We start from the raw sequence: 223,489 nt of genomic DNA on the forward strand, positions 1-223,489 counted from the left end.
ACGCGGACACCGACGCGGCCCCGGTGCCGGTCGCGGACACCGACGCGGCCCCGGTGCCGGTCGCGGACACCGACGCGGCCCCGGTGCCGGTCGCGGACGTCGCGCAGCCCGTGAAGAAGGACCGGCGGCTGTTGCGGGCGACGCTCCGCTGGGTCGCCGCCGTCGCCGTCTTCGGCGTCGTCGGGACCGGCACGGCGTACGGCATCACGCGGCTCGACCGCACCGACGTACCCGGTCTCGCCACGCACTCCGACGGCCGCTGGACGTACCCCGTCCTCGTGAAGCCCCCGCTGCCCTCCGGCAGCCCCGGTCCGAACGACGACACCCGCAACCCGGCCGGAACCCACTACGCCGACCTGCGGAAACTGGTCCTTCCGGCGCCGGAGGGCGCCACCGCCGACGCCGCGCTCAAGGGCACGGACGGCTGGCTGCCGACGAAGGGCTTCCTCGCCGAGTTCGCCACCGCGGACGACCGCGACGAGCTGCGCCAGACGCTCGTCGACAACGGCCTGCGGCACATCGCGGCCCGCGGCTGGACCACCCCCGACGGCACGCACACCCGGATCTACCTGCTGCAGTTCGACACGGCCGCCGTCGCGGAGGCGATCCTCAACGGGAAGCTCATGAGCCAGGCCGCGCCGACCTACGCGCTGCGCGACGGCGACCAGTACGAACTCGACGGGAAGTTCCCGGACCCGGCCAGGATCGAGCACGTCCTGCTGGCGCCCTACACGGAGCTCAAGCCCTACGGCGCCCGGCAGGCCCGGCAGGCCTACCTGGCCTCCGGCGACACCGTCGGCGTGATCATCCAGTCCCGGAAGGGCAGCGCGCCCGCCGTCCCCTTCGAGCAGACGGTGACCCTGCAGAGCGAGCTGCTGGACTGACCCCGCAGGGGTACACCTCGCCAAGAGCGCCGGGCCCGGGCCGCGTAAGCTGGGGCCCGGCTCTTGTACGTACGCCCGCCCTCGCTCAAGGAGCACCCGTGGAAGCCTTCTTCGAAACCCTGCTGGTCCTGGTCTGCGTCGGCGTCCTCGCCTTCGCCTGGCTGGCCGTGAAGAAGCTGTACCAGGGCCAGCGCTGAACCGAGTCCGAGCCCGAGTCTAGGAACCACCACCCATGATCGAGATTCCGTCCGACCTGCACAGGGACCTGGTCCCGCTCGCCTTTCTGCTCGGCAGCTGGGCCGGCGCCGGTGTCCACGACTTCCCGGGCTCCGAGAAGTGCAACTTCGGCCAGGAGGTCACCTTCAGCCACGACGGACGGGACTTCCTGGAGTACCACTCCCACACCTGGGTGCTGGACCACGACGGGAACAAGGTCCGCCCGCTGGAGTCGGAGTCCGGCTTCTGGCGCATCGACGCCCACCGCAAGGTCGAGGTCACGATGGTCCGCGACGACGGCGTGATCGAGATCTGGTACGGCGAGATGGCCGACCAGAAGCCCCAGATCGACCTGGTCACCGACGCCGTCGCCCGGACCGCCGCCTCCGCCCCGTACAGCGGTGGCAAGCGCCTCTACGGCTACGTCAAGAGCGACCTGATGTGGGTCGGCGAGAAGCAGACCCCCGAGGTCGAGCTGCGCCCCTACATGTCGGCGCACCTGAAGAAGGTCGTCACCCCGGAGGACGTCGAGCGCTGGGCCAAGGCCCTCCCCGACGACATGCCGGACGACGGCATCGCGTTCTTCAAGTAGTACTGGATTTCGGAAGTAGTTCTAGACTTTCGGTGTGGTGAGCACCGACTGGAAGAGCGACCTCAGGCAGCGCGGCTACCGGCTGACGCCGCAGCGGCAACTCGTGCTCGAAGCAGTGGACACCCTTGAGCACGCGACCCCCGACGACATCCTCGGTGAAGTGAGGAAGACCGCGTCGGGGGTCAACATCTCGACGGTCTACCGGACCCTGGAGCTCCTGGAGGAGCTGGGGCTGGTCAGCCACGCCCATCTCGGGCACGGTGCGCCGACGTACCACCTCGCCGACCGGCACCACCACATCCACCTGGTCTGCCGCGACTGCGAGAACGTGATCGAGGCGGACGTGGCGGTGGCCGCGGAGTTCACCGCCAAGCTGCGGCGCGACTTCGGCTTCGAGACGGACATGAAACACTTCGCGATCTTCGGGCGTTGCAAGGACTGCACGCTGAAGAGAGCCAAGGCGGCATCCGCCGCGTCCGCGTCCGTCCAGAGTTCAATTACCGAGTCGTAGGCTTATGCATATGAAGAGCCCCCTGCTGTCCCTGCCCGGCGCGGTATCCGCCGAGGGCGTGGACGAAGGCGTCGCCGCGCACTACGGCGACCTGTTCCGCGAGCAGCGCGCCCTCGCCGACGGCGCCGGTTTCGTCGACCTCTCCCACCGGGGGGTCGTGGCCGTCACCGGCGAGGACCGGCTGAGCTGGCTGCACCTGCTCCTCACCCAGCACGTCAGCGAGCTGCCGGCCGGCGAGGCCACCGAGGCGCTGATCCTCTCCGCGCACGGCCACATCGAGCACGCGCTGTACCTGGTCGACGACGGCACGACCGTCTGGGCCCACGTCGAGCCGGGCACCCAGGAGGCGCTGGTCGCCTACCTGGAGTCGATGAAGTTCTTCTACCGGGTGGAGGTCGCCGACCGGACCGCCGACTTCGCGGTCGTCCACCTGCCCGCCGGCTCCATCGCCGAGGCCCCGGAGGGTGTCGTCGTGCGCGAGACGGCGTACGGCCGTGACCTCTTCCTGCCCCGCGCCGACCTGGAGGCGTACGCCGGGAAGGCGGGCCCGGCCGCCGGGCTGCTCGCCTACGAGGCGCTGCGCGTCGAGCACCACCGGCCCCGGCTCGGTTTCGAGACCGACCACCGGACCATCCCGCACGAGCTGGGCTGGATCCGCACCGCGGTCCACCTCCAGAAGGGCTGCTACCGCGGCCAGGAGACCGTGGCCCGGGTGCAGAACCTCGGCAAGCCGCCGCGCCGCCTGGTCTTCCTCCACCTGGACGGCAGCGAGGTGCACCTGCCGCCGCACGGGACCGAGATCCGGGTGGCCGACGAGGGCGAGGACGGTCGGAAGATCGGCTTCGTGACGACGTCGGTACGCCACTTCGAACTGGGCCCGGTGGCCCTGGCGTTGGTCAAGCGCAACGTCCCGGCGGACGCCCGGCTGGTCGCGGGGGAGACGGCCGCGGCGCAGGAAGTGATCGTCGAGCCGTAGGGCCGCCGCGGGTTCCTTCTCCGCTGCTCACATCTCCAGCAGGACGGTGAACGGGCCGTCGTTCGTCAGCGACACCCGCATCTGAGCCCCGAACCGCCCGGTCGCCACGGTCGCCCCCAGCGACCGCAGCTGCGCGACCACTTCGTCCACCAGCGGCTCCGCCACCTCGCCGGGCGCCGCCGCGTTCCAGGTCGGCCGCCGCCCCTTGCGGGCGTCGCCGTACAGCGTGAACTGACTGATCACGAGCAGCGGCGCGTCGACGTCACTGCACGACCTCTCGTCCGCCAGCATGCGGATCGACCAGAGTTTCCTGGCGAGTTGGGCCGCCTTCTCCTTGGTGTCCTCGTGGGTCACCCCGACGAGCACGCACAGGCCCTCGCCCTCGATCGCGCCCACCGTCTCGCCGTCCACGACGACGCTCGCGCCGTCCACCCGCTGTACCACCGCTCGCATGCGCACCATCATGCCCGGTGCCCACATGCGCCTCGCAAGGGCCTATTTTGGATCCTTAACGTCCCAACTAGGGCCGTTCGGGGGCACTCGGTCACATTGCGGCCACTTGGGGTGGCACCATGCTTCCACAAGCCGGTCGAGGGGACGGTTGAGACGTATGAGCACACCGAGCACCGGGCGACTGAAGACGCAGGGCACGCAGAGCGTGCAGAGCCTGCCCCGGCCGCCCGCACAGCGCGGCGAGGACATCCCGCTGCCGGCGGAGCCGCCGGAGCACGACCTGGCCCGCCTGAGCCTGCCCGAACTGCGCGTCCTGCGCCGGGACGCGCAGCGCGACGAGGCCGACCTGAGCTACGTACGGCGGCTGCTCCAGGGCCGTATCGACATCCTGCGCGCGGAACTGGCCCGCCGCTCCCCGGCGGGCGCGGCCGCCGTGGTGGACCGGCTCCCGGAGATCCTCACGGACGCCCCGGCCCGCCACCGCTCCTCCGCCCGCCACGTCACCCTCGGCACCCCGCACAACGAGGAGTACGGCAGGCTGGCGGCCGACATGCTGGCCGAGGTCGAACTCTCCGACCTCCAGGCCCGCACGGACACGGAGCTGACGGCGGCGATGGGCCGCCTGGTCGGCTACGAGCAGGAGGTGTCGCGGCGAAGGCAGCGCCTGCAGCGGACGGCGGACGATTCGAGCGGGGAGATCACGAGGCGCTACCGGGAAGGCGAAGCCCAGGTCGACGATCTGCTGACCTGAGGCTGACCGTTCGGGGGCGCTGGGGGTAGCCCCGGCCGAAGGCTGGGGGAGGAACTGCGCGACCAGCCCCCACCGGCCCGCACCCGAAATTCAATCGGCACCACCCTCACCCAACACCTACCGTGCTGTCATGACTGACGCCGTCGAAGTCCGCCCCATAACCGAACCCGAACTCGCCGACTGGCACCGTGCCCTGTCCACCGGCTTCCTCCAGCGCCCCACCCTCTCGGCAGAGCAACTCGACGCCCGCCGGAGGCAGTTCGTGCCGGGCAGACTTCTCGGCGCCTTCGACGGCCCCCGCTGCGTCGCGACGTTCCGCTCCTTCGACCAGGAGCTGACCGCGGTCGGCGGCGCGACCGTCCCCGCCGACGCCATCTCCAACGTCACGGTCACCGCCACCCACCGCCGCCGCGGCCTGCTCACCCGCATGATGAGCCAGGACCTGGCCGCGGCGAAGGAGCGCGGAGACGTGGTCGCGACCCTGATCGCCGCCGAGTACCGGATCTACGGCCGCTACGGCTTCGGCCCGGCGACCACGCTGACGGAGTGGACGGTCGAGGTCCCGCGGACCGGCCTGGACCCGCGCTGGGCGCGCCCCGAGGACGGCGGCCGGATCGACCTGGTCGACGGCGAGGACATCCGCAAGCTCGGCCCCGACCTGCACGAACGCATCCGCCGCAGCACCCCGGGCGCGGTCAGCCGCAGCGAGCTGTGGTGGCAGTTGCGCACCGGCGTGGTCCGTTTCGACGAGGAGTGGAAGGAGCCCTACTTCGCGGTGTACCGCTCGGCGGCCGGCGAGGTGGAGGGCATCGCGTCCTACGAGTCGGACGACAACTGGCAGGGCAAGCAGCCGTACGACACCGCCGACGTGCAGTGGCTGCTCGGCGCCACCCCGGCGGCCGAGCGCGCGCTGTGGCACTACCTGTGCTCGATCGACTGGATCACCAGGGTGAAGAGCGGCTGGCGGTCGCCGGACGACCTGCTGCCGCACTACCTTCCCGACCCGCGCGCCGCGCGGATCGCCAACCAGGCGGACTGGCTGTGGGTGCGGATCCTGGACGTCGTACGGGCCCTGGAGGCGCGGACGTACGACAGGGCCGGGTCGCTGGTCCTGGAGGTGGCGGACCGGCAGGGGCTGGCCGGCGGCCGGTTCCGGCTGGACGCCTCCCCCGATGGGGCGTCCTGCACCCCGACCACCGACGCCCCCGACCTCGCCCTCGACATCGCCGAGCTGGCGAGCGTCTGGCTCGGTGACCAGTCCGTGGCGCGGTTGCACGCCCTCGGACGGGTCCAGGAAGAGCGAGTGGGCGCCGCCCGGGAGGCCGACGCCCTGTTGCGCGCGTCCGGGCGGCCTTGGTGCCCGGACATCTTCTGAGGCGCTCCTTCCTCCCGGGGACGGTGCCTGAATCACCTGTGTTCACTTGTGACTGAGCTGTTGTGGCTGTGCTGTTGTGACTGTGCTGAGCCGTGCTGCTCATCCGTAGCGAGCTGTGAAGTTGTGGCTGTGCGGGTCTGCCTGTGTTCGGTTGTCGGTGTTCAGTTGTGACTGTGCTGGCCGCGCGCCCCGACGGCCGGCCCAGGTGGACCGGGCTCCCGGCTCCCCTCCGGAAGGGAACCCGGATGGCCAACCGTCGAGGAAGTATGACCATGTCGCTGGAGTTGGTGACCAACTCCACAGTACTTATCTCCACTTGGATGCGACTCATAACCACCTTCCCGTGAACTGCCGAAAGATGGCGGGAAGTTGTACTGTTTGTCCGTGGACCCGGAACACGCCTCCGTCAATGGACGGAAGAGGTCACAGCGGCCTCAGGCGTCACACCACGAGGTGGCCGACGAGCTGCGCACCCGGATCAGGTCCGGGGAGCTGCGGCCGGGCCAGCGCATGCCCACGCAGGCCAAGCTGGCCGACGAGTTCGGCGTCGAGCGCGGGGCGGTGCGGCAGGCGCTGCGCATCCTGCAGTCCGAGCACCTGCTCACCAACGTGTCGAAGGGTGCTCCGGCGACGGTGGCCGCGGGTCCGGGCCGGGTACGGCTCGCCGTGGGCCCGGAGGCGCCGCCGCAGCCGACCATGGTGGCCCTCACCCCGCGCATAGAGGCGGCCTTCGCGGCCTCGCACGTGAGGATCGACGCGCTCTGCCTGACCTCGGTCTCGCTCAACCTCGCGCTCGGCGGGCCGCTGCGGCTCATCCACGCGGGGCGGCTGGAACCGGCCAAGATCGACGTCCGGGTGCTGCTGCCGAGCCGGAACATCGACCTCGCGTTCCCGACGGCGGTGGTGGCCGACGCCTCGGCCGGGGACGCGGTGCACGACCGCTGGCTGGCCCAGCGCAACGCACAGGGCCAGGTGCTGCGGCACAACCTGCTGGCGCTGCGCGCCACGCACGGCATCGACGTGCACGTCACCTTCCGGGCGCTGCCCTTCACCCCGCCGGTCAAGCTGTACCTGCTCAACGGGGCGGAGGCGCTGTTCGCGTACTACACGCTGGGGCGCCACGAGCGGGAGATCGACCACGAGCACCTGGAGACGTACGACGCCGAGGGCACGCGGTCGATGCTCTTCGCCTTCGAACAGGGCGCGGGGCTGCGGGACACCACGTTCGTGGACCAGTCCACACGGTGGTTCGACGCCCTGTGGGAGACGATCAGTTCGGAGCTGCACCTGACGGCGTAGGACCGCCCCCGTACCTACAGGGCGGGGCCGGCGAGCATCAGGGCGAGCAGGACGGCACCGGCGGAGCTGAACGCCGGGCTCTTGGCCTTGATGCCCACGGTGAGCAACAGCAGGCCGATAATGCCAGTGGCACCGTACTTCGACTGGACCATCTGCTCGAAGCCGATGACGAAGACGGCGGAGAGGAGAGCGAGGGCGGCGGGCATGGTGGTTCCCCCCATCAGTCGGGAAGCAAGGCTTCCGCCAACTCAACCAAGTTGGTGACCAACTCTGATTAAGTTGTCCCCAGTTGGCCACTACTTATAAACAACCTTCAAACAACTCCCGCCAGATGGATCAAAGTTGTAGCGTTTGGTCGTGACTCAGGAGAACGTGGCAGTGAACGCCGGCAGCACACCTCAGGAGATCGCCGACACCCTGCGGCAGCGCATCCGCTCGGGCGACCTCAAGGCCGGCGACCGCCTGCCCACCCAGGCCGAACTGGCCGAGACGTTCGGCGTGGAGCGGGGAACCGTGCGCCAGGCCGTGCGCGTACTGCAGGACGACGGCTACCTCGTCGACGTCGGCAAGGGCAGCCCGCCGCGCATCGCCGAGCCCCGGACCGCGGCGCTGGACGAACCCCAGCCGACGATGGTCGGCCTCGGCCCCCGCATGACGGAGGCGTTCGCCGCCGCGCACGTCCGCATCGACGCCGCCTGCCTGACCGCCCAGAGCCTGCTGCCGGCGCTGGCCGAGCCCCTGCGCATGATCCACGAAGGCCGGATCCGCCCCGAGCGCATCGACGTCCGCGTCCTGCTCCCCAGCCGGGACATCGCCCTCGCCTTCCCGACGGCGGTCGACGGCGACGACGACACGGTCCACAACCGCTGGCTCGGCATGCGCAACGCCCAGGGCCACGTCCTCCAGTACAACCTCCAGGGCCTGCGCTCCACCCACAAGATCGACGTGAACGTCACCTTCCGGGCCCTGCCGTTCACCCCGCCGATCAAGCTGTACCTGCTCAACGACGCCGAGGCGCTGTTCGCGTACTACACGGTCACCCGCCGCGAGGAGCAGACGGAGGACGGCCTGCTCGACATGTACGACGCCGTCGGCTCGGAGTCCCTCCTCTTCTCCTTCGAGAGGCGGACCGGCCAACGGGACGCCGCGTTCGTGGAGCAATCGCAGAAGTGGTTCAACGCCCTCTGGGAAACCATCACGACGGACCTGACACTCTCTTAGTGACTTCTGATACGACGCAGACTGAACTGGTGGCAGCCAAGAGCAAGAACACGACCGAAGAGATCGCGGAACTGGTCAGAAGCGCCCGTGTCGTCCTCTGGGACTTCGACGGGCCGATCTGCCGGCTGTTCGCGGGACACTCGGCGGCGGGCGTGGCCGGCGAACTGGTCGACTGGCTGGCGGTCCGCGGCCTGCACGGCCTGGTCACCGAGACGGAGCGGGACTCCCTCGACCCGCACCTCGTCCTGCGCGCCGTGGACCGCAGGCACCCCGGCAGCGACCTGGTCGTGGAGCTGGAGGAACGTCTCACCAAGGAGGAACTGCGGGCCACGTCGACGGCGATGCCCACGGCGTTCGCGGACATCCTCATCCAGACGTGGCGGGCGCGCGGCGCGCGCATGGCGGTCACCACCAACAACTCCCCCCGGGTGGTCCGCGCCTACCTCGACGACCGCACCCTGACCCCCTGCTTCGCCCCGCACATCTACGGCCGCACCCAGGACCTGCACCGCCTCAAGCCGGACCCGCACTGCCTCAACCGAGCCCTCAGCGCGATGGGCGCCGCCCCCGGCGCGGCCCTGATGATCGGCGACTCCCCCACCGACTTCCAGGCGGCCCGGACGGCCGGTGTCCCGTTTCTGGGCTACGCGCGTAACGCACGGAAAGCCAAGCTTTTGACCGAGGCCGGCGCGGAGCATGTGGTGGGGTCCTTGTGGCCGTTGCTGGAGATACTGCGGCACTAGGGGGTGCCGGGCGGGGCCGACGGGTCCGGCGGCTGCTGGGCGGCCGGGAGGCGGTGCGCCTGCGGCGCCAGGCCGCGAGGACGCCGACCACACTCGATACGGAGACGGCCAGTTGCACAAGGTCGTCGATCTGCACCGTGACCCCGAGTACCCGTAACTCCATGGCGCCCGCCCCCTGCAAGCTCTGGTCGACCGTGCAGCATCCGGGCCCACCTGCCTGGTTGCCGGTCAATATCAGGCATGCCCAGGCAGGTTGATCCGTTAACCGGCGGGTTCGCCTGACTTCGTGCCTGACGGATCGTGTTTGCCAGGGGACCTGGAGAGGAACGCTTGCCGTATGGCGGCCAGGCAGGCACGTGACGGTGGTGGCAAGGCGTTCCGGCAGGTCTCAGAGGCGCTGCGGACCCGGATGGTGGACGGGACGTACCAGCTGGGTACCGAACTGCCGGCCCAGGGCAAGCTCGCCAAGGAGTTCGGGGTGTCCCGTGACACCGTCCAACGGGTGGTACGCGAACTCGGCAACGAGGGGTGGATCGAGTCCCGCCAGGGCAGCCCGGCGCGGGTCGTCAAGATACAGCGGGTGCAGTCCACCACGGCCAGGGCCAGCAGGTCACGGCAGGTGATGATGCTGGGGCCGCTGATAAGCGAGGCGTTCGAGCAGCCCGAAGTCTCCCTGGACGTCTTCACGTTGACCTCGGAGTCCCTCGACGCCCACATCCGGCTCCAGGCGGAGCGGATCCGGGCCGGCGCCATCGCCCCCGGGAGTATCGTCGTGCGCTTGCTCCTGCCTGATCCTCATCTCGACCTGCCGTATCCCGTGATCAGGCAGGACAAAGACGATCCACGGCTGCGAGAGCGGCTGCGCGCCATCACCGACCGGCACACGGAATCGCTGCGTACCGCGTTGCGGGACCTGCAGGCCGAGCGGTTCGTGCCGTCCGTCGACGTCCAGATCAGGCATGTGCGGCTGGTTCCGGCCTTCAAGCTCTACGTCATCAACAAGGCAGAGGCGCTGCACGGCTTCTATGAGGTCATCGAACGGCCCATCATCCTGGACAGCGGTGAGGAGATCGACGCGCTCGACGTGCTGGGACTGGGAGCCATGCTGACGCACCACGTCGAGGACGCCGTCCCGGACTCGCCGGGTTCGGTCTTCGTGCTGAAGATGCGGTCCTGGTTCGAGTCGGTTTGGAACCTGCTCGCCGAGTAGCGCTTCTGTCAACTCTTGGGCGGACCAAGGTGGGGGCAACCGCGGTGCGCTAACATGCCCGCATTATCTGAGCAACAGCTCCGGTTCCTACGTATGAGAAGGTCAAGCACACCGATCTCAGAACGACCTGACGCAGCGGGGCACCAAACCCACCCGTTGTGGCTACTCGATTGCGCCTCTGGTCGTGCGGACAGTCCGCCGCGTTTACCGTTTGCCGTACTTTCCAGCCAGCGCTAGCAATCCCGGAGCGGCCAGTGGGCGCACCTTCTGTTCCCTCCATGTCCTTTGGGGAACGCGCCAAACCCGGCGCAGGTCATGCGCTTTACCAGCAGGTTGTGGGCCATGCCATGGAACACGGCAAGGCGCACAGCGGGCACCACAACAAGAACTACGTCCTGCCGCTGACCGGCCCTCTGGCGCTGCTCCTGCGTCGTGAGCCCGGCATGTCGGCGACAGTGCGCATCCGGCGTGACGACGCGCTGCCGGTGGTGATCAGGACCTGGCAGAACGAGGCGGAGATCCTCAGGGCCGTCAGGGCCGCGCTGCCGCATGTTCCGGAATGCCTTTTCGAGGGAAACGGCTTCGCCATCCACAGCTATGTGGACGGAGTGCCGCTGTCCAGCGTCTGCGGCAACGGCAAACCGGTCGACATCCTGACCATCGAGGAAATCGCGCAACTCCTCGCCCAGATGACCCAGGTGCGCCGGGCCACGCTACCGGGCCTGCCGGCCTCGTGGCCCAGCAACGGTCAGGACAGCCAGGGCTTTCTCCAGACGCTGGCGCACTGTGCGGACCAGCAGATCCGACGGGCCAACCTCCAGGCCTTCGGCGGGCTGTTCGCGGCGCTGGGCATCCCGGAGGACGCGCTCACCCGGTTCGCCGAGCGGGTACCGCTGATGGCCCGGCGGCCGTACAGCCTGCTCCACGCGGACCTGCACCGGGACAACCTGATCGTCACCTACGGCGGCCATCCGTCACTCATCTGCGTCGACTGGGAACTCGCCACCTACGGCGACCCCCTCCACGACCTCGCGACCCACCTGGTGCGCATGCAGTACCCCGCCGACCAGTGGTCCGAGGTGATCGAGGCCTGGGCGCGAGCCATGGAATGGACTCGGCCCGCAGCCGTCATCGGCGTGGGTAAGGACCTGCGCCATTACGTCGCCTTCGAGCAGGCGCAGTCCGTCTACCCGGACGTGATGCGGGCCGCGATGTCCCTCGACGAATCCTTCGACCAGAAGGGCCTCGACGAGGCCACGTCGGCGGTGCGCCGCGCCCTTGAGGCGGCCCAGGCGCCCCTGCGGCTGCGCCAGCTGCCCAGCGAAGCCGAGATCGAGAGCGTTCTGTTCCGGTGGCGGATTTCCCGGGGAAAGGCCCGCAAGGGGCTCTTCTCCAGCTTCGGTACCGCGCACTGGAAACCGGACAGGCGTGTTCCAGAGCGCCCGGATTTTCCCTATCGGGCGGTGCGAGGAGCACTGCTTGCCGAGGGTGCGGCCCCAGCCGGCCGAGTTTTCAAGGGAACCGGTCACCTGAATTCGGTGGTTCGTGTTCCCGGGATCGAATTCCCCGTCGTCGTGCGGCGCAAGGTGAAAAAGGTGTTCCGTCGCGAACGCAGTTTTCTCAGCGAGCATGCCGTGCTCAGAGCCATCGAAAACTCGGGTGTTTCGGTGGCGGCACCCAGAGTGCTTGCCCTCGGCGAGAGCTACCCGGGAAAGTACCGGAAAGACAACTTTGCCATTCACACCTACGAAGGGCCGTTCGACATCGACCGGCCCCCGAACCACCCGGTGCACGGACTGCTGCCGCACGAGGCGGACCGGCTCGTCGACCAGCTCAGCGCGCTGAAGGACGTCGACTACACCCGACTCGATCCGGCCGCCGGTGAAGCGGGCTACAGCTTCTACAGCTATCTGAGCGAACAGCTCGTCCTGCTGGTGGAGAACCTGCCCAAGGAGTCGCAACAACACGCCAGGCAACTCGGCCTGCCGGATGCCGGACGGCTGCGGCAGATACTGGCCAGGCACCAGGTGACCGATCGCAGGCCGATCCTCCTGCACGGTGACCTGAACCCCTGGAACCTGGTGCGCCGGGACGACGCCATGGCGCTGACCATCATCGACTGGGAGATGGCGGTCGTCGGCGACCCCCTGTACGACCTGGTGCGGCACATGCACCTCACTCCCACCCGGCCGGAGATCCGGGACCGGATGTTCCGCCGCTGGGAACGCCTGCTGCCGGACGCCTACACCCATGCCTGGCAGCAGGACTGGCGGGTCTACCGGTGGATCGAGATCGTCCGTTCCGCCTACGTGGACCTGGACCGGCTGGTCACGGGAGCGAGCCTGGACGCCCCCAACGTCCGCCGGGCCGTGGACTCGTACGCCATGACACTGGCGGCGGCGATCGCCTCCCTGGGCCTGCCGGCCCGTGCCACCGCCAATCCCCATCTTGCTCGTGCTCTGGCCTAGAGAGAACATGAGTGCTCCGAATACCCGTTTGCCCACGGGTCCGCGGGGCCGGGCAGCGCTGCGCGGAGGGGGCGTGCATGTCGGGGCGGAACGGTGGTTCGGCGGGTGAGGACGGGATATCGCGGCTGAAGCGCTTTCAGGAGCGAGTGGAGCCGGTGGTGACCCGCATCCTGCTGCTCGGCATCTTCGTCACCGGCCTCACGGCCCAGTTCGTGAAGCCGGTCGGGGACGCCCTGGAGGGCAAGGCCTTTCTCGGCGGCGCCCTGCTGAGCCTGGTCGGCTACGTCCTGTACGACCAGGTGAAGGAGCTGACGTCGTCGGTCCGCGCCCCGACCCGGGCGCTGGTGAACTCCAGTCAGCTGGGCAGCTTCGTGAGTGAGGCCTTCGAGGCGCGGAGGGTCGAGATCAGTTTTCTCGGCTACACGGGCGAGACGCTTCACAGCACCCTGTACCACCACCTCGAAGACCTCTTCGACCATCCCGGCCCCACCCGCAGGGTGCTGGTCCGCATGCTCGTCCCGGACTTCGGCCAGCCGATGACGGTTCCCTCCAAGGTGGGGGAGCAGGACGTGCCCGTGGACGATCCCGACTTCCGCAAGCGCATGGAGCAGCGGTGCCGTGAATACGACGGCATCCTCTCCGAGCTCGCGGAGCGGCTCACGGCCGCCGGCCGGGTGCGTGTCGAGTGCGAGTACCGGCTGTATCCCGGAATCCCGCGCGACAAGATCTGCATCTTCAACCGGCAGCAGGTGCTGCACGGTCTGTACGACCTGTCCGTGCGGATGCGGCTGCACCACCTGGGCGACGAGTACTACGACCCCAAGGGCTACCGGACCGACCTGAACGTGTGGTCCCGGGAGGGCGTCGCCGGGGCGGCGGTGGCGACCTGGACCAAGCACTTCGACGATCTGTGGAACCTCGCGAAGCTCCCGCAGTGGCGACAGGTCCCGTCGGCCTGACCCGCGCTGCGTAGGCTCGGGCGCATGGGTGACATGGGCCTGCGTGAGCGCAAGAAGCGGCGGATGTACGAGGACGTGTCGGACATCGCCGTGCGGCTGTTCCTGGCGAAGGGGTTCGACGCGGTGTCGGTCGCCGAGGTGGCCGCCGCGGCCGGGATCTCCAAGCCGACGCTGTTCCGGTACTTCCCGGCCAAGGAGGACCTGGTCCTGCACCGGATCGCCGACCACGAGACGCAGGCGGCGCGGCTGGTCGCGGGGGCCGGGTCGCCGGTCGCCGTACTGAGGGCGCATTTCCTTGACGGGCTGGGGCGCAACGACCCGATCACCGGCCTCAACGACCACCCCCAGGTGCTCGCCTTCCACACCCTGCTCAACAGCACCCCCACCCTGGTCGCCCGGCAGTACGCCTACCTGGAGCGGTCGGAGGCCGCGCTCGCCGAGGCCCTCGGCGGCACCCTGGAGGCCAGGCTGGCGGCCGGCCAGATCATCGCCGTACAGCGGATCCTCGCGCAGGACAACTGGCGGCGGATCGTGGCGGGGGAGCGGGTCGAGGACGTGCGGGAGGACGCGGTCCGGGCGGCGGAGCGGGCGTTCGGGCGGTTGGAGCGGGCCATGACCGACACTGACTGAGGTCGGGTAAAAAATTTAACTAGGTTACATTTTCTCGTTTACGCTGTCCCCATGCAGCAGGAACTCGACGTCGAACGCGCCTACCACGACACCTGCCGAGCCGCCCTCGCCCGCATGGTCGAAGGCGCCGTCGAGCACGTCGTCACCGGCGAGGACGTCTCCGCGTCCGGTGCCGACGCCGAAGTGCTCGGGTACCGGCTGCGCAGCCGGGCCAAGGAGATGCGCGAGCTGCCGGAGGGCCCGCTGTTCTTCGGCAAGCTGGACTTCGCGGCAGGAGAGCACGCCGGGCAGAGCTACCGCATCGGCCGCCTGCGGATCAGCGAGGAGCCGACCGCCCCGCCCCTCGTCGTCGACTGGCGGGCCCCCGTCTCCCGCGCCTTCTACCAGGCCGGCCCCGACGACCCGCAGGGCGTGGCGGTACGGCGGCGGTTCGGCTGGGCGCCCGGCAGCCGCGGTGACTCCGCCGATCTCACGGGGATGGAGGACGAACGGCTCGGCAGGGGGGAGTCCGGCACCGGGAGCACCATCCTCACCCGGGAGATCGAACGGCCCCGCGTCGGCCCCATGCGCGACATCGCCGCCACCATCCAGCCCGACCAGGACGACCTGGTCCGCGCCGGCCTCGCCGACTCCGTGTGCGTCCAGGGCGCCCCGGGCACCGGCAAGACCGCGGTCGGCCTGCACCGCGCCGCCTACCTCCTCTACACCCACCCCCAGCGCATCCGCCGCGCCGGCCTCCTGATCCTCGGCCCCAACCGCACCTTCCTCTCCTACATCTCCGAGGTCCTCCCGGCCCTGGGCGAGACGGGCGTACGGCAGCGGACCCTGCCGGAGGAGATCGGCCGCCACCCGGTCACCGGCACCGACCCCCACCGCACCGCCGCCCTCAAGCACGACCCGCGGATGGCCGAGGTCCTGCGCCGCGCCCTGTACGCGCACGTCCGCACCGACGCCGTCAGCCCGCTCTCGCTCTCCGACGGCACGTACACCTGGCGGGTCTCCGTCGCCGCGCTGACGCGGATCGTCGAGGGGGTACGGGAGGAGGAGCCGCCGTACGCCGTCGGGCGGGAACGGGTGCGGGGGCGGGCGATGCGGGCCGTACAGCTCCAGGCCGAACGGCGGGCGGGCCCGCAGCCCGCCGCCTGGACCCGGCGCCTCGAACGCTCCCGTGCGATGAGCGCCTGCCTCGACACCGTCTGGCCGAAGGTGCGCCCGGAGGAGGTGGTGGCCGGACTCCTCACGGACGGCGGGGTGCTGGCGGCCGCCGCCGACGGGCTGCTGACCCCCGGCGAACAGCGGGACCTGCTCTGGGCCCGGCCGCCGCGCTCGTACAAGTCGGTCCGCTGGTCGGCCGCCGACCTGGTCCTCCTCGACGAGGTCGCGGGGCTCGTCGAACACCCCGAGGGCTATGGCCACATCGTCGTCGACGAGGCCCAGGACCTGTCTCCCATGGAGTGCAGGGCGATCGCCCGCCGGGCGGTCTTCGGCTCCCTCACCGTCCTCGGCGACCTGGCCCAGGCCACGACACCCTGGTCGGCGCGGAGCTGGGCCGCCGTACTGGGCCACCTGGGCAAGCCGGAGGCGGCCGTCGTCCCGCTCACCACCGGTTTCCGGGTCCCGGCGGCGGTCGTGGCCCTGACCAACCGGCTGCTGCAGCGCCTCGGCACGGACGTACCGCCGGCCAAGTCCTACCGCGGCGACGGCGAGGTGACGATCCGTCCGACCCGGGACGTGCCCGCGACGACGGTCACCGCGGTGCGGGAGGCCCTGGCCCACGAGGGGTCGGTAGGAGTCGTGGCGGCGGACGCGCAGGTGACCGCCGTACGCGAGGCGCTGACCGCCGCCGGCATCGAACCGGCGGGCCCGGACGAACTGGGCGCACGGGTGGCCGTGGTCCCGGCGAGCGTCGTCAAGGGCCTGGAGTACGACCACGTGGTGGCCGTGGAACCGGCGGCGGTGGTGGAGGGTGAGGAGCGGGGGCTGCACAGGCTGTACGTGGTGCTGACAAGGGCGGTGTCCCGTCTGGACGTGGTGCACACGAGGCCGTTGCCGTTCTGAGGGACGGCGGCACTCTCTGCGATCCTGTCCCCGATGCTCCTCTTCCTGGATGTCGACGGCACCCTCATCCCCTTCGGCGCCCCCGCCGACCGCCCCTACCCGGTCTACAGGACCGGCCACACCCCACCCAACCCCCTGCTCGCCCGCATCGACCCCGCCCTCGGCCCCCGCCTGGGAGCCCTCCGCTGCGACCTCGTGTGGGCCACCACGTGGATGGACGACGCCAACGCCTGCGTCGCCCCCTGGCTGGGCCTGCCCCCGCTGCCGGTCGTGGAGTGGCCGGACGAGGAGGAGCCGTCGGCCCTGCTGCACTGGAAGACCCGGCCGCTGGTGGCGTGGGCGGGGGAGCGGCCGTTCGTCTGGCTCGACGACGAGCTCACCGAGGCCGACCGCGCCTGGGTCGCCGCCCACCATCACCGGCCCGCCCTCCTCCACCGCGTCGACCACGAGTCCGGCCTGACGGACGCGGACTTCGCGGTGCTGGCGGACTGGCTGGCGGTCCATGGAAGCGGGGCCCCGGGGTCCTCGCCCCGCTCACCCGCCTCCGGCTCCTGCTGAGCCGGTCGGCCCGCTCGGCCATCCAGGTGGCTTCCGGGTATGGCGCGGCACACTTTTGCAAGCAGGTGCTTGCAATTGTTAGCGAGGGTGGGGCAGGGTAGAGGTATGGCATCGCTGAACGTCGGCAATCTCGGTGAGTATCTGCGTGAACAGCGGCGCAACGCGCAGCTGTCGCTCAGGCAGCTCGCCGATGCCGCCGGGGTGTCCAATCCGTACCTGAGCCAGATCGAGCGCGGGCTGCGCAAGCCGAGCGCGGAGGTGCTCCAGCAGGTCGCCAAGGCCCTGCGGATCTCCGCCGAGACGCTGTACGTCCGCGCCGGAATCCTCGACGCCGAGCGGGATCTGAACGAGGTGGAGACCCGTGCGGTCATCCTCGCCGACCCCACCCTCGACGAGCGGCAGAAGCAGGTGCTGCTGCAGATCTACGAGTCGTTCAGGAAAGAGAACGGCTTCGGGTCGGGCGAGGAGCGCGCGAACGACACGGACCCCCGGGCGGTCGCCGAGGACGACGACGCCGACAGCGACGTCGGCAGCGACACCGACGACAGCGAGACCGATCCGCGGCGGACGGCCGGATGAGCCGGCCAAGCGCGCCGACCGCCGCGCCGCGGACCACAAAACCCTCAGCCGAACTTTAATACGGGAGGACCATCACCATGGCCATCACCGACGACCTGCGCAAGACCCTCAGCGACCCGACCCCGCTCTACTTCGCCGCCGGCACCGCCGACCTGGCCCTCCAGCAGGCCAAGAAGGTCCCCGGCCTGGTCGAGCAGCTGCGTGCCGAGGCCCCGGCCCGGATCGAGGCGGTCCGCAAGGCCGACCCGAAGGCCGTCCAGGAGAAGGCCGCCGCCCGGGCCAAGGAGGCCGGCGTCAAGGCCAAGGAGGCGCAGGCCAGCCTCCAGTCCAAGGTCAACGACTTCATCGTCTCCCTCGACGGCGACCTCAAGAAGCTCGGCGAGTCCGCCCAGGACTTCGCGCTGCGCCAGGTCGGCGTGGCCGCCGAGTACGCGGTCAAGGCCCGCGAGACCTACGAGAAGGTCGCCGAGCACGGCGAGCAGGCCGTGAAGACCTGGCGCGGCGAGGCCGCCGACGAGATCGAGGACCTGGCCATCGCCGTCGAGGGCAAGCCCGAGACGGCCCCGGCCAAGGAGGGCGAGAAGAAGGCGGACGAGCCGAAGGCCGCCGAGGCCAAGCCGGCCGCGACGAAGAAGGCCCCGGCCGCCAAGAAGACCCCGGCCCCCCGCAAGGCCACCCCGGTCAGGAAGACCACCCCGCCGGCCAAGTAACCGGCGCACGCGTCAGCGGAACATACGGACCGGGCACCTTGAGGGTGCCCGGTCCGTTCTACGGGTACGGTGGCCGCGTAGGGATCGGGAGAGAGCGGGTGGTGACGGCATGCTGATGCTGGGATTCGCAGGGTTCCTGGGACTGCTGAAGATCGTCCTGATGGCCCTGGCGGCGTTCGGACTGGTCGACGCCGTGTTCCGGCGCGAGGACGCCTTCCGCGCGGCCGACAAGCAGAACAAGATGTTCTGGCTGATCATCCTGGCCATCGCCCTGGTCGTCAGCTACCTCTTCTCGATCCTCTCCATCCTCCCCATCGCGGGCCTGGTGGCGAGCATCGTCTACCTCGTCGACGTCCGCCCCGCGGTCAAGCAGGTGTCGGGCGGTGGCGGCGGCTGGCGAGGCCGCCGCGGGGGCAGCAGCAGCGACGGCCCGTACGGCCCCTACAACGGCGGCCGCTGAGGCGCCCTGTAAGGGGCGCTGGGGGTACCCCCGGCCTAAGGCTGGGGGAGGAACTGCGCGATCAGCCACGAACCACCCGCACCCGGCTGACGGCAGAAGACCCTACGGCGAGCAGCCGCTCTCAAACGCCCCTATCCAAAAGAACGACGGCCACGTCATCCGTCAGCTCGCCCCCATTGAGCTGCCGCACCTCATTGACGGCCGCCCGCAGCAACGCCTCCCCGGTCAGGCCGGAGGCCAGCTGCCGCCGGACCATCTCGACCATCCCGTCCTGCCCCAGCCGCTCCCCGCCCGAGCCCACCCGGCCCTCGATCAGGCCGTCGGTGTAGAGCATCAGGCTCCACTCGGCGCCCAGCTCCACCTGCATCCGCGGCCACCGCGCACCCTTCAGGAGCCCCAGCGCCGGGCCGTTGTTCTCGTACGGCAGCAGCTCGGCCGGCCGCCCGGGCCGGGCGACCAGCGGCGCCGGATGCCCGGCCAGGCACAACCCGGCCCGGCGCCCGTCCGGCGTTATGTCGACGGTGCAGAGCGTGGCGAAGATCTCCTCGTCGGAGCGCTCGTGCTCCAGCACCTCCTGGAGCGTGGACAGCAACTCGTCGCCGCACAGCCCCGCCAGGGTCAGCGCCCGCCAGGCGATCCGCAGCTCCACACCGAGCGCGGCCTCGTCCGGGCCGTGCCCGCACACGTCGCCGATCATCGCGTGCACGGTCCCGTCGGGCGTGCGCACGGTGTCGTAGAAGTCGCCGCCGAGCAGCGCACGGGAGCGGCCGGGGCGGTAGCGGGCGGCGAAGCGCAGCGAGGAGCCGTCGAGGAGGGGCGTGGGCAGCAGGCCCCGCTCCAGGCGGCGGTTCTCCTGGGCGCGCAGCCGCCCCTCCGCGAGCTTGCGCTCGGTCGTGAGGGAACGCTTGCGCTCGACGGCGTAGCGGATGGCGCGGCTCAGCAGCCGTCCGTCCAGTTCGTCCCGGAAGAGGTAGTCCTGCGCGCCGACGCGCACGGCCTCGGTGCCGCGCTCGGCGTCACCGGAGGCGGTGAGGGCCAGCACGGCGTGCCGGGGCGCGAGCTCCAGCACGTGCTTGAGCACGGCAAGCTCGCCCTCCGTCTCCTTGCCGCCCGGCGCCGGCAGCGCCAGGTCCAGCAGGATGCAGTGGACGTCGTCGGTCAGCAGCCGCTCGGCCTCGGTGAGGTTGCGGGCGGTGCGGACGCGGATCGAGGTGCCGGACGCGTCCCGCAACTCGGGCAGGACCGGCGAACCGGCCGGATCGTCCTCGATCAGCAGCAGGGTGAGAGTGGTGCCGCCGGTGTTCGGGGTGACGGCTTCCGTGCGGTTGGCCTCTTCCTTGAGGGGGCCGCCGCCCTGTGCGGGCGCGGCGGCCGGCGCCTGACCACTCTCCACGGCCGGGATCGCTCTCTGCCGCGGTACGGGTACGGGCATCGTGTTGGGTTCCTTCCCTCCCCCCGAGGGCATGGCGGGGCGAGGGACCTCGACCCACCCGACGGGGACCATAGCGGTACTGGGCGCCGCAGCGGAATGGTGTGAGCCGCGTCGCTCTGTCTCAGGCCAGCGTCATATGCCGTTTGCCGTACCGCAGTTGGACAAGAGGGCCGTCCGACAGGGATGACGAAGGTCACGTGCCGCCGGAGTTTGAGCGGGCGTTGCGGTGCACTGGGTCACATGGCCCAGCTCACGAAAGGGATATCACACCTAAACCACTTGGCGCTCAGGCATCCGGTCGTACCACCCCGAGGATCGGCATCGACCCCGCGCCGCCGAGCGACACCGTCCGCCCCGGGCGCGGGGCCTGGATGATCGCACCGTCCCCGATGTACATCGCGACATGGCTGGCGTCGTCGTAGTAGATGATCAGGTCGCCGGGGCGCATGTCCTTCACGTCGATGTGCCTGAGCTGCTTCCACTGCTCCTCGGAGGTGCGCGGGATCGGCTTACCGGCGCTCGCCCAGGCCTGCGAGGTCAGCCCGGAGCAGTCGTACGAGTCCGGGCCCTCGGCGCCCCACACGTACGGCTTGCCGAGCTGGGCGGTGGCGAACGCGACCGCCTTCTTGCCCGCCGCGGACGCCTTGGTGTGGATCTCGTCGAGTATCCCGGTGTCCAGCCAGGCGGTCTGCGCCTTGTAGGCGGACTCCTTCTCCAGCTCGGCGAGACGCTCCCTCTGTTTCTTCTCCAGCGTCGACTCGAGCTTCTCGGCGGCGGCGATCCGCTGCGTGATCTTCTTCTTCGCGGCGGCCTTCGCCTTGCGGCCCGCCTCCAGCCTGTTCCACTGGTCGGCCGCGTCCGCCGCGTACTGCTTCAAGTCCTGCTGGGTCTGGGACAGTTCCCTGATCAGGGCCTTGGTCGCCCGCTCGCCCTGGAGTACCCGCCCGGCCCCGTCCAGGAACTCGGAGGGGTTGTCGCTCAGCACCAGTTGGGCGGTGTCCGGCAGACCGCCGGTGCGGTACTGGGCGGCGGCCGCCCGGCCCGCCCGCTCCTTCAGCGCGTCGAGCTTCTGCTGCCCCTTGACGATCTTCTTCGCCAGGCCGACGATCTCGGCGGACTGCTTCCTGGCCGCCTCCTCGGCTGCGTTGTACGCGTCGGTGGCGACGGCCGCGTCGTGGTAGAGCTTGTCCAGCTTCGCCTGTACGGCCTCGAGGTCCTTGTCCGGCGGGACGGTCACGGAGGCGGCGGCGGAGGTGCTGGGTGAGGGGCTGGTCGAGGGGGTCGGACCGGGCGCCGCGAACGCCGCGCCGGGTGCCGCCAGCGCCGTCACCGCGCAGACCACCGTCACCGCCGTCGCCAGGATCCCGCGCCGACCCGGCCGGACGGTGTGCTTGTCCGGTCCCATGACCCGCCCCCCCAAAAAACTGATTAACCGTCAGTAACTTGTGGCACGTGGAGGATCGTGCCACGGCGTGGCGCAAAGCGACAGAGGTAACGGCAGGTGGGTTCCTCCCCGGTTTCCCCCCGAGCATGACGATCTCCCCGCCTTTGTGACGAACGACTCATCGAGATCGTTCCCACCCCGCCCCATCAGGCGTTCGGCGCCAACGCTCCCCACGCCACCGTCACTTCGCCCTGCCGCCAGCGCGCCGCGGAGTCGGTCACCGGCCAGTCGGCCGCCAGGTCCCGCACCGCCCGGATCCACCGCTGCCGGGCGCCGTACGACGCGTAGGGCGCGGCCGCCGCCCAGGCGCGGTCGAAGTCCCGCAGGAACGCGTGCACCGGCTCGCCCGGCACGTTGCGGTGGATCAGCGCCTTGGGCAGCCGTTCGGCGAGGCCGGACGGGCGTTCCAGGGACCCGAGCCGGGTCGCGAAGGTCACCGTCCGCGGTCCCTCCGCCCCGAGCGCGACCCACACGTGCCGCCGCCCGATCTCGTCACAGGTCCCCTCCACCAGCAGCCCGCCGGGTGCCAGTCGCCCGCACAGCCGCCGCCACACCTCGGCGACCTCGCCCTCGTCGTACTGCCGCAGCACGTTGGCCGCCCGGATGAGCAACGGCCGTGCGGCGAGCGGGATCTCGAACCCGCCGTGCCGGAAGGCGAGCCCCTCGCGCTCGTACGGCCGGGCCGCGGCGACCCGCGCGGGCTCGATCTCGACCCCGACGACACGCGCGCGTGGCGCGACGCTACGCAGCCGGCCGAGGAGTTCGACGGCGGTCCAGGGCGCGGCGCCGTAACCGAGGTCGACGGCAACGGGGTCGAGGGCACGGCGCAGCGCGCCACCGTGCGTGGCGGCGATCCAGCGGTCCATCCGGCGCAGCCGATTGGGGTTCGTGGTCCCGCGCGTCACCGTTCCCACGATGGGGGTCCCCCCGCTCGAGCGAAGCCGAGAGTGGGGGAGGGACGCGGCGCGGGCATTCATGCCTACGAGAGTAAAGCGCCCCGTCAGGGGCACGGGGAACTGCGCGCTCAACCCCCACCCACCCGCACCCGACCCCCCACCCGCACCACCCCACGCATCCCACCCTCGAACGGTTGAGCGACCAAAGGTAATGTGTCGGCAAAATCGTCCACCCTCGGAATGGGAATCCTCCCCTCCGCGTTGCACCCCGTTGGACGGCACTCGATGCCCTCCCACCGGCATGCCCGCACCGAGAGAGGACCGCCACGTGAGCCAGTACGTCAGCAGGCTCGGGCGCCGCTCCCCGTCGGCTGCCTCCCGGCTCCGCCGGGCCCGCCGGCCCCGCCGCGTCGCCATGCTCTCCGTACACACCTCACCGCTCCACCAGCCCGGCACCGGCGACGCCGGCGGCATGAACGTCTACATCGTCGAGCTCGCGCAGCGCCTCGCCGCGATCGACATCGACGTCGAGATCTTCACCCGGGCCACCTCCGGCGGCCTCCCGCCCACCGTCGAACTCGCCCCCGGCGTCCTCGTCCGGCACATCGACGCCGGTCCCTACGAGGGCCTCGCCAAGGAGGACCTCCCGGCCCAGCTGTGCGCCTTCACGCACGGCGTGATGCAGGCCTGGGCCGGCCACCGCCCCGGCCACTACGACCTCGTCCACTCGCACTACTGGCTCTCCGGCCACGTCGGCTGGCTCGCCGCCCAGCGCTGGGGCGTCCCCCTGGTGCACGCCATGCACACCATGGCCAAGGTCAAGAACGCCAACCTGGCCGACGGCGACACCCCCGAGCCCGCCGCCCGGGTCATCGGCGAGACCCAGATCGTGGCCGCGGCCGACCGCCTCATCGCGAACACCGCCGAGGAGGCCGACGAACTCGTCCGGCACTACAGCGCCGAGCCCGCCAAGGTCGCCGTCGTCCACCCCGGCGTGAACCTCGACCGCTTCCGCCCGGCGGACGGACGCAGGGCGGCCCGCGCCCGCCTCGACCTCCCGCAGGACGCCCTGATCCCGCTCTTCGCCGGCCGCATCCAGCCCCTCAAGGCCCCCGACGTGCTGCTGCGCGCGGTGGCCGTGCTCCTCGACGAGCGCCCCGAACTCCGCTCCCGGATCGTCGTACCGATCGTCGGCGGCCCCAGCGGCAGCGGTCTCGCCAAGCCGGAGGGCCTGCAGAAGCTGGCCGCGCGGCTCGGCATCGCGGACGTCGTCCGGTTCCGGCCGCCGGTCGGCCAGGAGCAGCTAGCGGACTGGTTCCGGGCGGCCTCCGTCCTGGTCATGCCCTCCTACAGCGAGTCCTTCGGCCTGGTGGCGATAGAGGCCCAGGCGGCCGGCACCCCCGTCCTCGCCGCCTCGGTCGGCGGCCTGCCGGTGGCCGTACGGGACGGTGAGACCGGCTTCCTGGTGCGCGGTCACGATCCCGCCGACTACGCGCGCGTGCTGCGCCGGTTCGCCGACGACGCCACTCTGGCGGACCGTTTCGGCACCGCCGCCGCCCGGCACGCCCAGTACTTCGGCTGGGACACGGCCGCCGCCGCCACCGCCGACGTCTACCTGGCCGCGACCCAGTCCCACCGCCGTCGCGTACGCTCGGCCCATGGGTGATGGTGCACAGGAACGGCAGGCCGCGCAGGTCATCGAGGGTGTCCTGAAGGACGCCGAACTGGAGTGGGAGAGCCCCGAGTCCGGCACCTACGTCGTGCAGCTCCCCGGCACCCGCAAGCTGAAGACGACCGTCTCCCTCATCGTCGGCCGCCACTCCCTCTCCCTGAACGCCTTCGTCATCCGGCACCCGGACGAGAACGAGCCGGCCGTCCACCGCTGGCTCCTGGAGCGCAACCTCAAGCTGTACGGCGTGAGTTACGCCGTCGACCGCCTCGGCGACGTCTACGTCACCGCCCGCCTCCCGCTCTCCTCCGTCACCGCCCCCGACCTCGACCGGCTCCTCGGTCAGGTCCTGGAGGCCGCGGACGGCGCCTTCAACACCCTTCTGGAGCTGGGCTTCGCCTCCGCGATCCGCAAGGAGTACGCGTGGCGGGTGTCCCGGGGCGAGTCGACGCGGAACCTGGATGCGTTCACGCACCTGATCGAACGCTCCACCGACTGACTTCAGGTCCATACCTGATTAGGGCCTGCACGACTCTTTCAAGGTGCCGCGCCACCATGGCATGCTCACGGCCGACGCACATATGAACGTCGTTCACAACCATGAAAGCCGCCATGGGAAGGACGTACGGAATGAGCACCGCCCACCACGGCACGACCGGCTCCCTGACCGGCCCCATCACCAGACGGACCCTGCTCGCCGGCGCCACGGCCGTGGCCGCGACCGCCGTGACGGGCGGCACGGCCCACGCCTCCGACGGACAAGTGCCCTTCCTCTGGCGGGAGTTTCGGCGCACCCCCTTCACCCACCCGCAGATCCCCTACGTCGGCCGGGCCGGGGCGGCCCGCATCCGCCGCCTCCCCGTCGTCGCCGATGTCCGGACGTACGGCGCCGTCGCCGACGGCGTCACCGACTGCGCCCCCGCGATCAACCGTGCCATCGCCGCTGCCGCCAGGGCCGGCGGTGGCACGGTCACCATCCCGCCCGGCACCTTCCGCATCGACGGCCTCATCCGCATCGGCCACGACAACGTGGTGCTGCGCGGCGCCGGCAGCGGTCGTACGACCCTGTACGCGACGAAGAACCTCACCGAGCTGATCGGCCCGTACGGCTCACGCTACGGCGGCACGAAGTCGGCGTGGTCCTGGGCGGGCGGGCTCATCTGGCTGGCGCCCGAGCCCCGTTGGGACTCCCTGGTCGCCGCGATCAAGGCGCAGGCCTGGCCCTTCGAGGGCTGGACGGGCAACAAGCGGGACGAGTGGGAGCAGCTGACGCCCGTCGAACCCGCCCGGCAGGGCGACTGGACGGTCACCGTCGCCGACCCCTCCCGGCTGTGCCCCGGCCGCCTGGTCCTGCTCCGGATCGCCGACGACCCGGCCCACACCCTCCTCCAGCACATGTCCGGCGGCGGCCCGGGACCGGCGTCGTACTACTGGGAGGACAAGACCAAGCTGCTGTCGTACGTCCCCTACGAGTGGCCCGTCCGGGTCACGGCGGTGCGCGGCCGCAGGGTGACGCTGGAACGTCCGCTGCCGCTGGACCTCCGCCCCGAGTGGAACCCCCGGTTCACCACCCACGTCCGCGAGCTGACCGGCTCCGGTGTCGAGGGCCTCACCCTCGACGTCATGGAGACCCCGCAGTCCCCGCACCTCCTCGACAAGGGCTACAACGGGGTCGTCCTGCAGTGCGCGTACGACTGCTGGGTGGACGACGTCACCGTCCGCAACGTCGACAACGGCTTCGGCCTGGTCGCCGCCTCCGCCTGCACCCTGCGCCGCACCCGGGTCGGCGGCCGGGGCGAGCACCACCCCTACTTCTGCCGCGAGGGCTCGCACGACAACCTGATCGAGGACTTCACCGTCGAGCAGCGCACGGTCCCCGCCCCCGCCGACACCCAGCTGCACGGCATCAACGTCGAGGGGCTCTCCTCCCACAACGTGTGGTCGCGCGGCGAGATGCAGATGGGCACCTTTGACTCCCACCGCGGTCTGCCCTTCGCCAACGTCCGCACCGACATCACCGTGAACAACAACGGCCGGCACGGCGGCGACGCCAACGCCGGACCGCTCTTCGGCGCCCGCTTCACGCACTGGAACGTCCGGGTGACCAACGGCCGCGCGGGCCTGATGCGCCTCGACGGCCTCGCCCCGTACTCCGCGACGGTCGGCCTCAACACGGTCACCGACTTCGACCAGACCGACGTACCGGACTTCACCGGCGACCTCAACTCCCGCCTGGAGCTGTACGGCACCTGGGACGCGGTAAGGCCGCGGAACCTGTACGAGGCTCAGCGCGCGCTGCCCCGGTAGCGGCCCGGCGTCACCCCGACCAGCCGCTTGAAGTGCCGGGTGAGGTGGGCCTGGTCGTAGAAGCCGGTGGCGGCGGCCGTCTCGCCGGGCGGTACGCCGTCGAGCAGCAGCCGGCGGGCCCGGCCGACCCGGCGGGACGTCAGGTACTGGTGCGGTGCGATGCCGTACGCGCCGCTGAACGCCCGTACCAGGTGGGCGGGGTGGGCGTGCAGCAGCCGGGCCGCCTCCGCCAGGGCGAGCCCGTCGGCGACCCGCTCGTCGAGGAGTTCGCGCAGGGCGCGGGCGAGGGCCGGGTCGGGGACCGGGGCGGCGGGTTCCCGGGCCGTGAGCCGGGGGCGGAGCAGCCCCCGCAGCCGCTCGCCGATGAGGGTGAGCCGGCTCTCGGCCTCCAGCTCGTCGCCGGGGCGGACGAGGGCGGCGTGCAGCAGTCCGACCCGCTGCCGCAGCAGGGGGTCGCGCAGGTCGGGCCCGTCGACGGCAGGCCCGATCAGGCCCGCTCCGAGGACGCTCTCGTCCAGGTAGACCACGCGCTTGCGGAAGCCGTCCGCGGTGGCGGGGGAGCCGTTGTGCGGGACGTGCGGCGGCAGCAGGGTCACGGTGTCGGCCGGGGTGCCGTGCTCGTGGCGTTCGAGGTCGTACCGTACGGCGCCGTCGTCCACGATGAGCAGCGTCCAGGCGTCATGGACGTGCATCGGGTACGCGTACTCGGTGAAACGGGCGTGGAAGACCTCGGTGACGCCCGGGACACTGGGGCGCCAGGCGGTTACTTCCTGCGTGACGGACTGCCGGGCGGCCATGCAAAGAACGTACAAGACCCGGACGGACCGCGCCCGGCAGTCTCGGGGCATGAGCACTCCCCGTACGGACGCCGTCCGTTTCGACACGAAGATCGCCGTGCTGCTGCGGGACGACCTGGAGCCCTGGCAACGGCTGAACGTCACCGCGTTCCTGGTCAGCGGCCTGGGCGCGACGCTTCCCGAGGTGGTCGGGGAGCCGTACGAGGACGCCGACGGGGTCGCCTACCTGCCGATGTTCCGGCAGCCGGTGCTGGTCTTCGAGGGCGGCAAGGAGACCCTGAAGGCCGCACACGAGCGGGCGCTGGGCCGCGCCCTGCCCCGGGCCGTCTTCACCGCGGACCTGTTCTCGACCGGAAACGACCGGGACAACCGGGCGGCGGTACGTGCCGTACCCACGGCGGAGCTGGACCTGGTGGGGCTCGCGGTGTACGGGCCGCGGAACGCGGTGGACAAGGTGCTGAAGGGGGCACGGATGCATCCGTGACCCGCTCCTTCGCCCGGCAGTCGTCCGGCAGCCGTCCGACAGGAGGAATCTCGTCCGGTGACCGGGTGATCTGATCATCGTAATTGTTGCGGCCGGGGCTGGATGTCGCATGTGACAGTCATGCGATACATCAGATTCTGCGGTGTGGCCGGGGTCGCGGCGGCGATGGTCACGGGGCTGACGGGCGGGACGGCGAGTGCGGCGGAGCCGGATACTGTTCCGTGCAGCGGGGCCGCGCTGGCCTTTGCCATCAACTACGCGCGGAATGGCGAGACCCTTGATCTCCGCCGTGACTGCACCTACCACCTGAGCTCCGCCCTGCCGGCCATCGGCAAGGACCTCACGATCCGGGGCAACGGTGCGACGATCCTCCGTGACGGTGCGAATACCGCCGCGTTCCGGATTTTCGATGTCGGTCCGGGCGGTGACCTGCGCCTGCAGGACCTCACTGTCCGCGGCGGATATGTCGTCAACGGGGACGGCGCCGGGATCCGCGTCACCAGCGGTGGTCGGCTCACGCTGTCGAAGGTCGATGTAGTCGACAACACCGCCTCGGCGAACGGCGGCGGCATCGCGGTGGCGTCGAACGCCTGGGCGCGCATCAGGAGCAGCTACGTGGCGTTCAACAACGCGGACACGGGTGGTGGCCTCTACACCGCGGGGTCCGTGTACGCCGAGAACTCCGAGTTCGCCCGCAACCACGCCCGGACCGCCGGCGGCGGGATCGCCGAGGTCGGAGGCAACACCTTCGTCGGCACGAGTGTGGTCCGGCGCAACACTGCAGCCGGGAGCGTGAAGATCGGCGGCGGCGTCTATGTCAGCAGCGGCACGATGGAGATCGACGACAGCAAGATCACGAACAACACCGACACGGGCAACAGAGGCGGCGGGATCGCCAACAGCGGGATCCTGAAGCTGGTGAAGTCCGAGGTCAGCGGCAACGTCGTGGGCGGCACCTCGGGTCGCGGCGGCGGCATCTACAACACGGGCGGGCTCACCCTCAAGGGCACCGACGTCTTCCGCAACAGCGCGAACGGCCCCGGCACCTCCGTGGGCGGCGGCATCGCCAACGACAGCGGATCCGTCACCCTCGACCACAGCACCGTCCGCAACAACGCCTCCACGGTGGCACCCGGCGGGGTCTTCACCAACAGGCTGATCTCGGTGACGGACTCGACCGTCACCCGCAACATCCCGACCAACTGCTCTGTCGGCCTGGTACCCGGCTGCACGGACTGACGCCGCCCGCGGCCACCCGCGGCCATGGGAAAGGCCCCGCGCTCAACCCGCCCGCACCCCCGCGTCCGCGTCCGCCCCCGCCACGGCCGCAGGCACCGGCCGCTCCGCCGGCAGCCGCCGCATCAGCAGCCCGTACCCGAGAGCCGCCGCCGTCCCCACGACCGCGCACACCCCCCACAGCCACCGCGCCCCGAACCGGTCGATGACCACCCCGGACATCAGCGGCGCGATGAGCGCGGCGGCCGACCAGGACAGCGTGTACATCCCCTGGTACCTGCCCCGCCCGTGCACCGGCGAGAGCCGTACCACCAGCCCCGTCTGGGTCGGCGCGTTGACGATCTCGGCGAGCGTCCACACGCACACGGTGAGCGCGAACACCCCGACCGACCCCGCGAAGGCGGTGAGCCCGAACCCGTACCCCGCGAGGAGCGACGAGACGACGAGCAGGGACCGCGGATCCCGGTGCTGGATGACCCGGGTCACCGGGATCTGCAGCACCACGATGAGGATCCCGTTCACCGCGATGGCCATGCCGTAGTCGGCGGGCGAGAACCCGGCCTCCCCCATCGCCACCGGCAGCCCGACCGACCCCTGCTGGAAGATCAGGGCGACGAGGAACGACAGCCCGACCACGCCCATGTACCGCCCGTCGCGCACCACGGTCAGCAGGCTGACCTCGCTGTCCTCGGCGGCCTCGGCGGCGGCCCGCCGAGGCCGCGACTCGGGCAGCCGGAGGAAGACGAGGACGGCGCAGACGGCGGTCATCCCCGCCTCGATCAGGAACCCGGCGCGGTAGCTGACCTCGGCGATGAACCCGGCTCCCATGGAAGACACGGCGAAACCCAGGTTGATCGCCCAGTAGTTGAGGGAGAAGGCCCGCACCCGGTCCTCGGGCCGCACGATGTCGGCCATCATGGCCTGCACGGCCGGCCGGGAGGCGTTGGAGGCCACGCCGACGAGGAAGGCGACGGCGGCGATGGCGACGGGGTCCTGTACGAACCCGAGCAGCGCGACGGCCGCGGCGGTGGACCCCTGTGCGACGAGCAGGGTAGGCCGTCGGCCCAGCCGGTCGGCCATCACCCCGCCCGCCAGGGACGAGACCACTCCGCCCAGCCCGTGCAGGGAGGCGACGAGCCCGGCGTACGAGGCGCTGTACCCCCGGTCCAGGGTCAGGTACAAGGCCATGTACGTGGCCACGAAAGCACCCAGCCGGTTGACGAGGGTGCTGGTCCACAGCCACCAGAACTCCCGGGGAAGACCGGAGACGGTCTCCCGGACGGCGCGTCGCAGGGCGGCGGACGACATGGTTCCCCCAGGGCAGGATGTAAGTGATGCGTGTGCTGAGTGGAACTTACTTACAGGTCGCTCGCCTGAGCCAGTCAATTAACAGATGCAGCCGACTGTCCGCCCCCTGGGACGCCCCGCGGCCGCCCGCCCGCCGCCCCGAATACGTGGATTACGCTCTGACCCATGGCCGACGCACCGTACAAGCTGATCCTCCTCCGCCACGGCGAGAGCGAATGGAACGCGAAGAACCTGTTCACCGGCTGGGTGGACGTCAACCTCAACGAGAAGGGCGAGAAGGAGGCAGTCCGCGGCGGTGAGCTCCTGAAGGACGCCGACCTGCTCCCCGACGTGGTCCACACGTCCCTCCAGAAGCGGGCGATCCGCACGGCGCAGCTCGCCCTCGAAGCCGCCGACCGCCACTGGATCCCGGTCCACCGCAGCTGGCGCCTGAACGAGCGCCACTACGGCGCCCTCCAGGGCAAGGACAAGGCGGCGACGCTGGCCGAGTTCGGCGAGGAGCAGTTCATGCTCTGGCGCCGCTCGTACGACACCCCGCCCCCGCCGCTGGCCGACGACTCCGAGTTCTCCCAGGCGGCTGACCCCCGCTACGCCTCCATCCCCCCGGAGCTGCGTCCCCGCACGGAGTGCCTCAAGGACGTCGTCGTCCGCATGCTTCCGTACTGGTACGACGGCATCGTCCCCGACCTCCTGGCCGGCCGCACGGTCCTCGTCGCCGCCCACGGCAACAGCCTGCGCGCCCTGGTCAAGCACCTGGACGGCATCTCGGACGCCGACATCGCCGGCCTGAACATCCCGACCGGCATCCCCCTCGCCTACGAACTCGATGCCGACTTCAAGCCCGTCACCCCGGGCGGCCAGTACCTCGACCCGGACGCGGCAGCCGCGGCCATCGAGGCGGTCAAGAACCAGGGCAAGAAGAAGTAACGCGAAACGGTCAAGCCCCTCACCTGCGCTTCAGCTGCGGGTGGGGGCTTTTCGCTGCCGGTCGTTCACGCGTACCTCAACGCGGGCGATCTTGACTCGATCCCTGTAGATCTCTACGACGTCGTACCCGAGGCGGTCATGGCCGGATACGCAGCCGCGCCGACCTCACGTGATGTCGGCCCATGGGCCGGTGGTCTCGTCTTTTGGCACCCAGAGCAGTGGCTGAAGCGTGCGGCAGCGTTCGTCCGCTCCCTCTTCCCAGGGGAACCGCCCGGCCTTGTCCGGCCAGAACAGCTGCGTGATGGGCAGTGGCGGTGTCTGGTAGAAGTCGATGCCCGCCCCGAAGAAGTCGTGGTACCAGCTGGGATGCACGGGCCGAACCGCCACGTCGTAGCCGTTGAGGACGTCGCTCCGGCGCTGGTCCGGCTCGAGTGGGCTGCCGTCCCGTATCGCTGCCCCAGCGGCGTTCGCCACGCGCATCGCGGTCTGTGACGGAAGGCCGAACACGCTTACCTCGGGACTGCGCAGTGTGTGCCACAGACCGATCGAGTAGCCCCAGTCGCCGGGGGCATCACCGCCGGCCACGCCCATGACGTGCCAACCGGAGTCCGCGACGCTCTGGGCAATGCGGCTGTCGCGTTCCTCCCACACGGGGCCGCCCCATTCCGTCGGGGCGCAGAGGAGGCAGAAGCAGGGGGAGACGTCCATCGGAGGAGAGTAAGCCTGCTCGCACCCGGGTCCGTCTCCGGGCCGCCCCGGGCCGGCCAGCGGCAGCAGCGACCAACGGGCACCCGCCCCAGCTGCTTCGGGACGAAGCGGTGGTTCCCCAGGCTCACCGCTGCGCTTTCGCCGGCACGGCCTCCTCAGCCGGGCGTCGCCGGCGGCGTGGCTGAGGCTGGACGGTGCTGACGCAGACGATGCCCTCCGATACGGTCCCGAGCCATGGCGAATGGCAGTGATGTGCCGGAGAAGGTGGCATGGATCCTGGTTCGGGACGACCGGGTGTTGGTGACGCGTAGTCACGGCAGAGATCGCTTTTACCTCCCGGGCGGTCATCGTGAGCCGGGCGAGTCCGACGGCGAGACCCTGGTGCGGGAGATCGACGAGGAACTGCGGGCGGCGATCGACCCCGGCTCCATGGCGCACTTCGGCACGTTCGAGATCGGCGAGGGCCATCCTGGGCACGGCCCTTTCCGGATGATCTGTTACACCGCCGATCACCGCGGTGAGCTGACCCCGTCGAGGGAGATTGCCGAGAAGGCGTGGTTCCGCTATGCCGATCGGGACCGAGTCACGGCCGTCGACGAGCTGGCTTTCGACGCGCTTCACGGGGCTGGGCGGCTCTCCTGATCCCGTGACTGCCGTACCGACCAGTAGCCTGCGACGGTCATCCGTGGCACACCTGGAGGGTCGTGGAAGCCACCGGTCGGCACCGCGGGCCGGCTGTCGCCGCCGCCTCCGGAACACGCCAGCCGTTCACCCTCCGTGGAGGAAGGGTGGTCGCTTCGTAACATGAGCGCATGATCAGGTCCGTAGGGCGGCGCCCCGGGCGGCGCGAGCGGCAGGAGCCGGTGCGTCGGCAGCGGCTGTTCGTTCTCGGTCTGGTCGGGGCCGTTGTCGTGGTGGTCGCCGCGGTGTTCGCATTCCGGGCCGGCCCCGAGGACGCGGCGTCCGTCGGCCCCGCCCGGACACCCCAACGGAAGCCCGGGACCACGGCGTCCGGGCGACCGGCGCCGCCGTACCACCCCACCGGCAACGTGCGGATCGCCGCCGTGGGAGACATCGTGATGGGCTCGCTGCCGGACGACCTGCCGCCGGATGACGGCGCCTCGTTCTTCGACCCTGTCGCCGACCTGCTCACCGGCGACGTGGTGCTCGGGAACCTGGAGGGCACGCTCACCACCGGCGGTTCCAGCAAGTGCGAGTACATCGAGGGTCCGAACTGCTTCGCGTTCCATGCCCCGCCGTCCTACGGCCGTCGGCTCAAGGAGGCCGGGTTCACGGTGCTGAACACCGCGAACAACCACATCGACGACTTCGGGGCGGAGGGCCGGCGGGAGACGTTCGACGCGCTGCGCTCCGTGAACCTGCCGTTCACCGGCCGCCTGGGCCAGATCACCGTCCAGCGGGTGCGCGGCATCAGGGTCGCGCTGGTCGGGTTCGCTCCCGACCGAGGGGCGAACGACCTCACGGACATCCCCGCGGCACAGCGGCTCACCGCCCGCGCCGCAAAGATGGCGGACATCGTGGTCGTCACGATGCACGCCGGTGCGGAGGGCTCGGACCGCACTCACGTGGAACCCGGCACCGAGTACTTCGTCGGAGAGGACCGCGGCGACAGCTACCGCTTCAGCCGTGCGGTGATCGACGCCGGCGCCGACCTCGTCGTGGGCAGCGGCCCGCACGTGATGCGGGGAATGGAGTTCTACAAGGGCCGTCTGATCGCCTACAGCCTGGGGAACTTCTCCGGCTACAAGGTGCTCGGCCTCGGCGGCACGCTCTCGACCAGCGGCGTGCTGCAGGTCACCCTCGGCGCCGACGGCACCTACGTGTCCGGACGCCTGCGCCCGACCGAGATCGTGGAGCCCGGCACGCCGGAGCCGGGCGGCGACGCGATCGACCTCGTCTCCAGCCTTTCGGAGGACGACTTCGGGTCACACGCCGCCCGGATCTCGACGGACGGGACGATCCGACGCCCGGTGCGCGCGTCCAAGTGAGATCGCGCAGGTGAACCGGGGTGAACCTCGGCCGGTCAGACCCGGTCCTGGAAGACGCAGTTCCACACGTGCGTGCCCGCGACGCCGCCGTCGGCGCGCACCGCCTCCAGCGTGTAGAAGTACGTGGCCCCCCGCACGGCGGTGGTGTCCGTGTAGGCGCGGGTCCCCGCAGGCAGCAGTCCGGTGTGCAGCGGCTCGTACGACTTGGTGGCCGCGTTCCACCGGTTGATCCGGTAGCCCGCGACGGTGTCGCACTCGACCGTCTTGTCGCACCTCCAGTTGATGGACGGCCCGGCCGCGCCGGGTCCGCCGGTCAGGGTGTCGTAGCCCATGCTGCCGAGGTCCCAGTCCCGGGTGACCGTCACGGACGGCCGGACGTCCAGCTCGGTGGCCTCGACGACCGACACCTTCGGGTCGTCCGGGGGCAGCGCATTGTCCCAGCGGTCCCTGGCGACGACCGCGTACACGTGCGTCTCGCCGTCCGGCAGGTCGCCGCACAGCACCGCGAGCGGGTCGCTCGTGCCCTCCCAGCAGGACGTGGAGCTGAGCCACTTGACCGTGCCGTCCGACTGGCGGGTGCCGTTCCAGACCACGTAGCGCTCGACGTCGTCGTCGGTCGAGGCCGCCCAGCTCAGCAGTACGCCGTCGGCGCGCGGGGTGGCCTTCACACCGGTGACCGGGCCGGGCGCGACGCGGTCGCCGGTGCGGACGACGAGCGGGGCGGACAGCGCCGACTCGTTGCCGGCCGGGTCCACGGCCGCGACCGCGTACGTCACGTACGTGCCCGCAGGCATGCCCAGGTCGTGGCAGACGCCGCCGGTGCCGGTCTCGTCGCTCCCCTGGGCGCAGGTCACGCGGGTGAGCGCGGCGGGGTCGAGGGTCCGGCCGGGCGAGCGGTAGACGTGGTAGGTCCCGCCGTTGGAGAAGTCCTCGTCGAAGCCGTCGGGCTGCTTCCAGTGCACGTCGGTGTAGTCGGTGCGGACCACGGAGCCCAGGGAGGTCGGGGACTTCGGCGGCGTCCGGTCGACGCCGTCGCCGGTGACACCGGCGTACGCCGACGGGTTGCCGAGCGCGTCGAGGGCGCGGACCCGGTAGTAGCGGACGGTGTTCACGGGTGCGTCGGTGCGGTACGACGTCGCGGTCGTCGTGCCCAGCAGCGTGAACGGGCCGGTGGCCGCGGAGGCGGCGTACACCTCGTACGTCGCCGCGTCGGCGGTCCCGTGCCAGGCCAGCGTGGCCCACCAGGCGTCCCCGGTGACCGTCAGACCGGTCGGTGCCGCCGGCCCCGTGCGGTCCACGGTCACAGCGGTGGCGTCGGGGCTGCCGGCTGACTCGCGGCCCGCCTTGTCGACGGCGCGGACCTCGTACAGGAAGGTCTGGCCCGTGGCGGGCGTCGCGTCCACGAAAGTGGGCGAGGCGAGCAGCGACGAACCGCTGACCTTCGCCCACTGGGTGGTGCTCAGCCGGCGGTACACGCGGTAACCGGCGAGGTCCATCTCCTTGTTCGCGGCCCAGCGCAGGGTGGTTCGACTCGTGTCCCGCTTGTACGCGGCGGTCAGGCCGGTCGGCGCGAGCGGCTTGACCTTGTCGACGGTGGCCTCGGTGCGCGGGGCGTACGTGAACGCGGCGTTGGCGGTGCCGGTCCAGGCGACGTAGTCCACGCGCAGCGTGTGCTTGCCGGCCGGGACGGCCAGGTCGACGGTCTTGCGGGCCGTGACGGAGACGTTCTTCCACAGGTCGATCTTCCGCACGCCGTCGACGTAGACGCGCATGCCGTCCTGCGTGGCGGCGGAGAGCCGGAAGGGACCGCCGGAGCCGAAGTCCCGGGTGAGGGACCAGCGGACGGAGAAGTTGTCCTTGGGGAGCGTGACGCCGGGCGGGTCGCCGTAGCCGTAGTTCTCGGCGATGGCGGAGTCGCAGGCGGTCAGCTTCGGCGTACCGCTGAAGGTGGAGTTGCCGAAGTACTGCGCCTTCCAGACGGGAGAGGCGCAGGTGACGGCTGCGGAGGCGGGCGAGGCCGTGATCAGGCCGCCGGTGGCGGCGAACACGGCCGTCGCGGCCGTCACGGTCAGCCGGGTACGAGTCATCACAGAGAGCGGGCGCCTTCCGGGCCTATGAGAAGCATGTGAAACAGGTGGCGTCTGTGTGACTCATGAGGCGGGGGCAGGGTTGCCCCGCCGGTCACGGCAACTGCGCGGCGCCGTGGTGGTGGGTGGAGGCCGGAGGGTGGTCCGGCCAGGTGAACGTGGAGTGGGGGGTGGGCTTGTCGCCGTGCAGGCGTACGAAGCGCAGGAGTTCGCGGACGATGCCCGCGTTGCCCATGGCCCAGCCGGTGCAGGGTTCGAGGGTGGTGGGGGTGGCCCGGTGTTCGATGTTGGACCAGCGGGCGCCGTCGCTGTCGCGGGTCGCGCGGGTGGCGAGGTCCGTGACGAGGAGGTGGGCGAAGTCGTACCCGTCCTGTTGCTCGGCGATGCGGTCGCAGGCCAGGGCGAGGACGCCCGCGGTTCCGCAGCAGCGGCCGTTGTTGTCCCAGAAGCCGGGGCGCAGCCGCCGGGGCAGGCCGGAGTGGGTGACCGTGTGCCAGCAGCGGTCGGCGAGGGCGGTCCAGGCGGGGTCGGCGGTGACGTCCCGCAGCAGCCGGAAGACCTGCGCGTCCCCGGCCGGCCCGTGGCACCAGCCGTAGCTGAAGGGCTCGATCAGCTCGGGGCGGTACTGAGGGGTGGAGTGCCGTACCAGGAAGCCCTCCGGCCCCGCTTGGTCGCGCGATACGACGTCCGCGGCGCCGGCCAGGGCCAGTTCGAGCAGGTCCGTCCGTCCGGTCGCCTCGCCGACGCGGGCGAGCGCCAGGACGATGCCGAGGGCGCCGTGCGACATGTGGTGCAGACGGGCCTCGACACCCGTGCGGTGTGGCCAGTTGACGCCTGCCGGAGTCCGTTCCGCGGTGCGGAGATAGGGCTCCAGGGCGAGTACGGCGAGTTCGGGGTCGCCGCACAGGAGCGCGCCGAGGCCGATTCCCGCGTTGCCGCCCATCAGCTCGAACAGTTCGCCCCAGCGGGTGCCGTCGAAGCGCGACCGCACGAGGTGCAACGCGCGGTCGGCGGCGGCACCGGCGGCCGCGTCGCCGAGTTCCTCGTGGACGGTCCGCAGGACGAGTGCCATTCCGGTACGGCCGAAGTAGAGGGAGTCGTCGCCGAAGCCGTCGACGGAGTCCGCGAGACTGCGGGCCGCGCGCAGGGCGGTGTCGGCGTAGGAGTCGTCGTCGAAGTGGCGCCATGCGTCGAGGAGTACGGGGACGACTCCGGCCGTACCGGTGTAGAGCGTGGGGTTGAGGCGGTCGTCCGAGGGCTTCGTCGTCCAGGCCAGCCCGCCGCCGGGAGCCTCCCGCGCCGCCCCGGTCAGCCATCGCAGCCCGTCCACCGCGAGTTCCTCGACCCCGTCGACCGCTTCCGGTGCCGGCGTCATGGGGCCACTCTCGCATGATCCCCACGGCGTGCCCAGGGGCCGATGGGCCGACGAGCCGCGCGGGGTCTCCCGACGCCGTCGAGGCGTACCCGGTCGCCCTCCCCGTCGTCAGATCGACAACGGCACCTGGTGGACCTCGTCCGCCGGATGGCCCGCGCGTTCGTGGACGCGCTTGACCGCCTCGGCCGAGGGTGCCTCGGAGAGGCAGTAGACGTTGCCGGAGTCCGGGTCCGCCCAGGCCCGTTCGAAGTGGACGCCCTCGTCCTTCTCGATGGCGAGGTCGGCCTCGTGGGCCTCCTTGAGCTGGTCGGCGGTGAGACCCGTCATTCCATGATGGACATCCATGAACTGGGGCATGGCTGCCACCTCCTGTCTCGCTCCTTCTCATGCTGCGCCCGTCGCAGCGGGCCCGCGCGCTACCGTTCGGGGTGTGGGGCGGCATCGGGTTCGGTGGATCATGGGCACGGTTGTCCTCGTCGCGCTCGGCACCGGCGGCTGGCTCGCCTTCGGGCAGCACGGGTACCCCTTCCGGGACGCGCGGGCCTGTGAGGGCAGCGACGTGCCGTTGCAGCAGATGATCGACGTGACCGGACTGCCGTTGCCGAAGGGTGCGCGGGACGTGCACTACGTCACCGACCGCGGGGCCACCGGCAGCGATCCCGAACTGGCCATCGCCTTCCGTAGCACCCGCACGGCGATGAAGGCCTATCTGCGCGCCCATCGCATCGTGGCATCGGGCCTCGACCGGCTCGACGACGGCCGCTTCGGCGTGGGGGACGTCGGTCCGGACCCGAAGTCCGTCGGGCTGTGCGGGCACGTGCCCCAGATCGTGGCCCCGGGGGTGGCGGTGGTGGCGCGGCTGGACGAGGTGGTCGACAGCGGCACCGAGATCGTCGAAGTGGACCTGCAGACGGAGCCTTTGGACCACGACCTGATCCGAGCCACCACGGAGGTCGTCCTCAGGGTGTACGAAGGGCCCCGGACCTGAGTCCGGGGCCCTTCGCCGTAGCTGACGTGCGCTGACGTGTCCGCTCAGCCGCACTGGCAGGGGCTGCCCGACTGGCAGCCGCAGCCGCAGCCCGAGCCGCACCCGCAGGCGCCGATGACCAGCAGGTTCTTGATCTCGGCGGGCTGGTCGGTCTCGTGCTGCTGGGTGGGGTCGGGCGTGGTGCTGGGGGATTCGGCCATGGATCCCTCCTAGAGGTCCCTAGGTGCCCTGGAGGCAGGGCGTGGTGCCTTTGCCCATTCCATGCCCGTTTCACTGGGCGCATCAACAGCGCACGGCGGCGCATGGGGGTGCCTCGCGCCCGCCCCGCACCTCGCGCGCCCCGCCCACCCGAGCGGTTACGCCCCCTCGGCGCCCGTCACCGGCTGGATGTCGGGCTGCAGCTCGTCCGCGTGCTCGCCGGTGACCAGGAAGACGACGCGCTTGGCGACGGCGACCGCGTGGTCGGCGTACCGCTCGTAGTAGCGGCCGAGGAGGGTCACGTCGACGGCGGTCTCGATGCCGTGCTGCCAGCGGTCGTCCAGCAGGTGCTGGAAGATCGTGCGGTGCAGCAGGTCCATCTCGTCGTCGTCCTGCTCCAGCTGGAGGGCCAGGTCGACGTCCTTGGTGATGATCACCTCGGCGGCCTTGGCCATCAGGCGCTGCGCGAGCTGGCCCATCTCCAGGATGGTGGCGTGCAGGTCGTGCGGGATGGCGTTGGCCGGGTAGCGCAGCCGGGCCAGCTTCGCCACGTGCTGGGCGAGGTCCCCGGAGCGCTCCAGGTCGGCGGACATGCGGAGCGAGGTGACGACGATCCGCAGATCGGTCGCCACCGGCTGCTGGCGGGCGAGCAGGGCTATCGCGCGCGCCTCCAGGTCGTGGTGGAGCTCGTCCACCTTCTGGTCGGCCTCGATGACGCTCTCGGCGAGCTTGAGGTCGCCGTCGAGGATCGCCGTCGTGGCGCGTCCGATCGCCGATCCGACCAGTCGGGCCATGTCGACCAGGCTGTCGCCGATCGAATCGAGTTCCTCGTGGTACGCGTCCCGCATCAGGGTTCCCTCTCGTATGCGTGGTCCAGGGGTTCCGGGGGCCGGGGCCCGTGGCCGAAACCAGCTGCGAACCCCACGCTCCCACGTTCCGGTCCCTACGCGTCCGTTTCTGCCACCCCAAATGAACCAATACTGGCTCCAAGGTGAACTCTGGGCGACGAGTGTTCGAGCTGACACCTCGCGGACTGTGGGGATGTCGTACCCCCTGCTTAACCTGTTTGCATGGACGTGAACGCGGCGGTCGCCGCAGCGGCAGCGATCGCCGGGGTGCTCACCGGTGTCATCGCCATGCTGGCGTTCCGCTGGAGCGAACGCGACCAGAAGCGACCGACCAGGACCTCTCTGCACACCGACCCCGTACTGCCCCCGGGCGTGGACACCGTACTGAGCGTGCTGCGCTCCTCCGCGGTCGTCCTCGACGAGGCCGACACCGTGGTCAAGGCGAGCTCGGCGGCGTACGCCCTCGGACTCGTGCGCGGTGGCAAACTCGCCATCGAGCCGATGCTCGCCATGGCCCGCGACACCCGGCGGGACGGCGAGATACGACAGGTCGAGCTGGACCTCCCGAGGCGGGGGACCGGACGGGGCGAGGCCCTGGCCGTCTCCGCACGGGTGGCGCCCCTCGGCTCCCGGCTCGTACTGCTCCTCGTGGAGGACCTCACCGAGGCCCGCCGCATCGAGGCGGTACGACGGGACTTCGTGGCGAATGTCAGCCACGAGCTGAAGACCCCGGTCGGCGCACTCTCCCTGCTCTCCGAGGCCGTCATGGACGCCTCGGACGATCCGGAGGCCGTGCAGCGCTTCGCCGGTCGCATGCAGATCGAGGCCACGCGCCTGACCAACCTGGTCCAGGAGCTCATCGATCTGTCGAGAGTGCAGAACGACGACCCGCTGGAGGACGCCGAGCCCGTCCGGGTCGACGAGCTGGTCGCCGAGGCGATCGACCGGTGCCGGCACCAGGCCGGCACCAAGCAGATCACCATGGCCGCCGGCGGCACCGCCGACCTGCATGTCTGGGGCAACCGCGGCCAGCTCGCCGCCGCCCTCGGCAACCTGGTCGAGAACGCCGTGAACTACTCCCCGGCCCGCACCCGGGTCGGGATAGCCGCCCGCCGGGTCGGTGCGACCGGCGGCGACATGATCGAGCTTGCCGTGACCGACCAGGGCATCGGCATCACCGACAAGGACAAGGAGCGCATCTTCGAGCGCTTCTACCGCGTCGACCCGGCCCGCTCACGGGCCACCGGTGGCACCGGCCTCGGCCTCGCCATCGTCAAGCACGTGGTCGCCTCGCACGGCGGGGAGGTCACGGTGTGGAGCGCCGAAGGCCAGGGCTCCACTTTCACCCTCAGGCTGCCGGAGGCGGGCGTGGCCCGCGATCGCGCATCGCAGCACCCCGACCCCGACCTCGAAGACGAGGCCGGTACCACCGAGTCATCCCCGTACGAACCGCTTCCCGCCCCGGAGGTCCTTCCGTGACCCGAGTGCTCGTCGTCGAGGACGAGGAGTCCTTCTCCGACGCCCTGTCGTACATGCTCCGCAAGGAGGGCTTCGAGGTCGCCGTGGCGGCCACGGGCCCCGACGGACTCGACGAGTTCGAGCGCAACGGCGCCGACCTCGTCCTCCTCGACCTGATGCTGCCCGGCCTGCCGGGCACCGAGGTCTGCCGCCAGCTGCGCGGCCGCTCCAACGTCCCCGTCATCATGGTGACGGCCAAGGACAGCGAGATCGACAAGGTTGTCGGGCTCGAAATAGGAGCCGACGACTACGTGACCAAGCCCTTCTCCTCCCGCGAGCTGGTCGCCCGTATCCGGGCCGTCCTGCGCCGCCGGGGCGAGCCGGAGGAGGTGACGCCGGCCGCCCTCGAAGCGGGCCCGGTCCGCATGGACGTCGACCGCCACGTCGTGACGGTCTCCGGCTCCAAGGTCGACCTCCCCCTCAAGGAGTTCGACCTCCTGGAGATGCTCCTGCGCAACGCCGGCCGCGTCCTGACCCGCATGCAGCTCATCGACCGCGTCTGGGGCGCCGACTACGTCGGCGACACCAAGACCCTCGACGTCCACGTGAAGCGCCTGCGCGCCAAGATCGAGCCGGACCCGGGTGCGCCTCGGTACCTGGTGACGGTGCGGGGTCTGGGCTACAAATTTGAGCCCTAAGTCCCCGACCGGCTACGATGAGCAACCCTCGCCGTCGGGTGGACGGAGAGGCTAAACGCCTGTTGAGCGTCGGTAAGACCCGGAGCATCCGGGCGCGATGCCGTGAAGCGGGAATCCCCTTGAGGGTGCACCAAAAGTTCGAGCCGTAGACGCTCGGCAACGCCAGGGGCGGGAACCGATAACCAAGGTTCCCGCCCCAGCTGGTTCAGGCGACGCTCAGCCCGCGTTCGTCGACTCCGAGGCCGAGTCGGACGGGGTGGCGCTCGCGGACTCCTTGTTCTTCTTGCCCGCCTTGGCGCTCTCGCTCGCCGTCGAACCCGCGGCCGGGGAGCCGGAGGCGGAGGTCGACGACGAGGCGGACGCGGAGGCCGAGGCGGACGGCACCGCGCTCGGGCCCCAGCCCGTGAAGTAGCTCTCGGCCGGCACGACGAAGGCGCGCAGGCTCACGTCACCCGCCTTGCTGAAGGTGAAGGTGATCTTCTGGGCGTTGCCGTCCTGGACCGCCTCGCGGCTGCTGCCCAGCACCGCGGAGGCGTTGTCCTTGCCGCCCAGGATCAGCCGGCCACCGCCGGGGATGGTCAGCGGCTGCGTCTTGGTGGCGTGCAGCTCGGCGGTCTTGCCGGTGCCGGCGACGACGATCGACTGCAGCGTCTCCGGCTCGGTGCCGGTGTTGAAGATGGTCGCGGAGACCACGGCCGGGCCGGTCGACGTGAGGTCGGGCTGGGTGATCACGGTCGCGTTCTGGACCTTGATGTCGCCGACACTCGTCGCCGCGTTGTCCGGCTTGATCTCCAGCGTCTGGGAGTTGTTGCCCGCGCCGCAGGCGGAGAGCGCGGCGACGGAGAAGGCGATGGCGGAGGCGGCGAGGGCGCCGCGTCGAAGGCTGCTGCTCACGGCGGCGGCAACTCCTTGAACGCACGGGCGGCCCCCTATAAAGCCGCCCTAAGTGTCTGTCAGCGGCCTTAGGTTACCGAGCCGTTCCCGCGCGGCCGCACCCGACCCTCCCCAAGCCCCTCGCTTGCCGCACGCGGGGGGTACGCACGGGCATCCGCAAGTGCCCCTTCGGCCACTTTGGAGCGACGCCCGTCCGGCATTCACATAACCCGTCCGCAACACCACGCGCAAAATTTCCGTGAAGGAATGCGCGACCGCCGGGAAAATTGATCACGCACTGCTTCAGGTGCGGCTTCACGTACCGTTCAGTCGGGCGTTCGGCCGGACCCGTGATCAATTCCGGAAACGTCCGGGATCCGGCGTCGGCAACCGAACGGAGTAGCGGAAGTCGTACGCTTGGAAGTGGACATATGGGGACGTTCCGTCACTCGGGTGGGCGTCCGGACGTGTGTAACGTGGGCGTTTCTCCTCGCCCGGAGAGCCGCTCCCACCTGCGAATACCTGCTTCCGGATGGCCCGCGAAGCACGTTCCTGTTGCTGTTGTCAAGCCCCGAGATATGCCCTGACCTGCGAAAACGCCATTCAGAACCGCCGGTTTCCGTGTTACCCTGGATAGCCACGGAAGGGGTACCTGTCACATGACGTTCAAGGTTGGCGACACCGTGGTCTATCCCCATCACGGGGCCGCGCTGATCGAGGCCATCGAAACTCGCCAGATCAAAGGCGTGGACAAGACCTACTTGGTGCTGAAGGTCGCCCAGGGTGACCTGACGGTACGTGTGCCAGCGGACAATGCGGAGTTCGTCGGCGTGCGTGATGTGGTCGGTCAGGACGGGCTGGACCGGGTCTTCGAGGTGCTGCGCGCACCGTACGCCGAGGAGCCCACGAACTGGTCCCGTCGTTACAAGGCAAACCTGGAGAAGCTCGCCTCCGGCGATGTCATCAAGGTCGCGGAAGTGGTGCGTGACCTGTGGCGTCGTGAGCGCGAGCGCGGACTCTCCGCCGGTGAGAAGCGCATGCTCGCCAAGGCCCGCCAGATCCTGGTGAGCGAGCTCGCCCTCGCGGAGAACACGAACGAGGACAAGGCCGAGGCCCTGCTCGACGAGGTCCTCGCGTCCTGACGCAGACGCAGTCCGGCTCAGCACGCTGAAGCTCCGCACACCCGAAATGCCGCGGTGCCCGATGACACTCTCCCTGTCGCCGGGCGCTGCGGCATGTTTGCGTCCGCCCTCGGGGAACCCCCGATACTAGGCGTGCCGGGCCCGGGCTGCTGGCTCGACCAGTGTCACGGAAGGGTCCGGTCAAGGCGTCGCGCCCGGCACTTCCCAGGCCATACCCACGCCAGGCCCGCACACAAACCTGACAGGAACCGATGTCTGACGATTCGCGTCCTTCGCGTACGGAACCGCGTACCGCACTGCGCACGGCAGCCGTGATTCCCGCCGCCGGCCGAGGCGTACGGCTCGGTCCGGGCGCCCCCAAGGCGCTACGCGCGCTGAACGGCACGCCCATGCTCATCCACGCCGTACGCGCCCTCGCCGCCTCCCGCGCCGTCTCCCTGGTCGTCGTCGTGGCCCCGCCCGACGGCGCGCCCGAGGTCAAGTCCCTCCTCGACGCCCACGCGCTGCCCGACCGCACCGACTTCCTCGTCGTCCCCGGCGGCGAGTCCCGCCAGGAGTCGGTCAGGCTCGGCCTGGACGCGCTGTCCCCGGACTACGACATCGTCCTGGTCCACGACGCCGCCCGCCCCCTGGTCCCCGTCGACACGGTCGACGCCGTGATCCAGGCGGTCCGTGACGGCGCTCCCGCGGTCGTCCCCGCCCTCCCGCTCGCCGACACGGTCAAGGAGGTCGAGCCGGCGGCCGCCCCCGGCGACCCCGAGCCGGTGCTCGCCACCCCCGAGCGGGCCCGCCTGCGCGCCGTCCAGACCCCCCAGGGCTTCGACCGCGCGACCCTGGTCCGCGCCCACGAGACGGTCACCGACAACGTCACCGACGACGCGAGCATGGTCGAGCAGCTCGGCGAACGGGTCGTGGTCGTCCCCGGCCACGAGGAGGCCTTCAAGGTCACCCGCCCCCTCGACCTGGTCCTCGCGGAGGCGGTCCTGGCCCGCAGGAGGCTCAACGATGGCTTCTGAGGTGATCCTCCCCCGGGTCGGCATCGGCACCGACATCCACGCCTTCGAGGAGGGCCGCGACCTGTGGTGCGCCGGCCTGAAGTGGGAGGGCGAGGGCCCGGGCCTGGCCGGCCACTCGGATGCGGACGTGGTCGCGCACGCGGCGTGCAACGCGCTGTTCTCCGCTGCGGGCCTGGGCGACCTGGGGCAGCACTTCGGCACGGGGCGGCCCGAGTGGTCGGGTGCCTCCGGGGTGACCCTGCTGACGGAGGCGGCCCGCATCGTCCGCGACGCCGGATTCCTGATCGGGAACGTCGCCGTACAGGTCGTGGGCCCACGCCCGAAGATCGGAAAGCGGCGGGACGAGGCCGAGAAGATCCTTTCCGATGCGGCGGGGGCGCCAGTGTCGGTTTCCGGGGCCACCACGGACGGCCTGGGTTTCCCGGGCAGGGGCGAAGGCCTTATGGCGGTGGCAACGGCGTTGGTCGTGAAAACGGCGTGACAGGATTCTTTCAGGGGCGCGGGGAACTGCGCGACAAGCCACAGCGCACCCGCACCTGACAACGGCGCTTCACGCACCGGTGCCACCCACCACCCTCCGCCCACTACCCTAGGTCCCGTGACTATTCGCCTGTACGACACCAACGCCCGGCAGATCCGTGACTTCGCCCCGCTCACCGCGGGCTGTGTCTCGATCTACCTCTGTGGTGCCACCGTGCAGGCGGCGCCCCACATCGGGCACATCCGCTCCGGCCTGAACTTCGACATCATGCGCCGCTGGTTCGAATACCGCGGCTACGACGTGACGTTCATCCGCAACGTCACGGACATCGACGACAAGATCATCGCCAAGTCCGCCGACCAGGGCCGCCCCTGGTGGGCGATCGGCTACGAGAACGAGCGCGCGTTCAACGACGGCTACGCCGCGCTCGGTTGCCTCCCGCCGACGTACGAGCCCCGGGCGACCGGGCACGTACCGGAGATGATCGAGATGATGCGCGGCCTGATCGAGCGCGGGCACGCCTACGAGGCCGACGGCAACGTCTACTTCGACGTGCGCTCCTACCCGGACTACCTCCAGCTCTCCAACCAGGAGCTGGACAACCTCCGCCAGCCCGAGGGCGAGGGCGAGACCGGCAAGCGGGACCAGCGGGACTTCGCGCTGTGGAAGGCCGTGAAGCCGGGCGAGCCCAGCTGGGAGACGCCGTGGGGGCGCGGCCGGCCGGGCTGGCACCTGGAGTGCTCGGCGATGGCCCACAAGTACCTCGGCGCGGCCTTCGACATCCACGGCGGCGGCCTCGACCTGATCTTCCCGCACCACGAGAACGAGATCGCCCAGGCCAAGGCGTTCGGCGACGACTTCGCCCAGTACTGGGTGCACAACGCCTGGGTCACCATGAGCGGCGAGAAGATGTCGAAGTCCCTCGGGAACTCGGTGCTCGTCTCGGAGATGGTCAAGCACTGGCGCCCGATCGTGCTGCGCTACTACCTCGGCACCCCGCACTACCGCTCGATGATCGAGTACAGCGAGGAGTCGTTGCGCGAGGCCGAGGCCGCGTTCGCGCGGATCGACGGTTTCGTGCAGCGCGTGGTGGAGCTGGCTGGGGGAGCCGTCGAGCCCTCGCCCGAGGTCCCGCCGGCGTTCGCCGAGGCGATGGACGACGACCTGGGCGTCCCGCAGGCGCTCGCCGTCGTGCACACCACCGTCCGGCAGGGCAACTCCGCCCTCGCCGCCGACGACAAGGAAGCCGCCGTCGCCCGCCTCGCCGAGGTCCGCGCCATGCTCGGCGTCCTCGGCCTCGACCCGCTGGCCGCGCACTGGTCCGGCGGGGCCGACAAGGGCGAGGACCTGCACGGGGTCGTCGACGCCCTGGTACGCCTCGTCCTCGACCAGCGCGAGTCCGCCCGCGCCCGCAAGGACTGGGCGACCGCAGACGCCATCCGCGACCAGCTGAACCAGTCCGGACTCGCGATCGAGGACAGCCCGTCCGGCCCGCGCTGGACCCTCAGGTCCTGACCTCCCCTGGATCTGAAGATCGACTGTGCCGCCCGGCCCCCCGGGCGGCACACTGCATAAGACGTACGTACGAAACGAAGCTCACGGAGACGGGTAACTCATGGCAGCCAACAACCGCCGCATGTCCGGCAAGAAGGGCGCGCAGATCGGCAGTGGCGGCCAGCGGCGCCGGGGCCTGGAGGGCAAGGGGCCGACCCCGCCCGCCGAGATGCGCAAGGGGCACAAGAAGAACCGCATCGCCACGGCCAAGGCCAAGCAGGCCCAGCGCCGTCCGGTGGCGCGAGGCCGAGGCGGCAAGGGCACGTCCGAGATGGTCGTCGGCCGCAACCCGGTGGTCGAGGCGCTGCGCGAGGGCGTCCCGGCCTCCACCCTCTACGTCCAGCAGTTCATCGACAACGACGAGCGGGTCCGCGAGGCCCTCCAGCTCGCGGCCGAGCGCGGCGGCATCAACCTCATGGAGGCCCCCCGCCCCGAGCTGGACCGCATGACCAACGGCCTCAACCACCAGGGTCTGGTCCTCCAGGTCCCGCCGTACGAGTACGCGCACCCCGAGGACCTGGCCGAGGCGGCCTACGACGAGGGCGAGGACCCGCTGATCGTCGCCCTGGACGGGGTCACCGACCCGCGCAACCTGGGCGCCGTCGTCCGTTCGGTCTCCGCCTTCGGCGGCCACGGCGTGGTCGTGCCCGAGCGCCGTGCGGCCGGTATGACCGCCGGTGCCTGGAAGACGTCGGCCGGTACGGCGGCCCGTACGCCCGTCGCCCGCGCCACGAACCTGACCCGGGCCCTGGAGTCGTACAAGAAGGCCGGCATCGTGGTCGTCGGTCTCGCCGCGGACGGCGAGCACGAGATCGGCGACCTGGAGGCCCTCGGCGGGCCCGTCGTCATCGTCGTCGGCAGCGAGGGCAAGGGCCTGTCCCGGCTGGTCGGCGAGACCTGCGACTTCCGGGTCCGGATCCCGATGCCGGGCGGTGCCGAGTCGCTCAACGCGGGTGTGGCGGCGGGGATCGTGCTGTACGAGGCGGCGCGCCGACGCGGGTGAACACACATCCGTAACCTCACCTGGGCGGGTCAATTCCGGCGTCCGGGACATCCTTGACGGGGTCCGGACACATCCGGCCGGTCAAAGCAGTGTCCTAACTCCACGTCACTCGGTTAGATGAGTGTGGACACCAGAACACCCCGCACGCCCACGGGGGACCGCTCGTCGGGATTCCGCTCCGGATTCGATTCCGGTCTCGACGACGCTCCCGCGCTGAGCATGGTGAAGGTGCCGAGCGATCCGGCGCAGGTCATCGTCAACCACGCGAGCTTCCGCGTGCAGCTGGGCGTATCGACACGGCGTACCCAATCCCCCCGGGTCGCACGGCACTTGAGCGCCACCGAGGACACCGCGCGCATCCCGGTCGTCGGCACGGCGGGCAGAGCGGCGGCGGCACCCGGCCGGCGCCGCCCGGTCGTCTGGAGCGGCAGGTCCGCGCCCGACGACACCGGCGCCCACCGGCTGCTCCAGGCCGTCCGGGGCGGTAGCGTCCGGCACGCGGAGGAGCCCGCCGGACCGGCCGGTGCGACCCGGGTCATCCCGCGCGTCGACGACCGCCACGACGCCCTCGACCAGACCGTCGAGACGCCCCTGGTCGGTCACCCGCGCTCCCCGGCCTCCGGCGAGAACCGGCTGCTCCCGAACATGCCGGCGGTGGGCAGCGCCTACGACGACCCGTCCTACGGCGACGCGTCCTACGGCGAACCCGCCTACGGCGACGACGAGTTCGAGGACTTCGAGGAGTCGCGGTCGGCCCGGCGGCACGGCGACGGCGACCCGGCCCGGCACGCCTACTACCCCGGCCGCCGGATGAACCTGGGCGTGGTCCTCCTCCCGCTCCGCATCTTCCTCGGCTTCATCTCCATCTACGCCGGCATGGGCAAGCTCTGCGACCCCGTCTACTTCGACGGCGGCAAGCGCGGCTCCATGGTCACCTGGCTCAACACGCTGCACCCCTGGGAGGTCGCCGAGCCGCTGCGCCAGTTCGCCCTCCAGCACCCGGTCGGCTCCGGCCTCGTCATCGCCTTCTTCCAGGTGATCGTGGGCGTCCTGACCGTCCTCGGCTGCTGGCAGCGGGTCGCCGCGGTCGTCGGCGCGCTGCTCTCCGCCGCGCTCATCGTCACCGTCAGCTGGAAGACCGTCCCCGCGTACGACGCCCCCGACATCATCTACCTCGCCGCCTGGTCCCCGCTGATCATCGCGGGTGCCCCCGTCTACTCCGTGGACGGCCGCCTCGCGGGCAGCGCCTGGCGACGGCTCGGCCCCCGCTCCGACATCTGGGAGCTGCGCGCGTACGTGCTGCGCCGTGGCGCCCTGATCACGGGCATCACCATCGGCCTCACCCTCCTCGTCGGCTCGCTCCTGGGCGGCGCGGTCCGCGACTCCAGCCGTGTGGTCGTCCCCGGCCCCGGCGAGGCGCCGCGCAACAACCTCCCCGGCTCCCCGCTGCCCGGCGAGTCGGCCAAGTCCCGGCAGAAGGCCCCGTCGGCCTCCACGGCTCCCTCCGGGGGCGCCACGGCGAGCCCTTCGCAGGCGGCGACCACCCCGGGCGCCGACCGCGCCACGAGCGGCGCCACCACCACGACCCCCAGCGAGACCCAGGGCACCACGGGTCAGGCCCCGCCCCAGCACACCGCCCCGGCGCCGACGACAGCGGGCCCGTCGTCGGGCGGCACCGCGACCGGCGGCACATCCACCAGCGGCGGCGGCACCGGCACCGGCACGGGAACCTCCGGCGGCGCCTCCTCCTCGGGCCAGCCCGGCCTGGTGGGCGGCCTCCTCGGCTAGACAGCCGCTTCACTCTGCCGCAGCCCCGCGCTTCAGAGGCGCGGGGCTGCGGCGTACCGAAACCGAAGGGGCGCGATGTGCCGTCTGCCGACTGCGGCACCGTCGTGGCTGGCCGCGCAGTTCCCCGCGCCCCTTACGGGGCGCTGCCGAGCCGCCCCCGTAAGGGGCGCGGGGAACTGCGCGCCAAGCCACGACGTACCAGCAGCAGACGACGTCGCTTCGCCCCCCGAAGGGGCGCGGGGAACTGCGCGGCCAGCCCGCACGTACCCGCAGTCGACGAACCGCCGGTCGCACCCCCTTGGAGGGGCGCGGGGAACTGCGCGAATAGCTCCCACGTACCCGCAGTCGACGAACCGCCGGTCGCGCCCCCTTGGAGGGGCGCGGGGAACTGCGCGAATAGCTCCCACGTACCCGCAGTCGACGAACCGCCGGTCGCGCCCCCTTGGAGGGGCGCGGGGAACTGCGCGAATAGCTCCCACGTACCCGCAGTCGACGAACGCCGGTCGCACCCCCTTAAGGGGGCGCGGGGAACTGCGCGGAAAGCCCCCACTCGCCCGCAGCCGACGAACCGGCCGCCGCCACCCCCCTCGGCCTACCGCCCCAGCGCGGCCAGTTCCTTTGCCGCCTCCGTCAGGTCCTTCGCCGTGTCGATCGCCCGCCAGTACGCCCCCTGCGGAATCGGGAACCCGGCCAGCTGCCGGCTCCGCGCCAGGTGCGGGAACGTGGTCCGCTCGTGGTCCCCGCGCTCGGGGAGCATCGCGGCGAACTCGGGGGAGAAGACGTAGACGCCCGCGTTGATCTCGAACGTCGACGGCGGTGCCTCGATGAAGTCCGTGATGTGGCCGAAGCCGTCGGTCTGCACGGCGCCCCAGGGGATCCGCGGACGCGCCAGGGCCAGCGTTGCCACCGCGTCCCGCTCCGTGTGGAAGTCGGCCATGTCGCGCAGCGAGAACCGCGTCCAGATGTCGCCGTTCGTGGCGTACCAGGGCCGGTCGGCGTGGGGCAGGTGCGCGGCCGCGTACTTGAGGCCGCCGCCCCGGCCCAGCGGCTCGTTCTCCACCACCGTGGTGACGGAGAGCGGCAGGTCGGCGGTCGCCAGCCACTTCTGCAGTACCTCGGCGAGATGGCCGCAGGAGACCACCACGTCGGTGACGCCCTCCTCGGCGAGCCAGGTCAGCTGGTGGCCGATGATCGGCGTGCCCGTGCCCGGGATCTCGACCATGGGCTTGGGCCGGTCGTCGGTGTACGGACGAAGCCGTGAGCCCTGGCCACCGGCCAGGACCACGGCTTGAGTGGGGCGCAACGCGGCGTTCGGATGGGTCATGGCCGAACTGTACGACGCGCCCCGGGGGCGGCTTCCTGTTGCAGGCAGGTCCCTTAAGGACCCGTTACCTGCTTACCGACCTGCGTTCACCTGCGCTCAGCTGTGCGCGGCCAGCACGCCCGACGCGAAGGACGTGTCGCAGACCGGGCGGGCGTAGGACTGGGCGCGCGAGGCGCCGTACATCCGCACCGCGGCCCGGCCCAGCGCACGGGCGATGGACGTGCAGTGCCTCGCCAGTGACGGGTGGCCGTTGACCGCCTGCTGGAGGTGGGTGAGGACCTGGCCCGGGTTCTTGTCCTGGAGCTCGGTCATCAGCTGCTCGCGCAGCGCGTCCTGCGGGGCCTGGGTGACGGCCTTGGAGGAGACGTGCGCGTCGGTCACGTCGGTCGCGGTGAGCACCGAGCTCCGCGGGGACCCGGTCCAGTTGACGCGGGTGACCGCGAGGGTCCCGGAGAGCACCAGGACGACGGGCAGGACGAGGGCGAGAGTGCGGCCGATCCGGCGGGCAGGGCCGCCCCGGTGGCCGCGTCGTGTCTGTGGGGTGGTGGAGTGCTTCACGCGTGTGAGGGTAGCGTGCGGTAATGATTTGGCGACATTTAGTCACCGGTTCGGGGGATGGAGAAGTGCCGTGTTTCGGGTACGGGGTTGACGCACACTGCTCGAAAACCACCCGCTTGCCGGGGTAAAACGGGGCAACGGAAAGGGCCCCGCAGCAGGTCGCGGGGCCCTTTCCGTCAACCTGGGTGAATTCACCCAGGTCGGAGGTTTCTCTGCTTGATCGACCAGTCGGATCGCTCAGTCGGAGAGCCGCTCACCCGTGGAGGTCGAGAACACGTGGGTCTCGCCCGGCCGCGGCACGACGTGCAGCGTGGCGCCCTTCTCCGGGACCGCGCGACCGCTGACGCGGACGACCAGGTCCTTGAGGTCGTCGCCGACCTTGGCGCTGCCGTAGACGTAGCCGTCGGCGCCGAGCTCCTCGACGACGTTCACGGAGACCGCGAGACCGGCCGGGGCGTCCTCGGTGTCCTTGGAGAGCGCGGAGGCGGCCTCGCCGTTGTGCTCGACGACGTCGAAGTGCTCCGGGCGGACGCCGACGGTGACCGTGCGGTCGCCCTTGTCGCTGGCGGCCTTGAGCGCCTCGCGGTTGACCGGGACGACGCTGTTGCCGAACTTCACGCCGCCGTCGGTGATCGGGACCTCGACCAGGTTCATGGCGGGGGAGCCGATGAAGCCGGCGACGAAGAGGTTGGCCGGGCGGTCGTACATGTTGCGCGGCGAGTCGACCTGCTGGAGCAGACCGTCCTTGAGGACCGCGACCCGGTCGCCCATCGTCATGGCCTCGACCTGGTCGTGGGTGACGTAGACGGTGGTGATGCCGAGGCGGCGCTGCAGCGACGCGATCTGCGTACGGGTCGAGACACGGAGCTTGGCGTCCAGGTTGGACAGCGGCTCGTCCATGAGGAAGACCTGCGGCTCACGGACGATCGCGCGGCCCATCGCGACACGCTGGCGCTGACCGCCGGAGAGCGCCTTCGGCTTGCGGTCCAGGTACTCGGTGAGGTCGAGGATCTTCGCGGCCTCTTCGACCTTCTGCCGGATCTCCGCCTTGTTGACGCCGGCGATCTTGAGCGCGAAGCCCATGTTGTCGGCGACGCTCATGTGCGGGTACAGCGCGTAGTTCTGGAACACCATGGCGATGTCCCGGTCCTTGGGCGGCAGGTGCGTGACGTCGCGGTCGCCGATGCGGATGGCGCCGGCGTTGACGTCCTCCAGGCCCGCGAGCATCCGCAGCGAGGTGGACTTGCCGCAACCCGACGGGCCGACCAGGACGAGGAACTCGCCGTCCTCGATCGCGATGTCGAGGCCGTCGACGGCGGGCTTGGTGGAGCCCGGGTAGATCCGGGTCGCCTTGTCGAACGTGACAGTGGCCATGGCTCAGAGGCCCCCTTCTACCGGCAGGAACGTGCCGGACGATCCGTTGTAGGAAGGTGGTTGGTGTAGTCCACTCGGGTAGGCCACGCGAGTGAACTGGATCAGGACGGTACCTGGCGTTCACCCCGTATGTCAGTACCTGGAGCCCTGTGAACTTCGCGGAAATTTTCGACAGGCCCCGCCTGGGACCTGGGTACACTGCACTGGCACGCACCCCCGGTGCGCGCACGCCTCCTTAGCTCAGCTGGTCAGAGCGCCGCTCTTGTAAAGCGAAGGTCGTCGGTTCGAATCCGACAGGGGGCTCCTCCAGCACGTGCGCCGCCAGTGCTTCGACTGGCGGCGCTGCCTGCGGCCGCGCATACGCGCTCCGGCACCAGGCTGTTCTGGGTGAGGCTGTCAGGGAACGATGTAGTTCGCGGCGCGGAACAGTTCGTACCACTCGGCGCGGGTCAGCGGGACGTCCGATCCGAGGGCGGCGTCCGTGACGCGCTGCGGTGTGGTGGTACCGATGACGACCTGCATCCGGGCGGGGTGCCGGGTGATCCAGGCGGTCGCTATCGCGATCGCGGGCACACCGTACTTCGCCGCCAGGCGGTCGATGACGGCGTTGAGTCCTGCGTGGTGCTCCGAGCCGAGGAACGGTCCGTCGAAGAATCCGGCCTGGAACGGCGACCAGGCCTGCACCGTGATGTCGTGCAGACGGCAGTAGTCCAGGAGCCCGTCGTCGCGGCTGACCGACTGCTCCAAGCCCTGCATGTTGGCCGCGACGCCCTGCGCGACGAGCGGAGCGTGTGTGATCGACAGCTGGAGCTGGTTGGCCACCAGCGGCTGCGTGACGTGGCGCTTCAGCAGGTCGATCTGGCGGGGCGTGTGGTTCGAGACGCCGAAGGCCCTCACCTTGCCCGCCGTCGCGAGTTCGTCGAACGCCCGCGCCACTTCCTCGGGTTCGACCAGCGCGTCGGGACGGTGCAGGAGCAGGATGTCGAGGTAGTCGGTGCCAAGAGCCTTGAGCGAGCCGTCCACCGACTCGACGATGTGTTCGTAGGAGAAGTCGAAGTACGGGCCTTCGCGGACGATGCCCGCCTTCGACTGGATGATCAGCTTCTCGCGCTGCGAGGCGGTCAGCTGCATGGCCTCGGCGAAACGGCGCTCACAGCCGTGCAGTTCGCTGCCGTACACGTCGGCGTGATCGAGGAAGGTGATGCCGGCGTCCATTGCGGCGGCAAGGAGTTCTCGTACCTCCGCGTCGCTCTTGTCCTGGATGCGCATCAGGCCGAGCACGATGTTCGGGACGACCATCTCGGTGCCGGGCAGCTTGAAGGTCTTCACGGTGGGTTCCTTGTCCGTAAGCGGTGTGTGGTGCCGGTATCGGGCGTCTCAGGCCGTCGACAGGCGGGAGATCTGCTCGGGAGTCAGCGTGACGTCGGTGGCGGCGGCCGAGTCGCGGATGCTCTCGGGGCGAGAGGCCCCGGGGATCGGCACCACCACGGGCGCGAGGGCGAGCTCCCAGGCCAGGGTCACCCGGTAGACGCTGACGCCCACCTCGTCAGCGACCTCTTGGAAGACGGAGTGCTGCGCCGAGAGCGCGGGCGCGCCGGCGATGCCGCCCAGCGGGCTCCAGGGCAGGAACGCGATGCCGAGTTCGGCGCAATGTTCCAGCTCGCCCTGGCTTGAGCGGAACCCGGGCGAGAACTGGTTCTGGACCGAGGCGAGTCGGCCGCCCAGGATCTCGTTCGCCTCGTCGATCTGCTGCACGGTCGCGTTCGAGATGCCCGCCATGAGGATCACGCCCTCGTCCAGCAGGTCACGGATCGCACCGACGGAATCGGCGTACGGGACGCGCGGGTCGGGGCGGTGGAACTGGTAGAGGCCGATCGCCTCGACGCCCAGGCGTCTGGCAGACTCCTTGGCGGCCTGCTTGAGGTGGGCCGGGTCGCCGTTCACGGTCCAGCTGCCGTCACCGGGCCGCAGGTGACCGCCCTTCGTCGCGACGAGCACATCGCCCGCTCCCGGACCGTACTCGCGCAGCGCCCGGGCGATGAGCTCCTCGTTGTGTCCGACCTCGCCGGCGTCGCGGTGATACGCGTCCGCCGTGTCGATGAGCGTGACACCGGCGTCGAGCGCGGCGTGGATCGTCGCGATCGATCTGCCGGCGTCGGGCCGGCCCTCGATGGACATCGGCATGCCGCCGAGCCCGATCGCCGACACCGTCCGCCCGCCGATCGTGCGTTGCATCATCGAACGTCTCCTCCGGATGTGGAAGACAGAAGACAGGTGGCCCAAGCCTTCTCGTACGAAGTCGTCTCGCGCGGTCGTCTCGCGCGGGGGCTTCGCTCACCGAAGGCCTGCCTGAGCGAGCCTAGGAATCGATGATTCACAAGTCCAACAGTCGCTCGTCATGACATTGAGAAGCGGCATGGATGAATAGAGCTCAGGTGCGGCAGCCCGCACACACCGTGCGCTCGGGGAGGTCGTCGCGGCGCAGGCCGCGGGCCCGTCCGACGGACGGCCTCGGCGGGTTTCCGGGGGCGCCCGCGCGGGAGGGGGCCTCAGTGCCGCCCGGCCACCCGGTCCGCCACCCGGGCCAGCCGGGAGGAGCCGGTGCTCGGGCGGAGTCGTTCGCGCTGGTCGGCGGCGCGGTAGGTGGCGTACATGCCCTGGACGCCGAGCCAGCGGAAGGGCTCCGGCTCCCACTTGCGGACCTTGTGGTTCACCCACGGCAGCTCGGTCAGGTCGGTGCGGCCGGCCTGGGCGGAGTCGAGCTGGACGAGGTCGCGGAGGGTACGGGCGGCCAGGTTGGTGGTGGCGACGCCGGAGCCGACGTAGCCGCCCGCCCAGCCGAGCCCCGTCGACCGGTCCAGGGTGACGGTCGCGCACCAGTCCCGCGGCACCCCGAGCACCCCGGACCAGGCGTGCTCGACCCCGACACCCGCCAGGGACGGGAAGAACCGCACCAGGATCTCGCGCAGCGCCTCGACGGTCGCGGCCTGGGTGCGGCCGTCGTTGTCCGTCCGCGACCCGAACCGGTACGGCACCCCGCGCCCGCCGAGCGCGATCCGCCCGTCGGCCGTGCGCTGCGCGTACATGTACGCGTGCGCCATGTCCCCGAGGGTCTCCCGGCCCTCCCAGCCCACCGACGCCCACTGCTCCGCCGTCAGCGGCTCGGTGGCGATCATCGAGGAGTTCATCGGCAGCCAGGTGCGCTTCTGGCCCTTGAGGTTCGCGGTGAAGCCCTCGGTGCAGCGCAGGATGTAGGGGGCGCGGACCGTGCCGTAGGGGGTGACGGCGTGCTGGGGGCGGATCTCGGTCACCGGCGTGGACTCGTGGATGACGACGCCGAGTGCTGCTACGGCCGCCACCAGCCCCTTCACCAGCTTCACCGGGTGCAGCCGGGCGCCGTGCGGGGTCCAGGTGCCGCCCACCGCGTCGGCGACGCGGATCCGCTCCCGGGTCTCCCCGGCGCCGTACAGCTCGCGGTCCTTCTCGCCGTACGACAGCTCGTGCTCGTGGAAGGCCTTCAGGCGGGCCAGCTGGGCCGGGGTGGTGGCGACCTCCAGCACCCCGCCCTTGTGCAGGTCGGCGTCGATCCCCTCGGCCGCGGCGACCGCCACGACCTCGTCGACGGTCTCGTTCATGGCCTTCTGCAGGCGTACGGCGGCCTCGTGGCCGTGCAGCGCGGCGTACCGGTCGCGGCCGGCGATGCCGTTGTAGAGCCAGCCGCCGTTGCGGCCGGAGGCGCCGTAGCCGCAGAACTTCTGCTCCAGCAGGGTGACCCGGAGGAAGGGGGCGGCCTTCTTCAGGTAGTACGCGGTCCACAGGCCGGTGTAGCCGCCGCCCACGATCACCACGTCCGCCGAGGCGTCACCGGCGAGCGGCTCCCGTACCGCCGGGAGGCCGTCGTCCGCGTACCAGAAGGAGATGCCGCCGTTGACGACACCGCTTGCCGATGTGCTCATGACCTGGACGCTAACCCTTGAGGGCGGCCAGTGTCTCCTTCGGATTCCATGCTTTTCCGCGCCCTCCGGTCAGCGGCCGGCAGCCGAGACCGATCAGCGCGGCGACGAAATGTCCCAGGTCGGTGAAGGTGGGCGACTCGGTCAGCGGCAGCCCGTAGACCAGCAGCACGGCCACGACGTACGGGTACCGCCACGGCGCCGCGATCCGGTACGCGAGCACCGCGATCACCCCGGCCAGCGCGTAACTCACCCCGATGTCCAGGGTGTTGACCGCGGAGTGCGGGGCGATGCCGTCGTGGATCCCCTTCAGCAGCGCGCCCTCGCTGATCAGGGTGGCGAGGACGTGCGCGGTCACGCACACCACCAGCCAGCGCACCGTGCCCAGCCAGCGTTCCGCCGGCGCGTGGAACACGGTGTAGAGGAAGGCGTACGGCAGCCAGTGTCCGCCGTCGATCCACATCGCGCTGGCGACCAGCACCCGCACCGGGTTGTCCGACAGCTCCCGGATGTTGGTGGACCGCTGCCGCAGGAACTGCTGCTCGAACTGCGGCGACATGTGGTGCAGGGCGACGGTGGTCACGAAGAGAATCGCCAGCCAGATGTACGTACCGGGGGCGCTGCGGACGTACGCCCACACCCTGCCGCCGAGTCCCCGGAAAAATCCCATGAGTCGATTCACGCACGATCGCAACGGCGGGTGTGTGAGTGACATTCCGGATGAGCTGGTCACCTCAGAGCCCGGGGCGCGATGCCGTCCGGCGGCCGCGGCGCGAGCAGCCCACCGCTCCTCGCACCCGGTACCGGGCCGGGGCCCGTGCCCGGTGTGTTCCACGGGCCGTCGCCCAGGACCACGTCCGGGTCGAACATCACGATCACGCCGGCCACCAGCAGGGCCACCAGCGGTCCGGCCAGCATCACCAGCAGGAACGACAGCAGTCCCACGGACGACGGGGCGCCCGGCGAGACCTCGTGCAGCCGGACCGTGACGGCGGCCATGCCCGTGTAGTGCATGCCGGTCACGGCCATCGCCATGACCAGGCTCGCCCCGAAGGCCGGCCAGGCCCCACGCACCGAGACCGCCGCCCACAGGGCCGCGGTGGCGGCGACCACCGAGATCACCACGGACAGCACCACCTCCGCCGTCCGGTAGCGCACGGTCCCGTGCATCTCCAGGGCGGCCATGCCGACGTAGTGCATGGCGGCCACGCCGAGTCCGGTGAAGACGCCCGCCGCGGCCAGGTTCGCGGGTGCGGTGCCCCGGTAGCCGACGAGGAAGACGCCCAGGGCGACCACGACGATCGCGATTGCGAGGCTGAGCATCGTCCGCTTCGGCTCGTAGTCCACAGGGGTCTCCGCGACGCCGAAGCCGATCATGGCGATGAAGTGCATGGTCCAGATGCCGCAGCCGAGCGACACCGCGCCCAGCAGCAGCCAGCCCGCCCTGCGGCCCGGCCGGGCGCGGCGCAGCGACCGTGTGGTGCAGCGCAGACCGAGCGCCGAGCCCAGGCAGGCCATCAGATAGGCCGTGATCGGTGTCACGGCGCCGTAGTGGAAGTTGGAGACTGTGCCGTTCATGGGAGCACTCCCTGCTGGTGTCTCACCGTGTGGTCTCGGGTCGTGGTGACGTCAACGGCCCGGCCCGGGCGCGCGGTTCAAGCGGGACGTGAACCGGGTCCCGCGCGTCCGCCGTTGTGTCGGTGCAGGAGTGAGCGCCGGGGACACCGGAAGGCAGTGGAGAGGGGAGGCGGGGGCTCGGATGGCGCACAGGCCGTGGCTCGTGTTCGGGCTGGAAGGGCGGAGCACGCAGGACGTGCGGGATGCCGTGGATCTCGGCTACCGCCGGTTCGACGCGGCGGAGGGCTACGGCCGTACGACCGACGAACTGGCCGAGGCGGTCCGGGACAGTGGGGTGGACCGGGAGGGGATCGAGGTCCTCTACCGGTTCGACGTACGGCCGGACGAAAGCCGGGCCGACCTCAAGGCCAGGCTCCAGGAGGTCGCGGCGAGGTTCGACGGGCGCCTCGACGCCGCGGTGATCGGCAATCCCGACGCGCCCGAGGAACAGGTCAAGGAGGCCTGGGCGGTACTCGGCGAGTTGAAGGAGGAGGGGACGGTCCGGGAGGCGGGGGTCGCCGGGGTCGCGCCCCGGCACGCGAACCTCCTCGTGGACCTCCGGCAGGAAGGGCGCGTCGACGTCGTCGACTTCGCACCGGAGGCCGCCGGGCGGGGGAAGGGACAGGGGCAGGGAGCGGGGGAGGGGTGGCGGAAGAACCTGCTCGACGCGTTGGGCGGGGAGGAGGACCTGCGCTACTACAAGGTGGTGCGGGCACTGGGGGAGCTACTGGGGCGGGCGGCGCAGACACCGTCGACACCGCCGGCAGAGCAGACAGCACAGACGGCACCGCGGACTTCACAGACACCTGAGGTATCGCAAGAGCCCCGGACGCCGCAGACGCCGCAGACGCCGCAGGTGTCGTCAGGGCCGCCGGTGCCGCGCGTGCCGTACCCGTCGCAGGTCCCTGCGCGATCCACCCCCACCCCCACCCCCGACATCGTGCTCCGGAACGACGACACGCCCCTCCCGGACGGGGTCAGGGACCTCCTGGTCCCCCTCTACGAGGAGCCGGAACGGCTGCGGGCGAAGGTGCGGGCTCATGCGGCGGGCGGGGCCGTGGACCGGGAGGCGGTCAGCCGCTGGCTGATGGAGGAGCGCGGGTTCACCCGGGAGGAGTTGGAGGGCCTCACCGTGCCGGACCGGGTGGGGCTGCGGGGCGAGTACCGGGACCTGAGGCTGGCCGACGTGCTCGCCGGGCACCTGGGCCCGAACCCGCGTGACCAGGCGGTGGCGCACGAACTCGGCTACGCCCTGCTGCACGACGCCGACACCTGGAAGGAGGTCCGGCCGGCGCTGAACACGGTCGCGTACCCCCCGGCGCCGTCGTCGGTCGCCGAGGCGGCGGCGTTGCGCGGTGTCAACACGGAGTCGCTGACCGGAGGTGTGACCAGGAACCGGGAGGACCCCGCCGTGCGACTGCCGCAGCGGATCACGCCGACGCCCTCCCGCACCCTGTGACGGCGGCTCACGCCGGGTAGGCGGCCATCCCCGGGGGCTCCTTCTTCCGGTGGCCGCCGGCCTTGCAGCCCGCGAAGGGGCCGGACGGGTCGCGTAGTGCGGTCATGACCGGGGAGAGGTAGTCCCGCTGCCACACGGCGGGCCCGGTCATCCCGGCCTTGGGGTTGGTCAGCTCCTGCCAGGCCATCCACAGGCCGTAGAGCTGGGCCACGGCCTCCTCGTGCTGCCACCAGCTGGTGCACCAGGGTGCGTTGGAGGTGACTTCACGGCCGTATACCGGCAGCAGCAGGTAACGCACCCAGAGGGTGAGTTTATGCAGGGCTTCGCTGTGCTCATCGCCTTTCAGATAGAGGATGAAGGGGTTCTTCGCCTCTTCCTCCTCCGCTTTCTTCTGTTTTTCTTCCATGAGGTGACTCCCGGTCGGTGAGGTCCTGTCGTCGGCACTACGGGAAAGCGGTCCGCGAGGTTCAGCCGGGTTGAACCGCGGTGTACGCGAGGTCCGTTGTGTCGGGCAGGAAACTCGTCGGAGAGTGAAGGAGACACACATGGCGTTCGATGAGGTGAACGATCCGCAGCGGGTTCAGAGCATCTGGTTCGGCGGTCCGATGAGCGACAACGCGAAGTTCGGGCTCAGGGAACTCGGCGAACGTTTTGCGGACTCGGAGAAGGTCTTGTGGGTGCTGCCCCGACGGCGTTCGGGGGAGACGGGCAGGCTGGAAAGCGAGGCCCTGATGGCGGAGTACCGGCAGGAAGCCGAGAATAACGGGTTCAAGGTCCGGCACGCCTACGAAGAGGCCGAATGGCTCGCCGGGAACCTGGATCCGAGCAAATACAACGCGCAGACCCTGCGCGACATCTACAACCTGGAGATGAGCAATCAGGGCTATATTGCGGCCAAGGACATGACCGCGATGCTGATCGGCTCCAGGGAGACGAGCCTGACCCTCGACCTGTCGCACCGGCATATGCTCACGGACGAACTCAACGACGTGGAGAAACACCCGGAATACGACGCGGCCGCCGCCTGGCCCGTCAAGTACAACAAGGCCGAATTCAAGATCATCGACCTCTCGCACGGGGAAAATCAGCTTGTGCGGGACATGATGCAGGCGGACGGCCTGCCATTCGGCCAGAAGTTCCCCGGAGCCGACCTGGAAGCGTCGATGTCTCCCCATCTCGACGTCAACGCCATGTTCTCCCGGGAGGGTACGAATGGGCAGAAGGTGATGAAAGCCGGTGCTGAGGCGTGGATATCGTACTACAGCACCCTGGTGAGCATGTCCGAAAAGGGCGGGCACATCACGCTCGCGAGCGACAGCGACACGTACAGCGTCAAGCCGGAGACGATCAATATCGGGAGGCCGGAATTCGGCCCCGGCTACCAGCGTGAGCGGGACAACTGGCTGAGCGCCAAGTTCAACACCCAGGACCCGGACCGCGAGATGGTGATCGGCTACATGGCCGTCAACGCCATCAACGACGGTATCCACATGGTGTACGGGGAGCCCGCCTACCAGGCCAGCCCGGACCAGCCGATGCCGCCGCGGGTGGTCCCCAAGGAGGCCTGGGACCAGATCACCATGCGGGCGTACGACGTGAACGGGGTGAAGGTGATTCCGTCGCTGAGCGTGACCAAGGAAGCCCAGAACTCCTGGCGGGTGAAGGACCAGCCCGACAACCCGGCGGCGCTGCACGAGCGGGAGCAGAGGGACGGCGTCTGGCAGTCGAAGTTGCCGGGCGAGAAGATGACCCTCCTCCACGCCACCAACCTCGGAGTCGAGAAGGCGAACGAGCGGAACATCGCGACGGATCTCCAGCAACCAGTCAAGATCACCTTCGTGGACCGGCGGCCGGCGACCACCGGCAACTCTCCGGACCAGACACCTCCCCGGACCCAGTCCCCGGACATGCAGGCGCTCCGGCAGGACATGGCCAACCTGCAGATCCCGAACACCCAGGACGTGGCCCAGAACGGCCCGCAGACGGGGCCGCCGGCCATGGCGCGCAGCAACAGCGCCCCCGCCAACAGCAACACGGGAGGAAGGACGGTGTAGCGAGCACGGTGACATCGGACGAGGTGTGGGGGACGGGCCGCGAGGCTCGTCCCCCGAGGCGTGGAAGGACGGCTATGAACGGGGAGTTGATGGTGGCGGCCGCTGGTACCGGCGTCGGGGCGTACTGCCTGGTGAGGGCGTTGAGGGAGAGCGGGCGGCGGGCGTTGGACCAGGCTCTGGGGTGGTTCCTGGCATCCAGTCTGGCCTTCGGGATCGCCGCCGCGGCCGTGTTGACACAGTGAGGTGAGGGGGCTGACGCAACGGTTCGGGCCGGGAGCGGAACGCCGCTCCCGGCCCGAACCGCGTTGGCGCTACGCGGCCGCGTCCTTCTGTTCCGCTGGCTTGGTCTGTTCCGTCGGCTTGGTGAGGTGTACCGGCGGACCCCCCAGCCGGGCCGCCGCCCGCTCGGTGATGGCCGCCGTCTCCGCATTCGCCGCCGCGGAGACGGGGCCCGCGTCCGGCTCCTTGTACCAGGGGCGCAGCCGGATCAGGGCCGGCCGGACACCGGTGGCGAGAAGCAGGGCCGTGCCCTTGGGAAGGGCGCGGATCCGGTCCGGCGGCAGCACCGACTCCTGGCGGTAGGAGTACGACCGCGAGGTGCCGTCCTTGCTGCGGGAGACGCTGGGGGTGCGCACGTCGTGCTGGCCCACCAGGGTGGAGATCTTCTGCACGAAGTCCGCGTCGTCCAGGCCCGCGCCGAGCAGCTTGACGGTCGCCGCGCTCCACAGCGCGTCCATGCCGGCCTCGCCCCACACCCGCGCCCCCTGCCGGTAACTCTGCAACAGCGTCACGACGTTGATGCCGCGGGAGCCGAAGTGCGAGTACAGGTCGGGGAGGTCGGAGATACGGCAGACGTTCGCCGCCTCGTCGAGGACCGCCGTCATCGGCGGGTCCAGCCGGCCACCCATCCGCTCCGCCGCCACCACACCGGCCCGCATGGTGGCGTCCGCGATACCCGCGATGACGCCCGCCGCCGAGCCGCCGCCGTCCTTGGAGAGCAGGTAGAGGGTGTCGCGGCCGAGGACGTGGACGGCCGGCACGAACTCGGGCAGGTCCGGGTCCGGGGTCACCCAGGCCAGGATCTCCGGGTCCAGGAGACAGGAGACGGTCTGCCGGGCGGTCTCGTAGATACCGTCCCTGGTCTCCACCGCGCCCCGGACGGTGCCCTGCAACTGGTCGGCCATCGCCGGGAGTCCGGCGTCCCGCAGCAGGTCGATCGGGGTGCGGTCGGCCGGGTCCGCGAGCCAGGCCAGCAGCTCGCGGACGTCGACCCCGCCACGCGCGGCGGCCAGGAAGAGGGCGGTCAGGGTGTTCTGGGCGGCGGCGATCCAGAAGTCCTTCTGGGAGGAGTCGTCGTTGACCGACGCCACGAAGTGGCCGGCGAGCCGGCGGGCGCCCTCGATCGTCGTGCACTCGCCGAGCATGTTCCACCACATGCCGCGCGGGGTGTGCGCGATGCCCTGCGGGTCGAAGGTCCACACGGTGCCGATCCCGGCGCGGGCGGCGCGGGTGACGGCGTACACGTCGGACTTGTTCGAGGTCAGCAGCACCGGGCCCTGCGCGCGCAGCACCCGGGGGATCGCGATCCCGGTGGACTTGCCGGCCCGGGGGGCCATCAGGTCCAGTTCCACGTCCTCGTAGGAGGAGCGGAGTTCGGGTCCCGAGGGGTCGAGGTCGCCGAGGAGGTTGCCGGTCTCGTCCGGGTGCAGGTGGTCGCGGCCCTTCAGGGTGGGGCGCAGGTCGCGGGCGCGGGCCGCGATGCCCTGCGGGCACATGCTCGCCAGTTCCCGGCGTCCGGCCAGCCCGGAGGGCCGCGCCAGCCGCTTCGTCACCAGCCGTACGCCGATGACGACGGGCACCGCGAGCAGCGCGGGCAGTCCGACCAGACCCGCGTACACCGCGCCGGGCGGCGCCCCGGGCCACAGCCGGGCCGGGCCGTCGGCGACCAGCACCCTGACGGTGGACAGCGCGAACGGCGGCGCGCTCCAGCCGTGCCCGCTGAGCCCGGCGCCCAGGGTGCCGCCGCACCACAGCACCGTGAACACCAGCAGGGACACGGCGGCCACCGCGACCATCGCCCAGGACGCCATCTCCTGACCGCCCACGGCGGCGGAGGGCCGCCCGGCACTCATGCGGGCCTCCGCAGCCGACCGAGCAACATGGTCGGCGGGTCGTCCAGGGGCGCGGCGCCCTGCGGGACGACAGCCTGTGGGGCGCCCTGCGGGACGGTCTGCGGGAGGGCCTGCGAGACGGTCTGGGAGACGGCCTCCACCGCGGCACCGGAACCGGCATCAGCCGTTCCGCCTGCCCCGATCGCCCCGAGGTCCACCACCCGGGGCGCCGTCACCCCGTTCGGTGTCCAGCGGGTGTTCGTGTCGTGGAGTCGGCGTTCCACGTCGGTGATGGCGACCCGGATCGGGATGCCGGGGCGGCCGCCGACCTTGATGAGGAAGCGGCCCCGGCCGGGCGGCTCCTCGTGGTCGCCGGACGTGCCCCAGCCGGGCGGGGACGACCAGGAGGAGACCAGTTCGATCTCCCGCTGGGACAGGCCCACGACCTTGCCCAGCTCCTCCATCTCCGCTCGCGGCAGACCCGCGCACACCACCATCCCGGCCCGCTCCACGAACCCGCGTGCCTTGGCCCGGTCCGAGTCCGTGCCCAGGGCCTCCGCGTCCTTCAGGGTATGGGTGATCTTCGCGTCGCCGAGGCCGAGCGAGCGGTTGAGGCGGGTGAGCGCGTCGATGCGGTCGACGATGCCGGAGGCGGCCCGCAGCGGTCGCCACAGTTCGTCGAGGACCGTGAAGAACCAGCGGCGGGGCGCCAGCCCGGCGTCCGCCAGCGCGTGCGCCGCGGCCACCGTGCCGAGCCCGTCCGACCAGGCGGCCAGCATCGCCGCGGCGGTCAGCTGGGTGTCCGCCTCCCCGATGCCGGAGATGTCGATGCACACGGCGGGCGCGTCCGGGTCGATCCTGGTGGACGTCTCGGAGGCGAAGGTGTCGCCGAGCGGGCCGTCCAGGATGCCCAGCAGGGAGCGGTGCAGCGGGTCCACGGCGTCCCGGTAGCGGGTGTCGTCGCCACGGTCCAGGGTCACCGCCCGCACCCGGTCCGGCCCCTCGGCCAGCACCCGCAGCAGATCGGGCAGGAGGACCGACCGGCCGGCCGGGGTGCGCTCGCGCAGGTGGTGCAGGACCGCGGAGAGCACCGACTGCTCGTGGTCGTCCATCGGACGGCCGCGCACGATGGTGATCAGCGCCGCCACCATGTTCAGGACACGGCCGTGCGTCTCGGCCTTGAGGACCTCGCCCGCCTCCCCGCCGATCCGGGCCGCCGCCGCGCCCATCGCGCCCGGGTCGAGGACGTTGATGCCGCCCCGCCCGCGCCCGATGGAGATCACCTGACCGCCCAGCGCCCGCACGGTGTCGGCGTAGTCGGGCTTGAGGTCGCCGAGGACCAGCGGTACGACCCCGGTCGCGGCGAGCCCGATCAGCATCCGGTTGACCAGCGTGGACTTGCCGAGTCCCGGCATGCCCAGCATGAACAGGGACGGGTTGGAGATGTACCGGGCCCGGGTGAACCAGTTCAGCGGGTCGCCGCACACCGTGGCCCCGGTGAACAGGTGCTGCCCGAGCGGCACCCCGGTCATCGGCGAGCCGGAACCCGCCGCGAACGGCCACATGCCGCACGCCTGCACGGTGGTGGCCCGCCACATGGTCGGCGGGTCCATGTGCCCGACGCGCCCGCCACCGGGTCCGGCCCAGCCGCGGGCCGGCACGTACAGCCGGTCGGCCGGCTTCTTCTCGCTGTCGCGCCTGCTCACAGTGCCTCCTGCAGCTGCTGCGGAACCAGGGTCTGCTCCCAGGGCAGCAGCCCCGCGGGAAGCGTGCAGTTGAAGGCGGCCGCCTGCATCCGGTCGGCGGCGCGCAACTGCACGCGCGCGGCGGCCGACAGGTTGCGCACGGTCACTCCGGCGTCGGCGAGTTCCGCGTCCGAGTCCACGGTGACCGTCAGCATCAGCGAGAACTCGACGAGCCCCGCACCGGCCGCCTCCTCCGCCGCCGCCTGCTCGGCCGCGCGCACCTCGGAGGCGGCGCGGGCCTGCACCATGCCCCGCCCGGAGGTCGCCATGAACTGGGCGCTGCGCCGGTCGGACTCCACGATCCGGGCCGAGGTGGCCGGGTCGATGGGCCGGTAGACCAGGGCGACCCGCTTGCGCCGGGTGCCGGGCGCCGCCTCCAGCAGCCCGCGCAGCACCGAGGACCGTACGGTGCCCCGCGGCGCCAGGGTCAGCAGCCAGGTCCGGGAGACGCCCGAGTCGTGCCGGTAGCTGCCGACGGTCTCGACCGCGGCGGCCGGACCGGCGTCCTCCCACTCCAGGCCGGTACCGCCGTGCTGGGCGCGGGCGTTGAGCACGTCGGGGGCGACCGCCGGGTCGTAGGCGACGCGGACGACCTCGGCGATGCGCTCCGCCGACAGCGGGTAGGCCGCGCCGCCGCCCGCGCCGACCAGCCCGCTCAGCAGGCCGGGGATCCGGATCGCGAGGTCGGTGAGGACGTCGTCCGGGGTGCGCTTCTGGCCCGGCGGGACGCCGTAGGTGAGGGTGACGTACGTGTGCATCTCGGAGGAGGCGCTCGGATAGCGCTGGACGACCTCCTCCATCACCGCGCGGGCGGCGGGCGGGGCGTCGGGGGCGATACGGGGCAGCACCTCGTTGGCGAGCCGGGTGCCCGGGTCGGGGGCGGTCTCCACGATCACGGCCGCGCCGCGCAGCCCGGGTTCGTGGGCGAGCCGGGCCAGCCAGTCGCCCCACATCGCCACCCACACGTCGACCTGGTCGGGGTCGACCAGGGAGCCGCCGTCGGGGTCGCAGCCGAGGACGATCGTGTACTGGCTCCGGGCCGCGTGCCGCAGCACCCCGAACGGCCGGTCGTAGGCGTCCCGGCCCTCGTGCATGGTGACCTTGTTCAGCAGCCCCGGCGGGCGGAACCGGCCGCCGGGACGGCGGGAGAGCGGGCCCGAGACGTAGAGGTGGGCGCCCTTGCGCTTGCGGCGGCGCCAGCCGATCCGCAGGGTCATCAGCTGGTAGACGTTGCGGCCGTCCTGGGTCCGGACGGCGAGCGGGACCAGGAACAGCAGCAGCGGTCCGAGCACGACCAGCGCCGCGGTCAGCGAGATCAGCGACACCAGCAGGGTCAGGATCAGCCCGCCGAAGACACCGAAGGTGCCGACGAGCCCGAGCGGACCCAGACCCGGCCTGCGCGGACGGCGCCAGTTCCCGTAGGTGGGATGGGTGACGGCTTCCGTGGACATGGGAGGGGGGGCCTCCTTCTCGTGTGAGGTGTGAGGTGTGAGGTGTGAGGTGTGAGGTGCGAGGTATGAGGTGTGAGGTGTGAGGTGTGAGGTGTGAGGTGTGAGGTGCGAAGTGCAGGGTGCGACTTGTGGTGCGTCGTGTGTGGGGCGTGGTGTGTGACGTGGAGCGAACCCGGCTGCGGGCTCAACTGTTGTGGCCCCGGTCGCCGTCCGCGTCCTGGACGGCGCCGGAGGCGACCCGGCCGACGAACTGCGCCGCGGCGACCGCGGCCGCCGCGGGCCCTGCCGCCGCCGCGGCACCGGCCGCACCGGCCGCGCCCGCACCACCCGCGGACCCGGCACCGCCTGCGGAGCCCGCACCACCCGCGGATCCGGTGGACCCCCCGGAGCCGGTCGAGCCGGCCGAACCCGTCGTACCCGCGGCGCCGTTGCCGCCGCTCGTGCCGTTGCCGCCGCTCGCGCCGCCGGTGCCCGCCGCGCCCGAGGGGCCCGCCTGGCCGGCCCCGCCACCGCTGCTGCCGCCGCCCACCGACCGGGCGCCCGAAGCGAGCGAGCCGGCCGTGGACATCGCCACGGACATGGCGTTGCCGCTGCCGAGCGCGGCCGTGGCGGGTACGACGAGTTTCAGCAGCGCGGGCAGCGCGATCGCGGACAGCAGCATCACGCCGATACCGGCGATGCGCTGGTTGATGTCACCGGTACCGTCCGCCCCGCCCTGGCCGCCCGCGGTGAAGATCGCCGAACCGGCGAACAGCACGAGTCCGGCGGCCGGCTTGTAGAGCAGCCAGGCGATCATCCAGCCGACGTGCTTGCGCCACCAGCCGCCGCCCCAGTCGGTCATCGAGGCGGCCGCGGCCAGCGGCAGCGTGCCCAGCAGCAGGATCATCACGCCGAGCCGCACGAAGAGCAGGATGGTCTGCACGATCCCGGCGACCAGCAGCAGGAACGCGAGGATCAGCAGCAGGAAGGACTCGATGTCGCTCTGGCAGCCGAAGTTGTTGAGCTGGTTCTGCGCGCCCTGGGCGAAGAGTTCGTCGGCGTACTGGTCGGAGAGCCGGGCCGCCGCCGTGAGGACGGTGGTGGCGGCGCCCGCGACCAGGATCATCCGGATGACGCCCTTGAGCGCGGTACGGCCCGCGTCCCCGCGCCGCTCCAGGGCCATCCGGGCGGCGGCGAAGAGCAGTGAGCCGACCGCGAGGTAGACCACGATGCCCTGTGTCTGGTCGTCGACCGCGCGGGCCGAGTCCTCCCCGGCCAGGGTCGGGATGGCGGTGGTGAGGCTGCCGAACACCGAGATGGCGGCCGACAGCACGGTGTTGGCGATCCCCGCGACGATCGTGCCGATGGGGTCACCGAGGAAGTCGAAGAAGCCCTTGGCCGCGTCGGCGATCGGGTTGCCGGTGGTACAGGTCGCCGCCATCTCACGCTCCCCACAGGAGGAAACCGCCGGGGCCGGAGACGGTCCGGACGGGGGTGTGCAGGGAGCCGTCGGCGGCGGCCTCGACCTTCCAGTCGCCGTCGCCCCAGCGCAGTCCGACGTTCGTGGCGGCGTAGCCGCTGGCCGTCTTGATGAGCAGCGCCACCGTCGCGGCCGACTTCTGGTACGACAGCACGGAGAACCCCGCGTACGCGGCCGAGGAACCCGAGGCGCCCTGGGGGGTGTCGGGCACCGTGGCGCGCTGGGCGACGAACAGGTCACGGCCGCGGCCCGCGACCACCTGCATCCGGGCGACCGACCGCCAGGCGGGCCCGCTCATCTGGGATGGGATGACGTGCGCGGCGAGCGCGGCGCCGGTCGGGGTGTGCGCGAAGCACCACCACACCGGTCCGGTCGTCATGGTGGGGCCCGCCGAGGCGGAGACCGGCACCCGGGTGCCGGACAGGTCGCGCCACTGCACGTCGGTGGGCACGGCCGTGGGCGGCGCGGTGTCCCCGTCGCCGGTGTCGTCGCCGGTGGCGCAGCCCTCGGGGCGGGCGCCGTGCATGGTCGGCAGGGCCACCACCTGCCCGCCGCGCGCCGAGACCGGGCCGCCGCCGCTGCCCGAGCCGCCGCCCCGGGTCAGCGCCACGACCGCGGCCACGAACAGCACGACGGCGAAGAAGCCCGCCGACAGCTGCCAGCTGCGCTGCCGCCAGAACGGGCGCGGACCGTCCTCGGCCCACTGCGGACGCGGGACACGGGTCTCGTCGCGTGAGCCGAGGATGTCCTCGCGCGGGCCGCGGCTGTTCGCGCGTGGGCCGCGCCGGTGCAGGCCCGCTGGTTCCCGTCGTACCGGGGTCTCGTCCCGCCAGGGGACGCCGAAGCCGTCCTGACGGTCGTTCGCATGGTCTCGCATGAGGGTCGTCTCCCGCCGGCTCACTGGAAGACGAACTGGATCAGCGGGCCGGCGGTGGCCACCAGGACACAGCCGCCGAGCACCATGCCGAGCCGGCCCATGTGCTCCGAACTCTCCCCGCGCTTGAGGGAGATGGCCATCATCGCGCCGGTGATCAGCACGCCGGCGACACCGGCCGCGGTGCCCGCCCAGGCGGCTATGCCCAGCACGGTGTTGACCTTGCCGGTGAGCTGGTCGGGTGCGTTGCGGGTGGGGTCGGGTACCGCGCCGTCGGCCAGCAGGACCGAGGCCGAGTGCAGGAGTGTGCTCATGATGCCCTCCGTGAATCATGATGAAAGCGGATGAAGGCTGATGAAAGGGGTACAGGTGGGCGTGCGGGGGCGCGTCACCGCGGGTACGGGTGTGGGGCGGGGTCAGATGGACAGGTCGCCCAGCGCGGCGACCAGGGGGCCCGCCGAGGCCGCGATCACGCAGCCCAGCAGGACGAAGAAGACGCCCCGGAAATGCTCGCCGCCCTCGCCCGGGTCGCCGCGGCGGAGCTGGAGCGCCATCTGGATGCCGACGGTGATGAGCCCGGCGACGCCGCAGGCGGACGCGGACCAGGCGAGGATGCCGAGGATCTGGTCGCCGTCGGCACCCGGGTCGAACGCGGCCAGGGTGAGGGGCAGGGTGGCCGGGGCGGTCGTGGTCATCGGCCGCCCTCCTCGTCCTCCGGGCGTATGCCGATCAGTTCGGCGAGTGCGGAGAGTTCGCGTGGCAGGGTCTTCGGCCGGTCGCCCACCCGCCAGGCCGGCACCCACGGCACCCGCTGGACCGGCGCGACCGACCCGATGATCCGCACCCGGCGGGCCAGACTGAACGGCAGCCGTCCCGGGGCGTCCGCGACCAGGACCAGCGCCAGCAGGTCCAGGCCCCCGGGGGCGCGTCCCTCGCGCAGCGCGTTCAGGACCTGGGCCACCGCCTGGAGGCCGTCGGCGTTGGTACGGCCCACGACCATGAGGCGGCTCGGCTCGCCGGCGGCCGGGTCGGGCCACCGGCTCCCCGCGTCCATGCCCCCGAAGAGCCCCGCCAGCGTGCTGGCACCGGCCCCGCCGTGCGCCTTCACCCAGCACACGGTCCGCTGTGCGCGGCGGCCGGTCCGGGGCGGTTCGGACTCCGGCGGCGCGTTCCAGGAGGCCGCGGGATCGGGCACCGCCGGGGGCGGCGCCCCGGTCCGACGCCGATGCCGGCGGCTCTGCACGGGCGCGCCGGGCACGGGGGCCGGTTCGGGTGCGGCTTCGGGCGCGGGCACGTGGGCCGGTGCGGGCGCCGACAGGTATGCCGGCATGGGTTCCGGTGCGGGTGCCGACAGGTACGCCGATATGGGTTCCGGTGCGGGCGCTGCTGTGGCGGCCGGTGCGGGTGCTGCCGGTGTCGACAACGGCACCGGCACCGGAACGGAGGTGGTGGGGGCGTCGGTTCCGCCGTAGGCGGTCGGGCCGCGTACCCAGGACTGCGGTCCCGGCGGAGTGGTCGGTGGAGCGGTCATGCGCGTGCCGCCTTGTCTCTCATGTCGTTGATGCCCATCCGGTTTCCCATGGTTTGAACCGGTTTGCTTTCCGGCCCGTTTGAGTCTCACGAGTCCGTTGGACCTCACAACGCACGGTCACCCCAGACGGTTCAAGGCACCGGCGGCCGGTTCCACGGCGGACGGCCGGAAGGGAGAAGGCACACACATGAGTTCAGGTTCGGAAGAGGGAACGGGCGACGGCGCCGACGGGGCGGCCTCGGCCGCCGTGCGCAACGCGCTGGCCGCATCCGGCTGCGGCTGCCTGCTGTCACCGGTGGTGCTGCTCGGCGGGGTGATCGTGATCATCGTCATCGGCGGCTTCGGGGTGATCCTGGCGCCCCTGATCGCGCTGATCACGGCGTTCGGCGGGGGCGGCGGAGGCGGCGGACAGCCCTCCGCGGACGACCTGATCGCGGTGTTCCAGGGCGACGGCAAGGGGGAGCTCGACCCCGCCGCCGTCCCCGCCGATCTCGTCGACCCCATCCAGAAGGCGGGCGCGCTGTGCGACGCGATCGGGCCGACGGTGATCGCCGCGCAGATCGAGCGCGAGTCGAACTTCAACCGGACCCTGGTCGGACCGGACGGCTCCCAGGGCATCTCACAGCTGCCGCCCGCGGTCTTCGCGCGGTTCGGCGAGGACGAGGACGGCAACGGCAAGACGTCGGCACTCGATCCGGCCGACTCGATCCTCGCGCAGGGCCGTTTCCTGTGCGATCTCGCCGGCCAGGCCCAGCAGCTCATCGACAGCGGCGCGGCGAACGGCTCCGTCCTGGACCTCGCCCTGGTCGGCTACGACCAGGGGCTGGACGCCGTCCGTCAGGCCCGGGGCGTGCCGAAGACCAACGAGGCCCAGGGCTACGTGGCCGGGGTGCGGGCCCTGCTGGCCAAGTACGAGGGCCTCGTCACGCCACCACCGTCGACGACCTCGCCGCCCGCCCCGCCGCCCGCCGCCGCGACGCCCGCTCCTGACACCCAGTGAAGTGAGGAGTACGACCATGGAGACCAACCACGGGGGCGACCGGGAGAACGGCGGTCAAGTCGACGTGTTCCTCTCCGACGACGGAGCGGCGCTCGTCGACGGTGTGCCGCTGTTCCCCGAAGCCGGCCGGTCCGTCCAGGAACTGGTCCTGGACCTGCTCCAACGGCAGGCACGGGAACGGGGGGCACCGGTCACGGCATGGGTGCACGACCGCCCCGGCGCGACCCGCTTCCACCTGGAGGTCGCCCCGGACGGCTCCAGCCACGTCCTCCCCACGACGCCCGCGCCCACGCCCCCGCCTCCGACGCCCGACCCCCCGCCGCCGCCCCCGACGCCCGCGCCCCCGGCGGCCGTCCGCCCCGCTGCCCCCCTCGTCCCGGCCTCCCTCGTCCCGGCCCCCCTCGCGGCTCGGATGAAGCGGCTCGTCGACGACGTGGCCGTGCGCGAGCTGGAGCAGGCGTACGAACTGGCGAGCACCCTGCGGAGGCGGCTCGCGCAGGTGGACGGCGGTACGCATCCGTACGTGTGGGAGGTGCGGGCGCTGGAATCCGTGCTCGCCCGGCTGCGCGACGGACGGCGGCAGACCGTCGCGCTCGCGCTGGCCGTGGCCCGGGTCCGCTGCCGCGGCGGGGATCCGCGGGCCGCCGACGCCGTGGCCCGTGCCGCCGCGGCCTGGGGCGCCCTCGACGACGCGCGGGCCCTGCACGGTCACGGCCGTGAACTGCTCGGACTGTGGGATGAGTTGGCGCGGCGCGAGCTGCTGCCGCCGACCCATGCCGAGGTGGTGGCGGCGGTCCGCCGGCACCTCGACGGGGTCGTACACCAGGCGTCAACGGAACGTGGATCCCGGCCCGGCACACTCGGACCGGTTTGAGGGCCACCGGCAGCGGCTCTCGCCGCCGCACCCCGCCCAGGTCATCTCGTCGGAGCACGGAATTTCTCGGCCCACGGGGGTCGATCACACCGAGGAACGCCCATGAACCTGACTGTCATCGGATCGGCCGCCGCGGTCTCGCCCGAGGAACGGGCGCTGCACGGCCTCTACAAGGCGCACGGTCCCGCCCTGTACGCGTACGTCGTGCGGCTGGTCGGCGGGGACTGCCACCGTGCGGAGGACATCGTCCAGGAGACGCTGCTGCGCTGCTGGAAGAACGCGGAGAAATGGAACGGCTGGGCGGACCCCGCCGACGCGGCGCACGTGTCCGTGCGGCCCTGGCTGTTCCGGGTGGCCCGCAACCTCGTCATCGACGGCCACCGCACGCGCCGCGCCCGCCCGGTGGAGGTGGACGGCAGTGCCTGGCTCGGCGAGACGTCCGCCATGGTGGCCGGGACCGACGAGATCGACCGGATGCTCTCCGCGATGGTGCTGCGGGAGGCACTGGACGCCCTCTCGCCCGCGCACCGGGAGGCGCTGGAGGCGACGTACTTCGCGGACCGCACCACGCAGGAGGCCGCGGAGGCCCTCGGCATACCGCACGGGACCGTGAAGTCCCGGGTCTACTACGCCCTGCGCAACCTCAAACTGGCCCTCCAGGAACAGGGGATCTCGCTGGGCGAGGGCCCGCCGCCCCCGCCTCCGCCCCGGACCGGGCCCGCCTTACCGGGCGGTGGTCACGCCGAACGCGACCCCTCCTGATGTTTCGCCGCCGCCCTCGCGGCACCGGACGGGCCGGTGCCGGGCGCGCCGGTCTCGCCCAGCGCGCGCAGGTCCTCCCGTACCTCCTCCGCCTCCGGGTTGCCCGCCTCGGCCAGCAGGGCGACGGCCCTCGACCAGGCCGCCTGCGCGGCAGCCGGGTCGCCGGCGGCGCGGTGGGTGGCCCCCAGGTGCCGGAGTGAGTCGGCCTCCATGTAGCGGTCGCCGATCTCCCGGAACAGTTCGACCGACCGCTCGAACCGCGGGACGGCCTCCTCGTACCGGCCGAGATGGTGCAGCGCGTAGCCGAGGCTGTCCTCCGCGGAGGCCAGGCCGAACAGGTCGCCGGTCTCCGAGTACACGGCGATGGCCTGCTCGCACGCGCGCAACGCCTTCCCGTGTTCGCCGAGCAGGATGTACGTCCAGCCGACCTCGTTGCGCACCCCCGCCTCGCCGTTGCGCAGCCCCAGTTCCCGGTAGAGCGCGAGGGCACGGGCGTAGTGGCCGAGCGAGACGTCGTGCCGGCCCGCCCGGTTGGTCTGGAAGGCCAGCGAACGGCGGGTGAGGGCCTCGCCGAAGCCGTCGCCGGCCTCCTGGAACAGCTCCAGGGCGTGTTCGAGCTGCCGCATGCCCTCCGCGCGGCCGAGCCGCAGCGCCGAGTAGCCCAGCCCGCGCAGGGCGTGCGCCTGGCCGACGCGGTCGCCGAGCGCGCGGGCGGCGCGCAGGGCGATGGCGTTGATCTCGACGAGGTCGTGGCTGTAGCCGAGGCGGTTGAAGTACAGGTCCAGCGCGCAGGCCGTGCGCCAGGCGTGCTCGTCGTAGCCGTGGGCCGCGGCGTGCGCGACGACCGCGCCGAGCACCTGCCGTTCGGTGCGCAGCCAGGTGGTGGCCTGCTTGCGGTCCTCGAACCGGGCCGGGGAGCTGCCCGGCACGGCTTCGGGCAGCGGCACCATCTCGTGGAACGGCCCGAGCACGGCGGCCGCGTGGTGGGCGGTGCGCAGATAGTGGTCGTGCAGGCGTAGCAGCGCGCGCCCGGTCGCGGAGTCCGCCGCCGCTGCCCCCGCCTCCCTCTCCACCCCCGCACCCGCACCCGCCTCTGCCTCCGCCTCCGCTTCCGCCTCCGCGAGTTCCGTCGCGTACGCGCGCAGCAGGTCGTGGAAGACGAAACGGCCCGGGGAGCGCTCCATCAGCAGGTTCGCGGTGGTGAGTTCGGCCAGCAGAGCACGGACCGCCCTGACCGGGACCCCGGCCAGGGCGGCCGCGGCCGCGCTGGTGAGGTCCGGGCCGGGATGCAGGGCGAGCCGGCGGAAGAGTTCCGCGGTGGTGGGCGGCAGCGCGCGGTAGGACCAGGAGAAGACGGCCCGCGCGTCCGTCTCGGCGTCGCCGCCGGCGAACGCGTCGAGGCCGCCGTGGTTCTCCCGCAGCTCGTCGGCGATGTCCGCGAGCCGGAAGCCGGGGTGCTGGGCGGCGCGCGCGGCGGTGATGGCGAGGGCCAGCGGCAACCCCGCGCACAGGCCGACGATGGCGTCCGCCGCCTCCGGTTCGGCCGCGACCCGGGTCGGGCCCAGCCGTCGTACGAGCATCTCGCGGGCCTCTTCGGGGGTCGGCGGACCGAGCGTGAGCGGGTACGCGCCCTGCCCGGCGACCAGGCTGCTGAGCCGGGACCGGCTGGTGACGACGACCAGGCAGCCGGGGGTGCCGGGCAGCAACGGCCGGACCTGCTCGGCGTCCCGCGCGTTGTCGAGGACGATCAGGACCCGGCGCCGGGCGAGGACACTGCGGTAGAGGGCGGCCTGGGCGTCGAGTCCGTCCGGTACCGAGCCGGGGGGCACGCCGAGCGCGACGAGGAACGTCTGGAGCGCGTAGGAGGGGGGCATGCCGGCGCCACCGGGGTCGTAGCCGCGGAGGTTGACGTAGAGGGCGCCGTCGGGGAAGCGGTCGGCGATGCGGTGGGCCCAGTGCACGGCGAGGCTGGTCTTGCCGGTGCCGGCCATTCCCTCCACGAGCACGATCGTCGCGCCGGCCGACGGCCCGTCCTCGGGTAACAGCGCGGTGGCACGGTCGAGTTCGCTGCGCCGGCCGGTGAAGACCGGTAGGTCGGCGGGGAGTTGCGCGGGTTGCAGTGCCGCCGTGGGCAACGGCGATGCCTGCGGGGGCGGTTGCCCGGCCGCCGCGTCCCCGGCGGGGCTCACGGCGCCCGGGGCGGCCGGTGTCTCCGGTTCCCCTTCCCCCGCCAGGATCCTGGCGTGCAGCGCGCGCAGCGACGGCCCCGGTTCGATGCCCAGTTCGTCGACGAGGGTACGGCGGGTACGGGCGTACTCCTCCAGCGCCTCGGCCTGCCGGCCCGCGCGGTACAGGGCGAGCAGCAGCAGTTCGCACACGTTCTCCCGCAACGGATGCGCGTCCCGCAGCGTGGCCAGCTCCGGCAGTACCGCCTCGTGGCGGCCGAGTTCGAGTTCCAGGCGCAGCCTGGTCTCCAGCATGCCCAGCCGCCGCCGGTCCAGATGGGTGCGCTCGGCCTCGGCGTACGGGCCGGGGACGCCGGCGAGCGGGGTGCCCGACCAGGTGCCGAGCGCGGTGCGGAGCAGGTCGGCCGCGCTGCCCGGGTCGCCCGCCGCGCGGTGCCGCTCGGCGCGGGCCACGTACTCCTCGAACGTGTCGAGGTCGCTGGAGACCGCGTCGGTGCGCAGGGCGTACCCGTCGCCGAGGGACACCACCAGCCGGGGCGGCTCGCCCGTCTCCCGCTCCGGTTCCAGGAGTTTGCGGAGGCGGGAGACATAGGTGCGCAGCACCGAGACCGCGCCTGGCGGCGGGTCGGTGCCCCAGACACCGGCCACCAAATCGCCGAGACCGGCCGCGCGGCCCCGGCGCAGCAGCAGCCCGGCGAGGACGGCGCGCTGCTGGGGCGATCCGAGTTCCAGTTCGGACTCGGCCCGCCACGCGCGCAGGGGGCCGAGCAGCGAGAACCGGAGCGGATCCGTACCGGTTGCCTTCACAGGGCCGGAGAGTAGCGAGCGGATTGCGGAACGTCAGGCGGATGGTGCGAATTGGCCGGTCGGCCACAGGTCATCGGCGGGATTGTGCGGGCCGTTCCCGCAGGTCGAGGCACGAGCCAGGTCACGGTTCCAGGACCACCTTTTCCGATGGTCGCCCGGGTCTCCAGGGCGCGGTGATCCCTTCCGCCGACCAGCCGAAGACGAGGTGCCGGCCGCCCTCGCCGAGCAAAGGTGATGGCCGATCCGGCGGTCCGGCTCTTCGACGCTTCCGACTCTTCGGCCTCAAGTGCGCTTGAGGCCGAGGGCGGGCCGCGGTGATTGTCAGTGGGGGCCTGCACTATGGAGGGCATGGCGAGGACAGGGGCCGGTGGGGCCGGTGGAGGCAGGGTGAAGGGCGCGCGGCGGCCGGAGGTGCGGCTGCCCGAGCTGGAGGCCTGGGGCGGGGGCGAGCTGGAGCCGGACGGGGACTACGACGGGCAGGCGTTCCGGGAGGCGGACTTCGCGGGGCAGGACGGGGCGGGCGCCCGCTTCATGGACTGTGCGCTGACGGACTGCGCCTTCGACGAGACGGGGCTGCGGCACGCGCGCGTGCTGGACACGGTCCTGACCGGGATAAGAGGTGTCGGCACCGATCTGGCCGAGGCGACCCTGCGCGATGTCGAGCTGGTCGACGCCCGGCTGGGCGGCACCCAGTTGCACGGTTCCGTCCTGGAGCGGGTGGTGATCCGCGGCGGCAAGATCGACTACCTCAACCTGCGCACCGCGAAGCTCAGAGACGTGGTCTTCGAGGGCTGCGTCCTGGTGGAACCGGACTTCGGCAACGCGGTGCTGGAGCGCGTCGAGTTCACCGGCTGCACGGTGAAGGCGGCCGACTTCAGGGGCGTGACGATGAAGGACGTCGATCTGCGGGGCGCCGCGTCCCTGGAGATCGCGACAGGGGTGGAGCGGCTGGCCGGAGCGGTGATCAGCATGTCCCAACTCCTGGACCTGGCCCCGGTGCTGGCGGCACAGCTGGGCATCCGCGTGGAGGATTGACCAACCCCGAGGGCAGCGCGCCCCACAGGGGCGCGGGGCCGTGTCGATGTGCGGCTACCGCCGCGTGGGCGCGACCAGCCCCCACCTACCCGCGGCAGGCGCACCGCCCGAGGCACTCAGCTCGCCGGAGGCGCCGACGCCGCCTTCTTCCGCAGGCCCAGATGGTCGTCCGGATCCTGGAGCCGGTCCGGCTGGGCGGCGAGCATGCGGCGGACCGCCGGTTCCGGCATCCGGATCACCACCGGCCGGGGCAGGGTCAGCTCCCGTACGGCGGTGCCGGTACGGCCGGAGCGGACGCGGTTGGCCACCCGCGCCACCACCCGCACGTCCAGCGTGAACTGCACCAGCACCGAAGCGGACTTGGGTTTGTGCAGCGGCATCGAGCCGGACGCGTTCACCGCCGTGTCCGCCGCGCCACCCGCGCCACCGGCGTTGCCCATCATCTGGTTGAGGCGGAACTCGTCGGCGTTGAGCAGTCCCGCGCCCGCGAGGCCGCGTGCCGACCGGCCGTGGTCGGCGGAGCTCAGGCCGTCCGTCTGAGTGGGCCGGGGGGCGTCCAGGTGGCTCTGCCCCACCGTCTCGAAGGTCATCTTGTCGCCGACGCCCAGGACCCGGCCGTCCCGCAGCCGCGCGTGCAGGGACGCCCGCAGGTCCTGGCCCTCCACCCCGGTGGCGTGTACCGGCGGCAGCTCCGCCCCGGCCGAGGTCAGCAGCGGCAGCGCCGCGATCAGCCACTCGGTGGAGACGGCCTCCTGCAGGGTGTACGCGGCGGCCTGGCCCTTGGACCGGAAGCGGTCGCCGCCGCCCGCCTCCCGGACCGCGGAGTTGACCAGCTCCCGTACCTGCGGTGCCCCTTGGAAGCCGTTCACCTGCGCCTCCATCGGCAGCCGCACACCGCCGGAGCGCCAGGTGCCGAGCGCGGCCGGGCGGCCGTCCCCCGGGCCGGGTGCCGGGGCCACCGGCCGGCGGCCGGGCGCGGTCAGCCGGCCGAGGGCGGCGAGGTCCTTGTCCAGGACGCGGTGGGTCAGCGCCTGGCGGCCCAGCGAGACCAGCGCCAGCCGGCGGTCGCCGCGGTGCAGTTCGAGGGTCGCCTCGATCGGCACCCGCATCTTCGACGACTTCGCGGTCTTCGCCTCGGCGACCGTCTTCATGCCGAGCTGCCCGCGGCTCGTCGTGCCGGAGCGCCGGGAGCCGCCCGAGCCGGCGCCGAGCCCCGCCGCACCGCCGGTGCTCTTCAGCTGCCCGGCCCCGCCGTCCGGTTTGCCGGATCCGGCGAAGATCCCCTCCAGGCCGGTCGACACGCCCTCGTCGTGGGTGGCGGACTGCTGGGCGACGGCCGCGGTGATGTACTCCATGTCCCGGCCGTCGTCCGCCGCACCGTCGTAGGCGCCGTCGGCGAGCCGGTTGACCTTGAACACCGCCCAGTACGGGGTCTTGCGGCCGTCGAACAGCTCGACGGTGACCCCGCCGTCCGTCGCGCCGGACAGCAGTCCCGCGCTGCCGTCGCGGTCCAGGACGCGCAGCAGGCGTTGCACGTTGTCGTTGCGGTCGGCCAGTTGCTGCCGGGGCAGCAGGTCGTCGGCGAGGCTCTGCTGTCCGCTCTCCGCGAGCCGGGTGCGCAGCCGGGCCAGCAGCGGCACGAAGTTCGGCAGGTTCTCGACCATGCCGAAGCCGAGGGGGAGCGCACGGGCGAAGGACGGACCGGTGGTGCGCGGCGGCGCCGAGGTCGAGGACCCGGCGGTGTCCGTGGCGCGGGCCTGCTCCCGGCCCTCGCGTTCGGCGCCCGCCCGGGAGCTCTCGGCCGCTCGGGAGTTCTCGGCCGCCCGGGAGTTCTCGGCCGCCCGGGAGTTCTCGGCCGCCCGGGAGTTCTCCGCCGGGCGCTGCCCCGGCTGCCGGGACGACGGCGTCATCGGTGCCGGTTCGGGGTCGAGCTTCAGCTGCCGGCGGATCGCCGCCGGCAGTTGCGCCTCCGTCAGCCACACCGCCGCCTCGGCCGGCAGGGTTCGGGCGGCCGTCGCCACGTAGGGGCCGCCGCCGGTGACCTTGACCTCGGCGACCATGGTGACGAGCAGGTCGCACTGGACCAGGTAGAGCGGCGCCTTCTTCGGGGTGTGGGCGTTGCGCTCGACCGTGCCGGACAGCGCCGCGGACCGGGCGTCGCCCCGGCTCGTGGTGCGGTTCCCGGACAGGCCCTGGCCCAGGCGCCACTCGGCGTCGTTCTCCGAGCCGGTGGCGCCGAACTGCCACGTGCTGGTGGTGCCCTGCCCCTCCTGGCCGGCCGCCTGGTGGCCGCCGAGCACGAAGGTCTCCGTGCCGGGACCCGCGCCCTGGTGCAGGAACTTCGGGTTGGTCAGCGAGAGCCGGGTGCCGACGGCCCCGTTCAGCGCGGCGAGCCGGCGCGGATAGCGCAGGTTCTTGACCACCCACCCGGAGGACGCGGCCTGCCGCAGCGATGCCGTGATGGCCTGCGGCCCGAACCGCTCCTCGATGGCCAGCCGCGGCGCGAGTCCCTCGGTCTGCAGCGCGGGATCCTCGCGGACGCCCTTGTTGCGGGCGGCCGCCTGGGACAGCAGCTGGAAGGCGAGGTCCCGGACGGCCTGGCCGTCGCCGACCGTCTCCACCAGCTGCCAGTCCCGCAGCGGCTGCCCGACCGACGGCCGGGGCACGAGGCCGGCCAGGTCGCCGATGCCCTCGGCGGTGACGGCGTGCTCGGGGCGCGGTGCCTGGGCCCGGCGCCGGCCGCCCACCGCGTCCTGCCGCCGCTTGCCCTCCTCGTCGAGGGTGAACTCGGTCGGCGTGACCAGCCGTACGTCCTGCTCGTCCAGGTGCAGTCCCGCCAGCCGCTTCGCCTCGGGCGTGTCCTGGCCGGGAGAGCCGGGGGTGAGGGCGCGGCCGAGCTTGCGCTGCCGGGAGGTCATGGTGACGTCGACGTCGAGGCGCAGGGCCGCTCCGAAGGTGCTGGCCTTGTCGGAGCCGTTGGTGAGGACGTCGGTGCGGGTGGTGGGGCCGGCCTGGTTGCGGCGGGTGCCGGTGCTGTGCTTCTCGTAGCGGGCCGAGCCGGTCAGGACGCCGGGGACGAGCCTGGCCTGCCCGAGCACCAGACCGCCGATCGAGCGCGAACTGCCGCGTCCGCTCTGCGTGTTGCCGGTGACGCCGGAGTGGCTGCGGACCAGCCAGTCGTCGGTGTCGCCGAGGTAGCCGGTCTCGCGGAGCTGCCCGCGGACGCGGATCTGCACGTCGTGGGAGTGCAGGGTGGTCTTGCGGCGCAGCCGCACCCGGATGCCGGTGGAGGTCAGCTGGTCCTTGTTGACCCGCAGGTTGGTCTCGGACAGGGCGGCCATCAGCTCGCGGTGGTTGCGCCGCTGGAGCGCGGCCTCCTCCTTGCCCGGCGTCGAGGCCACCGCGTCCGTACCGAAGGGGGGCAGGTAGCCGGCCAGCCGGGGATCGGTCGCGAACAGCTCCTGCACGGCCCGGACCATGGGGCGGGTGTCGAGTTGGCTGAGGGCGACGCTGGAGCCCATGGCGCCGAACGGGAGATGCCGCTCGACGTCGGCCTCGTCGCCGTTCTCGTCGGTCCGCTTCGGCTTCTTGATGAACTCCCCGGCCTCGGTGCCGGGCGGCAGCGGCAGCCCGAGCGACTGTGCCTCGTCGGCCCGCAGGCTCATCCACACCCGCATCGAGTGCCGGGCGACCCGGGTCCCGGGGCGCAGGATCATCTCGGCCGAGCGCGGCCCCGTGCCCTCCGCGGTGAACCGGACGGTCGCGAGGTAGAGCACCTTGTCGCCGCGCACCTCCGCGCCCTGGCGGCTGGAGACGGTCTGCTCGGCCACGGTGAACCGCGCCTTGCGGGCCCCCGCGACCGGCATGGCCGTACCCCGCACGACGGCGGCGCTGCCGACCGCTCCGACGCCGATGGCCGGGCCCAGGCCGCCGGTGAGGGCGCGTCCCTTGCCCGCGCTCTCGGTGACCGTGTGCTGGGTCTGCTGATGGGTGCGCAGCTGGGTCCCGCCGGTGCCCCAGGCGGGGGACATGCCGGTGATCTCGGCGTGCAGGCGGTAGCTGCCGGTGCTGCTGCCGTCCTTGGAGGCGAGGTCCTCGCCGGTGACGCCGTCGCGCAGCAGGCGGGGCATGTCCTCCAGGACGGTCGCGGTGGAGGTGGCGTCGTAGAGGCGGGAGCGGCCGGGGGCGCCGGGGGCGGTGAGCGAGGGGTGCAGGACGGAGGCGACCGTGTCGAAGAGCCCGCCGCCGCCCTGGTGCGGGGCGGCGGTGTCGGTGACGGCGACCGGGGCCATGGAGTCGGCGAGCGAGACGCTCCGGGCGGTGTCCGCGTCGACGGCCTGCGGAGCGGCGGGGGCCTGGGTGCCGGCCGGCACCAGGTGTTCGGTGGGCACGCGCTGGGTGAGGGCGCCCGAGCCGTGGAAGGTCTGCGCGTGCTCGGTGCCCTGCTTCCTGATCCGTACGCCGTACCGCACCTTGCGCGGTGCCTCGACGGAGCCCTTCTCGCTGCGCAGCACCCGGGGTTCGGCCACGTTGCGCTGGCTGCGGGACTCCCGGGAGGACTGCCAGGGCTGCGTGTTCACCAGGCCGGCGCCGCCCAGCCAGAGCCCCGGTACGACGGGCGCGAGCCCGAAGGCCATGCCGCCGGCGCCCTTGCTGGAATTGCCGGTCGCGGTGGTCGCGACGGTGGTGGCGGTGTTGTGCTGGACGTCGACCTTGGTGTCCTTGCCCTCGGTGTCGTCCACCGCGGCGAGCGGCGCCCCGTCCGGGTCCGGGACGGTGTTCGCGAGCAGGTCCCCCGGGTGGAAGACGGGCGGCCGGTCGTCGGGGGCGCGGGAGACGGTGACCGTGACGTCGTACCACTCCTTGCCGGTCCTGCCCTTGACGGCGAAGGCGCGGCCCTGCCCGTAGAACGACTCGGGGCGTCCGGCGAGCTCGGCGCCGATCTCGGCGACCGTGCCGTCGCCGTGCCCGACGACGGCGGCCACCGCGTTCCGCACGAACTCGTGCCCGGTCAGGCCGTACGCCGTGGACAGCCCGGCGGCCTGGAAGTCCATCAGGTACGGGGGCAGCACGAGGCCGGGTTCGGTGCGTTCCTCCTCGACGGTGGCCACGGGGGCCACCGGCCTGCCGCGTACCGGCCGGGGCCGCGCGACGCCCTTGCCCTTCGCGTCCCGCAGCGCCAGTGCGGTGCGCGCGTTCCCCGCCTTCCCCTGGAGGGCGAGCATCGCGTGCTCCGTGGGTCCGACGGGCACGGTGGAGCCGATGGGCGTGGCGGTGGCCGGTGTCCGGGAGGCCTCGGGAGAGGCGTCCTTTCCGCTGTCGCCTGCCTGTTGCTGCGTCCGCACGGAGTCAACGTAGGCGCGGCCGGGACCGCCGGAACGCCTTCCGCGGACTCCGGCCCCACTTGTCACTTCCGCCTCGACAGGAGGTCAACTTCCATACACCCGGCGGTCGTTCAACCGGCAGGACGGGCCCGGCGAGGTCCGGGAAGGCTACGACACCCGCGGGAAACGGGCCTGGAGCGTCCAGATCGCCGGATTGTCCGCCAGGTCCTCGTGCATGTCGGTGAGGTCGGCGATCAGGTCGTGGAGGAAGTCCCGTGCCTCCCGGCGCAGTTCGGTGTGGGAGAAGGTGAGGGGCGGCTCCTCGGCCGGCATCCAGTCCGCCTCGATGTCCACCCAGCCGAAGCGGCGCTCGAAGAGCATGCGGTCGGTGGACTCGGTGAAGTCGAGTTCCGCGTGCTGGGGCCGCGCGGCCCGGGAGCCCGCCGGGTCCCGGTCCAGCCGCTCCGCGATGTCGCACAGCGCCCACGCGAAGTCCAGCACCGGCACCCATCCCCAGGCCGTGGACAGTTCCCGGTCCGCCTTGGTGTCCGCGAGGTAGACGTCCCCGCAGAACAGGTCGTGGCGCAGCGCGTGGACGTCCACGCGCCGGTAGTCCGTCTGGGGCGGGTCCGGGAAGCGGTTGGAGAGGGCGTATCCGATGTCGAGCACGTGCCGATGGTGTCATGGCGTCCTACGATCGCGAACGTGCCCCGATCGACCACGAGCGTGCCCCGGCCCCTGCTCGTGCTCACGGCCGCCCTGCTCTGCCTCGCGCCGGCCGCGTGCGACGGCGGCGTCCACGGCACCCCGGGCGGCGCGGGCGTCCGCGACCCGTACTTCCCGAGGGCGGGCAACGGCGGCTACGACGTCGGCCACTACGGCCTGACCCTCGCCTACGACCCCGGCACCCGCCGGCTCACCGGTACGGCCGTCATCACCGCCCGCGCCACGAAGGACCTGACCGCCTTCGACCTCGACCTGAAGGGCCTGGACGTCGACGACGTCACCGTCGAGGGCAGGCGGGCCCGCTGGAACCGCGCGGGTCAGGAGCTGACCGTCCGCCCCCACGACGACCTGGACAAAGGCGAGACCTTCGCCACCACCGTGCGCTACTCGGGCCGCCCGGAGACGCTCACCGACCCCGACGGCTCCGAGGAGGGCTGGCTGCCCACCGCCGACGGCGCGCTGGCCCTCGGCGAGCCCGTCGGCTCGATGGCCTGGTTCCCCGGCAACGACCACCCCTCCGACAAGGCGTCGTACGACATCACGGTCACCGTCCCCGAGGGCCTCCAGGCCGTCTCCAACGGGGAGCTGAAGAGCGAGACGACGAAGGACGGCCGCACGACCTTCGCCTGGCACACCGCCGAACCGATGGCCACCTACCTGGCCACGGTCGCCGTCGGCCACTACACGATCACCCGCACCACCCTCCCCGGCGGCCTGCCGGTGTACACGGCCGTCGACCCCACCCAGGCGGAGGCGAGCCGCGCGGTCCTGGCGAAGCTGCCCGAGATCGTCGCGTGGGAGGCGTACAACTTCGGCCCGTACCCCTTCTCCTCCACCGGAGCCGTCGTCGACCGCCCGGACGACGCGGGCTACGCCCTGGAGACCCAGAACCGCCCCGTCTTCCCCGGCGCCCCCGACACCGCCACGCTCGTCCACGAACTCGCCCACGAGTGGTACGGCGACTCCGTCACTCCGCGGACCTGGCGGGACATGTGGCTCAACGAGGGCTTCGCGACCTACGCCGAGTGGCTGTGGGCCGAGGACCACGGCGGCCGTACCGCCCAGCAGACCTTCGACAGGCTCTACGCGGGCTCCGCCGACAGCGACCTGTGGGCGTTCCCGCCCGCCGAGCCGTCGAGCGCAGCGCACATCTCCGACCGGCCCGTCTACGACCGCGGCGCGATGGTCCTCCAGAAGATCCGCCAGAAGGTCGGCGACGACACCTTCTACGACGTCATCCAGGGCTGGGCGGCCGCCCACCGCCACGGCAACGCGGACACGGCGGAGTTCACGGCGTACGTGGAGAAGACGGCGCCCGGGAAGGACTTCACCGGGATCTGGAAGGACTGGCTGTACGGCGAGGGGAAGCCGTCCCGCCCCTAGGCACCCGCCCCCAGCTCCTTGCGCAGCACGGCACACGGCCGGCCGCGTTGCCGGTCGGGGCGACGGTCGATCACCTCGTACCCGAGGGCGGTCCAGAAGGCGAGCCCCTTCGGGTTGTTCTCCAGTACGGCGAGGCGCACGGCGTCCCTCCCCGCCGTCCGGAACCGCTGTTCGACGTCCTCCGCGATCCGCCGTCCGTACCCCGCTCCCTGCGCCCGCGCGTCCACCATCAGCAGCCCGATCCACGGATCCGGGTCGGCCGGGTCGGGATGCCGGGACAGCGTGACGACCGCCCCGACCAGCCGCCCCTCGGCCCGCGCGAGCAGCACCTCCACGTCCGGGTTCGCCAGCTCGCCGGCCAGCGCGGCGGCCACCTGCTCCGGCCGGATCCCGTCCGGGTCCGGGAAGTCACCGCTGAGCGCGTGGAACTCCCGGTTGGAGGCGTACAGGCCGGTGAGCTCGGTGAGGACCGGCGCCGGGATGTCGTGGTCGGGGGTGAGGGGGACGGGGGCGAGGATCATGCGGGCAACCTATCCGGCCCTACTCACCCGGAGGCGGGTAGCGGGGCAGGCCGTCCGTCGCGATGGTCCAGTCGCCGATGGTGACGTCCTCGCCGTAGACGAAGTCCTTGCGGGTCGCGTAGCGCGGGCCGTCGGGGGTGGGGTGGATGTCGGTGAGGACGGCGCCGGTGCCGGTGCGGGGGTCGAAGATCGCGTAGACGGGGATGCCGATCAGGGGGTAGTCGCGGACCTTGGAGACCCAGTCGTTGTCCGGATTGGAGCGCGAGACGATTTCCACGGCGGCGATGAGCGAGCGGGGATCGAAGGAACCGTCTCCCTCCATCTCCGCATCGCTGATCACCATCACGTCGGGGCGGCGCATGACACCCTCGGGCTCGTCCTCGACATCGGGTTCCCCTGTATGAGCCACCAGTGCGTCCGGCATCACCTTCTCCAGGCGTTGCCGGACGCGCAGCACGGTGAGTTCGTGCGGCTTCGAGGGCGACATCATGTCGAGGACGATCCCTTCCTTGGTGATCTCGAACTTGCCGGGAAGGGTGTCGTCCGTGGAGTGCACGAAGTCCCGCATGGCCCGGTAGAGGTGAGAGGCGCCCTGCCGCGCGTTGTCCGGTGCGATGGTCATGGCGCTCGCTCCTCGTCTGTGCCCAGGGGCAAGGATCGTCGCTTTCATGCTAGGTCTCCTCGGGGAGATCGGTTCGGCAGTCACGGCAGAGTCCGGGTGCCGGGGAGCGGAAGCCTCGGTCGCAGCCGTCGCAGTTGTGGATCCGGGTGGGCGCGGCTGGTGGCGGAGCCGGTGCGCGGAAGGGCGGCGGCGCGGGCAGCCGGTCCGTCAGGCGGTGGGCCAGGAGGGCGGCGGGCCTGTGGATCGGTTCGGCCGGCAGGCCTGCGGTCAGGGCGTGCCGTACGGCGCCGGGGGCGATGTCACGCTCCAGCCAGGCGGCGACTCCCGGGGCCAGATGGTCGGCATCGACGGCCGACAGCAGCAACCGGGAGTCATGGCGGCGGAGGTCCGCGAGCAGGTCCAGGGCCTTCTGGAGGAGCACGGGAAGCGGACCGCCAGGCTCTTGATGTCGACCTGGGCGCCCTTGGGGAGCGACTGGATGTGCACGCCGAGGCCGATGGCCAGCGCCGAGAGGGTGGGGTGCTGGGCGAGGTGGTTGCCGATGACCACGAAGTGGGAGGTGTGGCGGACGTTGTCGTGCATGAGGCCGCCGGACCCCCGGTTCGGGTGCTTCCTGGCGACAACACGGGACTCGGCGCACGAGGGCGCGCTAGGGTTTTTCGTATCCATCGGGAAGGGGCTACTTCCTAGGTGGTCAGGCCCTCGCACTGGGATTGCCGTCCCGGCGGGGGCCGAAGTCTTTCTGCGGTTGTTGCGCTGAGCGTAGGACACGCAACCCGTCCCATATCCAGCCCACTTGGGCATAGTCACTCGCGGGAGTGACTCTGCGCGACGGGCGGGAGGGGTGGGGCTTGGCGGGGTTCTTTCTCGCCGTTTCGTTCCTTTGGTGATGACGTCCCTCGCGACCGAAACCCGCGTTCCCGGGCTACGGCGACACCCCGACCTCTGCCCACACCGTCTTGCGCGGCGACAGTCCCGGTGCCACGCCCCGCTTGTCGGCGAGCGCCGCCACCAGGACCAGGACCAGGCCCCGGCCCGACTCGGCGCCCGGTGCGAGGGGTTGGGTGTGCGGCAGGCGGTCACCGCGGGTGTCCGTGACCTCGATCCGCAGCGTGTCCCCCACGACGTAGAGGAGGAGGCCGAAGTCGCGTCCCGTCACCCGCCCGTGCGTCGCCGCGTTCGCCGCCAGTTCCGCGACGATCTGCCTCGCCGGATCCAGCGGCAGCCCCCACGCTCGCAGTTGTTCGGTGGCGAGCAGACGGGCCAGGCGGGCGCCTCGCGGCGTGGGCGAGAACCGCAGGCTCATGTTGCGGACGGGGGTGGAGATTTCATCGTTCACGTCACTCAGCGTGGCCGGACCTGCATACCGTGAACAGTGACGAGGCCCTTGCGTACGGTGACTGTCCGGCGCTTGTCCGGTGCTGTCCTGGCTGTCGGGAGCGTTCGTACGGGTAGGGGCGGGGGCGCGGGTCCGGGGTACGGCACGAAGGGGCGTGGGATGAGCGTGGACGGCGGCGAGGTGACCGAGCCGGGCTGGGAGGTCGACCCGGACGACGACTGGGGCGTGGCGGTCATCGCGACGGTGGGGCGTCAGCTGAAGCTGCGGCGGGAGGCGGTGGGGATGCGGGCCGCCGAGTTCGGGGAGGCGGTCGGCTACGGGGAGGACATGGTCTACAAGGTGGAGGGCGGGAAGCGGATTCCCCGGCAGGAGTAGCTGAACAGGGCGGACGAGGTGCTGGGTGCGGGCGGGCTGATCTCGGCGACCTGGGAGGACGTGAAAAGGGTCCGGTATCCGAAGAAGGTGCGGGAGCTTGCCAAGTTGGAGGGGCAGGCCGTTGAGATCGGGGCGTACGAGGTCGTCAGCATCAACGGCCTGTTGCAGACTCCCGAGCATGCGCGAGCGCTGTTCGAGGCTTGGCAACCTGCCTACTCGGAGGATGACTTGGAGCGCGTTCTCGCAGCGCGTATGGCTAGGCGATCCATCTTCGAGCGATCAACCAGGAGCCCCCGGCCGCAACCACCCGGCCAGGGGCTCCCGCACAGCGCAGCGCGTGTCAGACGTTGACGCCGAAGTCCTGGGCGATGCCCACGAGGCCGGAGGCGTAACCCTGGCCGACCGCGCGGAACTTCCACTCGGCGCCGTTGCGGTAGAGCTCGCCGAAGACCATGGCCGTCTCCGTCGCCGCGTCCTCGGAGAGGTCGTAGCGGGCGATCTCGGCGCCGCCGGCCTGGTTGACGATGCGGATGTAGGCGTTGCGGACCTGGCCGAAGTTCTGCGAGCGGGTCTCCGCGTCGTAGATCGAGACCGGGAAGACGATCTTGTCGATGTCGGCGGGCAGGGCGGCGAGGTTGACGTTGATCGCCTCGTCGTCGCCGGCGCCCTCGCCCGTGCGGTTGTCGCCGGTGTGGACGATCGTGTTGTCCGGGGTCTGCTTGTTGTTGAAGAAGACGAAGTGGGCGTCGGAGTAGACCTTGCCCTGCGCGTTGACCGCGATGGCCGACGCGTCCAGGTCGAAGTCCGTGCCGGTGGTGGTACGGACGTCCCAGCCGAGGCCCACGGTGACGGCGGTCAGGCCCGGAGCCTCCTTGGTGAGCGAGACGTTGCCACCCTTGGAGAGGCTTACAGCCATGGTCGGGAGTCCTTTCCCTCGTTTCGCGTACGGCCGTGCGGCGTACGGGCTTGAAGCTACAGCTACCGGTATGAACGCCACGAGGGGTACCGAAGGTTCCACCTCGCTTTACTTTCTTTGCCGAACGGGTGATGAACGATATTCGCGTGACGTGCGCCGGTCAGCCGCGCGACCATGGGGACATGTCCGGTCCTTACGTCATCCGCGGCTCCGTCTCGCTCCCCGAGGCCGAGCTCAACTGGCGTTTCTCCCGTTCGTCCGGGCCCGGCGGGCAGCACGTCAACACCAGTGACTCGCAGGTGGAGCTCCGCTTCGACCTCACGAACACGGAGGCGCTGCCGCCGGTCTGGAAGGAGCGGGCACTGGAGCGGCTGGCGGGGAGGCTCGTCGACGGGGCGATCGTCGTACGGGCGTCCGAGCACCGGTCGCAGTGGCGCAACCGCGAAACCGCCGCCGTCCGCCTCGCCGCCCTCCTCGCGGAGGCCACCGCGCCACCGCCCAAGCCGCGGCGGCCGACCCGCATCCCGCGCGGGATCAACGAACGCCGGCTGCGGGAGAAGAAGCAGCGCTCGGAGACCAAGCGCGGGCGCACCGGCCGCGACTGGTCGTAACACCGCCCCTGCGGTCTTCCGGCCGGTCCTTCAGCCGGCATGCGCAGTCGAGAACGAGTCTTTGTTCCCGGTGTTCGGCCACGGGTCGCCGAGCCTGCCACGGACTGCTCGCTGCCGGAATCCGGACCCGCGATGGCGGGCCGGGGCGGCGACGCCTCGCCTGTAGCGGCTGAGCTGCTCAAATCCCGCCGGGTGACTGGTCCGTGGTCCCCACGCGACGACTGCCCGGAGGGCCGGACGGGCATCGGGCGGATCATCGCCCCCTCGGCCATGGCCCCGTCGGTCGCCGTCGGTCGCTGTCGGTCGTTCGCAGTCGCGGTCGGGCGACGGTTCCGGACCGGCCGGCCAGGACTTCGCTCCGCCGTCCGGCGGACCCGGGCGGTGAGGGCAAAACGTTTACGGACTTCGATTGATGTGGCTACTATCTGCCACCAGTCGCCGGAGTTTGGCGATTTTTTCCTCATGGCTGCACCGAACGGTGGGGGGAGTGTCCCTAGGGTGACCGGATTTGGCAGGTTTGGGGGTAGTCGGGCCAGAAGTGGGGCCGTCGAGAACCAGCCATCGGACGCTGCGCCGACGTCAGCTGACCTTCTCTCACAGCCGGTCGGGGCGGCCGGCAGCTCCGGTCGACTGCCCCTGCGTACCGTTCTGATCATCCTCGTGGTCATACCGAGCCTCGCGCTCGCGCCCCTGTGGGGCCTGAGCACGTACCAGCTGGCCACCCGCTGGCAGACGGAGAAGGCCCAGGGCGACCTGAGCGCCTCGCTGGGCCGGCCGTCGTCCGTCCTCTTCCAGTCCCTCGACGAGGAGCGGCGGCTCACCGCGGAGATGCTGGCCGACCCCGGCCCCGCCACCCGCGGCAGGCTGGTCGCCGCGCGTGCGGCGACCGACAAGGCGGTGACCGGCTTCCGCCCGGTGGCGGACGAGAGCACCTCGCACGGGCAGCAGGGTCTCGGCACGGCCCTGTCCGGCACCGTGCGCGTTCTCGGCCGGCTCGCCGCGCAGCGCAAGGCGGTGGACACCGGGTCGGCCGGCCAGAAGGCGGCGTTCGACTACTACGGCGGCGCCATGGACTCGCTGATCGACGTCTTCACCGCGCTCGGCCGCCGGAGCAACGCCGAAGTCGCCCTGCTGGCGAACACCCTGGTCGACCTCAACGGCGCCATCGACAGGATCGGACGCGAGGACGCCCTGCTCGGGCGTAACTGGCAGACCGGGCATCTGCAGGTCGGTGAATACGACGTGTTCGTCGATGCCGTCGGCGCTCAGGAGTACCTGCTCCAGCGGGTCTCCCTCGGCCTCACCGGTGCCGAACTGGACGCGTACAAGAAGATGACGTCCACCACGTCGTGGGAGACCCAGCACAGCCTGGAGGAGCAGGTCATCGTCGCCGGCCCTCACCACTCGCAGGGTGAGCTGGAGCTCGGCCGGATCCACACCCAATGGCGCGCCTCGTTGGACGCCAACCGCCCGCGGCTGCTGAATCTGGTCCGGGTCCGGGTCGCGCACCTCGACAAGGTCTCCGCCGACAGCGTCAGCCGGCTCCAGTGGACCCTGGTCGTCGTCAGCGCCGCCGGCCTGCTCGCCGTGATCCTGGTCGTCCTCGCCAGCTGGCGTCTCACCGTCCTGCTGCGCCGGCGCATCCACGCCCTGCGCGAGGAAGCCGCGGAACTCCAGCAGCGGCTGCCCGACGTGGTGTCCCGGCTGGAGCGCGGCGAGGACGTCGACGTGGACCGCGAGGTCCGGCTGGTCGAGCCCACCCCCGACGAGCTCGGTGAGCTCGGGCGCGCCCTGAACGCGGCCAGCCGCAGCGCGGTGGCCACCGCCGTGCGGCAGGCCGAACAGCACCGCGGCTTCGAGCGGTTGCTCCAGCGGATCGCCCGGCGCACCCAGATCCTCATCGGCCTCCAGCTGCGCAAGCTGGACGAGCTGGAACGCAGGCACGAGGATCCCGAGGTGCTGGAGGGCCTGTTCGACCTGGACCACCTCACCGCCCGGTTGCGCCGCTACGAGGAGAACCTGGTCATCCTCGGCGGCGGCCAGCCGCAGCGCCGCTGGCGCAAGCCGGTCCGGCTGCTCGACGTGCTGCGCGCCGCGCAGGGCGAGGTGCAGGACTACCGCCGGATCACGATCGACGTCGAGGACGAGCCGTGGGTGTCCGAGCGGGCGGTGGGCACGCTCGTGCACATCCTGGCGGAGCTGATGGAGAACGCCGCCGCCTTCTCCAAGCCACCGACCCCGGTCGAGGTACGGGCCGCGAGGGTCGGCCGGGGCGTCGCGGTCGAGATCGAGGACCGCGGCCTGGGCATGGAACCCGAGCACTACGCCGCCGCCAACGCCCTGATGGAGGCGCCGCCGCAGCTCGACGTGATGACCCAGGCCGACGACGTACGGCTCGGCCTGTACGTGGTCGCCCGGCTGTCGGCGGGGCTGGGCCTGCGGGTGGAGCTGCGGCCGTCCGCCTTCGGCGGCACCCGGGTGGTCGTGCTGCTGCCGGAACAGGTGGTGGTGGAAGAGCCCCGCACGGCACCCCAGCCGGTCGCACTCCCCGCGGAGGTCCTGCCGCACCTGCCCGGTCCGCGGCCACACCCGCACGACGCCGGTGCCGGACCACGGGCGCCGTACGAGGGCGGGCGGTTGCCCACCCGCGCCAGGGGACACGCGATGGCGAACGTCACCGCCCCCGCGCTCCGGCCTCCGGACGAGGACGAGGCATCCCCGGCCGCGCCGACCGCGGCGCGGCCGCTGCCCCAGCGGGTCCGCCAGGCCAGCCTGGCACCCGAACTCCAGATCCCGGCGGAACCGGAGGGGCCGGCGGAACCGGATGAGCCGGATCTCTGGACGTCCCCCGACCGGCCCGGCCGGTCCGGGGCCACGATCGGCGCGTTCCAGCGTCAGTCCCGGCTGGCCCGCGGCGGCGACTCGGACGACGGCACCGGTGACAGGGGCGGTGGCGCAGCCGGTCACGACATCGGCCGCGGTTACGGCCACGGCAGCGGCGACAACGACGGCAGCGGTGACGGTACCGGCTCCGGCGAAGGCAGCGGTGAAGGGCCCGCCTCGCCCGACCGGACCGGCTCTCCTAGGACGGATGATCGAGAATGACGCAGCGTACGACGGCCACCGACGCGGATCTGGACTGGCTTCTGGACGGCCTGGTCGACCAGGTCACGGGCACCCGGCACGCCATCCTGCTGTCGGACGACGGCCTGGTGATGAGCCGTTCGCGGACCATCGACCGCTCGGACGCCGAGCGGCTCGCCGCGATCGCCACCGGCCAGCAGAGCCTCGCCCGCGGCGCCGGGCAGCTCTTCGGCGGCGGCCCGGTGCACCAGGTCATCGTCGAGATGGCCGGTATGTGGCTGTTCGTGATCTCCGCGGGCCGCGGCACCCACCTGGCGGTGACCGCCTCCCAGGAGGTCGACGCCGAGTTGATGAGCGTCGCGATGCACACCCTGGTCCAGCAGGTCGGCCGGCGGCTGGGCACCGACACGCGTACCCCGCTACCCGATGACGCGGGGAGAGCCGGATGAGGCACTGGACCGAGGGGTTCGACGACGACGACGCCGACGAGCAACTGGTCCGTCCCTACACGATCACCAGCGGGCGCACGACCCCCGAGCGGGCGGATCTGACGCTGATCACGCTGGTGACGACGCTCCCCGAGGTCACCACGCAGGCGGCGCTCGCGGTGCGCAGGATGCAGCCGGAGCACCGTACGATCCTCGGGCTCTGCCGGGATTCCAAGGCAGTGGTGGAAGTCGCCGCCAAGCTCGGTCTCCCGGTGTCGTTGACCAAGATCCTCATCGGCGATCTGGTCGACTCCGGCTACATGTGGGCCCGTTCGCCGCAGCCGCTCACCCGGGCCGACGGCCTTCCGGACATGACTACCACCCTCGAGGCGGTGAGAGATGGACTACGCAAGCTCTGACCACACGGCGGCCCTTGCGGACACCGCTCCCCTGGCGGTGAAGATCCTGGTCGCAGGCGGGTTCGGCGTCGGGAAGACGACTCTGGTCGGCGCGGTGAGCGAGGTCGCCCCGCTGCACACCGAGGAGTACCTGACCCGGGCCGGCGTCGGAGTGGACGACCTGGAGGGGGTGAACGGCAAGTTCACCACCACCGTCGCGCTGGACTTCGGGCGGATCACCATCAGCGACGACCTCGTGGTCTACCTGTTCGGCACCCCCGGCCAGGAGCGCTTCTGGTTCATGTGGAACGACCTGGTCAACGGCGCGATGGGCGCGGTGGTCCTGGTCGACACCCGACGGCTGGAGGTGAGCTTCGCCTCGATCGACTTCTTCGAGAGCCGCGGCATCCCCTTCGTCGTCGGCGTCAACTGCTTCCACGGGGTCCGCGACCGGACCGCGGAGGAGATCCGCGCGGCACTCGCCCTCGATCCCCAGGTGCCGCTGGTGCTCTGCGACGCCCGCGACCGGGCGGACGGCCGCGATGTGCTGCTGGCGCTCGTCGACCACCTGATGGCCGGTCACTCCGCCGCGTCCGCGTAGCCAGCTCCGGAGACCGAGTGGGCGGTCCACCCGCCCCGCCGGCAGGCCGCCGGGCGGCAGCGGGCTTCACCCGCCCCGCTCAGAGGGCCAGCACCCCCACCGGCTGGTCGCCGCTGACCTCGCCGGTCTTCCGGAAACCCAGCCGCAGGTAGAACGCCTCGGGGCCGTCGGGGCCCGCATGCCAGGTGACGTACATCTCCTTGCCGCCCCGGCGGCGGAGCTCCGCGGCCACCGACTCCACCGCGAACCGGCCGTAGCCCCTGCCCTGCTCCGCCGCGTCGATGGTGAGGCGCCACAGGCCGGAGCGGAAGAGGGTGCCGTCGGCGCGCCAGTCGATGTCGAGGAAGGCCATCAGGAAGCCGACCGTGCGGTCTGCGTCGACGATCAGGCGCGGCCAGGCGACCCCGGCCGGATGGACGTACGCCTCGGCGAGGGACACGGCGACCGGCTCGACGTTGTGTTCCTGGCCGGGCCGGACGCGAATGCGGAGTGCCGCCGCCAAATTCGCGGTGGTCACTTCTTCGAGGCGGAGCGGAGAAGACATCCGCGCACTCTAGAAGGGCCGTTCGGCAACTGCCCACGGAATTTACGGAAACGGACCGCGCGGTTTCATCCCAGCTGGCGGTAGCGGCCCCGGAAATACATCAGCGGTCCGCCTTCCGCGCTCGGCAGTTCGGCGGTGAGGACGCGGCCGATGACGAGGGTGTGGTCGCCGGCCGCGACGCGCTGTTCGGTGCGGCACTCCAGCGTGGCGAGGGCGCCGCCGACCAGCGGGGCGCCGCTGGCCCGGCCGCGGACGTACGGGATGTCCTCGAAGAGCAGCCGGTCGCTGATGCGGCCCTTCATCGCGAACCGGCCGGCGATGTGCCGCTGGCTCTCGGTGAGCACGGAGACCGCCCACCGCGGCTGTTCGTCGAGAAGGTCGTCCATCCGGGAGCCCTCACGCAGGCTGACCAGCACCAATGGCGGGTCCAGGGACACCGACATGAACGCGGTGGCGGTCATGCCGACGTCCTCGCCGGCCGGCGCCAGCGGGTCGTCCGGGTCCAGTGACGGCTCCTGCGCGGTCACCAGGACCACGCCGGCGGCCAGCCGGGACAGGGCGGCCTTGAACGCTTCGTTGCTCACCCCCACAGCATGCCCGGTGGCTTCTGCGGCGGCGGGGGAGGGAGTCTTCAGCACGCCGGAAACGCTAGTGTCGGACCCGGTGCGGCCACATCGGCCATCGGCCCGAGCCGGGTCCTAGGACCAAGGGCGGGGTGTGCTGCGGTGAAAGGCCGTAACGTGCATCATGTGCGCACACCCACAAAGGCTGTGTTCAGTAAACACACAGGGAAAACGCAGAAACTCCACGCAATTGTTCACGTTCTCCTGTGACTTGAGTCACAAGGGGCGTTAATTGTTGACCCTGTGTACCGAGTGGGCAGCGCGCTGTGATTCAGTGGCGGGGAAAAGTAGCGCCGAAGCAGACCCTTGATTCGCTGCGAGGTCTCGGGGGGAGGGCGAGCATGGAGACCGAGTCGGAGCCCTACGTCCGTCTTGCGTCCCTGCGACAGCTGCACCAGGTCATGGCCGACATGAACACGGCCCGCAGCCTGGCGGACACACTGCAGACCGTCGCCGACGGCGTCATCACCGCCCTCAACTACGAGATGGCCTGCATCAACCTGGTACGCCCCGCCGAGGGTGACCTCGTGGTCGCCGCCTTCTCCGGGAACTCCGCCGCCGAGGCCCTGATCACCGGCCGGGTCGGCTCCCGCGAGTCCTGGGAGCGGCGGCTGAACATGGGCGAGAAGTGGGGCGACCTCGTCTTCATACCGCACACCGAGGGCTGGGTCCTCGACGACGACGACGTCCCGCAGTGGTACACCGACGGCCCCGCGCCGCGGTTCGAGGACGAGTGGCACCCCTCCGACCGGCTCTTCGCCCCCATGTACACGCCCGGCGTCTCGGGCAGCTCCTGCGGCGAACTGCTCGGCGTGATCTCCGTCGACCGCCCGCGTAACGGCCGGCACCCCGGCGCCTGGGGCCGCGAGGCGCTGCAGATGTACGCCTTCCAGGCCGCGATCGCGATCAGCAACGCCCGGCTGCGCGCCAACATGCAGCGCGCCCTGGTCCGCCTGGAGCGCGAGCAGCAGGCGCTGCGGGCCAGCGAGGAGAGCTTCCGGCAGGCCTTCGAGTACGCCCCCTCCGGCATGGCGATAGCGGAGATGGGCGGCGACCAGCACGGCCGAATACTGCGCAGCAACGACGCCCTGTGCCGCCTCCTGGGCCGCCCCGCCTCCGCGATGCGCCGCTACTCCTTCTCCGACCTGGTCCACCCCGAGGACATCGGCACCCTGCTCCGTACCTCCGCCGAGGGCGGCCGCGCCGAACTCCGCCTGGGCCGCCGTGACGGCACCTACGTCTGGGTCTCGCTGCGGAACTCCGTCGTCGCCGACGCCGCCGACGGCCCCCGCTTCCTCCTCACCCACGTCGAGGACATAGAGGAACGCAAGCGCCGCGAGCTCCAGCTCGCCCACCGCGCCTCCCACGACTCCCTCACCGGCCTCCCGAACTCGGCGGAGCTGCGCTCCCGCCTCTCCTCCCGGCTCTGCCGGCGCGCCGGACACGCCGGCGAGCTGGAATCCCTGGACGCGGCCTACGGCCACCCCGCCTACGACGCCAACGGCCACGGCTTCGACTTCGCCGGCACGGCGGGCGGAACACAGTCGTACGACGGTGGCTACGACCACCACGTGCACACCGTCGCCCCCGAGGAGGGCCGCGACGACGGCGCCAAGGGGCTCGCGGTGCTCTTCTGCGACCTCGACGGCTTCAAGTCGATCAACGACCGGTTCGGCCACAACGCGGGCGACGCCGTCCTCATCGAGGTGGCCCGCAGGCTCACCCGGGGCGTCCGGGACGGCGACACCGTGGCCCGCCTCGGCGGCGACGAGTTCGTGATCCTCGCCGACGGCCTCGGCAAGGCCGACGCCCAGGACCTGGCCGTACGCCTGCGCAACGAGATCATCCAGCCGATCCGCGCCGAGGGCCGGGCCGTGCGGGTGGGCGCCAGCTTCGGCATCGGGTGGGCGCACTGCGGCATGACGGCGGACGAAGTCCTGAAATCCGCCGACGAGCGGATGTACGTAGAGAAACGATCTCGTCCCAAACAGCATCGGCGGGCTGGTTAACTCCCGGTTTAAGACCGCGTGAGCTGCGAACCTGCCTCCCGTGTCACTGCTGGCAGGTACGCTCGTCTGTAATGAGGAGTACCAAGGGGTCACTCGCTCCACTGCCGGACGGCTGAAGCCCGTCGCCGATTGCGCGGCGGGTTCTGAGTGACCAGCCCGAGCCATCCGATAAGGGGGTGACCTTGATGGCTACGTTCCGTGCAGGTGTGCCGACCGACCAGTCCGTGCTTCCTCAGCGGCCTGCTCTGGAACCTGTACCTGCAGACACCTCTGGGAGCAGGGACGAAACGGGGTACAGGGCCTTGCCCGCTTAGGGCAGGGGAACCGGTACGGGACATGGGCGAGGGGATACCCGCACGCGCTCACCTCTGCGTGCGGGAGTCACAGCGCACTCACTGTTGGGTGCGGGAGCATGCGCTGTCGGTGACGACGGCACCTTCAACAAGGACCACCTGATGCAGGATGACGAGGCACTGGGCATACCCGGGCTGCGTGAGCGGCTGCCGAGGGCCGGTGCGGGCGCCCCCAGGGTGTTCGTACTTGACCGCAGGGGACGCCCCTTGATGCCCTGCCATCCAGCACGGGCTCGTGAGTTGCTGCGGAAGGGCCGGGCAGCGGTAGCTAGGTATACACCGTTCACCATCCGCATCAAGGACCGTCTCCTTAATGACTCGGAGGTGAGTGGCGTCGCTATTCGGCTCGATCCCGGGTCGAAGGTGACGGGCATCGCAGTGACGGATGACATCACACGCCCGTCCGTCGGCAGTGGTGAAGCCACTGTTCTTCGGCGGGGTTTGTATGCCGTGGAACTGCAGCACCGGGGCCCTGCCATCAAGGCGAGCATGGAACAGCGCGCAAGCCACCGGAGGCGACGTCGGGTGGCCAACACACACTACCGCGCCCCGCGCTTCGACAACCGCCGTCGGAGTCGCGGTTGGTTGCCTCCGTCGTTGCAGCACAGGGTCGATACAACCTGGTCGCAGGTGGAGCGTCTCTCACGGCTTGCCCCGCTGACCGAAGTCCACATCGAGCGGGTCGCTTTTGATACGCATGCGATGTCGGCTGGGCGAGAGCTGACCGGAGTCGAGTACCAGCAGGGAACGCTTGCTGGGTATGAGCTGCGGAATTACCTGCTTGAGAAGTGGGGACGGCGTTGCGCCTACTGCGGTAGGAGTGGCGTCCCCTTGCAGGTTGAGCACATTCAGCCCAAGTCCAGCGGTGGCACGAACCGTGTCTCGAACCTCACGTTGTCCTGTGAGTCTTGCAACCAGGCCAAGGCGTCCCGGCCGGTCGAGGAGTTCTTGAAGGGGCGACCTAAGGCTGTCGTACATGTTGAGCAGCAGGCCAAGGCTCCCTTGCGTAATGCGGCAGTGATGAATGCCACACGGTGGCAGCTTGCTGAGCGGCTTCACGACCTCGGCCACCCGGTTTCCTGTTGGTCCGGGGGGATGACCAAGTACAATCGGACGCGGTGCGGACTGGGCAAGACGCATGCGCTTGACGCACTGGCGGTCGGCGAGATGGGACCCGGCTGCCACATCGCGCGCTACCCGTCGCATGTACTGGTCGCAACTGCTACCGGACGTGGCGGCTACGCGCGCACCCGCACCGACAAGTATGGCTTCCCACGGCTGGCACTGCCCAGGATCAAGAGCCATCACGGGTTTCAGACAGGTGATCTGGTGCGTGCCGTCGTGCCGTCGGGGAAGAAGGTCGGCACGCATGTGGGCCGAGTCGCAGTTCGAGCGTCAGGGCGCTTCAACATCCGCACTCGACGAGGCGTTGTACAGGGTATTGGCTCTCAGCATGTAAGCCTGCTCCAGCGTGCGGATGGCTACGGCTATTCGGTCCGCGTAGAGGAGCGGAGTGCCCAACCCGCGGCCCGAGCCGCCGGTGTCTACACAGGAGGAGTTCGATGACGTCCGCCGACAACGGCGCGAGCACGCCCGAGGACGACGACCCGTTCGGCTACCTCTATGCCGATGGTCAGGCCAGAGGGGCCCAGCCGCCGTCCGGCTCCGGTGGCTACGGCTACCCGCATCAGGTCAGCAGGGTGCGCTCGGTCGGCGAGCGTACGTACGGCGGCCAGCAGCAGGCACCGCAGCCGCAGTACGGCGGCCAGACCATCCCGCAGCAGCCCGGCGCCGGCTACGGCCAGCAGCCGAACGCGGCCTACCAGGCCCCGGAGACCTTCCCGGGCGGCGCCCCGACCACCCGCACGCCGATGCCGCCCGCGGGCCGCGGCCGCGGCCCCAACACCAAGGGCCTCCTCATCGGCGCCGTCGCGGTCGTCGCCGCCGTCGTCATCGGCATCAGCGTCGCGATGATGAACGGCAACGGGGACGACGACAAGGCGAGCAGCGGCGCCTCCACCTCCCCGAACCAGTCGCAGAGCGTTTCACCTTCGCCGTCCAGCACGAGTTCGGTGTCGGCCGCGGGTGAACTGCCGAAGACAGATGCCAAGGCGCTGCGCCTGGAGGGCGGGACCACCACGGCTTCCGAGTTCAAGGGCGCCAAGGCCGACGGCGGCATTTACGTGACAGGCTTCAACCAGGTCGGGGCCAAGGTCACCTGGACAGTCGACGGAATTCAAAAGGCCGGCACCTACAGGCTGTACGTACGCTATGGCGTCCCCGGCTCGGACGCCGACGCGACCCTGCTGGTCAACGGCGAGGCCAACTCCCAGCCGCTGAACATGAAGAACTTCGGCAACACTCCCGCAGGCGACTGGGAGAAGGGCTGGAAGACCACGTGGGCCAACGTCAGCCTGAACCAGGGCACCAACACGATTGCCGTCGCCTGCAACGACGGCAACCAGTGCAACGCCGTCCTGGACCAGCTCTACCTCACTAAGTAGCGACCGACTTCGCGTTGCCGACGCCGCCAGATCACTCGACGCGGTCCGCCACGCACTGTTCGATAGCCGTCGGAGCAGTTGGCGCCCGACGGCTATCGAACAGTGCGTGGCGGTCGCCGCCGTGGCTCAAATGCGTCCGCCTTCGACGCAGAGGATGGCTACCCAACCCGTCTTACCGTCCCACTTCACCTTGACCCAGTCGTTGCCGGAAGGGCCTCCCGACCAGCACGTGTATGAGCCGCCGTTGTTGTCTCGCGTGCACGGGGTCGTAGTGCAGGGAACTCTGGCGTTAGGGTCAGTAATCGTGTGGACCACGGTCGAAGAGGTGCTGGCGTTGCTTCGGATGTTGAAGTAATGACCATCGGTCATCCAGACGCCTGCTTGATCGGCCGACGCGGTAGAGCTCAAGGAGACGACGAGTCCCATGGAGGCCAAGCACAGAGCAGCGAGTCGCCTGATGGTCGACGATTTACGCATGTATTCCCTTAGCGACAGGTAGATCTTTGGTCGCTGGCGATCATATGTTCTAAGAATTGGTCTTTGTCGACGGATGTCGGCCATAGTTGCTTGGTTAAGCCGCGCCGGCATCCCTGGTTACGGCAACCCGGCCAAGCAGCTTCTCGTAGGTCCCCCGGTCGAACTCGCCCGCCGCCGCGGCCCGAACCGTCGCTGCCGACAAGGCCACCGCGCGGGTCAGGCGGTCCGGCCAGGGGAGGTGTTCGACGAGGCCCGACAGCAGGCCGGCGACCGCCGAGTCGCCTGCGCCGGTCGGGTTGCCGTGTTCTCGGGTGGGTGGGGTGGCGCGCCAGCGACCCTCCGGGGTGAGCGCCAGCAGGCCCTGGGCGCCCAGGGAGGCGACCACCGCGCGGGCGCCGCGGCGGCGGGCGTCCTGGGTGGCGCGGGCCGGGTCGTGGGAGCCGGTGAGTTCGGCCAGTTCGTCGGCGTTCGGCTTGACCAGGTCGGGGCGGGCCGCGACCCCGCGTCGCAGTGGCTCTCCGCTGGTGTCGAGGAGGACGGGGACGGCGGCGGACCGCGCGGTCTTTATCAGCCCGGCGTACGCCCCTACCGGAACCCCGGGCGGCAGGCTGCCGCACAGCGCCACCGCCGAGGCGCCGGTGAGCAGTTCCTCGTAGCGGTCGAGGAAGGCACCCCACTCCGCGGGCGCTATCTGCGGGCCGGGTTCGTTCAACTGGGTCGTGTCACCCGTCAGTTCGTCCACGACGGCGATGGTCCGGCGGGTCGCCCCGGCGACCGGCAGCAGCGCGTCCACCACTCCCGGCGTCTCCGCGAGGTGCTCCCGCACGGCCCGCCCGGTGGCCCCGCCCGCCAGCCCGGTCACCGTCGTCTCGTGCCCGAGCGCGGCCAGTACCCGGGCCACGTTCACCCCCTTGCCGCCCGGCCGTTCGGTCACGGCGGAGACGCGGTGCGAGGTGTGCGGGCGCAGGGCGCCGACCCGGTAGGTGATGTCCAGAGCGGTGTTCAGCGTGACGGTGAGGATCACCGGGCGACCTCCCTCGTGTATGCCCGTGTCATCGGTTGGGGGGCCTCGATCATGCCAAAGAGACGGCGACCGGCCTAGGGTCGCCGTCTCTCAACAGGGGGATGGATCAGGACAGTTCGGGTGCGATCACCCACGCACCCCGGCGCATCACGCCCTTCAGCGTGAAGTCCGCGTCCAGAACGAGCAGGTCCGCGTCCTTGCCGGGCTCCAGGGAGCCGACGCGGTCGTAGAGGCCCAGCAGCCGCGCCGGGTTGGCGGACAGGGCGGCGACGGCGTGCTCGACGGGGAGCCTGTCGACGGTGACCGCCCGCTGCAGCGCGCGGTCCAGCGTCAGCGTGGAACCCGCGATGGCACCGCCGTCCACCAGCCGGGCCACCCCGTCGGTGACCTCGACCTCCAGCGGGCCGAGGAGGAAGCGGCCGTCACCGCTGCCGGCCGCGTCCATCGCGTCCGTGATGAACGCGACCCGGTCCGGACCCGCGTGGTGGAAGGCCAACTGGAGCGCGGCCGGGTGCAGGTGCGTGCCGTCGTTGATCAGCTCGACCGTCACCCGCTCGTCCTCGAGCAACGCGGCGATCGGACCGGGCGCGCGGTGGCCGATCTGCGGCATCGCGTTGTACAGGTGGGTGGCGACCGTGGCGCCCGCGTCGATCGCCTCCACGGTCTGCTCGTACGTCGCGTCCGTGTGGCCGACGGCCGCGATCACGCCGTGTTCCGCGAGGAGTCGTACCGACTCGATGCCGCCGGGGAGTTCGGTGGCGAGCGTGACCATCTTCGCGTGCCCGCGCGCCGCGTCCACCAGCTTGCGGACCTCCGCCGGGTCCGGGTTCCGCAGCAGCGCCTCGGAGTGGGCGCCCTTGCGGCACGGGGAGATGAACGGGCCCTCGAAGTGGATGCCGGCGATGTCGCCCTGCTCGGCGAGCTCGGAGAGGAGACCGGCCTGGCGGACCAGGACGTCCATGTCGTCGGTGACGGTGGAGGTGACCAGGGTGGTCGTGCCGTGGGTGCGGTGCGTGTGGACGCCGGTGAGGATCTGCTCCGCGGTGCCGGAGCTGAAGGAGGCTCCGCCGCCGCCGTGGTTGTGGATGTCGACGAAGCCGGGCAGGAGCCAGTGGCCGGTGAGGTCGATGACCTGGGCGTTCTCGGGACCGTCGGCGGCGATTTTCGTGCCGTCGACTGCGAGTCGGCCGTTTTCGATTACTCCGGTGGGGAGGACTACCCGGGCACCGGAGAGGACCAGTCCGTGGTCTGCGGGCTGCGGGTCCGTGGGGGCTGGTCGCGCCCGCGCGGCGGTAGCCGCAAGTTGGACACTGCCCCGCGCCCCTGAAGGGGCGCTGTAGTGCGGCTCTTTCGCAGCCATCAGGGGGTTACCTCCGGAGTGGTCGTCGTCAACAGGTCCTGGGCGAGCAGGCCCGCCCCCAAACAACCGGCCGTGTCTCCCAGTTCGGCCGGGACGATCGTCGGCAGTTTCTGGAACGTCACCCGGCGCTGCACCGCCTCCCGCAGGGGCTCGAACAGCACGTCTCCCGCCTCCGCCAGGCCGCCGCCGATGATGAGGACGCGTGGGTCCAGCAGGGTGAGGGCCGTGACCAGGCCGTCGGCCAGGGCGGCCACCGCCTCGTCCCACACCCGGACGGCGTTCGGGTCGCCGGACGTGACGGCCTTCGCGCAGTCCGCCGCGTCCGCGTCCGGGTCGCCGCAGGCCTTCGCCCACGCCTCGCTCACCGCGGCCGCGGACGCGTACCGCTCCAGACAGCCGCGCTGCCCGCACGGACAGGGGGCACCCTGCGGCCGTACGACGACGTGGCCGATCTCGCCCGCGAAGCCGTGCGCGCCCGACTCCACCCGGCCGTCCAGGCCGAAGCCGCCCGCGATCCCGGTGCCGAGGGCCACGAAGAAGAAGCGGTCCGCGCCCCGGCCCGCGCCGAGCCTGCCCTCGGCCAGGGCGCCGGTGCGGACGTCGTGGCCGAGGGCGACCGGGATGCCGAGGCGGTCGGCGAGGAGGGCGCGCAGCGGGACGTCGCGCCAGCCGAGGTTGGCCGCGTAGACCGCGACGCCGGCCCGCTCGTCCACGATTCCGGGGACCGCGAGCCCGGCCGCGGACCCCGGCTCGCCGAGGTGCTGCTCGCCGTACGCCCGCAGCTCGGCGGCGAAGTCGAGGATGGCGGTGACGACGGCGTCGGGGCCGCGGTCCCGGCCGGTCGCCCGGCGGTCCCGGTGGAGCAGCTCGCCGTCCGGGCCGACCAGTGCGGCCTTCATTCCGGTGCCGCCCACGTCCAGGGCGATGACATGTCTCACGGGAACAGTGTGGCCCGTCTACCCGGGAGAGGTCTAGTCCACTTGCGTGGTGTAGACCTTATGGGTCCACATATTGAACGGCGAGACAGTTAGACAGGGGCAGTACACGTGCGGCGGCGTAGGGCAGGAATGATCGCGGTGGTGTCCGCAACGGGCATGACGGCGGTCCTCGGTGGGTGCGGGACGACGGGCTCCTCGGACGTCACCCTCAGACTCGTCGCCGCCGACTACGGAGACTCCGCCGCCAACAGCTCCCAGAAGTACTGGGACAAGCTGGCCGCGGCGTACGAGGCGCAGCACTCCGACGTGAAGGTCGACGTCACCGTCTACTCGTGGAACGACGTGGACCGCAAGGTCAAGGACATGGTCGCCGCCGGCAAGGCCCCCGACCTGGCGCAGATCGGCGCGTACGCCGACTACGCGGCCGCCGGCAAGCTGTACGAGGCCGGTGACCTGCTCTCCATCCCGGTCCAGGCCGACTTCCCCTCCCAGCTCGCCGAGGCGGGCCAGTGGAACCACGCGCAGTACGGCATACCCTTCGCCGCCTCCACGCGCGTCCTCTTCTACAACAAGACCCTCTTCTCCCAGGCCGGCATCACCACCGCGCCCACCACCTGGGACGAGCTCGAGGCCGACGCGAAGTCGCTCAAGGCGGACGGTGTGAAGTACCCGTACGCGCTGCCGCTCGGCCCCGAGGAGGCGCAGGCGGAGACCATGCAGTGGCTGCTCAGCGGCGGCAGCGGCTACACCGACGACACCGGCACGTACACGATCGACTCCTCGCAGAACATCGACACCCTCACCTGGCTCAAGGACGAGCTGGTCGGCAAGGGCCTGACCGGCCCGGTGGCCCCCGGCAAGCTGAACCGCGCGGCCGCGTTCACCGCCTTCGCCGACGGCCAGGTCGGCATGCTCAACGGCCACCCCACGCTGATCAAGCAGGCCGAGAAGAAGGGCGTGAAGTTCGGCGCGGTCCCGATGCCGGCCCGCGCCGGCCAGAGCACCAGCACCGCGTCCATGGGCGTCGCCGACTGGATGGCGGCGTTCAAGCAGAACGGCCACGCCAAACAGATCGGCGACTTCCTGAACTACGTCTACAGCGAGAAGAACGTCCTCGCCTTCTCCCGCGAGTACGGCCTGCTGCCCGTCACCACCTCCGCGTCCCAGGCGATGACGGACTCCACGCGGGCCGAGGACAAGCAGCTGCGGCCCTTCCTGGAGCAGCTGCCCACCTCGGAGCTCTACCCCGCGGGCAAGACCTCCTGGGCCGCGATCAGCGCCGACATCAAGAAGCAGATCGGTACGGCGGTGAGCCCGACCGGCGACCCGACCGGCGTCCTCACCCGGATCCAGGCCGAGGCGGCGACGGCGGACAGCCGTACGGCGGCGGCGACCGGCTGAGCGCTACCGTTCTCGCCATGGACCGGCATGAACTGGGCGAGCGCGAGCAGGCCGTCCTCGCCCTCGAACGCCGGGGCTTTGCGAGCCCCGGCGCGAAGGAACGCGCGATCCGCGAGGAACTGGACCTGGCTCCGGTGCGCTACTACCAGCTGCTGAACGCTCTGCTGGACGACGAGCGGGCGCTGGCCCATGATCCGGTGACGGTGAACCGGCTGCGGCGGGTACGGGAGGCGCGCCGCTCGGAGCGCTGAGCCGGGGATTCGCGCCCCCGCCGCCCCTACCCGTCCCGTCCTCCAGGGGGCTGTGCCCCCTTCGGCCCCCGTTCGGTGGAGACGGATGTGCGGGCCGGTGGGGGCTGGGCGCGCAGTTCCCCGCGCCCCTGAAGGGGCGCGCTCGGATACTGTCGGCTGCATGGGAACCCACATCACGGAACCCCTCCCGACGCCGCGCACCGCCGCCGGGCGTGACGGCCTCGCCGCACTCCTCGCGCAGCCCGGCTCCGCCCTCGTCGGCCTCGACTTCGACGGCACCCTCGCGCCGATCGTCGCCGACCCCGAGCAGGCGCGGGCCCACCCGGATGCCGTACCGGTGCTGGCCGCGCTCGCCCCGAAGGTGGCCGCCGTCGCCGTCGTCACCGGCCGCCCGGCCGAGGTGGCCGTCCGCTACGGCGGCTTCGCGGGCGTACCCGGCCTGGAACACCTCGTCGTCCTCGGCCACTACGGCGCCGAACGCTGGGACGCGGCGACCGGCGAGCTCACCGCCCCGCCCCCGCACCCCGGCATCGCCGCCGTCCGCGCCGAACTCCCCGCACTCCTCGACCGCGCCGGAGCCGTGCACGGCACCTGGACCGAGGAGAAGGGCCGGGCGATCGCGGTCCACACCCGCCGCGCCCCCGACCCCCAGGCCACCTTCGAAACCCTCCGGGCCCCCCTCACCGACCTCGCCACCCGGCACGGCCTGATCGTCGAACCGGGCCGCCTCGTCCTGGAACTCCGTCCCCCGGGCATGGACAAGGGCGTGGCCCTGCGCGAGTACGCACGGCACATCAACGCCGGCGCGATCCTCTACGTCGGCGACGACCTGGGCGACATCCCCGCCTTCGCCGCCGTGGAGAAACTCCGCGAGGAGGGCGTCCCGGGCCTGTCGGTATGCAGCGGCAGCGAGGAGGTCACGGAGTTGGCGGACCGTTCCGACCTGGTGGTGGAGGGCCCGGAAGGGGTAGTACGCCTGCTGAGAAGCCTGGCAGCATTGAGCGCCCCGTAAGGGGCGCGGGGAACTGCGCGACCAGCCCCCACCGGCCCGCAGCCGAATCTCGGCCTACCCCCCCAACGCCCCCAACTGCTCAAGAAACCAGGCCGCCGGCGGCAATGCCGTAGCCGCCGCGGCCAGCCTCTTGCACCGCTCCGCCCGCTCCTCCACCGGCATGGCCAACGCCAGTGCCAACGCGTCGGCCGTCCCTCCGATGTCGTACGGGTTCACGACCACCGCGTCCTCGCCCAGCTCCTCGTACGCCCCGGCCTCCCGCGACAGCACGAGCACACACCCCTCGTCCGACACCACGGGAATCTCCTTGGCGACCAGGTTCATCCCGTCCCGGATGGGGTTGACGAGCGCCACGTCGGCCAGCCGGTACGCCGCCAGCGACCGTGCGAAGTCGTCCTTGACGTGCAGGACCACCGGCGTCCAACCGGGCGTCCCGTAGGCGGCGTTGATCTCGTCCGCGACCCGCTGCACCTCCGCCGTGTAGTCCCGGTAGACGGCGAGGTCCTGCCGCGACGGGTACGCGAACGCGACGTGCACCACCCGCTCTCGCCACTCGGGACGGTCGTCGAGCAGCTGCCGGTACGCCAGCAGCCCCCGCACGATGTTCTTCGACAGTTCCGTCCGGTCGACCCGGACGATCGTCTTCCGCCCTTCCCCGATCTCCTCCCGAAGAGCGGCCATCCGCTCGCCGACGTCCGGCTCGTGCGACCGCTTCCGCAGGAAGTCCGCGTCGGCACCCAGCCCGTGCACCCCGATCCGGGTCCCGCCGGACGACGGATCGGCGGCCGGGATCCCCGGGCCCAGCACCGCATGACAGCAGTCGACGAACGCGTCCGCCCACCGCCGCGTCAGGAACGCCGCGTGATCGGCGCCCAGGATCCCGCTCAGCAGCTCCGCCGCGATGTCGTCGGGCAGGAGCCGGAAGTAGTCCGGCGGTGCCCAGGGGGTGTGGGAGAAGTGGCCGATGCGCAGGTCGGGGCGGAGCCGGCGGAGCATCCGCGGGGCCAGTGCCAGGTGGTAGTCCTGGATGACCACCACCGCCCCCTGGCCCGCCTCCTGCGCCAGCGCTTGTGCGAAGGCGCGGTTGTAGGCCTGGTACGAACCCCACTGCCGCCGGAACTCCGCGTCGAAGACCGGCTCCAGCGGGGTCTGGTAGAGCATGTGGTGGACGAACCAGAGGACCGAGTTCGCGATGCCGTTGTACGCGTCGGCGAAGACGTCCGCGTCGATGTCGAGCATCCGGACCTGCTGCCCGCCGGTCTCCCCGGCCGGCAGCCTGCCGCCCTCGGCCCGCCGCACCGCCTCCCGGTCACCGTCGCCCAGTGCCGCGCACACCCACACCGCGTTCGCGTCCGACCCGATGGCCGACAGCCCTGAGACCAGCCCGCCGCCGCCCCGTTTGGCGTGCAGCGAACCGTCTTCGCGCAGCTCGTACGAGACCGGGCCGCGGTTCGAGGCGACCAGCACCTCGGCACCGCCGGTGGAAGCCATGGGGGAAGACATACGCCACAACCTAGCCCGGCCCGTAAACGCTCAAACGTACGGCCGCGCCCGACGCGCCGCCGTATACGGCCGTACGGCGAAGTCACGCCACCTTGCGCTCGGCGTACTCCGTGATCTCCACCATCGGCGGCCGTTCCTCCGTGTCCACCGAGTACGTGCGCGGTTCGAAGCCGTCCTCGCCCCGTTCGAACTGGGTGAGGGAGGGGCGGATCAGGTGGCCGCGGGCCAGCCGGAGCTGGGCCGTGCGGTAGATCGCGGCGGACATCCGGCCGAGGGCCTGGCCGTCCTGGTGGCGGTGCTTGCGGACGCCGACGTCGACCTGGGCGAGGGCGTCGAGGCCGACCAGGTGCAGGGCGTCGACCAGCATGCCCAGCTCCACGCCGTAGCCGACCGGGAAGGGGAGCTGTTCCAGCAGCGAGCGGCGGGCCGCGTACTCGCCGCCGAGCGGCTGGACGAAGCCGGCCAGCTGGGGCCAGTGCATGTTCAGCAGCGGACGGGCCATCAGCTCGGTGACCCGGCCGCCCTGTCCGGCGGCGCCGCCGAGCGGGCGGTCGTACATCGCCTTGACCAGGTCCACGTCCGGGTCGGTGAGGAGCGGGCCGACGATGCCGGTGACGAAGTCGGAGGAGAACTCCCGCAGGTCGGCGTCGACGAAGCAGACGATGTCCCCGGTGGTGACCAGGAGGGAGCGCCAGAGGACCTCGCCCTTGCCGGGTACGGCGGGGATGCGGGGCAGGATCGCGTCGCGGTGCACGACGCGGGCGCCGGCCGCCGCGGCGACGGCCGCCGTGCGGTCGGTGGAGCCGGAGTCGACGACCACGATCTCGTCGACGAGCGGCACCTGCTGCATGAGGTCGTGGCGGATGATCGCGACGATGTCGCCGACGGTCTCCTCCTCGTTGAGCGCGGGCAGCACGACGCTGACCGTCTGCCCGGAGGACCGTTTGGCGGCCATGATCCGGTGCAGCGGACGATCGGATACGGACCAGGAGCGGGTGGCCAGCCAGCGCTCGACTTCTTCCAGCACGGTCAGCGGCTCCTCACTGTCACGGCCACACGACGACGTGTGATCCATCTCGCGTTACGGACGACTCTCTCAACTGTCCTGGCCTTCGGTTACAGTCTTGAACAACGCCGATGACCATCGCATGTCCTGGGGTCACCCGGCGTCGACAACCGCATACCGCTCATCCAGAGGGGCAGAGGGATACGGCCCGTTGAAGCCCCGGCAACCCTCCAGTCGGTTCTCGTAGATCGCCGATCAGTGTCGATCGTCCGCGAGGCTCCCGACTAGGGAAGGTGCCAAATCCGTCTCACGGCGAGATGCGTCGTGAGGAAGATGAGGAGAAAGGGCCTCGCCTCACATGGCTGTGCAGACTGTTGCAAGCACCACGGATTCCACCGTCGACCTCGGCCCCGCCGCAGCCCTCAGCTGCCGCGAGTGCGGTCACCGCGTGCCGCTCGGCCCGGTGTTCGCCTGCGAGGAGTGTTTCGGCCCGCTGGAGATCGCGTACGACTTCTCGGCGTACGACACCGAGGAGCTGCGGAAGCGGATCGAAGCGGGTCCCGCGAACATCTGGCGCTACGCGCCACTGCTGCCCGTCCCCGCGGACGTGGCGACCAAGCCGAACATCAACCCCGGCTGGACCAAGCTCGTCAAGGCCGACAACCTGGCCCGTGAGCTCGGGGTGACCGGCGGGCTGTACGTGAAGGACGACTCCGGCAACCCGACGCACTCCTTCAAGGACCGCGTCGTCGCCCAGGCCGTCGAGGCCGCCCGCGCCTTCGGCTACACCACCCTCTCCTGCTCCTCCACCGGCAACCTGGCCGGCGCGGTCGGCGCCGCCGCCGCCCGGGCCGGCTTCCGCTCCTGCGTGTTCATCCCGCACGACCTGGAGCAGGGCAAGGTCGTCATGGCCGCGATCTACGGTGGCGAGCTCGTCGGCATCGAGGGCAACTACGACGACGTGAACCGTTTCTGCTCCGAGCTGATCGGCGACTCGGCCGGCGAGGGCTGGGGCTTCGTCAACGTCAACCTGCGGCCGTACTACGCGGAGGGCTCCAAGACCCTGGCGTACGAGATCTGCGAGCAGCTCGGCTGGGAGATCCCGGACCAGCTGGTCATCCCGATCGCCTCCGGCTCGCAGCTCACGAAGATCGACAAGGGTCTGCAGGAGCTGATCAAGCTCGGGCTCGTCGAGGACAAGCCGTACAAGATCTTCGGTGCCCAGGCCGAGGGGTGCTCGCCGGTGTCGGTGGCCTACAAGGAGGGCCACGACGTGGTCCGCCCGCAGAAGCCGAACACCATCGCCAAGTCCCTCGCCATCGGCAACCCGGCCGACGGGCCGTACGTCCTCGACATCGCGCGGCGCACCGGCGGCGCGGTGGAGGACGTCACCGACGAGCAGGTCGTCGACGCCATCAAGCTGCTCGCGCGGACCGAGGGAATCTTCGCGGAAACCGCCGGCGGGGTGACGGTTGGAGTCACCAAAAAGCTCATTGAGAATGGGTTGATTGATCCGGCGAAGTCGGTCGTTGTACTCAACACCGGTGATGGGCTGAAGACGCTGGACGCAGTGGCGGGGACTGGACTCACCGCGACCATTCGCCCGAATCTGGAGTCTTTCCGCGAGGCCGGGCTCGCCTGAGTCCCCCGAGAAATAGGGCGTTGCCCAGACCGGAGGTAAAAACGTGAGCGTCACCGTTCGCATCCCCACCATCCTGCGCACCTACACCGGTGGTCAGGCCGAAGTCGCCGCCGAGGGCGCCACTCTCGGCGAGGTCATCTCGGACCTGGAGAAGAACCACACCGGGATCTCCGCGCGGGTTCTCGACGACCAGGGCAAGCTGCGCCGGTTCGTCAACGTGTACGTCAACGACGACGACGTCCGCTTCGAGCAGGGCCTGGAGACCGCCACCCCGGACGGGGCCGGCGTCTCCATCATCCCGGCCGTCGCGGGCGGCTGACCTGCCGACCTGCTTGACAGGCTGATCGAATGACCGAACATTACCTTCGGTAACGCCGATCACCGACTGTTCATCTGATTGCCCCCTCCGTGAGAGAAGCGGAGGGGGCAATTCTGTGTGGTTGAGCGCGGTACAGTTGGGGAAAGCGGTCCCGATCTCCAGGTCGGGAGCCCTGTATTCGATACCGCGAGCCCGACAAGAAGTAGCCAAAGTGTGCGGGTTATATGCGGCTTTTGTGGCCTTTACGGGGCCCGACTTGCCCTGAATTCGGCCGAATTCTTGCTACATTCCGGACCCCTTCCGTCCAGAATTCTCGTCCGATTGACCTGTTGCAGACGGCAGTTGGACAGATACATTCAGCCGCGGTCGACGCGTTCCGGCGCACGCCCCCAACCAATGGGGGGTGAGGTCTGACCCGGATCCGCGAAGTGTGGATCTGTGCAAGGGCCAGTAATAGGGGAGTTAGGCATGGCTCAGGGCACCGTCAAGTGGTTCAACGCGGAGAAGGGGTACGGCTTCATCGCGGTCGACGGTGGTGCGGATGTTTTCGTCCACTACAGCGCGATTCAGATGGACGGCTACCGCACCCTGGAAGAGGGTCAGCGGGTCGATTTCGAGATCTCGCAGGGCCAGAAGGGGCCGCAGGCGGACATGGTCCGGCTGGCGACCGGCTGAAGCACGCGCCGACTGACAGCGACGTTCTTCTGTACTTCTTCGAAGGGCTCGTGCCTCCCGGGGCACGGGCCCTTCGGCATGCCCGGCGCATGCCCGCAAGGGCCTGACTCCGGGGGCCGATCCCCGGGAGGCGCTTGCACTCGGCATGGGCGAGTGCTAATCATTGGCGTTAGCACTCTGAAGGTGAGAGTGACAACGAAGGACCGGGTCGGTGAGGCCCGCAGGCCGGGTGGGGCAAGGAACCCACGGGTCGGCGAGCCGTCCGTCGCGGGCGCGGGCGCGGTCCGAAGACTCACCCCCAGTCCTGGAGGGACCACTTCACATGGCCAAGATCATCGCGTTCGACGAGGAGGCGCGGCGCGGCCTTGAGCGCGGTATGAACCAGCTCGCCGACGCCGTCAAGGTCACCCTCGGCCCCAAGGGCCGCAACGTCGTCCTTGAGAAGAAGTGGGGCGCCCCCACGATCACCAACGATGGTGTGTCCATCGCCAAGGAGATCGAGCTGGAGGACCCGTACGAGAAGATCGGCGCCGAGCTGGTCAAGGAAGTCGCCAAGAAGACGGACGACGTCGCCGGTGACGGTACGACCACCGCGACCGTTCTCGCCCAGGCCCTGGTCCGCGAGGGCCTGCGCAACGTGGCCGCCGGCGCCAACCCGATGGCCCTGAAGCGCGGTATCGAGAAGGCCGTCGAGGCGGTCTCCGGTGCGCTGCTTGAGCAGGCGAAGGACGTCGAGACCAAGGAGCAGATCGCCTCCACGGCCTCCATCTCCGCCGCCGACACCCAGATCGGCGAGCTCATCGCCGAGGCCATGGACAAGGTCGGCAAGGAAGGCGTCATCACCGTCGAGGAGTCCCAGACCTTCGGTCTGGAGCTGGAGCTCACCGAGGGTATGCGCTTCGACAAGGGCTACATCTCGGCGTACTTCGCCACCGACATGGAGCGTATGGAGGCGTCCCTCGACGACCCGTACATCCTGATCGCCAACTCGAAGATCGGCTCCGTCAAGGACCTGCTCCCGCTCCTGGAGAAGGTCATGCAGTCGGGCAAGCCGCTGCTGATCATCGCCGAGGACGTCGAGGGCGAGGCCCTGTCGACCCTGGTCGTCAACAAGATCCGCGGCACCTTCAAGTCCGTCGCCGTCAAGGCCCCGGGCTTCGGCGACCGCCGCAAGGCGATGCTGAACGACATCGCCATCCTCACCGGTGGCGAGGTCATCTCCGAGGAGGTCGGTCTCAAGCTGGAGAACACGACCCTCGACCTGCTGGGCCGCGCCCGTAAGGTGGTCATCACCAAGGACGAGACCACCATCGTCGACGGCGCCGGCTCCACCGAGCAGGTCCAGGGCCGGGTCAACCAGATCCGCGCCGAGATCGAGCAGTCCGACTCGGACTACGACCGCGAGAAGCTCCAGGAGCGCCTGGCGAAGCTCGCCGGTGGCGTCGCCGTCATCAAGGCCGGTGCCGCGACCGAGGTCGAGCTCAAGGAGCGCAAGCACCGCATCGAGGACGCCGTTCGCAACGCGAAGGCGGCCGTCGAGGAGGGCATCGTCGCCGGTGGTGGCGTGGCCCTGCTGCAGGCCTCCCAGGTCTTCGAGAAGCTGGAGCTTGAGGGTGACGAGGCGACCGGCGCGCAGGCCGTGAAGCTCGCCCTCGAGGCCCCGCTGAAGCAGATCGCCGTCAACGCCGGCCTCGAGGGCGGCGTCGTGGTGGAGAAGGTCCGCAACCTCACCCCGGGTCACGGCCTCAACGCCGCGACCGGCGAGTACGTCGACCTGGTCGCCGAGGGCATCATCGACCCGGCGAAGGTGACCCGCTCTGCCCTGCAGAACGCCGCCTCCATCGCCGCGCTGTTCCTCACCACCGAGGCCGTCATCGCCGACAAGCCGGAGAAGGCCGCCGCGGCCGCTCCGGGCGGCATGCCGGGCGGTGACATGGACTTCTGAGCCTGAGGCTCGGATGTTCTGACGCAGCACCGAGGGCGGCACTTCCTGTTCGACAGGGGGTGCCGCCCTTCGCTGTGCCCGGCGGGCTTCGGCCGTTGTGCCGGGGGCGGTCCGGTGGATCCTGCCGCAGACGCGGGGTCTGGCACGCCCTCCCTCAGAGACGGCTACCGCTGCTTTCCAGCGACTTGATCCGCCGGCCGGCGCCTAGCGCGCGAGGAACGGCCCCAGCGCCGCGGTGAGTTCGAGGGGTGTGTCCAGTGCGACGAGGTGTCCGGCGGCGGCGAACTCGACGAGGGTGGCGTCCGGGATTCCGGCGGCGTACCGGCGGGCGATGTCCCGGAAGTCGGCGGTGTCGAGCCCGCCGATCCCCACCAGGGTGGGGACGGAGACGGCGGTGATGTCACCGGCCGTGGTGCCCTGGGAGTGCCTGCCCACAACGTCCTGGTTCACCAGCGACGTCCGCAGCGGGCCGCGGAGTTCGTCGGCGAGTCCGGCGGCGACGTCGTGCCACCCGCGGGCCGGCCCGCGCAGCCACATGTCCAGGTTGACCTGGACCGCGGTGTCCAGGTCGCCCGCGGCCAGGGCGGCCGTCTCCGCCTCGTCGTACGCGACCATCTCCGCGGACCAGTCGTATCCCGGCCAGGGCGGGGCGAACAGTGCCAGGGAGTGCACCCGGTCCGGCTGGGCGAGCGTGAACTCCACGGCCACCCGGCCGCCCCAGGACGCGCCCACCAGCCGGACCCGTTCGAGGCCGAGGTGGTCCAGGAGGCGCCGCAGGTCGTCGGTCTCGTCGAACGGCCCGGTCGGGGGCGCGGACTCGCCGAAACCGCGCAGGTCGTACCGGACGACCGTGTGCCGGGCCGAGAGGGCGGGCACGACCGCGTCCCACATGCGGTGATCCGCCACTCCGGCGTGCACGAGCACGACCGGCGGCCCGTCACCGTCGACGACATAGGAAAGGTGGCCGAGATCGTCGGCGAGCGTCAGCATCTGCAGATGCTCGCAGGGCGCCGGTGGGGCCGCCACCCGGTAGGGCGGCGCTTCGTGGCGGGGGTCACACGGCTTCGGCGTCGGAGCGGGAATGTGCGCGTCCGGACAGATCGTTGTGCACGGATGCGCACTCGATGCGTGTGCACATACCGTTCGGTCTACGAACTCGGGTGCCACCACCCCAGGTACTCGACCTACTCACGAGGAGCCCCCCACGTGACCGTCACCACGCCCCCCGCCTCCCGCGCGGCCGAGATCCTCTCCCGCCCCATCGCCCTGAACGGGCTCACGGTCCCCAACCGGATCGTGATGGCGCCGATGACCCGCCAGTTCAGCCCCGGCGGCGTCCCCGGCGAGGACGTGGTCTCGTACTACTCGCGCCGGGCCGCCGCCGGTGTCGGGCTGATCGTCACCGAGGGGACGTACGTCGGCCACGACTCGGCCGGAGGCAGCAGCCGCGTCCCGCGGTTCCACGGCGAGGAGCAGCTGGCGGGCTGGGCGAAGGTCGCCGAGGGCGTGCACGCGGCCGGCGGCACGATCGTCCCGCAGCTGTGGCACATCGGCATGGTCCGCCAGCAGGGCCAGCCGCCGTTCGCGGACGCCCCCGCCGTCGGCCCCTCCGGCGTCCGCCTGGACGGCACCGAGGGCGAGGGCAGGGCCATGACCCAGCAGGACCTGGACGACGTGATCCGCGCGTTCGCCGAGGCCGCGGCCGCCGCCGAGCGCATCGGCTTCGACGGCGTCGAGCTGCACGGCGCCCATGGCTACCTGCTCGACCAGTTCCTGTGGGCGGGCACCAACCGCCGCACCGACGCGTACGGCGGCGACCCGGTCGCCCGCACGAAGTTCGCGGCGGAGATCGTGGCCGCCGTACGCGACTCGGTCTCCCCGGAGTTCCCCGTCATCTTCCGCTACTCGCAGTGGAAGTCCGACAACTACGACGCCCGCCTCGCGGAGACCCCGGAGGAGCTGGAAGCGATCCTCACCCCGCTGGCCGCCGCCGGTGTCGACGTCTTCCACGCCTCCACCCGCCGCTACTGGCTCCCCGAGTTCGAGGGCTCCGACCTCAACCTGGCCGGCTGGACCAAGAAGCTCACCGGGAGGCCCACCATCACCGTCGGCTCGGTCGGCCTCGACGGCGAGTTCCTCAAGGCCTTCGTCGGCGAGGGCTCCGGGACCAAGGGCATCGACGACCTCCTCGACAGCCTGGAGCGCGAGGAGTACGACATGGTCGCCGTCGGCCGCGCGCTGCTCCAGGACCCGGAGTGGGCGGCGAAGGTCCTCGCCGGCCGGGCGGACGAACTGAAGCCGTTCGACGGGGCGGCGCTGAAGACCCTGAGCTGACCGCGTCCGGTCCGCCCTCGGGTCAGCCGGCGATGCGGCCGAAGAACCCGAGGGCGACCGCGTAGGGCACCACGAGCAGGAGCACGGGGCGCAGGGCGCTCCGGCGCTGCTCACCCCCGCGCACCCAGGTGTCGTACGTATAGACGAACGCGCCGGCGACGCAACCGCCCATGTACGCCGTCGTCAGGAAACCGAACACCCTGCCCCACTCCCCGACCACGGCGACCACGGCCAGCACATGGCCCGCGACCGCCGCACCCGCCCCGACCCAGGTCGTGGGATCGTCCTGAACCCGCCAGGGGGCGGCGTCTCCGCGCCCCCGGCCGGTGAGCCTGGTGAAGAGCGCGTAGCCGATCGCGGGCAGACCCGCGAGTGTCAGCAGGGTGGCCCACGCGGCGGCGGTGTCCGCGGAGACGGTCACAGCCACCCCGCGATGCTCATGACCACGGCGACCACAAGCTGCACCGGCAGCGACAGGAGGCCGAAGAGCAGGGCGCCCCAGGGCGCGGCGTCCGCCGTCACGCCCGTGTGTTCACCGAGGGCCCAGCCGCCGACGGTGGCCAGCAGGGGGATGAGGGCCAGTACGACATGTCCCGTCGTGAACAGCGGGACCACGTCGAGCACCATCAGCACCCCCACCCCGGCCCAGACGCCCCGCACCTCGCGCGTCTCGGGGCGCCCGACGTGCATCACGCCGTAGATCGCGGAGTGGACGAGGGCGACGAGGGTGAAGACGATGACCACCTCCGAGGCCCGGTCGCCCAGGGTCGCGAGGAAGTCGCCGTGCACCAGGCCGTCCAGCAGGTCCCCCGCCGCGGTGAAGGCGGACATCCCGAGGGTGATCAGCAGCGAGACGCGCAACTGCCTGAGCAGGCCGCTCATCGGCGCTCGCCCGTCGCACGGGTCGCGTGTCCCGCGTGTCTCGCGTGTCTCGTCACGGCTCGGCTCTCCGGTCGGCGGCTCACTGTTGAGGTATGGGACGTCAGGAACCTGTGAGTGCATCTCCCGGGAGCGGTCCCAAGGCGCGGCGCTGACCTGCCCGAACGTCTCAAGGGGGGTGCGGGTCAACCCACTTGGCGCGCGTACTTCGTTATGTGCTTGTGACGGCCGCGGGTGCCGTCGTCCCCGTCCCTGCCACGCGGACAGGCCACTTCTCGGCCTGGGCCTTCCCGGTTACCTTCGACCCCATGAGCGACGCCTTCCGCCTGGCCACCCCCGCCGATCTCGACGCCATCGTGACCACCCTCACCAGTGCCTTCTTCCACGACCCGGTGTGGGGTCCGGTCTTCCCCGACGAGAGCCGGCGGGCCGAGCAGGCGGCGGTGCTGTGGCGGGTCTACGCCACCTCGGCGCTGCGCTACCCGTGGACATTCGTGACGCCGGGCGCGGAGGCGGTGGCCGTGTGGATCCCGGCGGGCGGCGTCGAGCTGACCGAGGAGGAGGAGCGGGAGCGGCCCAGGCTGATGGAGCGGGTCGCGGGAGCCGGAGTGGCGCGTGCGGTCGAGGCGGCCGAGGCGAGCTTCGGGGCGGCCCACCCCGACGAACCCTTCTTCCACCTGACCATCCTCGGCACCCGTGCCGACCACCGGGGCAAGGGACTCGGCATGGCCCTCCTGTCCGACACCCTGACCCGGCTCGACGCCGTGGGCGCGGCCGCCTATCTGGAGTCGACCAACCCCGCCAACAACCGCCGGTACGAGAGCGTCGGCTTCACCCCGTGCGCCGGGATCACCATGCCGGGCGGCGGGACCGTGACCGGCATGTGGCGCCCGGCCCGCTGACGGTCCTTTCCCTGGCCCGCATCCGCGACCGCCCCTAACCTGCGGAAGATGAGGATCCTGCATCTCTCCGACACCCACCTGGACCGCACCGACGCCCCCAACGCGCGGGGCGTCAACGCCACCGCGTCGCTGCGGCTGATGCTCGACGAACTCCGCCATCTCCAAGGCCTCGACGCGGTCGTCGTCACCGGCGACCTCGCCGACGACGGCGCGGTGGAGGCGTACACCGCCCTGCGCACACTGATCGGCGCCTTCGCGCGGGACCGGAACATCCCGGTCCTGTGCACCACCGGCAACCACGACGAGCGCGAGGCCTTCGCCAAGGTGCTGGGCAGCGGGCATCTGAACGCCGACGGCACCGACCGCGCCGAACTCTCCTTCGACTCGGCCGAGCGGGCCGCGGTCAGCACGGTCGGCGGCCTGCGCTTCGTCACCCTGGACTCCCTCGTACCGGGCAAGGTCCACGGCCGCCTCGGCGCGCCCCAGCTGGAGTGGCTGCGCGAGGTGCTGCGCACCCCGGCCGAGCACGGCACGGTCCTTGCCTTGCACCACCCGCCCGTCGCCCTGGAGATGTCGCCGATGCAGCAGCTCTTCGGGCTGCGCGATCCCGGCGACCTGGCGGCCGTGGTCCGGGGCGCCGACGTGCGGGTGATCCTGACCGGCCACTACCACACCCAGCTCTTCGGGCTGCTGGAGTCGGTGCCGGTCTGGGTGACGCCCGGGGTGGTCAACCGGGTAGACCTGACCGTGGCACCCGGCGGGGAGCGGGCGGTGCGCGGGGCGTCGGCCTCGCTGGTGGAGCTGGGCGGTCCGGCGAGCCCGATGTTCCACACCTTCCATGCGCGCGATCCACGGGCGCATGAGACGGTGTACGAGATCGGCGAGGCGGAGGCCAGGGCGTTCATGGCCCGGCACGGCTGACCTGGATTCACTCCAACGGGTGAGGTGTGTTCGGCACTCGTGCGAAGTGCCGGGCGTTTCACCAGTGACCGGCTGTGAAACCGGCAGCGGTCAGTCGCAGGAAGTGGCAGCAACCAGCCGTCGAAAGCGAGCGATCATGATCACGAACGAGTCCGCCGGGCAGAAGGCCGCCACCGAGGGTCCCGTCGTGCGTATCGGCGCCGGTGCCGTGCGCGGCCTGCGGGAGGACGGCCTGGCGGTCTTCCGGGGGATACCGTTCGCCGAAGCTCCGGTGGGAGCGGCCAGGTTCGCCGCGCCGCGGCCGGCGCGCCCGTGGGACGGGACGCGTGAGGCGTACGCCTTCGGCCCGCCGCCCCCGCAGGACCTGGGCATCCAGGGGCGCACGGGTGTCCTGGAGGCCCCCGAGGGCGACGACTGGCTGACGGTGAACGTGTGGACGCCCGCCCCGGACCCGGCCGCCCGCCGTCCGGTGATGGTGTGGATCTACGGCGGCGCCTACAAGCTGGGCCACTCCGGCAGTCCCGGCTACGACGCCCAGCACGTCGCCCGCGACGGCGACGTGGTCGTGGTCTCCCTCAACTACCGCGTCGGCATGGAGGGTTTCGCCCAGATCGAGGGGGCGCCCGCCAACCGGGGCCTGCTGGACCAGGTGGCGGCGCTGGAGTGGGTGCGGGAGAACATCCGGGCGTTCGGCGGCGACCCTGACCAGGTCACGGTCTTCGGCGAGTCGGCGGGCGCCGGGTCGGTGGCGTCCCTGCTGGCGATGCCGAGGGCGCGCGGGCTGTTCCGGCGGGCGATCGCGCAGAGCGTCCCGGGCACCTTCTTCTCCCCCGACCTGGCCGAGGACATCGGCAGGGCCCTCGCGGCCGAGGCCGGCCTGCGCCCCACGGTGGCCGACCTGGCGACCACCGACCCGCGCCGGCTGACCGGGGCCGGGCAGGCGCTCGGTGCCAAGATGCCCCAGTACGTGGACCGTTGGGGCCAGATCGCGCCGACGGTGACCCCGTTCTCCCCGGTGGTCGACGGCGAGGTGCTCCCCAGCACCCCCTGGCAGGCCCTGGCCTCCGGCTCCGCCCGGGACGTGGACCTCCTCGTCGGTCACAACCGCGACGAGTTCCGCCTCTTCCTGGTCATGAGCGGGATGTACGGCAAGATCACGGAGGAGCAGGCGACCGGCGCCCTGCGCCTGTTCGCACCGGGCGGTGCGGCGGGCGACCATGCCTACCGCGCCGCCCACCCCGACGCCTCGCCGAGCGACCTGTACGAACGGGTCCAGACCGACTGGCTGTTCGCCATACCGTCCCTGCGTCTCGCGGAGGCACAGACCGCGGGCGGCGGCCGGGCCCACCTCTACGAGCTGACCTGGGGCGCCCCGGGCAACGACGGCCTCCTCGGCGCCTGCCACGGCCTGGACATCCCGCTCCTCTTCGGCACGTTCGAGGCGGACCTCGCCAACCTCCTCTGGGCGGGCACCGGCGTCACCCCCGAGGCCAGGGCCCTCTCCGCCCGCTTCCGCACCGCGTGGACGTCCTTCGCGGCCACGGGCGACCCGGGCTGGCCGGCCTACGACACCGTGGCCCGCACCACCCAGGTCCTGGACACGGCCCCCACGGTGACGGCGTACCCGGAGGAGACGAGCAGGCGGCTGTGGGAGGGGTACGACTTCAGCCCCTCACCGCTGCTCGGCTGACGGTGCGGTGATCCGCTTCTCGAACCAGTGGTGGGCGTACGGCTCGTCGTTGAAGGCCGGGACCTCCTGGAAGCCGTAGGAGTGGTAGAGGTTGATCGCGGAGCTGAGCGTCTTGTTGGTGTCCAGGCGCAGGGTGTCGTAGCCGTGCCCGGCCGCCTGCGCCTCCAGCTCGGTCAGGAACCGGCGGGCGAGACCGAGCCTGCGGGCCTGCGGGGCGACCCACATGCGCTTGATCTCGGCCGGTGCCCCGGGCGGCAGCTTCACCCCCGCACAGCCGATGGGCTCGCCGTGCAGCCGGGCGACCAGGAACAGGCCGCGTGGCGGCCGGAGTTCGCCCGCGTCGGGCAGCAGGCTGCGCGCGGGATCGAAGCCGGTGTCGAAGCGCTCCTGCAACTCGGCGAAGTAGGCCAGCAGGCAGTGCCGGGCGTCGGGATGGTCGGGGTCGACGACGTCCAGGGTGACCGTGCCGGCGGTCAGCAGCCGGTCGACCTCGGCCATGGCCGCGACCAGCCGGGCACGCTGCTCGGCGTTGAGCGGCTGGAGCATCGAACCGGCCAGGTCGTCGCTGCGGTCGTCGAGCAGGGCTCGCTCCGCTCGGCCCTTCTCGGTCAGCCGCACGGTACGTACCCGCCTGTCCTGGGGCTGCGGCTCCACCGCCACCAGTCCATCCGCCTCCAGGGACCGCAGCAGTCGGCTGACGTATCCGGAGTCGAGCCCGAGCCGCTCCCGCAGCCGCCGCACGTCATCGCCCCGCTCGCCGATCTCCCAGAGCAGCCGGGCCTCGCCGATCGGCCGGTCACGGCCCAGATAGCGGTCGTGGAGCACGCCCACGCGCTCGGTGACGGTGCGGTTGAACCGCCGTACCTGGTCGATCTGTGCAGCATCCATTCTCTGACTTTAGTCAGAGAGTTCCGGAAGAGGCAGCGGCGTCCGCCTGCCGGGACAGGTCAGGGCAGGATGGAGTCGACGTAGCCGCCGTCCACCCGGAGGGCGCCACCGGTGGTGGCCGAGGCCTGGTCGGAGCTGAGGTACACGACCATGTTCGCGATCTCCTCCGGCTCGATCAGGCGCTGCAGCAGTGACTGGGGCCGGTGCTCGCGCATGAAGACGCGCTGGGCCTCGTCCCAGGGCAGGTCGCGGTCGACGAGCTCGTAGACGAAGTCCTCGACGCCTCCGGTGTGGGTGGGACCGGCGATCACGGAGTTCACCGTGACGCCCGTACCGGCGGCCTGCTTGGCGAAGCCGCGGCCCACCGCGAGCAGCGCGGTCTTCGACATGCCGTAGTGGATCATCTCCGCGGGGATGACGACCGCCGAGTCGCTGGCGATGTACTGGACGCGCCCCCAGCCGCGTTCGGTCATGCCCGGCAGGAAGAGGCGGGTCAGCCGCACCGCGGCCAGGACGTTCACCTCGAAGTAGCGCCGCCACTCGTCGTCGGTGATCCGCAGGGGGTCCTCGGCGCCGAAGATCCCCAGGTTGTTGACGAGGATGTCCACCTGCGGCAGTGCCTCCGCGGTCCGCCGGGCGCCCTCCTCGCCGGTCACGTCCGCCGCGACCGGCACGAGATCGGCCCCGGGCACCTGTTCCTTCAGCCGGGCCACGCTCTCCTCGACGCGTCGCGCATCCCGGCCGTTCACCCCCACCCGGGCCCCGGCCCGGGCCAGGCCGACGGCGATCGCCGCGCCGATGCCCTGCGTGGAGCCGGTGACCAGTGCCGTGCGCCCCGTCAGATCGATCCTCATCCCGCCGAACCCCTTCCGCGTGTGTGTCTCCGCTCAGGTACCCGGACGGGCGCTCCGGCACAAAGGGTTCGGGCGTTCAGTGCCTGGATGGCGGCACCGGCCGCTACAGATTGCCCAGCGGCTCGATGTCCACGTGCACGGGAGTGCCCCAGACCCGGAGCACCTCGTAGTCGGTGAACTCATGGACCAGCCGGTAGGCCATCGCCGGCCGGGACCCGCGGCGCTGGGCGGCGAGGTACAGCTCCGCCTCGCGCCGGTCGCGCCGGGGGGTGCCGCACAGCTCCCACTCCCGGCCGTTCCACGCCTCCGGGAGCCAGCGCTGCTGCGGCTGCGGCCGGTCGGCGCGCACGCCGTACCGGGACATGGCGGGCCCGGCGGCTTCCTCCGGCACGGGCCGGGGCCCACCCGCGAACTCCGACCGCCGCGCGGCCCGCCGCCGTGTCTCGCACAGCAGGCACAGATCGGGGGCGCTCTCGTCCACGGGCCCCTGCGGATGCTCGGCGCACCTGGTGGTCGGCGCGGCACTGCTGACGCTCTCCTCCAGCAGGTCGAGCGCCCGCCGCAGGTCGTCCTTGACCTCGTGCAACTTGCCGTCGGTCGTGTCTCCGGTCAGGGCCTCCCCGTGCTCACCGAGCAGACGAAGGGCCCGGCCCAGGGCGGTGAGCTGGGAGTGGTTCATGGGGACCAGCGTGGCATACGGCGCTGACATCGCTGTCGGAACGTCGGGTGGTGAGGTCAGGTGCTGCGGCCGAGTTTGAGTACGTATACCGTGACGGTCTCGCCGTCCGGGCGGTAGAGCACCCGCCAGGTGCCGACGTGCAGGCGGTAGTACCCGGATGTTCCGAGTGCGTGAGCCTCCTCGGGACGAGGCTCTTCAGCGAGCGCTCGGACCGCTGCGGCCGTCGCCTTGGCACCCACGGGATCGAGCGCCCGGAGCCGTCGGAACTCGTTCATGGCGTGGTGTTCCCACACCACCGAGTGGATCACGAAGCGACTCCTCGGCGGTCCTCTTCCTCCAACTGCGCCATGAACTCGTCGTGTGCCATCGAGGGCCCGGACTGAGCGGCTTCCCGTGCACGTGCTTCGGCAATGTCCGCTTCGTCGCGAAGTCGCTGAAGTTCCTCAAGCTCGCTTATGGGGATGAGCGCGGCGGCAGGCTTGCCGTACTCGGTGATCAGGATGTGCTCCTGCCCGTGCCGGACCCGGCCGACAAGCTGGCCGAGCTGGTTCCGGGCTTCCACAAGCGGATACGTCTCCATGGGAAGACTGTACACACCTGCGGGTGCGTGCAGTGTGTGCGAGGGAGCCGTCATCCGGGTGTCCTCTCTCGTCGTTCGTTCATCGCGCCACGGATCTTCGCGACGCGGGACCGGACCTCGGAAGGCGACAGGAGCGTGTCCGGGCCGCCGGGGGGATGTTCACCCCGGCATGCGCCGCAGACACCGCCCGGCAGGGCCTCCGGACGGCCCGGTGTCCCGCACTTCGCGCACTCCAGGATGCGGAGGGGCGGGCGAGCGGGTGGTCGTACCGGCTCGGGCGGCAGTTTGTCGGTGAGGCGTTTACGGAGGAGGGCGGCGGGGTGGTGGACGGGGGAGGGGAGGCCGCAGGTCAGGGCCTGGAGTGCGTACTCGTCGGTGGCTCCGCGGGCGAACCATTCCGTGAGCAGTGGGGCGAGGGCGGCGCAGTCGGCCTGGGAGAGGGAGAGGGCCGGGGTGGTACGGCCGAGGGCGGCCAGGAGGATGTGGGCGCGGGAGCGGGTGGGGCGGTCGCGGCGCGCGTCCGGGGGCTGCTCCGGCTCCGGTACGGCACCGCGCGTGAACGCCGCCCACCAGTCATCGTCGCGTGCGGTACGGGACCACCACGATCGGGTGATCCAGCGACAGCTCGCGGAGCCGGCGAGATGTTCCCGGCCCCGCCTCAAGTGCCCCGCCCGCTGGAGGGCGTTGAGGGCGGTGCGGAGCGCGCACTGACCGTAAGGGAGGTGCTTGGCCAGCGTCTTCACGGAGATGTCGGCACCGTCGGGGAGCCGGTCGACGTACGCGGCGATGGCGGCTTCGCGGGGTGGGAGGTGGGCGAAGTCTTGCTTGGAGCGCCGGTGTTGGCCGGGCGCCGACCGCTTTCCGTACCCGGGGTTGGCCATGGGGTGCGGGGCGCCGTGCGCGGGCGAGGGGGTAGCACTAAGCTGGCTGTCAGCCATGGGGATCGCTTGTTCCGATCTCGTTGGTCAGGCCCCCGCAGGTGTTGGTAGCGCCTGGCGGGGGCTGTTTCGTTCGTTATGCGGGCACGCTAGACGATCGTGACTGTGCGTGGCAAGCCGAGTGCATCCCGTCAACTTGTGGGGTGGGAGGGTGGGTTGAGGCCCTCACCCATTCCGTGAAAAGAGGGCTCGGAGCTGGACGCTTCAGCCTCGGGGACCTTTCTCACATCGCCCAGTAGTCGCGCTCGGGCAGTTCGACCCAGTGGTCCGGTGGGCCGATGACCGCGCGGGCGTCGGTGGGGCGGAGGCCGGTGCGGGCGAGGGAGTAGGCCACGGCCTTGTAGTGGTACAGGTACGAGAGCAGGGCCTCCTCCGGGCTGTCCTCGGCGTATGGGCCGCCACCCGGGTGCAGGTCCCAGCCCTCGCAGGCGCCATCACGGTGGATGCTGCCCTGGTTGCCGCTCTTGGGGTTGGCGTAGAGGCCGTAGGAGAGGGTGCCGGGGGAAAGACGGGCATGGAGGCCGGGCATCGACGGGCCGTATCCCCAGGGCTGGGTGAGTACACAGCCGCCTGGCACGGTCGTCACGCCGACCAGTAGCAGGGTGTCGTCGGGCTCGTACTCGTAGGGGTTCTCCAGCAGGTCTTCCACCAGTTGGGCGTCGGCCGGCATCGCCTCCAGGCGACGTATCGCCTCCTCGGCGTCGATCCCGGCGACGCAGGCCAGCCCCAGGCCCTCGTAGTGGAACTCGCCGAGCGCCGCGAGAAGTCTCCGGCTCTCCTCCGTCATGGCGCACTCGGTGTCCGTCAGAGGGGGTTGGCCCTCGGCCGGTGTGAACAGGTCCGGCTCCGGCCCGGCCAGACTCAGTCGCGCCGGAGTCCAGCCGCCGAACCCGGTCCACAGCGGGTCGGCCCCGGCGGCGGCGAGTGCTCGCGCGTTCTCGGTACGGCCCGCGACGACCGCGTCCCACAAGGCGGTTGTTTCATTCTCCAGTGCGTCCACATCGGCGACTCGGCGGGCCAGTTCGGCGACGACCTCGGGTGAGCCGAAAACCGCCGCGCGGTGCAGGGGCCGTGAGTCTCCAGCACCCCACCTCTCCGGATCGGCCCCGGCATCGAGCCGTCGCGTCACGTCCGCGTGGTCCAGCCAGCCCTGGTAGTCCATGCCGGCCCACGCCCCGTCATCCGGCCCCGTCATCCCGCGCCCCCTCCAGCCCGCCGATCTCTGTAACGCCACCATCCCAGACGCCACTGACAACGGGTGTTGATCGCTGCCTCGGGGGTCACTTCGTCATCGGGCGTTCCCCTTCACGTCCGCCACGAAGGCCGACCAGGCAGCCGACCGGAACACGAGCTTCGGGCCGAGGGGGTTCTTCGAGTCGCGGACGGGGATGAGGGTGGGGTGGGCGGCGGTGACTTCGAGGCAGTTTCCGCCGCCCTGGCTGTAGCTCGACTTGATCCACGTGGTCGCGCTCAGGTCGTGGTTAGGGGTGTACCTCATGGGCGTAATCCTGCGCCAACGCCTCGATCAGGGCTAGCGACTTCTCTTGCGAAAGTGCGGAGGCAACGAGCAGATCGAACAGGAACCTCAGTTGGGTGACCGTGGCGGGGTCATCCTCCAGGCGCCCACTGCGCACCGCTTCGAGGTAAGCCAGCGGAGGGGCATCCTCGAACTCCATCAGCTTGAGGGCTCCCGCCATGCCCGCGTGCGCACCCGCACTGAGCGGCAGCACCTGCATGATGACCCGGTTGCGACGGGACAGGTCGGCAATGTGGCGCAGGGCTTCCGCCATGACTGCCCGGCCGCCGGTTTCCCGGCGCAGCGCCGCCTCGTCGAGCACGGCCCACAACAACGGTTTTGTCGGACGGTCAAGCAGGCGGATCCGCTCGATCCGGCCTTCCGTCCACTCCTCGATGGTCTCTTCCGACGCGGTCGGAGCGTAGGCGCGGTTCACGATCCGGGCATACGTGGGCGTCTGCAACAGCCCGGGAATCAGGAGCGGTGCGTATTCCCTGATCGCCGTGGCTTGAGCCTCGACCTCCGCGACGTCTGCGAAGTGATCCTCGTATTTCGACCCGGCCGCCGCCTTGCAATTCCGCTTGAAGAATCCGTCCGTCTCCAGGACTTCGTCCAGCAGGCGGGCGAGGTCCGGCAACATCCGCCGAGTCCCTCCCTCCAACTGCCCGATGTAGGAACCGCTCACGAACACCAACTGGCCCAACTCCGCCTGACTCATCCCCTTCCGCTCGCGCGCATGCCGTAACTCCGCCCCCAGCAGCGCGCGAGGCGACGACGACGGGTCCAGGTCCTTGGGTCCTGACATGGGCCACTCCCTGTCTCAACAGCCGAAGCTGTTGGGATGCCGTATCTGGCCAGGTTAGAGGCGCTCCCGACACGCTGTGTGGCGAACCGGGAACTCAGCGTGGAGGTAGGGAATGGTGCTGCGACCCACCGAAGAGGTTGTGGAGACGTTGCGGTCGGCCCTGCGGGGTGCCGGTGTCGTACTGCCGTCGCTCTGCGTCGACCCCGTGACGGGCGCGAGCGACGAGCCCTTCGCGCTGGTCGAGCTCGGGCGGTGCAACGTGCGCGTCGCCGAACGGCTCGCGTCGGTGGTGCGAGGGGAACGGCCGCCGTTCGGGACGTTCGTGACGGACGTACGGGACGGGCGGATCGGCGAGGTCAGGGGGCACGTCCGCGGAAGGGTGCGGTTGCGGCCCGTGGCGGGTGGGCGGGAGTGGGACTGCCCGCCCGAGTCGCTGGAGCCGGCGCCGGCGGACGACGTGCTGCGGGCGCAGGTGCGACGGGCGAACACGACTGCGCGGCTGCCGGGTTGAGGAAATGTCATTGGCTTCGGGTGCCGCCCGGAGGTGAGACTGCCGACGTGACTCTTCATGAGGGTGAGATTCCGGTCGACGAGATGCTGATCCGGACCCTGCTGGCGGCTCAGCGCCCGGAGTGGGCCGCTCTGCCCCTGTCGCGTGTCGGAGCGGGTACGGAGAACACCATGTACCGGCTGGGCGACGACCTGCTGGTGCGTCTGCCCCGGACCGTGGAGAAGGGCCGGGCGCTGCGGAAGGAGCAGGAGTGGCTGCCGCGCCTGGCGCCCTCCCTTTCGTGCCCCGTTCCCGAGCCCGTCCACGCCGGGACGCCCACCGGCGCGTACCCGGCCCGCTGGTCGGTCTACCGGTGGATCGACGGCGACGAGGCCGGTCCGGACACCGTCCGGAACTGGGCCGCCTTCGGCGCCGACCTGGCGGCCGTCGTGCGGGAGCTGCACGGCATCGGCCTCATGGGGGCTGTGCGCGCGGATGACCTGAGCTGGTACCGCGGAGGCAGCCTGCGGGATTGTGACGACTGGGTCGGTCCGTATTTCGAGGAATGCCGTGAGGTCGCCGGGGACGAACTCGATGTCGAGACCCTGGAGCGGCTGTGGCGGGCGGCGCTCGCGCTGCCTGAGCCCCGGGGTCCGCACGTGTGGCTGCACGGCGACCTCAAGCCCACCAACCTCCTGGTCCGGCAGGGCAGGCTGCACGCGGTCATCGACTTCGGGTCTCTCTCGGTCGGCCATCCGGACGCCGAGCACTCCGTGCTCTGGGACCTGCCGGGGGACGCCCGACAGGCCTACTGGGACGCCATGGGCATCGATGATCCGACCTGGGCGCGGGCCCGTGCCTGGGCGATCGCCGTCGGTGTCAGCGGAGTCGCCTACTACTGGCGGACCTTCCCCGCCTTCGTCGCCGAATGCATGGGGCGGCTCCGGGCGATCCTCGCGGACGCCGCCACTCGGGCGCCGCTGACGTCGTCACCCGGATCGCCGCGGTGACGGGTCACCCGGGTCACCCGGGACACCTGCGCCGCTGAAGCCGACGTACGTCGCCAGGAAGCCCACGGCGTAGCCGGTCAGCAGGCCGCCCGCGTAGACCGCCGCCGCCAGGGCCGGGCCCCTGTTCCCCGTGAGCAGGGGGAACAGGGCCCAGCCCGAGGGGCCGATGGCGGTGGCGCCCACCCGGTCGCCGAGGACCGCGAAGAACCCGACGAAGGCGCCCCCCGCCGCCCCGCCCGCGCAGGCGGTGAGGAAGGGGCGGCCGAGGGGGAGCGAGACGCCGTAGATCAGGGGCTCGCCGACGCCCAGCAGGCCCGCCGGGAGCGCCGACCTGATCGTCGTACGGAGCTGCGTGTGGTGGCGGAGGCGGGCGTAGACGGCGAGGGCCGCGCCCACCTGGCCGGCGCCCGCCATGGCGAGGAGGGGGAGCAGCACGGTGTAGCCCTGCTGCTGGATGAGGGTGGTGTGGATGGGGATCAGGGCCTGGTGCAGGCCCAGCATGACGAGGGGGAGGAAGAGGCCGCCGAGGACCAGGCCCGCGAACGGGCCGGTGGTGGCGAGCAGCCAGTTGGCCGCGGTGCCGATGGCGGAGGAGACGAGACCGGCGGTGTACATGAGCCCGTAGAGCGTGGCGAGGCCCGCGACGAGGACGGTGACGGTGGGGGTGAGGAGCACGTCGAGGGCGTCCGGGACGCGCCCCCGGCACCACCTCTCGACGCCGACCGCGAGCAGCGCCGCCGCCAGGGCCCCGAGGACCCCGCCCTGACCGGGCGCGAGCGGCACCCCGAAGGCCGTCACCTTCGCGACGCCCGGATAGACGACGACCGCCGCGACCGCGCCCCCGAGGACGGGTGTCCCGCCGAACACCTTCGCCGTGTTGTATCCGACGAAGACGCTGATCAGGGCCATGAAGCCGGAGGCGACGGCGGCGAGGGCGGGAGTGAGCCAGGGCAGCCAACCGGCGTTCACGAGGAGTCCGTTCAGACCGGCGAGGACCCCGCAGCCGATCAGGGCCGGGATCAGCGGCACGAAGACGTCGGCGATACGGCGGAGGGCGGTCTTGAGGGGGGTCGCGTTGCGCCGGGCACGGGCCGCTTTCAGCTCGGCGCCACGGGCGGCGAGGTCCGCACCGTCGGCGGACCGGAGGCCGTCCGGCGCGCGCCGGGCCGTCGCGGCGACGCCGAGCAGCGTTTCGAACTCGGCGGTCACCGCCACCACCGCACCCGGCCCGATCACCACCTGGAGGGTGTCCCCGTCGGCCACCACTCCCAGCACCCCGGGCACCGCCCGCACCGCCTCCGCGTCGACCCCCTCCCGGTCGGCGATGCCCAGCCGCAGCCGGGTCATGCAGTGGGCGACGGAGGTGACGTTCCCGGGGCCGCCGACCAGGGGCAGCAGCGCGGCGGCGGTGTCGTACGACGATCTCTGCACCCCCCGAGCGTGCGCGTCAGCCGCCCGTCGCGGTGAGCGCCGCGCGCAGATGACCGCCGGTCTCCTCCAGAAGGCGGGCTGCGGTGGGCCCGTCGACACCGGCCAGGATCACCAGGACGGCGGGTTTGACCTCGCCGTCGGTGGCGGTGAGGGCCGCCTCGATCTCGTCGTCGGACGCGCCCGTGGCGAGCGCCACGATCCGCCGCGAACGGGCCCGCAGCTTCTCGTTCGAGGCGCGGACGTCGACCATCAGGTTCCCGTAGGTCTTGCCGAGCCGGATCATCGTGATCGTCGACAGCATGTTGAGGACGAGTTTCTGGGCGGTGCCGGCCTTGAGGCGGGTGGAGCCGGTGAGCAGCTCGGGGCCGACGACGACCTCGATCCCGTGCTCGGCGGCGGCCGCGAGCGCGCTGGCCGCGTTGCAGGAGAGGCCGACGGTCAGGGCGCCCAGGGCGCGGGCGTGCTCGACGGCGCCGACGGCGTAGGGGGTGCGGCCGGAGGCCGAGACGCCGACGACGGTGTCGGCGGCGCCGATCCCGAGCGCGTCGAGGTCCGTGCGGGCCAGCTCCGCCGAGTCCTCGGCCCCTTCCACGGACGTGACCATGGCCGCCGGCCCGCCCGCGATGACCCCGACGACCTGACCGGGCCGGGTGTTGAAGGTGGGCGGACACTCCGAGGCGTCCAGGATCCCGAGCCGCCCGGCGGTACCGGCCCCGGCGTAGACCAGCCGGCCGCCCTGGGCCATCCGGGCGGCGATGGCGTCGATGGCCGCCGAGATCTGCGGCAACCGGAGAGCCACCGCACCGGCCACCCCGGCGTCCTCACCGTTCATGAGCCGCGCGATGTCGAGGGTGGGCAGCGTGTCGATCTCGGCGAGCTCGGGCCGGAACGCCTCGGTGGTGAGGGCTTCGAGTTCGGTGCGGAGCGTGTGATGTTCGGTGGTCATCGGCAGACGGCTCTTTCCAACGCGGACGAGTGCACCCACCCAGGGGCGCTGGGGGTACCCCCGGCCGAAGGCTGGGGGAGGAACTGCGCGACCAGCCACTACGGGCCCGCAGCCGTCCCACAACAGTCAGTCCCACGGTCTATCGAGGCACATTCCGGTGTCGATGAGCCAACGCCTCGTACGACGCCGCCAACGCCGGCGCAGCCGCCTCGTACGTCCGCTGCGCCACCCCCACGAACAGACAGTCCACCACCAGCAACTGCCCGGTCCGCGACGACATCGCCGCCGGCCGCAGCTCGCTCTCCCGCGCGGTCGACGTCGTCAGCACGTGGTCGGCGTACTGCGTCACCGACGACCCCGGCCGCCCGGTGATCGCGACGGTCGTGGCCCCCCGTTCGAAGGCCACCCGCAGCGGCTCTATGACGTCCCCGGTCGACCCGGAGTGCGTGATCGCTATCGCCACGTCCCCGGCGCGCAACTGCACCGCGTTGGTGACCGCGAGATGCGGATCGCTGTGGGCGTGCGCTATCAGCCCTATCCGCAGCAGCTTCTGCGTGAGGTCCTGGGCGACCAGCCCCGACGCCCCGATGCCGTACACATCGGTCCGCCGCGCCCCGGCGAGCGCGCTGACGGCGGCCCCCAACTGCACCGTGTCGAGACCGGCCGCCGTGTCCGCGAGGGTCTGCTGCTCGTCGTAGGCGAGCTTCGCGACGACGTCGGCGATCGGGTCGTCGACGGCGATGTCGGTGGTGATCGCGGGCGCCCGCCCCGACTGCTGCTGCGCGGCCAGCCCGGCGAGGGCGAGCCGCAGGTCGCGGTAGCCGGGGTAACCGAGCAGCCGGGCGGTGCGGACGACGGTCGCCTCGCTGGTGCCGGTGAGTTCCGCGAGGCCGGTGACCGTGAGGGCCGCGCAGCCGGCGGGGTCGCTCGCGACGGCCTCGGCGACGCGCTGCATGGAACGCGTCATGGAGGGCGCCAAGGTCCGCACCTTGGCCGCGAGGGCGGCGGGAGCCGGCGGCGCACCGCCGCTTCCGCGGCCGCCGAAAATTTCCTTCACGTTCTCGGTCACCCTTGAAAGATATTTTCGGTTCGGGTACCGGTCAAGACCGCGCACAATAGGACCATGGACCCGGTAAGCCCTTTGGAACAGGCGTTGCACGCTGCCCGCGCCCTCGTGCTCGCCGACCTGGTCGCGGGCGAGGTAGCCGAGGCGGACGTGGTCTCGCTGGTCGAGGACTCCGTCGTGCAGCGCCGCTGGTGGGTCGAGCAGTGGCCGGAGGGCGCGGGGTACGTGGCGGGCCTGGTGGCCCAGGACGTACAGGACGCGCTCCTCGAGCGGTACGGCCGCTGGCCGCTGTGCCCGGTATGCGGCTCCGGCGACCCGCACGCCCTGGACGTCGAACCGGAACTCGGCCCGGACCCGCACTGGGTGTGCCACAAGGCGGGCGTGAAGGTCGCCTCGGTCGGTTCCCTCGGCAGCTCCCTCGAGGGCGGGACGGCCTCCTCATGACGGAGTTCTCATGACGGTGTACATCGATCCGCCGAACTGGCCGGGCCACGGCCGGATGTGGTCCCACCTGGTCAGCGATGTCTCGTACGCCGAACTGCACGCCTTCGCCGAGGACATGGGCGTACTGCGCCGCGCCTTCGAGCGCGACCACTACGACATCCCCTCGCACCGCTACCCGGACGCGGTCCGGGCCGGTGCCGTGGAGGTCAGCAGCCGCGAGGTGGTGCGGCTGCTGCACGGGGCGGGGCTGCGCCGGCGCAAGAGCGACGTGCCCCGCCGGTAACGGCCCTCCTGCGCCCCTACGCCGCTCTACTCCGCCCGCAGTGCGAAGGCCAGTTCCCTCTCGCCCTCGCCCACCTTGCCGAACCCGGCCCGGGTGACGACCGCCTGGGAGGCGGTGTTGGCGGTCTCGACGGTGGCGAACAGGGTGCGTACGTCGTCGCGGGCCAGGGCCCAGTCGGCCAGGGCGCGGAGCGCTTCCGTCGCGTAGCCGTGGCCGCGGGCGGCCTCGACCAGGTCGTAGCCGATCTCCACCCGGCCCTCCTCGTCCGGGGCGGAGTGGAAGCCCATGCCGCCGACCGCACGGCCGTCCGCCCGGCGGACCAGGGCGAAGACGCCGAACTCCGGTCGGTGGACGCCCCCTTCGTACGCCTTGAGGAGGAAGCCGGCGGCGTCGCGGGTGCCCTCGTAGGGGCCGCCGTCGATCCACTCGAAGCCGCCGTCGCCGCCGATGCGCAGGTCACGGGCCTGGGCGGGGCGGATGCCGACGAGGTCGAGGCGCTCGGCGGGGATGACCAGGTTGTTGTGCCAGCGCCAGTCGGTGACCGGGGCGCGGCCGGGCAGCTCGCCGCGGCCGGTGGCCCACAGCAGGGTCGGCCAGGCGGCGGGGCCGGGCTGGACGTGCGGGAACAGCCAGGCCAGGACGGACTCGGCGAGTTCCTCGGAGGGCCGGTAGCGGAGCCCGAGGCCGGTGGCCATGTCGTGGGTGTGGAGCAGCACTTCGGCGACGCCCATCGCGGCGAAGCCGGCGCGGTCCGCGCTGCCGAACGGGAAGGGGTGGAAGGCGCGGACCTGGCGGGAGGCGGTGCGGACGGCGGCGGCGAGGAGGGCGCCGGTCGTCTCGATCACGTGCAGCAGGCCGGAGTTGTCGGTCCCGTCGTCGAGCCTGAGCTCGAAGGGCACGTACGCGTCCTGGGCGCGCCCGGCCAGGTTGGCGGCGTACGCGACGAGGTCGTCGGCGACGTGGACCGCCGTGTCGTGGCAGTTCCAGTCCAGCCGGCCGGCCGGCACCTCCGTCCAGTCCCTCGCCACCGCGGGCCGCAGCGCGGCCGCACAGCCCGCGACGGCCTCTTCCACCTGGTCCCCGCCCATTTCACGCATGGGCCGCACCCTAGGACGCCGGATCGTCGGCGGTCGACAGCATTTCCAGCTCCGCGGCGAGGTTGTAGCGGGCGGTCGGCTCCCACTCGGTGCGGCCGTACGGCGTTCTGAACAGCCGGGGCAGGTCCAGGAGTTGGCGCAGGATCGCGGAACGGCCCGTGCGGAAGGCGTCGTTCGGGACGAAGTGGTACTCCTCGCGTACCTCGGCGGTGTAGGCGGCGTACGCGGCGGGCGGGGCGGCGAGGATCGCGAGGTCGGCGTCGCACAGGACCTCGCCGTCGCGGTCGCCGGGGGCCGGGTCGTGGGTGACGGTGAGCCGGACCAGGCGGGCCACCTCGGCAGTCTTCCCGGCCGAGATCCCGGCCTCGGGGAGGGCGCGTTCGGCGAGGCGGGCCGAGCGCTCCTCGTTCTCCGACCGGTCCGGCAGGTAGACCGCGTCGTGGAACCAGGCGGCCAGCCGGACCAGGTCCGGGTCGTCCGCGTACTCCGCCAGTACGTCGATGCGGTCGAGGACCGCCGTGAGGTGGGCGACCGTGTGGTACCGGCGCTGGGGCTCCTGCCAGCGGCGGAGCAGTTCGTCGGCGTACGGGTCGGGGTCGGGGTGACGGGAGTCGTCGTCGCGCGCCATGAGGAGGGCGTCCCGCCAGCGGGAGCGGAGATCGCGGAGATCGGCCATGCGCCCATTCTCCCGCCCGCCGCCGACATCCCCCTAGCGTGGGAGCCATGACTGCTGCTGACCACGTACGCGACCCCCTGCTGCCCGGCCGACTCCTCACCGTCGAGCGCGACACGCTGATCCCGCTCCTCCGCTCCCGTCCGGACGCGGACTTCGCGCTGCCGACCGCCGCGTGTCCCGGGTGGACGGTACGGGACGTGCTCGCCCACTGCTCGGCCGCGCTGGTCCGGGTGGTGGAGAGCCGTTTCGAGCCAGGGGCGTTCTCGCCCGAGTCGAACGACCGGGACATCGCCGAGCGCGCCGGCTGGTCCAACGCCCGGGTCCTGGACGAGCTGGAGCGCGGGATGACCGAGGCCGGGGACGTGATCGCGGGACGGGCCGACGGAGCGCTGGACCGGATCGCCCTCGGCGAGTGGGTGCACGCCGGTGACGTCCGCGACACCCTCGGCGAACCCGGCGCCTACACGGGCGCGGGCCTGCCCCACGCGCTCTCCCTGCTGGCCCGGGTGACCCGGGAGCGGGGCCATCTGCGGCTCCACGCCGACCTGGACGACGTCGACGAACCGCTGCAACTGGGCGAGACGAGCGGCACCCGGACCCCGGCCCGTTTCATGGGGGAGGCGGCGACGCTCGTACGGCTGTACACCGGGCGGTCGCCGGACGGGGCGTCGTACGAGCTGATGGGAGCGGAGGCGGCGGAGCTGAACCTCTACGGCTGAATACGGCCGGTGTGTGACGGGGGTGGTCTCGCGGCCGTCGGTGTTCCCCGCGTACCCTGGATTGGACTAGACCTCCGGACTAGACCTCTTGTGGGAGGCGGCCGGGGTGCACGGGGAACACCACGGAAGGGGCCCTATGAGCACGCGTGCAGTCCTGGAGGTGATCGCCCTCGACGCCGAGGACGCGGTCGCCGCCCAGGCCGGAGGCGCGGACCGCCTCGAACTGGTCACCGACATGGCGGCCGACGGGCTGACCCCGCCGCCCCGGACCTTCACCGCGATCCGGGCCGCCGTCGACATCGACCTGCGCGTGATGCTGCGGCTGGCGGACGGGTTCGCCGCGGGCGACGCCGACCGTCTGGTGGGGGTGGCCGGGGAGCTGCGGGCGGCCGGGGCCGACCAGTTCGTGCTCGGGTTCCTGGACGCGGAGGGCGGGGTGGACCTGGACGCGGTGGAGCGGGTGGTGGCCGGGCTGGACGGCTGCCGCTGGACCTTCCACCGGGCCATCGACCGGGCCGCGGACCGGGACGCCCTGCGCAAGCAGCTCGCCGACCTGCCGGGCCTGGACACCTACCTCACGGCGGGGGCCGCGGAAGGCGTGGACGAGGGGCTGCCCCGGCTGCTGGCCGAGGCGGGGCGGCGCGGCGAGCCGGGGTACGAGCAGACGCTCCTGGTGGGCGGCGGCCTGCGGCTCGATCACGTAGCCGAGCTGCGAGCGGCGGGCATCGAGGCCTTCCACATCGGCGGCGCGGCCCGGCCGGCGGGCTGGGACGGGGCCGTGTCGCAGGAGGCGGTGCGGTCCTGGCGCCGGGTGCTGGACGGGGCGGGGGCCGCGGTACCGCGCTGATCGGCGCAGGAGGACCGACCCCGGCCCCGTTGACGGGCCGGGATCGTGACGGGCCGGACCGGCTCAGTCGGCGGCGAGCAGGTGGGCGGGGGCGATCCGGGACAGCCCCCGGATCCACCACGGCGCTGCCGAGCAGCGACCCGGCCACCTCGCCCCGGAAGGCCAGCGCCAGGGCGAGCAGCACCGTGAAGGCGGCCACGCCCAGCGCCAGCCCCGCCGCGCCCAGCAGCGTCCGGCCCCGCACCCGCAGCAGGTTGAGCACGGTCAGTTCGGCCGCCGAGCGCACCGGGCGGGCGCGGCGGGCGGGGCCCGCACGGAGTCCGCCTGAGCGGGGCAGGCCAAGTTCGCTGGGGGGGCTGGCAGCGCCCCGAATGGGCGCTGGGGGTACCCCCGGCCGAAGGCTGGGGGAGGAACTGCGCGGCCAGCCCCCACGTACTCGCACTCGGCGACGATCCTCGTGTGGCACGCCACCAGCCCCGCCGTCCCTCCGGGGAGGGCGCCGCTCAGGCCAGCTGCGTCGGCAGCGGGGCCGTGTGGGTCACGATCAGGCCGGAGACGGCTCGGGTGAGGGCCACGTACAGGCGGCGCAGGCCGGTGCGTTCGTCCGGTTCGCCGTCGACCACGGCCTGGGGCTCGTCGAGGACCACGTAGTCGTACTCCAGGCCCTTGGCCAGTGACGCCGGGACCAGGGTGAGGCGGGTCTCGGCCGTGGTCTCCTCGCCGGGGGCCAGGTGGCCGATGCCCGCCGCCGTCAGCGCCGCCGCGAGCTCGGGCACGCGCGCGTCCGCCGCGATCAGGCCCGTCGAACCCTCGTTGCGGAGCAACTCCTCGCACGCGGCGACCACTTCGGCGATGTCCGTGACGGGCCGGAGTGCGAAGAAACCCGGGTTCTCACGGACCGAGGCGACCGGGGTGAGGCCGGGGGCGATGTGCGGGAGGAGCCGGGAGGCGTAGGTGATGACGTCGGTCGGGACGCGGAAACCCGCCGTCAGTTCCTCGATCACGCCGTCGGTCTTGCCGAGGTGGGACAGGGCCTCGGCCCAGCTCCGCGTCGCCCAGGGCGTGGTGCCCTGCGCCAGGTCGCCGAGAACGGTCGCCGAACCGGTGGTGCAGCGGCGGCCGACCGCGCGGTACTGCATGGGGGAGAGGTCCTGCGCCTCGTCGAGGACGACATGACCGAGCGAGTGGGTGCGCTGGACCAGGTCCGTCGTCTCGTCGATCAGCACCGCGTCCGCGACCGACCACCTGGCCGCCTTGACGCCGCGCACCGGCTTCGCCCAGAGGATCGTCTTCTGCTCGTCCTCGTCGAGGATCCCGGCGGCGTGCTCCGCGAGGAAGTCCGCGTCCGTGAGCAGGCGCAGCACGAGCTTCGCCGGGTCGACCGGCGGCCAGACCTGCTTGACGGCCGCCTTCACCGCCGCGTTGCGGGCCACCGAGTCCTGCACGCGGTCGTCGGGTGCCTCTCCCGCGCGTTCCATCTGGACCAGCACGGCGTGCGCGATGCGCTGCGGCAGGGCCTCGCGCGCGGCGCCGTACCGGATGCCCCGGTCCAGCAGTTCGCGGACGATGTCCTCCAGTTCGTACGCCGGGACCCGCCAGCGCCGGGAGCCGCGCACCACCACGACCGGTTCGGTGGGCGGCGTGACGTGCGCGTAGACGGCCCTGCGCAGGACCTCCGCCATCCGGGCGTCGCCCTTGACGACCGCGGCGGGGGCGTCGTCGGTGCCGCGGATGTCGACGTCACGGGCCACCAGGTCGTCCACCGTCGCCTGCTGCACGGTCAGCTCGCCCAGCGCGGGCAGCACCTGCTCGATGTAGTGCAGGAAGGAGCGGTTCGGCCCGATGACCAGGGTGCCGGTGCGGGCCAGCCGCTCCCGGTGGGCGTAGAGGAGGTACGCGACCCGGTGCAGGCCGACGGCCGTCTTCCCGGTCCCCGGGCCACCCTGCACGCACACCGTTCCGCCGAGCCCGCTGCGCACGATCTCGTCCTGCTCGGGCTGGATGGTCGCCACGATGTCGCGCATCGGGCCGACGCGGGGGCGCTCGATCTCCTGCTGGAGCAGCTTGCTGGTGCGGGCGGCCTCGGCGGGGTCGGAGAGGTGCTCGTCCTCGTACGCCGTGATGTCGCCGCGGGTGTACCCGAAGCGGCGGCGCAGCGCGACGTCCATCGGGTCCTTCTTGGAGGCCCGGTAGAACGGCTGCGAGACCGGCGCCCGCCAGTCGATGACCATCGGGTCGCCGTCGTGGTCGTGCACGTGCCGGCGCCCGATGTAGAAGCGCTCGCCGTACGCACCCTCGGCCTGGTCGGCGCCGGGAGCGTGCAGGTAGTCGAGGCGGCCGAAGAACAGCGGGGTGTCGCTGAGGTCGGCCAGCGCCTTGATGCGCTCCTCCATCTGGCGGGCGAGGACCTCGGAGTTGACCCAGTTCGCGGTGACGTCGCTGATGTCCAGCGACTCGACGTCCTCGCGCATGGCACGCAGGGCGGCGCGGGACTCGGCGAGATGGGACCGTTCGCGGGAGAGGGGGTCGGGGTGCGGGTCCGTCAGCGGGTCGTGGGCGGGCGTGGACAAGGGGGTGCCTCCGAAGGCCTGCGAGTCGATGGCGCTCAGGTGTGGGTGGCGGTGGCGCACAGGTGGCGATCAGCCGACCGGTTTCCGTCCGGCAACGTAGGGGCGGCCCGTAGGGCCTCGGTTGAGGGTGGCGGTGGGAGACGGGTGGGCGGCACTCCGGGGTGGGAGGCGGGCAAGAGCGGAGATTGTAGTGAGGTGGGGGTGGGGGAGGCCAATGGATTTCCTGTGGCACCCGCCCCGCGACCCCTAGGGGATGCGTCACCCCGAGGGTGGGCCGGAGGTGGGGGACGGCGTCCATCGGGGGGTGGACCGGGGGATGCCGGAAATTGGACCCGTGGACCGATGCCGTACCGACGCCCGAAGTTCCACCATTGAGACATGAGCGCAGCAACCATCCACCCAGCCCCCAGCAGTCCCCCGGGCGCCACAGCCCTCGACGGAGTCCCCCGACCCCACCACCGCCTGGGCGACGCCCTGCGTGCCGTCAAGGTCTTCGTCAGCGCGGCGTTCAGCGTCGCGATACTCGGTGAGTACGGCGAGGAAGCAGGCATACGCCGCAAGTAACGGCATAGGGTCACCCCCGTGCCGAACCGGACGGTGACGTCACCCCCCGCCGCCTCCTCCCGCTCACCTCTGCCTCTCCTCCTGTCCCTCTCCTTACTGACGGTCTCCCTCTGCTCCTTCGCCGCCCTCTGCATCCTGCTCCGCGCCCCGATGGCCGACCTGTTGGTCTACCGGGCCGAGGGCGAAGCCGTGGTCCACGGCGGTGATCTGTACGGCTTCACGGTCACCGAGTGGCGGCTGCCGGCGACGTATCCGCCCTTCGCGGCGGTCCTGTTCGTCCCGACGAGCGGGATCCCCGTCCCGGCCCTGAAGGCCCTGTTCCTCGCGGGCAACGCGCTCCTGCTCGCCTGGCTCCTCGCCCTCTCCGCCCGTCTGGCCGGCCGCGCGGCACCCCTCCCGCTGCTGTGCGCGGCGACCGCACTCGCCCTCTGGCTGGAGCCGGTCTTCCAGACGCTGCTCTTCGGCCAGGTCAACCTGGCGGTCACCGGCCTGGTCCTGTGGGACCTCATCCGCCCGCCGGGCGCCCGCGCCAAGGGCCTGGCCCTGGGCATCGCGGCGGGTGTCAAGCTCACCCCGGCGATCTTCATCGCCTACCTGTTCCTCACCGCACGCAGAAAGGAGGCAGCCACCGCGACGGCGTCCTTCACGGGCACGGTCCTGCTCGGCGCCCTGCTCCTCCCGGCGGCCACCGTGGACTTCTGGACGCGACGCCTGTTCGAGACCGGCCGGGTCGGCAAGGTCTGGATCATCGACAACCAGTCGCTCCAGGGCCTGGTCGCCAGGGCGACGGGCACGGCGGCACCGGGCCCGGCCTGGGTGCTCCCGGCGGCGCTGGTGGCGGCGGCGGGCCTGTGGCTGGCCACCCGCGCCCGTCGCGTCCACGGCTCCGACCGCTGGGGCATCCTGCTCACCGCGTTCACGGCCCTGCTGGTCTGCCCGATCAGCTGGTCCCACCACTGGGTGTGGTGCGTCCCGCTGCTGGCGGTTCTGCTGGCCGAGGGGCGAACCCTCCTCGCGGCTTCGGCGGCACCGGTCTTCACGGCCCGCACGATGTGGCTGGTGCCCCACGCGGGCGACCGCGACCTGCACCTGCCGGGGTGGCAGCAGCCGTGCGCATCGCCGTACCCCCTGCTGGGGCTGGCGTTGCTGGCGGGCGCCGCGGTCGCCCTACGACGGCGGAGCGGCACCCTGCGGGACAGTCGGCCCGGCGCCGCCCCGCCAGGCGGCTCTCAGCCCTCCGCGAGCAGCTCGTCCGCGTCCATGATCCGGTAGGCGTACCCCTGCTCCGCCAGGAACCGCTGCCGGTGGGCGGCGAAGTCCTGGTCGATCGTGTCGCGGGCGACGACGGAGTAGAAGTGGGCCTGGTGGCCGTCGGCCTTGGGGCGCAGCACCCGTCCCAGCCGCTGTGCCTCCTCCTGCCTCGACCCGAAGGTGCCCGACACCTGGATGGCGACCGTCGCCTCCGGCAGGTCGATGGAGAAGTTGGCGACCTTCGAGACGACCAGCACGCTGATCTCGCCCTCGCGGAAGGCGTCGAAGAGCTTCTCGCGCTGGGCGTTGGAGGTCTCGCCCTTGATGACGGGGGCGTTCAGGTGCTCGCCCAGCTCGTCGAGCTGGTCGATGTACTGGCCGATGACGAGGATCTGCTGCCCCGCGAAGCGCTTCACGATCGCCTCCGTGACCTTCCGCTTGGTCGCGGTGGTCGCACAGAAGCGGTACTTCTCCTCGGTCTCGGCGGTGGCGTAGGCCAGCCGCTCGGAGTCCGTCAGGTTCACCCGCACCTCCACGCAGTCGGCGGGTGCGATGTAGCCCTGCGCCTCGATCTCCTTCCACGGAGCGTCGAACCGCTTGGGCCCGATGAGGGAGAACACGTCCGATTCCCGGCCGTCCTCGCGCACGAGGGTGGCCGTCAGCCCCAGCCGCCGGCGCGCCTGCAGGTCGGCGGTGAACTTGAAGACAGGAGCCGGCAGCAGATGGACCTCGTCGTAGACGATCAGACCCCAGTCGCGGGAGTCGAAGAGTTCCAGGTGCGGGTAGACGCCCTTCCGTCTGGTCGTGAGGACCTGGTACGTGGCGATCGTGACGGGCCGGATCTCCTTCCGCGTCCCGCTGTACTCACCGATCTCGTCCTCGGTGAGACTCGTCCGCTTCACCAGTTCGTGCTTCCACTGCCGCGCGGAGACGGTGTTGGTGACGAGGATCAGGGTCGTCGACTTGGCCTGCGCCATGGACCCGGCGCCCACCAGGGTCTTCCCGGCCCCACAGGGCAGGACGACGACCCCGCTCCCGCCGTGCCAGAAGTTCTCCACGGCCTGCTTCTGGTACGGCCGCAGCGCCCAGCCGTCCTCGGCGAGCTCGATCGGGTGGGCCTCCCCGTCCACGTACCCGGCGAGGTCCTCGGCAGGCCAGCCCAGCTTCAGCAGGGTCTGCTTGATCTGCCCGCGCTCGGAGGGGTGCACGGCGACGGTGTCCGGGTCGATCCGGGCGCCGACCAGCGGGGTGATCCGCTTGGAGCGCAGGATCTCCTCCAGGACCGGCCGGTCGGTGGTGGTGAGCACCAGTCCGTGCGCCGGGTGCTTGCTGAGCGTCAGCCGCCCGTACCGGTCCATCGTCTCGGCGATGTCGACCAGCAGCGCGTGCGGCACCGGATAGCGGCTGTACTCGACCAGCGCGTCCACGACCTGCTCGGCGTCGTGCCCGGCCGCCCGCGCGTTCCACAGGCCCAGCGGGGTCACCCGGTAGGTGTGGATGTGCTCCGGCGCCCGTTCCAGCTCGGCGAAGGGCGCGATCGCCCGGCGGCAGTCGTCGGCCCGCTCGTGGTCGACTTCCAGGAGCAGGGTCTTGTCGGACTGGACGATCAACGGACCATTCACGCGCTGCACCCTTTCCGTTCGGCCCGTGCGGCCATCGCCATGGCGGCCATCGTCACGGGCCAAAGTTCCAGTGTGCCTCATACGCGAACGATCACCTTCGCCGTTCGACGGAACGTGCACCGCCGGTGACCGGCTTCTGGAGATGCCTGATCGTCCGGTGCAACCTTGGGTCCGTTTCGGGTGTCATGTCCGAGGGGGCCACGGACGGGCGTGGCCCCGGTGGGGAGGCTGGGGTGACGTCCGTACGCATCTGGGGTACCGGCGCGGGGGCCGTGGTGGTGCTGGTGGCGACCGGGGTGTGGGCGCGTGGGTCGAGCGCGGTGGACGCCGGGCTGTGGGCCCAGGTGCGTCCCGCGATCGAGGCGCGGCTGGTGACGGAGATGACCGGGTCCGGGTACGCGGAGACCGACGAGCCCGCGCTCGGGGCTCGCTGGTTCTGCCGGGCGGAGGCCCTGGAACTGGAGGAGAGCGGGGGCCGGGTGCGGGCCGGCATCGACACGCTGTGCCTGGAGTACGGCGCTGAGGGCGGCACCCTGGTCGAGTGCAGCGGCGCGCAGACACCGCAGGTGGTCCGGCTGGTACGGGATCCGGCGAACGGCGGTTTCCGGGTCCTCTCCGCGCAGGAGCCGCCGGACGGCGAGGGCTACGGGGAGTGGGAGGAGACCCACTTCCGCCCTTACGCTGCCGCTCGGCTCGACCGGGAGATGCCGTCCGCCGGTCTGCGGGCTGCGGCCCGCGCCCACTTCGGCCTGCCGGCCGGGGCGCCGGTGCGGGACTGCTAGCCGGGCCGCCGAACTGTGAAGCGCCCCGAAAGGGGCGCGGGGCCGTGTCGATACGCGGCTGCCGCCGCGTGGGCGCGACCGGCCGCGACGGCGCCGCGGACAGTCCTCCGACGCACCGGCGCGGGACTGTTGGCCCGAGAGTGAGGCGCCCCGAAAGGGGCGCTGGGGGTACCCCCGGCCGAAGGCTGGGGGAGGAACTGCGCGACCAGCCACGACGCAGCTGCAGCCGAACGACGGCACATCGCGGCTTCCCCAGCGGGGCGCTTCAGTCCTCCGCGAGCTCTGCCACGCCCGTCACGCGGTGCAGGGGATAGGTGCGGACTTCGTCCGCCGTGTGGTCGTACGCCGTGACGAAGCCGCCCTCCACGCGGATCGGGGCGATGACGCGTTGGCTGGCGGTGCCCTCGGCGTTGACGTAGCCGATCCAGAGGGTGTCGCCGGTGAGGACGGCGGCCTGCATGGTGGCCAGGGTCTCGGCGGCGGTGGTGCGCGGGAGTTCGCCGCCCCTGACGGCGGCCCCGGCGGCCCCGGCGGACTTGCGCGGGGTGGTCGCGGCGAGGTCGCCCGCGCGGATCGCGCGGATCGCCGCCGCGAGGAGGGTGGAGTCCGGTGGCGGCGGGCCGTCCGGGACCGGCTCGGGGGCCGTACGGGGCGGGGTGCGGTGCGCGTGGGCGCGGGTGATCAGGACGTCGCCCTCGGCGGACTCGGCGGCGGGCGCGTAGCCCATCGCGCGCAGGCCCTCCAGGAGGGCGGCCGGGTCGGCCTGGGTGGCGAGCACCGTCGGGGCCAGGCGGCGCAGGCGCAGACCCGACGCCCGCTTGTCGGCCATGATCTCGTTGAGGACGGTGTCGTCGTCGCAGCGGACGTACGCCGAGGCCGCGCCCACCCGCAGGTGTCCGTGTCTGCGGGCCACGTCGTCGATCAGGTACGCGAGCGGCTGCGGGACCGGCGTGCGGGAGTGCGTGGCGAGGAACGCGTGCAGGTCGGAGGCGGTCTGGCCGGCGTCCAGGGCGCGGCGGACCGAGGCGGGCGTGAAGCGGTAGACCGTGGCGCCGCCCTTCGACTCGACGTCGGCGAGGATGCCCAGCGCGTCGGCGAGCGGGCGGCGCAGCGGGCCCGGGGCGACCGCGGTCAGGTCGGCCTGGAGCAGGACGTGGTCGAGGGGTTCGGGCAGGAGCGGGGCGAGCAGCCGGCCGGCGGCAGCGGTGGCGACGGCCTGCTCGGGCGGGGAGAGGGGTTCGAGGGCGGGGGAGAGGTGGTGCCGGTGCACCGGGAGCTTGTCGCCCGGCCCGGACGGCTCCGCGGCCTGCCCGGGCGTCTTCTCCGCGGCCGGTGCGCCGAGGAGCGCGCGGCCGTGTGCCGACAGCGCCCCGCGCCCGGTCACGCCCAGCAGCTCGGCCTCGGACAGGGTCCAGCGGGCCAGCCGGGTGCGCAGGTCGTCGCCGTGCTGTTGCGGGCCGCGCAGCGGGCGTTCCCAGCGCAGCCGGGCCAGCACGGATTCGGGGGCCGGGGCGGCGCCCTCCGGGAGCGCGGCGAGGAGAGCCAGGACCCGGTGCCGTACCTCGGGGGCGGCGGAGCGGTCGAGGCCGGGGCCGAGCGCGGACAGGGCGCGGTCCTTGGCGTCCCGGCCGCCGACCAGGCCGGAGGTGCGGGTCGCGGTGAGCCAGGCCTCCGCCAGCTGGGCCCAGCGCTCGGCCGGCGGGCGGTCCAGCCACTCGTCGTAGGCGGGGGTGGCCGCGTAGCGTTCGTCGGCCTCGCCGTCGGAGGCGAGCAGCCCGGCCGCGTAGGCCAGCTCGACCCAGAAGGCGGCGACCGGCTCGGGCACGTCCAGGGCGACGGCCGTCCGCTTGAGGTCCCGGACGCTCAGGCCGCCGGCCCGCAGCACCGCGGGACCGCCCTCGTCCCAGTCCTTCAGCAGCTCCTCGACGGTCGCGAGGGTGGTGTAGGCCTGCCCGGCCGCGGTCGCGTCCACAACCTGTGGACGGTGGGCGGCGGCAGGCTCGACGGCGGGCGGCACGGGCTCCGGTTCGCGGTGGGCGCGGCCCTCGCGCAGGTGCAGGGCGACCTCGCGGGGGAGGACCACGGTGCCGGGCGCGGTCGGCAGCAGCAGGCCGCGGTCGAGCAGCCAGCGCAGGTGCGCGGCCGGTTCGGGGGTGATCTGCCCGTACGGCGGCCCCCAGACCAGCCGGGCGAGGACCTCGCGGGACTCGGCGGGCGCTGCGGCGAGCAGCTTCGCCATCTTCTTCCGGTGGCCGAACAGCTTGGTGAGCGCGTCCACCGCGGAGACCGAGTCGTGCGTGGAGGGCAGCCCGGCGGCGGCCACGATCTCCTGGATCCGGCCCGGCGACATCCCCGAGGTGGCCTCCCGCACGGTCGGGCCGAGACCGGTCGGCGACGGGTGCTGCGGGGACGGGGCGAGCACCTCGCGGGCGGTCCGCACCAGCCGCAGCCGGTCGTCGTCGCCCCACACCAGCGCCTGGTCGCGGAGCGCGGCGACGGCCCGCGGCAGCTCGCCGGCGACGGCCGCATCCCCGCCGTCCCCGGCCATCAGGCCCAGCAGCTCCTGGTACGACGCCGGGTCGCCGGCCACCGCCAGCGCCTCCGCGGTCTGCAGGGCGAAGCGGTCCAGCCGTTCCAGGGCACGCAGCACCGAGGCGCGGGTGCCGGCCCGGGTGGCCAGCTGGGTCAGGTCGGTGGGGACGGGGGTGATGAGGTCGGGGCGGGCACGCAGCAGTACGGCCAGGGAGGCGTCGTCCCTGGCCCGAAGCGCCTCCGCGAGGGAACGCGGCGGGGTGGCCGGGTTGCTCATCCGACCCACGGTAGCGGGTGCGGGCCGGGCACCGGGATCACCTGTCCCGCGGCCGTTGCTGTGTAAGGGGCAGCCACGGGGCGAACGGAACGTTGCGGAGATGTCCGGCGAATGGATTACAGCGGGAGGATCACGGCACCTCCGGCAACACCCGGCACCCGGTCGTCACCCTGGGCTCCCTGACCGCCGCGCGATGTCAACAACGCGGTGGACACGGCGATTCGGGGGACTGGACGTCGGCGGCCTGCCGCCCACCCTCGAAGGCGTCGAGCAGGGCACCTACCCGTACCGGCAGACCGAGTACGCCTGCACCTACGGCGAACCGCCCGCCGGTTCCATCGCCGCCATCCTGCGCCACCTCACCGACCAGGGCGGCAAGGACATCCTGCGCGAGTACGGCAACCGCCCCTGCTCCGAGACCCGCTACCCGCTGGTGTGCAGGCCGACATGAGCCGTGGCCTGCGCTACCGTCGTTCCGGCGGGGTAATCCAAGGCAACGTACCGGCCCCGGAGGGGACTTCGTGGGTATCGAGAGCGATCAGGTCGTCTACGAGTATCTGAGCCGGGTCGGGGACATCGCGCACCAGCGCCAGTTGTCGTCGGCCGAGCGGATGCGACTGGTCTCCGGGCTGCGCAACGACATCGACCGGCAGCGGGCGAAGGCGACCGTCGACAGTCCGGCCGCGGTACGGCGCATCCTGGACCGGCTGGGCACGCCCGACGAGGTCGTCGAGGCGGCGGGCGGTACGACGGCGAGCGCCGCACCGCAGGCGCCGTCGGGCGCGGTCCCCGTCCAACGGGACGCGGAGCCCGCGGCACCGGCCGAGCACCTGCGGCGCGTCGTACCCCGCCCCCGGCCCGCGGAGCCGGACGGCGCGGCGGCGCCGCCGGACTGGTGGCGGGTGGACAGCAGCCCGTTCGGGGACGGCGACGGGGTGCCGGGGTTCGTCGGCGGGGTGGAGATCCCGGAGCTGCTCAGCAGGCCGCGGCTGCGGAAGGCGGAGCCGCCGGAGGACGAGCCGGAGGAGGCCGCCCCCGCCGTGGAGGAGGCCGCGCCGTCCGGACGACGCAGACTCCGCGTCGTCCCCCGCCCCGCCACCGGCTGGAGCAACCCCCTCCTCCTGCTCGCCGCCGCCGCGCTCGTGGTGGGCGCGGTCCTCGGCAACTGGTTCGCGCTCGTCCTCGGCTGGGCCATCGCCTACGGCTCCCGGCGGCTCACCCCGGCGGAGACGAAGCTGGCGGTGATGTGGGTACCGGGGCTGTCCGTCGCGGCCGGGCTGGTGTGGCTGTGGGGACGCAGTGCGGGGCGGTGGGGCGCGCCGATCGCCCAGGGACAGATGAGCGGTGCGGTGGGAGAGACATGGCCGTGGGTGGTACGGGGCGCTGCGCTGGCCTCGGCCGTGTATGTGGTGTGGCGGTCGCAGAGGACGCGGTAGGGGGAGGTCCGGTCGGTTGTCGGGCGGCCGCGGGCCGGTGGGGGTTGCTCGCGCAGTTCCTCCCCCAGCCTTCGGCCGGGGGAGGCACCCTGCAAGCGCCGGTAAGCGTCCCCACCCCAGCCCCAGCCCCCACCCACGCGAGCGCCTCCAACCCACCCCAGCCCCCACCCCCGGCCACCCCCCACAATGGCGCATATGACTCCTCGCCCCCTCACCGTCGGTTTCGATCTCGACATGACGCTCATCGACTCCCGTCCCGGAATTCACGCCACCTACCTGGCGCTCGCCGAGCGGACCGGGACGTACATCGATGCCGATCTGGCGGTGACCCGGCTGGGGCCGCCGCTTGCCGAGGAGTTGATCCACTGGTTTCCGGCCGAGCGGATCGCGGAGGTGAGTGATCTGTACCGGGCGATGTATCCGGAGATCGCCATCGCGGCGACGCCCGCCATGCCGGGTGCGCGGGAGGCGATCGCGGCCGTGCGGGACGCCGGTGGGAAGAGCGTGGTGGTGACCGCGAAGTACGAGCCCAACGCGAAGCTGCACCTCGGCCACCTCGGCATAGTCCCGGACGCCGTCGTCGGCGACCTGTGGGCCGAGCAGAAGGCGGTGGCGCTGCGCGAGCACGCCGCGGGCGCGTACGTCGGCGACCACGTCGGAGACGTACGCGGGGCACGCAAGGCGGGAGCCCTGTCGGTGGCGGTCGCCACCGGGCCCTGTGACGCCGGGGAACTGCGCGCGGCCGGCGCCGACGTGGTGCTCGCCGACCTCACCGAGCTGCCCGCCTGGCTGGCCGGCTACCGGGAGGACGCCTCCCGCGCCTGACGGCGTCCGGCCGCGACCGACTGGAGCACTCCGGCGGCCGCGACCAGGAAGCCGACGCCCATGAGCATGCTCAGCAGGTACATGTACGTCGGAAAAGGCTTCGTACCGAGGAACAGCGGTATCACGGTGACGAGTGTGGCCACCGTACCGATGAAGAAGACCACGGCTCCGGCACGGACCAGTCGGTCACCGGGCCCGGCGGAATTCGCTTGGGTTTTGTCACGCACTCGACCAGGGTAGTTCCCTGCCCGAAGGAACAACCGGGCGACGTCTTGTCACGCGCCCGAAGACCATTAGCCTTGGTACCGGCGGGTCGTGGTCGACCCGCCCGAGTGCTATCAAGGCCCGTTCCAGAGCTGTTGCATTCAGAAGTTTTCCGAGCAGTTTCCGACAAGATACGAGGACGAGGACAGACGTGCCTACCGGCAAGGTCAAGTGGTTCAACAGCGAGAAGGGCTTCGGCTTTCTCTCCCGCGACGACGGCGGTGACGTCTTCGTCCATTCCTCGGTTCTCCCCGACGGGGTCGACGCACTCAAGCCGGGCCAGCGCGTGGAGTTCGGCGTCGTCGCCGGTCAGCGCGGTGACCAGGCGCTGTCCGTGGTCCTGCTCGACCCCACCCCGTCGGTCGCCGCCGCCCAGCGCAAGAAGCCGGACGAGCTGGCCTCGATCGTGCAGGACCTGACGACCCTGCTCGAAAACATCACGCCGATGCTGGAGCGCGGCCGTTACCCGGACAAGGCCGCCGGCGCGAAGATCGCCGGGCTGCTGCGCGCGGTCGCGGACCAGCTGGACGTGTAGCCGTGCGAGAGGCATATGCCTCTCGGAAGCGGGTAAGTCCCGTGCGTTTTTCTAGGGGAAATCGAGTGCGTGCGGGCCGAGGGGCGGGACAAGTCCCTCGGCAGCCGCGCGGGTGAGCAGTCCGCGCACCGCCGCGTAACCGTCCTCGCCGAGTTCCGAGGTGAACTCGTTGACGTAGAGACCGATGTGCTGGTCGGCGACGGCCGGGTCCATCTCCTGGGCGTGCGCCATGACATACGGCCGGGAGACCTCGGGATCGTCCCAGGCCGCGTGGACGGAGGCACGGATCGAGTCGGCGAGGCGGGTGAGCGCCTCGGCGCCCAGCGAGCGCTTCGCGATGATCGCGCCCAGCGGGATCGGCAGGCCCGTCGTGTTCTCCCAGTGCTCGCCCATGTCCGCGAGCTTGTGCAGGCCGTAGTTCTGGTACGTGAAGCGCGCCTCGTGGATCACGAGCCCCGCGTCGACCTTCCCGTCCCGCACGGCCGGCATGATCTCGTGGAACGGCATGACGACGATCTCGCCCACGCCACCGGGGAGGGTGTCGGCGGCCCAGAGGCGGAACAGCAGGTAAGCCGTCGACTTCTCGCTCGGCACGGCGACCGTACGGCCGGTCAGGTCCGCCCCGGCCTCCCGGGTCAGCACCAGCGGCCCGCAGCCCCGCCCCAGCGCGCCCCCGCAGGGCAGCAGCGCGTACTCGTCGAGGACGTACGGCAGCACGGCGTACGACACCTTCAGCGCGTCCGACTCGCCGCGCTCGGCCATGCCGTTGGTGATGTCGATGTCCGCGAAGGTCACGTCGAGCGCGGGCGCGCCCGGGATCCGGCCGTGGGCGACGGCGTCGAAGACGAAGGTGTCGTTCGGGCAGGGCGAGTACGCGATGCGCAACGGGTCAGCGGTGGTCATGTGCGTTCCAACTCTCCAGGGCGGGCACGAGCTTCCCGAAGGCCTCGGTCAGGGCGGCCAGGGCGTCGCCGATGCGCCAGGCGGCACGGTCGCGGGGGCCGACGGGGTTGGAGACCGCGCGCAGTTCCAGCACGGGCACGCCGTGCGCGGCGGCCGCCTCGGCGACGCCGAAGCCCTCCATGGCCTCGGCGAGGGCGCCCGGGTGCCGGGTCCGCAGTGCGGCCGCGCGGGCGGCGGTTCCGGTCACCGTGGAGACGGTGAGTACCGCTCCAGGGCGGGCTCCGGTGGCCTGAGCCGTAACTCGTACGAGTGAATTTGGTGGGCGGTGACTGACGGTTCCGAAGCCCAGTTCGGTGACCGGCAGGAACCCCTCGGCCGTCTCGGCGCCCAGATCGGCCGCGGTGATCTCGTCGGCGACGACCAGGGAGCCGACGGGGGCCTCCGGCTGGAAACCGCCGGCGATCCCGGCGGAGACGACCAGCGCGTAGGGGCGGTCGTCGAGGGCGGCGGCGGTGAGGGCGGTCGCCGTGCCGGCGGCGGCCAGGGCCGGACCGACCCCGGCGGCGAGGAGGTCGTACCCCCCCGCGGTGCGCAGCAGCGTCGCGGCCGGCAGCCGTACCTCTTTCGGACGGGTGAACGCCCGGGCCACCGCGTCCCGTTCCGCCGGGACCGCGGTGGCTACGAGGATCCGCGCGGCGGACGTGGTCAGGCGTCCTTCTTGAGCTTGAAGGACCACAGGCCCAGCACCGACTTGTCGCCCTCCTTGATGGAGACCAGGGTCGAGTTGCCGGAGGCGCCGTACTGGGCGTTGAAGAACACGCTGCCCGGGATCGTGCGGTAGGTCTTGGTGCTGGAGTCGGTGAGCGCCTGACCGTTCATCAGGATCGTCCAGCCGTTGTCCGCGATCTTCGGGTCGACGCCGAAGCGGACCGTGTCGTCCGGGTCCACCTTGATGGACTTGATCCCGGTGTCCTTCAGGCACTTGGTGAGGGACTCCGTGTCCAGGGCCTTGCCGTCGTTGTAGCAGGTGGCCTCGGAGTTGACCGAGTTCGTACCGACGGTGATCGTGGCGATCGGCGTCGGCTTGTCACAGGCCGACAGGACGAGCAGTCCGGCGGAAACGGCGCCGGCGGCGGCGACGACGCGGCGGCGTCGCGAGCGGGATTGCAGCGTGGTCATGGCCGAAGGCTATCGGGCGCTCCGGGCCGTCTCCCCATGTGGGGTACGGCGTGCCCGGTTCGTTACGCCACTCGCGGGCGGGTGCCGTGCCGGGCGGAGCTGAGCAGGCCGCGCAGGGTGGCCAGCCAGCCGGCCGCCACGATCGCGGCGGCGACCACCAGTCCCAGGGTGCCGTTCAGCGGCATCACGATGCCCACCGCGCCGCCGAACACCCAGGCCACCTGGAGCAGCGTCTCCGAGCGCGCGAACGCGGACGTGCGCACCAGTTCCGGCACGTCCCGCTGGATCAGCGCGTCCAGCGAGAGCTTGGCCAGCGCCTGCCCGAAACCGGCCATCGCCGCCAGCACCGCCACGAGGAAGGCGCCGAAGAACAGCGCCGCGACGATCGCCGTGCCGAGCACCAGGGCCACCGCCGCCACGATGATGATCTCCGGCGCCCGGGAGCGCAGCCACGACCCGACGGCCGTACCGAGCGCGTTGCCGGCGCCCGCCGCGACCCCGACGATCCCGAGTGACACGGCCGCGCTCTCGCCGGTCAGCGGGTGCTCGCGGAGCAGGAACGCCAGGAAGAAGATCAGGAAGCCGGAGAGGCAGCGCAGCGCGGCGTTGGCGCCCAGGGCGTGGGTGACGGCGGGCCCGACCGTCCGCAGTCCCGGCCGCCTCGTCTCCTTGCGGAGCGGGCCGTGCAGGTGCTCCTCGTCGGCGGCGAGCAGCGCCACGTCCTCGCCCTTGGCGGAGTCGACCTTCGGGGGGAGGGAGAAGGAGAGAAAGGTTCCCGCCACGAAGATCACGAAGGCGCCGTAGAGCGGCCACGGGTCGCCGATCGCGTGCAGCCCGGCCCCGACCGGGGCGGCGACCCCGGTGGCGAGCAGCCCGGCGAGGGTCACCCGCGAGTTGGCCTTCACCAGCGAGAACCGGGGCGGCAGGAGTCTGGGCACGACGGCACTGCGCACCACGCCGTACGCCTTCGACGCGACCAGCACCCCGAGCGCGGCCGGATACAGCTCCAGGCCGCCGCCGGCCACCGCGCCCGCGATGATCAGCGCGAGCAGCGCCCGGGCGAGCATCGCACCGGCCATCGCGGCCCGGCGGCCGTGCGGCAGCCGGTCGAGCAGCGGGCCGATGACAGGGGCGAGGACGGTGAAGGGCGCCATGGTGATGGCGAGGTAGAGCGCGACGCGGCCGCGGGCCTCGTCGGTGGGCACGGAGAAGAACACGGTGGAGGCGAGCGCGACGGTGATCATCACGTCCCCCGCGCCGTTGACCGCATGCAGTTCGATCAGCTTCCCCAGCCCGGACTCGCCGGCGCCGTGCGCGTGGGTGGCCTTGCGGATGCCGCGGGCGGTACCGGTCACCGGAAGGTGCAGGGCACGGCCGACCGAGCGGACGGCACCGCGCATCCGGCCCGCACCGCTACCGACCCCGACAGTGCGTTGGGGTGACCTCGCGGTTGCCACGTGCTTCATAGTGCCCTGAGAGTGCAGTTCCTAGTGCACTTTGTGACCAAGCGAGTCGCAGGGACGCCTGGGGCAGGGGGGTTTTGCTCACCGGCGCCGGCCGGGTGCCTCCCCCCAGCCTTCGGCCGGGGGGACCCCCAGCGCCCACCCGTGCCGCCCTGCGGCACGCCTGCCCGCAGCCAGGTAGGACGCGGCTGTGCAGCGCCCCGCCAGGGGCGCTGGGGGTACCCCCGGCCGAGGCCGGGGGAGGAACTGCGCGACCAGCCCCCACCCACCCGCACCCGTCCCACAACCGGCCACCACCCCAGAACACACCTCCACCCGCACTCAGAACACGCCCCCGTCGGCGCCCCCGAAACGCACCCCCACCCGCACTCCGAAACGCTCCGCCGCCCCACCCCCGTCGGCTCTCCCCCACCCCGCTCGCACGCCGGACTGTCCCCCACCACCGGCGACGGGGTAGCGTGCGTATCTCAGCCATAAAGCAGAATGGATGGCATAGGTGCGCCCGAGCGCGATCGGACGCGGACGTCGATGCGGCCCACAGGTCCGCTCCGTCCGCCCCACCGCCGGAGGCAACCGCACTCGTGAGACGGCGTAGGAGAGAAGCGATACCTGTGAGCGCAGCGACAACGCGAAGCCGCACCCCCGACCGTCTGTGCGCCGAGGCCGTCGACCTCGCCCGTGGGGCCGCCGAGGAGGCCGCCGCACCGGGGGTGGTCGGCGAGCACGCCGGAGCGGTGGCCGAGGGCGATCGCGTGGTCACGCACTTCTTCGAGTGCAAGGAACTGGGGTACCGCGGCTGGCGCTGGGCGGTGACGGTGGCCCGCGCCTCCCGCGCCAAGGTCGTCACCCTGGACGAGGTGGTCCTCCTCCCCGGCCCCGACGCCCTCCTCGCCCCCGAGTGGGTGCCGTGGAGCGAGCGGCTGCGCCCCGGCGACATGGGCCCCGGCGACCTGCTGCCCACCGAGGCCGAGGACCTCCGCCTGGAGCCCGGCTACACCGGCGAGGACGGACCGGAGCCGAACTCCCCGATCTCGGCGGAGATGGAGGAGCTGGCGGAGGCGGAGGACGCCGAGGTCACCGCGGGCACGCCCGCGCACCTGCCGACGGTCCCCTCCCGCGGCACCATCGCCTCGGTCGCCGAGGAACTCGGCATGCGCCGCGCCCGGGTCCTGTCCCGCTACGGCCTGCACATCGCCGCCGACCGCTGGGAGGATGCGTACGGCGCCAAGACCCCCATGGCCCAGGCGGCCCCCGCCACCTGCGTGAGCTGCGGCTTCCTCACCCCCATCGGCGGCTCCCTCGGCCAGGCCTTCGGCGTCTGCGCCAACGAGTTCTCCCCGGCCGACGGCCGGGTCGTCTCCCTCTCCTACGGCTGCGGCGGCCACTCGGAGGCCGCGGTCATGCCGAAGCCGCCCCAGCCGGCCCCGCCGGTCATCGACGAGACGAGAGTCGACCCCTTCCCCCTCCGCCCCGCCTCCGACTCCGGTTCGGTACCGGCGACTGAGGACGAGACGTCGGCGGAGCTGGGCCACTCGTAGCCGACACCGCTTCGGCCGAGCCGCCCGCGATGTGCGGGCGGCTCAGAGGCCCAGGTACGTGGCCTGGACGACGTAGACCCGCCGGGCCTCGGTTCGGGTGCTTCCTGGCGGCAACGCGGGGCTGGGCGCAGGAGTGCGCGCTGGGTGCGCACCAGGGTCTTTCGTATCCATCGGGAAGAGGTTCTCTTCCTGGGGGGGCAGGCCCTCGCCGACAACCTGCCTCGAATACGGCCCACTTGGGCATATTCGCTCGCGGGAGCGGCCCTGGTGGGGGTTCTTTCTTCTCTTCGTCCTTCTTCAGCGGGCGGCGTCCCTCGCGACCGACGCCCGCGTTTCCGGGCTGCGGGCCTTCTGCCACGGCAGTGCCGGAGACCGTCCCGGCCGCCAGCAGGAGCGCGCCGGCCGCCGCCGTGAGGGCGGTCAGGAGGGCGCCCTGCGTGCCGTGGAACTCGGCGAGGGCGCCTGAGACGGTCTGGCCGACGGCTGTGCCCAAGGGGCCGCCGGCGCACAGGACGATGTCTCCATCGGGCATGTCGAGGAGACGCGCCACCCAGCCACCAACGCGCCGACGAGCCCGATTCTGGGCGCCAAGGTACGGCAGCCTCGGGGGCGGCAATCGGCTCGGGGCGCCGGGTCGGGCGATCGGTCGGATGGTGCCGCGATGTGTCGTCGGTCGCCCGCGGCGCCGTCGTGGCCGGTCGCGCCCGTGCGGCGGTGGACGCGCGTTGCGCACCGCCCCGTGCCGCTCGGGGGTGCCGGACAGCTCCCTGGGCCGCCCCCTGGGACAGCTCCCGCAGCCGCCGAGCGCCTGGCGCCGCGACCAGTCGTTCGTTTCTCGGCCAGGCGAGTCGGCTGGTCGGACGGGCGACCCCCCGGCGCGCGGTACCTTCGTCCTCACGTCGACTTGGAGAGTGAACGTGAGCAAGTTCGTGCGGCCCGCCGCCGAGGGCGCCGACCCCTTCGGCACCGCCCGCCTGCGCCGCGGTGTCCTCGACGCCTGGGCCACCAGCCCCGCCCGGTTCCGGGAGGACGCGAACGCCGAGGAGGACCTGGTCCTCGGGGGGTACCGGGACCGGCTCGTCGTGGAGCTCGCGCAGAACGCGGCGGACGCGGCGGCACGGGCCGGTGTGCCCGGACGGTTCCGGCTCACCCTCCGCGACGGCGTCCTGTTCGCCGCCAACACGGGCGCCCCGCTGGACGCGGCCGGCGTCGAGTCCCTCTCCACCCTGCGCGCCTCCGCGAAGCGGGGGGACAGCGAAGGGGCGGTGGGGCGGTTCGGCGTCGGGTTCGCCGCCGTGCTGGCCGTGACCGACGAACCCGCGGTAGTGGGGCGGCACGGCGGGGTGCGCTGGTCCCTCGCCGAGGGGCGGGAGCTGGCCGAGGAGACCGCCCGGCACAGCCCGGGGCTGGGGGACGAGATCCGCCGCCGGGACGGCCATGTGCCGCTGCTCCGGCTGCCGTTCGCCGCCGAGGGCACCGCCCCGGACCCGTACGACACGGTCGTGATCCTGCCGCTGAGGGACACCGCGGCCGCCGATCTCGCCGAGCGCCTCCTCGACGCCGTGGACGACGCCGTGCTCCTCGCCCTCCCCGGGCTGGAGGAGGTCGTGGTCGAGACCGCCGACACCGTACGCACCCTGCGCCGCCGCACCGACGGCCCGCTCACCGTCGTGGAGGACTCCCAGCAGGGCACCACCCGCTGGCGTACCGTCTCCGCGCACGGCCCGCTCACCCCCGACCTGCTCGCCGACCGCCCGGTCGAGGAGCGGCTGCGGCCGCACTGGTCGCTGACCTGGGCCGTGCCCACGGACGCGCAGGGCGCCCCCGACCGGCCGCGCACCGCCGCCGTCGTGCACGCCCCGACCCCCAGCGACGAGCCGCTCGGCGTGCCCGCCCTGCTCATCGCCTCCTTCCCCCTCGACACCACCCGGCGGCACGCCGCCCCCGGCCCGCTCACCGACTTCCTGGTGCAGCGCGCGGCCGACGCGTACGCCGAACTCCTCGCCGACTGGCGGCCGGTGGGGGAGGGGATCATCCACCTGGTGCCCGGCCCGCTCGGCAAGGGCGAGCTGGACGGCGCGCTGCGCCAGGCGATCCTGGAGCGGCTGCCGCGCACCGCGTTCCTGCCGCCCGCCGTGGAGAGCGACGACTCCGACCTTCCGGAGGCGCTGCGGCCGCGCGACGCCGAGATCGTGGAGGGGGCGGGGGCGGAGACCGTCCGGGTCCTCGCCGAGGTGCTGCCCACGCTGCTGCCCGCCGGTCTCGAACGCCGCGTCGAGCTGCGGACGTTGTCCGTCGCCCGGCTGCCGCTCGCCGACGCCGTCGACCGCCTGGCCGGTCTGGAGAAGGACCCGGACTGGTGGTGGCGGCTCTACGACAGCCTCGCGGGCGTCGACCCGGACCGGCTCTCCGGCCTGCCGGTGCCCTTGGCGGACGGGCGGACCACGATCGGTCCCCGGCAGGTTCTGCTCCCCACCGCGGACGCGGCCGCCATCGACCCCGAGGTGCTGGCCCGGCTCGGTCTCAAGGTCGCCCACCAGGACGCCGCCCACCCGCTCCTGGAGAAGCTCGGCGCCCTGCCCGCGAGCCCCCGCGCCGTCCTCACCACCCCGCAGGTACGGGCCGCGGTCGCGGCCTCGCTCGACGACGAGGGGGGCGCGCTCTGGGAGGAGGACGCCCCGGACGCCGAGGAGCTGGCGGAGACCGTGCTCGCGCTGGTCCGGGACGCCGGTCTGGAGCCCGGTGACGAGCCGTGGCTGGGCGCGCTGGCACTCCCCGACGAGGACGGCGAGCTGGCCCCGGCCGGTGAACTGGTCTTCCCCGGCAGCTCCTTCGCCCGGGTGATCAGGGAGGGCGAACTGGCCTCCGTGGACGCCGAGTTGGCCGAGAAGTGGGGCGAGGGACCGCTCGCCGCCTGCGGGGTGCTCGCGAACTTCGCGCTCGTCCGCGCCACCGACGTCGTCCTGGACCCGGACGAACTGGAGCCCCGCGAGGGCGACTTCGCGGAACCCGACGACGCGGGCCTCCTCGACGCCGTCGACGTCTGGTGCGAGGACATCCTCGACCGCTTCCCGGACACCCCTGTCCCGCCGGTCGCCACCGAGCTGATCGCCGTCCGCGACCTGGACCTCGTCGACGAGGACCGCTGGCCCGAGGCCCTCGCCCTGCTCGCCCAGCCGCCGCTGCGCGACGCCCTCACCCAGCCGGTCCGCATCCTGCTGCCCGACGGCACGCACGAGGTCGTACGGCCGTACACCGCGTGGTGGCTGCGCGGGCACCCGGTCCTCGACGGCCGCCGCCCGGCCGGCCTGCTGGCGGCCGGCGGCGACCCGCTGCTGCGCGGCCTCTACGAGGAGGCCGACGCGACCGGCTTCGAGGACGAGCAGGTGCTGCGCGCGCTGGGCGTACGGACCTCGGTGGCCGCCCTGCTGGACGAGCCGGGCGGCGCCGCCGAGCTGCTCGACCGCCTCGCCGACCCGGACCGCTCCGTCAGCGGCGCCCAACTGCACGCGCTGTACGGCGCGCTGGCGGACCTGGACCCGGAGCAGGTGACCCTTCCCGACGAGGTGCGGGCGGTGACCGACGGCCGGGTGGAGGTCGTGGACGCGGCGGACGCGGTGGTCGTCGACTCGCCCGACCTCCTGCCCTTCACCTCCGGTGTCCCCCTGCTCCCCGTGCGGCCGTCCCGGGCCGCCGAGCTGGCCGAGCTGTTCCAGGTGCGGCGGCTGAGCGAGTCGGTGACGGGCTCGGTCGACTCGGAGGGCACGGAGCACGACGTCCCGGATGCGGTGCACGTCCTGCTCGGCCCGCGCACCCCGCAGACGTACGTCGAGCACGAGGAGCTGGTCGTCGACGGCGTCGAGATCGACTGGCGCCTCACCGGCGACGGCGTGCTGCACGCCGCGACCCTGGAGGGCGTGGCCGCCGGTCTGGCCTGGGCGGCGGGCCAGTGGCCGCGCCGCTTCGAGGTGGCGGCCCTTCTGGAGGACCCGTCCCGGACGGAGGAGCTGGCGCGGGACCGCTGGTTCGACTGAGCCGTCGCACGACAGAACCCACCCGCCACAGGTTCAGCGCAGAACTTTCAAATCCCGTACAACCTTGGTTTGCCGGCGGAGGTCTGATCGGGCGAGTCATCCAGACTCCCCGATCACTTCCATGGGGGAACGCATGCGCACACGCGCCACTGTGGCCGCCGTCTCCGGCGCCCTGGCACTCTCCGCTTTCGCGATGCCGGCCGCGCACGCCGCCGGCGGCTCGTCCTTCGGTACCGACGCGGCGAAGCTCTTCGCGGCCGCTCACTCGGCGTCCGGCAAGACCGCGTACACGGCCACCACCGCGGACGACGACGTTCCGTACGCCATGGACGTCACCTTCTCCAACGTCAAGATCGCCAAGGCGGTCAAGGTCGGTACGACCGCGCACGTCGCCACGTCGGTCACCTACACGCTGACCCACGGCGCCGATGTCGACATCACCGCCGCGGACTTCTTCTCGGGCGCCTACATCTACAAGGGCTCCTACGACGACCCGGCCAACTTCCTGATCGGCGACGACCCGGCGAAGTGCACGGCCACCTCGGCGACCACCGCCAGCTGCAAGGGGAACATCGACATCTACCCGGGTGACGGAGAGCTGTTCAACTCCGACGCCGGGCTCTGGCACGCCGGTGCCCTGGCCATCGCGTACAACGGCCAGGACCCGGCCAGCGCCGACTTCGACATCACCAAGGTCGGGTACGCCGACCAGGGCGCCCTCGGCAGCACCCAGGTCCAGCGCCTGTCGAGGCTGACGGTGAACGCCGCCCCGGAGCCGGTGAAGAAGGGCGCGACCATCACGGTCACCGGCAAGCTGTCCCGCGCCAACTGGGAGGACGGCAAGTACCACGGCTACACCGGCCAGTCCGTGCGGCTGCAGTTCCGCAAGAAGGGCAGCACCACGTACACGAACGTCAAGGGCATCAAGACGTCCTCGACCGGCACGCTGAAGACGACCACCAAGGCGACGGTGGACGGTTACTACCGCTTCTCCTTCGTCGGCACCGCGACGACCCCGGCGGTCAACGCGACGGGTGACTACGTCGACGTGAAGTAGCGGCACCGGGAGTAATCCCAAGGAGACGTAATCCGGTCGCAAAGGAAGCAAAATCTGGCCGGATTACGTCTCTCTCGTACAACCTCGCTCACCCCTCGTGGATCTGATCACCCGAGTCAACAGACTCCCTAGATCACTTGGGCCTCGCGCCCACTGTTCCCACTGGGGAATTCATGCGCATTCGTGCCACTGTGGCCGCCGTCTCCGGCGCCCTGGCCCTCTCGGCGTTCGTCGCCCCCGCCGCGCACGCCGCCGGCAGCTCGCCGGACGTCACCTTCTCCAACATGAAGGTCAACAAGGGCAGCAGCATGGTCGTCGGCACGGCCAAGACCTCCTTCTCGGTCACGTACACCGTGACGCACGCGGCGAGCCTGCCCGCGACCGACTTCGCCACCGGCCCGGTCCTCTACCGCGGCAGCTCCGTGACGTCGCCGAGCGACCTCTTCGCCACCGACGACGAGGGCACCTGCACCGCCGCTTCCTCTACCGTTCTCAACTGCAAGGCCACCCTCGTCTTCACGGTCGGCGGGGACTGGGACCTGGACAACTCCGAGGCGGGCTCCTGGACCCTCGGCGGCATCGCCGCCGACAAGGACAGCAACGTCAAGTGGGTCGGCGGCCTGGGCACCACCAAGATCCTGCGCGCCACCAAGCTGACGGTCAACGCCACCCCCGAGCCGGTCAAGAAGGGCAAGACCGTCACGGTCACCGGCTCCCTGACCCGCGCCAACTGGGACACCCACAAGTACGGCGCCTACGGCAGCCAGTCGGTGAAGCTTCAGTTCCGCAAGAAGAGCTCCACCACCTACACCACCCTGAAGACCATCAAGGCCTCCTCCACGGGCGCCCTGAAGACGACGACCACCGCGACGGTCGACGGCTACTACCGCTACTCCTTCGCGGGCTCCTCGACGAGCCCGGCGGTCAGCGCCACGGGCGACTACGTCGACGTACAGTAGGAAGCGCCCTTAGGGGCAGCGCCCCTAAGGGGCGCGGGGAACTGCGCGACCAGCCCCCACCGGGCCCGCGCAGTCCCCTCAGACCGCATCACACCGGGAACCTCCGCTCCACCCACTTCCAAAGAAGCTCCAGCACCGCCGACCCCACCACGGCCACCCCGACGGCAGTCCACGGCATCGCCACCCCCACCAGCTTCAGCGCGAAGAAACTCTGCAGCGCCGGCACGGCCAGTACGAACACGAAGGCCACGCCCATCGACGCCACCAGCGCCACCCGCCACCAGGTGTACGGCCGCGCGATGATCGCCAGCACCCACAGCGAGACCAGGAACAGGGTCAGGGTCGCGGCACTGGTCTCGGCGTCCAGGGACCCGGTCCCCGTGTAGTAGTGGCGGGCGACCAGGTACGTCACGAAGGTCGCGACGCCGGCCACCACACCCCCCGGGACCGAGTACCGCATCACCCGGCGGACGAAGTGCGGCTGGGCCCGTTCCTTGTTCGGCGCCAGGGCGAGGAAGAAGGCCGGGATGCCGATCGTCAGGGTCGACAGAAGCGTCAGGTGCCGGGGCAGGAACGGGTACTCGACCCGCCAGCAGACCACGAGCAACGCGAGCAGCACCGAGTACACCGTCTTGACCAGGAACAGCGTGGCGACCCTGGTGATGTTGCCGATCACCCGCCGCCCCTCGGCCACCACCGAGGGCAGCGTGGCGAAGCTGTTGTTGAGCAGGACGATCTGGGCGACCGCCCGGGTCGCCTCGGAGCCCGAGCCCATCGAGACACCGATGTCGGCGTCCTTCAGGGCGAGTACGTCGTTCACGCCGTCGCCGGTCATGGCGACGGTGTGCCCGCGGGACTGCAACGCGCCCACCATCTCCCGCTTCTGCTGCGGGGTGACCCGTCCGAAGACCGTGCCCGAGTCGAGTGCCTCGGCCATCCCGTCCCGTTCGGCCGGCAGCCGGCGTGCGTCCACCGTCGTACCGCTGAGGCCGAGTTTCGCCGCGACGGCGCCGACGGACACCGCGTTGTCACCGGAGATGACCTTGGCGCGGACGTCCTGGTCGGCGAAGTAGCGGAGGGTGTCGGCGGCGTCCGGGCGGAGCCGCTGCTCCAGGACCACCAGCGCGGTGGCTTCGGCGCCCTGCGCCACCCCCGGGTCGTCGAGGTCCCGGCCGGCGCGGGCGAGCAGCAGCACCCGCAGTCCCTGCTCGTTGAGGCGAACGGTTTCGGCCAGTGCCGGGTCGTCGGCGCCGAGGAGCACGTCCGGCGCCCCCAGCAACCAGGTGCTCAGCTCCCCGTCGCCCTCGCTGAAGGTCGCCCCGCTGTACTTGCGGGCGGAGGAGAAGGGCAGCGACTCCACGCACCGCCAGTCCTCGCTGTCCGGGTAGGCGTCGATGATCGCCTGGAGGGAGGCGTTGGGGCGCGGGTCGGACTCGCCGAGCGAGCCCAGCACCTTGCGTACGTACGTCTCGTCGACGCCGTCCAGCGCCCGCAGCTGGGTGACGTCCATGCCGCCCTCGGTGAGGGTGCCGGTCTTGTCGAGGCAGACGGTGTCGATCCGGGCGAGACCCTCGATCGCGGGGAGCTCCTGGACCAGGCACTGCTGGCGGCCGAGCCGGATCACGCCGATCGCGAAGGCGACGGAGGTGAGCAGGACCAGGCCCTCGGGGACCATCGGGACGATGCCGCCGACCGTGCGGGCGACGGCGTCCTTGAGGCCGTTGTTCTTCACGACCAGCTGCGTGGCGACCAGGCCGATCGCGGCCGGGACCATCATCCAGGTCACGTACTTGAGGATGGTCGAGATACCGGAGCGCAGCTCGGAGTGGACGAGCGTGAACCTGGACGCCTCCTCGGCGAGCTGGGCCGCGTAGGCCTCCCGGCCGACCTTCGTCGCGGCGAAGGCGCCGCCGCCGGCCACCACGAAGGAGCCCGACATCACCTGGTCGCCGGGGTGTTTGACGACCGGGTCGGCCTCACCGGTGAGCAGCGACTCGTCGATCTCGAGGCCGTCGGCCTCCGCGCAGACCCCGTCCACGACGATCTTGTCGCCGGGACCGATCTCGATCAGGTCGCCGAGCACGATCTCGCTCGTACTCACTTCGACGGCGGCCCCGTCCCGGCGCACGGTCGGCCGCGACTCGCCTATCACCGCGAGCGAGTCCAGGGTCTTCTTCGCCCGCCACTCCTGCACGATGCCGATGCCCGTGTTGGCGAGGATCACGAAGCCGAACAGGCTGTCCTGGATCGGCGCCACGACCAGCATGATCAGCCACAGCACGCCGATGATCGCGTTGAACCGGGTGAAGACGTTCGCGCGCACGATCTCGCCGAACGAGCGGCTGCTGCGGACCGGTACGTCGTTCACCTGGCCGCGCGCGATCCGCTCCGCGACCTCGGCGGTTGTCAGGCCGGTCGCCCGCACGGGCGCCGGCAACGGTACGGGATGCACAGGGTCGAGCTCGGCGCCCGCGTCGATGTGCTGCATGCATTCGACGGTACGTGCGGATTTGCGGGTTCACCTGCCGAGTGCCCGGAAGATCCGACCAGGGGAGGACCGAAGTCGTGCGCAGGTTGTAGACACCGGGACCCTTTGCCCACCCGCCCGCCCGACTCGGTCCCCCGAAAAGCGGGGCCGGCCTCCGGCCGACCCGGCGTCCACGGTCGAGTCCTGCTCCGCGTTCCCGTCGGGTCGTCCGGTGTTCGAGGGCGCGAGGCCGGCGTGTGTTCCCTTCGGTTCCGCCCGACGTCCGAGGGGGCGCTTCTGGCCGGCCTCGCGGTGAATGCCTACCTCGCGGTGAATGCCTACTCGGCCGTCGCCCGGTGCGCCTTGATCGCCGCGTCGCGTCGCTTCACGTAGTACACGCCGATCAGGCCGAGGCCGCCGCCGGCCAGGCAGGTCCAGATCCACCAGGTGTGGCCGTGGTCGGAGTACCAGCCGTAGAAGGGGAGCTGGGCCAGGAAGAGGACGAACCAGATGATCGTGCCGCCGATGATCGTCGGGACGACAGGGCCCTCGAGGGGCTCCGGTGCCTCGTGCTGGGGGGTCCACTTCGCCATGGCGCTCAGCATACGCACCCCAAGGGTCTACGCGCGGAGATAGCGATCTAGACATCATACGTTCATACTGAAACCGTTTGTGTCTGACTACTTCTTATCGTAGGAACCTACAATGTCGAGCCCGGCTTCCACTCAGGCCCCCGCCCCCGAACAGCCGGGTGCGACCCCCGCGTACGGCGCGCTGGATCGTTACTTCAAGATCTCCGAGCGGGGCAGCACCCTGGCCCGCGAGGTGCGCGGCGGCTTCGCCACGTTCTTCGCGATGGCGTACATCATCGTGCTGAACCCGATCATCCTCGGCAGCGCGAAGGACATGTACGGCCACCAGCTCGACCACGGTCAGCTGGTCACCGCCACGGTCATCACCGCGGCCTTCACGACGCTGCTGATGGGCGTCATCGGCAACGTCCCGATCGCGCTCGCCGCCGGCCTCGGCGTGAACTCCGTCGTCGCGCTCCAGCTGGCCCCCCGGATGTCCTGGCCGGACGCCATGGGCATGGTGGTACTGGCCGGCATCGTCGTGATGCTGCTGGTCGCCAGCGGTCTGCGCGAGCGCGTGATGAACGCCGTCCCCTACAGCCTGCGCAAGGCGATCTCGATCGGTATCGGCCTGTTCATCATGCTGATCGGTCTGGTGGACTCCGGCTTCGTCACCCGCATCCCGGACGTCGCCCAGACCACCGTCCCGCTCCAGCTCGGCGCCGACGGTCACCTCAACGGCTGGCCGGTGCTCGTCTTCGTGCTCGGCGTGCTGCTGACCCTCGCGCTGATCGTCCGCAAGGTCTCCGGCGCGATCCTGATCTCGATCGTCGCGATGACCGTGCTCGCGCTGGTCATCAACGCCGTCGCGCATGTGACGACCTGGGGCCTGACCGTCCCGAAGTGGCCCGGCAACCCGGCCGCCACCCCGGACTTCGGCCTGCTCGGCAAGGTCAGCCTCTTCGGCGGCTTCGGCAAGGTCGGCGTGCTGACCGGCATCCTCTTCGTCTTCACGGTCCTGCTGTCCTGCTTCTTCGACGCCATGGGCACGATCATGGGCGTCAGCGACGAGGCCAAGCTGACCGACGCCCAGGGCTACATGCCGGGCATCAACAAGGTCCTCTTCATCGACGGTGTCGCGGTCGCGGTCGGCGGTGCCAGCTCGTCCTCCGCCACCACCTGCTTCGTCGAGTCGACGGCCGGCGTCGGCGAGGGTGCCCGCACCGGCTTCGCCAACGTCGTCACGGGCGGCCTGTTCGCCGTGGCGCTGTTCCTCACCCCCGTCGCCACGATGGTCCCGTCGCAGGCGGCCACCCCGGCGCTGTTCGCGGTGGGCTTCCTGATCCTGGCCGGGTCGATCAAGGAGATCGACTGGGCCGACTACACGCTCGCGATCCCGGCCTTCGTGACCATGGTCATGATGCCGTTCACCTACTCGATCACGAACGGCATCGGCATGGGCTTCATCACCTTCGTGGTGCTGCGCCTGGCGGCCGGCCGGGCCAGGGAGATCCCGGTCGCGATGTACGTGGTCTCGGCGGTGTTCGCCTTCTACTACCTGATGCCGGCCCTCGGCCTCACGTGACCTCCCGCGGTCAGGTGACCTTCACCTGGTTGCCGTAGAACCTCTCCGTCTCCTCGACGGCGGCCGAGAACCGCTCGTCGAAGTCGTCCCGAATGAGCGTCCGGACCACGTAGTCCTGGACGCTCATTCCTCTTTTCGCCGCATGACACCGGAGCCGTTCGAGCAGCTCCCCGTCTATACGCAGGCTGAGCACACTGGTCCCCATGCATACGAGGGCGCCACATTCGCGCGCCCGGTGCGTCACTTTCCGGATCCGGCTCACTCGTAAGGGTGATGCGATGTTTTCTGGGGGTGCCCCCAGACCCCCGGATTCAGTGGCCGAGGTCACGGGCACATCGGCGCGGCGGAGTGGTCTTTAGGCAGAGTAATGAGTTACTCTAAAGAACATGCCGGACCTTACCCATGGCGACGACGCGGCCGCCGTGAACTCCCTCCGCTCCGCCGTGATGCGACTCTCGCGACGGCTCAAGCACCAGCGGGTCGACGAGTCACTGAGCCCCACCGAGATGTCGGTGCTGGGCACCCTCTCCAACTGCGGCCAGGCCACCCCCGGTGAGCTGGCCCGCAAGGAGCACGTCCAGCCGCCTTCGATGACCCGCATCGTGGCGCTGCTGGAGGCCAAGGGCCTGGTCCGGCTGGAGCCGCACCCCGAGGACCGGCGCCAGAAGGTCGTCACCAAGACCGAACAGGCCGAGGCGATGCTCGAGGAGAGCCGCGCCAAGCGCAACGCGTTCCTGGCCGGCCTGGTCGACGGCCTCGACGAGGACGAGTGGGCGAAACTCCGCGCCGCCGCCCCCGTGCTGGAGAAGCTCGCACACCTGTAACAGCCGATAGAAGGAGGAGGCGAATCCGTTTGAGTACGGGACCCGGAACACCTTCCGCCCCCGCACCGACCGCCCCTACTACCCCCGCAGCCCGTAGGTCCTCGATGTTCAGCTCGCTGAAGGTCAGGAACTACCGGCTGTTCTTCGCCGGCCAGGTCGTCTCGAACATAGGCACCTGGATGCAGCGCATCGCGCAGGACTGGCTGGTCCTCAGCCTCACCGGCTCCGCGACCGCCGTCGGCGTCACCACCGCCCTGCAGTTCCTGCCGATGCTGCTCTTCGGCCTCTACGGCGGCGTCCTGGTCGACCGCCTCAACAAGCGGCGCGCCCTCCTCGTCACCCAGACCTCGATGGCCCTGACCGGCGTCGCGCTGGCGCTGCTGACCCTCTCCGGCCACGTCCAGGTCTGGCACGTCTACCTCGCCGCCTTCGCCGTCGGCCTCGCCACGGTCGTCGACAACCCGGCCCGCCAGTCCTTCGTCTCCGAGATGGTCGGCCCGGACCAGCTGCAGAACGCGGTCAGCCTGAACTCCGCCAACTTCCAGTCCGCCCGCCTGGTCGGCCCGGCCGTCGCCGGCCTCATGATCACCGGCGTGGGCACCGGCTGGGCGTTCCTCTTCAACGGCCTGTCCTTCGTGGCCCCCCTCGTCGGCCTGCTGCTCATGCGCGCCCGTGACCTGCACGTCGTCCGGCGCGCCCCGAAGGGGAAGGGCCAGCTCAGAGAGGGCCTGCGCTATGTCGCCGGCCGCCCGGACCTGACCTGGACCATCATCCTGATCGGGTTCATCGGCACCTTCGGCTTCAACTTCCCGGTCTACCTCTCCGCCTTCGCGGACGACGTCTTCCACGCGGGCGCCGGCTCCTACAGCCTCTTCAACACCCTGATGGCGGCCGGCTCCCTGGCCGGCGCCCTGCTCGCGGCCAGACGCGGCACGGCCAAGCTGCGCGTGATGCTCGCGGCGGCGGTCGCCTTCGGCGGCCTGGAGCTGGTGGCCGCGACCGCGCCCTCCCTCTGGCTGTTCTCCCTGCTCATGGTCCCGATCGGCATGTTCGGCATGACGGTCAACGTCACCGCCAACACCACCGTCCAGATGGGCACCGACCCGGCCATGCGGGGCCGGGTGATGGCCCTCTACATGATGGTGTTCATGGGCGGCTCACCCATCGGCGCCCCCATCGCCGGCTGGATCACGGACACCTACGGCGTCCGGGCGGGCCTCGCCGTCGGCGGTGCGATCGCCGCGGCCGCGGCGATCGGCATCGGCCTCGTCCTGGCCCGGGTCGGCAACCTCCGCCTGTCGGTCGGCTGGCACGGCGGTCACCCGCGGGTCCGTTTCGTCCCGAGAGAACAGCAGGAAGAGCTCGCGCCGGCCGCCTGAGGCAGGTACGGCGGTGGGAGCCGGCCCGGAGGCGGACTACAGCCTCCGGGCCAGCACCTGTCCCGGCCAGTCGTCGTCGCCCGGCACGCTGACGGCGAAGGTCTCGGTCGGGGTGAAGCCGTTGCTCTCGTAGAAGGCGACCAGCTTGCGGTCGTCGCCCGCGTAGCAGTCGACCCGCAGCAGCGAGATCCCGGCCCGGCGGGTCTCCGCGGCCGCGTGGGCGAGCAGCGCGGCGCCGGTGCCGGCGCCCTTGAACCGGCGGTCCGAGGCCAGGATGTGGATGTACCGCTCGGGCTCGTCGACGGGCGCGAGGTAGGGGCCGGGCGCGTCGGTGAGGGTGAGGGTGGCGGCCGGGACGCCGTCGTACTCGGCGATGTAGGGGCTGCCCTCCGCGAAGTACCGGGTGATCATCTCCACCGCCTTCGGGTTCTCGGACCAGGGAGTGGTGCCCCATTGCCTGGTCCGCCCCTGGGCCGCCAGCCACGCCACGGCGCTGTCGAACATCCCGAGGACCACCGGGATGTCGTCGGCGCGGCCGTCCCGGATCCTGATCTTCCCGTTGGTCTCCGTGCTCTCCATACTCTCCATGCAGCGATTCACGCCGCCGCACGTCCCGCGCGCAATCGTTTTTTTGGCAGGGTTGCCTCCATGAGACTCTTCGCAGCCGTGCTGCCCCCGCCGGAGGTGGCCGCCGAACTCGCCGCCGAGGTCGACCGGTTGAAGCGGCTGCCCGGCGCGCAGGCGCTGCGCTGGACCGGCCGCCCCGGCTGGCACTACACGCTCGCGTTCTACGGCGAGGTCGACGACGACGTCGTACCGGCCCTGTCGGAGCGCCTCGCCCGCGCCGCCCACCGCACCCCGCCCTTCGCGCTGGCCGTCGCGGGCGGCGGGCAGTTCGGACACGGCAGGGCCCTGTGGGCCGGGGCCGAGGGCGACCTGGACACCCTCCGCCTGCTGGCCGACCGCACGGAGGCGGCGGCCCGGAAGGCGGGCCTGCCGATGGGGGAGCACCGCCGCTACAAGGCCCACCTGACGGTGGCCCGCAGCCGGGACGCGGTACAGGTACGGCCGTACGTCGCGCTGCTCGCGGAGTTCGCGAGCCGGACCTGGACGGTCGGGGAGCTGGCGCTGGTGCGGAGCAGTCTGCCGACGTCGGGGGTGCCGGGGGAGCAGCCGCGGTACGAGGTGGTCGCCCGCTGGGAGCTGGGGGCGGCCGGTTAGGCTCGTTGCCGTGGACCCGAAGACCAGGAACCGGATCATGGCCGGTGCGCTCGTGTTGTTGTTCGTGGTGGTTGCCGTGGCCTCTGCGATGAGGTGAGGGCCGGCTGGGGCAGGGGGAACTGCGGCCGGTTTTCGGCTGCGGGCAGTCGGTGGCTGGTCGCTCAGCTCCTCCCCCAGCCTTCGGCCGGGGGTGCCCACAGCGCCCCTTACGGGGCGCTGCCCCTTGCGGTGTTACCAGGCGAAGGCCTCCGGGGAGGGGCCCGGGCCCGGGAAGATCTCGTCCAGGCCGTCCAGCAGGTCCGCGCTCAGTTCGAGCTCCACGGCCCGCAGCGCCGACTCCAGCTGCTCGGCGGTCCGGGGGCCGACGATCGGGCCGGTCACCCCCGGACGCGTGAGCAGCCAGGCCAGGGCGGCCTCGCCCGGCTCGACGCCGTGCTTGTCCAGCAGGTCCTCGTAGGCCTGGATCTGGGCGCGGATGGTGGTGTTGGCGAGGGAGTCGGCGGCCCGGCCAGTGGCCCGGCGCCCGCCCTCGACCTCCTTCTTGATCACACCGCCGAGCAGTCCGCCGTGCAGCGGCGACCAGGGGATGACCCCGAGGCCGTACTCCTGCGCGGCCGGGATGACCTCCATCTCGGCACGGCGCTCGGCGAGGTTGTAGAGGCACTGCTCGCTGACCAGCCCGATGGTCCCGCCGCGCCGGGCGGCGATCTCGTTGGCCTGGGCAATCTTGTAGCCGGGGAAGTTGGAGGAGCCGACGTAGAGGATCTTCCCCTGCGTGACGAGGGTGTCGATCGCCTGCCAGATCTCCTCGAAGGGGGTCCGCCGGTCGACGTGGTGGAACTGGTAGACGTCGATGTAGTCGGTCTGCAGCCGCTTGAGGCTGGCGTCGACCGCGCGCCGGATGTTCAGCGCGGAGAGCTTGTCGTGGTTGGGCCAGGCGTCGCCGTCGGCGGCCATGTTGCCGTACACCTTGGTGGCGAGCACGACCTTGTCGCGGTGGACGGGGCTCTTGGCGAACCAGTTGCCGATGATCTCCTCGGTCCGCCCCTTGTTCTCACCCCACCCGTACACGTTGGCCGTGTCGAAGAAGTTGATGCCGGCGTCGAGAGCCGCGTCCATGATCGCGTGACTGTCGGCCTCGTCGGTCTGCGGGCCGAAGTTCATGGTGCCGAGGACGAGTCGGCTGACCTTGAGTCCGGTACGTCCGAGCTGCGTGTACTTCATGGTCACCCAGCCAACGGCGTGGAGTGCGCTCTAAGCAAGGACCTGGAGTCAGTTGGCCGTAGGTTCCGCGAGGAGGCCCACGTCGACCGGGCAAGCGCGCCCCGCGGTGCCGGAGTCGCCGGCCGGCTCCCCGGCGGGAGAGCTAGTCGCTCGGGAACTCGTCGGTCTTGAGGACGAGGTTCACCACCGTGCCGGTCAGATCGATGTCGGTGCCGAAGTCCACCCGCGTCTCGGTCGTGTAGTCGTCGCCCTTGGGGTTGGTGTAGACGTGGCAGCGGCGCTGGTAGGGGTCGGCGATCAGGTAGACGGGGACCTCGGCCACGGCGTACGCGGTCTTCTTGAGGCCGTAGTCGTTGGCCGCGGTGCCCTTGGAGATGACCTCGGCGACGAACTCGACGTCCTGATGCCGCCAGAGCCCGCTGTCCGTCTTGGCGGCGTCCGCGGCCATCACCGTCACGTCCGACGCGAACCCGTTGAGGTGCCCCGGGTAGTCGATACGGACGTCGGACTTGACCCGCTTCCGGGGATACTTGGTCCGCAACTGCTCGTAGATGTCCGCGATGATCTCCCAGTGGGTGTCCCGCTGTGGCGACATGAAGACGGTCCCCTCGACGATCTCGACCTTGTATCCCTCGGGGGCGGGCATCTTCTCGATCTGCTCGAACAGCTCGTCGAGCGTGATCTCGTCGTCGCTCTTGGCCATCGCGATCCTGTCTTCGAGGACGGTCATCCTGGCGCTCCTCCCCGGCTGCCCTCCGCACGAGTGCAGCCGCGCGGTTCAACGATACGCAGGGTGACCGGGAAGCGGCCGAATTCGGTCAGCTCGTTCCGGCCGCGTACTCCCCGCCCAGGTCCCAGCCCTGCCACATCGCCTCCGCGAACGCCCCCGCGATCCGGTGCTCGCCGCTCGCGTTCGGGTGCGTGCCGTCGTAGGTGTCCGTGCGGATGTCGTACGGCTCCGGCGGCGCGGCCATGAGGACCGGGGAGCGGGGCTCGTCCAGGTCGGCCGCCGCCTTCGCCAGGAGTTCGTTGAACAGGGTCACCTGTTCCGCGAACGGCTCGTCCGTCGTCGCGCGGACGTTCGGGATCACCGGCAGCAGCACCATGTGGATGCCCGCGTTGGCCTCCCGCGCCGCCGTGACGAAGGTCCGTGCGTTCGCCGCCGTCTGCTCGGCGTTCGTGTAGAAGCCCAGGTCGATCAGGCCGAGGGAGACGAGGAGGACGTCGGCGCGGCAGGAGCGCACCGCCTCCCCGATCAGCGGCGCCATGTGCAGCCAGCCCTCGCCCCAGCCGGCCAGGTGGCCGCGGGGGAAGCCGGGGTCGGCGTAGGCGTACGAGGTGGGCGCGTCGGCCTGCTTGTCGTACAGCGTCTCGCGGGGGCCGACCAGCGTGAACGGGCCGCCGTACGTCTCGCACAGGTGCTGCCACATGCGGTACCGCCATGTGTGCTCGCCCGCGCTGCCGATCGTCATCGAGTCCCCGACGGGCATGAACCTGAGCATCCGCTCATGATGGACGATCAGCGCGAGCGGCGGGGTGTGAGGACCGACACGTCCGCCGCGTTCGCACACAGCGCGGGATGGCAGGCTTGGGCCCATGCGTCCACGATCGCTCGCCCTCCTCGCCGGTGTCCTGCTCACGGGTGCCCTCGCCGCCGCACCCGCCTCCGCCGCCGCCGGCGCCGGTGACAAGGGATTCACGATCAACGACCCGCGCATCGCCGAGTCCAGCGGCCTCGCCGCCTCCCACCTGCACCCCGGCATCTACTGGACGCACAACGACAGCGGCGACGGCCCGTACATCTACGCCGTCGACAGCGCGACCGGGAAGACCGTCGCGAGGATCACGCTCAGCGGGGTCGGTACGCCCCGTGACGTCGAGGCCATCTCCATCGGCCCGGACAACCAGATCTACGTCGGCGACATCGGCGACAACCTCGACGGCAGCTGGCCCTACGTCTGGATCTACCGGCTGCCCGAGCCGAGGAAACTGGTCGACCAGACCGTCCGGGCCACGCAGTACGTCGTCAAGTACGCGAACGGCGCCCGGAACGCCGAGTCGCTCGTCGTGCACCCCAAGACCGGGCGGGTGTACATCATCGACAAGAAGGAGGACGGCGGGCACCTGTACGAGGGCCCGGCGACCCTTTCCCCGACCGGTACGAACATCTTCAAGCCCGTCGCCGCCGTCGACCTGTGGGCCACCGACGCCGCCTTCTCACCCGACGGCACGCAACTCGCCGTACGCGGCTACTTCGGCGGCATCTACTACGACTGGAACGGCGGGAAGATCAAGCGCGAGGGGCGGCTCGACGTGCCGCTCCAGAAACAGGGCGAGTCGATCACCTACTCCGCCGACGGCACCAAGCTGATGTACGGGAGCGAGGGCGCCGACAGCCCGGTGCAGGCCCAGGACGTGCCGGGCGGGTCGGGCAAGGCGTCGCCGTCGTCGGGCGGCGGGAGTTCGGCCGCGGGCAAGGACGACGGCGGGTTCGCGGGCGGTGGGGCCAAGACCGGTGCCATCGTGATCGGGGCCGCCGTGCTCGCCTTTTTCGGGCTGCGGCGGCTGCGCCGCCCCTCCGCACGCCGGCACTGACCCGGCGCCGGACGTCACCCTTCCGGGTCACCCGCGGGGCGGACCTACCCGGGTCAGGGCAGGGTGGGAACCGTCCTGCGGGACGGGGGCACCGACAGGGTGAACCGGGTACCGCCTCACGGAATGGGAACACCCATGCGCCGCACCGCCCCGCGTCTGGCCGGGAACATCTGCCTGCTCATGGCCGCCCTGAGCCTGACCGTCCCAGTGGCTGCCGGTACCGCCTCCGCCGCGTCCGCCACCTCCGAGCCCGCCCGGACGGCCCGCGCCGCTGCTGTCCCCCTCCCGCAGTTCCGCTCGTTCAGGCTGCCGATCAGCGGCACCTTCACCGGCCCGAGCGAGAAGATCACCCTCACGGGCACCCTCGACGTCACCGTCGTCACCATCCCGAACGCCGCGGGCGGCGGCACCGCCCAGATCATCAGCAGCCTGGACGACGCTTCCGGCACCGGTGCCACCAGCCACAGGACGTACGACCTCGTCGGCGCGCACCGGGACGACCAGCCCTTCTCGGCGGCGGCGACCACGACGCTCACGGCCAGGCCCCCCTTCCTGCTGATCTCGCCCGTCGTGCCGCCCAACCCGGTCCGGTCCATCCTGGTCTCGGTCACCGTCGGCAGCACCGGCGTGATCGGCGCCGTCACCGCCACGGTCAGTTCCCCGGCGCCCTGAGGTGGGGCGCCGACTCCTTCCATTGACATCCTCCCCGTCTTAAGAGACGGGGATTTCAACCCGGGTGGGTTGAGGTTCACGGGTGCTCGAACGGCTGGTGGCCGCTGTCGCCCCTCCGGCACCGGCTGATGGCCGGGGGCGGGGGATTCCGCCCTGTCCTGCCGCGACGTTGATACTTGCGTTCTCATCCGCGTTGCAGGTGAACCCGCAGGACACGCAGACGAAGTCGGCTTGGCTCTTGCGCGACTTCTTCTCGATCCATCCGCAGGCACTGCACCGCAGACTCGTGTAAGGCGCGGGAACGTCCTCGACCCGGCCGGGGGCCTTGTGCTCTGTGCGCCGCCTCAGCAGGCCCCAGCCCTGGGCGAGGATGCCCCGGTTCAGCCCGGCCTTCTGCCTGACCTTCTTGCCGGGCTGTTCCGCGGTTCCCTTCGTGGAGCGGGTCATGTTCTTGATGTTCAGCTTCTCGAACCGCACCAGGTCGTAGCTGCGGGCGAGCATGGTGCTGGTCTTCTCGCACCAGTCCTTTCGCCGGTTCACCTCACGGGCCTTGAGTCCGGCGACTCTCGCGTACGCGGCGGCCTTGCGAGCGCTGCCCTTCGGAGCCCGGGCCGCGCGGTGCTCGTGCTTGCGGATCTGTGCCCGCTCCTTGACCGTGAGCTGAGGGCAGTTCAGCTTCCGCCCGTCCGACAGGGCCGCCGTGATCCTCACGCCCCGGTCGATACCGATGACCTCACCCGTGCCTGGCGCGTCGACCGGCTCGGGGATGACCGCGAACGCGATATGCCACTGACCGCTGCGGCAGGTGACGCGAAACGTCTTCGCAGCGGGAAGCCCCGCGCCCTTGCCCTTGACACTGAGGCGGAAACGGACCCAGCCACAGCCGGGCACCTTGACCTGCGCCCACCGTCGGCTGAGCTTCCGTACGCACACGGAGCGGCCCATGACCTGCTTACCGGTCTTCTGGTTCAGCTTGGGGCTGCCGTCCGGCTCGTACTCGGGTACGCGGTCGGTACCGATGACGCGGAAGCCCTCGTGCTCATGCTTCCTGCGCCAGGTCGGCTCGCCGAAGCCGGAGGTGAAACGGGCGTTCTTGGCTGTGGCGAAGTCCTTCAGGGCCTGCTGCTGCACGTCCGCGTTCCCGGCCTCCAGCCACTCGTTGTCCCGCCGGGCCTCGGTGAGCTGACGGCACTGCTCGGCGAAACCGGGCGCGGACCTGCGGCCCGGCCTCCAGTGCCCGTGCTGCTCGACGGCCAGATTCCAGACGTAGCGTGCGTGCGCGCAGTGCAGGATCATCTGCTCCGCCTGCGCGGGCGTCGGGTACATCCGGAACCGTGACATGCCGCGAACCTAGCCCGCACGTTCCCCAACCGCGCACACCATCGACCAGCATCACCCGAGCGAGTGACAGCTCCCGCCAGCCGCCCCGACAGGCCACCAGCCACCCGATCTCACCCCCCATTACCACCGCCTGTGCATGGCCACCCTCAGCGTCATAGGCGTTGACGCTGAATCACCCTGACGGTGGTTCGGTTTCTTCTGCCCCGCTTGGCGGGAGCGGGCATTCACCCCGGCCCCTGGGGCCAGGCATCCTGCCCGAGAGCAAGGTGGGGCGGTCGCAGCAGGTGACGAACATGTGGAACGCGTCGTACACCCAGAGCGGGGCGACCGTGACGGCGGTCAACGCCTCCCACAACGGCGCGATCCCGGCCGGCGGGTCGGCGAGCTTCGGCTTCGGGGGCGCTCCCGGGGGTGGGGGTGTGCCGGCGGTGACCTGTACGGCGTCGTGAAGCGGCGGCGTGGTGCGGTGGCGTGGTGCGGTGGGCGTCACCCGGGTGGCGGACCGTGATGCCCGAAATACACGGCTCCGGGGAGCGGTGCCGCAGGCTGTTCCCGCCGGCCGTCGACAGGGGCGGCCGGACACCGCACCACGACGGCTGATGGAGCTGACATGTCCAACGTGCCCGCCGACCTCCGCTACACCGACGACCACGAGTGGATCCGCACCGAGGCCGACGGCAGCATGACCGTCGGCATCACCGACCACGCCCAGAAGAACCTCGGCGACATCGTCTTCTTCGAGCTGCCCGAAGTCGGCAGGAAGATCCAGGCGGGTGAACCCGTCGGCACGGTGGAGTCGGTCAAGGCGGCGTCCGACATCTTCAGTCCGTTCGACGGCGAGATCGTCGCGATCAACGAGGACGTCGTCGACAGCCCCGAAGAGGTCAACGCCGAGCCCTACGCGATGTGGCTCTTCAGGATCAAGGCCAAGGGCGGGGCGTCCTCCAACGGGCTGCTCGACGCGAAGGCGTACGCGAAGCTCGTCGACGGGCAGTGAACGCCCGAGGGGCGCCCGGTGCACCCGCACCGGGCGCCCCTCGTCGCTCCCGGCGCTCAGCCCCGCACCGGCCTGACCGCGTGCCGGCGGCGTGGCTTGGGGGCGTCCAGCAGGCTGACGCCGTTGTAGACGCGGCTCCGGATGAAGAGCGCGGGTGTGACGGCGAACGTGACGAAGATCGAGACGATGCTGACGGGGAACAGGGTCGGCAGCGACTGGCCCTCGGGCAGGGTCTTGCCGCCCTCGTGGACGGCGTAGGCGAAGGCCGCGAAGAAGGCGATCACGCAGAGGGCGGCCAGGACGCCGAAGACGACCCTGGTCCGGCGGGCGTGCGCCTCGGTGCGGACCTCGGCCAGCAGGGACGCGTCGCAGACGGGGCAGGTGAGCTCCACGGTCTGCTTGCCGGACTGCGGCCGGCGTACCCGGAAGACGTTGTCCTTCCAGGTGATGCGCCGGGTACGGACGAGGAAACCCGTGACCTTGTCGCTCAGGATGTGGCGCACCCCTACCTCGACGGTGCCCGGTATCGGTCTGTTCATGTGCGCGTGGATCTCCTTCGTCGCATGGGGCACACAGTGTCCGGTGTGCGACGAAGGAGACTCAACTGCCCGCGGAAGGCTTTGCCTTGATCATGCCTTCCGGGTAAACCAGCAGCTTGTTACGGGAGTTGCCGGGCAGGGTCGCCGAGCCCCTACAGCTTCTCGATCACGTAGTCGACGCACTTCGTCAGCGCCTCGACGTCCGCCGGGTCGATCGCCGGGAACATCGCGATGCGCAGCTGGTTGCGGCCGAGCTTGCGGTAGGGCTCGGTGTCGACGACGCCGTTGGCGCGCAGCACCTTGGCGACGGCGGCCGCGTCGATCTCGTCGGCGAAGTCGATCGTGCCGATGACCTGCGAGCGCTTGGCCGGGTCGGCGACGAACGGGGTGGCGTACTTGGACTCCTCGGCCCAGGTGTACAGACGGGTCGAGGAGTCCTTCGTGCGGGCCGTCGACCAGGCGAGGCCGCCCTGGCCGTTGAGCCACTCCAGCTGCTGGTCGAGCAGGAAGAGGGTGGCGAGGGCCGGGGTGTTGTACGTCTGGTTCTTGCGGGAGTTGTCGATCGCCGTGGGGAGGCTGAAGAACTCCGGGACGTGGCGGCCGGACGCGTGGACGCGCTCGGCGCGCTCGATCGCGGCCGGGGAGAAGACGCCGATCCACAGGCCGCCGTCGGAGGCGAAGGACTTCTGCGGGGCGAAGTAGTAGACGTCGGTCTCGGCGACGTCGACCGGGAGGCCGCCGGCGCCGGAGGTGGCGTCCACGAGGACGAGCGCGCCCTCGTCGGCGCCCGCGACCCGCCTGATCGGCATGGCGACACCGGTGGAGGTCTCGTTGTGCGTGAACGCGTACACGTCGACCCCGGCCTCGGCCTGCGGCTCCGGGTGGGTGCCCGGGTCGGAGGCGATGACGGTGGGCTCGGCCAGCCAGGGGGCGAGCTTGGCGGCCTTGGCGAACTTGGAGGAGAACTCGCCGAAATTGAGGTGCTGCGACTTGCTGTCGATCAGGCCGTGGGTGGCGACGTCCCAGAAGGCGGTGGAGCCGCCGTTGCCGAGGACGACCTCGTAGCCGTCCGGGAGGGAGAACAGGGCGCTGATGCCCTCGCGGACCCGGCCGACCAGGTTCTTGACCGGGGCCTGGCGGTGCGAGGTGCCCATCAGGGAGGTACCGGTGGCGGCCAGCGCGTCCAGCGCTTCCGTCCGCACCTTGGAGGGGCCAGCGCCGAAGCGTCCGTCGGCGGGCTTGATGTCAGCGGGGATCTGGATGTCAGCCACGGGGTGAGGTTAGCCGGTGGGGGAAACCTGGGCGAAACCTCGTCCGTCGGGTGAGACGCGTGCGGGTGCGCCTGCGCGGGGCGGGGCACCGGGCCGACGTGCGCGCGAGCGGGTCGTATCGCCGGGCGGGCTGGTTGAGTGGACGCATGTCGGAATTCTCGGAACTCGAGGCGGAACTGCGCAGTGCCGTCCGGGGTGAGGTCGGCTTCGATGTCACGTCCCGGGCGCTGGTCACCATGGACGCGTCCAACTACCGGCGGGTTCCGGCCGGGGTGGTGGCTCCCCGGGACGCGGACGACGTGGCGGCCGTACTGGAGCTGTGCCGGGCCCGTGGCGTACCGGTGGTGGCCCGGGGCGGCGGCACGTCGATCGCGGGCCAGGCGACGGGCACGGGCGTGGTCCTGGACTTCACCCGCCACATGAACCGCCTGGTCGGCCTCGATACGGTCACCCGTACGGCCGTCGTCCAGCCGGGTCTGGTCCTCGACCGCCTCCAGGAGGCCGCCGCCCCGCACGGCCTGCGCTTCGGCCCGGACCCCTCCACGCACGGCCGCTGCACGCTCGGCGGGATGATCGGCAACAACTCCTGCGGGTCGCATTCGGTGGCCTGGGGGACGACGGCGGACAGCGTCCGGGAGCTGGACGTGATCACTGCGCGGGGGCGGCGGCTGCGGCTGGGGCGGGACTGGGCCGGGGCGCCGGACGGCCTGCGGGAGCTGGCCGAGGGGGAGCTGGCGCGCCTGCGCACGGGCTTCCCCGACCTCCCCCGCCGTATCTCCGGCTACGCCCTGGACGCCCTCCTCCCCGAGAAGGGCGCGGACGTCGCCCGGTCCTTCTGCGGCAGCGAGGGCACGCTGGGGATCCTGACGGAGGCGACCGTACGGCTCGTGGCGGCGCCACGCGCGCGTGCGCTGGCGGTGCTCGGCTACGGCGACGAGAGCGCGGCGGCGGAGGCCGCGGCCGGGCTGCTGCCGTACGGCCCCCTCACCGTCGAGGGCATGGCGGCCGACCTGGTGCCGTCCCCGGCCGGACTGCCCCGGGGCGGCGCCTGGCTGTTCGTCGAGACGGGCGGGGAGACGGCGGCGGAGGCACGCGCGCGTGCGGAGACGGTCGTCCGGGCCGCGGACGTCCTCGACGCGCTGGTCGTCACCGACGCGGCCGGGCAGCGCGCGCTGTGGCGCATCCGCGAGGACGCCTCCGGTACGGCGACGCGGCTGTCGGACGGCAGTGAGGCCTGGCCCGGCTGGGAGGACTGCGCGGTGCCGCCGGCCCGCCTGGGCGCGTACCTGCGTGACTTCCGGGCCCTGCTGACGGCCCACCACCTGCGCGGCACGCCGTACGGCCACTTCGGCGACGGCTGCATCCACGTCCGTATCGACTTCGACCTGCTGAGCGAGGCCGGCGTGGCCCGCTTCCGCCGTTTCTCGGAGGAACTGGCGGACGTGGTGGTGGCGCACGGCGGGTCCCTGTCCGGGGAGCACGGGGACGGGCAGGCGCGGGCGGAACTCCTCCCGAGGATGTACGGCGCGGAGACGGTGGCGCTGTTCGAGCGGGCGAAGGGGGTGTGGGACCCGGACGACCTCCTGAACCCGGGCATGCTGGTCCGCCCCGCCCCCCTGGACACGAACCTCCGCTTCGCCGTCCTCCCGCGCGAGCCGATCCCCGTCGCCTTCGGGTACCCCGCCGACGGCGGCGACTTCTCGGCGGCGGTCCGCCGCTGCGTGGGCGTGGCGAAGTGCCGTACGACCGAGCCGTCCGGCGCGTCCGTCATGTGCCCGTCCTTCCGGGCCACGGGCGAGGAGGCGCACTCCACGCGCGGCCGGGCCCGGCTGCTGCACGAGATGCTGGCGGGCGAACTGGTGACGGACGGCTGGCGCTCGACGGAGGTCCGCGACGCCCTCGACCTCTGCCTGTCCTGCAAGGGCTGCCGGTCGGACTGCCCGGTCGGGGTGGACATGGCGACGTACAAGGCGGAGTTCCTGCACCACCACTACGCCGGTCGGCGCCGCCCGGCCGCCCACTACAGCATGGGCCGGCTGCCGAGGTGGCTGCGCCTGGTGGCCCGGACCCGCACGGCACGGCTGGTCAACGCGCTCGTCTCCCTGCGCCCCCTGGCGGCGCTCGCCAAGCGGCTGGGCGGGATCGCACCGGAGCGGCGGATCCCGCGCCTGGCGGCGGAACCGTTCAGCCGCTGGGAGCGGCGGCGGGAGCGCGGGCGGCTGCGCGCGTGGCGGGCGGACGCGCGGGCGGGACGGGAGCCGGACCTCCCGAGGCGGCCGGCGTTCCTGTGGCCGGACACGTTCACCGAGCACCTGTCGCCCTCCGTGGGCCGTGCCGCCGTACGGGTCCTGGAGGCGGCGGGCGTGGGGGTCGTGGCCCTGCCGACCCGGCCGTTGAGGGCGCGGCGATCGGCCGACGGCGGGCTGGAGGGCTACGGCATGTCCCTGCTGAATCCGCGCCGGACCCGCGCCTGCTGCGGCCTGACGTATCTCTCGACGGGCCAACTGGACCGGGCCCGTGCGGTGTTGCGCGAGACTCTGGACCTGCTGGAGCCGTTGCTGCTGCTGCCGTCGGACGTGGACGCCGCCGAGGGGCGCGGGGCGGAGCCGGACGCGAACCCTGGCCTTGGCCCTGACGCTGACCTTGACCTTGACCCGGAGCCGGAGCCGGAGCCGGAGCCGGAGTCCGAGTCCGAGTCGGGTCCGGAAGACGGATTCCCGGACCCCCCGCCGTTCGTCGTCCTGGAGCCCAGCTGCGCCGCCGCTCTCCGCAGCGACCTGCCGGAGCTGCTCCCCGACGACCCCCGGGCGGCCCGCCTCGCCGCGCGCGTGCTCACCTTCGCGGAGACACTGGAACGCCTGGCCCCCGACTGGACCCCGCCCCGCCTGGAGCGTCCGGTCACCGGCCAGACCCACTGCCACCAGCACGCGGTCCTCGGCGACGCCCCCGACCGCCGCCTCCGCGAGTCCGCCGGCCTCACCGGCGCCCTCGCCGGCGGCTGCTGCGGCCTGGCCGGCAACTTCGGCTTCGAGAAAGGCCACTTCGAGGTGTCGAGGACCTGCGCGGAGGAACAGCTCCTGCCGGCGGTTCGGGACGCGGAACCGGGCACGGTGATCCTCGCGGACGGCTTCTCCTGCCGGACCCAGCTGGAACAGCTGGCGGGGGTGCGCGGAAAACACCTGGCGGAGGTGCTGGCGGAGGGGCTGGAAGGGGAGGGGGAGTGACGGGCGGCGAGACCGGGCTCGGCCGGGTGGCGGTGCTCTCCGACGTCCACGGGGTGCTCCCGGCGTTGGAGGCGGTACTGGCCGAGCCGGACGTGGCCGCGGCCGACCGCATCGTCCTGACCGGCGACATCACGGCGGGTCCCCAGCCGGCCGAGACGATCGACGTGCTGCGGGACCTGGGCGACCGGGTGCTGTGGCTGTCGGGGAACGCCGACCGGGAGCTGGTCGAGTACCGCAGAGGAGAGCGCACCGAGATCCCGGATCCGATAGGCCCGTTCGCGGCGGACGCGCTCCGCGACGACCAGGTCGACTTCCTGGCCGCACTGCCCGTGACGGCCACCCTGACGATCCGGGGCCTCGGCCGGGTCCTCTTCTGCCACGCGACCCCGCGCGACGACGAGGAGATCGTCCTGGTCGACTCCCCCCTGGACCGCTGGGCGGAGGTCTTCGCCGCCGTCGCCCCCGACATCGGCACGGTCGTCTGCGGCCACACCCACATGCCCTACACCCGCCTCGCCCACGGCCGCCTGGTCGTCAACCCCGGCAGCGTCGGCATGCCGTACGGCCGCCCCGGCGCCCACTGGTGCCTCCTCGGCCCCGGCACCGACCTGCGGGTCACGCCGTACGACAGGGCGGCGGCGGTGACCCGCCTGGTGCGGGAGTGCGCCTACCCGGAGATCGCCGAGTGGGCCGACTACTTCATTCACGCCCACGCGACGGACGCGGAGGTACTGGCGGCCTGGGGGCGCCCGACGGCATGAGCCGTGCGCTGTCCCCCGGCCGCCGCCGACACGCCCTCGCCCACCTGCGCGGCGAAACGATTCCCGGCAGGCGTGCGTCTGTTGTTCTTGATGCCGACGCCACCGGTCCCGTGCGCCGCCCTGTCCGCGGCCCCGTCCGCCGTTCCGGCCGGTGGGCGTCGCCAGTGAGCCGTCGCCGACCTGTCCAGGAGCTCCGCCCATGACCGCAGTCCTTCGCCTCCGGCCCGTCTCCCGTGCCGAGCATCTCGCCTTCGCCGGGTCCCGTCCTTCCGTGAGCCATATGCAGCTGCCGTCCTGGGGGGACGTGAAGCCCGACTGGGAGGCCGAGAGCCTGGGGTGGTTCGACGGGGAAGGGCGGATCGTCGGGGCCGGGCTGGTGCTGCTGCGGGCGGTGCCCCGGGTGAAGCGGTATCTGGCGTACCTGCCGGAGGGGCCCGCCATCGACTGGCACGACCCGGAGCCGGAGCGGTGGCTCGACCCGCTGCTGGCGTATCTGAAGGGCCGCGGGGCGTTCGCGGTGAAGATGGGGCCGCCGGTCGTCGTACGGCGGTGGAGTGCGGAGGCGGTGAAGGAGGCCGTCGCCGATCCGGCCGCCCGGCGGCTGGGGGACACCGAGCCGACGTCGTACGACGCCCGTGGCGCCGGCCTCGCCGAACGGCTGCGCCGCGCGGGGTGGCGGCAGGCCGAGGCGGGCGGGGAGGAGGGGTTCGCGGCCGGGCAGCCCCGGTACGTGTTCCAGGTGCCGTTCGCCGGGCGGTCGTTGGAGGACATCCAGCGCGGGCTCAACCAGCAGTGGCGGCGCAACGTGAAGAAGGCGGAGAAGGCCGGGGTCAAGGTGGTGCGCGGCGGGTACGAGGACCTGCCCGCCTTCTACGGCCTGTACACGGAGACCGCCGAGCGCGACCGCTTCGTCGCGCGCCCCCTCGCCTACTTCCAGCGCATGTGGACCGCGCTCACCGCCGAACACCCCGACCGCATGCGCCTCTACCTCGCCCACCACGACGGCGACGTCCTCGCCGCGGCCACCATGCTCACCGTCGGCGACCACGTCTGGTACTCCTACGGCGCCTCCACCAGCCGCCGGCGCGAGGTCCAGCCCAACAACGCCATGCAGTGGCGGATGATGTGCGACGCCCACGAACTCGGCGCCGCCGTCTACGACTTCAGGGGCATCACCGACACCCTGGAGGAGTCCAACCACCTGCTGGGGCTGCTCCGCTTCAAGGTGGGCACCGGCGGCGAGGCCGTCGAGTACGTCGGGGAGTGGGACTTCCCGCTCAACAGGCTGCTCCACAAGGCGTTCGACCTGTACATGGCCCGCCGCTGAGGCCTGCCCGGGGTGCGGCGAGCGCCTGCCCCGGGCTCCTTCCGCCCACCTTCATAAGGTGGCTCTCAGGTTCATAAGAGAACTCTCAGGTTCGGGGTCGTTATACAGCTGTTACCCAGGTATTCACAGCACCTGTTTGCCGTTCGCAAGCCGACTTTGCCGTTGCTTGGGTTCTGGGCCGTGTAAGTTTCTCGGTGTCGGGCGGCGGGGATTGCCGAGGATGACGATCCGAAATCCCCGGACGTTGCCCCAAGAGAATTCTCGCACTATCTCGCACCACTTGCACTTCGAACTCTCAAGGAGTCGGAATGAGCCTCAAGAAGCTCGCCCCGCTGCCCCCCAAGCCCAAGAAGCAGCTGCCCCCGCCGCCGCCGAAGCCCAAGAAGCGCGCGCCGAAGCCGGCTCCGAAGCCGATCCCCGGCGGCCAGGACAACTGAGCCGGCCGTAAAAAGGACCGACGGTTCGCCGTCGGTCCTTTTTCGCTCGTGAATTCTGGTGGTTCCGGCACAGGAGAATGGGGGTAGTGTGAAATGCGCGCAAAGGAGAGTGGAGACGCGGAATACGAGTGCGAAGTCACCGGTTCGGCATACGAGGTCGATGACGAGGAGTACGACGACGGGGACGAGGACGAGTACGCGCCCACCATCCCGGCCCGCGTCGCCTTCCGCCGCTTCTGGCCGCTGACCCGGGGCCTGCGCCGCTGGCTGGTGATCGTCTGGGTGTGCACGGTGATCGCCGCACTCGCCGAGACCGAGGCCATCCTGCTCTTCGGCGACCTCACCGACCACGCCCTGCAGAAGGGCTCGCTCAGCGCCTTCTGGAGCCCGGCCGGCACATGGCTGGCCATCGCGATCGTCGGCGCGATCGTCGCGTACGCCGGCAACTCCCTGGCCGCCTGGACCACCGAACGCTTCGTGATGCGGCTGCGCGAACACGTCTTCGACCACGTCCAGCAGCTGCCCCCGCACTTCTTCCAGCGCCACCGCCAGGGCGACCTGCTCTCCCGCCTGACCAGCGACGTCGAGGCCATCGAGACCATGGTCGTGTCCGGGCTCGTCGGCGCCGCGTCCGCCCTGTTCAGTGCCATCTTCTACGCGGCCGCCGCGTTCTGGCTGCGCTGGGACCTGGCCGCCGCCACCTTCGTCCTGGCGCCCCTGTTCTGGCTGGCCGCCCGCCGCTTCTCCGGCTCCATCAAGGACGTGTCCCGGGAGGGCCGGGTCGCCGACGGCGCGATCACCTCCGTCGTCGAGGAGTCCCTCGGCAACATCGTGCTGACCCAGGCGTACGACCGCCGCGACGCCGAGCGCCGGCGGCTGAACGAGGAGGCGAGCGCCTGGTTCCGCGCCTCCGTGCGCTCCACCCGCCTCAACGAGGCCTACGAACAGCTCGTCCAGGTCATCGAGACGGTCTGCGTCCTCGCCGTCATCGGCATCGGCGTCTGGGAGATCTCCACCGGCCGCATGACCCTCGGCCAGCTCCTCGCCTTCTCCGCCTTCCTCGGCTACCTCTACCCGCCCGTGCGCGGCCTCGCCCAGCTGGGCCTCACCGTCACCGCCGCCACGGCGGGCGCGGAACGCCTGATCGAGATCCTGGACGTGCGGCCGTCGGTCACCGACCCCCGCCGCGGCACCGGCACCGCCGCCGGCCGCCCGGACGGCGCCGTCGAGGTCCGCGACGTCGGCTTCCGCTACCCAGGCGCCGACCGGACCGCCCTGGAGGGCCTCTCCTTCGCCGTCAGCCCCGGCGAACTCGTGATCATCACCGGCCCCAGCGGCGCCGGCAAGTCCACCGTCTCCAAGATGCTGCTCCGCTTCTACGACCCGGACAGCGGCGAGGTCCTCCTCGACGGCATCCCGATCCGCGACTTCCCGTTGGCCCGCCTGCGCGAGTACATCACCCTGCTCCCCCAGGAGACCCTGGTCCTGCACGACACCGTCCGCGCCAACATCGCCTGCGGCCGTCCCGGCGCCAGCGACCAGGCCATCGAGGACGCGGCGAAGGCGGCCGACGCCCACGACTTCATCGTCCGGCTCCCCGACGGCTACGACACCAAGGTCGACCCCAACTCCGCCCGGCTCTCCGGCGGTCAGCTCCAGCGCCTGGCCATCGCCCGCGCGATCCTGCGCGACGCCCCCGTCCTCGTCCTCGACGAGCCGACCACCGGCCTGGACGCGATGGCCGCCCGCCGGGTCGTCAAGCCGCTGCGCCGCCTGATGGCCGGCCGTACGACCATCATGATCACCCATGACCTCAACCTCGCCCCCGACGCCGACCGCGTCCTCGTCGTCGACGGCGGCCGCATCGTCGAGACCGGCCGCCACGACGAACTCCTCGCCCGCGGCGGCGCCTACTCCCGCCTCCACCGCTCCCAGAACAACGCGGTGATGGACACCGGAGAACTGCGACTGCCGCTGTTCGTGGAACAGGGCGGCGCGGTCCCGGCGGCGGGGGCCGTGGGGACCGTGGGGGCGGGGGTGCCCGAGGTCTCCTACGCGGGGGCGCACGGCGGCGGGGATGGTGGGTACGCCGCCCAGCAGCCGTACGGGAACATGTACGACTACGACTACAACGTGTACGCGGCCGCGGGGCTATGGCCCCAGCCCATGTACGAGGCCCATGCGGAGGCCCACATGGAGGCCTCCCACATGGACGTCGGCTACGGGGCGGATGTGCCCACCACCCTCTCCGACGGCCGGCCCCTGTTCCGCGACGAGGAGCCCTGGCCGGGCATCTGAGCCGCCGCCCCCGGACGGAGCGCAACTCTGGTGAGTGCCCGTCACATCAGTCTTGTTACACACCTATTGCACAAGGGATCTTCAAGAATTCTCCATGCTGTTCGTAGGCTGCGTACGCCAATGGGCTCGGCCGGGGGCGACCCGCCGGGCCCCTCGCGATCCCAGGGGGATTCACATGCGTATACGCGTCGCGGCCACCGTTCTGTCCGGTGCGGTCGCACTGTCCGCGCTCGCTGTCCCGGTGGCCGCCCAGGCGGCGTCGAGCCCGAGCGCGAAGGCGCAGCTCAGCTCCTTCTTCGCGAACTCCGCGCACACTGCGCACGCCACGAACTCCGCGCAGACCGTCCGGCCGAAGACCGGAATCGGGAGCATCTCCTTCTCCAAGGGCGTCGTCAACGGCGGCAAGGACATCGTCCTCGGCACCACCACGAACAAGTCCGTCACCGCGACCTACACCGCCACCAGCTCCAGCGGCGTCGCGCTCACCGAGGCGTTCCTCTGGCAGGGCACCGACCCCTCCAGCACGGACACCATCACCGGCGCCCTGGGTACCGACGACGACCCGGTCTGCACTGAGTCGACCACCCAGACCGGCGTCTACAGCTGCAAGGCCGTCTTCAACATCCACGCGGCCACCGACATGAAGAACAACGGTGTCGCCGGCACCTGGAAGCTCGCCCTCGGCGGCTACGACCTCTCCGCGAGCGCCAGCTTCGACGACAACGTCGGCACCGGCAAGATCAAGAAGGCGTCCAAGCTGACCGTCAACGCCACCCCGGAGCCGGTGAAGAAGGGCAAGACCATCACCGTCGCCGGCAAGCTGACGCGCGCCGACTGGAACACCGGCAAGTACTCCGGGTACGCGTCGCAGAAGGTGCAGCTGCAGTTCCGCAAGAAGGGCAGCACCACCTACACCACCCTCAAGACCATCACCGCCGGCACCGGCGGCGCGCTCAAGACCACCACCAAGGCCACCGTCGACGGCTACTACCGCTTCTCCTTCGCGACCAACGCCACCACTGGCGCCGCGACGGCGACCGGCGACTACGTCGACGTGAAGTAGCTTCCGGCCGCCACCTGAAGATTCGTTTCACTGTCGTTCGGCCCCGCCCGCGTACTGGGCGGGGCCGAACGTGTTCGCGCCGTCTCGGCGTGCGGCATCTCACCATCCAGGACAGCCCCATAAGGGGTTCACGCGCCTGTCGGAGTCCATTACCCTGGACTGAGAAGTCCATCGTAATGAACGACGAATCCTCTGGACCGCCCGTGACCACCCCCAGCACCTCACAGCCGACGTCGACGCCCACGCCCGCCCCGGTGTCCGCCTCCGTCGCCCCCGGCGTCCAGGGCCGCCTCGGCGCGCTCGGTCCCGTCGGGCTGGTGCTGGCCGGCGGGATCTCCGTGCAGTTCGGCGGGGCCCTCGCGGTGACCCTGATGCCCAGGGCGGGCGCACTCGGCGTGGTGACCCTGCGGCTCCTCGCGGCCGCCGTGATCCTGCTCGTCGTCTGCCGGCCGCGGCTGCGCGGCCACTCCCGCACCGACTGGGGCACGGTGATCGTCTTCGGCATCACCATGGGCGCGATGAACGGCCTCTTCTACGAGGCCGTCGACCGCATCCCGCTGGGCCTCGCCGTCACCCTCGAAGTGCTCGGGCCGCTCGCCCTGTCCGTGCTGGCCTCCCGGCGCCTGATCAACGCCCTCTGGGCGGGACTGGCGCTGGGCGGTGTCTTCCTGCTCGGCGGCGGGGACTTCAGCGGCCTCGACCCCGTGGGTGTCGGCCTGGCCCTGGGCGCCGGCGCCATGTGGGCCACCTACATCATCTTCAGCGCCCGCACCGGCCGCCGCTTCCCGCAGGCCGACGGTCTGGCCCTGGCCATGGCGGTCGCGGCTCTGCTGTTCCTCCCCCTGGGCATCGCCGGAGCCGGCAGCAGGCTCCTGGACCCGACCACCGTCGCCCTGGGCTCGTCGGTCGCGGTCCTCTCCTCGGTTCTGCCCTACACCCTCGAACTCCTCGCCCTGCGCCGCCTTCCCGCGCACACCTTCGCCGTCCTCATGAGCCTGGAACCGGCCATCGCCGCCACCGCCGGCTTCCTCGTCCTCGGCCAGGCCCTGTCGGCCACCCAGGCGGCCGCCGTCGCCCTCGTCATCGCGGCGAGCATCGGCGCGGTCCGTTCCCAGGTGGGACGCGGCCGGAAACCGGCGGGCGGCGCCCGGCCGGACCCGGCGGTCGCCGCCCGGCCGGAGCCGGTCGTCGGCGCTCAGCCCGACGGGAACGGCAGCGCGTCCTGATAGCCGTTCGCCGGGCGCTGGATCTTCTTCACGGTCTGGGCGTCCAGTGCGACCGGCGCGGACTTCGTGCCCAGCTTCCCGCCGGGATGCCAGTTCCCGGTGACGGACACCCAGGTGTTGGCGGCCGGGATGCTGTCGCTGTAGATCCGCACCTTCACGGACTGCGCGTCGGCCGCGCAGCAGGAGATGATGATCCGGGTCAGGTCCCAGCTCCCGCCCCCCGCAACGGGCGTGACCAGCCCGCTCATCTCCACCGTCCGCGCCTTGATGGCCAGCGAGCGGTCCTGCTGCACCCGCGTGGTGAAGTCCGTGAGCGTGATGGGCAGCGGCGAGGTCTTCGGCAGCGGATCGAAGCCGTCCTGCTCCGCGATGACCTTGGCGGGCTGCCGGGCCGCGGTGTACGCGCCGAGCGCCGGCGGGGCGTAGAAGAGCAGACTCAGCGCGGGGAGCAGGAGCAGCCAGGCGACCCGGGGGACCGTCGAGTGGTCGTGACCGTGGTGCTCCTCCGGCTCCTCGTGTGGTCCGGCGACATGTGCGTGGGCGCCATGTGCGTGGCCACCGTGCCTGCCGTGCCCCTTCCGCGCGTCCCGTCCTTCCCGCATCGCCGCCTCCACGATGCCCAGCACCAGCAGCACGAACCCGGACGCGATCAGCAACGGCCGCATCCCGGGCTTGACGTAGCGCAGGCACAGGTCGGTGAAGAGGGAGGCGTGCAGCAGGCCGAGGCCGCTGAGGACCAGCAGGGTCACCTGAAGCGGACGTCTCACAGCAGCGCTCCTCCGACCAGCACACTGCACAGGACCGCGACGACCGTCGTGGCGGTCGAGAAGCGGGCGGCGAAGGCCCGCCCGAACGTGCCCGCCTGCAGCGCGATCAGCTTGAGGTCCACCATGGGGCCGACCACCATGAACGCCAGCCGGGCGGTGGGCGAGAAACCGGTGAGCGAGGACGCCACGAAGGCGTCCGCCTCCGAGCACACCGCGAGGATGACCGCCAGCGCGGCCAGGAACAGCACCGACAGCCAGGGCGAACCGGAGAAGGTGTCGAGGACCGACCGCGGTACGGCCACGTTGAAGGTGGCCGCGGCCATGGCGCCGACCACCAGGAAACCGCCGGCCTGGAGGAAGTCGTGCTGGAAGCCGCGCCGGAACTCCGTCCAGCGGTTGTGCCCCGGCTGGTGCCCGGTGTGCCGTACGGCGGGCCGCAGCCACTCCTCCCGGCCCAGCCAGAGCCACAGCCAGCCCATCACGGCCGCGGTGACCAGCGAGGCGAGCAGCCGGGCCAGCACCATGAGGGGGGTGCCGGGGAAGGCGATGGCGGTGGCGGTCAGCACGACCGGGTTGATGGCGGGCGCGGAGAGCAGGAACGCGAACGCGGCGGCCGGGGTGACCCCGCGCCCGATCAGGCTGCCGGCCACCGGCACCGACGCGCACTCGCATCCCGGCAGCACGACCCCGGCGACCCCGGCGACGGGCACCGCGAGCGCGGGCCGCTTGGGCAGCAGCCGGGTGAACACCCGCTCCGGTACGAAGGCGTTGATCGCCCCCGACAGCGCCGTACCGAGCAGCAGAAACGGTGTCGCCTGCACGATCACGGCGAGGCACACCGTCTGCCAGGCCTGCAGCGCGGCCTTGCTGACGCCCTGGCCCGCGAGGAAGAGCGCGGTTCCGGGCAGAACGGCGGCGGCCACGAGGAGGAGGGGCCAGAAGCGGGGAGGTTCGCGCGGGGGCGGGTCCTCGCTGCCCGCGTCCACCGGGTAGCCGCCTGGCCCGCCTGCCGGGGGTGCCACGACGGCGGTCGTCCGCTGCCCGGTCGTCCGCGCCCCTACGGCGAGTTCATCTGTCCTCCGCACGCCCCGCACGCCTCACACATCACTCCATCGCCGGATGTTCGCATCGAACATATGGCATGCGGTCCCCCTGTCACGACGGCTTGTGCCAAGGATTGCCCCAGGGTGACTCCAGATGTCGCCAAGGAGAGCCGACCCGAAGCGTCGGCGGTCCCACGCACCCCGGCCACGGCTCTCCCAAATTCATGCAAGCGTGCTTGATTGTTTCCGGGCCCACTGCCATGCTCCCCCCATGTCCGATCCGACGCCCGTCATCGACGACCTGCGTGAGGAGAGTGCGGAACTCGACCGGCTGGTAGCCGAGTTGGGAACCGAGCAGTGGGCTCTCGCCACCCCCGCGCCCCGCTGGACCGTCGCCCACCAGATCGCCCACCTCGCCTGGACCGACCACTCCTCGCTGCTGGCCGTGACCGATCAGGACGCCTTCTCCCGCGAGGTCGAGAAGGCGCTGGCCCAGCCCGGGGACTTCGTGGACAACGGGGCGGAGGAAGGCGCGGCCAAGCCCCCCGCCCGGTTGCTGGCCGACTGGCGGGCCGGGCGCGAGGCCCTGGACCGGGCGCTGCGCGCGGCGCCCGCACGGGCCCGTTTCCCCTGGTACGGCCCCCCTATGTCGGTCGCCTCCATGGCCACCGCCCGGCTGATGGAGACCTGGGCGCACGGCCTGGACATCGCCGACGCGCTGGGCGTGACCCGCACCCCCACCGACCGGCTCCGGCACATCGCCCGACTCGGCGTCCGCACCCGCGACTTCGCCTTCGGCGTGCACGGACTGCCCGTGCCGTTCGAGGAGTTCCGCGTCGAACTGACCGCCCCGTCCGGCGAACTGTGGGCGTACGGCCCCGAGGACGCCGACGACCGGGTCACCGGCCCGGCCCTCGACTTCTGCCTCCTGGTCACCCAGCGCGCCCACCGCGCCGACCTCGCCCTCGAAGCCACCGGCCCGGACGCCGACCGCTGGCTGGACGTCGCCCAGGCCTTCGCGGGCCCGCCCGGCCCCGGCCGCACCCCGAAGGGCGGCACCCCGTGACCCTGCGCATAGGCAACGCCTCCGGCTTCTACGGCGACCGCTTCGACGCGCTGCGCGAGATGCTCACCGGCGGCGAGCTCGACGTCCTCACCGGCGACTACCTCGCCGAGCTGACCATGCTCATCCTGGGCCGCGACCGGCTCAAGGACCCCGGCGCCGGATACGCCCGCACCTTCCTGCGCCAGCTGGAGGACTGCCTGGGCCTGGCCCGGGAGCGGGGCGTGCGGATCGTCACCAACGCCGGCGGCCTCAACCCGGCCGGACTCGCCGACGCCGTACGGCAGCTGGCCGACCGGCTCGGCATACCCGTGCGCGTCGCACATGTGGAGGGCGACGACCTCACCGCCGCCCACCCGGGCAGCCTCGCCGCCCACGCCTACCTCGGCGGCTTCGGGATCGCCGCGTGCCTGCGGGCCGGCGCCGACATCGTGGTCACCGGCCGGGTCACCGACGCGGCCCTGGTCACCGGGCCCGCCGCCGCCCACTTCGGCTGGGGGCCGGGGGAGTACGACCGGCTCGCCGGCGCCGTCGTCGCCGGGCACGTCCTGGAGTGCGGGACCCAGGCCACCGGCGGCAACTACGCCTTCTTCGCGGACGCAGGAGCCGCTGCGGGAGCCGGCGTCGGGGCCGGCCGCGACCTGCGACGCCCCGGGTTCCCGCTCGCCGAACTGCACGAGGACGGCAGCTGCGTCATCACCAAGCACCCCGGCACCGGCGGCTTCGTGGACGTCGGCACGGTGACCGCCCAGCTCCTCTACGAGACCGGCGGCGCCCGCTACGCGGGCCCCGACGTCACCGCCCGCCTGGACAGCGTCCGGCTCAGCCAGGACGGCCCGGACCGGGTACGGATCGAGGGGGTCCGGGGCGAGGCCCCGCCCCCGACCCTCAAGGTCGGCCGCAACCGGCTGGGCGGCTTCCGCAACGAGGTCGTCTTCGTGCTCACCGGGCTCGACATCGAGGCGAAGGCCGCGCTGGTGCGGGAGCAGATGGCCGACGCCCTCGCCAAGTCGCCGCCGTCCGGCACCACGTGGCAGCTGGTCCGCACCGACCGCCCCGACGCGGACACCGAGGAGACGGCCAGCGCGCTGCTCCGGCTCGTCGTACGGGACCGGGACCAGGAGACCGTGGGCCGGGCGCTGACCGGCGCCGCCGTGGAACTGGCGCTCGCCAGCTACCCCGGCTTCCATGTGCTCGCCCCACCCGGGAAGGGCGCACCCTACGGGGTCTTCGAGGATGTGTACGTCCCCCATGGCGACGTGCCCCATGTGGCCGTCCTCCATGACGGACGACGGATCCCCGTGCCGCCGGCCCAGGACACCCTCGTACTCCAGGACCCGCCCGCACCACCCCTGCCCGAGCCGCTCCCCGCCGCCGGCCCCACCCGGCGGGCGCCCCTCGGGCTCGTCGCCGGGGCCCGCAGCGGGGACAAGGGCGGGAACGCCAACGTCGGCGTGTGGGTGCGCTCGGACGAGGCGTGGCGCTGGCTCGCGCACACCCTGACCGTCGACACCTTCCGCCGTCTCCTCCCGGAGACCGCCGAGTTGCCGGTCACCCGGCACCTGCTCCCCAACCTGCGCGCCCTCAACTTCACCGTCGAGGGCATCCTCGGCGAGGGTGTGGCCGCCCAACACCGTTTCGACCCGCAGGCCAAGGCCCTCGGCGAATGGCTCCGCTCCCGCCACCTGGACATCCCGGAGGCCCTGCTGTGACGGTCATCGAGACCACCCTCGACACGCACACCCCCGACCACCGGGCGAACCGCGACGCCATGCTCGCCAGGCTCGCCGACCTGGAGGCCGAGCACGCCAAGGCCCTCGCGGGCGGCGGCGCCAAGTACGTCGAACGGCACCGGGGGCGCGGCAAGCTCCTCGCCCGCGAGCGCATCGAACTCCTCCTCGACCCCGACACGCCCTTCCTGGAGCTGTCCCCGCTGGCCGCCTGGGGCAGCGAGTACGCCGTCGGCGCCTCGCTGGTCACCGGCATCGGGGTCGTCGAGGGCGTGGAGTGCCTCATCACGGCCAACGACCCGACCGTGCGCGGCGGCGCCAGCAACCCCTGGTCGCTGAAGAAGGCCCTGCGCGCCAACGACATCGCCCTCGCCAACCGGCTGCCCTGCATCAGCCTCGTCGAGTCCGGCGGCGCCGACCTGCCCTCCCAGAAGGAGATCTTCATCCCGGGCGGCGCCATCTTTCGCGACCTCACCCGGCTCTCTGCCGCGGGCATCCCCACGATCGCCGTCGTCTTCGGCAACTCGACCGCCGGAGGCGCCTACATCCCCGGCATGTCCGACCACGTGATCATGGTCAAGGAGCGCGCGAAGGTCTTCCTCGGCGGACCGCCCCTGGTGAAGATGGCCACCGGCGAGGAGAGTGACGACGAGTCCCTGGGCGGCGCGGAGATGCACGCGCGCGTGTCGGGCCTCGCCGACTACTTCGCCGTCGACGAACCGGACGCGCTCCGCCAGGCACGCCGCGTGGTGGCCCGCCTCAACCACCGCAAGGCCCACCCCGACCCCGGCCCGGCGGACCCCCCCAAGTACCCGGCCGACGACCTTCTCGGCATCGTCCCGGAGGACCTGAAGATCCCCTTCGACCCCCGCGAGGTGATCGCCCGGCTCGTCGACGCCTCCGACTTCGACGAGTTCAAGCCGCTGTACGGCAGCAGCCTCGCGACCGGCTGGGCGAGCCTGCACGGCTACCCGGTCGGCATCCTGGCGAACGCCCAGGGCGTGTTGTTCAGCCAGGAGTCCCAGAAGGCCGCCCAGTTCATCCAGCTGGCCAACCAGCGCGACATCCCCCTCCTCTTCCTCCACAACACCACCGGCTACATGGTCGGCAGGGAGTACGAGCAGGGCGGCATCATCAAGCACGGCGCGATGATGATCAACGCGGTCAGCAACAGCCGCGTCCCGCACCTCTCCGTCCTCATGGGCGCCTCCTACGGCGCCGGCCACTACGGCATGTGCGGACGCGCCTACGACCCCCGCTTCCTGTTCGCCTGGCCCAGCGCCAAGTCGGCCGTCATGGGCCCGCAGCAGCTCGCCGGCGTGCTCTCGATCGTCGCCCGCCAGTCGGCCGCCGCGAAGGGCCGGCCCTACGACGAGGACGGCGACGCGGCCCTGCGCGCCATGGTCGAGCAGCAGATCGAGGCCGAGTCCCTGCCCAAGTTCCTGTCCGGGCGGCTGTACGACGACGGCGTCATCGACCCGCGCGACACCCGCACCGTCCTCGGCCTGTGCCTGTCCGCCATCCACACCGCCCCCTACGAAGGCGCACGCGGCGGCTTCGGCGTCTTCCGGATGTGAGGGACCACGTGATTTCCACCCTGCTCGTCGCCAACCGCGGCGAGATCGCCTGCCGGATCTTCCGCACCTGCGCCGAACTCGGCATCCGCACGGTCGCCGTGCACTCGGACGCCGACGAGAACGCGCTCCACGCGCGCGTGGCCGACACCGCCGTACGGCTGCCGGGCGCCACGCCCGCCGACACCTACCTGCGCGGCGACCTGGTGGTGAAGGCCGCCGTGAGCGCCGGCGCGGACGCCGTGCACCCCGGGTACGGATTCCTCTCCGAGAACGCCGACTTCGCGCGCGCCGTCATCGACGCCGGCCTGGTCTGGATCGGGCCGCCCCCGGAGGCGATCGAGGCGATGGCGTCCAAGACCCGTGCCAAGGAGCTCATGGGAATCGCCCCGCTCGGCGAGGTCACCGACGCCGACCTGCCGGTACTCGTCAAGGCGGCCGCCGGCGGCGGCGGGCGCGGCATGCGCGTCGTGCGCCGCCTCGACGAACTGGCCGCCGCGCTGGAGGGCGCGCGCGCCGAGGCCGCCAGCGCCTTCGGCGACGGCGAGGTCTTCGTCGAGCCCTACATCGAGCACGGCCGCCATGTGGAGGTGCAGATCCTCGCCGACACGCACGGCACGGTCTGGCCGCTCGGCACCCGCGACTGCTCACTCCAGCGCAGGCACCAGAAGGTCATCGAGGAGGCGCCGGCACCCGGGCTCCCCGAGGGCCTGGTGAAGGAGCTGCACGCACTGGCCGTGCGCGCCGCGCGCTCCGTCGCCTACGCCGGCGCGGGCACCGTCGAGTTCCTCGTCGCCGACGGCAAGGCGCACTTCCTGGAGATGAACACCCGCCTCCAGGTGGAACACCCCGTCACCGAAGCCGTGTTCGGCCTCGACCTCGTCGCCGAACAGATCCGCGTCGCCGAGGGCCACACCCTCCCCCTCGACGCACCACGCGCGCGTGGCCACGCGATCGAGGCCCGCCTCTACGCCGAGGACCCCGCCCGCGACTGGGCCCCGCAGACCGGCACCCTGCACCGCCTCGCCGTACCGGACAGCGTCCGCCTGGACACCGGCTACACCGACGGCGACGAGATCGGCGTCCACTACGACGCGATGCTCGCGAAGGCCGTCGCCCACGCCCCCACCCGCGCCGAGGCCCTGCGCAAACTGGCCCACGCCCTCGACCAGGCCACCCTGCACGGCCCCACCACCAACCGCGACCTCCTCGTCCGCTCCCTGCGCCACGAGGAGTTCGCGACGGCCCGCATGGACACCGGCTTCTACGACCGCCACCTCACCGACCTGACGGCGCCCACCGCCGACCCGCACGCCCCCCTCGCCGCCGCCCTGGCCGACGCCCACGGCCGCTCCCCCTTCGGCGGCTGGCGCAACCTGCCCTCCCAGCCCCAGACCAAGCGCTACCTGATGGCAGGCGAGGAGCACGAGGCCCGCTACCGGCACACCCGCGAAGGCCTCACGGCAGAGGGCGTACGGGTCGTGCACGCCGGCGCGCGTCTCGTCGTACTCGACATCGACGGCGTACACCGCAAGTTCGAGGTAGCGCGGTACGGCGACCGGATCCACGTCAACAACACGCCCCTCACCGCCCTGCCCCGCTTCCCCGACGCCAAGGCTCAGTTGGCACCGGGGTCGCTGCTGGCACCGATGCCGGGAACGGTCGTACGGATGGCGGAGGGGCTGGAGGTGGGGGCGACGGTGGAGGCCGGCCAGCCCCTCCTCTGGCTGGAGGCGATGAAGATGCAGCACCAGATCACAGCGCCGGTCACGGGCACGCTGAGCGAGCTGCGAGTGGTGCTCGGCCAACAGGTGGAGCCCGGCTCCCTACTGGCGGTAGTACAAGCGCCCCTTTAGGGCCGTTGGGGGTACCCCCGGCCGAAGGCTGGGGGAGGAACCGCGCGACCAGCCACGACGCACCCGCACCCGAAGGAGCCACCATGAGCCCCCAAATCGAAACCGACGAACACAGGGCACTCCGCGCAGCGGTAGCCGCCCTCGGCGCGAAGTACGGCCGCGACTACATCACCCGCACGATCGCCGAAGGCCGCCCCCCGACCGAGCTCTGGCAGGAGGCCGGCAAGCTCGGCTACCTCGGCGTCAACCTTCCGGAGGAGCACGGCGGCGGAGGCGGCGGTATCGCCGAACTCTCCATCGTCCTGGAAGAGCTCGGCGCCGCGGGCTCCCCGCTCCTCATGCTCGTCGTGTCGCCCGCGATCTGCGGCACCGTGATCGCCCGCTTCGGCACCGACGAACAGAAGCGGGCCTGGCTGCCCGGCCTCTCCGACGGCACCCGCCTCATGGCCTTCGGCATCACCGAACCCGACGCCGGCTCCAACTCCCACCGCATCACCACCACCGCCCGCCGCGACCCGGCGAGCGGCGACTGGCTCCTCACCGGCCGCAAGGTCTTCATCTCCGGCGTCGACATGGCCGACGCCGTCCTGATCGTCGGCCGCACCGAGGACGCCCGCACCGGACGCCTCAAGCCCTGCCTGTTCATCGTCCCCACGGACGCCGAGAGGTTCCAGAAACGCCCCATCGACATGGAACTCAACGCGGCCGAAAAGCAGTTCGAACTGACCCTGGACGACGTACGGCTGCCCGCCGACGCCCTCGTCGGCGACGAGGACGCGGGACTCCTCCAGCTCTTCGCCGGCCTCAACCCGGAGCGCATCATGACGGCCGCGTTCGCGATCGGCATGGGCCGCTACGCGCTCTCCAAAGCGATCGAGTACGCGCGCGACCGTACCGTCTGGAAAACCCCCATCGGCGCCCACCAGGCCGTCGCCCACCCCCTCGCCCAGGCACACATCGACCTCGAACTCGCCCGCCTCATGATGCAGAAGGCGGCCCACCTCTACGACGCGGGCGACGACATCGGCGCAGGCGAGGCCGCCAACATGGCGAAGTACGCGGCAGGCGAGGCCTGCGTGCGGGCCGTCGACCAGGCCGTGCACACCCTCGGCGGCAACGGACTCACGCGGGAATTCGGGCTCGCCTCGTTGATAACGGCCGCGCGCGTGGCTCGTATTGCTCCGGTGAGCAGGGAGATGATTCTCAACTACGTCTCCCACCAGACCCTCGGCCTGCCCAAGTCGTACTGAGGCCCCACTCAGGTCCTGCGCAGGCCGTACTGAGGCCCAAGGCCGCCTTGGAGGAACCGTGTTCCGCAGCGAGTACGCAGACGTTCCGCCCGTAGAACTCCCCATCCACGACGCCGTGCTCGGCGGGGCCGCCGAGTTCGGCGACGCGCCCGCCCTCATCGACGGCACCGACGGCACCACCATCACCTACGCACAACTGGACCGGTTCCACCGGCGGATCGCCGCAGCACTCGCCGAGGCCGGCGTCCGCAAGGGCGACGTACTCGCCCTGCACAGCCCCAACACCGTCGCCTTCCCCACGGCCTTCTACGCGGCCACGCGCGCGGGCGCCTCCGTCACCACCGTGCACCCGCTCGCCACGCCCGAGGAGTTCGCCAAACAGCTCAAGGACTCCGCGGCCCGCTGGATCGTCACCGTCTCACCGCTCCTGGAGGCCGCCCGCCGGGCCGCCGAACTCGCCGGCGGCATAGCGGAGATCTTCGTCTGCGACAGCGCAGCCGGACACCGCTCCCTGATCGACATGCTGGCCGGCGAAGCCCCCGAGCCGCAGGTCGACATCGACCCCGTCAAAGACGTCGCCGCACTGCCGTACTCCTCCGGCACCACCGGCGTCCCCAAGGGCGTGATGCTCACCCACCGGCAGATCGCCACCAACCTCGCCCAGCTGGACGTCTCCGTCCCGTCCGGCCCCGGCGACCGCATTCTCGCCGTCCTGCCGTTCTTCCACATCTACGGCCTCACCGCCCTCATGAACGCGCCGCTGCGCAAGGGCGCCACCGTCGTCGTCCTGCCCCGCTTCGAGCTGGAGACCTTCCTCGCCGCGATCCAGAACCACCGCATCACCGGCCTGTGGGTCGCCCCGCCCATCGTCCTCGCCCTCGCCAAGCACCCACTGGTCGAGCAGTACGACCTGTCCTCCCTGAAGTACGTCATGAGCGCCGCCGCACCCCTGGACGCACAACTCGCCACCGCCGGCGGGCAACGCCTCGGCCTGCCGCCCGTCGGCCAGGCCTACGGCATGACGGAACTCTCCCCCGGCACCCACATCGTCCCCCTCGACGCGCTGCGCGAGGCACCGCCCGGCACCGTAGGCAAGCTCATCGCCGGCACCGAGATGCGCATCGTCTCCCTCGAAGACCCGCACAAGGACCTCGGCATCGGCGAACCCGGCGAGATCGCCATCCGCGGCCCCCAGGTCATGAAGGGCTACCTCGGCCGCCCCGACGCCACCGCCGACATGATCGACGCCGACGGCTGGCTGCACACCGGCGACGTCGGCCACGTCGACGCCGACGGCTGGCTGTACATCGTCGACCGGGTCAAGGAACTCATCAAGTACAAGGGCTTCCAGGTGGCCCCCGCCGAACTGGAGGCCCTCCTGATCACCCACCCGGGCATCGCCGACGCCGCCGTCGTCGGCGCCTACAACGAGGACGGCAACGAGATCCCGCACGCCTTCGTCGTCCGCCGGCCCACCGCCGACGACCTCACCGAGAACGAGACCATGCTCTACGTCGCCGAACGCGTCGCGCCCTACAAACGCGTCCGCAAGGTCACCTTCATCGCCGGAGTGCCCCGCGCCGCCTCCGGGAAGATACTCCGCCGCGAACTGCGCGCCCTCACCAAGACCACGGAACCCGAGGAGCGCCCATGACGTCGATCGGAACGCTGATCGGACGGACACACGCGCGTGCCGTCACCACCCTCAGCCTTGACGCCACCACCACCCGCAACGCCCTGTCCGCCGCCCTCGTCGCCGGACTCGCCGAGGCCCTCACCGACTGCGCCAAGGACCCCGACGTCCGCGCCGTCGTCCTCACCCACACCGGTACGACGTTCAGCGCCGGCGCCGACCTGCGCGACCCGCCCGACCCCGACGCGCTCGTCGGCCTCCTCCGCCAGATCGTCGAACTGCCCAAACCCGTCGTCGCCCGCGTCACCGGCCACGTCCGCGCGGGCGGCCTCGGCCTCCTCGCCGCCTGCGACATCGCCGCCGCCTCCACCGAGTCCACCTTCGCCTTCACCGAGGTACGCATCGGCGTCGCCCCCGCGGTGATCTCCCTGCCCCTCCTCCCGCGCACCGACCCCCGCACCCTCACCCGCTACTACCTCACCGGCGAACGCTTCACCCCGCCCGAGGCCGTACACCTGGGCCTCCTCACCACCACCGCCGACGACGTCGACACCGCCCTCGCCCCCGTCCTCGACGGCCTCCGCCGCTCCGCACCCCAGGCCCTGGCCGCGACGAAACAGCTGCTCACGGCTAGGGTGCTGGAGACATTCGACCGGGACGCGGCCACCCTCACCGCACTCTCGGCCCGGCTCTTCTCCTCCGACCAGGCCCGCGAGGGGATGACGGCCTTCCTCGAACGACGGGACGCGGCGTGGGTGGTGTGAACACGGCTGGGAGCACGGCGGTGAACACGGTTGTGAGCACGGCGGAACGCGCCCCGAAACAGGACCGCAGCCGGGCCACCCGGCAGCGGCTCCTGGAAGCCGCCGTGGCCTGCCTCGCCGAACACGGCTGGACGGGCTCCACCGTCGCCGTCGTCGCCGAACGCGCCGGCGTCTCCCGGGGCGCAGCCCAGCACCACTTCCCGACCCGCGAAGACCTCTTCACGGCCGCCGTCGAATACGTCGCCGAGGAACGCTCCACGGCCCTGCGCGCCCTGTTCCCCGAGGGCACCACCGGCGACCGCCGGGCGGCCGTCTCCGCCATCGTCGACCTCTTCACCGGCCCCCTCTTCCGCGCCGCCCTCCACCTCTGGGTCGCCGCCTCCAACGAGGACCAGCTCCGCCCCCGGGTCACCGAACTCGAAGCCCGCGTCGGCCGCGAGACCCACCGCATCGCCGTCGACCTCCTCGCCGCCGACGAAACCCGCCCCGGCACCCGCGAAACCGTCCAGGGCCTCCTGGACATGGCCCGGGGCCTGGGCCTGGCCAACCTCCTGACCGACGACAAGGCGCGACGGGAGCGAGTGGTGGCCCAGTGGGCGGCACTGCTGGACGAGACGCTCGGCTGAAACACCCCTTAAGGGGCGCTGGGGGTACCCCGGCCGAAGGCTGGGGGAGGAAGAACTGCGCGACCAGTCCCCACGCACCCTCTCACGCACCCCAGCCAGCCCCCTCAGTGGGCGATGTCCGCAAACCCCCCGATGTCCTGAGGCTTCCGCACCCCCGGCCCCACATACCGCGCCGACGGCCGCACCAACCGCCCCGTCCGCTTCTGCTCAAGAATGTGCGCCGACCACCCCGCGGTCCTCGCACACGTGAACATCGACGTGAACATGTGTGCCGGCACCTCCGCGAAGTCCAGCATGATCGCCGCCCAGAATTCCACGTTCGTGGCCAGCACCCGGTCCGGCCGCCGATTGTGCAGCTCCTCCAGCGCCGCCTTCTCCAACGCCTCCGCGATCTCGAACCGCGGCGCCCCCAGCTCCCGCGCCGTCCGCCGCAACACCCGCGCCCGCGGATCCTCCGCCCGGTACACCCGGTGCCCGAACCCCATCAGCCGCTCACCACGGTCCAGCGCCCGCTTGACGTACCCCACCGCGTCCCCGGTCCGCTCGATCTCCTCGATCATCCCGAGCACCCGCGAGGGCGCACCTCCGTGCAGCGGACCCGACATGGCCCCCACCGCACCCGACAGCGCCGCGGCGACATCGGCACCCGTAGAGGCGATCACCCGCGCCGTGAACGTGGACGCGTTCATCCCGTGCTCGGCGGCCGACGTCCAGTAGGCGTCCACAGCCGCCACATGCTTCGGATCCGGCTCCCCCCGCCACCGGATCATGAACCGCTCGACCACCGAGTGCGCCTTGTCGATCTCCCGCTGCGGCACCATCGCCAGCCCCTGCCCGCGCGCCGACTGGGCGACGTACGACAGCGCCATGACCGCGGCCCGCGCCAGGTCCTCCCGGGCCTGGTCGGCATCGATGTCCAGGAGCGGCTTCAGCCCCCACACCGGCGCCAGCATGGCGAGCGCCGACTGCACGTCCACCCGGATGTCACCCGAATGGACGGGGATCGGGAACGGCTCGGCCGGCGGCAGCCCAGGATTGAACGCCCCGTCGACGAGCAGCCCCCACACGTTCCCGAACGAGACGTGCCCGACCAGATCCTCGATGTCGACGCCCCGGTACCGCAGGGCGCCGCCCTCCTTGTCCGGCTCGGCGATCTCCGTCTCGAACGCGACGACTCCTTCGAGCCCAGGCACGAAGTCCGACATGGGGCGGCTCCTCAAGGGTGTAGGCGGAGGCAACTGCACCATAACCCCGAGTGCCACAGATGGGGAGCCCAGCGGCACTCAGTGCCACCATAGGTATGCGTCACATGTGCCCCGGACCCATATGTGCATACGGCAAGATGACCGCGTGACCGATCGCGACGCCGCCGCCTCCGACGAACCCATCCTCGACCCCGCCGCGATGCGCAAGCACTACCGGGCCGAGGGCCTCGAAGAGCACGACCTGGCCGCACACCCCATGGACCAGTTCACCCGCTGGTTCGAACAGGCCGCGCGGGCCGCCGCCGACGGCATGATCTACGAACCCAACGCGATGGTCATCGCCACCGCCGACGCCGAGGGCCGCCCCAGCTCCCGCACGGTCCTCATGAAGCAGTACGACACCCGCGGCTTCGTCTTCTACACCAACTACGACTCCCGCAAGGCCCAGGACCTCGCCGCGAACCCGTACGTCTCGCTGGTCTTCCCCTGGCACGCCATCGCCCGCCAGGTCGTCGTCACCGGCACCGCACGCCGCACCGGCCGCGACGAGACCGCCGCCTACTTCCGCACCCGCCCGCACGGCTCCCAGCTCGGCGCCTGGGCCAGCACCCAGTCCACGGTCATCTACTCCCGCGCCGAACTCGACGCCTCCTACGCGGAGCTCAGCGCCCGCTACCCCGAGGGCGAACAGGTCCCGGTCCCCCCGCACTGGGGCGGCTTCCGCATCGCCCCTCAGACCGTCGAGTTCTGGCAGGGCCGCCAGAACCGCCTCCACGACCGCCTCCGCTACGTCGCCGACCCCGCCGGCACCTGGCACGTGGAACGCCTCAGCCCCTGACGCCCCAGGGACCTACCGGCCCTGAAAACGCAGACGACCCGCGAGCTCGGGTCCCTCCGCCTGACGGCGGAGAAGCCGGCCGGACGTACCGGCGAGCTCGCGGGTCGGGTGACTGCTTGGGATTGGGCCGGCTGCATGCATCGGTCACATGCTGGTCCGGCACCGCACTCGGTGTGGTGACGGGCCGCTAGCCCGCAGCCACCTCACGCGTCCGGTTGTCATACATCTGCCGAACCACCTCCCTTCTCGTGTACCCCACACCCTACGAAGCCGGCCGAAGGTGCTCAAGGGATTTATTCGAAGGTGACGTGCCACGGCGGTACCCCCTAGCGTCCCCCGCGCAGTGTCGTGGTCGGAAGAAGCGGAAGGTGAGGCCGTGAGCGGGTTCCGGGTCGGGCTTGTGGGCGGGGACGAGGCGCTGGAGGAGTGGCGGTATGTGCACAACGTCGTGGTGCCGCCTGCTGCGATGTCGGTCGGGGAGGCGCGGGAGCGGCTTGCGCGTGGGTATCGGCTGGAGAACGCGTACGACGGGGAGGTGCTGGTGGGGTGTTCGACCGTGCGGCCTGTCGTCGGTGGGGTGGTGACGGTGATCGCGCGGGTGTTGCCGGAGTTTCGGCGGCGGGGGTTCGGGGCGGCCTTGTACGAGCATGCGCTCGGGTACGCGCGTGTGCAGGGGGCCGAGGTCGTCGAGACGTGTGTGCTGGGCGTCAACGAGGACGGGTTGCGGTTCGCGCGGCGGTACGGGTTTGCCGAGGTGGAGCGGTATGTGCTCGACGGGGAGGGGGACGAGTGGGTGGATCTGCGGCTCGCGCTGTGAGGGGGCGGCGGGCGCTGGGTTGCAACGATTCCTTCAATCTTGCGGGAACACGGTGTGGGCTGCGTCACGTTCGAGTTGAATGAAGGGCAGTGAGTGAGCCTGATGGGGGTCCAGGTGAGTGCTTCCCGGCGTAGTGGGGCCACGGACGAGTTGGGGCCCGACGAGCCCGAGCCGGAGTCGGAGCGGGATGTTCCGGAGGACTCGGGTGGTTCCGACCTGCTCGCGGCGCTGCTCGACGGCATGGACGCGGCACTGTGTGCCTTCGACGCGGACGGTTTCGTCACGCACTGGAACCGCGAGGCCGAGCGGATTCTGGGGTGGACGGCGGCCGAGGCGGTGGGCCGGCACGGGTTCGCCGGGTGGGCGGTGCGGGAGGCGGACGCCGACGAGGTGGAGGGGCGGCTGCTGTCGGCCATGCATGCCCCGGGGCGTCAGGTGCACGAGTTCGCGCTGCTCACGAAGGACGGCGGACGGGTGCTCGTACGGACGCAGTCGGCGGCCGTGCGCGGGCCGGACGGGAAGCCGGCGGGGGTGTACTGCGCGTTCAGCGAGGTGCACGCGCAGATCGACCTGGAGCGGTCGATCGCGCTGAGCGAGGCGCTGTTCGAGGACGCGGCCTGGGGTGTGGTCGTCGTGGACGCGGATCTGCGGCCCGCCGTGGTCAACGCGTATGCCGCGCGGGCGCTCGGTACCGGGCGTACGTCGGCGCTCGGGCGGCCGCTGGGGGAGTTGCTGGCGCTGGGTGTCGAGGACCTGGAGAGCGCGCTGACGCATGTGCTGGCCGAGGGGGCGCCGCCCGCGCCGGCCGAGATGTGGCTGAGCGTGCGGACGCCGGAGGGGGAGCAGCGGCGCTGCTGGCGGTCGGGGTTCCTGCGGCTGGCGTCGCCGCTTGCGGAGGAGCCGGTGCCGCTCGGGGTCGGCTGGCTGTTCCAGGACGTCACGGAGGCCAAGCACGCCGAGCAGGAGGCGGCGATGCTGCGCTTCCGGGCCAACCAGCTGCATCGTGCGGCCCGTGCGGCCGCGGAGTGCGAGGACCCGGCGGAGGCGGCCACCGTCCATCTGGACTTCGCGCTGGCCGGGTTCGCCGACCATGCGGTGATCGACCGGGTGGTGGGCGGTTCCCGGGCCGACGGTGAGGTGGGGCCGGTGCGGCTGGTGCGGATCGCGGCCACGCCGTCGGGGGCACCGGGGCCGAGCATGCTGACGGGCGCGGCGGGGCTGCCGGTGCGCTACGAGGAGGGGCATCCGGCGTTGCAGTGCGTGGCGCGGGCCGGGAGTGTGCGGGCGGATGCCGGTTCGGTGCCGCTGGACCGGGCGCGGGCCTGGGCGCTGGAGCGGCAGTGGCCCGGGGACGCGGTGCACGCGTTGTGCGCGGTGCTGCGCAGCCGGGGGCGGACGCTGGGTGTGGTGACGTTCCTGCGCGGGGCGGGCCGCAGCCGTTTCGAGCGGGCGGACGCGACGTACGCCGAGGACGTGGGGGTACGCATCGCTACCGCGCTGGATCTCGCCCACCTCGTGAAGGACCGGCAGCAGTAGCGGCCGGCGGCTTCATTGCTGGTAGAAGATCCGGTCGCGGTACTCCTCGAACACGCGGGCGTTCCATTCGTGGCCGCCGTCGACGTTGCCGGAGCGCAGCAGCGGGGGTTCGGTGCCGCGGTCGGCGAGGGTGGCGGCGGTGGTGGCCAGGACCGCCTGGAGCAGGGCGCTGGTGACGACCGTGGAGGCGGGTGCGAAGGGGGCCGGGATGGTGTCGAGGGTGAGCTCGGCGTCGCCGACGGCGATCTTCGAGTCGAGGACGATGTCGCAGTGGTCCTTGAGGTAGGTGCCGGAGGCGTGCCGGGAGGTGGTCTCGCCGGCGTACGCGACCGATGTGACGCCGATGACCTTGGCGCCGCGGTCGCGGGCGCTGATGGCCATCTCGACGGGCAGGGCGTTGCGGCCGGACAGGGAGATGATCACGAGGGTGTCGCCGGCGCGCAGGGGTGAGGTGTCGAGGACGGCGGTGGCGAGTCCGTCGACGCGTTCGAGGCGGGAGCCGAGGGTGGCGGGCATCACGTCGACGCCGACGAGGCCGGGGGCGGCGAGGAGGTTCATGAGGGCGAGGCCGCCGGCGCGGTAGACGACGTCCTGGGCGGCGAGGGAGGAGTGCCCGGCGCCGAAGGCGAAGAGGCGGCCGCCGGAGGTGACGGTGTCGGCGAGGAGGGTGCCGGCCGCGGCGATGGCCTCGGCCTCCTCGTCGCGGACCCGTTGCAGGAGGCCGATGGCGGCGTCGAAGAACAGGTCGGCGGGCGTGCCGTCGCTCATGCGGTGCCCCTTCGCAGCGTCAGCGTCTGTGTCTCTGTGTCGCGGATCACCCTCAGGTCTGGACCAGTGTGGTGTCAATACGGCCGGTGGTTCCGTGCGGCTGCCCGCGGCTGAAGGAAACGGCCGGGACAGCGCCCCTCAGGGGCGCTGGGGGTACCCCCGGCCGAAGGCTGGGGGAGGAACTGCGCGACCAGCCCCGCCGGCCGGCGGGTGAAGGACGGCCCGCGCCCCCGTTCCTCCGGTGTCCCCCGCTTGTCAGTGGGATCCGGCAGAATTGGTTGCAGGGCCAGCGCACGCCGCCGGGGCTTCCGGCAGAGGTAATCGAGGGGCACGAATGTCCGGACTGATCGACACCACGGAGATGTATCTCCGCACCATCCTCGAGCTCGAAGAGGAAGGCGTCGTCCCCATGCGCGCCCGCATCGCGGAGCGGCTCGACCAGAGCGGGCCGACGGTGAGCCAGACGGTGGCGCGGATGGAGCGGGACGGTCTGGTGTCCGTCGCCACCGACCGGCACCTGGAGCTGACCGACGAGGGGCGCAGGCTGGCGACGCGTGTGATGCGCAAGCACCGGCTCGCCGAGTGCCTGCTGGTCGACGTGATCGGCCTGGAGTGGGAGCAGGTGCACGCCGAGGCGTGTCGCTGGGAGCACGTGATGAGCGAGGCCGTGGAGCGGCGCGTCCTGGAGCTGCTGCGGCACCCGACCGAGTCGCCGTACGGCAACCCGATCCCGGGCCTGGAGGAGCTGGGCGAGAAGGACGGCGCGGACCCGTTCCTGGACGAGAGCATGGTGTCGCTGGCCGACCTGGACCCGGGCGCGGACGGCAAGACGGTGGTGGTGCGCCGGATCGGCGAGCCGATCCAGACCGACGCGCAGCTGATGTACACGCTGCGGCGGGCGGGTGTGCAGCCCGGTTCGGTGGTGAGCGTGACGGAGGCGGCCGGCGGGGTGCTGGTGGGCAGTGGCGGCGAGGCGGCCGAGCTGGAGGCGGACGTCGCCTCCCACGTGTTCGTCGCCAAGCGCTGAGCGCCGGAACCGGAGCGCCGTCGAAGCCGGAGCACGGTCGAAGCCGGAGCGCCGTCGTAGTCGGATGATCATTCAACTTCCGTTTCCTGCACGGGAGTTGGTCCTTGCCGTCGGTGTCCCGCCCCGGTGTGTCGAACGCGTCGAATCCAAGATTCAGTGTGCCGAATCGCAGCGCCGGAACGTTTCGCGTGCAAGGCTGTCGCGAGAGGCATATGACCTGAGGGGGGCGGGGAGGATGTGCCGAAGACGTGGGATTGGCCCCGGTACCTTTCGGTACCGGGGCCTGTCCTCCCCAGTGCTGACCCGGAGCCCCGAGCTCTCAGGGTCATCCCCTCGGACCGTTTTCCCCGAGCGGTCCGCCCCCCGCAGAACAAATCCCCCCGCCGGCGCCGATCATGCCTGGGCAGGGGTCACTCGAATGAGGGGTGTTGACCGCAGGAACCCGATTTTCGAATAGGAGTTCGATAGTCTGCAGCGGTACCGGAGCACCACGAAGCGATACGAGGCGACACTAGGCACGCGGAGCTAGGGGGGTGCCAGGCCCATGGCACGGCGCATCGACGTGACAGGAGCCGGCGGCGTACACCTCGCCGCCTGGGAGTTCGCGGACCCGCCCAAGGCGGAGGATCCGGCCCAGTCGTCTCCCGGTGTGCTGTTACTGCACGGCCTGATGGGCCGCGCCTCGCACTGGGCGTCCGCCGCCCGCTGGCTCGCCGACCGCCACCGTGCCGTCGCCCTGGACCAGCGCGGCCACGGCCAGAGCGACAAGCCCCCGCAGGCCGCCTACACCCGCGAGGCGTACGTCGAGGACGCCGCGGCCGCCGTCGAGCAGCTGGACCTCGCCCCGGCCGTGCTCATCGGCCACGCCATGGGCGCGCTGACCGCCTGGCAGCTCGCCGCGAAGCGCCCCGAACTGGTGCGGGGCCTGATCATCTGCGACATGCGGGCCTCCGCGCTCGGCGCGGCCTCGCAGCGCGAGTGGGCCGACTGGTTCAGGTCGTGGCCCGTTCCCTTCGCCACGCTCGCCGACGTACGCAAGTGGTTCGGCGAGGACGATCCCTGGGTGGAGCGGCCGAACCCCGCGCGCGGGGAGTTCTACGCCGAGGTGATGCACGAGTGCGCCGACGGCTGGCGGCCCGTGTTCGATCCCGACCGGATGCTGAGGTCCCGGGAGACCTGGGTGTACGACGCGCACTGGGAGGAGCTGGCCCAGGTGCCGTGCCCCACGCTGGTCGTGCGCGGGGTGGACGGCGAGCTGGGGCGGGCGGAGGCGCAGGAGATGGTCCGGGTGCTGCCAAGAGGGGAGTACGCCGAGGTGGCGGACGCCGGGCATCTGTTGCCTTATGACCGGCCGGAGGCTTGGCGGGCGGCTGTTGAGCCGTTTCTTGATCGGGTGGGGGAGTGAAGGGCGCCTCTGGGGGAGGGAGCGCGGGAGGTTCGGCTGGTGCGGGTGCGGGTGCGGGTGCGGGTGCGGGTGCGTGGTGGTTGCTCGCGCAGTTCCTCCCCCCAGCCTTCGGCTGGGGGTACCCCCAGCGCCCCAAGAGGGCGCGGCGCTGCAGCTAGCCCCTGCTGACGGCGAGCAGGATCTCGGGCAAGCAGGCCGCCGTGCGCGGGGCCGCCGCGCGCAGTCCCGCCCACGTGATCGTCGCGCCGTAGGCCGCGCCCACCGGCAGGAGCAGCCAGGTCCACTCGTCGCCCCCCGCGCTGACGTTCAGTGCGATCGTCAGGGCGATGACGGGTGAGCACAGCAGGGCCGCCGAGACCATGCCGCCGAAGATCGCGATCCAGGCGAGGCCGGCCTGGCCGGGGGCGACGTTCTTGTGGCCCTCCTGGGGGATGGAGTACGGGAAGCGGGCGGAGGTCCAGGCGCCGGTCGCCAGCATCGCGCCGAGCAGGGCGAAGGAGAGGCCGAGCACCTCGGGCAGCCGGGGCCAGTCGCCCAGCAGGGCCGTGGTCAGGACGGTCACCAGCGTGGCGTACGGCAGGGTGATCAGCAGCAGGGCCAGCGCCCGCCCGCGCAGTTCGGCGTAGGCGTCCCGCGGGGACGAGATGGTCGTCGCCACCATCCAGAAGGCGGAGGTGTCCTGCCCGAACTGGTTGTACATCTGGATGCCGAGCATCCCGGCGGCGAAGCACGCGAAGTAGATCGACCCGGTGCCCTGCAGGGCATTGAAGACGGGCACGATCAGGCCGATGGCCAGCGAGGTCACCCAGGCGGCCTTGGTCTTGGGGTCGCGCCAGACGTAACGCAGGCTGCGCGCCATGACCGTACCGGTGCGCCCGCCGGGCAGCCGCCGCCCCAGACCGCCGCCTTCCGGTGAACGGCTCCGGGTGGCCGCGTCGGGCGCCTGGAGCGTGGAACCGTCGGGTGAGGTCATCAGCCGGGTCAGCGTCCGGGCCCAGGCGCCGACGAGCAGCACCAGCGCGGCGAGGGACAGGGCGAGTTGGAGGACCGCCGTGCCGTACGATCCCCCGCTCGCCGAGTGCACCGCGCCGATCGCCGACGCGGGCGGCAGCCACCGCACCACGTCGGCCACCGGCGCGAGCCGTCCGAGTCCGGCCGAACCGAGGCTCTGCGCGCCGAAGTTGACGAGCTGCGCCCCGACGGCGATGACCAGGCCGCTCAGGACGGCCAGGTCACGTCCCTTGCGGCTGCTGAGCAGCCGGACGTTCGCGGTGGCCACGGCGCGCGCGAGGGCCACGCAGACCAGCAGGGCGAGGGCCACGGCGACGACCGCGACGCCGTAGCCGGCCGCACCGTGCGCCACCGACACCGCGCAGCCCACCAGCAGCACCAGGCTGAACAGCGGACCGATGCCGACCAGCGAGGCGGCCAGCAGGGCCCGTACCAGCGGCCGGGGCCGCAGCGGGAGCATCGCCAGCCGGGTCGGGTCCAGGGTCTCGTCGCCGCCCGGGAAGAACAGCGGCATGAAGGCCCACCCCAGCGCCAGCACGGCGGCCTCCAGGACGGCCACCGCGTCCGCGTGCACGTGACCGCGCAGGAGGACCAGGCCCAGCAGTTGCAGGGCCGCGAACAGCAGCGCGACGACCGCCGACGCGACGAACGCGGCCCGCCGGCCGCCGGACTGCCGCAGCCCGTTGCGCAGCAGCGACAGCTTCAGCCGTACGACGGTGGCGGTCACGTCGGTCATCGGGCCGCCCCGCCGCCCAGCCAGTCCAGGTCGGAGGCCGCGTCCCGCCCGCTCGCCCCGACGAGTTCGAGGAACGCGGCCTGGAGGTGGGGATGCGCCCCGCGTACTTCTTCCAGCGTCCCGGTCGCGCGGATCCGGCCGGCCGCCAGCACCGCGACCCAGTCGCACAGCGACTCGACGAGCTCCATGACGTGGGAGGAGAAGACCACGGTCGCGCCGGAGGCGGTGTACCGCTCCAGGACGCCGCGGATGGTCTGCGCGGACACCGGGTCGACGCCCTCGAACGGCTCGTCCAGGAAGAGGACTTCGGGGTTGTGGAGGAGAGCGGCGGCGAGCCCGATCTTCTTGCGCATGCCGGTCGAGTAGTCGACGACGAGTTTGTGCTGGGCGCCGGCCAGGTCGAGCACGTCGAGGAGCTGGGTGGCCCGCTTGTCGACCTCGGCGCCGGGGAGGCCGCGCAGGCGGCCGGAGTAGCCGAGCAGTTCGCGGCCGGAGAGCCGCTCGAAGAGCCGGAGGCCTTCGGGGAGGACGCCGATGCGGGCCTTCACGGCCACCGGGTCCCGCCACACGTCGTGGCCGACGACCTCGACGGAGCCCTGATCCGGGCGGAGCAGTCCGGTCACCATCGAGAGGGTGGTGGTCTTGCCGGCGCCGTTGGGTCCGACGAGCCCGACGAACTTCCCGGCCGGCAACGACAGGTCGATCCCGCCGACGGCCACCTGCTGCCCAAACCGTTTCCAGAGCCCACGAACACGTACGGCATCGGTCATGGATGAACCCTACGGTGGGTGGGGGCGGGCGTAGGAGCGGGGACGCTTACCGGCGCCGGAAGGGTGCCTCCCCCAGCCTTCGGCCGGGGGGACCCCCAGCGCCCACCCGTGCCGCCCTGCGGCACGCCTGCCCGCAGCTGGGCAGCTGTGAAGCGCCCCGTAAGGGGCGCGGGGAACTGCGCGATCGGCCACGAAGCACCCGCAGCCGCCGACGAATCAGGAACCCGGCAGACGGAGCGGCGCCTACCGATCCCTCCCGCACGCATACGCCAACGGCGAGATCAGCTCCTCCGCATCCGGCAGCCACCGGTTCGCAGCCGTCGGCCGGCACGCCCACTGCACGGCCCCCCGCGACCCGTACCGCGTCGGCGGCGCCGGCACGTACGCACCCTCGCCCAGCGCCGTGAGGTCCAGCGACGCGGGCGACCAGCCCAGCTTGCGGACCAGATCCGGAACCTTCACCGACGCCCCGGGAAGAACGAAGAACTGCATCCGGCGGTCGGGCGTCAGGGTCACCGGCCCCAGCGTCAGCTCCATCCGCTCCATGCGCGCCAGCGCGAGAAACCCCGCCGTCTCCGGGACGGACAGCGCGTCGAAGGTACGTCCCGTCGGCAGCAGGATCGACGCCGTCGGCTGCTTCTGCCACATCCGGCGCGCCACCGTCGCACTGCCGGTGGCCTGCGTCGCCCAGTCCGGGCGCGCCGCGTGCGCGCCGGGCGCGACGCACGCGACCTCACCACAGGAACAGCGTTGCACCCCCTCGACCGCTTCCAGCCAGGTGCCGGGGAAGACGTCCCAGTGGCGCTCCTCGGCGTAGCGTACGGCGGTGTCCAGCAGCGATTCCCCGCGCTGCTTCGGAATCTGAGCGGCTTCGGCGCCGACGATCGTCTCTTCCACGCTCAACACAACTCCCGCACCCACCTGGAGTTACGGGCGTAACGCGCGCGGGGGAGGAGCATCTTCTCCGCAACTGGGGCGCATGGATGCATGTGTGGGGGCGCGCAGGAGGAACCGGGGCGTGAGCGGGTAGTCACACGTGGGGGGTCGGTGGCGGTCGTCCCCGCAATTCCGCTGCCTTTACCCGGCAATCCTCGCATGTCCCGCATTTTCGGTATGTCCGCTGGGCAGTGATCGCAAAGGCCGGATCTTTTCCCTACAGGGAGTTCGCAGGGGGTACGCCATGGCCGCAAGGCCGCTTGTCGCGCGGCAGCCGAACGAACGGTTGCAGGCGCTCATCCAGGAGGCGGGGTGCTCGAACGCCGGGCTGGCCCGCCGGGTCAACATGTGCGGCGCCGAGCACGGTCTCGACCTGCGGTACGACAAGACGTCCGTGGCGCGCTGGCTGCGCGGCCAGCAGCCGCGGGGCCGGGCGCCCGCGATCATCGCCGAGGCGCTGGGGCGCAAGCTGGGCCGTACGGTCACGATCGACGAGATCGGCATGGCCAACGGCAAGAACCTCGCGTCGGGCGTCGGTCTCCAGTTCTCGCCGACGGTACTGGGGGCCATCGAGCAGGTCTGCGAGCTGTGGCGCAGCGACGTGGGGCGCCGGGACTTCCTGTCCGGTTCGTCGGTCGCCGCGTCCGCGCTGGTGGAGCCCAGCCGGGACTGGCTGATCTCGGCGCCGGACGCGCAGGTGGCGCGGCAGGCGGGGCCGCGGGTCGGGCAGTCGGACGTCGCGGCGGTGAAGGCGATGACGCAGGCGCTCACCGACCTCGACCACCAGTTCGGCAGCGGGCATGTGCGCCCGGTCGTCGTGCACTACCTCAACAGTGTCGTGTCCGGGCTGCTGGCCGGGTCCTACCGGGAGTCCGTGGGACGGGAGTTGTTCGCCGCGGTCGCCCGGCTCACCGAGCTGGCCGGGTACATGGCCGTCGACACCGGTCAACCCGGGCTCGCCCAGCGGTACTACATCCAGTCGCTGCGCCTCGCGCAGGCGGCCGGCGACCGTGGCTACGGCGGCTACGTGCTCGCCTCCTCCATGAGCCACCTCGCCGCGCAACTCGGAAACCCGCGCGAGATCGCCCAGTTGGCGCGGGCGGCGCAGGAGGGGGCGCGGGGTCGCGTGACCCCCCGTGCGGAGGCGATGTTCTTCGCGGCCGAGGCCCGCGGCCATGCCCTGCTGGGCGATGTGCGGTCGGCTCAGCTGGCGTCCGGGCGGGCGGTGTCGGCGATGGAGGCGGCCGATCCGGCGTCCGGGGACGACCCGGCGTGGATCAGGCACTTCGACGAGGCCTATCTGGCCGACGAGTTGGCGCACTGCCACCGCGACCTGGGCCAGGCCGAGGCGGCCGCCCGGTGCGCGCAGCAGTCGCTGGACGGGCACCCGGAGACCCGGGCGCGGCGCCGGGCGATCGGCTATGTGCTCCTCGCCACAGCGCAGGTGCAGCAGCGCGAGATCGAACAGGCCTGTGCCACCGGGACGAAGGCGGTCGAGCTGCTGGAGACGGTCCGCTCCAACCGGGGTGCCGAGTACCTGGAGGACTTCCAGCAGCGGTTGGAGCCGTTCCGGGACGAACCCGTGGTCAGGGAGTTCGGAGCGCGTCTGGATCTGCAGGCGGCCGCATGAATTCCTGCCCCGCGGTTGCGTGAACATGTGGGAAACCACGCCTTGCCGCGCAAGAAGCGGCATGTACAGCGCACCGCGGGGCGGTTTTGTTACTGCTGTCACAGGGAACAAGATCACGCCCTTGGCTGCGTGGCACCCTGCTGAGGTGACCCGGTAGCGTGAGCCCGATTCACAAGGTCCCCCATTAGTAGGAGTCCCGGTGACGCAGAGTGGACAGGGCGAGCCCGCGCGCGAAGGCATCGTGCTGCCCTCCGACGGTGGCGAGCCGCTGCTGCCGGGTATGACGGGCGGACCCGTCCCCGCAGCACAGCCGCCCGCCCCGGCCGCCGCGCCGCCCGAGGGCCAGTCCTGGGGCCAGCCGTGGGGCCCCGGCCACCAGCAGGGCCCGCAGCCCCAGCAGCCCGGCCAGGGCTGGCCGCAGGCGGCCGGCCAGGAGTGGGCCGCTCCGGAGCAGCTCCCGGCCGCCTGGAGCGCCCAGTCGCACGCGGCCCAGTCGCAGGCCGCCCAGCCGCATGCCCGGCCCCACACCGACCAGCCCCAGCCCCAGGCCCCCGGCGCCGGTCCGCTCCCGCCGGAGGGAGCGCCCGCCCCGTCGTACGGCGGCGGCTACGAGCAGTCGTACGGCTACGGCGCTCCGGGCGCCGCGCTGCCGCCCGCCGTCCCGCAGGGGGGCCACGGCGGCTACGGCGGTGCGCTGCCGCCCGCCGACGAGGGCGCCACCCAGTTCCTTCCGCCAGTGCCGCCCGCGCCGGTGGGCGAGGGCGCCACGCAGTACATACCGCCGGTGCCGGCGGCCTCCGAGGGGGCCACCCAGCTCATACCGCCGGTGGGCCCCGGGGCGCTGCCGCCCGAGATGTCCCACGAGCAGACCACCTACCTCGGCGGCCCGCCCGCCCCCGCGGCGCACTCCGACGCCGACGCCACGCAGTACATCGCGCCGTACCCGGCCGCCGGCCCGCAGGACGGCGGCGCCGACCGGCAACCGCCCGCCGAGTTCGACAACCTCTTCCGCAGCGCGCCCGGCGGCGAGCCCCCGGCCGCGTCCACGGCCCAGCTGCCGCGCTTCCAGCAGCAGCCCCAGAACGGCGCCTACCAGCAGCCGCCGGCGTACACCCCGCCCCCGGCGTCCTACGACCACGACGACGACGGCGGCCGCGGCGGCCGGGGCGGCAGGTCGAAGGTGCCGCTGATCGCGGCCGTCGGGATCGGCATCGCCGTGCTCGGCATCGGCGCCGGGGCCCTGTTCAGCGGGGGCGGCGGGGGCTCCGGCGACGCCGACAAGACGGTGGCCGCGTCCGCCCCGGCCTCCGACGGTTCCTCGTCGGCCGCGGCCGACCCCGCGAAGGCGCAGGCCGTCGCCCTGGACAAGCTGCTCGCCGACAGCGGCAGCAGCCGGGCCTCGGTGATCAACGCCGTCGCCCAGGTCAAGCAGTGCAAGAACCTCGACGGCTCCGCATCCGACCTGCGCAACGCCGCCCAGCAGCGCGCCGACCTGGTCACCCGGCTGTCGAAGCTGTCCGTCGACAAGCTGCCGGACAACGCCGAGCTGACCGCCTCCCTCACCAAGGCCTGGCAGGCCTCCGCGAACGCCGACAACCACTACGCGGCCTGGGCCGACCAGGCGAAGGGCAAGCACGGCTGCCGCAAGGGCCAGGCCCGCACCACCGGTCAGACCGCCGCCGGCAACCGGGAGAGCGGCACCGCCAGCAGCCAGAAGGTGAAGGCGGCAGCGCTGTGGAACACGATCGCGAGCAAGTACGGACTGACCCAGCGGCAGCCGACCCAGCTGTGACCACGGCCGGCCGGCGCGCGCGGGTGCGCGTGCCGGTCAGCTCAGGTCGGCGTTCTCCAGGATCTTGGTCATGTCCAGGGCCTGCTTGTTCGCCGACTGCAGCAGGCCGCTCTTGACCGTCTGGACGTTCACGTCGGCGTTGACCAGCCGGGCGAAGCCGGCCGCGGCCAGCTTGCCCTGGTAGGGCCAGGACAGGGACGGGGTGAGGCCGCCGGTGGAGACCTTCAGGCCGTCGTTGAGGGTGTGCCGCACGCTGTCGGCGCTGACCTCGCCGTCGCCGATCTTCTCCAGCGCGGCGGTGAGGACCTGGTAGGCGATCCAGGTGGTCTGCACGCCGGCGTCGGCCGGGTCGATCCGGTTGTCGCCGAAGGCCTCCTTGTTGATGACCTTCTTCATCTCGTCCCAGCGCGAGTCCGAGGCCACCGGGTACCAGCCGGTGATGTACGACCCCTCGTACGGACCGCCCGCGCCGCCGGTGGAGTTGATCACCGTCTGGTCGACGCTGCCGACCTCGGCGGCCGTCTTCACGGCCGGGCGGCCCTGGCGGGCCCGCTGGAAGCTGTCCATGAAGGTGGCCGTGTGGTCGCCGAGCTCGGGTACCACGCAGCCGGTCTTCCCCGAGTCCGAGCTGGCGCTCTGCAGCGCCTTCTGCGACTGCTGGTCGTACTCGGTGAGGTCCTCGGCCGCGAGCTGGTCGATCGCCTTGGCGTGGCCGGCCGCCTGCAGGCCCGAGTCGAGCAGCTGGGGCAGCTGGTCGCCGGCGATGCTGTCCGGGCGGACCAGGGTGACGGGGCCGCAGGTGTCGGCCAGGGCCTCCCCGAGCCCGGCCAGCAGGGTGAGCGAGCCGCCGTTGACCGGGTAGGAGACGGGGCTGGTGAACTCCTCGTTCGACGCGCCGTAGCCGCCTATGTAGGGGATGGCCGCGCCCTCCAGCGGGGCGAAGTAGGAGTCGCCGAACTGGCTGTAGGAGCCGACCACGGCGACGACGTTCTCGTCGACCGCGCGCTGGGCGCAGTTCGCGGCGCCCACGCTGGAGTTGTGGTCGTTGCAGGTGACGAGCTTGAGCTTGTGGCCGTGGATGCCGCCCTGGGAGTTGACCCACTTGATGTAGGCGGAGGCCATGGCGGGCATGCCGGGCTTGTTGGTGGCGCTGGTTCCCTGCGGCGCCCAGGTCATGACCTTGAGGGAGTCGTCCGTCGAGGCCGACAGTCCCGGGACGACGCCGCAGCCGGCCGCGAGTGAGGCACAGGCCGTCATGGCCACGACGGAGAGAGCGGTGGCTCTGACGCGCCGGTGGGCCGCGGAAGGGATGCTGCTGGGGGTGGTGCTCGAGGTGGGGCGCCTGCCGGTCATGGACACGCACGATTCCGCCACATCGCTAACCCGGAAGTGACCCATGGTCAACGAGGGGTGACGTACAGGTGAATTACGGGGGTGTTGTTAAAGGTGTGTGACGAGGAACGTACGATCGACGACCGTGCAAGGTTCGGAGAACTCTTCCCGTCGCGGCCGTCGCTCCTCCACCATGGGCGGCATGCCACTCAACGACATGCCGTGGTGGCGCTGGCGCAGCAATGTGCGCTCCGCGCTGCACATGCTCTCCGACCCGGACTTCCAGCGGAACGTCTGGCTGGCCGGGCAGGAGGGGTACGGGGACGTGACCGACGCGGTCTACCGGCTGGTCGAGGACACCTGGCTGGACAACTGGTCCGCGGAGAAATACGTCGGGACGATATTCCGCGACTCGCAGGAGGCGGCGCTCGTCGACACCGCCGTGCTGCGGGTGCTGCGGATCATGCACCAGGTGGGGCCGGACGCGCAGGTCTCCGCGTACCTCGACCACCAGGGGTGGCCGGACGCGGTCCGGGCCGCCCGGGACGCGCACATACGCCTGGCGGCGAGCGACGGCGACGATCCGGACGTCCCGCCGCGCAGCCTCGACGTGCTGCGGATCATGACCCGGGCCGCCTGAGCCGCCGGTCCGCGTGGCGGACAGGGACCGCCGGGGCGGGCGGGGCATGAGATTCTGTGGTGCATGACCGATCAGTCCACCCGAGCCCAGGCCGCCCCGGCCGACCAGTACGTCCTCACCCTCTCGTGTCCGGACAAAAAGGGCATCGTGCACGCCGTGTCGAGCTATCTGTTCATGACCGGCTGCAACATCGAGGACAGCCAGCAGTTCGGGGACCACGACACGGGTCTGTTCTTCATGCGCGTGCACTTCTCGGCCGACGCGCCGGTGACGGTCGACAAGCTGCGGGCGAGCTTCGCGGCGATCGGTGACTCCTTCCACATGGACTGGCAGATCAACCGGGCCGACGAGCGGATGCGCATCGTCCTCATGGTCAGCAAGTTCGGCCACTGCCTCAACGACCTGCTCTTCCGCGCCCGTATCGGCGCCCTGCCGGTGGACATCGCGGCCGTGGTCTCCAACCACACCGACTTCGCGGAGCTGGTGGACTCGTACCACATCCCCTTCCATCACATCCCGGTGACGAAGGAGACGAAGGCCGACGCCGAGGCCCACCTGCTCGACCTCGTCCGCGAGGAGAACGTCGAACTGGTGGTGCTGGCGCGCTACATGCAGGTCCTCTCGGACGACCTGTGCAAGCAGCTGAGCGGCCGGATCATCAACATCCACCACTCGTTCCTGCCGAGCTTCAAGGGTGCGAAGCCGTACCACCAGGCGCACGCGCGGGGCGTGAAGCTGATCGGTGCGACGGCGCACTACGTCACGGCGGACCTGGACGAGGGCCCGATCATCGAGCAGGAGGTCGAACGGGTCGGCCACGACGTCACCCCCGACCAGCTGGTCGCGATCGGCCGCGACGTGGAGTGCCAGGCGCTGGCGCGCGCGGTGAAGTGGCATGCGGAGCGCCGCATCCTCCTCAACGGCCGACGGACGGTCGTTTTCGCCTGACGGCACTTTCCGGGCAGGGGGTTGGGCGGCGCCCGAGGGGCGGAAGGTTCCGTCGTCCGCGACCGCGGGCGCACGTTCGCGCAGTTCCCCGCGCCCCTAAAAGAAGGGGAGCTGCAGTGCGCCCCTTCAGGGGCGCGGGGAACTGCGCGACCAGCCACGGACTACCCGCGGTCGCCGGACGACGGAACCCCCCCCGCCCCCTGGGCGAATGCCTCTACATCCGGCTCAGGCTCGCGGCGGCGAAGAGCACGTCCCTGATCGCGGCCCGGTCGCCGAGTTGCCCCGCGGCGGCGTCCTCCGGCGGCACATGTCCCGCGGCCAGCCGGCAGAACTCCACGTCGTCCAGCGCCACGTGCGCCACCTCGAACTCCGCCGAGCCCACCGCCCCGGGCGAGTCCAGCGGGATCAGCCACTCGCCGCCGCCGTGGCCCTCGATCTCAAGCCGCAGGCTGCGGCCGGGCCGTCCCGCAGGGACCAGGTGGGGGGTCTGGCCGGGCGACGCCAGCCCCGCCCGTCGGCGCTCGGCCAGCACCACGGGCAGCATCCGGGCCGCGAGGTCGATCATCCGGTGCAGGTGCCTGGGGGCCGGCGGCCCGTAGGGATAGTCCACGGCCTCCGCGATGTCCTCCGCGTGCACCCAGCACTCGAAGGCCCGGTCCAGCATCGCGTCGTGCAACGGCAGTTCGAAGTCGCCGTACGACACCCCCAGGCGCCCGGCGCCGCCGCCGGTGAAGGAGACGGTCTGCACCAGCCGGTGGCTCTGCTCCCGCCAGGGCACCCGCACCGCACGCGTCGGCGGGAAGTGCGAGGCCTGCCAGAACGCCTCGGTACGGGCGGCCGGGCCCTGTGCGCGGGACTCCCCGAGCGGGTCGTCCAGGCCCAGCGCCGTCGCCACCAGCCCGTCCACGGTCAGCAGATGCGCGATCACGCCGGCGACCGTCGTACGGCGGGACGCCGCCGCCTCGCCGTCGAACCAGCGCAGCCGCACGGGCGTGTGCCACTCCGCGTCGCCGATGTCCTGGAGCAGGGCGTCCAGGCGGGCGGTCTCCGCGTCGTAGGGCGCCGCCCAGGCGGGAATCGGGATCCTGGCCGGCCGGCGGTCCAGACAGGCCTCCAGGACCCGGGTGCGCAGGCCGGGGTCGAGGTCCAGGCTCTCCGGCTGGTGCAGCAGGCCGACCGCCTCGCGCAGCCGCCGCGCCTCGTCCGCACAGGCCCCGCAGTCCCCGAGGTGGGCCTCGACGGCGAGGGACTCCGCCGTCGAGCACGCGGCCAGCGCCCACGCGCCGAGCATCGACTTCAGGACGTCGTGCGACAGCTCCAGCGGTACGGGCGGCGGGCCGGCGGTCTCGGGCAGCGGCTGCCCGCCGTCCTCGACGGAGCTGCGGGGCGGCGGTATGCGCGGCGGCCGGCCGAAGTCGCCGCCGCCGTCCCGGGGCACGTCACCGTCCCCGGAGCCGGTGCCGTCGTGCGCCCCGGAGAAATCGGCGCCGGTCACCGCCCACCTCCGTATCCGGGAGGCGTCCCGGCGTCGTGCGCGGTGGACAGCAGTTGCAGGCCCAGGCGCAGCCGGCGGCGGGCCTCGTCCTCGGTGACGCCGAGGTCCACCGCGGTCTGCCGGTAGTCGCGGCGCTGGAAGTAGGCGAGTTCCAGGGCGGCGCGCAGCGGGGTCGGCATGGAGTGCACGATGTAGTCCGCGCGGGCCGCGACGGAAGCCCGCCGCACCTTGTGCTCCAACTCCTCCGCGGCCTGCGGGGAGCCGCTGTCGCCGGGGGCGAGCGCGGCGGTCTCGGTGGCCCTCAGGCGCTGCACGGCGAGCCGGTGGGCCAGCGCGGCGAGCCAGGAGCGCAACGGCCCCTGCCGGGGGTCGTAGGCGTCGGGGTGCTCCCAGACGTGGGCGAAGACCTCGCGGGTTATGCCGTCGGCGGCCCGCTCGTCCCCGAGGACGCGGTGCGCGAGCCCGTGCACGAGCGAGGCGAAGCGGTCGTACAGCTCACCGAGGGCGGCCGCCTCGCCGCGGGCGAGCCGCTGCTGCATCTTGCGGTCCCAGCGGGGCGGTACGTCCTTCTTCGCCATACGGCCCCCTCCCCGTGCCCGTGTCCAGCGTGTCTCCACCGTCACCTCGAATGTAGTCGGCACGTCCGGCAACGCACGCCCCTTTATGGCAATGCGCGCCCCCTGACGGACCGCAGGTGGTAGTAGGCGCTTCCGGTACTCCTCCACTGTTCGGCTCTCACGCGCGTCTCCGGCCAAACCTTCTGTTTCTGATCGAACAGGACCGACCGTGACCGAAACAAGACCCTTCCCGATCGGTGCTCGTTTGTCATCCGGGGTTTCGGGGAACGGCCGCTGGGCAGCCGCGCGACAAGAAGCGTAGGAACACGCTCCGTTTCCGGGCGGTTCCGGAGATCCGGCGAGCGGAGGGCTGAGCCGTGGCTTTCAAGGTGACCGACGTCGAACAGGGCGAGTGGGCCGTGCTCGGGGTGTCGGGCGAACTGGACCTGGTGACCTCGCCGGTGCTGCGCCAGCGGGTGCACGACGCGGTCGCCGAGGGCCACCACAGCCTGGTCCTCGACCTGTCCGACGTCTTCTTCTGCGACTCCAGCGGGGTCGGCGTCCTCATCGCCGCCCGCCGCCTGATCCGCTCCTGCCGGGGCCGCCTGCGGCTGATACTGCCCGCCCACGGCGCGAGTGACGGTTCTCACGTCAACCGGGTCCTCGGCGCCCTCGGCGTACGACGGCTCTTCGACGTCTACGCCGACATCGACAGCGCGACCACCGACGAGGAGGACCCGCTGTCGGCTTAGCCCGCCCTGCACGCAACAGGGAGAAAAACCACGATCGTGATCGGGTACGCTGTGCGTCGTACGCAGCGAGAACCAACCGTGTACATCGTGTTGAGCGAGAACCAAGCCAACACAAACACCACTTGACTTTGCTATACAGACCGGGCGGGTTCCATCCCGGTTGGTGTTGAGGGAGTAAGACCTTTCGGGTCGCTGACCTGCGAGGCTTCCTGAGCCAGGAATTCCCCGGCGTCCGCTGGGGGAGGGTTCAAGTAAGGCGGCCCGAACAGACATGGTCAGCACCGAGTACGAGCGACGGATCGCCGCCCGGTTCGCAACCTTCGACCAGGACGGCAACGGCTGGATCGACCGCGAGGACTTCAACTCGGCGGCCAAGGCACTCCTCGCCGAGTTCGGCACCGCTGCCCGCTCCGACAAGGGCCAGGCCCTGTACGCCGGTGCGGAGGCCTTCTGGCAGGGCATGGCCGGCATGGCGGACCGGGACGGCGACCAGCGCATCACCCGCCAGGAGTTCGTGAGCGGCGCGGTCAAGCGGCTGCACGACAACCCCGAGCGGTTCGGCGAGATCGCCCGCCCCTTCCTGCACGCGGCCCTCGCCCTCGCGGACGACGCGGGCACCGGCGCGGCGACCGTCGCCGACACCGCGCGCGTGCTGCGCGTCCTCGGGGTCGCCCCGGACCTCGCGCAGGCGATCGCGTCGGGCCTCGACACCGACGGCGACGGCAACGTGGTGGAGGCCGAGATCGTCCCCGCGTTCGCCCGCTACTTCACGATCCCGGAGTAGCGCTCCCGGGGGCCGGAGCCGGAACCTCGGAGAACCGTTCGCGCAGCTTGTACTTGAGCACCTTGCGCAGCGTCTCGTTGCGCGGCAGGGCGTCCACCACCTCCAGCCGCTCCGGCAGCTTGTGCACCGACAACCCTTCCGCGCGCAGGTACGACACCGCCTCCGGGAGGGTCAGCGCGACCGTGCCCGGCCGCTGTTCGACCACCGCGCAGACCAGTTCCCCGCGCTCCGCGTCCGGCAGTCCGACCACCGCCGCGTCGGCTACCACCGGGTGTGCGGCGAGCAGGTCCTCGATCTCCTTCGCCGAGATGTTCTCGCCCTTGCGGATGATCACGTCCTTGAGCCGCCCGGTGAGGACGAGATGGCCGGTCCCGGTCACCCGGCCCAGGTCGCCGGTGCGCAGGAAGCCCTCCTCGTCGAAGGCTGCGGCGGACTGCGCCGGATCCAGGTACCCCTGGCACACCGCCTCGCCGCGCAGCCGCACCTCGCCGCCCTCCGCGATCCGTATCTCCATGCCCTCGGGAGGCTTCCCCTCGGTCGTCGCCAGGTTCTCCGCGGTGTCGTCCGGCGCCCCCATCGTGATCATCGGCACCTCGGTCATGCCGTACCCGTGCGTCAGCTGCACGCCCATCTCGCGCACCACCGCGTGGTAGACCTCCGGCGGCTTGGGCGCCCCGCCGCCGGCCAGCAGCCGCAGCGAGGGGATCACCGGCACCCCCGGCTGCTTGCGCTGCTCGGCCAGGAACATCGAGTAGAACGCCGTCGACCCGCCCGCCACCGTCACCCCGTGCCTGCGGTACTCCGGCAGTGCGTCCGGCAGCGCGAACTGCTCGAACATCACCGCCGGGAAGCCGTACAGCAGCAGCATCACCGTGTAGTCGGGGCCGGCGATGTGCGCGTACGGGAACGCCATGGAGCCCACGTCGTCCGCGGTGAGCCGCAGCGCGTGCGCGAGACACGAACCGCCCGCGATGAGCGAACGGTCCGTGTGCAGAACGCCCTTGGGGTCGGAGGTGGTTCCCGAGGTCCAGTAGATCCACCGGACGGAGGTGCCCTCGGCGGGCGGGGCGGGCAGCACGGCCGGATCGCCGTCGGGCAGGTCGTCGTACGCCTCGAAGATCCCCTTCGCGCCCAGCCGCCGCGCCATCTCCGTGTGGTCGAAGCCGCGCCACACGCCCGGTACCGCGAAGAACTCGGCCCTGGACTCGCGCAGCGCGAAGCCGACCTCGCGGTCCCGGTAGAAGGGGATGACGGGCGACTGCACGGCGCCGAGCCTGGCCAGCGCGAAGGACAGCACAGCCGTCTCGATCCGGGTCGGCAACTGCCAGGCGACCACCGTGCCGGGGCGCACGCCCATGCCGTGGAGCCCGGCCGCGACGCGCTCGGCACGCGCGCGCAGCCCGCCGAAGGAGAGGGCACGGTCGCCCTGGAGGAACACCGGCCGGTCGGGAGTGAGTCCGGCACGGCGGGCGACCAGGTCCCAGAGGGTGCGGGAGGTACTCAACTCGTGTGCGGTGGCGTTCATGGCGTCCCCCTGCCCAGCGGAACCTTGTATCTGACGAGTCGTCAGATCGTAGGTCCTGCTGCCTTGTCGGTCCAGGGGCGCGGGGCTAGCCTGCGATGTCTGACGCAGTCTGACGCACCATCAGCTCCGTGGGGGTGTCTGCCGGTGGACCTGTCGTACACGCCCGAGGAGGAGGACTTCCGGGCGCGGCTGCGGGAGTGGCTCGCCAAGGCGCTGCCCGGCCTCCCGCCGAAGCCGCGACCCGAGGACTGGCCGGGCCGCCGCGCCTACGACCTCGGCTGGCAGCGCACGCTCTACGACGCCGGGTACGCCGACGTCCACTGGGACGCCTCCCCGACCACCCGGCTGATCTTCCTGGAGGAGACCGAGAAGGCCGGCGCGCCCTATGTGGGCGCCAACTTCGTCGGTCTGCTGCACGCGGGCCCCACCATCGCCGCCGAGGGCACCGAGGCGCAGCGGGCCCGCTGGCTGGCGCCGATCCTGCGTGGCGACGAGGTGTGGTGCCAGGGCTTCAGCGAACCCGATGCCGGCTCCGACCTGGCGGCGCTGCGCACGCGCGCGTGGCGCGACGGCGACGACTACGTGGTGAGCGGATCCAAGATCTGGACCTCGCACGCGGAGGTCGCCGACTGGTGCGAACTGCTGGTGCGCACGGACCCGGAGGCGCCCAGGCATCGGGGCATCACCTGGCTGGCCATGCCCATGGACGCGCCGGGCATCACCGTGCGGCCGCTGCGCACGCTCGCCGGGTCCGCCGAGTTCGCCGAGGTGTTCCTCGACGAGGTGCGGGTGCCCGCGGCCAACCGGGTGGGCGCCGAGAACGACGGCTGGCGCGTCACCATGGTGACCCTCTCCTTCGAGCGCGGCACCGCCTTCGTCGGCGAGGTCGTCGCCTGCCGCCGGGTCCTGGGCGACCTCGCCCGCGTGGCGCGCGAGAACGGCACCTGGGACGACTCGGAACTGCGCCGTCGCCTCGGCCGCCTGAACGCCGAGTTCCGGGCGCTGTGGCGGCTCACCCAGTGGAACGTCAGCGAGGCGGAGGGCAGGGGCGTGCCGGGCGTCGGCGGCTCGGTCTTCAAGCTGCGCTACTCGCACGCGCGGCAGGAGCTGTACGACGCGGCGGCCGCCGTGCTCGGCCCCGACGCGCTCGACCTGGACCGGGCGTGGGTCCTCGACCGGCTCTCCTCGCTCTCGTACACCATCGCGGCCGGGACCTCGCAGATCCAGCGGAACATCGTGGCCGAGCGGATCCTCGGGCTGCCGAAGGGGCGGTGAACGGACGTGCGCTTTCGACTGACCCGTGACCAGGAGGCGGTGCGGGAGGGCATGCGGGAGCTGCTCGGGCGCCGGTTCGACGGCGCGGCGCTGCGGGCGGCCGCCGACGGACCCGGGCGTCTCGACCGGGGCCTGTGGCGGGAGCTGGGGGCCGCCGGGTTCTTCGCGCTGCGGCTGCCGGAGGCCGACGGCGGGGTCGGACTCGGGCTGCCCGAGGCCGTGTTGGTGTTCGAGGAGGCGGGGCGGGCGCTGCTGCCGGGACCGCTGGTGGCCACCCACCTCGCGGCGGCCGACGTGCCCGGTGCGGCCGCCGGGGAGGCCGTGGTGGCCCGCGTGGACGGCGGCCTGGTGGAGTGGCTGGCCGACGCGGACGCCGTGACGGGGGACGCGTCGGGGGCCGTACCCGTGCGCTCGGTTGACCCGTTGACGCCCCTGCACCGGGTCCCGGGGCCGGCCTCGGGGGCCCCCGACCCGGTCGCCGTGCTGCTCACCGCCGCCGAGCAGCTCGGCACGGCCATGCGCGTGTGCGAGCTGGCCGTGCAACACGCCCGCACGCGCGTGCAGTTCGGCCGGCCCGTCGGGGCGTTCCAGGCGGTCAAGCACCTGTGCGCCGAGATGCTGGTGCGCGCCGAGACCGCGCGGGCGGCCGTCTACGCCGCCGCCGTCACCTCCGACCCCGTGGACATCGCGGCGGCCCGGCTGCTCGCCGACGAGGCCGCCGTGCGCGGCGCCCGGGACTGCCTCCAGGTGCACGGCGGGATGGGCTTCACGTGGGAGTCGGAGGTGCATCTGCATCTGAAACGGACATGGGTACGGGCGCAGCGTGGTGGAGTGAATACGGAGAGTGAGGAATTGCTCGCCGCGGAGTTGCTCGGTTGAGCGTTCGAAACGGCCCTGGCCTGCGGAATCATGGGTTCGAGCGACCCGGATGTCGCGGATTGTGGCATACCGGAATCACTGAGCGTTGATACCGGGTTGTGTCCAACGCGTGACTCGTCACGGCCTGGAGTCGGCTGTCCCCTCGGGTACCTTCTGTGGGATGCGAGTGGTTCCGAGGACGAGCCATGCCGGCGGAGCCGTCGAAGCGGCCCCGCCGCTCGGGGTGCGTACCGCCACTCGCAGGGCGGT

205 protein-coding genes, 1 tRNA gene, 3 pseudogenes and 1 riboswitch are annotated in these 223,489 nt (G+C 71.7%); of the genes and pseudogenes, 117 read left to right on the top strand and 92 right to left on the bottom strand.

Annotation, left to right across the window (positions count from 1 at the left end):
• The first annotated feature begins 23 nt into the window (after window positions 1-23).
• The 4 genes from ACZ4UV_RS33455 (at window position 24) to ygfZ (ending at window position 3,179) form a co-directional block, all read left to right on the top strand.
• Window positions 24-884 carry a hypothetical protein gene (locus ACZ4UV_RS33455; protein ID WP_467843857.1) on the top strand — a complete coding sequence of 287 codons (861 nt, stop codon included), beginning with the start codon at window positions 24-26 and terminating at the stop codon, window positions 882-884.
• A 232-nt stretch (window positions 885-1,116) separates the two neighbouring features.
• Entirely contained in the window at window positions 1,117-1,692 is a 576-nt protein-coding gene (locus ACZ4UV_RS33460) for a heme-binding beta-barrel domain-containing protein (protein WP_390042280.1), read from the top strand.
• Window positions 1,693-1,726: 34 nt separating this feature from the next.
• Entirely contained in the window at window positions 1,727-2,203 is a 477-nt protein-coding gene (locus ACZ4UV_RS33465) for a Fur family transcriptional regulator (RefSeq protein ID WP_351703365.1), read from the top strand.
• A gap of 10 nt (window positions 2,204-2,213) precedes the next feature.
• Window positions 2,214-3,179: a CAF17-like 4Fe-4S cluster assembly/insertion protein YgfZ gene (ygfZ, locus tag ACZ4UV_RS33470; protein WP_451022501.1), complete on the top strand. Its 966-nt coding sequence runs from the start codon at window positions 2,214-2,216 to the stop codon at window positions 3,177-3,179.
• A gap of 27 nt (window positions 3,180-3,206) precedes the next feature.
• Here ygfZ and dtd read toward each other — a convergent pair whose 3' ends face one another.
• Window positions 3,207-3,632, bottom strand: coding sequence for a D-aminoacyl-tRNA deacylase (gene dtd / locus ACZ4UV_RS33475; protein WP_294005195.1), 426 nt, complete (start codon window positions 3,630-3,632; stop codon window positions 3,207-3,209).
• Window positions 3,633-3,789: 157 nt separating this feature from the next.
• Between dtd and ACZ4UV_RS33480 the strand changes: the two genes are divergently transcribed.
• The 3 genes from ACZ4UV_RS33480 (at window position 3,790) to ACZ4UV_RS33490 (ending at window position 7,057) form a co-directional block, all read left to right on the top strand.
• Window positions 3,790-4,383 carry an RsiG family protein gene (locus ACZ4UV_RS33480; protein ID WP_390042276.1) on the top strand — a complete coding sequence of 198 codons (594 nt, stop codon included), beginning with the start codon at window positions 3,790-3,792 and terminating at the stop codon, window positions 4,381-4,383.
• 130 nt (window positions 4,384-4,513) lie between these two features.
• Window positions 4,514-5,758 (top strand): GNAT family N-acetyltransferase, encoded by a 1,245-nt coding sequence (locus ACZ4UV_RS33485; protein ID WP_390042274.1) that lies wholly within the window; start codon window positions 4,514-4,516, stop codon window positions 5,756-5,758.
• A 378-nt stretch (window positions 5,759-6,136) separates the two neighbouring features.
• Complete coding sequence (locus ACZ4UV_RS33490; RefSeq protein ID WP_390042272.1) at window positions 6,137-7,057, top strand: winged helix-turn-helix domain-containing protein; 921 nt, start codon at window positions 6,137-6,139, stop codon at window positions 7,055-7,057.
• Between the two features lie 14 nt (window positions 7,058-7,071).
• On the opposite strand, the gene ACZ4UV_RS33495 is transcribed toward ACZ4UV_RS33490, so the two are convergent.
• Window positions 7,072-7,263, bottom strand: a complete 192-nt coding sequence (locus ACZ4UV_RS33495; RefSeq protein WP_093501330.1) for a hypothetical protein — start codon at window positions 7,261-7,263, stop codon at window positions 7,072-7,074.
• 145 nt (window positions 7,264-7,408) lie between these two features.
• Here ACZ4UV_RS33495 and ACZ4UV_RS33500 point away from each other — a divergent pair, with 145 nt between their 5' ends.
• The 11 genes from ACZ4UV_RS33500 (at window position 7,409) to ACZ4UV_RS33550 (ending at window position 18,653) form a co-directional block, all read left to right on the top strand.
• Entirely contained in the window at window positions 7,409-8,278 is an 870-nt protein-coding gene (locus tag ACZ4UV_RS33500) for a FadR/GntR family transcriptional regulator (protein ID WP_451018941.1), read from the top strand.
• A gap of 29 nt (window positions 8,279-8,307) precedes the next feature.
• The gene (locus ACZ4UV_RS33505; protein ID WP_451018942.1) at window positions 8,308-9,021 is read left to right on the top strand and encodes an HAD family hydrolase; all 714 of its coding nucleotides are present in this window, start codon (window positions 8,308-8,310) and stop codon (window positions 9,019-9,021) included.
• Window positions 9,022-9,358: 337 nt separating this feature from the next.
• Window positions 9,359-10,231: a winged helix-turn-helix domain-containing protein gene (locus ACZ4UV_RS33510; RefSeq protein WP_451018943.1), complete on the top strand. Its 873-nt coding sequence runs from the start codon at window positions 9,359-9,361 to the stop codon at window positions 10,229-10,231.
• Between the two features lie 278 nt (window positions 10,232-10,509).
• Window positions 10,510-12,699, top strand: a complete 2,190-nt coding sequence (locus ACZ4UV_RS33515) for an aminoglycoside phosphotransferase family protein (RefSeq protein ID WP_451018956.1) — start codon at window positions 10,510-10,512, stop codon at window positions 12,697-12,699.
• A 158-nt stretch (window positions 12,700-12,857) separates the two neighbouring features.
• Entirely contained in the window at window positions 12,858-13,658 is an 801-nt protein-coding gene (locus tag ACZ4UV_RS33520) for a hypothetical protein (RefSeq protein WP_467843079.1), read from the top strand.
• A gap of 24 nt (window positions 13,659-13,682) precedes the next feature.
• A complete protein-coding gene (locus ACZ4UV_RS33525; protein WP_467843082.1) occupies window positions 13,683-14,288 on the top strand; it encodes a TetR/AcrR family transcriptional regulator in 606 nt (201 codons plus the stop codon).
• A gap of 51 nt (window positions 14,289-14,339) precedes the next feature.
• Complete coding sequence (locus tag ACZ4UV_RS33530) at window positions 14,340-16,346, top strand: HelD family protein (protein WP_467843085.1); 2,007 nt, start codon at window positions 14,340-14,342, stop codon at window positions 16,344-16,346.
• A 33-nt stretch (window positions 16,347-16,379) separates the two neighbouring features.
• On the top strand, window positions 16,380-16,904 hold the full coding sequence (locus ACZ4UV_RS33535) for an HAD domain-containing protein (protein WP_467843087.1): 525 nt from the start codon (window positions 16,380-16,382) through the stop codon (window positions 16,902-16,904).
• Between the two features lie 105 nt (window positions 16,905-17,009).
• A complete protein-coding gene (locus ACZ4UV_RS33540) occupies window positions 17,010-17,483 on the top strand; it encodes a helix-turn-helix domain-containing protein (protein WP_451018947.1) in 474 nt (157 codons plus the stop codon).
• A 77-nt stretch (window positions 17,484-17,560) separates the two neighbouring features.
• The gene (locus tag ACZ4UV_RS33545; RefSeq protein WP_390042254.1) at window positions 17,561-18,193 is read left to right on the top strand and encodes a hypothetical protein; all 633 of its coding nucleotides are present in this window, start codon (window positions 17,561-17,563) and stop codon (window positions 18,191-18,193) included.
• 109 nt (window positions 18,194-18,302) lie between these two features.
• Window positions 18,303-18,653 (top strand): DUF2516 family protein, encoded by a 351-nt coding sequence (locus ACZ4UV_RS33550; RefSeq protein WP_362598354.1) that lies wholly within the window; start codon window positions 18,303-18,305, stop codon window positions 18,651-18,653.
• Window positions 18,654-18,774: 121 nt separating this feature from the next.
• Here ACZ4UV_RS33550 and ACZ4UV_RS33555 read toward each other — a convergent pair whose 3' ends face one another.
• The 3 genes from ACZ4UV_RS33555 to ACZ4UV_RS33565 form a co-directional block, all read right to left on the bottom strand.
• Window positions 18,775-20,085, bottom strand: a complete 1,311-nt coding sequence (locus tag ACZ4UV_RS33555; protein WP_351498122.1) for a PP2C family protein-serine/threonine phosphatase — start codon at window positions 20,083-20,085, stop codon at window positions 18,775-18,777.
• A gap of 286 nt (window positions 20,086-20,371) precedes the next feature.
• A complete protein-coding gene (locus tag ACZ4UV_RS33560; protein ID WP_451018949.1) occupies window positions 20,372-21,490 on the bottom strand; it encodes a C40 family peptidase in 1,119 nt (372 codons plus the stop codon).
• 185 nt (window positions 21,491-21,675) lie between these two features.
• The gene (locus tag ACZ4UV_RS33565) at window positions 21,676-22,443 is read right to left on the bottom strand and encodes a class I SAM-dependent methyltransferase (RefSeq protein WP_467843094.1); all 768 of its coding nucleotides are present in this window, start codon (window positions 22,441-22,443) and stop codon (window positions 21,676-21,678) included.
• Window positions 22,444-22,753: 310 nt separating this feature from the next.
• Here ACZ4UV_RS33565 and mshA point away from each other — a divergent pair, with 310 nt between their 5' ends.
• From mshA to ACZ4UV_RS33580, 3 genes are all read left to right on the top strand, one after another.
• Complete coding sequence (gene mshA, locus ACZ4UV_RS33570) at window positions 22,754-24,091, top strand: D-inositol-3-phosphate glycosyltransferase (RefSeq protein WP_390042246.1); 1,338 nt, start codon at window positions 22,754-22,756, stop codon at window positions 24,089-24,091.
• A complete protein-coding gene (locus ACZ4UV_RS33575; RefSeq protein WP_451018951.1) occupies window positions 24,084-24,593 on the top strand; it encodes a type III secretion system chaperone family protein in 510 nt (169 codons plus the stop codon). The genes mshA and ACZ4UV_RS33575 overlap by 8 nt, the downstream gene beginning before the upstream one ends.
• Window positions 24,594-24,724: 131 nt before the next feature.
• The gene (locus ACZ4UV_RS33580; RefSeq protein ID WP_451018952.1) at window positions 24,725-26,401 is read left to right on the top strand and encodes a glycosyl hydrolase family 28-related protein; all 1,677 of its coding nucleotides are present in this window, start codon (window positions 24,725-24,727) and stop codon (window positions 26,399-26,401) included.
• On the opposite strand, the gene ACZ4UV_RS33585 is transcribed toward ACZ4UV_RS33580, so the two are convergent.
• Window positions 26,380-27,198 carry an AraC family transcriptional regulator gene (locus tag ACZ4UV_RS33585; protein WP_451018953.1) on the bottom strand — a complete coding sequence of 273 codons (819 nt, stop codon included), beginning with the start codon at window positions 27,196-27,198 and terminating at the stop codon, window positions 26,380-26,382. The genes ACZ4UV_RS33580 and ACZ4UV_RS33585 overlap by 22 nt on opposite strands.
• On the opposite strand from ACZ4UV_RS33585, the gene ACZ4UV_RS33590 reads away from it, so the two are divergent.
• Both ACZ4UV_RS33590 and ACZ4UV_RS33595 read left to right on the top strand, forming a co-directional pair.
• The gene (locus tag ACZ4UV_RS33590; RefSeq protein ID WP_451018954.1) at window positions 27,197-27,682 is read left to right on the top strand and encodes a DUF2000 family protein; all 486 of its coding nucleotides are present in this window, start codon (window positions 27,197-27,199) and stop codon (window positions 27,680-27,682) included. The two genes, ACZ4UV_RS33585 and ACZ4UV_RS33590, sit on opposite strands and share 2 nt — an antisense overlap.
• Window positions 27,683-27,802: 120 nt before the next feature.
• Entirely contained in the window at window positions 27,803-28,921 is a 1,119-nt protein-coding gene (locus ACZ4UV_RS33595) for a right-handed parallel beta-helix repeat-containing protein (protein ID WP_467843101.1), read from the top strand.
• 42 nt (window positions 28,922-28,963) lie between these two features.
• On the opposite strand, the gene ACZ4UV_RS33600 is transcribed toward ACZ4UV_RS33595, so the two are convergent.
• Window positions 28,964-30,226, bottom strand: coding sequence for an MDR family MFS transporter (locus ACZ4UV_RS33600; protein ID WP_467843104.1), 1,263 nt, complete (start codon window positions 30,224-30,226; stop codon window positions 28,964-28,966).
• Window positions 30,227-30,391: 165 nt separating this feature from the next.
• Here ACZ4UV_RS33600 and ACZ4UV_RS33605 point away from each other — a divergent pair, with 165 nt between their 5' ends.
• On the top strand, window positions 30,392-31,153 hold the full coding sequence (locus tag ACZ4UV_RS33605) for a phosphoglyceromutase (RefSeq protein WP_351703278.1): 762 nt from the start codon (window positions 30,392-30,394) through the stop codon (window positions 31,151-31,153).
• Window positions 31,154-31,318: 165 nt separating this feature from the next.
• Here ACZ4UV_RS33605 and ACZ4UV_RS33610 read toward each other — a convergent pair whose 3' ends face one another.
• Window positions 31,319-31,861, bottom strand: coding sequence for a DUF4262 domain-containing protein (locus tag ACZ4UV_RS33610; RefSeq protein WP_451017999.1), 543 nt, complete (start codon window positions 31,859-31,861; stop codon window positions 31,319-31,321).
• Between the two features lie 234 nt (window positions 31,862-32,095).
• Between ACZ4UV_RS33610 and ACZ4UV_RS33615 the strand changes: the two genes are divergently transcribed.
• Window positions 32,096-32,503, top strand: a complete 408-nt coding sequence (locus ACZ4UV_RS33615; protein WP_451017998.1) for an NUDIX hydrolase — start codon at window positions 32,096-32,098, stop codon at window positions 32,501-32,503.
• Window positions 32,504-32,673: 170 nt separating this feature from the next.
• Window positions 32,674-33,870: a CapA family protein gene (locus ACZ4UV_RS33620; protein ID WP_467843108.1), complete on the top strand. Its 1,197-nt coding sequence runs from the start codon at window positions 32,674-32,676 to the stop codon at window positions 33,868-33,870.
• Window positions 33,871-33,905: 35 nt separating this feature from the next.
• Here the strand turns inward: ACZ4UV_RS33620 and ACZ4UV_RS33625 are convergent, their stop codons facing one another.
• The 3 genes from ACZ4UV_RS33625 to ACZ4UV_RS33635 form a co-directional block, all read right to left on the bottom strand.
• Window positions 33,906-35,957 (bottom strand): PA14 domain-containing protein, encoded by a 2,052-nt coding sequence (locus ACZ4UV_RS33625; RefSeq protein ID WP_467843111.1) that lies wholly within the window; start codon window positions 35,955-35,957, stop codon window positions 33,906-33,908.
• Window positions 35,958-36,051: 94 nt separating this feature from the next.
• Entirely contained in the window at window positions 36,052-37,332 is a 1,281-nt protein-coding gene (locus tag ACZ4UV_RS33630; protein ID WP_467843114.1) for a lanthionine synthetase LanC family protein, read from the bottom strand.
• 108 nt (window positions 37,333-37,440) lie between these two features.
• On the bottom strand, window positions 37,441-37,689 hold the full coding sequence (locus ACZ4UV_RS33635; RefSeq protein ID WP_451018015.1) for an SCO4226 family nickel-binding protein: 249 nt from the start codon (window positions 37,687-37,689) through the stop codon (window positions 37,441-37,443).
• A gap of 100 nt (window positions 37,690-37,789) precedes the next feature.
• Between ACZ4UV_RS33635 and ACZ4UV_RS33640 the strand changes: the two genes are divergently transcribed.
• Complete coding sequence (locus ACZ4UV_RS33640; protein ID WP_467843117.1) at window positions 37,790-38,320, top strand: hypothetical protein; 531 nt, start codon at window positions 37,790-37,792, stop codon at window positions 38,318-38,320.
• Window positions 38,321-38,364: 44 nt separating this feature from the next.
• Here ACZ4UV_RS33640 and ACZ4UV_RS33645 read toward each other — a convergent pair whose 3' ends face one another.
• A complete protein-coding gene (locus tag ACZ4UV_RS33645) occupies window positions 38,365-38,520 on the bottom strand; it encodes a hypothetical protein (protein WP_177233040.1) in 156 nt (51 codons plus the stop codon).
• Between the two features lie 156 nt (window positions 38,521-38,676).
• Window positions 38,677-39,366: a phosphate signaling complex protein PhoU gene (phoU, locus tag ACZ4UV_RS33650; protein ID WP_390042222.1), complete on the bottom strand. Its 690-nt coding sequence runs from the start codon at window positions 39,364-39,366 to the stop codon at window positions 38,677-38,679.
• 222 nt (window positions 39,367-39,588) lie between these two features.
• On the opposite strand from phoU, the gene phoR reads away from it, so the two are divergent.
• Both phoR and phoP read left to right on the top strand, forming a co-directional pair.
• Window positions 39,589-40,845: a two-component system sensor histidine kinase PhoR gene (gene phoR / locus ACZ4UV_RS33655; protein ID WP_467843120.1), complete on the top strand. Its 1,257-nt coding sequence runs from the start codon at window positions 39,589-39,591 to the stop codon at window positions 40,843-40,845.
• 5 nt (window positions 40,846-40,850) lie between these two features.
• On the top strand, window positions 40,851-41,522 hold the full coding sequence (gene phoP / locus ACZ4UV_RS33660) for a two-component system response regulator PhoP (protein ID WP_018568744.1): 672 nt from the start codon (window positions 40,851-40,853) through the stop codon (window positions 41,520-41,522).
• Between the two features lie 216 nt (window positions 41,523-41,738).
• Here the strand turns inward: phoP and ACZ4UV_RS33665 are convergent, their stop codons facing one another.
• A complete protein-coding gene (locus ACZ4UV_RS33665; RefSeq protein WP_390042218.1) occupies window positions 41,739-42,416 on the bottom strand; it encodes a copper chaperone PCu(A)C domain-containing protein in 678 nt (225 codons plus the stop codon).
• Window positions 42,417-43,054: 638 nt separating this feature from the next.
• Here ACZ4UV_RS33665 and ACZ4UV_RS33670 point away from each other — a divergent pair.
• The 6 genes from ACZ4UV_RS33670 to ACZ4UV_RS33695 all read left to right on the top strand — a co-directional run bounded on the left by ACZ4UV_RS33670 (window position 43,055) and on the right by ACZ4UV_RS33695 (window position 49,379).
• A complete protein-coding gene (locus tag ACZ4UV_RS33670) occupies window positions 43,055-43,537 on the top strand; it encodes a CarD family transcriptional regulator (RefSeq protein ID WP_003953493.1) in 483 nt (160 codons plus the stop codon).
• Window positions 43,538-43,788: 251 nt separating this feature from the next.
• Window positions 43,789-44,553: a 2-C-methyl-D-erythritol 4-phosphate cytidylyltransferase gene (gene ispD, locus ACZ4UV_RS33675; RefSeq protein WP_390042216.1), complete on the top strand. Its 765-nt coding sequence runs from the start codon at window positions 43,789-43,791 to the stop codon at window positions 44,551-44,553.
• Window positions 44,543-45,034, top strand: a complete 492-nt coding sequence (gene ispF, locus ACZ4UV_RS33680; protein WP_351484383.1) for a 2-C-methyl-D-erythritol 2,4-cyclodiphosphate synthase — start codon at window positions 44,543-44,545, stop codon at window positions 45,032-45,034. The genes ispD and ispF overlap by 11 nt, the downstream gene beginning before the upstream one ends.
• A gap of 117 nt (window positions 45,035-45,151) precedes the next feature.
• Window positions 45,152-46,549 carry a cysteine--tRNA ligase gene (gene cysS, locus ACZ4UV_RS33685; RefSeq protein WP_467843125.1) on the top strand — a complete coding sequence of 466 codons (1,398 nt, stop codon included), beginning with the start codon at window positions 45,152-45,154 and terminating at the stop codon, window positions 46,547-46,549.
• Window positions 46,550-46,649: 100 nt separating this feature from the next.
• Window positions 46,650-47,591, top strand: coding sequence for a 23S rRNA (guanosine(2251)-2'-O)-methyltransferase RlmB (gene rlmB / locus ACZ4UV_RS33690; RefSeq protein WP_390042212.1), 942 nt, complete (start codon window positions 46,650-46,652; stop codon window positions 47,589-47,591).
• A gap of 117 nt (window positions 47,592-47,708) precedes the next feature.
• Window positions 47,709-49,379 carry a DoxX family protein gene (locus ACZ4UV_RS33695; protein ID WP_467843128.1) on the top strand — a complete coding sequence of 557 codons (1,671 nt, stop codon included), beginning with the start codon at window positions 47,709-47,711 and terminating at the stop codon, window positions 49,377-49,379.
• A gap of 592 nt (window positions 49,380-49,971) precedes the next feature.
• Here ACZ4UV_RS33695 and ACZ4UV_RS33700 read toward each other — a convergent pair.
• The 3 genes from ACZ4UV_RS33700 to ACZ4UV_RS33710 form a co-directional block, all read right to left on the bottom strand.
• Window positions 49,972-50,703 carry a nucleotidyltransferase family protein gene (locus tag ACZ4UV_RS33700; protein WP_351484376.1) on the bottom strand — a complete coding sequence of 244 codons (732 nt, stop codon included), beginning with the start codon at window positions 50,701-50,703 and terminating at the stop codon, window positions 49,972-49,974.
• A 96-nt stretch (window positions 50,704-50,799) separates the two neighbouring features.
• On the bottom strand, window positions 50,800-51,261 hold the full coding sequence (locus ACZ4UV_RS33705) for a hypothetical protein (RefSeq protein WP_467843131.1): 462 nt from the start codon (window positions 51,259-51,261) through the stop codon (window positions 50,800-50,802).
• Window positions 51,262-51,498: 237 nt separating this feature from the next.
• The gene (locus ACZ4UV_RS33710; RefSeq protein WP_390042208.1) at window positions 51,499-52,635 is read right to left on the bottom strand and encodes an ABC transporter ATP-binding protein; all 1,137 of its coding nucleotides are present in this window, start codon (window positions 52,633-52,635) and stop codon (window positions 51,499-51,501) included.
• Window positions 52,636-52,864: 229 nt separating this feature from the next.
• On the opposite strand from ACZ4UV_RS33710, the gene ACZ4UV_RS33715 reads away from it, so the two are divergent.
• A tRNA-Thr gene (locus ACZ4UV_RS33715) sits at window positions 52,865-52,938 on the top strand.
• Window positions 52,939-53,031: 93 nt separating this feature from the next.
• Here the strand turns inward: ACZ4UV_RS33715 and ACZ4UV_RS33720 are convergent.
• The 5 genes from ACZ4UV_RS33720 to ACZ4UV_RS33740 form a co-directional block, all read right to left on the bottom strand.
• On the bottom strand, window positions 53,032-53,964 hold the full coding sequence (locus ACZ4UV_RS33720; RefSeq protein ID WP_451022656.1) for an aldo/keto reductase: 933 nt from the start codon (window positions 53,962-53,964) through the stop codon (window positions 53,032-53,034).
• Between the two features lie 48 nt (window positions 53,965-54,012).
• Window positions 54,013-54,873, bottom strand: coding sequence for an aldo/keto reductase (locus ACZ4UV_RS33725; protein WP_451022657.1), 861 nt, complete (start codon window positions 54,871-54,873; stop codon window positions 54,013-54,015).
• A 311-nt stretch (window positions 54,874-55,184) separates the two neighbouring features.
• Window positions 55,185-56,591: an NAD(P)/FAD-dependent oxidoreductase gene (locus ACZ4UV_RS33730; protein ID WP_451022658.1), complete on the bottom strand. Its 1,407-nt coding sequence runs from the start codon at window positions 56,589-56,591 to the stop codon at window positions 55,185-55,187.
• A 10-nt stretch (window positions 56,592-56,601) separates the two neighbouring features.
• Window positions 56,602-57,258, bottom strand: a complete 657-nt coding sequence (locus ACZ4UV_RS33735) for a rhomboid-like protein (RefSeq protein WP_467843136.1) — start codon at window positions 57,256-57,258, stop codon at window positions 56,602-56,604.
• A gap of 59 nt (window positions 57,259-57,317) precedes the next feature.
• Window positions 57,318-58,166, bottom strand: a complete 849-nt coding sequence (locus ACZ4UV_RS33740; RefSeq protein ID WP_467843139.1) for an MHYT domain-containing protein — start codon at window positions 58,164-58,166, stop codon at window positions 57,318-57,320.
• Between the two features lie 181 nt (window positions 58,167-58,347).
• On the opposite strand from ACZ4UV_RS33740, the gene ACZ4UV_RS33745 reads away from it, so the two are divergent.
• Window positions 58,348-59,664, top strand: a complete 1,317-nt coding sequence (locus ACZ4UV_RS33745) for an aldo/keto reductase (RefSeq protein WP_451023110.1) — start codon at window positions 58,348-58,350, stop codon at window positions 59,662-59,664.
• Window positions 59,665-59,671: 7 nt separating this feature from the next.
• Here ACZ4UV_RS33745 and ACZ4UV_RS33750 read toward each other — a convergent pair whose 3' ends face one another.
• Window positions 59,672-60,070, bottom strand: a complete 399-nt coding sequence (locus tag ACZ4UV_RS33750) for a DUF4913 domain-containing protein (protein ID WP_467843142.1) — start codon at window positions 60,068-60,070, stop codon at window positions 59,672-59,674.
• A 139-nt stretch (window positions 60,071-60,209) separates the two neighbouring features.
• Between ACZ4UV_RS33750 and ACZ4UV_RS33755 the strand changes: the two genes are divergently transcribed.
• Both ACZ4UV_RS33755 and ACZ4UV_RS33760 read left to right on the top strand, forming a co-directional pair.
• Window positions 60,210-61,718 (top strand): hypothetical protein, encoded by a 1,509-nt coding sequence (locus tag ACZ4UV_RS33755; RefSeq protein WP_467843145.1) that lies wholly within the window; start codon window positions 60,210-60,212, stop codon window positions 61,716-61,718.
• 74 nt (window positions 61,719-61,792) lie between these two features.
• Window positions 61,793-61,960 carry a hypothetical protein gene (locus ACZ4UV_RS33760; protein WP_451023420.1) on the top strand — a complete coding sequence of 56 codons (168 nt, stop codon included), beginning with the start codon at window positions 61,793-61,795 and terminating at the stop codon, window positions 61,958-61,960.
• Between the two features lie 69 nt (window positions 61,961-62,029).
• Here ACZ4UV_RS33760 and ACZ4UV_RS33765 read toward each other — a convergent pair whose 3' ends face one another.
• The 8 genes from ACZ4UV_RS33765 to ACZ4UV_RS33800 form a co-directional block, all read right to left on the bottom strand.
• Window positions 62,030-63,793, bottom strand: coding sequence for a type IV secretory system conjugative DNA transfer family protein (locus tag ACZ4UV_RS33765; protein ID WP_467843862.1), 1,764 nt, complete (start codon window positions 63,791-63,793; stop codon window positions 62,030-62,032).
• Between the two features lie 53 nt (window positions 63,794-63,846).
• Window positions 63,847-65,442: an ATP/GTP-binding protein gene (locus ACZ4UV_RS33770; protein ID WP_451019409.1), complete on the bottom strand. Its 1,596-nt coding sequence runs from the start codon at window positions 65,440-65,442 to the stop codon at window positions 63,847-63,849.
• Between the two features lie 89 nt (window positions 65,443-65,531).
• The gene (locus tag ACZ4UV_RS33775) at window positions 65,532-67,025 is read right to left on the bottom strand and encodes an SCO6880 family protein (protein WP_390042188.1); all 1,494 of its coding nucleotides are present in this window, start codon (window positions 67,023-67,025) and stop codon (window positions 65,532-65,534) included.
• A 184-nt stretch (window positions 67,026-67,209) separates the two neighbouring features.
• Window positions 67,210-68,445, bottom strand: coding sequence for a hypothetical protein (locus ACZ4UV_RS33780; RefSeq protein ID WP_467843149.1), 1,236 nt, complete (start codon window positions 68,443-68,445; stop codon window positions 67,210-67,212).
• Window position 68,446: 1 nt separating this feature from the next.
• Window positions 68,447-69,361 (bottom strand): DUF8175 domain-containg protein, encoded by a 915-nt coding sequence (locus ACZ4UV_RS33785; RefSeq protein ID WP_451019400.1) that lies wholly within the window; start codon window positions 69,359-69,361, stop codon window positions 68,447-68,449.
• 20 nt (window positions 69,362-69,381) lie between these two features.
• Window positions 69,382-69,672, bottom strand: a complete 291-nt coding sequence (locus ACZ4UV_RS33790) for a hypothetical protein (RefSeq protein WP_362591663.1) — start codon at window positions 69,670-69,672, stop codon at window positions 69,382-69,384.
• 102 nt (window positions 69,673-69,774) lie between these two features.
• Window positions 69,775-70,053, bottom strand: coding sequence for a hypothetical protein (locus tag ACZ4UV_RS33795; protein ID WP_390042182.1), 279 nt, complete (start codon window positions 70,051-70,053; stop codon window positions 69,775-69,777).
• Entirely contained in the window at window positions 70,050-70,889 is an 840-nt protein-coding gene (locus ACZ4UV_RS33800) for a DUF6668 family protein (protein ID WP_451019401.1), read from the bottom strand. Before ACZ4UV_RS33800 ends, ACZ4UV_RS33795 begins: the two co-directional genes overlap by 4 nt.
• A gap of 187 nt (window positions 70,890-71,076) precedes the next feature.
• Between ACZ4UV_RS33800 and ACZ4UV_RS33805 the strand changes: the two genes are divergently transcribed.
• The 3 genes from ACZ4UV_RS33805 (at window position 71,077) to ACZ4UV_RS33815 (ending at window position 73,525) form a co-directional block, all read left to right on the top strand.
• Entirely contained in the window at window positions 71,077-71,889 is an 813-nt protein-coding gene (locus ACZ4UV_RS33805) for a transglycosylase SLT domain-containing protein (RefSeq protein WP_467843153.1), read from the top strand.
• A 16-nt stretch (window positions 71,890-71,905) separates the two neighbouring features.
• Window positions 71,906-72,763 (top strand): hypothetical protein, encoded by an 858-nt coding sequence (locus ACZ4UV_RS33810; protein ID WP_451019403.1) that lies wholly within the window; start codon window positions 71,906-71,908, stop codon window positions 72,761-72,763.
• Window positions 72,764-72,865: 102 nt separating this feature from the next.
• Window positions 72,866-73,525: a sigma-70 family RNA polymerase sigma factor gene (locus ACZ4UV_RS33815; protein ID WP_390042174.1), complete on the top strand. Its 660-nt coding sequence runs from the start codon at window positions 72,866-72,868 to the stop codon at window positions 73,523-73,525.
• Here ACZ4UV_RS33815 and ACZ4UV_RS33820 read toward each other — a convergent pair.
• Complete coding sequence (locus ACZ4UV_RS33820) at window positions 73,501-76,518, bottom strand: AfsR/SARP family transcriptional regulator (RefSeq protein ID WP_467843156.1); 3,018 nt, start codon at window positions 76,516-76,518, stop codon at window positions 73,501-73,503. The two genes, ACZ4UV_RS33815 and ACZ4UV_RS33820, sit on opposite strands and share 25 nt — an antisense overlap.
• Before the next feature lie 348 nt (window positions 76,519-76,866).
• On the opposite strand from ACZ4UV_RS33820, the gene ACZ4UV_RS33825 reads away from it, so the two are divergent.
• Complete coding sequence (locus ACZ4UV_RS33825; RefSeq protein WP_390042170.1) at window positions 76,867-77,553, top strand: pentapeptide repeat-containing protein; 687 nt, start codon at window positions 76,867-76,869, stop codon at window positions 77,551-77,553.
• A gap of 116 nt (window positions 77,554-77,669) precedes the next feature.
• Here the strand turns inward: ACZ4UV_RS33825 and ACZ4UV_RS33830 are convergent, their stop codons facing one another.
• The gene (locus tag ACZ4UV_RS33830) at window positions 77,670-82,898 is read right to left on the bottom strand and encodes a hypothetical protein (RefSeq protein ID WP_467843160.1); all 5,229 of its coding nucleotides are present in this window, start codon (window positions 82,896-82,898) and stop codon (window positions 77,670-77,672) included.
• A gap of 147 nt (window positions 82,899-83,045) precedes the next feature.
• Window positions 83,046-83,546, bottom strand: a complete 501-nt coding sequence (locus ACZ4UV_RS33835; protein WP_451019406.1) for a hypothetical protein — start codon at window positions 83,544-83,546, stop codon at window positions 83,046-83,048.
• A 36-nt stretch (window positions 83,547-83,582) separates the two neighbouring features.
• Here ACZ4UV_RS33835 and ACZ4UV_RS33840 point away from each other — a divergent pair, with 36 nt between their 5' ends.
• Window positions 83,583-84,986: a M1 family metallopeptidase gene (locus ACZ4UV_RS33840; protein ID WP_467843163.1), complete on the top strand. Its 1,404-nt coding sequence runs from the start codon at window positions 83,583-83,585 to the stop codon at window positions 84,984-84,986.
• Here ACZ4UV_RS33840 and ACZ4UV_RS33845 read toward each other — a convergent pair.
• From ACZ4UV_RS33845 to ACZ4UV_RS33860, 4 genes and pseudogenes are all read right to left on the bottom strand, one after another.
• The gene (locus ACZ4UV_RS33845) at window positions 84,983-85,507 is read right to left on the bottom strand and encodes a GNAT family N-acetyltransferase (protein ID WP_467843166.1); all 525 of its coding nucleotides are present in this window, start codon (window positions 85,505-85,507) and stop codon (window positions 84,983-84,985) included. The genes ACZ4UV_RS33840 and ACZ4UV_RS33845 overlap by 4 nt on opposite strands.
• 19 nt (window positions 85,508-85,526) lie before the next feature.
• Window positions 85,527-86,129 carry a Uma2 family endonuclease gene (locus ACZ4UV_RS33850; protein WP_467843168.1) on the bottom strand — a complete coding sequence of 201 codons (603 nt, stop codon included), beginning with the start codon at window positions 86,127-86,129 and terminating at the stop codon, window positions 85,527-85,529.
• A gap of 49 nt (window positions 86,130-86,178) precedes the next feature.
• A pseudogene (locus ACZ4UV_RS33855) lies at window positions 86,179-86,798 on the bottom strand (hypothetical protein).
• A 256-nt stretch (window positions 86,799-87,054) separates the two neighbouring features.
• Window positions 87,055-87,435: an ATP-binding protein gene (locus ACZ4UV_RS33860; RefSeq protein WP_467843865.1), complete on the bottom strand. Its 381-nt coding sequence runs from the start codon at window positions 87,433-87,435 to the stop codon at window positions 87,055-87,057.
• A gap of 192 nt (window positions 87,436-87,627) precedes the next feature.
• Here ACZ4UV_RS33860 and ACZ4UV_RS33865 point away from each other — a divergent pair.
• Window positions 87,628-88,125: pseudogene (locus ACZ4UV_RS33865) on the top strand (Scr1 family TA system antitoxin-like transcriptional regulator); the annotation flags it as partial.
• Window positions 88,126-88,183: 58 nt separating this feature from the next.
• Here the strand turns inward: ACZ4UV_RS33865 and ACZ4UV_RS33870 are convergent.
• Complete coding sequence (locus ACZ4UV_RS33870) at window positions 88,184-88,759, bottom strand: TerD family protein (RefSeq protein ID WP_093501429.1); 576 nt, start codon at window positions 88,757-88,759, stop codon at window positions 88,184-88,186.
• Between the two features lie 182 nt (window positions 88,760-88,941).
• Between ACZ4UV_RS33870 and arfB the strand changes: the two genes are divergently transcribed.
• From arfB to ACZ4UV_RS33895, 5 genes are all read left to right on the top strand, one after another.
• A complete protein-coding gene (arfB, locus tag ACZ4UV_RS33875; RefSeq protein ID WP_451020953.1) occupies window positions 88,942-89,370 on the top strand; it encodes an alternative ribosome rescue aminoacyl-tRNA hydrolase ArfB in 429 nt (142 codons plus the stop codon).
• Between the two features lie 660 nt (window positions 89,371-90,030).
• Window positions 90,031-92,475, top strand: a complete 2,445-nt coding sequence (locus tag ACZ4UV_RS33880; RefSeq protein ID WP_451020954.1) for a sensor histidine kinase — start codon at window positions 90,031-90,033, stop codon at window positions 92,473-92,475.
• Entirely contained in the window at window positions 92,472-92,903 is a 432-nt protein-coding gene (locus ACZ4UV_RS33885) for a roadblock/LC7 domain-containing protein (protein ID WP_451020955.1), read from the top strand. Before ACZ4UV_RS33880 ends, ACZ4UV_RS33885 begins: the two co-directional genes overlap by 4 nt.
• Window positions 92,900-93,301: a DUF742 domain-containing protein gene (locus ACZ4UV_RS33890; protein ID WP_451020956.1), complete on the top strand. Its 402-nt coding sequence runs from the start codon at window positions 92,900-92,902 to the stop codon at window positions 93,299-93,301. Before ACZ4UV_RS33885 ends, ACZ4UV_RS33890 begins: the two co-directional genes overlap by 4 nt.
• A complete protein-coding gene (locus ACZ4UV_RS33895) occupies window positions 93,282-93,881 on the top strand; it encodes a GTP-binding protein (protein ID WP_451020957.1) in 600 nt (199 codons plus the stop codon). Before ACZ4UV_RS33890 ends, ACZ4UV_RS33895 begins: the two co-directional genes overlap by 20 nt.
• A gap of 79 nt (window positions 93,882-93,960) precedes the next feature.
• Here the strand turns inward: ACZ4UV_RS33895 and ACZ4UV_RS33900 are convergent, their stop codons facing one another.
• Window positions 93,961-94,425 carry a GNAT family N-acetyltransferase gene (locus ACZ4UV_RS33900; protein ID WP_451020958.1) on the bottom strand — a complete coding sequence of 155 codons (465 nt, stop codon included), beginning with the start codon at window positions 94,423-94,425 and terminating at the stop codon, window positions 93,961-93,963.
• Window positions 94,426-94,490: 65 nt separating this feature from the next.
• Window positions 94,491-95,063, bottom strand: coding sequence for a flavin reductase family protein (locus tag ACZ4UV_RS33905; RefSeq protein WP_451020959.1), 573 nt, complete (start codon window positions 95,061-95,063; stop codon window positions 94,491-94,493).
• A gap of 326 nt (window positions 95,064-95,389) precedes the next feature.
• Here ACZ4UV_RS33905 and cdgB point away from each other — a divergent pair, with 326 nt between their 5' ends.
• The 3 genes from cdgB to ACZ4UV_RS33920 all read left to right on the top strand — a co-directional run bounded on the left by cdgB (window position 95,390) and on the right by ACZ4UV_RS33920 (window position 99,914).
• The gene (gene cdgB / locus ACZ4UV_RS33910) at window positions 95,390-97,057 is read left to right on the top strand and encodes a diguanylate cyclase CdgB (protein WP_451020960.1); all 1,668 of its coding nucleotides are present in this window, start codon (window positions 95,390-95,392) and stop codon (window positions 97,055-97,057) included.
• A gap of 563 nt (window positions 97,058-97,620) precedes the next feature.
• Window positions 97,621-98,976 (top strand): RNA-guided endonuclease IscB, encoded by a 1,356-nt coding sequence (gene iscB, locus ACZ4UV_RS33915; RefSeq protein WP_467843868.1) that lies wholly within the window; start codon window positions 97,621-97,623, stop codon window positions 98,974-98,976.
• On the top strand, window positions 98,973-99,914 hold the full coding sequence (locus ACZ4UV_RS33920) for a CBM35 domain-containing protein (RefSeq protein WP_467843177.1): 942 nt from the start codon (window positions 98,973-98,975) through the stop codon (window positions 99,912-99,914). Before iscB ends, ACZ4UV_RS33920 begins: the two co-directional genes overlap by 4 nt.
• Window positions 99,915-100,485: 571 nt before the next feature.
• On the opposite strand, the gene ACZ4UV_RS33925 is transcribed toward ACZ4UV_RS33920, so the two are convergent.
• The 3 genes from ACZ4UV_RS33925 to ACZ4UV_RS33935 form a co-directional block, all read right to left on the bottom strand.
• The gene (locus ACZ4UV_RS33925) at window positions 100,486-101,415 is read right to left on the bottom strand and encodes a 1-phosphofructokinase family hexose kinase (protein WP_451023379.1); all 930 of its coding nucleotides are present in this window, start codon (window positions 101,413-101,415) and stop codon (window positions 100,486-100,488) included.
• Between the two features lie 106 nt (window positions 101,416-101,521).
• On the bottom strand, window positions 101,522-102,775 hold the full coding sequence (gene nagA / locus ACZ4UV_RS33930) for an N-acetylglucosamine-6-phosphate deacetylase (RefSeq protein ID WP_467843180.1): 1,254 nt from the start codon (window positions 102,773-102,775) through the stop codon (window positions 101,522-101,524).
• Window positions 102,775-103,713: an ROK family protein gene (locus ACZ4UV_RS33935; RefSeq protein ID WP_467843183.1), complete on the bottom strand. Its 939-nt coding sequence runs from the start codon at window positions 103,711-103,713 to the stop codon at window positions 102,775-102,777. The genes nagA and ACZ4UV_RS33935 overlap by 1 nt, the downstream gene beginning before the upstream one ends.
• A gap of 129 nt (window positions 103,714-103,842) precedes the next feature.
• Here ACZ4UV_RS33935 and ACZ4UV_RS33940 point away from each other — a divergent pair, with 129 nt between their 5' ends.
• The 3 genes from ACZ4UV_RS33940 (at window position 103,843) to otsB (ending at window position 106,377) form a co-directional block, all read left to right on the top strand.
• Entirely contained in the window at window positions 103,843-105,114 is a 1,272-nt protein-coding gene (locus ACZ4UV_RS33940; RefSeq protein WP_467843871.1) for an extracellular solute-binding protein, read from the top strand.
• A gap of 17 nt (window positions 105,115-105,131) precedes the next feature.
• Complete coding sequence (locus ACZ4UV_RS33945) at window positions 105,132-105,365, top strand: DUF3263 domain-containing protein (RefSeq protein WP_351484342.1); 234 nt, start codon at window positions 105,132-105,134, stop codon at window positions 105,363-105,365.
• 160 nt (window positions 105,366-105,525) lie between these two features.
• Window positions 105,526-106,377 carry a trehalose-phosphatase gene (gene otsB, locus ACZ4UV_RS33950; RefSeq protein WP_467843186.1) on the top strand — a complete coding sequence of 284 codons (852 nt, stop codon included), beginning with the start codon at window positions 105,526-105,528 and terminating at the stop codon, window positions 106,375-106,377.
• Between the two features lie 54 nt (window positions 106,378-106,431).
• Here otsB and ACZ4UV_RS33955 read toward each other — a convergent pair whose 3' ends face one another.
• Together ACZ4UV_RS33955 and ACZ4UV_RS33960 are read right to left on the bottom strand one after the other, a co-directional pair.
• Window positions 106,432-107,868 carry an alpha,alpha-trehalose-phosphate synthase (UDP-forming) gene (locus tag ACZ4UV_RS33955; RefSeq protein ID WP_467843188.1) on the bottom strand — a complete coding sequence of 479 codons (1,437 nt, stop codon included), beginning with the start codon at window positions 107,866-107,868 and terminating at the stop codon, window positions 106,432-106,434.
• Window positions 107,869-107,962: 94 nt separating this feature from the next.
• Window positions 107,963-108,907, bottom strand: coding sequence for a glucosyl-3-phosphoglycerate synthase (locus ACZ4UV_RS33960; RefSeq protein ID WP_390042125.1), 945 nt, complete (start codon window positions 108,905-108,907; stop codon window positions 107,963-107,965).
• Between the two features lie 157 nt (window positions 108,908-109,064).
• Window positions 109,065-109,226, top strand: a riboswitch (SAM riboswitch).
• Between the two features lie 18 nt (window positions 109,227-109,244).
• On the opposite strand from ACZ4UV_RS33960, the gene thrC reads away from it, so the two are divergent.
• From thrC to groL, 4 genes are all read left to right on the top strand, one after another.
• Window positions 109,245-110,528 carry a threonine synthase gene (thrC, locus tag ACZ4UV_RS33965; protein ID WP_390042123.1) on the top strand — a complete coding sequence of 428 codons (1,284 nt, stop codon included), beginning with the start codon at window positions 109,245-109,247 and terminating at the stop codon, window positions 110,526-110,528.
• Between the two features lie 43 nt (window positions 110,529-110,571).
• On the top strand, window positions 110,572-110,847 hold the full coding sequence (locus tag ACZ4UV_RS33970) for a ubiquitin-like small modifier protein 1 (protein ID WP_294001193.1): 276 nt from the start codon (window positions 110,572-110,574) through the stop codon (window positions 110,845-110,847).
• Window positions 110,848-111,315: 468 nt separating this feature from the next.
• On the top strand, window positions 111,316-111,522 hold the full coding sequence (locus ACZ4UV_RS33975; protein ID WP_007493268.1) for a cold-shock protein: 207 nt from the start codon (window positions 111,316-111,318) through the stop codon (window positions 111,520-111,522).
• 322 nt (window positions 111,523-111,844) lie between these two features.
• Entirely contained in the window at window positions 111,845-113,467 is a 1,623-nt protein-coding gene (groL, locus tag ACZ4UV_RS33980; protein ID WP_294001208.1) for a chaperonin GroEL, read from the top strand.
• Between the two features lie 204 nt (window positions 113,468-113,671).
• Here groL and ACZ4UV_RS33985 read toward each other — a convergent pair whose 3' ends face one another.
• Window positions 113,672-114,457, bottom strand: coding sequence for an alpha/beta fold hydrolase (locus ACZ4UV_RS33985; RefSeq protein ID WP_467843192.1), 786 nt, complete (start codon window positions 114,455-114,457; stop codon window positions 113,672-113,674).
• A 216-nt stretch (window positions 114,458-114,673) separates the two neighbouring features.
• Between ACZ4UV_RS33985 and ACZ4UV_RS33990 the strand changes: the two genes are divergently transcribed.
• Window positions 114,674-115,801, top strand: a complete 1,128-nt coding sequence (locus ACZ4UV_RS33990; RefSeq protein ID WP_467843194.1) for an NADH:flavin oxidoreductase — start codon at window positions 114,674-114,676, stop codon at window positions 115,799-115,801.
• 22 nt (window positions 115,802-115,823) lie between these two features.
• Here the strand turns inward: ACZ4UV_RS33990 and ACZ4UV_RS33995 are convergent, their stop codons facing one another.
• Complete coding sequence (locus ACZ4UV_RS33995; RefSeq protein ID WP_451018523.1) at window positions 115,824-116,228, bottom strand: hypothetical protein; 405 nt, start codon at window positions 116,226-116,228, stop codon at window positions 115,824-115,826.
• Window positions 116,219-116,683, bottom strand: coding sequence for a hypothetical protein (locus tag ACZ4UV_RS34000; RefSeq protein ID WP_467843197.1), 465 nt, complete (start codon window positions 116,681-116,683; stop codon window positions 116,219-116,221). Before ACZ4UV_RS34000 ends, ACZ4UV_RS33995 begins: the two co-directional genes overlap by 10 nt.
• A gap of 305 nt (window positions 116,684-116,988) precedes the next feature.
• Between ACZ4UV_RS34000 and ACZ4UV_RS34005 the strand changes: the two genes are divergently transcribed.
• From ACZ4UV_RS34005 to ACZ4UV_RS34015, 3 genes are all read left to right on the top strand, one after another.
• Entirely contained in the window at window positions 116,989-117,582 is a 594-nt protein-coding gene (locus tag ACZ4UV_RS34005; RefSeq protein WP_451018521.1) for a GNAT family N-acetyltransferase, read from the top strand.
• A gap of 48 nt (window positions 117,583-117,630) precedes the next feature.
• Window positions 117,631-118,503, top strand: coding sequence for a metallophosphoesterase family protein (locus ACZ4UV_RS34010; RefSeq protein WP_390042110.1), 873 nt, complete (start codon window positions 117,631-117,633; stop codon window positions 118,501-118,503).
• Window positions 118,504-118,639: 136 nt separating this feature from the next.
• Window positions 118,640-120,193: a carboxylesterase/lipase family protein gene (locus tag ACZ4UV_RS34015; protein ID WP_451018520.1), complete on the top strand. Its 1,554-nt coding sequence runs from the start codon at window positions 118,640-118,642 to the stop codon at window positions 120,191-120,193.
• Here the strand turns inward: ACZ4UV_RS34015 and ACZ4UV_RS34020 are convergent.
• The 9 genes from ACZ4UV_RS34020 to ACZ4UV_RS34060 all read right to left on the bottom strand — a co-directional run bounded on the left by ACZ4UV_RS34020 (window position 120,176) and on the right by ACZ4UV_RS34060 (window position 126,453).
• Window positions 120,176-121,081, bottom strand: coding sequence for a bifunctional helix-turn-helix transcriptional regulator/GNAT family N-acetyltransferase (locus ACZ4UV_RS34020; protein ID WP_451018519.1), 906 nt, complete (start codon window positions 121,079-121,081; stop codon window positions 120,176-120,178). The genes ACZ4UV_RS34015 and ACZ4UV_RS34020 overlap by 18 nt on opposite strands.
• A 59-nt stretch (window positions 121,082-121,140) precedes the next feature.
• Window positions 121,141-121,935 (bottom strand): SDR family NAD(P)-dependent oxidoreductase, encoded by a 795-nt coding sequence (locus ACZ4UV_RS34025; RefSeq protein WP_390042104.1) that lies wholly within the window; start codon window positions 121,933-121,935, stop codon window positions 121,141-121,143.
• A gap of 103 nt (window positions 121,936-122,038) precedes the next feature.
• Window positions 122,039-122,614 carry a hypothetical protein gene (locus ACZ4UV_RS34030; RefSeq protein WP_390042102.1) on the bottom strand — a complete coding sequence of 192 codons (576 nt, stop codon included), beginning with the start codon at window positions 122,612-122,614 and terminating at the stop codon, window positions 122,039-122,041.
• Window positions 122,615-122,670: 56 nt separating this feature from the next.
• A complete protein-coding gene (locus ACZ4UV_RS34035) occupies window positions 122,671-122,922 on the bottom strand; it encodes a type II toxin-antitoxin system RelE family toxin (RefSeq protein WP_451018517.1) in 252 nt (83 codons plus the stop codon).
• The gene (locus ACZ4UV_RS34040; protein WP_451018516.1) at window positions 122,919-123,194 is read right to left on the bottom strand and encodes a type II toxin-antitoxin system Phd/YefM family antitoxin; all 276 of its coding nucleotides are present in this window, start codon (window positions 123,192-123,194) and stop codon (window positions 122,919-122,921) included. The genes ACZ4UV_RS34035 and ACZ4UV_RS34040 overlap by 4 nt, the downstream gene beginning before the upstream one ends.
• 50 nt (window positions 123,195-123,244) lie before the next feature.
• A complete protein-coding gene (locus tag ACZ4UV_RS34045) occupies window positions 123,245-124,132 on the bottom strand; it encodes a hypothetical protein (RefSeq protein WP_467843206.1) in 888 nt (295 codons plus the stop codon).
• Between the two features lie 223 nt (window positions 124,133-124,355).
• Window positions 124,356-125,327 (bottom strand): ankyrin repeat domain-containing protein, encoded by a 972-nt coding sequence (locus ACZ4UV_RS34050; RefSeq protein ID WP_451018515.1) that lies wholly within the window; start codon window positions 125,325-125,327, stop codon window positions 124,356-124,358.
• Between the two features lie 93 nt (window positions 125,328-125,420).
• On the bottom strand, window positions 125,421-125,630 hold the full coding sequence (locus ACZ4UV_RS34055) for a DUF397 domain-containing protein (protein WP_467843209.1): 210 nt from the start codon (window positions 125,628-125,630) through the stop codon (window positions 125,421-125,423).
• A complete protein-coding gene (locus tag ACZ4UV_RS34060; protein WP_467843211.1) occupies window positions 125,614-126,453 on the bottom strand; it encodes a helix-turn-helix domain-containing protein in 840 nt (279 codons plus the stop codon). The genes ACZ4UV_RS34055 and ACZ4UV_RS34060 overlap by 17 nt, the downstream gene beginning before the upstream one ends.
• Window positions 126,454-126,571: 118 nt before the next feature.
• Between ACZ4UV_RS34060 and ACZ4UV_RS34065 the strand changes: the two genes are divergently transcribed.
• Together ACZ4UV_RS34065 and ACZ4UV_RS34070 are read left to right on the top strand one after the other, a co-directional pair.
• Entirely contained in the window at window positions 126,572-126,964 is a 393-nt protein-coding gene (locus tag ACZ4UV_RS34065) for a hypothetical protein (protein ID WP_467843874.1), read from the top strand.
• 47 nt (window positions 126,965-127,011) lie between these two features.
• Window positions 127,012-127,953: an aminoglycoside phosphotransferase family protein gene (locus ACZ4UV_RS34070; RefSeq protein ID WP_451018512.1), complete on the top strand. Its 942-nt coding sequence runs from the start codon at window positions 127,012-127,014 to the stop codon at window positions 127,951-127,953.
• On the opposite strand, the gene ACZ4UV_RS34075 is transcribed toward ACZ4UV_RS34070, so the two are convergent.
• From ACZ4UV_RS34075 to ACZ4UV_RS34085, 3 genes are all read right to left on the bottom strand, one after another.
• The gene (locus ACZ4UV_RS34075; protein WP_451018511.1) at window positions 127,933-129,384 is read right to left on the bottom strand and encodes a PTS transporter subunit EIIC; all 1,452 of its coding nucleotides are present in this window, start codon (window positions 129,382-129,384) and stop codon (window positions 127,933-127,935) included. The two genes, ACZ4UV_RS34070 and ACZ4UV_RS34075, sit on opposite strands and share 21 nt — an antisense overlap.
• A 16-nt stretch (window positions 129,385-129,400) precedes the next feature.
• Window positions 129,401-130,330, bottom strand: coding sequence for an N-acetylmuramic acid 6-phosphate etherase (murQ, locus tag ACZ4UV_RS34080; RefSeq protein ID WP_451018510.1), 930 nt, complete (start codon window positions 130,328-130,330; stop codon window positions 129,401-129,403).
• A 139-nt stretch (window positions 130,331-130,469) separates the two neighbouring features.
• Window positions 130,470-131,399, bottom strand: coding sequence for a MurR/RpiR family transcriptional regulator (locus ACZ4UV_RS34085; protein ID WP_294001251.1), 930 nt, complete (start codon window positions 131,397-131,399; stop codon window positions 130,470-130,472).
• A gap of 54 nt (window positions 131,400-131,453) precedes the next feature.
• Between ACZ4UV_RS34085 and ACZ4UV_RS34090 the strand changes: the two genes are divergently transcribed.
• Window positions 131,454-131,840, top strand: a complete 387-nt coding sequence (locus tag ACZ4UV_RS34090) for a hypothetical protein (RefSeq protein ID WP_451018509.1) — start codon at window positions 131,454-131,456, stop codon at window positions 131,838-131,840.
• A gap of 10 nt (window positions 131,841-131,850) precedes the next feature.
• Window positions 131,851-132,123, top strand: coding sequence for a DUF4031 domain-containing protein (locus ACZ4UV_RS34095; RefSeq protein WP_294001256.1), 273 nt, complete (start codon window positions 131,851-131,853; stop codon window positions 132,121-132,123).
• A 26-nt stretch (window positions 132,124-132,149) separates the two neighbouring features.
• Here ACZ4UV_RS34095 and ACZ4UV_RS34100 read toward each other — a convergent pair whose 3' ends face one another.
• Together ACZ4UV_RS34100 and ACZ4UV_RS34105 are read right to left on the bottom strand one after the other, a co-directional pair.
• Window positions 132,150-133,220: a GNAT family N-acetyltransferase gene (locus tag ACZ4UV_RS34100; RefSeq protein WP_467843215.1), complete on the bottom strand. Its 1,071-nt coding sequence runs from the start codon at window positions 133,218-133,220 to the stop codon at window positions 132,150-132,152.
• Between the two features lie 10 nt (window positions 133,221-133,230).
• Complete coding sequence (locus ACZ4UV_RS34105) at window positions 133,231-133,896, bottom strand: HD domain-containing protein (RefSeq protein WP_390042078.1); 666 nt, start codon at window positions 133,894-133,896, stop codon at window positions 133,231-133,233.
• A 47-nt stretch (window positions 133,897-133,943) separates the two neighbouring features.
• Between ACZ4UV_RS34105 and ACZ4UV_RS34110 the strand changes: the two genes are divergently transcribed.
• The gene (locus ACZ4UV_RS34110; RefSeq protein ID WP_467843218.1) at window positions 133,944-134,615 is read left to right on the top strand and encodes a maleylpyruvate isomerase family mycothiol-dependent enzyme; all 672 of its coding nucleotides are present in this window, start codon (window positions 133,944-133,946) and stop codon (window positions 134,613-134,615) included.
• 136 nt (window positions 134,616-134,751) lie between these two features.
• Window positions 134,752-135,462 carry a copper homeostasis protein CutC gene (locus ACZ4UV_RS34115; RefSeq protein WP_467843220.1) on the top strand — a complete coding sequence of 237 codons (711 nt, stop codon included), beginning with the start codon at window positions 134,752-134,754 and terminating at the stop codon, window positions 135,460-135,462.
• Between the two features lie 503 nt (window positions 135,463-135,965).
• Here the strand turns inward: ACZ4UV_RS34115 and ACZ4UV_RS34120 are convergent.
• The gene (locus ACZ4UV_RS34120; RefSeq protein ID WP_467843222.1) at window positions 135,966-138,032 is read right to left on the bottom strand and encodes a HelD family protein; all 2,067 of its coding nucleotides are present in this window, start codon (window positions 138,030-138,032) and stop codon (window positions 135,966-135,968) included.
• Between the two features lie 378 nt (window positions 138,033-138,410).
• Here ACZ4UV_RS34120 and ACZ4UV_RS34125 point away from each other — a divergent pair, with 378 nt between their 5' ends.
• Together ACZ4UV_RS34125 and ACZ4UV_RS34130 are read left to right on the top strand one after the other, a co-directional pair.
• Window positions 138,411-138,596, top strand: coding sequence for a hypothetical protein (locus ACZ4UV_RS34125; protein WP_351484294.1), 186 nt, complete (start codon window positions 138,411-138,413; stop codon window positions 138,594-138,596).
• A 150-nt stretch (window positions 138,597-138,746) separates the two neighbouring features.
• Window positions 138,747-139,868, top strand: a complete 1,122-nt coding sequence (locus ACZ4UV_RS34130) for a glycosyltransferase 87 family protein (protein ID WP_467843877.1) — start codon at window positions 138,747-138,749, stop codon at window positions 139,866-139,868.
• Here the strand turns inward: ACZ4UV_RS34130 and ACZ4UV_RS34135 are convergent.
• Window positions 139,826-141,469, bottom strand: a complete 1,644-nt coding sequence (locus ACZ4UV_RS34135; RefSeq protein WP_390042071.1) for a DNA repair helicase XPB — start codon at window positions 141,467-141,469, stop codon at window positions 139,826-139,828. The genes ACZ4UV_RS34130 and ACZ4UV_RS34135 overlap by 43 nt on opposite strands.
• A gap of 233 nt (window positions 141,470-141,702) precedes the next feature.
• Between ACZ4UV_RS34135 and ACZ4UV_RS34140 the strand changes: the two genes are divergently transcribed.
• Complete coding sequence (locus ACZ4UV_RS34140) at window positions 141,703-142,251, top strand: hypothetical protein (RefSeq protein WP_451022875.1); 549 nt, start codon at window positions 141,703-141,705, stop codon at window positions 142,249-142,251.
• A gap of 265 nt (window positions 142,252-142,516) precedes the next feature.
• Here ACZ4UV_RS34140 and ACZ4UV_RS34145 read toward each other — a convergent pair whose 3' ends face one another.
• The gene (locus ACZ4UV_RS34145) at window positions 142,517-145,060 is read right to left on the bottom strand and encodes a helicase-associated domain-containing protein (protein ID WP_451020388.1); all 2,544 of its coding nucleotides are present in this window, start codon (window positions 145,058-145,060) and stop codon (window positions 142,517-142,519) included.
• A 193-nt stretch (window positions 145,061-145,253) separates the two neighbouring features.
• Between ACZ4UV_RS34145 and ACZ4UV_RS34150 the strand changes: the two genes are divergently transcribed.
• From ACZ4UV_RS34150 to ACZ4UV_RS34160, 3 genes are all read left to right on the top strand, one after another.
• Window positions 145,254-145,511, top strand: a complete 258-nt coding sequence (locus tag ACZ4UV_RS34150; RefSeq protein ID WP_467843227.1) for a hypothetical protein — start codon at window positions 145,254-145,256, stop codon at window positions 145,509-145,511.
• Window positions 145,512-145,581: 70 nt separating this feature from the next.
• A complete protein-coding gene (locus ACZ4UV_RS34155) occupies window positions 145,582-146,496 on the top strand; it encodes a hypothetical protein (protein WP_467843230.1) in 915 nt (304 codons plus the stop codon).
• Window positions 146,497-146,691: 195 nt separating this feature from the next.
• Window positions 146,692-147,321 carry an HAD family hydrolase gene (locus tag ACZ4UV_RS34160; protein ID WP_451022856.1) on the top strand — a complete coding sequence of 210 codons (630 nt, stop codon included), beginning with the start codon at window positions 146,692-146,694 and terminating at the stop codon, window positions 147,319-147,321.
• Here the strand turns inward: ACZ4UV_RS34160 and ACZ4UV_RS34165 are convergent.
• The gene (locus ACZ4UV_RS34165; RefSeq protein WP_451022857.1) at window positions 147,294-147,548 is read right to left on the bottom strand and encodes a hypothetical protein; all 255 of its coding nucleotides are present in this window, start codon (window positions 147,546-147,548) and stop codon (window positions 147,294-147,296) included. The genes ACZ4UV_RS34160 and ACZ4UV_RS34165 overlap by 28 nt on opposite strands.
• Window positions 147,549-147,736: 188 nt before the next feature.
• Here ACZ4UV_RS34165 and ACZ4UV_RS34170 point away from each other — a divergent pair, with 188 nt between their 5' ends.
• A complete protein-coding gene (locus tag ACZ4UV_RS34170) occupies window positions 147,737-148,120 on the top strand; it encodes a cold-shock protein (protein ID WP_093501504.1) in 384 nt (127 codons plus the stop codon).
• Between the two features lie 51 nt (window positions 148,121-148,171).
• Here the strand turns inward: ACZ4UV_RS34170 and ACZ4UV_RS34175 are convergent, their stop codons facing one another.
• The 4 genes from ACZ4UV_RS34175 to ACZ4UV_RS34190 form a co-directional block, all read right to left on the bottom strand.
• Entirely contained in the window at window positions 148,172-149,023 is an 852-nt protein-coding gene (locus ACZ4UV_RS34175) for a 1,4-dihydroxy-6-naphthoate synthase (RefSeq protein WP_451022858.1), read from the bottom strand.
• Window positions 149,010-149,759, bottom strand: coding sequence for a futalosine hydrolase (locus ACZ4UV_RS34180; protein WP_390042061.1), 750 nt, complete (start codon window positions 149,757-149,759; stop codon window positions 149,010-149,012). The genes ACZ4UV_RS34175 and ACZ4UV_RS34180 overlap by 14 nt, the downstream gene beginning before the upstream one ends.
• The gene (locus ACZ4UV_RS34185) at window positions 149,729-150,202 is read right to left on the bottom strand and encodes a DUF2771 domain-containing protein (protein WP_351484281.1); all 474 of its coding nucleotides are present in this window, start codon (window positions 150,200-150,202) and stop codon (window positions 149,729-149,731) included. The genes ACZ4UV_RS34180 and ACZ4UV_RS34185 overlap by 31 nt, the downstream gene beginning before the upstream one ends.
• Window positions 150,203-150,264: 62 nt before the next feature.
• On the bottom strand, window positions 150,265-151,602 hold the full coding sequence (locus tag ACZ4UV_RS34190) for an MFS transporter (RefSeq protein WP_390042431.1): 1,338 nt from the start codon (window positions 151,600-151,602) through the stop codon (window positions 150,265-150,267).
• Between the two features lie 674 nt (window positions 151,603-152,276).
• On the opposite strand from ACZ4UV_RS34190, the gene ACZ4UV_RS34195 reads away from it, so the two are divergent.
• From ACZ4UV_RS34195 to ACZ4UV_RS34210, 4 genes are all read left to right on the top strand, one after another.
• Window positions 152,277-153,203 (top strand): DUF3027 domain-containing protein, encoded by a 927-nt coding sequence (locus tag ACZ4UV_RS34195; RefSeq protein ID WP_351484279.1) that lies wholly within the window; start codon window positions 152,277-152,279, stop codon window positions 153,201-153,203.
• Between the two features lie 917 nt (window positions 153,204-154,120).
• Window positions 154,121-157,237 carry a sacsin N-terminal ATP-binding-like domain-containing protein gene (locus ACZ4UV_RS34200; RefSeq protein WP_467843237.1) on the top strand — a complete coding sequence of 1,039 codons (3,117 nt, stop codon included), beginning with the start codon at window positions 154,121-154,123 and terminating at the stop codon, window positions 157,235-157,237.
• Between the two features lie 133 nt (window positions 157,238-157,370).
• Window positions 157,371-158,294, top strand: a complete 924-nt coding sequence (locus ACZ4UV_RS34205; RefSeq protein WP_467843240.1) for a hypothetical protein — start codon at window positions 157,371-157,373, stop codon at window positions 158,292-158,294.
• Window positions 158,295-158,467: 173 nt separating this feature from the next.
• The gene (locus ACZ4UV_RS34210) at window positions 158,468-159,253 is read left to right on the top strand and encodes a hypothetical protein (RefSeq protein ID WP_467843243.1); all 786 of its coding nucleotides are present in this window, start codon (window positions 158,468-158,470) and stop codon (window positions 159,251-159,253) included.
• An 88-nt stretch (window positions 159,254-159,341) separates the two neighbouring features.
• Here ACZ4UV_RS34210 and ACZ4UV_RS34215 read toward each other — a convergent pair whose 3' ends face one another.
• Entirely contained in the window at window positions 159,342-161,741 is a 2,400-nt protein-coding gene (locus tag ACZ4UV_RS34215) for an HAD-IC family P-type ATPase (RefSeq protein ID WP_467843246.1), read from the bottom strand.
• A gap of 317 nt (window positions 161,742-162,058) precedes the next feature.
• Window positions 162,059-162,313: a DUF2530 domain-containing protein gene (locus ACZ4UV_RS34220; RefSeq protein WP_293989033.1), complete on the bottom strand. Its 255-nt coding sequence runs from the start codon at window positions 162,311-162,313 to the stop codon at window positions 162,059-162,061.
• A 112-nt stretch (window positions 162,314-162,425) separates the two neighbouring features.
• Here ACZ4UV_RS34220 and ACZ4UV_RS34225 point away from each other — a divergent pair, with 112 nt between their 5' ends.
• On the top strand, window positions 162,426-163,877 hold the full coding sequence (locus ACZ4UV_RS34225) for an NCS2 family permease (protein WP_451020904.1): 1,452 nt from the start codon (window positions 162,426-162,428) through the stop codon (window positions 163,875-163,877).
• 10 nt (window positions 163,878-163,887) lie between these two features.
• Here the strand turns inward: ACZ4UV_RS34225 and ACZ4UV_RS34230 are convergent, their stop codons facing one another.
• Window positions 163,888-164,082, bottom strand: coding sequence for a ribbon-helix-helix protein, CopG family (locus ACZ4UV_RS34230; RefSeq protein ID WP_451020905.1), 195 nt, complete (start codon window positions 164,080-164,082; stop codon window positions 163,888-163,890).
• A 181-nt stretch (window positions 164,083-164,263) separates the two neighbouring features.
• Between ACZ4UV_RS34230 and ACZ4UV_RS34235 the strand changes: the two genes are divergently transcribed.
• Window positions 164,264-164,701, top strand: a complete 438-nt coding sequence (locus ACZ4UV_RS34235; RefSeq protein ID WP_351484269.1) for a MarR family winged helix-turn-helix transcriptional regulator — start codon at window positions 164,264-164,266, stop codon at window positions 164,699-164,701.
• A gap of 29 nt (window positions 164,702-164,730) precedes the next feature.
• Window positions 164,731-166,080 (top strand): MFS transporter, encoded by a 1,350-nt coding sequence (locus ACZ4UV_RS34240; RefSeq protein WP_467843252.1) that lies wholly within the window; start codon window positions 164,731-164,733, stop codon window positions 166,078-166,080.
• Window positions 166,081-166,116: 36 nt separating this feature from the next.
• Here the strand turns inward: ACZ4UV_RS34240 and ACZ4UV_RS34245 are convergent, their stop codons facing one another.
• The gene (locus ACZ4UV_RS34245; protein WP_451020906.1) at window positions 166,117-166,659 is read right to left on the bottom strand and encodes a GNAT family N-acetyltransferase; all 543 of its coding nucleotides are present in this window, start codon (window positions 166,657-166,659) and stop codon (window positions 166,117-166,119) included.
• A 69-nt stretch (window positions 166,660-166,728) separates the two neighbouring features.
• Here ACZ4UV_RS34245 and thpR point away from each other — a divergent pair, with 69 nt between their 5' ends.
• Window positions 166,729-167,301 carry an RNA 2',3'-cyclic phosphodiesterase gene (gene thpR, locus ACZ4UV_RS34250; protein ID WP_451020907.1) on the top strand — a complete coding sequence of 191 codons (573 nt, stop codon included), beginning with the start codon at window positions 166,729-166,731 and terminating at the stop codon, window positions 167,299-167,301.
• A gap of 231 nt (window positions 167,302-167,532) precedes the next feature.
• Here thpR and ACZ4UV_RS34255 read toward each other — a convergent pair whose 3' ends face one another.
• The 3 genes from ACZ4UV_RS34255 to ACZ4UV_RS34265 form a co-directional block, all read right to left on the bottom strand.
• Window positions 167,533-168,525, bottom strand: coding sequence for an aldo/keto reductase (locus ACZ4UV_RS34255; RefSeq protein ID WP_467843257.1), 993 nt, complete (start codon window positions 168,523-168,525; stop codon window positions 167,533-167,535).
• Between the two features lie 142 nt (window positions 168,526-168,667).
• Window positions 168,668-169,255 (bottom strand): Uma2 family endonuclease, encoded by a 588-nt coding sequence (locus ACZ4UV_RS34260; protein WP_467843260.1) that lies wholly within the window; start codon window positions 169,253-169,255, stop codon window positions 168,668-168,670.
• Window positions 169,256-169,343: 88 nt separating this feature from the next.
• Window positions 169,344-170,027 carry a GDSL-type esterase/lipase family protein gene (locus tag ACZ4UV_RS34265; RefSeq protein WP_451020910.1) on the bottom strand — a complete coding sequence of 228 codons (684 nt, stop codon included), beginning with the start codon at window positions 170,025-170,027 and terminating at the stop codon, window positions 169,344-169,346.
• Window positions 170,028-170,121: 94 nt separating this feature from the next.
• On the opposite strand from ACZ4UV_RS34265, the gene ACZ4UV_RS34270 reads away from it, so the two are divergent.
• Together ACZ4UV_RS34270 and ACZ4UV_RS34275 are read left to right on the top strand one after the other, a co-directional pair.
• Window positions 170,122-171,120: a TolB-like translocation protein gene (locus tag ACZ4UV_RS34270; protein ID WP_451020911.1), complete on the top strand. Its 999-nt coding sequence runs from the start codon at window positions 170,122-170,124 to the stop codon at window positions 171,118-171,120.
• 135 nt (window positions 171,121-171,255) lie between these two features.
• A complete protein-coding gene (locus ACZ4UV_RS34275) occupies window positions 171,256-171,792 on the top strand; it encodes a hypothetical protein (RefSeq protein ID WP_451020912.1) in 537 nt (178 codons plus the stop codon).
• Between the two features lie 39 nt (window positions 171,793-171,831).
• On the opposite strand, the gene ACZ4UV_RS34280 is transcribed toward ACZ4UV_RS34275, so the two are convergent.
• Complete coding sequence (locus tag ACZ4UV_RS34280; protein ID WP_451020913.1) at window positions 171,832-173,133, bottom strand: RNA-guided endonuclease InsQ/TnpB family protein; 1,302 nt, start codon at window positions 173,131-173,133, stop codon at window positions 171,832-171,834.
• Between the two features lie 275 nt (window positions 173,134-173,408).
• Here ACZ4UV_RS34280 and ACZ4UV_RS34285 point away from each other — a divergent pair.
• Window positions 173,409-173,582, top strand: a pseudogene (locus tag ACZ4UV_RS34285) (cellulose binding domain-containing protein); the annotation flags it as partial.
• A gap of 161 nt (window positions 173,583-173,743) precedes the next feature.
• Window positions 173,744-174,130: a glycine cleavage system protein GcvH gene (gcvH, locus tag ACZ4UV_RS34290; protein ID WP_467843265.1), complete on the top strand. Its 387-nt coding sequence runs from the start codon at window positions 173,744-173,746 to the stop codon at window positions 174,128-174,130.
• A 56-nt stretch (window positions 174,131-174,186) separates the two neighbouring features.
• Here the strand turns inward: gcvH and ACZ4UV_RS34295 are convergent, their stop codons facing one another.
• Window positions 174,187-174,669, bottom strand: a complete 483-nt coding sequence (locus ACZ4UV_RS34295; protein WP_451020059.1) for a hypothetical protein — start codon at window positions 174,667-174,669, stop codon at window positions 174,187-174,189.
• A 152-nt stretch (window positions 174,670-174,821) separates the two neighbouring features.
• On the bottom strand, window positions 174,822-175,940 hold the full coding sequence (gene serC / locus ACZ4UV_RS34300; RefSeq protein ID WP_390042032.1) for a phosphoserine transaminase: 1,119 nt from the start codon (window positions 175,938-175,940) through the stop codon (window positions 174,822-174,824).
• Between the two features lie 146 nt (window positions 175,941-176,086).
• Between serC and ACZ4UV_RS34305 the strand changes: the two genes are divergently transcribed.
• The 7 genes from ACZ4UV_RS34305 (at window position 176,087) to ACZ4UV_RS34335 (ending at window position 186,276) form a co-directional block, all read left to right on the top strand.
• Complete coding sequence (locus ACZ4UV_RS34305) at window positions 176,087-179,164, top strand: FAD-binding and (Fe-S)-binding domain-containing protein (RefSeq protein ID WP_467843268.1); 3,078 nt, start codon at window positions 176,087-176,089, stop codon at window positions 179,162-179,164.
• The gene (locus ACZ4UV_RS34310) at window positions 179,161-179,925 is read left to right on the top strand and encodes a metallophosphoesterase family protein (protein WP_451020062.1); all 765 of its coding nucleotides are present in this window, start codon (window positions 179,161-179,163) and stop codon (window positions 179,923-179,925) included. The genes ACZ4UV_RS34305 and ACZ4UV_RS34310 overlap by 4 nt, the downstream gene beginning before the upstream one ends.
• Window positions 179,926-180,124: 199 nt before the next feature.
• Window positions 180,125-181,252 carry a lipid II:glycine glycyltransferase FemX gene (locus ACZ4UV_RS34315; protein ID WP_467843270.1) on the top strand — a complete coding sequence of 376 codons (1,128 nt, stop codon included), beginning with the start codon at window positions 180,125-180,127 and terminating at the stop codon, window positions 181,250-181,252.
• A gap of 308 nt (window positions 181,253-181,560) precedes the next feature.
• Entirely contained in the window at window positions 181,561-181,689 is a 129-nt protein-coding gene (locus ACZ4UV_RS34320; RefSeq protein WP_258575023.1) for a hypothetical protein, read from the top strand.
• Window positions 181,690-181,782: 93 nt separating this feature from the next.
• Complete coding sequence (locus tag ACZ4UV_RS34325; protein WP_467843273.1) at window positions 181,783-183,987, top strand: ABC transporter ATP-binding protein; 2,205 nt, start codon at window positions 181,783-181,785, stop codon at window positions 183,985-183,987.
• Between the two features lie 175 nt (window positions 183,988-184,162).
• Window positions 184,163-185,050, top strand: a complete 888-nt coding sequence (locus ACZ4UV_RS34330; RefSeq protein WP_467843276.1) for a hypothetical protein — start codon at window positions 184,163-184,165, stop codon at window positions 185,048-185,050.
• A gap of 176 nt (window positions 185,051-185,226) precedes the next feature.
• Window positions 185,227-186,276: an EamA family transporter gene (locus ACZ4UV_RS34335; RefSeq protein WP_451020686.1), complete on the top strand. Its 1,050-nt coding sequence runs from the start codon at window positions 185,227-185,229 to the stop codon at window positions 186,274-186,276.
• On the opposite strand, the gene ACZ4UV_RS34340 is transcribed toward ACZ4UV_RS34335, so the two are convergent.
• Both ACZ4UV_RS34340 and ACZ4UV_RS34345 read right to left on the bottom strand, forming a co-directional pair.
• A complete protein-coding gene (locus ACZ4UV_RS34340; protein ID WP_390042012.1) occupies window positions 186,246-187,043 on the bottom strand; it encodes a TIGR03943 family putative permease subunit in 798 nt (265 codons plus the stop codon). The genes ACZ4UV_RS34335 and ACZ4UV_RS34340 overlap by 31 nt on opposite strands.
• Window positions 187,040-188,029: a permease gene (locus ACZ4UV_RS34345; protein ID WP_451020695.1), complete on the bottom strand. Its 990-nt coding sequence runs from the start codon at window positions 188,027-188,029 to the stop codon at window positions 187,040-187,042. The genes ACZ4UV_RS34340 and ACZ4UV_RS34345 overlap by 4 nt, the downstream gene beginning before the upstream one ends.
• A 328-nt stretch (window positions 188,030-188,357) precedes the next feature.
• On the opposite strand from ACZ4UV_RS34345, the gene ACZ4UV_RS34350 reads away from it, so the two are divergent.
• The 8 genes from ACZ4UV_RS34350 (at window position 188,358) to ACZ4UV_RS34385 (ending at window position 198,582) form a co-directional block, all read left to right on the top strand.
• On the top strand, window positions 188,358-189,152 hold the full coding sequence (locus ACZ4UV_RS34350) for a TIGR03084 family metal-binding protein (RefSeq protein ID WP_451020687.1): 795 nt from the start codon (window positions 188,358-188,360) through the stop codon (window positions 189,150-189,152).
• Complete coding sequence (locus ACZ4UV_RS34355) at window positions 189,149-190,861, top strand: acyclic terpene utilization AtuA family protein (RefSeq protein WP_467843279.1); 1,713 nt, start codon at window positions 189,149-189,151, stop codon at window positions 190,859-190,861. The genes ACZ4UV_RS34350 and ACZ4UV_RS34355 overlap by 4 nt, the downstream gene beginning before the upstream one ends.
• Window positions 190,858-192,456 carry an acyl-CoA carboxylase subunit beta gene (locus ACZ4UV_RS34360; RefSeq protein ID WP_467843282.1) on the top strand — a complete coding sequence of 533 codons (1,599 nt, stop codon included), beginning with the start codon at window positions 190,858-190,860 and terminating at the stop codon, window positions 192,454-192,456. The genes ACZ4UV_RS34355 and ACZ4UV_RS34360 overlap by 4 nt, the downstream gene beginning before the upstream one ends.
• An 8-nt stretch (window positions 192,457-192,464) precedes the next feature.
• A complete protein-coding gene (locus ACZ4UV_RS34365; protein WP_467843285.1) occupies window positions 192,465-194,309 on the top strand; it encodes an acetyl/propionyl/methylcrotonyl-CoA carboxylase subunit alpha in 1,845 nt (614 codons plus the stop codon).
• Between the two features lie 83 nt (window positions 194,310-194,392).
• Window positions 194,393-195,559, top strand: coding sequence for an acyl-CoA dehydrogenase family protein (locus tag ACZ4UV_RS34370; protein WP_451020691.1), 1,167 nt, complete (start codon window positions 194,393-194,395; stop codon window positions 195,557-195,559).
• Window positions 195,560-195,617: 58 nt separating this feature from the next.
• Window positions 195,618-197,213, top strand: a complete 1,596-nt coding sequence (locus tag ACZ4UV_RS34375) for a 4-coumarate--CoA ligase family protein (protein WP_467843288.1) — start codon at window positions 195,618-195,620, stop codon at window positions 197,211-197,213.
• Window positions 197,210-197,956: an enoyl-CoA hydratase family protein gene (locus ACZ4UV_RS34380; RefSeq protein WP_451020693.1), complete on the top strand. Its 747-nt coding sequence runs from the start codon at window positions 197,210-197,212 to the stop codon at window positions 197,954-197,956. Before ACZ4UV_RS34375 ends, ACZ4UV_RS34380 begins: the two co-directional genes overlap by 4 nt.
• A 20-nt stretch (window positions 197,957-197,976) precedes the next feature.
• Complete coding sequence (locus ACZ4UV_RS34385) at window positions 197,977-198,582, top strand: TetR/AcrR family transcriptional regulator (protein ID WP_390041996.1); 606 nt, start codon at window positions 197,977-197,979, stop codon at window positions 198,580-198,582.
• 104 nt (window positions 198,583-198,686) lie between these two features.
• Here the strand turns inward: ACZ4UV_RS34385 and ACZ4UV_RS34390 are convergent, their stop codons facing one another.
• On the bottom strand, window positions 198,687-199,787 hold the full coding sequence (locus tag ACZ4UV_RS34390; RefSeq protein ID WP_294003455.1) for a citrate synthase 2: 1,101 nt from the start codon (window positions 199,785-199,787) through the stop codon (window positions 198,687-198,689).
• Window positions 199,788-199,932: 145 nt separating this feature from the next.
• Here ACZ4UV_RS34390 and pdxH point away from each other — a divergent pair, with 145 nt between their 5' ends.
• The 3 genes from pdxH (at window position 199,933) to ACZ4UV_RS34405 (ending at window position 202,978) form a co-directional block, all read left to right on the top strand.
• A complete protein-coding gene (gene pdxH, locus ACZ4UV_RS34395) occupies window positions 199,933-200,625 on the top strand; it encodes a pyridoxamine 5'-phosphate oxidase (RefSeq protein WP_467843292.1) in 693 nt (230 codons plus the stop codon).
• Between the two features lie 376 nt (window positions 200,626-201,001).
• The gene (locus tag ACZ4UV_RS34400) at window positions 201,002-201,442 is read left to right on the top strand and encodes a GNAT family N-acetyltransferase (RefSeq protein WP_451023193.1); all 441 of its coding nucleotides are present in this window, start codon (window positions 201,002-201,004) and stop codon (window positions 201,440-201,442) included.
• Between the two features lie 114 nt (window positions 201,443-201,556).
• A complete protein-coding gene (locus tag ACZ4UV_RS34405) occupies window positions 201,557-202,978 on the top strand; it encodes a PAS domain-containing protein (protein ID WP_390041988.1) in 1,422 nt (473 codons plus the stop codon).
• A gap of 12 nt (window positions 202,979-202,990) precedes the next feature.
• Here ACZ4UV_RS34405 and ACZ4UV_RS34410 read toward each other — a convergent pair whose 3' ends face one another.
• Window positions 202,991-203,746 (bottom strand): SIS domain-containing protein, encoded by a 756-nt coding sequence (locus tag ACZ4UV_RS34410; RefSeq protein WP_467843295.1) that lies wholly within the window; start codon window positions 203,744-203,746, stop codon window positions 202,991-202,993.
• 334 nt (window positions 203,747-204,080) lie between these two features.
• On the opposite strand from ACZ4UV_RS34410, the gene ACZ4UV_RS34415 reads away from it, so the two are divergent.
• Both ACZ4UV_RS34415 and ACZ4UV_RS34420 read left to right on the top strand, forming a co-directional pair.
• Window positions 204,081-204,773, top strand: coding sequence for a metal-dependent transcriptional regulator (locus tag ACZ4UV_RS34415; protein WP_093501586.1), 693 nt, complete (start codon window positions 204,081-204,083; stop codon window positions 204,771-204,773).
• Between the two features lie 544 nt (window positions 204,774-205,317).
• Entirely contained in the window at window positions 205,318-206,178 is an 861-nt protein-coding gene (locus ACZ4UV_RS34420) for an alpha/beta fold hydrolase (protein WP_451023291.1), read from the top strand.
• 154 nt (window positions 206,179-206,332) lie between these two features.
• Here the strand turns inward: ACZ4UV_RS34420 and ACZ4UV_RS34425 are convergent, their stop codons facing one another.
• From ACZ4UV_RS34425 to ACZ4UV_RS34435, 3 genes are all read right to left on the bottom strand, one after another.
• Complete coding sequence (locus ACZ4UV_RS34425; protein WP_467843299.1) at window positions 206,333-207,925, bottom strand: transporter; 1,593 nt, start codon at window positions 207,923-207,925, stop codon at window positions 206,333-206,335.
• On the bottom strand, window positions 207,922-208,695 hold the full coding sequence (locus tag ACZ4UV_RS34430) for an ABC transporter ATP-binding protein (protein WP_451023247.1): 774 nt from the start codon (window positions 208,693-208,695) through the stop codon (window positions 207,922-207,924). The genes ACZ4UV_RS34425 and ACZ4UV_RS34430 overlap by 4 nt, the downstream gene beginning before the upstream one ends.
• A gap of 243 nt (window positions 208,696-208,938) precedes the next feature.
• Entirely contained in the window at window positions 208,939-209,601 is a 663-nt protein-coding gene (locus ACZ4UV_RS34435) for a bifunctional DNA primase/polymerase (RefSeq protein WP_390041980.1), read from the bottom strand.
• A 274-nt stretch (window positions 209,602-209,875) separates the two neighbouring features.
• On the opposite strand from ACZ4UV_RS34435, the gene ACZ4UV_RS34440 reads away from it, so the two are divergent.
• Both ACZ4UV_RS34440 and ACZ4UV_RS34445 read left to right on the top strand, forming a co-directional pair.
• Window positions 209,876-211,261, top strand: coding sequence for a transcriptional regulator (locus ACZ4UV_RS34440; protein ID WP_351484207.1), 1,386 nt, complete (start codon window positions 209,876-209,878; stop codon window positions 211,259-211,261).
• Window positions 211,262-211,460: 199 nt separating this feature from the next.
• Window positions 211,461-213,053, top strand: coding sequence for a hypothetical protein (locus ACZ4UV_RS34445; protein WP_467843303.1), 1,593 nt, complete (start codon window positions 211,461-211,463; stop codon window positions 213,051-213,053).
• 36 nt (window positions 213,054-213,089) lie between these two features.
• Here ACZ4UV_RS34445 and ACZ4UV_RS34450 read toward each other — a convergent pair whose 3' ends face one another.
• Window positions 213,090-214,406 (bottom strand): ABC transporter substrate-binding protein, encoded by a 1,317-nt coding sequence (locus ACZ4UV_RS34450; RefSeq protein ID WP_451022436.1) that lies wholly within the window; start codon window positions 214,404-214,406, stop codon window positions 213,090-213,092.
• Window positions 214,407-214,578: 172 nt separating this feature from the next.
• Between ACZ4UV_RS34450 and ACZ4UV_RS34455 the strand changes: the two genes are divergently transcribed.
• Both ACZ4UV_RS34455 and purU read left to right on the top strand, forming a co-directional pair.
• Complete coding sequence (locus tag ACZ4UV_RS34455) at window positions 214,579-215,025, top strand: SCO4402 family protein (protein ID WP_451022435.1); 447 nt, start codon at window positions 214,579-214,581, stop codon at window positions 215,023-215,025.
• A 63-nt stretch (window positions 215,026-215,088) separates the two neighbouring features.
• Window positions 215,089-215,973 (top strand): formyltetrahydrofolate deformylase, encoded by an 885-nt coding sequence (gene purU / locus ACZ4UV_RS34460; protein WP_351484202.1) that lies wholly within the window; start codon window positions 215,089-215,091, stop codon window positions 215,971-215,973.
• Between the two features lie 214 nt (window positions 215,974-216,187).
• Here purU and ACZ4UV_RS34465 read toward each other — a convergent pair whose 3' ends face one another.
• Both ACZ4UV_RS34465 and ACZ4UV_RS34470 read right to left on the bottom strand, forming a co-directional pair.
• Complete coding sequence (locus tag ACZ4UV_RS34465) at window positions 216,188-217,411, bottom strand: maleylpyruvate isomerase N-terminal domain-containing protein (protein ID WP_451023059.1); 1,224 nt, start codon at window positions 217,409-217,411, stop codon at window positions 216,188-216,190.
• Between the two features lie 53 nt (window positions 217,412-217,464).
• The gene (locus tag ACZ4UV_RS34470) at window positions 217,465-218,046 is read right to left on the bottom strand and encodes a sigma-70 family RNA polymerase sigma factor (protein ID WP_351484200.1); all 582 of its coding nucleotides are present in this window, start codon (window positions 218,044-218,046) and stop codon (window positions 217,465-217,467) included.
• Window positions 218,047-218,402: 356 nt separating this feature from the next.
• Between ACZ4UV_RS34470 and ACZ4UV_RS34475 the strand changes: the two genes are divergently transcribed.
• Window positions 218,403-218,777: an STAS domain-containing protein gene (locus ACZ4UV_RS34475; RefSeq protein WP_390041966.1), complete on the top strand. Its 375-nt coding sequence runs from the start codon at window positions 218,403-218,405 to the stop codon at window positions 218,775-218,777.
• A 271-nt stretch (window positions 218,778-219,048) separates the two neighbouring features.
• Window positions 219,049-219,561, top strand: coding sequence for an EF-hand domain-containing protein (locus ACZ4UV_RS34480; protein WP_467843308.1), 513 nt, complete (start codon window positions 219,049-219,051; stop codon window positions 219,559-219,561).
• Here the strand turns inward: ACZ4UV_RS34480 and ACZ4UV_RS34485 are convergent.
• Window positions 219,545-221,086, bottom strand: a complete 1,542-nt coding sequence (locus tag ACZ4UV_RS34485; protein WP_467843311.1) for a class I adenylate-forming enzyme family protein — start codon at window positions 221,084-221,086, stop codon at window positions 219,545-219,547. The two genes, ACZ4UV_RS34480 and ACZ4UV_RS34485, sit on opposite strands and share 17 nt — an antisense overlap.
• 144 nt (window positions 221,087-221,230) lie before the next feature.
• Between ACZ4UV_RS34485 and ACZ4UV_RS34490 the strand changes: the two genes are divergently transcribed.
• Both ACZ4UV_RS34490 and ACZ4UV_RS34495 read left to right on the top strand, forming a co-directional pair.
• On the top strand, window positions 221,231-222,361 hold the full coding sequence (locus tag ACZ4UV_RS34490; RefSeq protein ID WP_451022205.1) for an acyl-CoA dehydrogenase family protein: 1,131 nt from the start codon (window positions 221,231-221,233) through the stop codon (window positions 222,359-222,361).
• 6 nt (window positions 222,362-222,367) lie between these two features.
• Window positions 222,368-223,240 carry an acyl-CoA dehydrogenase family protein gene (locus ACZ4UV_RS34495; RefSeq protein WP_467843315.1) on the top strand — a complete coding sequence of 291 codons (873 nt, stop codon included), beginning with the start codon at window positions 222,368-222,370 and terminating at the stop codon, window positions 223,238-223,240.
• Window positions 223,241-223,489 lie beyond the last annotated feature (249 nt).

The organism is Streptomyces sp. NPDC028289, from assembly GCF_055565975.1.

Excerpts from the sequence above, each read along its gene's own strand:
- ACZ4UV_RS33735 (WP_467843136.1), bottom strand. The coding sequence starts at position 57,258 with ATGGGATTTTTCCGGGGACTCGGCGGCAGGGTGTGGGCGTACGTCCGC.
- dtd (WP_294005195.1), bottom strand. The coding sequence starts at position 3,632 with ATGCGAGCGGTGGTACAGCGGGTGGACGGCGCGAGCGTCGTCGTGGAC.
- ACZ4UV_RS33895 (WP_451020957.1), top strand. The coding sequence starts at position 93,282 with ATGGACTACGCAAGCTCTGACCACACGGCGGCCCTTGCGGACACCGCT.
- ACZ4UV_RS34430 (WP_451023247.1), bottom strand. The coding sequence starts at position 208,695 with ATGACCGATGCCGTACGTGTTCGTGGGCTCTGGAAACGGTTTGGGCAG.
- ACZ4UV_RS33580 (WP_451018952.1), top strand. The coding sequence starts at position 24,725 with ATGAGCACCGCCCACCACGGCACGACCGGCTCCCTGACCGGCCCCATC.
- ACZ4UV_RS33695 (WP_467843128.1), top strand. The coding sequence starts at position 47,709 with ATGAGTGTGGACACCAGAACACCCCGCACGCCCACGGGGGACCGCTCG.
- ACZ4UV_RS33540 (WP_451018947.1), top strand. The coding sequence starts at position 17,010 with ATGGCATCGCTGAACGTCGGCAATCTCGGTGAGTATCTGCGTGAACAG.
- ACZ4UV_RS33740 (WP_467843139.1), bottom strand. The coding sequence starts at position 58,166 with ATGAACGGCACAGTCTCCAACTTCCACTACGGCGCCGTGACACCGATC.
- ACZ4UV_RS33590 (WP_451018954.1), top strand. The coding sequence starts at position 27,197 with ATGCAAAGAACGTACAAGACCCGGACGGACCGCGCCCGGCAGTCTCGG.
- ACZ4UV_RS34245 (WP_451020906.1), bottom strand. The coding sequence starts at position 166,659 with ATGGAGAGCACGGAGACCAACGGGAAGATCAGGATCCGGGACGGCCGC.
- ACZ4UV_RS34470 (WP_351484200.1), bottom strand. The coding sequence starts at position 218,046 with ATGGCGAAGAAGGACGTACCGCCCCGCTGGGACCGCAAGATGCAGCAG.
- cdgB (WP_451020960.1), top strand. The coding sequence starts at position 95,390 with ATGGAGACCGAGTCGGAGCCCTACGTCCGTCTTGCGTCCCTGCGACAG.
- ACZ4UV_RS33480 (WP_390042276.1), top strand. The coding sequence starts at position 3,790 with ATGAGCACACCGAGCACCGGGCGACTGAAGACGCAGGGCACGCAGAGC.
- ygfZ (WP_451022501.1), top strand. The coding sequence starts at position 2,214 with ATGAAGAGCCCCCTGCTGTCCCTGCCCGGCGCGGTATCCGCCGAGGGC.
- ACZ4UV_RS34270 (WP_451020911.1), top strand. The coding sequence starts at position 170,122 with ATGCGTCCACGATCGCTCGCCCTCCTCGCCGGTGTCCTGCTCACGGGT.
- ACZ4UV_RS33860 (WP_467843865.1), bottom strand. The coding sequence starts at position 87,435 with ATGAGCCTGCGGTTCTCGCCCACGCCGCGAGGCGCCCGCCTGGCCCGT.
- ACZ4UV_RS33805 (WP_467843153.1), top strand. The coding sequence starts at position 71,077 with ATGAGTTCAGGTTCGGAAGAGGGAACGGGCGACGGCGCCGACGGGGCG.
- ACZ4UV_RS34280 (WP_451020913.1), bottom strand. The coding sequence starts at position 173,133 with ATGTCACGGTTCCGGATGTACCCGACGCCCGCGCAGGCGGAGCAGATG.
- ACZ4UV_RS33845 (WP_467843166.1), bottom strand. The coding sequence starts at position 85,507 with ATGATCCTCGCCCCCGTCCCCCTCACCCCCGACCACGACATCCCGGCG.
- ACZ4UV_RS34370 (WP_451020691.1), top strand. The coding sequence starts at position 194,393 with ATGAGCCCCCAAATCGAAACCGACGAACACAGGGCACTCCGCGCAGCG.
- ACZ4UV_RS34185 (WP_351484281.1), bottom strand. The coding sequence starts at position 150,202 with ATGACCACGCTGCAATCCCGCTCGCGACGCCGCCGCGTCGTCGCCGCC.
- ACZ4UV_RS34390 (WP_294003455.1), bottom strand. The coding sequence starts at position 199,787 with ATGTCGGACTTCGTGCCTGGGCTCGAAGGAGTCGTCGCGTTCGAGACG.
- ACZ4UV_RS33530 (WP_467843085.1), top strand. The coding sequence starts at position 14,340 with ATGCAGCAGGAACTCGACGTCGAACGCGCCTACCACGACACCTGCCGA.
- ACZ4UV_RS33810 (WP_451019403.1), top strand. The coding sequence starts at position 71,906 with ATGGAGACCAACCACGGGGGCGACCGGGAGAACGGCGGTCAAGTCGAC.
- ACZ4UV_RS34215 (WP_467843246.1), bottom strand. The coding sequence starts at position 161,741 with ATGCAGCACATCGACGCGGGCGCCGAGCTCGACCCTGTGCATCCCGTA.
- ACZ4UV_RS33785 (WP_451019400.1), bottom strand. The coding sequence starts at position 69,361 with ATGCGAGACCATGCGAACGACCGTCAGGACGGCTTCGGCGTCCCCTGG.
- ACZ4UV_RS34090 (WP_451018509.1), top strand. The coding sequence starts at position 131,454 with ATGGACCCGGTAAGCCCTTTGGAACAGGCGTTGCACGCTGCCCGCGCC.
- ACZ4UV_RS34315 (WP_467843270.1), top strand. The coding sequence starts at position 180,125 with ATGACCGCAGTCCTTCGCCTCCGGCCCGTCTCCCGTGCCGAGCATCTC.
- gcvH (WP_467843265.1), top strand. The coding sequence starts at position 173,744 with ATGTCCAACGTGCCCGCCGACCTCCGCTACACCGACGACCACGAGTGG.
- ACZ4UV_RS34175 (WP_451022858.1), bottom strand. The coding sequence starts at position 149,023 with ATGACCACCGCTGACCCGTTGCGCATCGCGTACTCGCCCTGCCCGAAC.
- groL (WP_294001208.1), top strand. The coding sequence starts at position 111,845 with ATGGCCAAGATCATCGCGTTCGACGAGGAGGCGCGGCGCGGCCTTGAG.
- ACZ4UV_RS33555 (WP_351498122.1), bottom strand. The coding sequence starts at position 20,085 with ATGCCCGTACCCGTACCGCGGCAGAGAGCGATCCCGGCCGTGGAGAGT.
- nagA (WP_467843180.1), bottom strand. The coding sequence starts at position 102,775 with ATGGCTGCGAAAGAGCCGCACTACAGCGCCCCTTCAGGGGCGCGGGGC.
- ACZ4UV_RS33515 (WP_451018956.1), top strand. The coding sequence starts at position 10,510 with ATGTCCTTTGGGGAACGCGCCAAACCCGGCGCAGGTCATGCGCTTTAC.
- ACZ4UV_RS34050 (WP_451018515.1), bottom strand. The coding sequence starts at position 125,327 with ATGACGGGGCCGGATGACGGGGCGTGGGCCGGCATGGACTACCAGGGC.
- ACZ4UV_RS33870 (WP_093501429.1), bottom strand. The coding sequence starts at position 88,759 with ATGGCTGTAAGCCTCTCCAAGGGTGGCAACGTCTCGCTCACCAAGGAG.
- ACZ4UV_RS33620 (WP_467843108.1), top strand. The coding sequence starts at position 32,674 with ATGATCAGGTCCGTAGGGCGGCGCCCCGGGCGGCGCGAGCGGCAGGAG.
- ACZ4UV_RS33495 (WP_093501330.1), bottom strand. The coding sequence starts at position 7,263 with ATGCCCGCCGCCCTCGCTCTCCTCTCCGCCGTCTTCGTCATCGGCTTC.
- ACZ4UV_RS33535 (WP_467843087.1), top strand. The coding sequence starts at position 16,380 with ATGCTCCTCTTCCTGGATGTCGACGGCACCCTCATCCCCTTCGGCGCC.
- ACZ4UV_RS34015 (WP_451018520.1), top strand. The coding sequence starts at position 118,640 with ATGATCACGAACGAGTCCGCCGGGCAGAAGGCCGCCACCGAGGGTCCC.
- ACZ4UV_RS34380 (WP_451020693.1), top strand. The coding sequence starts at position 197,210 with ATGACGTCGATCGGAACGCTGATCGGACGGACACACGCGCGTGCCGTC.
- ACZ4UV_RS33775 (WP_390042188.1), bottom strand. The coding sequence starts at position 67,025 with ATGTCCACGGAAGCCGTCACCCATCCCACCTACGGGAACTGGCGCCGT.
- ACZ4UV_RS33625 (WP_467843111.1), bottom strand. The coding sequence starts at position 35,957 with ATGACTCGTACCCGGCTGACCGTGACGGCCGCGACGGCCGTGTTCGCC.
- phoR (WP_467843120.1), top strand. The coding sequence starts at position 39,589 with ATGGACGTGAACGCGGCGGTCGCCGCAGCGGCAGCGATCGCCGGGGTG.
- ACZ4UV_RS34455 (WP_451022435.1), top strand. The coding sequence starts at position 214,579 with ATGGGCGGCATGCCACTCAACGACATGCCGTGGTGGCGCTGGCGCAGC.
- ACZ4UV_RS33630 (WP_467843114.1), bottom strand. The coding sequence starts at position 37,332 with ATGACGCCGGCACCGGAAGCGGTCGACGGGGTCGAGGAACTCGCGGTG.
- ACZ4UV_RS33575 (WP_451018951.1), top strand. The coding sequence starts at position 24,084 with ATGGGTGATGGTGCACAGGAACGGCAGGCCGCGCAGGTCATCGAGGGT.
- ACZ4UV_RS34210 (WP_467843243.1), top strand. The coding sequence starts at position 158,468 with ATGCGCATTCGTGCCACTGTGGCCGCCGTCTCCGGCGCCCTGGCCCTC.
- ACZ4UV_RS33770 (WP_451019409.1), bottom strand. The coding sequence starts at position 65,442 with ATGGACCCGCCGACCATGTGGCGGGCCACCACCGTGCAGGCGTGCGGC.
- ACZ4UV_RS33485 (WP_390042274.1), top strand. The coding sequence starts at position 4,514 with ATGACTGACGCCGTCGAAGTCCGCCCCATAACCGAACCCGAACTCGCC.
- ACZ4UV_RS34110 (WP_467843218.1), top strand. The coding sequence starts at position 133,944 with ATGACTGCTGCTGACCACGTACGCGACCCCCTGCTGCCCGGCCGACTC.
- otsB (WP_467843186.1), top strand. The coding sequence starts at position 105,526 with ATGGGAACCCACATCACGGAACCCCTCCCGACGCCGCGCACCGCCGCC.
- ACZ4UV_RS34260 (WP_467843260.1), bottom strand. The coding sequence starts at position 169,255 with ATGACCGTCCTCGAAGACAGGATCGCGATGGCCAAGAGCGACGACGAG.
- ACZ4UV_RS34105 (WP_390042078.1), bottom strand. The coding sequence starts at position 133,896 with ATGGCCGATCTCCGCGATCTCCGCTCCCGCTGGCGGGACGCCCTCCTC.
- ACZ4UV_RS34295 (WP_451020059.1), bottom strand. The coding sequence starts at position 174,669 with ATGAACAGACCGATACCGGGCACCGTCGAGGTAGGGGTGCGCCACATC.
- ACZ4UV_RS33755 (WP_467843145.1), top strand. The coding sequence starts at position 60,210 with ATGGCGTTCGATGAGGTGAACGATCCGCAGCGGGTTCAGAGCATCTGG.
- ACZ4UV_RS34225 (WP_451020904.1), top strand. The coding sequence starts at position 162,426 with ATGTCGAGCCCGGCTTCCACTCAGGCCCCCGCCCCCGAACAGCCGGGT.
- ACZ4UV_RS33790 (WP_362591663.1), bottom strand. The coding sequence starts at position 69,672 with ATGAGCACACTCCTGCACTCGGCCTCGGTCCTGCTGGCCGACGGCGCG.
- ACZ4UV_RS34255 (WP_467843257.1), bottom strand. The coding sequence starts at position 168,525 with ATGAAGTACACGCAGCTCGGACGTACCGGACTCAAGGTCAGCCGACTC.
- ACZ4UV_RS33780 (WP_467843149.1), bottom strand. The coding sequence starts at position 68,445 with ATGGCGGCGACCTGTACCACCGGCAACCCGATCGCCGACGCGGCCAAG.
- ACZ4UV_RS33945 (WP_351484342.1), top strand. The coding sequence starts at position 105,132 with ATGGACCGGCATGAACTGGGCGAGCGCGAGCAGGCCGTCCTCGCCCTC.
- ACZ4UV_RS33800 (WP_451019401.1), bottom strand. The coding sequence starts at position 70,889 with ATGACCGCTCCACCGACCACTCCGCCGGGACCGCAGTCCTGGGTACGC.
- ACZ4UV_RS34060 (WP_467843211.1), bottom strand. The coding sequence starts at position 126,453 with ATGTCAGGACCCAAGGACCTGGACCCGTCGTCGTCGCCTCGCGCGCTG.
- ACZ4UV_RS34010 (WP_390042110.1), top strand. The coding sequence starts at position 117,631 with ATGAGGATCCTGCATCTCTCCGACACCCACCTGGACCGCACCGACGCC.
- arfB (WP_451020953.1), top strand. The coding sequence starts at position 88,942 with ATGTCCGGTCCTTACGTCATCCGCGGCTCCGTCTCGCTCCCCGAGGCC.
- thpR (WP_451020907.1), top strand. The coding sequence starts at position 166,729 with ATGAGACTCTTCGCAGCCGTGCTGCCCCCGCCGGAGGTGGCCGCCGAA.
- ACZ4UV_RS33750 (WP_467843142.1), bottom strand. The coding sequence starts at position 60,070 with ATGGAAGAAAAACAGAAGAAAGCGGAGGAGGAAGAGGCGAAGAACCCC.
- ACZ4UV_RS33645 (WP_177233040.1), bottom strand. The coding sequence starts at position 38,520 with ATGGCCGAATCCCCCAGCACCACGCCCGACCCCACCCAGCAGCACGAG.
- ACZ4UV_RS33670 (WP_003953493.1), top strand. The coding sequence starts at position 43,055 with ATGACGTTCAAGGTTGGCGACACCGTGGTCTATCCCCATCACGGGGCC.
- ACZ4UV_RS34205 (WP_467843240.1), top strand. The coding sequence starts at position 157,371 with ATGCGCACACGCGCCACTGTGGCCGCCGTCTCCGGCGCCCTGGCACTC.
- ACZ4UV_RS33975 (WP_007493268.1), top strand. The coding sequence starts at position 111,316 with ATGGCTCAGGGCACCGTCAAGTGGTTCAACGCGGAGAAGGGGTACGGC.
- ACZ4UV_RS34325 (WP_467843273.1), top strand. The coding sequence starts at position 181,783 with ATGCGCGCAAAGGAGAGTGGAGACGCGGAATACGAGTGCGAAGTCACC.
- ACZ4UV_RS33600 (WP_467843104.1), bottom strand. The coding sequence starts at position 30,226 with ATGTCGTCCGCCGCCCTGCGACGCGCCGTCCGGGAGACCGTCTCCGGT.
- ACZ4UV_RS34020 (WP_451018519.1), bottom strand. The coding sequence starts at position 121,081 with ATGGATGCTGCACAGATCGACCAGGTACGGCGGTTCAACCGCACCGTC.
- ACZ4UV_RS34275 (WP_451020912.1), top strand. The coding sequence starts at position 171,256 with ATGCGCCGCACCGCCCCGCGTCTGGCCGGGAACATCTGCCTGCTCATG.
- ACZ4UV_RS34305 (WP_467843268.1), top strand. The coding sequence starts at position 176,087 with ATGTCGGAATTCTCGGAACTCGAGGCGGAACTGCGCAGTGCCGTCCGG.
- ACZ4UV_RS34450 (WP_451022436.1), bottom strand. The coding sequence starts at position 214,406 with ATGACCGGCAGGCGCCCCACCTCGAGCACCACCCCCAGCAGCATCCCT.
- ACZ4UV_RS34335 (WP_451020686.1), top strand. The coding sequence starts at position 185,227 with ATGAACGACGAATCCTCTGGACCGCCCGTGACCACCCCCAGCACCTCA.
- ACZ4UV_RS34045 (WP_467843206.1), bottom strand. The coding sequence starts at position 124,132 with ATGGCTGACAGCCAGCTTAGTGCTACCCCCTCGCCCGCGCACGGCGCC.
- ACZ4UV_RS33825 (WP_390042170.1), top strand. The coding sequence starts at position 76,867 with ATGGCGAGGACAGGGGCCGGTGGGGCCGGTGGAGGCAGGGTGAAGGGC.
- ACZ4UV_RS33955 (WP_467843188.1), bottom strand. The coding sequence starts at position 107,868 with ATGGCTTCCACCGGCGGTGCCGAGGTGCTGGTCGCCTCGAACCGCGGC.
- ACZ4UV_RS34125 (WP_351484294.1), top strand. The coding sequence starts at position 138,411 with ATGAGCGCAGCAACCATCCACCCAGCCCCCAGCAGTCCCCCGGGCGCC.
- ACZ4UV_RS34415 (WP_093501586.1), top strand. The coding sequence starts at position 204,081 with ATGTCCGGACTGATCGACACCACGGAGATGTATCTCCGCACCATCCTC.
- ACZ4UV_RS33700 (WP_351484376.1), bottom strand. The coding sequence starts at position 50,703 with ATGACCCATCCGAACGCCGCGTTGCGCCCCACTCAAGCCGTGGTCCTG.
- ACZ4UV_RS33765 (WP_467843862.1), bottom strand. The coding sequence starts at position 63,793 with ATGGTCGCGGTGGCCGCCGTGTCCCTGCTGGTGTTCACGGTGCTGTGG.
- phoU (WP_390042222.1), bottom strand. The coding sequence starts at position 39,366 with ATGCGGGACGCGTACCACGAGGAACTCGATTCGATCGGCGACAGCCTG.
- ACZ4UV_RS33850 (WP_467843168.1), bottom strand. The coding sequence starts at position 86,129 with ATGACCATCGCACCGGACAACGCGCGGCAGGGCGCCTCTCACCTCTAC.
- ACZ4UV_RS33900 (WP_451020958.1), bottom strand. The coding sequence starts at position 94,425 with ATGTCTTCTCCGCTCCGCCTCGAAGAAGTGACCACCGCGAATTTGGCG.
- ACZ4UV_RS33815 (WP_390042174.1), top strand. The coding sequence starts at position 72,866 with ATGAACCTGACTGTCATCGGATCGGCCGCCGCGGTCTCGCCCGAGGAA.
- ACZ4UV_RS34115 (WP_467843220.1), top strand. The coding sequence starts at position 134,752 with ATGAGCACGCGTGCAGTCCTGGAGGTGATCGCCCTCGACGCCGAGGAC.
- ACZ4UV_RS33725 (WP_451022657.1), bottom strand. The coding sequence starts at position 54,873 with ATGATGCAACGCACGATCGGCGGGCGGACGGTGTCGGCGATCGGGCTC.
- ACZ4UV_RS34055 (WP_467843209.1), bottom strand. The coding sequence starts at position 125,630 with ATGAGGTACACCCCTAACCACGACCTGAGCGCGACCACGTGGATCAAG.
- ACZ4UV_RS33510 (WP_451018943.1), top strand. The coding sequence starts at position 9,359 with ATGGCGGCCAGGCAGGCACGTGACGGTGGTGGCAAGGCGTTCCGGCAG.
- ACZ4UV_RS33635 (WP_451018015.1), bottom strand. The coding sequence starts at position 37,689 with ATGCCCCAGTTCATGGATGTCCATCATGGAATGACGGGTCTCACCGCC.
- ACZ4UV_RS33585 (WP_451018953.1), bottom strand. The coding sequence starts at position 27,198 with ATGGCCGCCCGGCAGTCCGTCACGCAGGAAGTAACCGCCTGGCGCCCC.
- ACZ4UV_RS33525 (WP_467843082.1), top strand. The coding sequence starts at position 13,683 with ATGGGTGACATGGGCCTGCGTGAGCGCAAGAAGCGGCGGATGTACGAG.
- ACZ4UV_RS34145 (WP_451020388.1), bottom strand. The coding sequence starts at position 145,060 with ATGAGCAACCCGGCCACCCCGCCGCGTTCCCTCGCGGAGGCGCTTCGG.
- ACZ4UV_RS34265 (WP_451020910.1), bottom strand. The coding sequence starts at position 170,027 with ATGCTCAGGTTCATGCCCGTCGGGGACTCGATGACGATCGGCAGCGCG.
- ACZ4UV_RS33920 (WP_467843177.1), top strand. The coding sequence starts at position 98,973 with ATGACGTCCGCCGACAACGGCGCGAGCACGCCCGAGGACGACGACCCG.
- ACZ4UV_RS33940 (WP_467843871.1), top strand. The coding sequence starts at position 103,843 with ATGATCGCGGTGGTGTCCGCAACGGGCATGACGGCGGTCCTCGGTGGG.
- ACZ4UV_RS34130 (WP_467843877.1), top strand. The coding sequence starts at position 138,747 with ATGGCCGACCTGTTGGTCTACCGGGCCGAGGGCGAAGCCGTGGTCCAC.
- ACZ4UV_RS33640 (WP_467843117.1), top strand. The coding sequence starts at position 37,790 with ATGGGCACGGTTGTCCTCGTCGCGCTCGGCACCGGCGGCTGGCTCGCC.
- ACZ4UV_RS34410 (WP_467843295.1), bottom strand. The coding sequence starts at position 203,746 with ATGAGCGACGGCACGCCCGCCGACCTGTTCTTCGACGCCGCCATCGGC.
- ACZ4UV_RS34040 (WP_451018516.1), bottom strand. The coding sequence starts at position 123,194 with ATGGAGACGTATCCGCTTGTGGAAGCCCGGAACCAGCTCGGCCAGCTT.
- ispF (WP_351484383.1), top strand. The coding sequence starts at position 44,543 with ATGGCTTCTGAGGTGATCCTCCCCCGGGTCGGCATCGGCACCGACATC.
- iscB (WP_467843868.1), top strand. The coding sequence starts at position 97,621 with ATGCCCTGCCATCCAGCACGGGCTCGTGAGTTGCTGCGGAAGGGCCGG.
- ACZ4UV_RS34440 (WP_351484207.1), top strand. The coding sequence starts at position 209,876 with ATGGCCGCAAGGCCGCTTGTCGCGCGGCAGCCGAACGAACGGTTGCAG.
- ACZ4UV_RS33985 (WP_467843192.1), bottom strand. The coding sequence starts at position 114,457 with ATGCTGACGCTCGCCGACGATCTCGGCCACCTTTCCTATGTCGTCGAC.
- murQ (WP_451018510.1), bottom strand. The coding sequence starts at position 130,330 with ATGACCACCGAACATCACACGCTCCGCACCGAACTCGAAGCCCTCACC.
- ACZ4UV_RS34150 (WP_467843227.1), top strand. The coding sequence starts at position 145,254 with ATGTCAACAACGCGGTGGACACGGCGATTCGGGGGACTGGACGTCGGC.
- ACZ4UV_RS33560 (WP_451018949.1), bottom strand. The coding sequence starts at position 21,490 with ATGGGACCGGACAAGCACACCGTCCGGCCGGGTCGGCGCGGGATCCTG.
- rlmB (WP_390042212.1), top strand. The coding sequence starts at position 46,650 with ATGGCAGCCAACAACCGCCGCATGTCCGGCAAGAAGGGCGCGCAGATC.
- ACZ4UV_RS34235 (WP_351484269.1), top strand. The coding sequence starts at position 164,264 with ATGCCGGACCTTACCCATGGCGACGACGCGGCCGCCGTGAACTCCCTC.
- ACZ4UV_RS34005 (WP_451018521.1), top strand. The coding sequence starts at position 116,989 with ATGAGCGACGCCTTCCGCCTGGCCACCCCCGCCGATCTCGACGCCATC.
- ACZ4UV_RS33460 (WP_390042280.1), top strand. The coding sequence starts at position 1,117 with ATGATCGAGATTCCGTCCGACCTGCACAGGGACCTGGTCCCGCTCGCC.
- ACZ4UV_RS34350 (WP_451020687.1), top strand. The coding sequence starts at position 188,358 with ATGTCCGATCCGACGCCCGTCATCGACGACCTGCGTGAGGAGAGTGCG.
- ACZ4UV_RS33550 (WP_362598354.1), top strand. The coding sequence starts at position 18,303 with ATGCTGATGCTGGGATTCGCAGGGTTCCTGGGACTGCTGAAGATCGTC.
- ACZ4UV_RS33795 (WP_390042182.1), bottom strand. The coding sequence starts at position 70,053 with ATGACCACGACCGCCCCGGCCACCCTGCCCCTCACCCTGGCCGCGTTC.
- ACZ4UV_RS33745 (WP_451023110.1), top strand. The coding sequence starts at position 58,348 with ATGGCGCACAGGCCGTGGCTCGTGTTCGGGCTGGAAGGGCGGAGCACG.
- ACZ4UV_RS34190 (WP_390042431.1), bottom strand. The coding sequence starts at position 151,602 with ATGCGCGGTGCCGTCCGCTCGGTCGGCCGTGCCCTGCACCTTCCGGTG.
- ACZ4UV_RS34480 (WP_467843308.1), top strand. The coding sequence starts at position 219,049 with ATGGTCAGCACCGAGTACGAGCGACGGATCGCCGCCCGGTTCGCAACC.
- ACZ4UV_RS34000 (WP_467843197.1), bottom strand. The coding sequence starts at position 116,683 with ATGAGCGGCCTGCTCAGGCAGTTGCGCGTCTCGCTGCTGATCACCCTC.
- ACZ4UV_RS33595 (WP_467843101.1), top strand. The coding sequence starts at position 27,803 with ATGCGATACATCAGATTCTGCGGTGTGGCCGGGGTCGCGGCGGCGATG.
- ACZ4UV_RS34100 (WP_467843215.1), bottom strand. The coding sequence starts at position 133,220 with ATGCGTGAAATGGGCGGGGACCAGGTGGAAGAGGCCGTCGCGGGCTGT.
- ACZ4UV_RS33885 (WP_451020955.1), top strand. The coding sequence starts at position 92,472 with ATGACGCAGCGTACGACGGCCACCGACGCGGATCTGGACTGGCTTCTG.
- ACZ4UV_RS34220 (WP_293989033.1), bottom strand. The coding sequence starts at position 162,313 with ATGGCGAAGTGGACCCCCCAGCACGAGGCACCGGAGCCCCTCGAGGGC.
- ACZ4UV_RS34420 (WP_451023291.1), top strand. The coding sequence starts at position 205,318 with ATGGCACGGCGCATCGACGTGACAGGAGCCGGCGGCGTACACCTCGCC.
- ACZ4UV_RS34160 (WP_451022856.1), top strand. The coding sequence starts at position 146,692 with ATGACTCCTCGCCCCCTCACCGTCGGTTTCGATCTCGACATGACGCTC.
- ACZ4UV_RS34320 (WP_258575023.1), top strand. The coding sequence starts at position 181,561 with ATGAGCCTCAAGAAGCTCGCCCCGCTGCCCCCCAAGCCCAAGAAGCAG.
- ACZ4UV_RS33545 (WP_390042254.1), top strand. The coding sequence starts at position 17,561 with ATGGCCATCACCGACGACCTGCGCAAGACCCTCAGCGACCCGACCCCG.
- ACZ4UV_RS33605 (WP_351703278.1), top strand. The coding sequence starts at position 30,392 with ATGGCCGACGCACCGTACAAGCTGATCCTCCTCCGCCACGGCGAGAGC.
- ACZ4UV_RS34230 (WP_451020905.1), bottom strand. The coding sequence starts at position 164,082 with ATGGGGACCAGTGTGCTCAGCCTGCGTATAGACGGGGAGCTGCTCGAA.
- ACZ4UV_RS34485 (WP_467843311.1), bottom strand. The coding sequence starts at position 221,086 with ATGAACGCCACCGCACACGAGTTGAGTACCTCCCGCACCCTCTGGGAC.
- ACZ4UV_RS33615 (WP_451017998.1), top strand. The coding sequence starts at position 32,096 with ATGGCGAATGGCAGTGATGTGCCGGAGAAGGTGGCATGGATCCTGGTT.
- ACZ4UV_RS33890 (WP_451020956.1), top strand. The coding sequence starts at position 92,900 with ATGAGGCACTGGACCGAGGGGTTCGACGACGACGACGCCGACGAGCAA.
- ispD (WP_390042216.1), top strand. The coding sequence starts at position 43,789 with ATGTCTGACGATTCGCGTCCTTCGCGTACGGAACCGCGTACCGCACTG.
- ACZ4UV_RS34025 (WP_390042104.1), bottom strand. The coding sequence starts at position 121,935 with ATGAGGATCGATCTGACGGGGCGCACGGCACTGGTCACCGGCTCCACG.
- ACZ4UV_RS33730 (WP_451022658.1), bottom strand. The coding sequence starts at position 56,591 with ATGAGCACATCGGCAAGCGGTGTCGTCAACGGCGGCATCTCCTTCTGG.
- ACZ4UV_RS34095 (WP_294001256.1), top strand. The coding sequence starts at position 131,851 with ATGACGGTGTACATCGATCCGCCGAACTGGCCGGGCCACGGCCGGATG.
- ACZ4UV_RS34330 (WP_467843276.1), top strand. The coding sequence starts at position 184,163 with ATGCGTATACGCGTCGCGGCCACCGTTCTGTCCGGTGCGGTCGCACTG.
- ACZ4UV_RS33760 (WP_451023420.1), top strand. The coding sequence starts at position 61,793 with ATGAACGGGGAGTTGATGGTGGCGGCCGCTGGTACCGGCGTCGGGGCG.
- ACZ4UV_RS34425 (WP_467843299.1), bottom strand. The coding sequence starts at position 207,925 with ATGACCGACGTGACCGCCACCGTCGTACGGCTGAAGCTGTCGCTGCTG.
- thrC (WP_390042123.1), top strand. The coding sequence starts at position 109,245 with ATGGCTGTGCAGACTGTTGCAAGCACCACGGATTCCACCGTCGACCTC.
- ACZ4UV_RS33610 (WP_451017999.1), bottom strand. The coding sequence starts at position 31,861 with ATGGACGTCTCCCCCTGCTTCTGCCTCCTCTGCGCCCCGACGGAATGG.
- ACZ4UV_RS34030 (WP_390042102.1), bottom strand. The coding sequence starts at position 122,614 with ATGAACCACTCCCAGCTCACCGCCCTGGGCCGGGCCCTTCGTCTGCTC.
- ACZ4UV_RS33710 (WP_390042208.1), bottom strand. The coding sequence starts at position 52,635 with ATGGCCACTGTCACGTTCGACAAGGCGACCCGGATCTACCCGGGCTCC.
- purU (WP_351484202.1), top strand. The coding sequence starts at position 215,089 with ATGACCGATCAGTCCACCCGAGCCCAGGCCGCCCCGGCCGACCAGTAC.